Annotated in this window: 220 protein-coding genes, 3 tRNA genes and 2 pseudogenes (2 of these 225 running past the window's edge); 109 read left to right on the top strand and 116 right to left on the bottom strand. The window is 69.1% G+C overall.

The window, feature by feature from the left end:
• The 4 genes from AX769_RS01595 to AX769_RS01580 all read right to left on the bottom strand — a co-directional run.
• Positions 1 to 164: the start of a DUF4129 domain-containing protein gene (locus AX769_RS01595; RefSeq protein ID WP_066275182.1), read on the bottom strand. Its footprint begins 562 nt before the window's first position; only the first 164 of its 726 coding nucleotides appear in the window; its start codon is at positions 162 to 164; the stop codon falls past the left edge of the window.
• 68 nt (positions 165 to 232) lie between these two features.
• Positions 233 to 1027 (bottom strand): hypothetical protein, encoded by a 795-nt coding sequence (locus AX769_RS01590; RefSeq protein ID WP_066275180.1) that lies wholly within the window; start codon positions 1025 to 1027, stop codon positions 233 to 235.
• Between the two features lie 281 nt (positions 1028 to 1308).
• Positions 1309 to 3408: an SDR family oxidoreductase gene (locus AX769_RS01585; RefSeq protein WP_369824054.1), complete on the bottom strand. Its 2100-nt coding sequence runs from the start codon at positions 3406 to 3408 to the stop codon at positions 1309 to 1311.
• Positions 3405 to 4226: a hypothetical protein gene (locus AX769_RS01580; protein ID WP_066275178.1), complete on the bottom strand. Its 822-nt coding sequence runs from the start codon at positions 4224 to 4226 to the stop codon at positions 3405 to 3407. The genes AX769_RS01585 and AX769_RS01580 overlap by 4 nt, the downstream gene beginning before the upstream one ends.
• A 77-nt stretch (positions 4227 to 4303) precedes the next feature.
• On the opposite strand from AX769_RS01580, the gene AX769_RS01575 reads away from it, so the two are divergent.
• The 4 genes from AX769_RS01575 to AX769_RS01560 all read left to right on the top strand — a co-directional run bounded on the left by AX769_RS01575 (position 4304) and on the right by AX769_RS01560 (position 8134).
• On the top strand, positions 4304 to 5101 hold the full coding sequence (locus tag AX769_RS01575; protein ID WP_066275172.1) for an SDR family oxidoreductase: 798 nt from the start codon (positions 4304 to 4306) through the stop codon (positions 5099 to 5101).
• Between the two features lie 2 nt (positions 5102 to 5103).
• The gene (locus tag AX769_RS01570) at positions 5104 to 5997 is read left to right on the top strand and encodes a 1-acyl-sn-glycerol-3-phosphate acyltransferase (RefSeq protein ID WP_239451897.1); all 894 of its coding nucleotides are present in this window, start codon (positions 5104 to 5106) and stop codon (positions 5995 to 5997) included.
• Positions 5994 to 7703 carry an FAD-binding oxidoreductase gene (locus AX769_RS01565; RefSeq protein WP_369824053.1) on the top strand — a complete coding sequence of 570 codons (1710 nt, stop codon included), beginning with the start codon at positions 5994 to 5996 and terminating at the stop codon, positions 7701 to 7703. Before AX769_RS01570 ends, AX769_RS01565 begins: the two co-directional genes overlap by 4 nt.
• A 113-nt stretch (positions 7704 to 7816) precedes the next feature.
• Entirely contained in the window at positions 7817 to 8134 is a 318-nt protein-coding gene (locus tag AX769_RS01560; RefSeq protein WP_066275169.1) for a hypothetical protein, read from the top strand.
• Positions 8135 to 8179: 45 nt separating this feature from the next.
• On the opposite strand, the gene pgm is transcribed toward AX769_RS01560, so the two are convergent.
• The gene (gene pgm, locus AX769_RS01555; RefSeq protein ID WP_066283020.1) at positions 8180 to 9799 is read right to left on the bottom strand and encodes a phosphoglucomutase (alpha-D-glucose-1,6-bisphosphate-dependent); all 1620 of its coding nucleotides are present in this window, start codon (positions 9797 to 9799) and stop codon (positions 8180 to 8182) included.
• A 71-nt stretch (positions 9800 to 9870) separates the two neighbouring features.
• Between pgm and pheA the strand changes: the two genes are divergently transcribed.
• The gene (gene pheA, locus AX769_RS01550) at positions 9871 to 10848 is read left to right on the top strand and encodes a prephenate dehydratase (RefSeq protein ID WP_066275165.1); all 978 of its coding nucleotides are present in this window, start codon (positions 9871 to 9873) and stop codon (positions 10846 to 10848) included.
• A gap of 31 nt (positions 10849 to 10879) precedes the next feature.
• On the opposite strand, the gene AX769_RS01545 is transcribed toward pheA, so the two are convergent.
• Positions 10880 to 11971: a diacylglycerol kinase family protein gene (locus tag AX769_RS01545; RefSeq protein ID WP_082763413.1), complete on the bottom strand. Its 1092-nt coding sequence runs from the start codon at positions 11969 to 11971 to the stop codon at positions 10880 to 10882.
• A gap of 93 nt (positions 11972 to 12064) precedes the next feature.
• Between AX769_RS01545 and serS the strand changes: the two genes are divergently transcribed.
• The 3 genes from serS (at position 12065) to AX769_RS01530 (ending at position 14552) form a co-directional block, all read left to right on the top strand.
• Complete coding sequence (serS, locus tag AX769_RS01540) at positions 12065 to 13330, top strand: serine--tRNA ligase (RefSeq protein ID WP_066275163.1); 1266 nt, start codon at positions 12065 to 12067, stop codon at positions 13328 to 13330.
• Positions 13331 to 13344: 14 nt separating this feature from the next.
• Complete coding sequence (locus AX769_RS01535) at positions 13345 to 14172, top strand: HAD family hydrolase (protein ID WP_239451896.1); 828 nt, start codon at positions 13345 to 13347, stop codon at positions 14170 to 14172.
• A gap of 295 nt (positions 14173 to 14467) precedes the next feature.
• Positions 14468 to 14552: transfer RNA gene (locus tag AX769_RS01530), tRNA-Ser, on the top strand.
• A 314-nt stretch (positions 14553 to 14866) separates the two neighbouring features.
• Here the strand turns inward: AX769_RS01530 and AX769_RS01525 are convergent.
• Positions 14867 to 15229 carry an iron chaperone gene (locus AX769_RS01525; protein WP_204249300.1) on the bottom strand — a complete coding sequence of 121 codons (363 nt, stop codon included), beginning with the start codon at positions 15227 to 15229 and terminating at the stop codon, positions 14867 to 14869.
• Between the two features lie 195 nt (positions 15230 to 15424).
• A complete protein-coding gene (locus AX769_RS01520) occupies positions 15425 to 16261 on the bottom strand; it encodes an SDR family NAD(P)-dependent oxidoreductase (RefSeq protein WP_157887387.1) in 837 nt (278 codons plus the stop codon).
• A 100-nt stretch (positions 16262 to 16361) separates the two neighbouring features.
• Between AX769_RS01520 and AX769_RS01515 the strand changes: the two genes are divergently transcribed.
• Complete coding sequence (locus AX769_RS01515) at positions 16362 to 16940, top strand: TetR/AcrR family transcriptional regulator (RefSeq protein WP_066275156.1); 579 nt, start codon at positions 16362 to 16364, stop codon at positions 16938 to 16940.
• A gap of 204 nt (positions 16941 to 17144) precedes the next feature.
• Here the strand turns inward: AX769_RS01515 and AX769_RS01510 are convergent, their stop codons facing one another.
• Positions 17145 to 17588: a TMEM175 family protein gene (locus tag AX769_RS01510; protein WP_066275153.1), complete on the bottom strand. Its 444-nt coding sequence runs from the start codon at positions 17586 to 17588 to the stop codon at positions 17145 to 17147.
• Positions 17589 to 17801: 213 nt separating this feature from the next.
• Between AX769_RS01510 and AX769_RS22795 the strand changes: the two genes are divergently transcribed.
• A protein-coding gene (locus AX769_RS22795) for an IS5 family transposase (protein ID WP_157887386.1) occupies positions 17802 to 18699 on the top strand; the annotation gives its coding sequence in 2 pieces (ribosomal slippage) (positions 17802 to 18149 and positions 18151 to 18699; 897 coding nt in all).
• 137 nt (positions 18700 to 18836) lie between these two features.
• Here AX769_RS22795 and AX769_RS01495 read toward each other — a convergent pair.
• From AX769_RS01495 to AX769_RS01480, 5 genes are all read right to left on the bottom strand, one after another.
• Positions 18837 to 19469: a TetR/AcrR family transcriptional regulator gene (locus AX769_RS01495; RefSeq protein ID WP_066275144.1), complete on the bottom strand. Its 633-nt coding sequence runs from the start codon at positions 19467 to 19469 to the stop codon at positions 18837 to 18839.
• A 4-nt stretch (positions 19470 to 19473) separates the two neighbouring features.
• Positions 19474 to 19887, bottom strand: a complete 414-nt coding sequence (locus AX769_RS01490; protein ID WP_157887385.1) for a hypothetical protein — start codon at positions 19885 to 19887, stop codon at positions 19474 to 19476.
• Positions 19888 to 20145: 258 nt separating this feature from the next.
• Positions 20146 to 20499: a VOC family protein gene (locus AX769_RS01485; protein ID WP_204249299.1), complete on the bottom strand. Its 354-nt coding sequence runs from the start codon at positions 20497 to 20499 to the stop codon at positions 20146 to 20148.
• A gap of 124 nt (positions 20500 to 20623) precedes the next feature.
• The gene (locus AX769_RS23570) at positions 20624 to 20791 is read right to left on the bottom strand and encodes a hypothetical protein (RefSeq protein ID WP_157887384.1); all 168 of its coding nucleotides are present in this window, start codon (positions 20789 to 20791) and stop codon (positions 20624 to 20626) included.
• Positions 20792 to 20846: 55 nt separating this feature from the next.
• Positions 20847 to 22025: an acyltransferase gene (locus AX769_RS01480; protein ID WP_066275138.1), complete on the bottom strand. Its 1179-nt coding sequence runs from the start codon at positions 22023 to 22025 to the stop codon at positions 20847 to 20849.
• A gap of 118 nt (positions 22026 to 22143) precedes the next feature.
• On the opposite strand from AX769_RS01480, the gene AX769_RS01475 reads away from it, so the two are divergent.
• On the top strand, positions 22144 to 22857 hold the full coding sequence (locus tag AX769_RS01475) for an SDR family NAD(P)-dependent oxidoreductase (RefSeq protein WP_066275137.1): 714 nt from the start codon (positions 22144 to 22146) through the stop codon (positions 22855 to 22857).
• 57 nt (positions 22858 to 22914) lie between these two features.
• On the opposite strand, the gene AX769_RS01470 is transcribed toward AX769_RS01475, so the two are convergent.
• Together AX769_RS01470 and AX769_RS01465 are read right to left on the bottom strand one after the other, a co-directional pair.
• Positions 22915 to 23769 (bottom strand): mycofactocin-coupled SDR family oxidoreductase, encoded by an 855-nt coding sequence (locus AX769_RS01470; protein ID WP_066275133.1) that lies wholly within the window; start codon positions 23767 to 23769, stop codon positions 22915 to 22917.
• Positions 23770 to 23882: 113 nt separating this feature from the next.
• Positions 23883 to 24434, bottom strand: a complete 552-nt coding sequence (locus AX769_RS01465; protein ID WP_066275130.1) for a TetR/AcrR family transcriptional regulator — start codon at positions 24432 to 24434, stop codon at positions 23883 to 23885.
• A gap of 53 nt (positions 24435 to 24487) precedes the next feature.
• Between AX769_RS01465 and AX769_RS01460 the strand changes: the two genes are divergently transcribed.
• Positions 24488 to 25201, top strand: coding sequence for an MBL fold metallo-hydrolase (locus AX769_RS01460; RefSeq protein ID WP_066275126.1), 714 nt, complete (start codon positions 24488 to 24490; stop codon positions 25199 to 25201).
• A 23-nt stretch (positions 25202 to 25224) separates the two neighbouring features.
• Here the strand turns inward: AX769_RS01460 and AX769_RS01455 are convergent, their stop codons facing one another.
• The 3 genes from AX769_RS01455 to AX769_RS01445 all read right to left on the bottom strand — a co-directional run bounded on the left by AX769_RS01455 (position 25225) and on the right by AX769_RS01445 (position 26988).
• Positions 25225 to 26094, bottom strand: a complete 870-nt coding sequence (locus AX769_RS01455; protein ID WP_369824111.1) for a cation diffusion facilitator family transporter — start codon at positions 26092 to 26094, stop codon at positions 25225 to 25227.
• Between the two features lie 155 nt (positions 26095 to 26249).
• Positions 26250 to 26612 (bottom strand): metalloregulator ArsR/SmtB family transcription factor, encoded by a 363-nt coding sequence (locus AX769_RS01450; RefSeq protein WP_066275122.1) that lies wholly within the window; start codon positions 26610 to 26612, stop codon positions 26250 to 26252.
• Between the two features lie 7 nt (positions 26613 to 26619).
• A complete protein-coding gene (locus AX769_RS01445; RefSeq protein ID WP_066283009.1) occupies positions 26620 to 26988 on the bottom strand; it encodes a metalloregulator ArsR/SmtB family transcription factor in 369 nt (122 codons plus the stop codon).
• A gap of 87 nt (positions 26989 to 27075) precedes the next feature.
• Between AX769_RS01445 and AX769_RS01440 the strand changes: the two genes are divergently transcribed.
• Both AX769_RS01440 and AX769_RS01435 read left to right on the top strand, forming a co-directional pair.
• Positions 27076 to 27486, top strand: coding sequence for an arsenate reductase ArsC (locus tag AX769_RS01440; protein WP_066275120.1), 411 nt, complete (start codon positions 27076 to 27078; stop codon positions 27484 to 27486).
• 233 nt (positions 27487 to 27719) lie between these two features.
• On the top strand, positions 27720 to 29072 hold the full coding sequence (locus AX769_RS01435; RefSeq protein WP_157887383.1) for a serine/threonine-protein kinase: 1353 nt from the start codon (positions 27720 to 27722) through the stop codon (positions 29070 to 29072).
• A gap of 58 nt (positions 29073 to 29130) precedes the next feature.
• On the opposite strand, the gene AX769_RS01430 is transcribed toward AX769_RS01435, so the two are convergent.
• From AX769_RS01430 to AX769_RS01405, 6 genes are all read right to left on the bottom strand, one after another.
• Positions 29131 to 29844 carry an aspartate/glutamate racemase family protein gene (locus AX769_RS01430; protein WP_369824052.1) on the bottom strand — a complete coding sequence of 238 codons (714 nt, stop codon included), beginning with the start codon at positions 29842 to 29844 and terminating at the stop codon, positions 29131 to 29133.
• On the bottom strand, positions 29841 to 30848 hold the full coding sequence (locus AX769_RS01425) for an ornithine cyclodeaminase family protein (RefSeq protein ID WP_066275115.1): 1008 nt from the start codon (positions 30846 to 30848) through the stop codon (positions 29841 to 29843). The genes AX769_RS01430 and AX769_RS01425 overlap by 4 nt, the downstream gene beginning before the upstream one ends.
• A complete protein-coding gene (locus AX769_RS01420; RefSeq protein ID WP_066275113.1) occupies positions 30848 to 31747 on the bottom strand; it encodes an ABC transporter substrate-binding protein in 900 nt (299 codons plus the stop codon). Before AX769_RS01420 ends, AX769_RS01425 begins: the two co-directional genes overlap by 1 nt.
• Before the next feature lie 96 nt (positions 31748 to 31843).
• Positions 31844 to 33265 (bottom strand): MFS transporter, encoded by a 1422-nt coding sequence (locus AX769_RS01415; protein ID WP_157887382.1) that lies wholly within the window; start codon positions 33263 to 33265, stop codon positions 31844 to 31846.
• A gap of 141 nt (positions 33266 to 33406) precedes the next feature.
• Complete coding sequence (locus AX769_RS01410) at positions 33407 to 34021, bottom strand: GntR family transcriptional regulator (protein WP_066275109.1); 615 nt, start codon at positions 34019 to 34021, stop codon at positions 33407 to 33409.
• Between the two features lie 38 nt (positions 34022 to 34059).
• A complete protein-coding gene (locus tag AX769_RS01405) occupies positions 34060 to 34635 on the bottom strand; it encodes an NADPH-dependent FMN reductase (protein WP_066275106.1) in 576 nt (191 codons plus the stop codon).
• Between the two features lie 159 nt (positions 34636 to 34794).
• On the opposite strand from AX769_RS01405, the gene AX769_RS01400 reads away from it, so the two are divergent.
• Positions 34795 to 35196 carry a helix-turn-helix domain-containing protein gene (locus AX769_RS01400; RefSeq protein ID WP_239451895.1) on the top strand — a complete coding sequence of 134 codons (402 nt, stop codon included), beginning with the start codon at positions 34795 to 34797 and terminating at the stop codon, positions 35194 to 35196.
• 50 nt (positions 35197 to 35246) lie between these two features.
• Here the strand turns inward: AX769_RS01400 and AX769_RS01395 are convergent, their stop codons facing one another.
• The gene (locus AX769_RS01395) at positions 35247 to 35780 is read right to left on the bottom strand and encodes a TetR-like C-terminal domain-containing protein (protein ID WP_066275103.1); all 534 of its coding nucleotides are present in this window, start codon (positions 35778 to 35780) and stop codon (positions 35247 to 35249) included.
• A gap of 107 nt (positions 35781 to 35887) precedes the next feature.
• Between AX769_RS01395 and AX769_RS01390 the strand changes: the two genes are divergently transcribed.
• The gene (locus AX769_RS01390) at positions 35888 to 36250 is read left to right on the top strand and encodes a DUF4267 domain-containing protein (RefSeq protein WP_066275101.1); all 363 of its coding nucleotides are present in this window, start codon (positions 35888 to 35890) and stop codon (positions 36248 to 36250) included.
• Positions 36251 to 36319: 69 nt separating this feature from the next.
• On the opposite strand, the gene mftF is transcribed toward AX769_RS01390, so the two are convergent.
• The 11 genes from mftF to mftA form a co-directional block, all read right to left on the bottom strand.
• The gene (gene mftF / locus AX769_RS01385; protein WP_082763409.1) at positions 36320 to 37777 is read right to left on the bottom strand and encodes a mycofactocin biosynthesis glycosyltransferase MftF; all 1458 of its coding nucleotides are present in this window, start codon (positions 37775 to 37777) and stop codon (positions 36320 to 36322) included.
• A complete protein-coding gene (mftE, locus tag AX769_RS01380; protein WP_066275095.1) occupies positions 37761 to 38474 on the bottom strand; it encodes a mycofactocin biosynthesis peptidyl-dipeptidase MftE in 714 nt (237 codons plus the stop codon). The genes mftF and mftE overlap by 17 nt, the downstream gene beginning before the upstream one ends.
• 10 nt (positions 38475 to 38484) lie before the next feature.
• Complete coding sequence (mftD, locus tag AX769_RS01375; protein WP_082763408.1) at positions 38485 to 39753, bottom strand: pre-mycofactocin synthase MftD; 1269 nt, start codon at positions 39751 to 39753, stop codon at positions 38485 to 38487.
• Between the two features lie 92 nt (positions 39754 to 39845).
• Complete coding sequence (locus AX769_RS01370) at positions 39846 to 40721, bottom strand: VWA domain-containing protein (RefSeq protein ID WP_204249298.1); 876 nt, start codon at positions 40719 to 40721, stop codon at positions 39846 to 39848.
• A 105-nt stretch (positions 40722 to 40826) separates the two neighbouring features.
• A complete protein-coding gene (locus AX769_RS01365; protein WP_066275090.1) occupies positions 40827 to 41795 on the bottom strand; it encodes a MoxR family ATPase in 969 nt (322 codons plus the stop codon).
• Positions 41792 to 42619, bottom strand: a complete 828-nt coding sequence (locus tag AX769_RS01360; RefSeq protein ID WP_066275084.1) for a mycofactocin-coupled SDR family oxidoreductase — start codon at positions 42617 to 42619, stop codon at positions 41792 to 41794. Before AX769_RS01360 ends, AX769_RS01365 begins: the two co-directional genes overlap by 4 nt.
• Before the next feature lie 60 nt (positions 42620 to 42679).
• Positions 42680 to 43516: a mycofactocin-coupled SDR family oxidoreductase gene (locus AX769_RS01355; protein ID WP_066275080.1), complete on the bottom strand. Its 837-nt coding sequence runs from the start codon at positions 43514 to 43516 to the stop codon at positions 42680 to 42682.
• A 78-nt stretch (positions 43517 to 43594) separates the two neighbouring features.
• The gene (locus tag AX769_RS01350) at positions 43595 to 44407 is read right to left on the bottom strand and encodes a mycofactocin-coupled SDR family oxidoreductase (RefSeq protein WP_066275073.1); all 813 of its coding nucleotides are present in this window, start codon (positions 44405 to 44407) and stop codon (positions 43595 to 43597) included.
• 92 nt (positions 44408 to 44499) lie between these two features.
• Positions 44500 to 45837 (bottom strand): mycofactocin radical SAM maturase, encoded by a 1338-nt coding sequence (gene mftC, locus AX769_RS01345; RefSeq protein WP_082763407.1) that lies wholly within the window; start codon positions 45835 to 45837, stop codon positions 44500 to 44502.
• Entirely contained in the window at positions 45834 to 46100 is a 267-nt protein-coding gene (mftB, locus tag AX769_RS01340; RefSeq protein WP_066275072.1) for a mycofactocin biosynthesis chaperone MftB, read from the bottom strand. Before mftB ends, mftC begins: the two co-directional genes overlap by 4 nt.
• Before the next feature lie 16 nt (positions 46101 to 46116).
• On the bottom strand, positions 46117 to 46224 hold the full coding sequence (gene mftA / locus AX769_RS01335) for a mycofactocin precursor MftA (RefSeq protein WP_066275070.1): 108 nt from the start codon (positions 46222 to 46224) through the stop codon (positions 46117 to 46119).
• 98 nt (positions 46225 to 46322) lie between these two features.
• Between mftA and mftR the strand changes: the two genes are divergently transcribed.
• The 6 genes from mftR (at position 46323) to AX769_RS01310 (ending at position 50845) form a co-directional block, all read left to right on the top strand.
• Entirely contained in the window at positions 46323 to 46973 is a 651-nt protein-coding gene (gene mftR / locus AX769_RS01330; RefSeq protein WP_239451894.1) for a mycofactocin system transcriptional regulator, read from the top strand.
• A complete protein-coding gene (locus tag AX769_RS01325) occupies positions 46970 to 48499 on the top strand; it encodes a GMC family oxidoreductase (protein WP_204249297.1) in 1530 nt (509 codons plus the stop codon). The genes mftR and AX769_RS01325 overlap by 4 nt, the downstream gene beginning before the upstream one ends.
• 2 nt (positions 48500 to 48501) lie before the next feature.
• A complete protein-coding gene (locus AX769_RS24585) occupies positions 48502 to 48606 on the top strand; it encodes a hypothetical protein (protein WP_239451893.1) in 105 nt (34 codons plus the stop codon).
• An 81-nt stretch (positions 48607 to 48687) separates the two neighbouring features.
• Positions 48688 to 49377, top strand: a complete 690-nt coding sequence (locus AX769_RS01320) for a histidine phosphatase family protein (protein WP_066275067.1) — start codon at positions 48688 to 48690, stop codon at positions 49375 to 49377.
• A 44-nt stretch (positions 49378 to 49421) separates the two neighbouring features.
• Positions 49422 to 50009 (top strand): DUF3090 domain-containing protein, encoded by a 588-nt coding sequence (locus AX769_RS01315; protein WP_066275065.1) that lies wholly within the window; start codon positions 49422 to 49424, stop codon positions 50007 to 50009.
• 2 nt (positions 50010 to 50011) lie between these two features.
• Positions 50012 to 50845, top strand: a complete 834-nt coding sequence (locus AX769_RS01310) for an SCO1664 family protein (RefSeq protein ID WP_082763986.1) — start codon at positions 50012 to 50014, stop codon at positions 50843 to 50845.
• Between the two features lie 71 nt (positions 50846 to 50916).
• On the opposite strand, the gene AX769_RS01305 is transcribed toward AX769_RS01310, so the two are convergent.
• The 4 genes from AX769_RS01305 to pnuC form a co-directional block, all read right to left on the bottom strand.
• Positions 50917 to 52977: a VWA domain-containing protein gene (locus tag AX769_RS01305; protein ID WP_066275063.1), complete on the bottom strand. Its 2061-nt coding sequence runs from the start codon at positions 52975 to 52977 to the stop codon at positions 50917 to 50919.
• Between the two features lie 44 nt (positions 52978 to 53021).
• Positions 53022 to 54410, bottom strand: coding sequence for an ATP-binding protein (locus AX769_RS01300; protein ID WP_066282995.1), 1389 nt, complete (start codon positions 54408 to 54410; stop codon positions 53022 to 53024).
• A gap of 109 nt (positions 54411 to 54519) precedes the next feature.
• Positions 54520 to 56886 carry an excinuclease ABC subunit UvrA gene (locus tag AX769_RS01295; protein ID WP_066275062.1) on the bottom strand — a complete coding sequence of 789 codons (2367 nt, stop codon included), beginning with the start codon at positions 56884 to 56886 and terminating at the stop codon, positions 54520 to 54522.
• Between the two features lie 48 nt (positions 56887 to 56934).
• Complete coding sequence (pnuC, locus tag AX769_RS01290) at positions 56935 to 57618, bottom strand: nicotinamide riboside transporter PnuC (protein ID WP_066275060.1); 684 nt, start codon at positions 57616 to 57618, stop codon at positions 56935 to 56937.
• 352 nt (positions 57619 to 57970) lie between these two features.
• On the opposite strand from pnuC, the gene AX769_RS01285 reads away from it, so the two are divergent.
• Positions 57971 to 59248, top strand: a complete 1278-nt coding sequence (locus AX769_RS01285) for an LCP family protein (RefSeq protein ID WP_066275057.1) — start codon at positions 57971 to 57973, stop codon at positions 59246 to 59248.
• 475 nt (positions 59249 to 59723) lie between these two features.
• Positions 59724 to 59813 (top strand) — tRNA-Ser (locus AX769_RS01280).
• Between the two features lie 104 nt (positions 59814 to 59917).
• Here the strand turns inward: AX769_RS01280 and AX769_RS01275 are convergent.
• From AX769_RS01275 to AX769_RS01265, 3 genes are read right to left on the bottom strand one after another with little or no spacing between them, the layout of a single operon-like run.
• Positions 59918 to 60598 carry an alpha/beta hydrolase gene (locus AX769_RS01275; protein ID WP_066275054.1) on the bottom strand — a complete coding sequence of 227 codons (681 nt, stop codon included), beginning with the start codon at positions 60596 to 60598 and terminating at the stop codon, positions 59918 to 59920.
• A complete protein-coding gene (locus AX769_RS01270; protein WP_066275051.1) occupies positions 60544 to 60867 on the bottom strand; it encodes an alpha/beta fold hydrolase in 324 nt (107 codons plus the stop codon). Before AX769_RS01270 ends, AX769_RS01275 begins: the two co-directional genes overlap by 55 nt.
• Positions 60858 to 61505, bottom strand: coding sequence for an alpha/beta fold hydrolase (locus tag AX769_RS01265; RefSeq protein WP_066275049.1), 648 nt, complete (start codon positions 61503 to 61505; stop codon positions 60858 to 60860). Before AX769_RS01265 ends, AX769_RS01270 begins: the two co-directional genes overlap by 10 nt.
• A gap of 234 nt (positions 61506 to 61739) precedes the next feature.
• Between AX769_RS01265 and AX769_RS23565 the strand changes: the two genes are divergently transcribed.
• Together AX769_RS23565 and AX769_RS01255 are read left to right on the top strand one after the other, a co-directional pair.
• Positions 61740 to 62120, top strand: coding sequence for a PLD nuclease N-terminal domain-containing protein (locus AX769_RS23565; protein WP_066275047.1), 381 nt, complete (start codon positions 61740 to 61742; stop codon positions 62118 to 62120).
• A 225-nt stretch (positions 62121 to 62345) separates the two neighbouring features.
• Entirely contained in the window at positions 62346 to 63479 is a 1134-nt protein-coding gene (locus AX769_RS01255; protein WP_066275044.1) for a cation:proton antiporter, read from the top strand.
• Here the strand turns inward: AX769_RS01255 and lgt are convergent.
• Positions 63468 to 64412, bottom strand: coding sequence for a prolipoprotein diacylglyceryl transferase (lgt, locus tag AX769_RS01250; protein ID WP_082763404.1), 945 nt, complete (start codon positions 64410 to 64412; stop codon positions 63468 to 63470). The genes AX769_RS01255 and lgt overlap by 12 nt on opposite strands.
• 21 nt (positions 64413 to 64433) lie before the next feature.
• Positions 64434 to 64985 carry an HdeD family acid-resistance protein gene (locus AX769_RS01245; RefSeq protein ID WP_066275038.1) on the bottom strand — a complete coding sequence of 184 codons (552 nt, stop codon included), beginning with the start codon at positions 64983 to 64985 and terminating at the stop codon, positions 64434 to 64436.
• A 161-nt stretch (positions 64986 to 65146) separates the two neighbouring features.
• Between AX769_RS01245 and AX769_RS01240 the strand changes: the two genes are divergently transcribed.
• Both AX769_RS01240 and AX769_RS01235 read left to right on the top strand, forming a co-directional pair.
• Positions 65147 to 68626, top strand: a complete 3480-nt coding sequence (locus tag AX769_RS01240; protein WP_082763403.1) for an esterase-like activity of phytase family protein — start codon at positions 65147 to 65149, stop codon at positions 68624 to 68626.
• A gap of 43 nt (positions 68627 to 68669) precedes the next feature.
• Positions 68670 to 69563, top strand: coding sequence for an NmrA family NAD(P)-binding protein (locus AX769_RS01235; protein ID WP_066275035.1), 894 nt, complete (start codon positions 68670 to 68672; stop codon positions 69561 to 69563).
• 97 nt (positions 69564 to 69660) lie between these two features.
• Here AX769_RS01235 and AX769_RS01230 read toward each other — a convergent pair whose 3' ends face one another.
• Complete coding sequence (locus tag AX769_RS01230; RefSeq protein WP_082763402.1) at positions 69661 to 70545, bottom strand: alpha/beta hydrolase-fold protein; 885 nt, start codon at positions 70543 to 70545, stop codon at positions 69661 to 69663.
• Between the two features lie 161 nt (positions 70546 to 70706).
• On the opposite strand from AX769_RS01230, the gene AX769_RS01225 reads away from it, so the two are divergent.
• Together AX769_RS01225 and AX769_RS01220 are read left to right on the top strand one after the other, a co-directional pair.
• Positions 70707 to 72842 carry an alkaline phosphatase family protein gene (locus AX769_RS01225; protein ID WP_157887381.1) on the top strand — a complete coding sequence of 712 codons (2136 nt, stop codon included), beginning with the start codon at positions 70707 to 70709 and terminating at the stop codon, positions 72840 to 72842.
• The gene (locus tag AX769_RS01220) at positions 72839 to 73477 is read left to right on the top strand and encodes a hypothetical protein (RefSeq protein WP_066275030.1); all 639 of its coding nucleotides are present in this window, start codon (positions 72839 to 72841) and stop codon (positions 73475 to 73477) included. The genes AX769_RS01225 and AX769_RS01220 overlap by 4 nt, the downstream gene beginning before the upstream one ends.
• A gap of 26 nt (positions 73478 to 73503) precedes the next feature.
• Here AX769_RS01220 and AX769_RS01215 read toward each other — a convergent pair whose 3' ends face one another.
• On the bottom strand, positions 73504 to 74409 hold the full coding sequence (locus AX769_RS01215; protein ID WP_066275029.1) for a heme A synthase: 906 nt from the start codon (positions 74407 to 74409) through the stop codon (positions 73504 to 73506).
• Positions 74406 to 75077 carry a tryptophan dimethylallyltransferase family protein gene (locus tag AX769_RS01210; RefSeq protein WP_157887380.1) on the bottom strand — a complete coding sequence of 224 codons (672 nt, stop codon included), beginning with the start codon at positions 75075 to 75077 and terminating at the stop codon, positions 74406 to 74408. The genes AX769_RS01215 and AX769_RS01210 overlap by 4 nt, the downstream gene beginning before the upstream one ends.
• Before the next feature lie 1172 nt (positions 75078 to 76249).
• On the opposite strand from AX769_RS01210, the gene AX769_RS01205 reads away from it, so the two are divergent.
• From AX769_RS01205 to AX769_RS01175, 8 genes are all read left to right on the top strand, one after another.
• Positions 76250 to 76543, top strand: a complete 294-nt coding sequence (locus AX769_RS01205) for a putative quinol monooxygenase (RefSeq protein WP_066275026.1) — start codon at positions 76250 to 76252, stop codon at positions 76541 to 76543.
• A gap of 125 nt (positions 76544 to 76668) precedes the next feature.
• Positions 76669 to 83097 (top strand): DUF5979 domain-containing protein, encoded by a 6429-nt coding sequence (locus AX769_RS01200; RefSeq protein ID WP_066275023.1) that lies wholly within the window; start codon positions 76669 to 76671, stop codon positions 83095 to 83097.
• A 219-nt stretch (positions 83098 to 83316) separates the two neighbouring features.
• On the top strand, positions 83317 to 83841 hold the full coding sequence (locus AX769_RS25620; RefSeq protein WP_204249295.1) for an amino acid permease: 525 nt from the start codon (positions 83317 to 83319) through the stop codon (positions 83839 to 83841).
• A complete protein-coding gene (locus AX769_RS01195; RefSeq protein WP_204249294.1) occupies positions 83778 to 84965 on the top strand; it encodes an APC family permease in 1188 nt (395 codons plus the stop codon). Before AX769_RS25620 ends, AX769_RS01195 begins: the two co-directional genes overlap by 64 nt.
• Before the next feature lie 155 nt (positions 84966 to 85120).
• Complete coding sequence (locus tag AX769_RS01190; RefSeq protein WP_082763401.1) at positions 85121 to 85771, top strand: TetR-like C-terminal domain-containing protein; 651 nt, start codon at positions 85121 to 85123, stop codon at positions 85769 to 85771.
• A 92-nt stretch (positions 85772 to 85863) separates the two neighbouring features.
• A complete protein-coding gene (locus tag AX769_RS01185) occupies positions 85864 to 87531 on the top strand; it encodes an ABC-F family ATP-binding cassette domain-containing protein (protein WP_066275019.1) in 1668 nt (555 codons plus the stop codon).
• A 184-nt stretch (positions 87532 to 87715) separates the two neighbouring features.
• A complete protein-coding gene (cls, locus tag AX769_RS01180) occupies positions 87716 to 89179 on the top strand; it encodes a cardiolipin synthase (protein WP_066275015.1) in 1464 nt (487 codons plus the stop codon).
• Between the two features lie 75 nt (positions 89180 to 89254).
• Positions 89255 to 89911: a hypothetical protein gene (locus tag AX769_RS01175; protein ID WP_066275014.1), complete on the top strand. Its 657-nt coding sequence runs from the start codon at positions 89255 to 89257 to the stop codon at positions 89909 to 89911.
• 7 nt (positions 89912 to 89918) lie between these two features.
• On the opposite strand, the gene AX769_RS01170 is transcribed toward AX769_RS01175, so the two are convergent.
• The 3 genes from AX769_RS01170 to AX769_RS01160 form a co-directional block, all read right to left on the bottom strand.
• A complete protein-coding gene (locus AX769_RS01170) occupies positions 89919 to 90953 on the bottom strand; it encodes a zinc-binding dehydrogenase (protein ID WP_066275011.1) in 1035 nt (344 codons plus the stop codon).
• Positions 90954 to 91069: 116 nt separating this feature from the next.
• Positions 91070 to 91639 (bottom strand): TetR/AcrR family transcriptional regulator, encoded by a 570-nt coding sequence (locus tag AX769_RS01165; RefSeq protein ID WP_066275009.1) that lies wholly within the window; start codon positions 91637 to 91639, stop codon positions 91070 to 91072.
• 72 nt (positions 91640 to 91711) lie between these two features.
• Positions 91712 to 92353 carry a TetR/AcrR family transcriptional regulator gene (locus AX769_RS01160; RefSeq protein WP_066275008.1) on the bottom strand — a complete coding sequence of 214 codons (642 nt, stop codon included), beginning with the start codon at positions 92351 to 92353 and terminating at the stop codon, positions 91712 to 91714.
• Positions 92354 to 92409: 56 nt separating this feature from the next.
• Between AX769_RS01160 and AX769_RS01155 the strand changes: the two genes are divergently transcribed.
• Positions 92410 to 93855 (top strand): MDR family MFS transporter, encoded by a 1446-nt coding sequence (locus AX769_RS01155; RefSeq protein WP_066275006.1) that lies wholly within the window; start codon positions 92410 to 92412, stop codon positions 93853 to 93855.
• A gap of 8 nt (positions 93856 to 93863) precedes the next feature.
• On the opposite strand, the gene AX769_RS01150 is transcribed toward AX769_RS01155, so the two are convergent.
• Positions 93864 to 94688, bottom strand: coding sequence for a nitrilase-related carbon-nitrogen hydrolase (locus tag AX769_RS01150; RefSeq protein ID WP_066275003.1), 825 nt, complete (start codon positions 94686 to 94688; stop codon positions 93864 to 93866).
• Positions 94688 to 95257 (bottom strand): dihydrofolate reductase family protein, encoded by a 570-nt coding sequence (locus AX769_RS01145; protein WP_066275001.1) that lies wholly within the window; start codon positions 95255 to 95257, stop codon positions 94688 to 94690. The genes AX769_RS01150 and AX769_RS01145 overlap by 1 nt, the downstream gene beginning before the upstream one ends.
• A 109-nt stretch (positions 95258 to 95366) precedes the next feature.
• Here AX769_RS01145 and AX769_RS01140 point away from each other — a divergent pair, with 109 nt between their 5' ends.
• The 3 genes from AX769_RS01140 to AX769_RS01125 all read left to right on the top strand — a co-directional run bounded on the left by AX769_RS01140 (position 95367) and on the right by AX769_RS01125 (position 97508).
• The gene (locus AX769_RS01140) at positions 95367 to 95720 is read left to right on the top strand and encodes an ATP-binding cassette domain-containing protein (protein ID WP_082763400.1); all 354 of its coding nucleotides are present in this window, start codon (positions 95367 to 95369) and stop codon (positions 95718 to 95720) included.
• Positions 95711 to 96037 carry an AAA family ATPase gene (locus tag AX769_RS01135; RefSeq protein WP_369824110.1) on the top strand — a complete coding sequence of 109 codons (327 nt, stop codon included), beginning with the start codon at positions 95711 to 95713 and terminating at the stop codon, positions 96035 to 96037. The genes AX769_RS01140 and AX769_RS01135 overlap by 10 nt, the downstream gene beginning before the upstream one ends.
• 175 nt (positions 96038 to 96212) lie before the next feature.
• The gene (locus AX769_RS01125; RefSeq protein WP_157887379.1) at positions 96213 to 97508 is read left to right on the top strand and encodes a hypothetical protein; all 1296 of its coding nucleotides are present in this window, start codon (positions 96213 to 96215) and stop codon (positions 97506 to 97508) included.
• 130 nt (positions 97509 to 97638) lie between these two features.
• Here AX769_RS01125 and AX769_RS01120 read toward each other — a convergent pair whose 3' ends face one another.
• The gene (locus AX769_RS01120; protein ID WP_082763399.1) at positions 97639 to 98739 is read right to left on the bottom strand and encodes a glycosyltransferase; all 1101 of its coding nucleotides are present in this window, start codon (positions 98737 to 98739) and stop codon (positions 97639 to 97641) included.
• 350 nt (positions 98740 to 99089) lie between these two features.
• Here AX769_RS01120 and glgX point away from each other — a divergent pair, with 350 nt between their 5' ends.
• Both glgX and AX769_RS01110 read left to right on the top strand, forming a co-directional pair.
• Entirely contained in the window at positions 99090 to 101120 is a 2031-nt protein-coding gene (gene glgX, locus AX769_RS01115) for a glycogen debranching protein GlgX (RefSeq protein ID WP_066274989.1), read from the top strand.
• 98 nt (positions 101121 to 101218) lie between these two features.
• Complete coding sequence (locus AX769_RS01110; RefSeq protein ID WP_066274988.1) at positions 101219 to 101728, top strand: GNAT family N-acetyltransferase; 510 nt, start codon at positions 101219 to 101221, stop codon at positions 101726 to 101728.
• Here AX769_RS01110 and AX769_RS01105 read toward each other — a convergent pair.
• The 12 genes from AX769_RS01105 to AX769_RS22780 all read right to left on the bottom strand — a co-directional run bounded on the left by AX769_RS01105 (position 101725) and on the right by AX769_RS22780 (position 111623).
• Positions 101725 to 102576, bottom strand: a complete 852-nt coding sequence (locus AX769_RS01105) for a DUF429 domain-containing protein (RefSeq protein WP_066282990.1) — start codon at positions 102574 to 102576, stop codon at positions 101725 to 101727. The two genes, AX769_RS01110 and AX769_RS01105, sit on opposite strands and share 4 nt — an antisense overlap.
• Before the next feature lie 25 nt (positions 102577 to 102601).
• A complete protein-coding gene (locus AX769_RS01100; protein WP_066274987.1) occupies positions 102602 to 103222 on the bottom strand; it encodes a T6SS immunity protein Tdi1 domain-containing protein in 621 nt (206 codons plus the stop codon).
• A gap of 30 nt (positions 103223 to 103252) precedes the next feature.
• Entirely contained in the window at positions 103253 to 103870 is a 618-nt protein-coding gene (locus tag AX769_RS01095) for a hypothetical protein (RefSeq protein ID WP_157887378.1), read from the bottom strand.
• Between the two features lie 32 nt (positions 103871 to 103902).
• Positions 103903 to 104109, bottom strand: a complete 207-nt coding sequence (locus AX769_RS23560) for a hypothetical protein (protein WP_157887377.1) — start codon at positions 104107 to 104109, stop codon at positions 103903 to 103905.
• Positions 104106 to 104846, bottom strand: a complete 741-nt coding sequence (locus AX769_RS01090; protein WP_157887376.1) for a hypothetical protein — start codon at positions 104844 to 104846, stop codon at positions 104106 to 104108. Before AX769_RS01090 ends, AX769_RS23560 begins: the two co-directional genes overlap by 4 nt.
• Positions 104843 to 105520: a hypothetical protein gene (locus AX769_RS01085; protein ID WP_157887375.1), complete on the bottom strand. Its 678-nt coding sequence runs from the start codon at positions 105518 to 105520 to the stop codon at positions 104843 to 104845. Before AX769_RS01085 ends, AX769_RS01090 begins: the two co-directional genes overlap by 4 nt.
• 10 nt (positions 105521 to 105530) lie before the next feature.
• Complete coding sequence (locus AX769_RS01080; protein ID WP_066274973.1) at positions 105531 to 107138, bottom strand: hypothetical protein; 1608 nt, start codon at positions 107136 to 107138, stop codon at positions 105531 to 105533.
• 7 nt (positions 107139 to 107145) lie between these two features.
• On the bottom strand, positions 107146 to 107439 hold the full coding sequence (locus AX769_RS23555; RefSeq protein ID WP_066274971.1) for a WXG100 family type VII secretion target: 294 nt from the start codon (positions 107437 to 107439) through the stop codon (positions 107146 to 107148).
• Positions 107439 to 107720, bottom strand: a complete 282-nt coding sequence (locus tag AX769_RS23550) for a hypothetical protein (protein WP_066274968.1) — start codon at positions 107718 to 107720, stop codon at positions 107439 to 107441. Before AX769_RS23550 ends, AX769_RS23555 begins: the two co-directional genes overlap by 1 nt.
• Before the next feature lie 182 nt (positions 107721 to 107902).
• Entirely contained in the window at positions 107903 to 108580 is a 678-nt protein-coding gene (locus AX769_RS01065; protein ID WP_066274965.1) for a response regulator, read from the bottom strand.
• Complete coding sequence (locus tag AX769_RS01060) at positions 108577 to 111207, bottom strand: ATP-binding protein (protein ID WP_066274963.1); 2631 nt, start codon at positions 111205 to 111207, stop codon at positions 108577 to 108579. Before AX769_RS01060 ends, AX769_RS01065 begins: the two co-directional genes overlap by 4 nt.
• Positions 111208 to 111263: 56 nt before the next feature.
• A complete protein-coding gene (locus AX769_RS22780; RefSeq protein ID WP_239452071.1) occupies positions 111264 to 111623 on the bottom strand; it encodes a potassium-transporting ATPase subunit C in 360 nt (119 codons plus the stop codon).
• Here AX769_RS22780 and AX769_RS01050 point away from each other — a divergent pair.
• Positions 111581 to 112738, top strand: a complete 1158-nt coding sequence (locus AX769_RS01050) for a VIT1/CCC1 family protein (RefSeq protein ID WP_066274958.1) — start codon at positions 111581 to 111583, stop codon at positions 112736 to 112738. The genes AX769_RS22780 and AX769_RS01050 overlap by 43 nt on opposite strands.
• Before the next feature lie 170 nt (positions 112739 to 112908).
• Here the strand turns inward: AX769_RS01050 and AX769_RS01045 are convergent, their stop codons facing one another.
• Positions 112909 to 113760, bottom strand: coding sequence for a phosphatase PAP2 family protein (locus tag AX769_RS01045; RefSeq protein ID WP_082763397.1), 852 nt, complete (start codon positions 113758 to 113760; stop codon positions 112909 to 112911).
• Positions 113761 to 114059: 299 nt separating this feature from the next.
• Here AX769_RS01045 and AX769_RS01040 point away from each other — a divergent pair.
• Positions 114060 to 114132: transfer RNA gene (locus AX769_RS01040), tRNA-Arg, on the top strand.
• Between the two features lie 408 nt (positions 114133 to 114540).
• Here the strand turns inward: AX769_RS01040 and AX769_RS24955 are convergent.
• Positions 114541 to 114678, bottom strand: a complete 138-nt coding sequence (locus AX769_RS24955; RefSeq protein WP_157887374.1) for a hypothetical protein — start codon at positions 114676 to 114678, stop codon at positions 114541 to 114543.
• A gap of 55 nt (positions 114679 to 114733) precedes the next feature.
• Positions 114734 to 115204, bottom strand: a complete 471-nt coding sequence (locus tag AX769_RS24950) for a hypothetical protein (RefSeq protein WP_066274954.1) — start codon at positions 115202 to 115204, stop codon at positions 114734 to 114736.
• Between the two features lie 152 nt (positions 115205 to 115356).
• Here AX769_RS24950 and AX769_RS01030 point away from each other — a divergent pair, with 152 nt between their 5' ends.
• Positions 115357 to 116295, top strand: a complete 939-nt coding sequence (locus tag AX769_RS01030; RefSeq protein ID WP_066274951.1) for an AraC family transcriptional regulator — start codon at positions 115357 to 115359, stop codon at positions 116293 to 116295.
• Between the two features lie 331 nt (positions 116296 to 116626).
• On the opposite strand, the gene AX769_RS01025 is transcribed toward AX769_RS01030, so the two are convergent.
• Entirely contained in the window at positions 116627 to 117484 is an 858-nt protein-coding gene (locus AX769_RS01025) for a helix-turn-helix transcriptional regulator (RefSeq protein WP_204249293.1), read from the bottom strand.
• Positions 117485 to 117585: 101 nt separating this feature from the next.
• On the opposite strand from AX769_RS01025, the gene AX769_RS01020 reads away from it, so the two are divergent.
• Together AX769_RS01020 and AX769_RS01015 are read left to right on the top strand one after the other, a co-directional pair.
• Positions 117586 to 118326: an SDR family oxidoreductase gene (locus AX769_RS01020; protein WP_066282985.1), complete on the top strand. Its 741-nt coding sequence runs from the start codon at positions 117586 to 117588 to the stop codon at positions 118324 to 118326.
• Complete coding sequence (locus AX769_RS01015) at positions 118320 to 118988, top strand: MBL fold metallo-hydrolase (RefSeq protein ID WP_066274949.1); 669 nt, start codon at positions 118320 to 118322, stop codon at positions 118986 to 118988. Before AX769_RS01020 ends, AX769_RS01015 begins: the two co-directional genes overlap by 7 nt.
• Before the next feature lie 468 nt (positions 118989 to 119456).
• On the opposite strand, the gene AX769_RS01005 is transcribed toward AX769_RS01015, so the two are convergent.
• Entirely contained in the window at positions 119457 to 119879 is a 423-nt protein-coding gene (locus AX769_RS01005) for a hypothetical protein (RefSeq protein ID WP_066274945.1), read from the bottom strand.
• On the opposite strand from AX769_RS01005, the gene AX769_RS01000 reads away from it, so the two are divergent.
• From AX769_RS01000 to AX769_RS24945, 3 genes are all read left to right on the top strand, one after another.
• Positions 119869 to 120315, top strand: a complete 447-nt coding sequence (locus tag AX769_RS01000) for a hypothetical protein (protein WP_066274943.1) — start codon at positions 119869 to 119871, stop codon at positions 120313 to 120315. The genes AX769_RS01005 and AX769_RS01000 overlap by 11 nt on opposite strands.
• 144 nt (positions 120316 to 120459) lie before the next feature.
• Positions 120460 to 121689, top strand: coding sequence for a hypothetical protein (locus AX769_RS00995; RefSeq protein ID WP_066274940.1), 1230 nt, complete (start codon positions 120460 to 120462; stop codon positions 121687 to 121689).
• A 192-nt stretch (positions 121690 to 121881) separates the two neighbouring features.
• Positions 121882 to 122328 carry an LPXTG cell wall anchor domain-containing protein gene (locus AX769_RS24945; protein WP_066274938.1) on the top strand — a complete coding sequence of 149 codons (447 nt, stop codon included), beginning with the start codon at positions 121882 to 121884 and terminating at the stop codon, positions 122326 to 122328.
• Between the two features lie 169 nt (positions 122329 to 122497).
• Here the strand turns inward: AX769_RS24945 and AX769_RS00985 are convergent, their stop codons facing one another.
• On the bottom strand, positions 122498 to 123289 hold the full coding sequence (locus tag AX769_RS00985; protein ID WP_066274936.1) for an SDR family NAD(P)-dependent oxidoreductase: 792 nt from the start codon (positions 123287 to 123289) through the stop codon (positions 122498 to 122500).
• Between the two features lie 129 nt (positions 123290 to 123418).
• Between AX769_RS00985 and AX769_RS00980 the strand changes: the two genes are divergently transcribed.
• Positions 123419 to 123913 (top strand): MarR family winged helix-turn-helix transcriptional regulator, encoded by a 495-nt coding sequence (locus tag AX769_RS00980; protein WP_066274934.1) that lies wholly within the window; start codon positions 123419 to 123421, stop codon positions 123911 to 123913.
• A gap of 226 nt (positions 123914 to 124139) precedes the next feature.
• Here the strand turns inward: AX769_RS00980 and AX769_RS00975 are convergent, their stop codons facing one another.
• Positions 124140 to 125252 (bottom strand): helix-turn-helix domain-containing protein, encoded by a 1113-nt coding sequence (locus tag AX769_RS00975; RefSeq protein ID WP_066274931.1) that lies wholly within the window; start codon positions 125250 to 125252, stop codon positions 124140 to 124142.
• Between the two features lie 126 nt (positions 125253 to 125378).
• Here AX769_RS00975 and AX769_RS00970 point away from each other — a divergent pair, with 126 nt between their 5' ends.
• Entirely contained in the window at positions 125379 to 126344 is a 966-nt protein-coding gene (locus tag AX769_RS00970) for an alpha/beta hydrolase (protein ID WP_082763391.1), read from the top strand.
• Positions 126345 to 126442: 98 nt separating this feature from the next.
• Here AX769_RS00970 and AX769_RS23530 read toward each other — a convergent pair whose 3' ends face one another.
• Positions 126443 to 127225 carry an IS630 family transposase gene (locus tag AX769_RS23530; protein WP_204249216.1) on the bottom strand — a complete coding sequence of 261 codons (783 nt, stop codon included), beginning with the start codon at positions 127223 to 127225 and terminating at the stop codon, positions 126443 to 126445.
• Complete coding sequence (locus AX769_RS24570; RefSeq protein ID WP_066274926.1) at positions 127114 to 127584, bottom strand: helix-turn-helix domain-containing protein; 471 nt, start codon at positions 127582 to 127584, stop codon at positions 127114 to 127116. The genes AX769_RS23530 and AX769_RS24570 overlap by 112 nt, the downstream gene beginning before the upstream one ends.
• Positions 127585 to 127769: 185 nt before the next feature.
• Here AX769_RS24570 and AX769_RS00955 point away from each other — a divergent pair, with 185 nt between their 5' ends.
• Genes AX769_RS00955 through AX769_RS00930 form a run of 6 tightly spaced genes read left to right on the top strand, consistent with a single transcriptional unit; the run spans position 127770 to position 131514 of the window.
• Complete coding sequence (locus AX769_RS00955; RefSeq protein WP_157887373.1) at positions 127770 to 128768, top strand: sugar ABC transporter substrate-binding protein; 999 nt, start codon at positions 127770 to 127772, stop codon at positions 128766 to 128768.
• Complete coding sequence (locus tag AX769_RS25615) at positions 128768 to 129241, top strand: ATP-binding cassette domain-containing protein (RefSeq protein ID WP_066274916.1); 474 nt, start codon at positions 128768 to 128770, stop codon at positions 129239 to 129241. The genes AX769_RS00955 and AX769_RS25615 overlap by 1 nt, the downstream gene beginning before the upstream one ends.
• Complete coding sequence (locus tag AX769_RS25610; protein ID WP_066274913.1) at positions 129214 to 129537, top strand: ATP-binding cassette domain-containing protein; 324 nt, start codon at positions 129214 to 129216, stop codon at positions 129535 to 129537. The genes AX769_RS25615 and AX769_RS25610 overlap by 28 nt, the downstream gene beginning before the upstream one ends.
• On the top strand, positions 129534 to 129878 hold the full coding sequence (locus AX769_RS24935; RefSeq protein WP_066274910.1) for a hypothetical protein: 345 nt from the start codon (positions 129534 to 129536) through the stop codon (positions 129876 to 129878). The genes AX769_RS25610 and AX769_RS24935 overlap by 4 nt, the downstream gene beginning before the upstream one ends.
• Positions 129797 to 130555, top strand: coding sequence for an ABC transporter permease (locus AX769_RS00935; protein WP_239452070.1), 759 nt, complete (start codon positions 129797 to 129799; stop codon positions 130553 to 130555). Before AX769_RS24935 ends, AX769_RS00935 begins: the two co-directional genes overlap by 82 nt.
• Entirely contained in the window at positions 130552 to 131514 is a 963-nt protein-coding gene (locus AX769_RS00930; protein WP_157887372.1) for an alpha/beta hydrolase, read from the top strand. The genes AX769_RS00935 and AX769_RS00930 overlap by 4 nt, the downstream gene beginning before the upstream one ends.
• 15 nt (positions 131515 to 131529) lie before the next feature.
• Here the strand turns inward: AX769_RS00930 and AX769_RS00925 are convergent, their stop codons facing one another.
• Positions 131530 to 132435: an AraC family transcriptional regulator gene (locus AX769_RS00925; protein WP_066274903.1), complete on the bottom strand. Its 906-nt coding sequence runs from the start codon at positions 132433 to 132435 to the stop codon at positions 131530 to 131532.
• Between the two features lie 153 nt (positions 132436 to 132588).
• On the opposite strand from AX769_RS00925, the gene AX769_RS00920 reads away from it, so the two are divergent.
• The 5 genes from AX769_RS00920 (at position 132589) to AX769_RS00905 (ending at position 143642) form a co-directional block, all read left to right on the top strand.
• Positions 132589 to 133347: an SDR family NAD(P)-dependent oxidoreductase gene (locus tag AX769_RS00920; RefSeq protein ID WP_066274899.1), complete on the top strand. Its 759-nt coding sequence runs from the start codon at positions 132589 to 132591 to the stop codon at positions 133345 to 133347.
• The gene (locus AX769_RS23525; RefSeq protein WP_157887371.1) at positions 133344 to 133496 is read left to right on the top strand and encodes a hypothetical protein; all 153 of its coding nucleotides are present in this window, start codon (positions 133344 to 133346) and stop codon (positions 133494 to 133496) included. Before AX769_RS00920 ends, AX769_RS23525 begins: the two co-directional genes overlap by 4 nt.
• A gap of 308 nt (positions 133497 to 133804) precedes the next feature.
• Positions 133805 to 135100, top strand: a complete 1296-nt coding sequence (locus tag AX769_RS00915) for an MFS transporter (RefSeq protein WP_066274897.1) — start codon at positions 133805 to 133807, stop codon at positions 135098 to 135100.
• 161 nt (positions 135101 to 135261) lie between these two features.
• A complete protein-coding gene (locus AX769_RS23520; RefSeq protein WP_066274896.1) occupies positions 135262 to 138354 on the top strand; it encodes a DUF11 domain-containing protein in 3093 nt (1030 codons plus the stop codon).
• The gene (locus tag AX769_RS00905; protein ID WP_066274894.1) at positions 138351 to 143642 is read left to right on the top strand and encodes an isopeptide-forming domain-containing fimbrial protein; all 5292 of its coding nucleotides are present in this window, start codon (positions 138351 to 138353) and stop codon (positions 143640 to 143642) included. Before AX769_RS23520 ends, AX769_RS00905 begins: the two co-directional genes overlap by 4 nt.
• Before the next feature lie 92 nt (positions 143643 to 143734).
• Here AX769_RS00905 and AX769_RS00900 read toward each other — a convergent pair whose 3' ends face one another.
• On the bottom strand, positions 143735 to 144013 hold the full coding sequence (locus AX769_RS00900) for a GlsB/YeaQ/YmgE family stress response membrane protein (protein ID WP_066282981.1): 279 nt from the start codon (positions 144011 to 144013) through the stop codon (positions 143735 to 143737).
• Between the two features lie 131 nt (positions 144014 to 144144).
• Between AX769_RS00900 and AX769_RS00895 the strand changes: the two genes are divergently transcribed.
• The 3 genes from AX769_RS00895 (at position 144145) to AX769_RS00885 (ending at position 146060) form a co-directional block, all read left to right on the top strand.
• Positions 144145 to 144813 (top strand): response regulator transcription factor, encoded by a 669-nt coding sequence (locus AX769_RS00895; RefSeq protein WP_066274891.1) that lies wholly within the window; start codon positions 144145 to 144147, stop codon positions 144811 to 144813.
• Positions 144814 to 144906: 93 nt separating this feature from the next.
• On the top strand, positions 144907 to 145173 hold the full coding sequence (locus tag AX769_RS00890; RefSeq protein ID WP_066274889.1) for a hypothetical protein: 267 nt from the start codon (positions 144907 to 144909) through the stop codon (positions 145171 to 145173).
• Positions 145174 to 145175: 2 nt separating this feature from the next.
• On the top strand, positions 145176 to 146060 hold the full coding sequence (locus AX769_RS00885) for an NAD(P)-dependent oxidoreductase (protein ID WP_066274886.1): 885 nt from the start codon (positions 145176 to 145178) through the stop codon (positions 146058 to 146060).
• Between the two features lie 39 nt (positions 146061 to 146099).
• Here the strand turns inward: AX769_RS00885 and AX769_RS00880 are convergent, their stop codons facing one another.
• Genes AX769_RS00880 through AX769_RS00870 form a run of 3 tightly spaced genes read right to left on the bottom strand, consistent with a single transcriptional unit; the run spans position 146100 to position 148701 of the window.
• Positions 146100 to 146330: a DUF6199 family natural product biosynthesis protein gene (locus AX769_RS00880; RefSeq protein WP_157887370.1), complete on the bottom strand. Its 231-nt coding sequence runs from the start codon at positions 146328 to 146330 to the stop codon at positions 146100 to 146102.
• Between the two features lie 53 nt (positions 146331 to 146383).
• Positions 146384 to 147652 (bottom strand): acyl-CoA dehydrogenase family protein, encoded by a 1269-nt coding sequence (locus AX769_RS00875; protein ID WP_066274881.1) that lies wholly within the window; start codon positions 147650 to 147652, stop codon positions 146384 to 146386.
• 5 nt (positions 147653 to 147657) lie between these two features.
• Positions 147658 to 148701: a zinc-binding alcohol dehydrogenase family protein gene (locus AX769_RS00870; RefSeq protein WP_157887369.1), complete on the bottom strand. Its 1044-nt coding sequence runs from the start codon at positions 148699 to 148701 to the stop codon at positions 147658 to 147660.
• Positions 148702 to 148824: 123 nt separating this feature from the next.
• On the opposite strand from AX769_RS00870, the gene AX769_RS00865 reads away from it, so the two are divergent.
• On the top strand, positions 148825 to 150009 hold the full coding sequence (locus AX769_RS00865; RefSeq protein WP_204249291.1) for a DUF3500 domain-containing protein: 1185 nt from the start codon (positions 148825 to 148827) through the stop codon (positions 150007 to 150009).
• 52 nt (positions 150010 to 150061) lie between these two features.
• Entirely contained in the window at positions 150062 to 150760 is a 699-nt protein-coding gene (locus AX769_RS00860) for a FadR/GntR family transcriptional regulator (RefSeq protein ID WP_066274877.1), read from the top strand.
• On the opposite strand, the gene AX769_RS00855 is transcribed toward AX769_RS00860, so the two are convergent.
• Genes AX769_RS00855 through AX769_RS00835 form a run of 5 tightly spaced genes read right to left on the bottom strand, consistent with a single transcriptional unit; the run spans position 150750 to position 155067 of the window.
• Complete coding sequence (locus tag AX769_RS00855; RefSeq protein WP_066274875.1) at positions 150750 to 151616, bottom strand: NmrA family NAD(P)-binding protein; 867 nt, start codon at positions 151614 to 151616, stop codon at positions 150750 to 150752. The genes AX769_RS00860 and AX769_RS00855 overlap by 11 nt on opposite strands.
• 19 nt (positions 151617 to 151635) lie before the next feature.
• Positions 151636 to 152550: a fumarylacetoacetate hydrolase family protein gene (locus AX769_RS00850; protein WP_082763386.1), complete on the bottom strand. Its 915-nt coding sequence runs from the start codon at positions 152548 to 152550 to the stop codon at positions 151636 to 151638.
• Positions 152551 to 152559: 9 nt separating this feature from the next.
• Positions 152560 to 152901 carry a cupin domain-containing protein gene (locus tag AX769_RS00845; protein ID WP_082763385.1) on the bottom strand — a complete coding sequence of 114 codons (342 nt, stop codon included), beginning with the start codon at positions 152899 to 152901 and terminating at the stop codon, positions 152560 to 152562.
• Positions 152898 to 154553, bottom strand: coding sequence for a bifunctional 3-(3-hydroxy-phenyl)propionate/3-hydroxycinnamic acid hydroxylase (locus tag AX769_RS00840; RefSeq protein ID WP_066274872.1), 1656 nt, complete (start codon positions 154551 to 154553; stop codon positions 152898 to 152900). Before AX769_RS00840 ends, AX769_RS00845 begins: the two co-directional genes overlap by 4 nt.
• The gene (locus AX769_RS00835; RefSeq protein ID WP_066274867.1) at positions 154546 to 155067 is read right to left on the bottom strand and encodes a nuclear transport factor 2 family protein; all 522 of its coding nucleotides are present in this window, start codon (positions 155065 to 155067) and stop codon (positions 154546 to 154548) included. Before AX769_RS00835 ends, AX769_RS00840 begins: the two co-directional genes overlap by 8 nt.
• Before the next feature lie 216 nt (positions 155068 to 155283).
• On the opposite strand from AX769_RS00835, the gene AX769_RS00830 reads away from it, so the two are divergent.
• From AX769_RS00830 to AX769_RS24565, 5 genes are all read left to right on the top strand, one after another.
• Complete coding sequence (locus AX769_RS00830; protein ID WP_066274864.1) at positions 155284 to 156453, top strand: flavin reductase family protein; 1170 nt, start codon at positions 155284 to 155286, stop codon at positions 156451 to 156453.
• Positions 156450 to 157655 carry a CaiB/BaiF CoA-transferase family protein gene (locus AX769_RS00825; RefSeq protein ID WP_066274861.1) on the top strand — a complete coding sequence of 402 codons (1206 nt, stop codon included), beginning with the start codon at positions 156450 to 156452 and terminating at the stop codon, positions 157653 to 157655. Before AX769_RS00830 ends, AX769_RS00825 begins: the two co-directional genes overlap by 4 nt.
• Before the next feature lie 5 nt (positions 157656 to 157660).
• Entirely contained in the window at positions 157661 to 158461 is an 801-nt protein-coding gene (locus AX769_RS00820) for an enoyl-CoA hydratase/isomerase family protein (protein ID WP_066274858.1), read from the top strand.
• Positions 158462 to 158569: 108 nt separating this feature from the next.
• The gene (locus AX769_RS00815) at positions 158570 to 160141 is read left to right on the top strand and encodes a CocE/NonD family hydrolase (RefSeq protein ID WP_204249290.1); all 1572 of its coding nucleotides are present in this window, start codon (positions 158570 to 158572) and stop codon (positions 160139 to 160141) included.
• 481 nt (positions 160142 to 160622) lie between these two features.
• The gene (locus AX769_RS24565; RefSeq protein WP_066274855.1) at positions 160623 to 160997 is read left to right on the top strand and encodes a hypothetical protein; all 375 of its coding nucleotides are present in this window, start codon (positions 160623 to 160625) and stop codon (positions 160995 to 160997) included.
• Positions 160998 to 161003: 6 nt separating this feature from the next.
• Here AX769_RS24565 and AX769_RS24560 read toward each other — a convergent pair whose 3' ends face one another.
• The 3 genes and pseudogenes from AX769_RS24560 to AX769_RS25890 form a co-directional block, all read right to left on the bottom strand.
• Positions 161004 to 161168, bottom strand: coding sequence for a hypothetical protein (locus AX769_RS24560; protein WP_204249282.1), 165 nt, complete (start codon positions 161166 to 161168; stop codon positions 161004 to 161006).
• 52 nt (positions 161169 to 161220) lie between these two features.
• Positions 161221 to 161454 (bottom strand): hypothetical protein, encoded by a 234-nt coding sequence (locus AX769_RS24930; RefSeq protein ID WP_239451892.1) that lies wholly within the window; start codon positions 161452 to 161454, stop codon positions 161221 to 161223.
• 18 nt (positions 161455 to 161472) lie between these two features.
• Positions 161473 to 161634, bottom strand: a pseudogene (locus AX769_RS25890) (hypothetical protein); the annotation flags it as partial.
• Between the two features lie 98 nt (positions 161635 to 161732).
• Between AX769_RS25890 and AX769_RS00800 the strand changes: the two are divergent.
• From AX769_RS00800 to AX769_RS00790, 3 genes are read left to right on the top strand one after another with little or no spacing between them, the layout of a single operon-like run.
• Positions 161733 to 162284 carry a nuclear transport factor 2 family protein gene (locus AX769_RS00800; protein WP_066282971.1) on the top strand — a complete coding sequence of 184 codons (552 nt, stop codon included), beginning with the start codon at positions 161733 to 161735 and terminating at the stop codon, positions 162282 to 162284.
• Positions 162281 to 163498 (top strand): acyl-CoA dehydrogenase family protein, encoded by a 1218-nt coding sequence (locus tag AX769_RS00795; protein ID WP_162269003.1) that lies wholly within the window; start codon positions 162281 to 162283, stop codon positions 163496 to 163498. The genes AX769_RS00800 and AX769_RS00795 overlap by 4 nt, the downstream gene beginning before the upstream one ends.
• Position 163499: 1 nt before the next feature.
• Positions 163500 to 165785, top strand: coding sequence for a CocE/NonD family hydrolase (locus tag AX769_RS00790; protein ID WP_066274849.1), 2286 nt, complete (start codon positions 163500 to 163502; stop codon positions 165783 to 165785).
• A 25-nt stretch (positions 165786 to 165810) separates the two neighbouring features.
• On the opposite strand, the gene AX769_RS00785 is transcribed toward AX769_RS00790, so the two are convergent.
• Genes AX769_RS00785 through AX769_RS00775 form a run of 3 tightly spaced genes read right to left on the bottom strand, consistent with a single transcriptional unit; the run spans position 165811 to position 170311 of the window.
• Positions 165811 to 166713 (bottom strand): SDR family NAD(P)-dependent oxidoreductase, encoded by a 903-nt coding sequence (locus tag AX769_RS00785; RefSeq protein ID WP_066274846.1) that lies wholly within the window; start codon positions 166711 to 166713, stop codon positions 165811 to 165813.
• The gene (locus AX769_RS00780; protein WP_066274845.1) at positions 166710 to 167564 is read right to left on the bottom strand and encodes an ABC transporter permease; all 855 of its coding nucleotides are present in this window, start codon (positions 167562 to 167564) and stop codon (positions 166710 to 166712) included. The genes AX769_RS00785 and AX769_RS00780 overlap by 4 nt, the downstream gene beginning before the upstream one ends.
• Positions 167561 to 170311: an alpha/beta fold hydrolase gene (locus AX769_RS00775; RefSeq protein WP_082763384.1), complete on the bottom strand. Its 2751-nt coding sequence runs from the start codon at positions 170309 to 170311 to the stop codon at positions 167561 to 167563. Before AX769_RS00775 ends, AX769_RS00780 begins: the two co-directional genes overlap by 4 nt.
• Positions 170312 to 170401: 90 nt before the next feature.
• Here AX769_RS00775 and AX769_RS00770 point away from each other — a divergent pair, with 90 nt between their 5' ends.
• The 7 genes and pseudogenes from AX769_RS00770 to AX769_RS00740 all read left to right on the top strand — a co-directional run bounded on the left by AX769_RS00770 (position 170402) and on the right by AX769_RS00740 (position 179781).
• Positions 170402 to 171025: a TetR/AcrR family transcriptional regulator gene (locus tag AX769_RS00770; protein WP_204249280.1), complete on the top strand. Its 624-nt coding sequence runs from the start codon at positions 170402 to 170404 to the stop codon at positions 171023 to 171025.
• A gap of 272 nt (positions 171026 to 171297) precedes the next feature.
• The gene (locus AX769_RS00765; protein ID WP_066274840.1) at positions 171298 to 174726 is read left to right on the top strand and encodes a pyruvate carboxylase; all 3429 of its coding nucleotides are present in this window, start codon (positions 171298 to 171300) and stop codon (positions 174724 to 174726) included.
• Positions 174723 to 175370, top strand: a complete 648-nt coding sequence (locus AX769_RS00760; protein ID WP_066274835.1) for a biotin transporter BioY — start codon at positions 174723 to 174725, stop codon at positions 175368 to 175370. Before AX769_RS00765 ends, AX769_RS00760 begins: the two co-directional genes overlap by 4 nt.
• 128 nt (positions 175371 to 175498) lie before the next feature.
• Positions 175499 to 176194, top strand: coding sequence for a GntR family transcriptional regulator (locus AX769_RS00755; protein ID WP_066274833.1), 696 nt, complete (start codon positions 175499 to 175501; stop codon positions 176192 to 176194).
• Positions 176191 to 177712, top strand: a pseudogene (locus AX769_RS00750) (MmgE/PrpD family protein). The gene AX769_RS00755 and the pseudogene AX769_RS00750 overlap by 4 nt, the downstream one beginning before the upstream one ends.
• Positions 177712 to 178605 (top strand): methylisocitrate lyase, encoded by an 894-nt coding sequence (gene prpB, locus AX769_RS00745; RefSeq protein WP_066274831.1) that lies wholly within the window; start codon positions 177712 to 177714, stop codon positions 178603 to 178605. Before AX769_RS00750 ends, prpB begins: the two are co-directional and overlap by 1 nt.
• A 30-nt stretch (positions 178606 to 178635) precedes the next feature.
• Complete coding sequence (locus tag AX769_RS00740; protein ID WP_066274825.1) at positions 178636 to 179781, top strand: bifunctional 2-methylcitrate synthase/citrate synthase; 1146 nt, start codon at positions 178636 to 178638, stop codon at positions 179779 to 179781.
• Positions 179782 to 179797: 16 nt separating this feature from the next.
• On the opposite strand, the gene AX769_RS00735 is transcribed toward AX769_RS00740, so the two are convergent.
• Entirely contained in the window at positions 179798 to 180289 is a 492-nt protein-coding gene (locus AX769_RS00735; protein ID WP_066274823.1) for a MarR family winged helix-turn-helix transcriptional regulator, read from the bottom strand.
• Between the two features lie 127 nt (positions 180290 to 180416).
• On the opposite strand from AX769_RS00735, the gene AX769_RS00730 reads away from it, so the two are divergent.
• From AX769_RS00730 to AX769_RS00720, 3 genes are all read left to right on the top strand, one after another.
• Entirely contained in the window at positions 180417 to 182501 is a 2085-nt protein-coding gene (locus AX769_RS00730) for an MMPL family transporter (RefSeq protein WP_239451891.1), read from the top strand.
• Between the two features lie 139 nt (positions 182502 to 182640).
• The gene (locus AX769_RS00725) at positions 182641 to 184191 is read left to right on the top strand and encodes an MFS transporter (RefSeq protein ID WP_239451890.1); all 1551 of its coding nucleotides are present in this window, start codon (positions 182641 to 182643) and stop codon (positions 184189 to 184191) included.
• The gene (locus AX769_RS00720) at positions 184191 to 184823 is read left to right on the top strand and encodes a TetR/AcrR family transcriptional regulator (protein ID WP_066274819.1); all 633 of its coding nucleotides are present in this window, start codon (positions 184191 to 184193) and stop codon (positions 184821 to 184823) included. Before AX769_RS00725 ends, AX769_RS00720 begins: the two co-directional genes overlap by 1 nt.
• A 36-nt stretch (positions 184824 to 184859) precedes the next feature.
• Here the strand turns inward: AX769_RS00720 and AX769_RS00715 are convergent, their stop codons facing one another.
• From AX769_RS00715 to AX769_RS00680, 8 genes are all read right to left on the bottom strand, one after another.
• A complete protein-coding gene (locus AX769_RS00715; protein ID WP_066274818.1) occupies positions 184860 to 185750 on the bottom strand; it encodes an intradiol ring-cleavage dioxygenase in 891 nt (296 codons plus the stop codon).
• A gap of 32 nt (positions 185751 to 185782) precedes the next feature.
• Entirely contained in the window at positions 185783 to 186853 is a 1071-nt protein-coding gene (locus AX769_RS00710) for a maleylacetate reductase (RefSeq protein WP_066274815.1), read from the bottom strand.
• Positions 186854 to 186858: 5 nt separating this feature from the next.
• Complete coding sequence (locus AX769_RS00705) at positions 186859 to 188655, bottom strand: FAD-dependent monooxygenase (RefSeq protein ID WP_066274812.1); 1797 nt, start codon at positions 188653 to 188655, stop codon at positions 186859 to 186861.
• 114 nt (positions 188656 to 188769) lie between these two features.
• Positions 188770 to 189735: a helix-turn-helix domain-containing protein gene (locus AX769_RS00700; RefSeq protein WP_066274809.1), complete on the bottom strand. Its 966-nt coding sequence runs from the start codon at positions 189733 to 189735 to the stop codon at positions 188770 to 188772.
• Positions 189736 to 189804: 69 nt separating this feature from the next.
• Positions 189805 to 190572, bottom strand: coding sequence for an IclR family transcriptional regulator C-terminal domain-containing protein (locus AX769_RS00695; protein WP_066274806.1), 768 nt, complete (start codon positions 190570 to 190572; stop codon positions 189805 to 189807).
• A gap of 10 nt (positions 190573 to 190582) precedes the next feature.
• Positions 190583 to 191752, bottom strand: a complete 1170-nt coding sequence (locus AX769_RS00690) for a thiolase family protein (RefSeq protein ID WP_066274803.1) — start codon at positions 191750 to 191752, stop codon at positions 190583 to 190585.
• Entirely contained in the window at positions 191749 to 192423 is a 675-nt protein-coding gene (locus AX769_RS00685; RefSeq protein ID WP_066274800.1) for a 3-oxoacid CoA-transferase subunit B, read from the bottom strand. Before AX769_RS00685 ends, AX769_RS00690 begins: the two co-directional genes overlap by 4 nt.
• On the bottom strand, positions 192420 to 193142 hold the full coding sequence (locus AX769_RS00680; protein ID WP_066274798.1) for a 3-oxoacid CoA-transferase subunit A: 723 nt from the start codon (positions 193140 to 193142) through the stop codon (positions 192420 to 192422). The genes AX769_RS00685 and AX769_RS00680 overlap by 4 nt, the downstream gene beginning before the upstream one ends.
• A gap of 265 nt (positions 193143 to 193407) precedes the next feature.
• Between AX769_RS00680 and AX769_RS00675 the strand changes: the two genes are divergently transcribed.
• Genes AX769_RS00675 through AX769_RS00670 form a run of 3 tightly spaced genes read left to right on the top strand, consistent with a single transcriptional unit; the run spans position 193408 to position 194509 of the window.
• Positions 193408 to 193770 carry a cupin domain-containing protein gene (locus AX769_RS00675; RefSeq protein WP_082763383.1) on the top strand — a complete coding sequence of 121 codons (363 nt, stop codon included), beginning with the start codon at positions 193408 to 193410 and terminating at the stop codon, positions 193768 to 193770.
• Between the two features lie 59 nt (positions 193771 to 193829).
• Entirely contained in the window at positions 193830 to 194057 is a 228-nt protein-coding gene (locus tag AX769_RS25885) for a type II toxin-antitoxin system HicA family toxin (RefSeq protein ID WP_369824051.1), read from the top strand.
• A complete protein-coding gene (locus tag AX769_RS00670) occupies positions 194054 to 194509 on the top strand; it encodes a hypothetical protein (protein WP_066274795.1) in 456 nt (151 codons plus the stop codon). The genes AX769_RS25885 and AX769_RS00670 overlap by 4 nt, the downstream gene beginning before the upstream one ends.
• 302 nt (positions 194510 to 194811) lie before the next feature.
• Here AX769_RS00670 and AX769_RS24925 read toward each other — a convergent pair whose 3' ends face one another.
• On the bottom strand, positions 194812 to 195042 hold the full coding sequence (locus AX769_RS24925; protein WP_239452086.1) for a hypothetical protein: 231 nt from the start codon (positions 195040 to 195042) through the stop codon (positions 194812 to 194814).
• Here AX769_RS24925 and AX769_RS22745 point away from each other — a divergent pair.
• The 6 genes from AX769_RS22745 (at position 194950) to AX769_RS00640 (ending at position 199996) form a co-directional block, all read left to right on the top strand.
• Positions 194950 to 195477 (top strand): LacI family DNA-binding transcriptional regulator, encoded by a 528-nt coding sequence (locus AX769_RS22745; RefSeq protein ID WP_239452069.1) that lies wholly within the window; start codon positions 194950 to 194952, stop codon positions 195475 to 195477. The two genes, AX769_RS24925 and AX769_RS22745, sit on opposite strands and share 93 nt — an antisense overlap.
• Before the next feature lie 176 nt (positions 195478 to 195653).
• The gene (locus AX769_RS00655) at positions 195654 to 197111 is read left to right on the top strand and encodes a cytochrome P450 (RefSeq protein ID WP_157887366.1); all 1458 of its coding nucleotides are present in this window, start codon (positions 195654 to 195656) and stop codon (positions 197109 to 197111) included.
• Between the two features lie 63 nt (positions 197112 to 197174).
• Entirely contained in the window at positions 197175 to 198149 is a 975-nt protein-coding gene (locus tag AX769_RS00650; RefSeq protein WP_066274782.1) for an aldo/keto reductase, read from the top strand.
• Entirely contained in the window at positions 198146 to 198601 is a 456-nt protein-coding gene (locus tag AX769_RS25605) for a creatininase family protein (RefSeq protein WP_204249278.1), read from the top strand. Before AX769_RS00650 ends, AX769_RS25605 begins: the two co-directional genes overlap by 4 nt.
• On the top strand, positions 198583 to 198897 hold the full coding sequence (locus AX769_RS25600) for a creatininase family protein (protein WP_204249276.1): 315 nt from the start codon (positions 198583 to 198585) through the stop codon (positions 198895 to 198897). Before AX769_RS25605 ends, AX769_RS25600 begins: the two co-directional genes overlap by 19 nt.
• Positions 198878 to 199996 (top strand): FUSC family protein, encoded by a 1119-nt coding sequence (locus AX769_RS00640; protein WP_239451889.1) that lies wholly within the window; start codon positions 198878 to 198880, stop codon positions 199994 to 199996. Before AX769_RS25600 ends, AX769_RS00640 begins: the two co-directional genes overlap by 20 nt.
• A 77-nt stretch (positions 199997 to 200073) precedes the next feature.
• Here AX769_RS00640 and AX769_RS00635 read toward each other — a convergent pair whose 3' ends face one another.
• Positions 200074 to 200517, bottom strand: a complete 444-nt coding sequence (locus AX769_RS00635) for a flavodoxin domain-containing protein (RefSeq protein WP_239451888.1) — start codon at positions 200515 to 200517, stop codon at positions 200074 to 200076.
• A 21-nt stretch (positions 200518 to 200538) separates the two neighbouring features.
• Positions 200539 to 201759 carry an FAD-dependent oxidoreductase gene (locus AX769_RS00630; protein ID WP_066274779.1) on the bottom strand — a complete coding sequence of 407 codons (1221 nt, stop codon included), beginning with the start codon at positions 201757 to 201759 and terminating at the stop codon, positions 200539 to 200541.
• A gap of 191 nt (positions 201760 to 201950) precedes the next feature.
• Here AX769_RS00630 and AX769_RS00625 point away from each other — a divergent pair, with 191 nt between their 5' ends.
• Positions 201951 to 202772 (top strand): GntR family transcriptional regulator, encoded by an 822-nt coding sequence (locus AX769_RS00625; protein ID WP_066274777.1) that lies wholly within the window; start codon positions 201951 to 201953, stop codon positions 202770 to 202772.
• A gap of 117 nt (positions 202773 to 202889) precedes the next feature.
• Positions 202890 to 204359, top strand: coding sequence for a sugar porter family MFS transporter (locus tag AX769_RS00620; RefSeq protein WP_066274775.1), 1470 nt, complete (start codon positions 202890 to 202892; stop codon positions 204357 to 204359).
• Between the two features lie 113 nt (positions 204360 to 204472).
• Here AX769_RS00620 and AX769_RS23515 read toward each other — a convergent pair whose 3' ends face one another.
• Complete coding sequence (locus tag AX769_RS23515; RefSeq protein ID WP_204249274.1) at positions 204473 to 205693, bottom strand: carbohydrate-binding protein; 1221 nt, start codon at positions 205691 to 205693, stop codon at positions 204473 to 204475.
• Between the two features lie 238 nt (positions 205694 to 205931).
• Here AX769_RS23515 and AX769_RS00610 point away from each other — a divergent pair, with 238 nt between their 5' ends.
• The gene (locus tag AX769_RS00610) at positions 205932 to 207230 is read left to right on the top strand and encodes an ROK family protein (RefSeq protein WP_066274773.1); all 1299 of its coding nucleotides are present in this window, start codon (positions 205932 to 205934) and stop codon (positions 207228 to 207230) included.
• Positions 207231 to 207405: 175 nt separating this feature from the next.
• Positions 207406 to 208224 carry a mycofactocin-coupled SDR family oxidoreductase gene (locus AX769_RS00605; RefSeq protein WP_066274769.1) on the top strand — a complete coding sequence of 273 codons (819 nt, stop codon included), beginning with the start codon at positions 207406 to 207408 and terminating at the stop codon, positions 208222 to 208224.
• A 246-nt stretch (positions 208225 to 208470) separates the two neighbouring features.
• Here the strand turns inward: AX769_RS00605 and AX769_RS00600 are convergent, their stop codons facing one another.
• Entirely contained in the window at positions 208471 to 209079 is a 609-nt protein-coding gene (locus tag AX769_RS00600; protein ID WP_082763381.1) for a TetR family transcriptional regulator, read from the bottom strand.
• 110 nt (positions 209080 to 209189) lie between these two features.
• Here AX769_RS00600 and AX769_RS00595 point away from each other — a divergent pair, with 110 nt between their 5' ends.
• A complete protein-coding gene (locus tag AX769_RS00595; RefSeq protein ID WP_066274767.1) occupies positions 209190 to 210131 on the top strand; it encodes a zinc-binding dehydrogenase in 942 nt (313 codons plus the stop codon).
• Between the two features lie 69 nt (positions 210132 to 210200).
• Here AX769_RS00595 and AX769_RS00590 read toward each other — a convergent pair whose 3' ends face one another.
• From AX769_RS00590 to AX769_RS00575, 4 genes are all read right to left on the bottom strand, one after another.
• Positions 210201 to 210815, bottom strand: coding sequence for a HutD family protein (locus AX769_RS00590; protein ID WP_066274765.1), 615 nt, complete (start codon positions 210813 to 210815; stop codon positions 210201 to 210203).
• Positions 210816 to 210848: 33 nt separating this feature from the next.
• Positions 210849 to 211592, bottom strand: a complete 744-nt coding sequence (locus AX769_RS00585; RefSeq protein WP_066274763.1) for a sugar phosphate isomerase/epimerase — start codon at positions 211590 to 211592, stop codon at positions 210849 to 210851.
• Entirely contained in the window at positions 211589 to 212911 is a 1323-nt protein-coding gene (locus AX769_RS00580) for an ABC transporter substrate-binding protein (RefSeq protein ID WP_066274759.1), read from the bottom strand. Before AX769_RS00580 ends, AX769_RS00585 begins: the two co-directional genes overlap by 4 nt.
• A gap of 119 nt (positions 212912 to 213030) precedes the next feature.
• Positions 213031 to 214125, bottom strand: coding sequence for a LacI family DNA-binding transcriptional regulator (locus tag AX769_RS00575; protein WP_066274757.1), 1095 nt, complete (start codon positions 214123 to 214125; stop codon positions 213031 to 213033).
• Positions 214126 to 214282: 157 nt separating this feature from the next.
• Between AX769_RS00575 and AX769_RS00570 the strand changes: the two genes are divergently transcribed.
• Positions 214283 to 214954, top strand: a complete 672-nt coding sequence (locus AX769_RS00570; RefSeq protein ID WP_066274755.1) for a hypothetical protein — start codon at positions 214283 to 214285, stop codon at positions 214952 to 214954.
• Between the two features lie 184 nt (positions 214955 to 215138).
• Entirely contained in the window at positions 215139 to 215711 is a 573-nt protein-coding gene (locus AX769_RS00565) for a TetR/AcrR family transcriptional regulator (RefSeq protein WP_066274752.1), read from the top strand.
• A 136-nt stretch (positions 215712 to 215847) separates the two neighbouring features.
• Here the strand turns inward: AX769_RS00565 and AX769_RS00560 are convergent, their stop codons facing one another.
• Complete coding sequence (locus AX769_RS00560; protein WP_066282955.1) at positions 215848 to 216153, bottom strand: putative quinol monooxygenase; 306 nt, start codon at positions 216151 to 216153, stop codon at positions 215848 to 215850.
• 151 nt (positions 216154 to 216304) lie between these two features.
• The gene (locus AX769_RS00555; RefSeq protein WP_066274749.1) at positions 216305 to 217219 is read right to left on the bottom strand and encodes an oxidoreductase; all 915 of its coding nucleotides are present in this window, start codon (positions 217217 to 217219) and stop codon (positions 216305 to 216307) included.
• Positions 217220 to 217329: 110 nt separating this feature from the next.
• Here AX769_RS00555 and AX769_RS00550 point away from each other — a divergent pair, with 110 nt between their 5' ends.
• Positions 217330 to 217890 carry a TetR family transcriptional regulator gene (locus AX769_RS00550; RefSeq protein WP_066274747.1) on the top strand — a complete coding sequence of 187 codons (561 nt, stop codon included), beginning with the start codon at positions 217330 to 217332 and terminating at the stop codon, positions 217888 to 217890.
• A gap of 15 nt (positions 217891 to 217905) precedes the next feature.
• Here AX769_RS00550 and AX769_RS00545 read toward each other — a convergent pair whose 3' ends face one another.
• Entirely contained in the window at positions 217906 to 218265 is a 360-nt protein-coding gene (locus AX769_RS00545; protein ID WP_066274746.1) for a YciI family protein, read from the bottom strand.
• Positions 218262 to 218678 (bottom strand): nuclear transport factor 2 family protein, encoded by a 417-nt coding sequence (locus tag AX769_RS00540; protein WP_066274745.1) that lies wholly within the window; start codon positions 218676 to 218678, stop codon positions 218262 to 218264. Before AX769_RS00540 ends, AX769_RS00545 begins: the two co-directional genes overlap by 4 nt.
• 226 nt (positions 218679 to 218904) lie before the next feature.
• Here AX769_RS00540 and AX769_RS00535 point away from each other — a divergent pair, with 226 nt between their 5' ends.
• The 4 genes from AX769_RS00535 to AX769_RS00520 all read left to right on the top strand — a co-directional run bounded on the left by AX769_RS00535 (position 218905) and on the right by AX769_RS00520 (position 223546).
• Positions 218905 to 219642 (top strand): sulfite exporter TauE/SafE family protein, encoded by a 738-nt coding sequence (locus tag AX769_RS00535; protein ID WP_066274743.1) that lies wholly within the window; start codon positions 218905 to 218907, stop codon positions 219640 to 219642.
• 30 nt (positions 219643 to 219672) lie between these two features.
• On the top strand, positions 219673 to 221181 hold the full coding sequence (locus AX769_RS00530; protein WP_066274738.1) for a carboxylesterase/lipase family protein: 1509 nt from the start codon (positions 219673 to 219675) through the stop codon (positions 221179 to 221181).
• A gap of 163 nt (positions 221182 to 221344) precedes the next feature.
• Positions 221345 to 222604 (top strand): hypothetical protein, encoded by a 1260-nt coding sequence (locus AX769_RS00525; protein ID WP_066274735.1) that lies wholly within the window; start codon positions 221345 to 221347, stop codon positions 222602 to 222604.
• Positions 222605 to 222667: 63 nt separating this feature from the next.
• On the top strand, positions 222668 to 223546 hold the full coding sequence (locus AX769_RS00520) for a helix-turn-helix transcriptional regulator (RefSeq protein WP_066274734.1): 879 nt from the start codon (positions 222668 to 222670) through the stop codon (positions 223544 to 223546).
• Here the strand turns inward: AX769_RS00520 and AX769_RS00515 are convergent.
• On the bottom strand, positions 223514 to 224188 hold the full coding sequence (locus AX769_RS00515; protein ID WP_082763380.1) for a nucleoside/nucleotide kinase family protein: 675 nt from the start codon (positions 224186 to 224188) through the stop codon (positions 223514 to 223516). The genes AX769_RS00520 and AX769_RS00515 overlap by 33 nt on opposite strands.
• On the bottom strand, positions 224185 to 224288 hold the final stretch of the coding sequence (locus AX769_RS00510; RefSeq protein ID WP_239451887.1) for a family 1 encapsulin nanocompartment shell protein. It continues 709 nt past the right edge of the window; 104 of the gene's 813 nt are visible here — the last part of the coding sequence; its start codon lies beyond the right edge, outside the window — the gene reads right to left on this strand; the stop codon is at positions 224185 to 224187. Before AX769_RS00510 ends, AX769_RS00515 begins: the two co-directional genes overlap by 4 nt.

The raw sequence follows: 224288 nt of genomic DNA, 5'->3' as shown, positions 1-224288 counted from the left end.
GTCTGCGCGACGGGCGGGCGGCTCGCGATGCCGTTCGGCAGCCAGCGGGGCCCGCCGAAGTGCAGCGGCCCGGCGAGGGCCGCACCGACGGCCACCAGGATGCCGAGAGCGCCGGTCACGAGGAGCGCGACGGGTGCGCGTCGCCGACTCTCGCGCTGAACCATGCTCAAAACGCTACCCGACCGCGCTGAGCGCGGCTGCCGGGCTGAACGGTCGGGGCAACGTGCCTCGACTACGCGGCGACGCCGAGCCCGTCGAGAGCCTTCTCGAAGATCGTGAGGCCCTTCATGCCGGGCAGGCTCGCGATGTTCATGTCCAGCTTTTTCATCTCGCGGCGACCTTCGATGCCCGACATGATCTGGCCGAACACGAACTGCACGTCTTCGCGCTCCATGATGCTCGAGCCGACCGGGGCCCAGAACTTCGACAGCAGCAGGCGCGTGAGCTTCTGGGCGCGCTTGCTCTTGTTCAGGCGATCGCGCGCCTGCGAGACGTAGAAGGCGACGTGACGGGTCTCCTGCTTGGCGATGCGCCGCAGCAGCTCGCCGAGCACGGGGTCGGTCTCGAGGTCGGCCATGCGCTTGTACGCCGTGACGGCGGACCACTCGTTGGCGGCGCCCCACGACATGTGCACGGCGACGAAGTCGCTGCCGACGATCTTGCCGAGCATCGACTGCTTGATCGGGTCGAGGCGGTCGCGCCAGCCCAGTTTGAGGCGCGAGGCGCGGAGGGCGTCGTAGTCGACGGTGATGCCGTGGACGGCGAGCACGGCACCGAGGGCTTCGCCGTGCCAGAACTCCTCGCGGTTCCACATCGTCATGAATGTCGAGATGTCGCCCTCTTTGTGGGACGGTGTCGTCAGGAGGTCGCGGGTGTAGCAGACGGTGTGGTATTCGACGTCGGCCATATAGCGAAGCGTGCGAAGCGTCTCGGGTGAGAGGGGGTGCTCGCGGAAGTGGTCGAGATCGAGGTCGTCCCAGCCCAGGCGCTCGGAGCCGGCTGCGTACTTGTCGATGTCGAATGCCATTACATGTCGGGAGGGGAATATTTACTCCCCGCCCACTCCCTTCGTGGTGGTTGCGTCAGCGACGCTTGTTGTCGAGTTTACGTACTTTGCCGTCTTCTCGAAAGGGCCGCGCTTCCAGTCCCTGATCTTCCACCTTCTTCGGAGCGCCTCACGCGAGAGATTGGCGTCAGGGTTCACGGCACTGGGGTTTCCCAGCAATTCAAGCCAGACGAGGTCGGAATGGCTATCACCGTACCCATAGGAAGCTGAGAGGTCGTAGCCTTCCGTCTCGGCATACCGCTTCAACCAGGCCGCTCGGGCCTCGTCGACCAGCGGGGTGCGGCGAGGTAGCCGGTGAAGATGCCGTCACGGGCATGCATAGTGCTGGCAACCACTTCGTCGAAGAGCGCCGCGAGCGGCGAGACCAGTGTTCCGATCGATCCGGTGACGAGGATCGTGCGATGGCCGGCCGCGCGGTGGGCCGCCAGTCGCTCGAGCGCCTCGGGCATCGTGTGGCGCAGCATCGTCTGGCCGAAGCCCTTCGAGACGACCTCCTCGAGCCTCGCCACGGGCATGCCCTCGTAGCGCCGGAGGAACGCGCGGATGAACTCGCCCCGGTCGCGCTGTTCAGCGCGCAAGTAGCCCGGCAGCGAAGCGAGCAGGCTGGCGACCTCGCCGGGCCACGCCGCCTTGCCGAAGCCCGAGCCGCGCACCCACAGGTACTGCTCGACGATGTTGGAGTCGACGACCGTTCCTTCGAGGTCGAAGACGGCGATGACATCGGAGCGCTCAGGCAGGGCGCCCTCGGGGCGCTCCGACGATGCCGATCGGACAGAGAACGCTCTCGTCATCGTCGTGATCGCCGGGAAGTGCACATCCCTGAAGTAGTGCTCCCAGTGGATGTCGGCCATGTCGAAACCGATGTCGCTCGAAACTTCTCCGGGCTGGGTAGCGACGAGGCGCTGCTGCAGAGCCTTCGTCTTCCGGTCGTCGAAGATGATCTCAGACTGGATGTAGTGCCGATACAGATCGGTCAGGCTCTGGAGCGACTCGAGGTCAGCACGCTTCTCGTCGACCGAGGCCAGGACACGCCTCGTACGATCGGTCGACGGGAGGCGGATGAAAAGCCTCTCCTGCGCGTCGTTGAGACGGGTCCGGAGTCGGACGGCGCGCTCGACGCGTCGGCCGCCAGGGAAGCGCCACTCGGCCGCCTCGATCGAGCCGCTGTCAGCCGTCGGCACCGGGTGCTCGGTGAAGAACGCGTTGAGGTTCGAGAACATCCGGTGGATCGGGAGGGGGTTGCTGGCCCCGGACGACACGTGGAAGTACTGCGGCGACGCCGGCGGCGCCGGGTTGGCGGCGACGAGCAGGATCACGTTGACCACGAAGTCGACCGGCACCACGTCGAGCACGCTGTCGGGGACCCCCGGGAACTCGGGCAGCATCCCTCGGCCATAAGCCATGATCAGCGGGTCGGCGACCTTGAAGCCGTCGATCCAGCCCGGGTAGGGGTGCCGTAGGGCGCTTTCGACGATGGCGGGGCGCACGAACGACAGCCGGTGCCCGGACGCCGCCCAGAGCTGCTCGGCGGCGCGCTCGGCGAACGCCTTGGTGAGCGTGTAGACATCCGTCCAGCCCAGGCTCTCGGCCCGCATACGACCGTGGTCGACGAGTTTCGCCTTGACCCAGGTGATGCGCGCCTCCTCGGCGTGGGTCGAGACCGCGAGCGGCCCCTCCTTGCCGTGCTTGGCGCGGGCCTCGGCGACGAAGCGCCGCAGCACCTCCGGCTGGCGGGAGGAGAGCTCGACGCGCGAGCGAGCGGCGCGGGCCGCCTCGAACTCGGCGCGCCAGTCGACGTCGTGCGTCAGCGACGCCTCGGGGAAGATGCCCTTGCGGAGGCCCCCGACATAGGCGGTCGACACGTGCACGACGTGCGGGTCGGTGCCGGTGGCGAGCAGCGCCTCGTACAGGCCGACGGCCCCGCCGACGTTGGTGTCGAAGGCCTGGTCGATGGGCGGGTCGAAGGAGACGCTCGAGGCGCTGTGGATCACCACGTCGAGATCCTGCGGCAGGTCGGGCACCGCGTCGAGGCCGCCTTCGAGCACCCGCAGGCGACCGGTGAGGGCCTTCTCGACCCCGTCGTCGCCGACGCGTTCGCGCCACGACTTGAAGACCGGCTTGCGGAGGAGGTGGCGCAGGCGGTCGATGCCCGACGTGCTGCCCTTGGTGCGGATCAGCAGCGTGACGGTGGTGTCGGGGTGGTCGGCCAGCAGGCGCTCGAGAATGGCCTGCCCGACGAAGCCGGTGCCGCCGGTGAGCAGCACGTGCGACGAGCCGAGCGAGACGGCGAGACCGTCGAAGGCGAGCGGGGCCGACGTGGCCGAGGGCGTCGCGCCGCTCACGGCAGCAGCTTCGTGGCGGTGGCCTCGCCGATGCGATTGCCCATGCCGGGCAGCTCGGCGACGCGGTGACCGATGTCATCGGCGCGTTCGCGACCGTCGGAGCCGCCGTAGACGTACTTCTCGAACATGGCGCGGTCGCCCGCCGCACGCTCGACGGCCCCGATCGGCCAGACCGCCGTCAGCAGGGCCGCCCGGGTCTGCCGCACGGCGCGAGCGGAGTCGCGCAGCCGCCAGTCGGTCTCGTCGGCGAAGAACGCCTCGTGGCGCTGCTTGATGGTCTGGATGCGAGTGAGGGTCGCGCGCAGCGCCTCGGAGGTCGTGGTCGCCTTCACGTGGTCATATGCCTGGCGGAGTATCCATTCGTCGATGAGGCCCGTCGTCATGTGCACGCAGACGATCGGGGCGCCCAGACCGACGGCCGCGATGGCTCGACGGATGGGCCCTGAGCGCTGCACGACCTCGTCGGCCGAGCGCCGCGGCGCGCCCTCCGGGATGGTCTTCGTGCGCGCCAGGCCGTTGGCCTCGAGCACGCCGTCGAGGGCGTCGGCCATCCAGAACTTCTCGAAGGCCCAGGTCACCAGGAAGGCGGTGACGCGGGCGTCTTTGTGCGTCGCCGTCACGAGCAGGTTGCGGAGGTGCTCCATCGTGGCAGCCTCGAGGCGGGTGAGATAGCGCAGGATGTCGAGGGTCGCCTGGTCGAGAGGCTCGGTCTCGTAGGCGGTCAGGTCGAGCTCCGAGCGGAAGCTGCCCTGCGCGGTCCGCGTGAACTCGCGGATGTCGAAGGGTTCCACGCGCGCTTTCGGGCTGCTGGTCGTCATGATGGGGGAACCTCCGAGGCGGGCTTGCACAGTGATCGATGCACGAAGATGCCCGTAGGCACCGTATCGTAAGCGGCATGGCTGTAGCGCTCGTGACCGGGGGCACGTCCGGCATCGGTGCCGAATTCGCCCGCCAGCTCGCACATCAAGGGTACGACCTCGTTCTCGTCGCTCGAGACGAGGCGAGACTGGCGTCGATGGCGCTCGAGCTCGGCCGTCTCGGGCGCTCCGTCGAGACCTTTCCGGCCGACCTCTCGAGCCGCGATGACGTCGATCGTGTGGCCGCTCGACTCGAAGACTCGTCGCGCCCGATCGACCTTCTCGTGAACAATGCCGGTTTCGGCATGCACGTGCCGCTGACCACGCCCGACGTCGCGGCTCACGACCGCGGCTTCGAGGTGATGTGCCGCACGGTGCTCGTTCTGTCGGGCGCCGCCGCACGCGGCATGCGCGACCGTGGCCACGGCAGGATCGTCAACGTCTCGTCGATCGCAGGCATGCTCGCCATGGGCGCCTACTCGGCCATCAAGGCCTGGGTCACGTCCTACTCCGAGGGGCTCGCCGTCGAGTTGCGCGGCACCGGGGTGGGCGTCACCGCACTGCTGCCCGGCTGGGTGCGCACCGAGTTCCATCAGCGGGCCGCCATCGGCACGTCGAAGATCCCAAACGCCCTGTGGCTCGACACCGAACAACTGGTCACCGCGTGTCTGCGCGACGTCGACAGGGGCAAAGTGATCTCCATACCCACCGTTCGGTACAAGGTGCTCGTCGGGTTGCTCCGCCACGCACCCAAGGGCGCCGTGCGCTCCGTGTCAGCCGCGATCTCGTCGAGCCGATCCGCCTCGTCCGCCGACCACGAGCCGGTCGGGTCGTGATCGTGGACGACGAGCGCAAGGGCGCGCCCGGCGAAGCCGACACCGACGCGCCGGGCGAAGCCGACACCGCGCAGGACAGGGCGGCGCAGGATTCCGCGTCTGCGCCGCATCCTCGTCTCTCCAAAGTCGCCGGTCGTGTCAGCGGCACCGCCGTCGACATCAACGACCGCTTCAACTCCGGCCTGCACGCCTCGTTCCGGTTCGTCGCCCAGCGCTGGGTGATGAAGCCGACCGTCTGGTCGATCACCAACGTCACGGTGCTCGGCCGCAAGAACCTGAAGGGGCTCGAGGGCGGGTTCGTGCTGGTCGCCAACCACTCCAGCCACCTGGACGCCCCGCTCATCGTCGGCGCGCTGCCCCGCAAGCTCGCGCGCTACACGGCCACCGGTGCCGCGGCCGACTACTTCTTCGACGTGTGGTGGCGGCGCGGTCTCACCTCCCTCTTCTTCAACGCGTTCCCGATCCAGCGTCGCGGCAGCGAGGGCAAGAAACGTCGTCGCCTCCGCCTGACGCGCCGCGAAGACCCGTCGGTCAGCGCCGCATCGCTCTTGCAGCGCGGATTCCCCGTGCTCGTCTTCCCCGAGGGCACGCGCTCGAAGGACGGCCAGATGGCCAAGTTCAAGCCGGGAGCCGCTCGCCTCGCCGCCGCCTGCGACGTGCCGGTCGTGCCGCTCGCCCTCATCGGCGCCAACCTCGCGCAGCCCCGCGGCACGAGTTGGCCGAGGCCGGGCCGCATGCCGGTCGGCGTCGTGTTCGGCGCGCCCATGCGGCCCGAGCCCGACGAGAAGCCGGTCGCCTTCTCTGAACGTCTTCGCGACGAGATCCTGCGACTGAAAGTTCAGTATTCGGCCGATATCCTTGGGTCGTCCGCATCGCCCGAAGGAGCCCGCCCGTGACCGATCTCAAGCCGAAGACCGTTTCGGGCACCGTCGACGGCCCCGACGTCAAGCACATGAAGTGGTGGGGCTGGGGCGTCGACGGCGTCGCCTTCCACCACGAGGACAAACCGGCTTTCGCGCCCTTCGTCAAGAAGGTCGTCGGCGTCGACCTCCGCACCGCTGCTGTCACCGCGGCACCCTCGTTCGACGACCTCGAGATCCCGGCCTCCAGGACCACCGCTGACGTCACGTCCGCCCTCTCGCTGATCGTCGGCGAGGGCAACGTCGTCACCGGCGACATGGAGCGCGTCGTCCACACCTACGGCAAGTCGATCCGCGACCTGATCCGCATCCGCCAGGGCGTCTTCCCCCGTGTGCCCGACGTGGTGCTCTACCCCGCCACCGAGTCTGAGGTCGCCAAGGTCGTCGCGGCGGCTATCGCCCACGACCTCGTGCTGATCCCGTTCGGCGGCGGCAGCAACATCGCCGGCAGCCTCGAGCCGCAGCCCGAAGAGCAGCGCATCGTCGTCTCGCTCGACATGGGTCGCCTCGACCGCGTGCTCGACATCGACGAAGACGCAGGTCTCGCACGGATCCAGGCCGGCGCCCAGGGCCCCGACATCGAAGAGCAGCTGAACGCCAAGGGCTGGACACTGGGGCACTTCCCCGACAGCTTCACGCACTCGACCCTCGGCGGCTGGGTTGCCACCCGCTCGTCGGGCATGCAGTCCGACAAGTTCGGCGACATCGCCGACATCACCCGGGGCCTCCGCATGGTGCGCCCCGAGGGCGTCGTGGTGCTGCGCGCCGTGCCGTCGACGTCGACGGGGCCGAGCATCCGCGAGATGATCCTGGGCTCCGAGGGCCGCCTCGGCGTGATCACCGAGGTCACCGCGCAGGTGCACCGCATCCCCGAGAAGCGCGAGATCCAGGCGTACTTCTTCCCGACCTGGGCGGCGGGGCTGCGTGCGATGCAGGCGATCTCGGAGAGCGACGCCACCCCGTCGATCACCCGCGTCTCGAACGAGGTCGAGACCGAGATGTCGCTGGCCACGTCGAAGGCCAGCAAGGGCATCTCGGCGCTGCTCAACCAGGGCGTGCAGCGCTTCATGAAGCTCAAGGGCTGGGACCTCTCGAAGATCTGCCTCTCGTTCATCGGCTACGAGGGCTCCGACGAGCACGTCGACCGAAACGAGAAGCTCGTGTCGAAGATCGTCAAGAAGCACGGCGGCTTCGGCGTCGGCAAGGGCCCCGGCGTGCTCTACGACCAGAAGAAGTTCGACACCCCCTACCTGCGCGACTTCTTCCTCGACCACGGCGGTGCAGCCGACGTCTCGGAGACCGCCGCCCCGTGGTCGAAGCTGCTGACGCTCTCGACCGAGGTCACTGCCGCCGCGAAGCGCGCGTTCGAGAAGATCGGCGTGCAGGGCGTGATCATGGGTCACCTCTCTCACTCGTACCACACCGGCGCCTGCCTCTACTTCACGTTCGCGTTCGAGCACGGCGAAGACGCGCTCGGCCAGTACGACGTGGTCAAGCGGGCCATTCAAGACGCGTTCATCGCCGAGGGCGGCACGCTGTCGCACCACCACGGCGTCGGCGTCGAGCATTCGCCGTGGCTGGAGGCCGACGTGTCGGCTCCCGGCGCGGCCTTGATGCAGGGGCTGCTCGACTCGGCCGATCCCGAGCGCCACTTCAACCCGGGCAAGATCACCGGTCGCTGACCGCCCGCTTTTCGCCAGACCCTCGCGGGCGGCGTCCGCGCAATGCCTAGGCATTGCGCGAGTGCCGCCCGCGAGGGTTTAGCGGTGTCGGAAGCGTGCGGCAGACTGAGGGGATGCGAACCGCGAGCCCGTCCAACTCCGACCGAGCGGAGTTCTCGCCCGTCGAGCTCGAGCTCGCGGCGATACTGCGGCAGTGGAACCCGCTCGGGGTGCCCGACGCCGCGCCCGAGGGGGAGTACGACGACCTCGTGCGCCCGATCCTGGTCGAGCTCGAGCACGGTCTTCGGCCGCGGGCGCTGGCCGTCGAGATCGCCGGGGCACTCACCCGCGACTACGGGCTCGCGATGAAGGAGCAGCTCGCGCGCGATGTTGCCACTCGCATCGACGAGTGGTGGACCGCCTTCGGCTCCGACGACCGGCACACGCTCTAGTCCGCGGACTAGAGCGTGTGCCGGTCGCCGGAGCCCAGGCGAGAGCTAGGCGCCGAGCGCGGCGTCGACGATCTGCTTCGCCTCGGCCTGCACCCGCCCCAGGTGTTCGGGGCCCTCGAACGATTCGGCATAGATCTTGTAGACGTCTTCGGTGCCCGACGGCCGCGCCGCGAACCACGCCTTGTCGGTCGTGACCTTCACCCCGCCGACGGCCGCACCGTTGCCGGGCGCCTCGCTGAGCTTCGCCGTGATCGGGTCGCCGGCAAGCTCGGTCGCCGTGATGTCCGAGCCGGAGAGCTTGCCGAGGCGAGCCTTCTGCTCTTTCGAGGCGGCGGCATCGACGCGCTGGTAGACCGGGTCGCCGAAGCGGGCTGTGAGCTCGGTGTAGAGCTGCGACGGGGTCTTGCCGGTGACGGCCAGGATCTCGCTGGCCAGGAGGGCGAGGATGATGCCGTCTTTGTCGGTCGTCCACACGCTGCCGTCGCGACGCAGGAAGGACGCCCCGGCGCTCTCCTCGCCGCCGAACGCGACCGAACCGTCGACGAGCCCGGGCACGAACCACTTGAAGCCGACCGGCACCTCCCAGAGGCGTCGCCCCAGGGACTCCGCGACCTTGTCGATGATCGACGACGACACGAGGGTCTTGCCGATGGCGGCGTCGGGCCGCCAGTCGGGGCGGTGCGTGTAGAGATAGTCGATGGCGACCGCGAGGTAGTGGTTGGGGTTGATCAGGCCGCCGTCGGGTGTGACGATGCCGTGGCGGTCGGCGTCGGCGTCGTTGCCCGTGGTGATGTCGAACTCGTCTTTGCGCTCGACGACGCTCGCCATGACCGAGGGGCTCGACGGGTCCATCCGGATCTTCTCGTCCCAGTCGAGCGTCATGAAGCGCCAGGTCGGGTCGACGGCGGGGTTCATGACAGTCAGGTCGAGGCCGTAGGCATCGCGGATCGCGGCCCAGTATTCGACGCTCGCGCCGCCCAGCGGGTCGGCGCCGATGCGGATGCCGGCCTCGCGGATCGCGTCGAAGTCGATCACGTTGGCGAGATCGGTGACGTAGCCGCGGAGGAAGTCGTGGCGGCCAGGGCTCACCATGCTCTTCTTCACCAGGGCGTTGCCGCCGGCGATGATCTCGTTGGCGCGGTCTGCTATCCACGAGGTCGCGTCGCTGTCAGCGGGGCCGCCGTGCGGCGGGTTGTACTTGAAGCCGCCGTCGCGCGGAGGGTTGTGCGACGGGGTGACGACGATGCCGTCGGCCTGGTCGTCGTGCGAGGGGTCGTTGTTGTAGACGAGGATCGCGTGGCTCACCACCGGCGTCGGCACGTAGCCGCCTTCGGCGTCGGCCAGCACGCTGACGCCGTTGCCGGCCAGCACCTCCATGGCGGTGCGCTCGGCGGGGCCGGACAAGATGTGGGTGTCGCGGCCGATGAAGAGCGGCCCGGTGATGCCCTGGCCGGCGCGGTACTCGCAGATGGCCTGCGTGATCGCCGCGATGTGCGCCTCGTTGAAGGCCGAGTCGAGCGACGAGCCGCGGTGGCCGGAGGTGCCGAAGACCACCTTCTGCGCGGGGTTCGTCACGTCGGGGATCAGGTCGTAGTAGGCGGCCGAGACGGCTTCGGGGTCGATGAGGTCGGAAGCTTCGGCGTAGGTGCCTGCGCGGTCTGTCATGTCTGCCATCCTGGCACCTGCCGCAGACTCGTGCCGCAGACTCGTGCCCCGCAGGCAATAGGCTCGTGCCCATGCCAGAGCACGCCTCCGACCCCCAGACGACCTACTCCTACCTGGGCCCGGCCGGCACATTCACCGAGGCAGCTCTCAAGCAGGTGCCCGAGGCCCAGGGCAAGACCTGGCGCAGCGTCAACAACGTGGGTGAAGCTCTCGCCGACGTCGTGGCCGAGCGCAGCGTCGCCGCGATGATCGCGATCGAGAACTCGATCGACGGCGGGGTCTCGGCGACGCAGGACGCCCTCGCCAACGTGCCCGGCCTGCGGATCCTGGGGGAGTACCTGGTCAAGGTCGACTTCGTGCTCGTGGCACGCCCGGGCACGAGCCTCGCCGACGTGCGGGTGGTCAACGCTCACCCCGTCGCGTACGCCCAGACGCGCCACTGGCTCGAGCGCGCCCTGCCCGAGCACGCGCACCTGCCCGCGACCTCCAATGTCGCTGCTGCTGCCGCCCTGCTGCCGGCGGCCGACGCCGACGCCGTGGTGGGCACGCTCGCCGACGCCGCCGTCGCCCCGCCCGGCATCACCGACATCCACCCGCTCGAGGTGCTCGCGACGAGCATCGGCGACAACCCCAACGCCGTCACGCGGTTCGTGCTCGTGGGCCGCACGGCGGCGGTGCCTCCGGCGACAGGATCCGACAAGACCAGCATCATCGCCGAGCTGCCCGACGACCGCGCCGGCGGTCTGCTCGACATGCTCGAGCAGTTCGCGACCCGCGGCATCAACATGAGCCTGCTGCAGTCGCGGCCCATCGGTGACGCCCTCGGCCGGTACCGCTTCGTCATCGACCTCGACGGGCACATCCTCGACGAGCGCGTGGCCGACGCCCTGCTCGGGCTCAAGCGGTTCAGCCCGAACGTGATCTTCCTCGGCTCGTACCCGCGCGCCGACCGAGAGCAGGTCACCGTCACGCCGCGCTACGACAATGCGGCGTTCGTCGAGGCGCGCGACTGGCTGCGGGCCATCGTCGTCGGCGAGCCCGGCCAGTAGGCGGGGTGCCTCCGGAGGGCCGCGTCGTCGGCTACTCCGGCACCCGCACCGTCAGCGCCAGCGGGTCGATGAACGCGCGGATCGCCGTGGCGAGGCCGTGCGAGTCGCCGTCGAGCTCGAAATCCTGCGGCGACTCGAGGCGCACGACGATCTCTTTGCCCTTCATGTAGCGCACTGTCTTGAGGTCGGGGGCGAGCTTCATCAGCTGGCGCCCGGCCCGGCTGCGACGCAGGATGCCGTTCTCCCAGACGACCTTGACCCAGATTCCGACCCAGTCGATCTTGCGCTCGGGGCGCAGGGCGACGATGTCGAAGAGGCCGTCGTCGATGGCGGCATCGGGCAGCAGCATGAGGTTGCCGGGCAGCAGCCCGCAGTTGCCCAGGATGATCGTGTGCGTCTTCATCGTCTTGCGGTCGCCGCCGTCGAGGCGGTAGCGGATGTTCAGCGCGTTGTTGTCGCGCAGGCTCTTGATGATCGCGTCGACGTAGGCGAGCCAGCCGACGCGGGCCTTCAGCTTGTCGTTGGTGTTGGCGAGCATCTGCGCATCGAGGCCGAGACCCGCCATCACCACGAACACGCTGCGGTCGCGCGAGCCATCGGGGTTCTCGATGTCGACGACGCCGAGGTCGATCCTGCGGTCGACGCCGTGGAAGGCCGTGGCGATCGACTGGTCGAGATGGTCGAGGTTCAGCTTGAGGTTGCGGGCGAGCAGGTTGCCGGTGCCGGAAGGCAGGAGGCCCAGGGCGACGTCGGTGCCGCGCAGAGCCTCGGCGACGTTGCGGACCGTGCCGTCGCCTCCTGCCGCGATGACCATGTCGGCGCCCGCCTCGACAGCCATGCGGGTGATGCCGCCACCAGGATCCTCGATGCTCGTCTCGTAATAGCGGGTCTCGTCCCAGCCGGCCTGCTTCTGGTGCTTCTTGACCGACTTGCGGATGTCTTTGAGCTGCACCTTGACGGGGTTGTAGACCACTGCGGCTGTCTTGCGCGCGCGCGGGGCTTCGGGCTCGGCCGCCGGCCGATCGTGGGACGCCGGCCGATCGTGGGACGCCGGCCGATCGTCGGGCGTCGGCCGATCGTCGGGCGTCGCGGGGGCTGCGGCGGAGGAGGTCGGCGTGCTCATAGGCCCACCGTAAACGACCCGGGCGGCGCTCGTGTACCGGGCACGTAAAACGTGGCGCCAGCGTGCGGCATCCGGATTCCTTAGACTGGCGGAGTGATCGATCCCCAGCTGCTCCGCGACGACCCCGACCTCCTCAAGAAGAGTCAGCGGGCCCGGGGCGACTCCGAAGAGGCCGTCGACGTGGCGCTCGCCGCCGACGTCGCCCGCCGCGCCGCCATCTCGATCTTCGAAGACCTCCGAGCCGAGCAGAACGCGTTCGGCAAGACGGTCGCGAAGGCGCCGAAAGACGACAAGGCCGCCCTGGTCGCCCAGGCGCAGCAGCTCGCAGCCCAGGTGAAAGAGGCGCAGGCCGCCTCCACCGCGGCCGACCTCACTTTCGACGAGGCGATCCGTGCCATCGGCAACCTGGTCATCGAGGGTGTGCCCGCCGGTGGCGAAGAAGACTTCGTCACGCTGCGCACCCACGGCGAGCCCAAGACGTTCGACTTCGAGCCGCTCGACCACGCCGACCTCGGCGAGAAGCTCCGTGCGATCGACATCAAGCGCGGCACGAAGGTGTCGGGCTCGCGCTTCTACTTCCTCCGCGGCGTCGGCGCCCGCCTCGAGCTCGGCCTCATGAACATGGCCCTCGACAAGGCCATCCGTGAAGACTTCACCCCGCTCATCACGCCGACCCTGGTGCGCCCCGAGATCATGGGCGGCACCGGCTACCTCGGCGCGCACGCCGACGAGGTCTACTACCTGCCGGCCGACGATCTGTACCTCACTGGCACGAGCGAGGTCGCACTCGCCGGCTACCACGCCGACGAGATCCTCGACGTGACCGACGGGCCGATCCGCTACGCCGGGTGGTCGACGTGCTATCGGCGCGAGGCGGGGGCCGCGGGCAAAGACAACCGTGGCATCCTGCGGGTGCACCAGTTCAACAAGCTCGAGATGTTCAGCTATGTTCACCCGGATGTCGCCGAGCAGGAGCACGATCGCCTGGTGTCGTTCCAAGAGCAGATGCTGCAGGCCTGCGAGCTCAGCTACCGCGTGATCGACGTGGCGGCCGGCGACCTCGGCTCGAGTGCCGCGCGCAAGTTCGACATCGAGGCCTGGGTGCCCACGCAGGGCACGTACCGCGAGCTCACGTCGACCTCCAACTGCACGACCTTCCAGGCCCGCCGCCTCGACATCCGCTACCGCACCGATTCGGGCAAGACTGCGCCCGTCGCGACGCTGAACGGCACTCTGGCGACAACCCGCTGGATCGTCGCCATCCTCGAGACCCACCAGCAGGCCGACGGCTCGGTCGTCGTGCCCGAGGCGCTGCGTCCGTTCATGGGAGGGCTCGAGATCCTCGAGCCGGTCGCATGACCCACGGCGCTCCCGTGACCTCGGCACCCGACGTCGCCCGCCACGAGAGCCCGTGGCTGGTGGCGCTCGACATCGACGGCACGATCATGACCGAGGGCGGCAACATCAGCGACGCCGTGCATCGCGAGATCGGGCGCCTCCGCGACGAGGGCCACCAGATCATGATCGCGACGGGCCGCTCCGTCGACATGACGCTGCCCGTGATCGAGCGGCTGAATCTGCGCTCCGACTACGTGGTGTGCTCGAACGGCGCGATCACGCTCGGCCGCGACGACACCACCGACACCGGTTACGCGCCCGTCTACATCGAAGAGTTCGACCCCCGCGAGGTGCTGACGACGATCAGCGGCAGCCTCGAAGGCGCCGGCTACGCCGTCGAGGACGCCCACGGCAACATGTTCTACAAGGGCACCTTCCCTCAGGCGGCGATCACCGACACCAGCCACGAGGTCTCGTTCGACGAGCTGCTCTCGGTCTCGGCCACCCGCGTCGTCGTGCTCTCGCCGAGCCACTCCCTCGAAGAGTTCCTCCAGATCGTCGAGGGTATGGGCCTGCACAAGGTCTCGTACAACGTCGGCTGGACGGCGTGGCTCGACATCGCCCCGTTCGGCGTGACGAAAGCGACGGCGATGGAGCGCGTGCGAGGCTGGCTCGACGTGCCGGCCGCCCGGGTCATGGCCGTCGGCGACGGTCGCAACGACATCGACATGCTCACCTGGGCGTCGCGTGGCGGCCGCGGTGTCGCCATGGGGCAGGCCCCGGCCGACGTGATCGAGGTGGCGTCCGAGATCACCGGGGCCGACGTCGACGACGGTCTCGCGGCCGTGCTTGCGACGCTCTAGCTTCGGGAGGGACTTCAGCGTCGCCTCCCTCCCCGGCCGCTGACCCGGGGCCCTTCTTCCTCCCCGCGCGAAGTTCTCAGCCTATTTCTCCTCCGCTGGTGCGCGCACATCCTCCCCAACCTCAGCGCGACCCGCCGGCTCTTCCTCCCGCCGCGGTGCTGGGGCCAGAACTTCCTCCCGGCCGTGCTCGTTCCTTTCGAAAGGGTCGAGGCGAGCGCAGGATGCCACGCCCTGCGCCCGCGAAGAGGCGTCCGATAGACTCGGCGCGGCTGGCATCCTGCGCGATCGCCTGCCGGGAGGGCTGTCCGAGCGGCCGATGGAGCTTGTCTTGAAAACAAGTGGGCAGAAATGTCTCGTGGGTTCGAATCCCACGCCCTCCGCCGAAGGGTGGTTACGGCCTTGACCACCCTAGCCATCCGGCAATGAAACGGAAAGTGACTTGTACTTGGCGGATTTTCGTGGCCCTTCATTTCCGCTCCGCTGGAAAAAAGTGCAAGCGTGGCGCTAGTGGCGAGGATTGCGTTCCCTAAAGTGGCGGGCATCCGGGCGTGTGGTCGAGAATCACACGGCTTTGCCAAGGGCTTCGCGAAATAGGGGCGACGTGGCCGAGACTTTTCCAAAGAACTGTCGGTCAGGATTTCTCGTCGCGCATCGCACGAATCAACTCACAGGACCGACTGGTCGCAATCGCGACTTATGGACGCCAGAGAGTTGTCACTGTGGCCTTCTCGGATATTTGCGTTTCAATGATCCGGGTCAAGAGCGAGTAGTCGATGGGGTCGGTCCAACCAATCCGGAAGAGTCTCTGAGTGGTCGTGTAACCCGACGCCTCTATATCGCCGCGCATGCGGTCGATCAATGCGGGTTCCGGCGCGACCGCGATGTTCTTCGGGAACGCCGAAAATCCGATGATGAAAGTTCCGTGGTGCAGGAACATCGGCTGGTTCCACTTGACGACGAGTTCCATCTCTGGCCACGTCCGGGCGACCCAGTTGAGAATCTCCTCCAATTTCGCCCGATGCTCCCGTGGACTCAGTGAGTCGAGGAATTCATCCACTGTCGCCAACCTCGCCATGGCGATGAGGCTAACGTTCCTCGTGGGCTTGACGGAAGGGGGACGCTTCCAGACGAGCACATTAGGCACCGTTCCGGTGCACGGTGAGAAGCGACGTTGGCCCAACATTGCTGCTGCAGGCCCAGAACGGGAGACCGTCGGCTGAAAGGGTCTCGCATGGGCCTCGGGGGTCGCTCATCAAGAGCCGTCGATGTCGGCCTGCTGGACTGTCGCGGATCGGGCGACCTGCTCCCACGCCTCCCACTGCTGGAGACGCTCGCGGACGGCGGTGGTGACGTTGTCGAACGCCTGGTCGGTCAGCAGGATGCGAGTCGGCGGCTCCTCGGAGCAGACGGCGATCATCGCGGCGTCGACGACGACCCGAGCCGGTGGCATCAGTGCAGGATCGAGGTCGAATCGAGTCGCCATGACGTCGGCGTAGGCGGGATTCTCGGGCGATCGGGTCAACGAGCGGGTGAACCATTCGGTCAGGGCTGCGCCGGGCTCGATCAGGATGGTGTGAACGCCTGTTCCTGCGAGTTCGTGTTCGAGGGCTTCGGTCAGGCCTTCCAACGCCCACTTGGACGCGTGGTACAGCCCGAGCCCGGCGTGAGCCATCTGCCCGCCCTGGGTGGACATCTGCACGATCAGCCCCGACCCCTGTGGGCGCATGACGCGCACGGCGGCCTGCGTCACCCAGAGGGCGCCGAAGAAGTTCGTCTCCATCGACGCGCGGGCTTCGTCCTCGGTCACGTCCTCGATGACACCGTCATGCCCCGTCCCCGCATTGTCGACGACGAAATCGAGGCTGCCGAAGCGGTCCTTTGCCCCGCGGACGCTCTTCAGTACGGCCTCCCGATCCCTCACGTCCAGGGTCTCGATGTGCATGCGCTCCCCATAGCCAGCATGAAGATCGTCCACACCCGTCATGTCGCGTGATGTCGCCACCACGTTGTCACCTCGCTCTAGAGCTGCCTCCACCCATGCGCGGCCCATTCCGCGCCCTGCCCCGGTGACGAACCATGTCTTGGCCATATCGCTCTCCTTCGTCGTTTTCAACACCATACGCCAGGGGTGACACAGGGTGTCAGGAAGATAGGGTGGGTGCATGACGGCGCCCGATCTCCACTCTAGGATGCGCACTGCGATCCAGTCTGAGCTGGCGGATGCGGCCCAAGAACTCTTCCTCGAGCAGGGCTACGACGCCGTCACCGTGGGGCAGATCGCGACGAAGGTCGGGATGTCGCGGCGGAGCTTCTTCCGCTACTTCGGGTCGAAGGACGACCTCATCATCGGCAAATACGGGCTCTGGGTCGACGACATGGTCGACAGCCTGCGCTCACGCCCCGTCGGCGAGGCGCCCTGGGCCAGCCTTCGAGCGACCTTCGACACGATCCTGGACTACTACGCCGACTCCGATCGACGAGACCGCGTGGCAGCTCTCCAGAACATCATCGATGCGTCGCCCGGCCTTCACGCGCAGTCGCTGGCCGTACTCGAGAACCTGCAGGGTCGCCTCCGAGAGCTGCTGCTCGAGCGCGCGGCCGAGACGACGGCGGCGAATCTAGACGAGTCCCGCGCCCGGGCGATAGTGGGTGCAGCCTGGGCGTGCCTCCAGGCAGCCCTGCCCCAGGCGTACTCACCAGACCCCGACGCCTTCCGGCAGCGACTCGATCAGCTCATGGACGAGTTCGGCCCGCGGCTCGACCGCTGACCTCGCTCGACCCAGGTCAGGCCCCGGCCGCCACGTCCCGCCCCCGCACCAGCCTCTTGGCGGGCCCCAGGAGGAGAAGGATCAGCAGCGCCCACAGGCCCGCAGCGGTGTCGACACACGCCACGGCGATGCACACGAGGAGAAAGGCGACTCCCAGCCACTCCGCGGCCTCACCCCGCGGGCTGCGTCGAGAACGCGACGGGATCAGGCCCCGCCTTGCCGCGATGATCTCCTGAACCCGCCCATCGCGATGGACGTGGTCAGGGTGCCGAGGTACAGCACGACGCCGACTCGGTCGGCGGCATCCGTCGTCACGTTCACGACGGTCGCCACGGGAAGGAACACGATGCAGGCCAGCCAGACGGCGTTCGCCCAGAGGAGCGACGCGGTGTAGGCCGTGACCTTCTGATAGAAGCGGTGGTGCCACATCCAGAAGATCGTGATGGCGAAGAAGCTCGACGCAGCGGCGATGAGGCCATAGGTGTTGCGATAGAGGAAGGTGCCGACCGACTCGCCACCGAGGTCTCTGGCCGCATCGACCAGCGGGAGCACGACCAGGGTGATGGCGATGGCGACTACCGCGTCACTGAAGAACGCGATCCGCTCCACGCCCATGGACGGCTCGGCTTCGGTCTTGTCGCTCGTCACTCCTGCACAGTATCCGTCAGTCATCTTCTTCGACCTCGACGAGCCAGAGCTTTTTCGACGTCGAGACGCCTCACACCGCTGTGAAAGCCCGCATCGTCGAGTTCCCACTCGCCCAAGATCGCTCAGGGGTGCATATCAGTGCACGTCAGTGAGGTTTCCGACTAGGGCGTGTTGATCAAGTGTTTTGGGTGTGTGTCGGGTCACGATTGATGGATGCATGAGCGTGATGTGATTTCGGACGACGCGTGGGCAGTGATCGAGCCGTTGTTGCCAGTCGTCCAGGGAAGGTCGCGTCCGTGGTTGCCGCACCGGATGGTCGTGGAGGGCATCGTGTGGCGGTTCCGGACGGGGTCGCCTTGGAGGGATCTCCCGGAGCGGTTCGGGCCGTGGAACACGGTGTTCAAACGGTTCGACCGGTGGGCGAAGGATGGTACCTGGCAGGAGATTCTGACGGCGGTGCAAGCGCGCAGCGACCAGCTCGGAAAGCTCGACTGGGTGGTATCGATCGATTCGACGATCACGCGGGTGCATCAGCACGGTGCGACCCTCGCCCGCACCACAGGGGGCACGATCGAATTACACGATTCTGGGCCCGGAGCCCTCTGATCACGCGATCGGAAAGTCCAGGGGCGGTCTGACCTGCAAGATTCATCTGGTCGCGGATGGTCGAGGGCGACCGTTGAGCATGATCCTGACGCCGGGGAACGTCAATGACACCACGATGCTGGCCGACACGATCGACCGGATCCGGGTGCCGACCGGAGGTCTTGGCCGGCCCAGAACACGGCCCGAGCGGGTCCTGGCGGACAAGGGCTACCCGTCACGGGCGAACCGCATCTATCTCGCCGGCCGTGGCATCAAAGCGACGATCCCGATCAAGGCTGACCAAGAACGCAACCGCCGAAAACGAGGTTCCGCGGGTGGTCGCCCGCCCGCGTTCGATGCGGAGATTTATAAACGCCGCAACGTCGTCGAGCGCAGCTTCAACCGGCTGAAGAACTGGCGCGGCATCGCGATGCGATCCGACAAAACCGCCCGCAACTACCAAGCAGGCGTCACCCTCGCCGCGACCCTTATCTGGATCAACACCGACTTACTCAACACGGCCTAGGGGACATCCACGTCAACGGCGAGCCATTCTCCAGGGCGCCGTGCGCGGCCTGCCAGGCTGCCCAGCAGTAATTTTTCTATGACGCCAACTCGGCTGAATCCTGACCGGGAAGGCATCCCTGATGGATGCAGCTCGGGTCACGAGTGGATTTCGACTCCCGAGAGGAAGAGGTCTGCGAGTTGTGCTGCATGGGTGGCAGGGTCTGCTTCCGGGTGGGCTTGGAGGTAGCCGATCAGGGAATCGATCAGGCCCTGGTATCCCAGTGCCATGATGCGAAGATCCGCGGCGCGAATCGTTCCCTCGGATTGGCCGCGCGCGAGGAGCAGCTCGTGCTCGGCGTACGTGGTTTCGTAGTCGAGCATGCTCAATCGCTGTTTGCCGTCAGAGCTCCGGAGGTTATGAACGATCTGGTCGATCGTGTCGAGATCGGTTCCGTGAGTGCGGGTGAACAGGGCGGTGCCGGCGAAGACGGCACGAATCACGTCGGGTGCCGGTGCGGACACGTCCAGGTCTGTGACAAGTGCTTCGCGAAGTCGCTTGGCCAGGTGGGCGACGGTGTGCTCCATCACGTCGTCGCGGTCGTCGAAGTAATGCCAGATCAACCCTTTGGCAACACCAGCTGTCGAGGCAATCAAAGTCAGAGTGGCGTTCGCGTAGCCGTGGGCTGCGATGGTCTCGCTGGCGCCTCGGATGATCTGCTCGCGTCGCTCGTCCGCGCTGAGACGCTCCCGGCGTCGCTTCGGGACGTCGTCTGTCGAGTCGTCAGGCATGACGTCAATTCTTGTGCATCACCGCCCACCGCACGACGTCGAGAACGACTCCCACCATGAGGAGGGCGACGATCACCATCTCGATCCGCATCCAGAAGGGAACGAATCCCGGGATCACTGCCTCGATCACGTTGACGAGGAGCAGGGTGGCTGCGATGACTCCGACCGCCCGGATGCCGCCGCGTCCGCCACTCTGCGCGCGTCGGAGACGAAGCGGCAACACCACCGCGAACACGGCGACGATGATCGCGTGTCCCCAGGCGTTCGCCGTAGCCCGGTCCGGCGCGGTGATGGAGAGAACCACCAGTGCGACAACGGTGCCCGCGGTGGCGACGAGGTACGCCCCCACGAGCCGTGAAGCCGTCGGGAGAGCGACAGCTCTCTGCCGGCTGGAGATACCGAAGAAACTATTGACCATACAGTCATTATGAATGCATTTTGACTAAGCGGTCAATACTCCGGCCTCAGCCGTCGGCGAATCGTGGCGCCATTCGGACGGGGCCTGCACCGTTCATGGAAACTAGTGCGCGGACGGATACGTCCGACGTGTATGAGCCGATCACCGTTCTGGCGCAGCAAGCTCGTGCAGCTATTACAGCCAGTACCTAGCGGGTTGCGACCTGCCGAGTTTCGCGGACGTCGACAAGCGGGAACCGCTTGTGGGTGGTGGTCCGCCTCAGTCGTGGTCCTGGGCGATGTTCAGTACGGCGCCACCTGGGGGACGGACGAAGAAACGTCGCACGCCCCATTCCTCGGTCACCAGTGGATGCACGATCTCGTATCCGGCAGCTTGCATCGTGGCGTAAGTCGCGTCGACATCCGTGACCTTGACGGTCGCAGCCGGATTTTCGTGCGCCGTTGCATCATGGGTGAACACCTGCAGGGCGGTGCCCGTGGAGTCGTCGAGAAAACGCGTGATCCATTCCAGGCCGAGAGGTTCTTCGACCATGCCCAGCGAGTCGACGTAGAACCGGCGGGCGGCATCGAGGTCATCGACTCGCAGATTTGGAATGACCCGTGTGACCGTCATTGTTCCTCCTCGGCCCATACGATACGCCGACCGCAGCATCCCCTAAGTGGCAGCAACCGCACCGTTGCCATGAAGGACTGCCTACCGGGGGGAGTCTCCGAAGTGCTCAACTAGCCGCCGAAGATCAGCCGAGGTAGTCGCCGGCCTCCAGGCTCGTCTGATCGAGCTCGGCCGCGTCGGGACGACGAGACACAGGGGCCGTACCTCCGAGCCGAACGGGCCTCGGCCGCGTCGCGAACACGACCAGCAGGAGCAGCGACCAGAGCGCCGCGGACCTCGCGAAGATCATCATGAGTCAGGAGTACTCGGTCGCTGCCACCGGGGTACGGGGTTGACATGCCCCGCCGTCAGTGAGCCACAGGCGTCAGCTTTCGCTTCACCACCTGCGACAACCGGTGCGCCGGCTTCTCGACGATGCGATAGAACAGCCAGCCGAACGCGAGCGACACGGGGGTCGCGATGAAGACGGCGGCGCCCTCGGCCGACCGCGGCAGCAGCTGCGCGACTGCGATCACGATGGGCTCGTGGGTGAGGTAGAGGCTGAACGAGATCATGCCGAGCCACTGCACCGCGCGCAGCGTCAGCAGGTGTTTGGCGACGGCCGAGCCGAGCGCGATGAAGACGAAGAGAGCGGCGCCGATCAGCACGGGGAACTGCGTGGCGCCCAGCAGGTGTGCGGGCAGGCGGGGGCCGATCGTCCAGCGGGCGGTGAGCAGCAGCACTGCCACGACGGTGAGCACCGACCACGTGACCCGGTGGCGGGCCGACCCGTTGATCCTGCCGATGGCATCCTGCAGCCGGGGCAGCGCCGTGGCGAAGAGCGCGCCGATGGCGAAGGCCGGGAGGTACTCGAGGCTCGGGTGATTCGAGACGGCGCCGACCGCGGCCAGCGCGGCCACGACGAAGACGAGTTGCAGCCACCAGCGCTTCAGCCGAACGGCGAGGACGACGTAGAGCGGCAGCAGCAACGAAAACAGCACCTCCCACTGCAGCGACCAGAGCGGGTCGTCGAGCGAGTTGACTCCGTCGACCAGCAGCCCGTCGCGGGCGAGCTTCAGCGCGGTCGGGTCTTCGGGGTGGGCGCGCAGGTAGGGGCTCGGGTCGTGGGTGAGGCCGTGCCGCGAGAAGACGGTGATGACGATCGCGGCCCAGACGAGCGCACCGAAGACCGGCAGATACAGGCGCAGGATGCGAGACCCGTAGTAGGCGCGCCACGAGAACTTCGCTCGGCGCAGAACCGGCAGCGTGAGCACGAAGCCGCTCAGCACGAAGAAGATCATCACGGCCTCGGTGCCGGCCAGCACGACGCGCAGGGGCGAGTAGTCGAACCACCCCCACCCGCCCGCCTTCGGGATCAGCCACTCGGGGTTGGCGAAGTGCGGCACGACGAGCACGCCGTGGTAGACGAGCACGACGAAGGCGGCGACGCCGCGGAGGCCGTCGAGGTGACGGAAGCGTTCGGGCGCGGCCGCAGTGGGCGCGCTGGCGGCGGTTTCGGGGCCCGCGCCGGGCTGAGTGAGTGTCATCGTGCGATACCGTACGGGTCCCCCGAAAGGAGGACAACCCTCCCGTTCGGGGCGAAGGCGCCAGGTGGCGACGACGGCGACGCCGTGCGGCCCACGCGGGCGGGGCTAGCGTGGTGGCATGAGCGAAACAGCCGAGAGCAACCGTCCGCACGCCGTCGTGATCGGGGCCGGGCCCGGCATCGGGGCCTCCGTCGCACGGCGACTGGCGAGCGAGGGGTTCGACCTGACGCTGGTGTCGCGCGACACCGCACGACTCGGCGAGCTGGCGGTGAGCCTGCGCGCGAGCGGCGGCGGCGATGGCGGCAGCGACGGGCCGACCGTCGACGTGCAGGCCGGCGACGCGAGCGACCCGGCCGCTCTGCGGGAGGCGCTCGAGGCGGTCCGCGACCGGGCGACGCCCCCGTCGATCCTGGTCTACAACGCGGCGATGCTCGAGCCGACTTCTCTGCTCACGGTGAGCGAGGCGAAGCTCGCCGAGGGCTACGCGGTCGACGTGATCGGTGCGATCGTGGCAGCGCAGGTGTTCTTGCCCGCGATGCAGGAGGCAGCGCAGGGCACCGTCATCTTCACGAGCGGCGGCGCCGGCATCCACCCGAGCCCGGGGATAGCGACCGTCTCGATGGGCAAGGCGGCCCTGCGGTCGGCCGCGACGATGCTTGCCGCGGAGGTGTCGGAGGGCGGGGTGCATGTCGTCAGCGTGGCGGTGAGCGGGGCTGTCGAACCGGGCACGCTCTTCGATCCTGATCTCATCGCCGACCTGTACTGGCGTCTCCACACCCAGCCGCAGGCCGAGTGGACGAGCGAGGAGCCGTTCGACGGAGTCGCCGCCTAGCAGGCGCGAAGCAGCCGGCCGGGGCGTCGGCCAGGCCGCGCCCCGGGTCGGTGCCGCTCAGTCTTTCGGATCCATGTTGATGCCGGCCATCGCGAGGTGCCCCGAGTCGACGGGCAGCGAGATGCCGGTGACGTTGGAGGCCAGGTCGGAGTTGAGGAACAGCGCGGCGTTGGCGATGACTTCGGGGTTCAAGAACCCCGAGCCCTTGAGGATGCCGTACGTCTTGCCGGCTTTCAGCAGGTCGTCGTACGTGCCGCCCTGGTGGCCCGACATCATGTCGTAGCCCTGCTGGTTGTTGGTCATGCCGGTGAGGATCGTGCCCGGGTTCACCGTGTTGGCCCGGATGCCCTGCGGGCCGAGCTCGACCGCGATCGCCTTCATGAACCCGACAACGGCGAACTTCGCCGCCGTGTAGTGCGAGAAGAACGGCCCGCCCTCGAGACCGTTGACCGACGAGGTCATCACGATCGAACCCTTCTGACGTTCGATCATGTGCGGCACGACCGCCTTGACCGACTGCCAGACGCCGGTGATGTTGATGTCGATCATCTCCTGCCAGGTCTCGCGCGTCATCTCCTGCACGGGGCCGAGCGTCCAGATGCCGGCGTTGGCGATGAGCGCGTCGATCTGGCCGAACTGGGCGATGCCCTCGGCGACGGCCGCGTCGAGCTGATCCTGCTCGCGCACGTCGGCCTCGATGGCGAGCACCCGGCGGTCGAGCGCCTCGACCTTGCTGACGGTCTCGGCGATGTCGTCGGGCGTGGTGTGCGGGTAGGGGACGCTGGCGAAGGGTTTCGTGGTGTCGACGAAGACGATGTCGGCACCCTCCCTCGCCGAGACGATGGCGTGAGCGCGGCCCTGGCCGCGGCCCCCGCCGGTGATGAAGACGACTTTTCCGTCGAGTAGACCCATTTCGTTCGCTCCTTCGCGAGTGACGTGCGCGCTCGGTGGGAGCGTGCTCCGGGTGCCCGGGATCGACGGCATTGATGGCTGCGATCATCCTTGAGGCACCCGGTGCCATAAAGTTACTCCTCCCGGTCGGTCGTCGACAGGACGTCGAGCAGGTTCGTCACCCCGAAGAGCCAGGCGTCGTCGACGCTGCCACCGAGGGTGAAGCCCCCGCTCAGCTCCATGCTGACGAATCCGACGACCCAGGCGGTCAGTGTCCGGGCTGCTTCCAGCGCGTGATCGGGCCCCGCCAGACGGGCGGCGAGGTCGAGGATGGCGCGGCTCGCGGCCTCCCCGTATTCCGGGCGGGCGACGGGAACGCCCGCGCCCGGGGTCATGACCAGTTGGAACGCCGCGGGGCGCTCGCCTCCGAAAGTGCGGACTGCCGCGGCGAGCTCCACCGGGTCGGCGGTGGCGTCCAGGCGGCGGGCGAGGTCGGTCAGTGTCGCCTCCGCCACGAGCCGGATCAGGTCGTCCCTGCCGCCGACCCTCTTGTAGAGCGAGGGGGGCCGGACGCCGACGCGCTGGGCGACCGCGTTCATCGTCAGCCCGGCCAGCCCGTCGAGCTCAAGGAGGTCGCGCGCTGCGAGCACGATGGCTTCGACCGAGGTCTTCTCTGGCGTAGGCATGCATCGAGTATAGCTATTGACCATAGCCATGATGGCTACGTACGATAGCCATCATGAAGCTCACCTCATCGCTCCACCGCATCGGCAACGACATCGTCGCCGCCTACCTCGTGGTCACACCCGCCGGGGTGACCGTCATCGACGCCGGTCTGGCCGGTCACTGGCATGACCTGAACGTCGAACTCACGTCCATCGGCCTGACGATCGCCGACGTGAAGGGCATCATCCTGACGCACGGCGACTCCGACCACGTGGGCTTCGCCGAGCGCCTTCGGCGCGAACACGGCGTGCCGGTCTACATCGGCGCGGCCGATGCGGCCCGCGCGAAGGGTGGACCCAAGCCGGCGAACGCGAAGCAGCCCATGAAGCTCGGGCCGTTGCTCGCATTCGGCGCCTACACCGTGCGGAAGGGCGGGTTGCGGACGACGTGGCTGACCGACGTCGTCGAGGTGCGCGGCGGCGAGACGCTCGATCTGCCGGGCGAGCCTCAGATCATCGCGCTTCCCGGGCACTCCGAGGGCAGCATCGCTCTGTACGTGCCCATGGCCGATGCCGTGTTCGTCGGCGACGGACTCACCACGCGCCACGTCATGACCGGCACGACGGGCCCGCAGCCGGCGCCGTTCACCGACGACCCCGATCAGGCCATCGTGTCGCTGCAGTCCATCCTGGCCACCGACGCCACCTGGGTGCTCCCCGGTCACGGCGCACCCTGGAAGGGCGGGGTGCGGGCTGCGGTGGACGCCGTCGCGCGACGCGGCGACTGACAGCTGCGGGTGGCGGGTCCCCCTTAGCCCCCGCTTGCCGCATGCTCCTTTGGAGTGACCAGGAAGGTGTCCAGGTTGCCGATTGCCGAGTGAACGTGCTCGGCGGCGTGATCAGCGATGTGAGTCGCCGCGTGCAGGTGGGGAGTCGCGACCTCGATCGTCGCTGAACCCGTGAGGCGGTGGCCGATCCAACGAAGCCGGAGTTCTCGGACCGCGTGGACTTCATCGGCATGCTCGAGGGCGCGCTCGGCTCGCTCGTAGAGGTCGGGGTCGATGGCGTCCATGAGTCGGGATCCGATCGATTTCACCGTGCCCCAGAGCAGCAGCAGGATCGAGACCGCGATCAGGAGTCCGATGATGGGATCGGCGAGCGGGAACCCGAGGAGGACGCCGACGGCCCCGAGGATGACCGAGAGCGAGGTGAAGCCGTCAAGGCGAGCGTGGACGCCGTCGGCGACGAGGGCCGCCGAACCGATCTTCCTGCCCACGCGGATGCGGTAGAGGGCCACCAACTCGTTGCCGGCGAAGCCGATCAGGCCCGCCGCGACCAACAGCCACGGGTTCTCAACCGGGCGGGGGTGGATGAATCTGTCGACGGCCTCCCAGCCGGCGACGACAGCGGAGAGCGCAACGACGAAGACGATGAACATGCCGGCCAGGTCTTCTGCTCGACCGAAGCCGTACGTGTACCGGCGGGTTGCCAAGCGCCGACCCAGGACGAACGCGATCCAGAGCGGCACGGCGGTCAGGGCGTCCGCGAAGTTGTGAATCGTGTCGGCCAGAAGGGCGACGGAACCGGTGAGCCCTACCAGAACAGCCTGCAGGACGGTGGTGCCGAGCAGGACGAACATGCTGATCTTCAGGGCTCGTACGCCGGCGGAAGATGCCTCCATGGCGTCGTCGATCGAGTCGGCCGAGTCATGCGTGTGTGGGACGAAGAGGTCGTAGAGGAACCCCTTCACGCCGCCGTGCGGGTGGTCGTGATCGTGCGGATGGCCGTGATCGTGATCGTGATCGTGCGGGTGGTCGTGGTCGTGCGAGTGCCCGCTCACCGGTTGACCTCATCGGCCTGGTGGTGCTGCGCGTATCCGACGACGTGCTCGGCCTGCTTGATCGCATCGATGACGAGCTCGGATGCGTGTTCGTCCGTCAGCCGATAGAACACGGTCGTGCCTTCGCGGCGCGTCTGGACCATCCGCGCCAGTCGGAGTTTCGCAAGATGCTGTGACACCGCGGGCGCGCTCTTGTCGACGACATCGGCCAGGTGGTTCACCGACATCTCCTCGGCGTTCTTCAACGCGAGGATGATCCGCACCCGGGTGGCATCCGCAAGCATCGCGAACACCTCGACGGCGAGCTCGACATATTCGGAGTCGGAATCGAGCCCGCTTAGTTGCGTATTCAAGTGCATACGCAGATTATGCCTCGCTTTCCCCTCGGGCGCTGGCGAGCAGCCCGGCCAGTGAGTCGAGCGCGCCCGGCACTAGCGCGTAATAAGCCCAGGTGCCGCGCTGATCGCGTGTCAGAAGCCCCGCGTCGACCAGGATCTTCAAGTGGTGCGAGATCGTGCCCTGCGAGAGGCCGAGTGGTTCTGTCAGATCGCAGACGCACGCCTCCGCGTCCTGGTGCGAGGCGACCATCGACACCAGGCGCAACCGTGTCGGCTCAGCCACTGCCTTCAGGACGCGGGCAAGACTCGCGGCGTCCTCGGCGCCGATGGGCTGCTTGGTCAACGGAGAGCAGCATGCCCCGAGGACGGTCAGGGGGAGAAGTTCCGCGGTCGACATGCACACACCATACCGAATGCATTGACAGCCATCAATGTAATGGGTGAGACTCGGTCCATCGACAACCGTCAATGTAGGGAGCCGTCCATGACCGACATGCCGATCATCCTGTTCGTCTGCGTTCACAACGCAGGGCGGTCGCAGATGGCCGCCGGTTTCACCAGAGCCTTGTCGGGGGGCGCCGTCGAGGTCCGCTCCGGCGGCTCGGAACCCGGGACCTCTGTCAACCCGGTCGCCGTCGAGGCGATGCGCGAAGTCGCCATCGACATCTCCGAGGAAGTGCCGCAGCTGATGACGACCGAGCAGGTGCGCGACTCAGACGTCGTCGTCACCATGGGCTGCGGCGACGCCTGCCCCGTCTTTCCCGGGAAGCGCTACGAGGACTGGGAGCTCGAGGATCCTGCCGGCCGCCCCCTCGACGAGGTGCGACTCGTTCGCGACGAGATCAAGACGCGTGTCGAGAAACTCGTCGCAGGGCTCCTGCCCGAAGCCGTCTGAGACCACATTTTCTGCCGACAAACCGAGGAGGTGAACCCCATGGACGAGTGCTGCGAGGGCTGCTGCTAAGCGCCACCAACCACTACCAGACCCCCTCCGCTGAACGGCGAAGGGGGTCTTCCTCCGAGAAGCCACCCTCGGCTCATATTCGAAAGCTCACATGGTCGAAGCGGACGCGCCGAGCGAGCTCCCGGGTGAGAGCTTCAGCGTCGCCACCGGAGTAAGACTTCCCTGTGCCCGATTCGTCTCCGCCCACTCCTCTGCTCGCCGACCGGTACCGGTTGGGTGAGCCGCTCGGGCGGGGCGGCATGTCGACGGTCTACCGGGCCGAGGACACCGTTCTGAATCGATCGGTCGCCGTCAAGATCCTGTCGTTCCTCGACGCGGATGCGGTCGGCGCCGATCGGGCTCGTTCCGAGATCCGGATGCTGGCGTCTCTGAGCCACCGGGGTCTGGTGACCCTCTTCGACGCCGACACGACCCTCGTCGACGGGCAAGAGAAGACGTTCCTCGTCATGGAGCTGGTCGACGGGCCGTCGCTGGGCGAGCGTCTCCGTGAAGGAGCGATTGCCGAGGCGGACGTCGTCGTCCTGGCGACCGAGCTCGCCGAAGCGCTGGTCGTGATCCATGATGCCGGCATCGTGCACCGCGACATCAAACCCGGGAACGTGCTCTTGGGCCCGTCCGTCGTCGCGTTGCGCCCCTTCGACGCGAAGCTGGCAGACTTCGGCATCGCCATCCTGACCGATCGGGCCAGCACGCTGACCGCCACGGGAATGATGGTCGGTACGGCCGCGTACCTGAGCCCGGAGCAGCCTCGAGAACGACCCGCGACGACGGCCTCCGACATCTACTCTCTCGGGCTCGTCCTCCTCGAAGCACTGACCGGGAGACACCCCTTCCCGGGGTCCATGACCGAGACGCTCGCTGCGCGCATGAACAGGAGCCCCGAGATCCCGACCGGGTTCGGATACCGGTGGAGGTCGCTTCTCACCGCCATGACCGCGCTCGCACCCGAGGACCGGCCGACGGCGCGGGAAGTCCTTCAGCGTCTCGCGGCACCGGAAGAGCTTCCCGCGACACTCGGCAACCCTGGCTTCGCGGGCGAATCGGAGGGGCTCGCGCCCACCAAGGTCATGACGGCCGAGGCCATGCCCTCGGACGCCTCCACGACGCCGACGGCCCTGCTGCCATCCGACCAGGGTGCGGGCGAACCGAGACTCGGCCTCTCCAGACGCGTGCGCATTGCGGGCGGTGTGGCGGCGCTCATCATCGTCCTCGCCGTTTCGGCGACGGTGCTCGTGGCGTCGAACCATTCCCCTGCGACCGCGAAGGTCTCCACGTCTCCCACGGCGCCCTCCTCGCCGGCGACCGGACCGGCTTCGACATCCTCTGCCCCTGCAGTCTCGTCGTCACCGAATCCGGTCCAACCGGTGCCGTCGACGGTGCAGACTGCGGCTCCGACGGTGCAGACCGGCATCCCGACGACGTCCACTCCCGCCGTGGGCATTCCCGCCGGCAGCGGTAAGAGCCCGACTCAGGGCAACGGGAATGGGCAGGGCAAAGGTCACGGCAAGAACAAGTGACCGTTCCGTGGCGATCGACAGGGGGACGTCGCGACCGGCCCTCCACTCTCCGCCGCGCTCAGGCGCTCCAGCTCCGCTGCTTCGCGAGAGGTGTGGCGAACGAGTCGATCTTGCTGGTCGAGAGGCCCTGGCGGATGAGCGTCTCGACGAGGGCGGCGGCGGCGGCAACTCCATCCACCACGGGCACCGGCAGGCGGTCCCGCACGTGCTCTTCGAGGCCGGCCATGCCGGCGCAGCCGAGGCAGATCACTTCGGCGCCGCGGGCGATGGCGCGCTGCCCCGCGGCGACGAATGCCTCTGCGGTGGCGAAAGGGTCCTCGTCGAGCTCGAGCACACCGAGACCGGTGTCTTCGATCGCAGCGCACCGGTCGATGAGACCCGCGGTGGTGAGGCTGTCCTCGATCTGCCCGACGGCTCGGCGCACGGTGGTGACGACGCCGTAGCGGCGGCCGAGCGGCATGGCGAGGTGGGCGGCGGCCTCGGTGATGTCGACCACGGGGATCGAGAGCAGCTCGCGGGCACCCTCGCGCCCGTGTTCGCCGAACCCGGCCATCACCACGCCGTCGACGTCGACTGGCAGCGTCTCGAGCGTCTGCAAGACGGCGGCCGCGCTGATGAAGCTGTCGTACCAGCCTTCGGCCGACGCGACGCCCCACGCCGGCGTGATCCCGACGATCTCGACGTCGGGGCCGACGGCGAGCCTCGCTCGGGCCGCCGCGGTCTCGGTCATGGACTCGGTCGTGTTGCAGTTCACGACAGCGATCCGGATCACGAGATCACCGCTTTCGACGCCGGCGAGAGCTGCGCGACGGTGCCGATGCCGAGCTCACGGGCGAGGTCGATCACGCGAGCCGCGACCGCGAGATCCTGCGCCCCGAGACCGACGGAGTCGAAGACGGTGATCTCGTCGTCGCTCGAGCGGCCCGGTGCTGTGCCGGCGATGACCTCGCCGAGCTCGGGCAGCGGCGTCTCTCGCCTGAGCGACCCCTCGGCGAGGGCGACCAGAAGATCGCCCGACTTCGCGAGCGCCGTCGCGCGGCTGTCGACGAAGACGGTGCCGCGGGCCATGGCTCGGCCGTCGAGCTCGCGGTGGCTCGCGCGGGGGCGCGCACCGACCGCGTTGACGTGCTGGCCCTCGTGCAGCCAGGCTCCGTGGACGATCGGATCGATCGAGGGTGTCAGCGTGCAGAGCACGTCCGACTCGTCGACGACCTCCTGCGGGCTCGACGCGATGACGCACCGGGCGGGCAGGTCACGCCCGACCTCCTGCAAGAAGCGGTCGATCGTGCCGGACGAACGCGACCAGACGACGATCCGGTCGAACGGCCGCACCGCGGCGAACCGGCGGGCGTGCTCGATGGCGAGATTGCCCAGGCCGATCAGGCCGAGAGTGCTGCTGTCGGGGCGGGCGAGGTGCCGGGTGGCCACCACCGAGGTCGCGGCCGTCCGCGCCCGGGTGATGGCCATGCCGTCGAGCACGGCCACGCACTGTCCGGTGACCGCCGACGAGACCAGGATCGTGGAGCGCTGCGTCGGCAGGCCGCGATCGCCGTTCTCGGGGATGTCGCCCATGAGCTTCACGGCAACCAGGCCGAGCCGGTCCGAGCGCACCGCCATGGGCAGGAACACGGCGTCGTCCAAGCCGGTGAGCGCGACCGGTGCCGGCTGCGTCATGGCGCCCGAGCCGAGATCCCGGTGGATGGACTCCACGGCCTCGACGACGTCGACGGCCCCGATGACAGCGCCGATCTCCGACGCGCCGAGGACGAGGGCCATCAGGCGGTGACCGTGCTGCTGGCGCCCAGAAGCTCTTCGAGCGACGGCAGATGCGTGACGAGGCCGCCCTCGGAGAGGATCCGCATCCACCGGTCGGAGGCGTCGCGGTCGATGACGGCGGAGTCCCAGACGCCGCCCTCGGCCATCTCGTCGGCGGCCTTGCGGAGGAGCGCCTGGTCTTTGCCGGGCCAGCGGGCGGCGAGGACCGCCTCGATCTCGGCATCCGCGTCGTGCGAGGTGATCTTCACCATCGCTGCGGCGATGCCGTCCATGAAGCGGTCGACGCGGTCGCCGAGCTCGTCGACGCGCTCGGTGAGCGTGTAGTAGACGCTGTTGGGCATGATTCCGCCGGCGTCGAGGTGACGGAAGACGATCGCGCCGCCGCCCGCCGCGACGAGCTCTTCGGCCGAGACGAGGTCGAGGATGATCGCGTCGCCGAGACCGCCCTGGTAGAGCTCGATGAGCATCGCGGTCGACAGGTCGCGCACGAAGCGGGTCGCCGAGACGTCGAGCCCGGCTTCGCGGATGAGGCCCGCGGTGAACTCGTACGGGGCGCTTCCGCCGGCGCCGGGTGCGAGCACGACCTTGCCGGCCAGCCAGTCGAGGCCGACGGGCGAGGTCTCGGTGCGGGCGACGATCGTCATGGGGAACTTGTGGTTGAGCTGGCCCACGACGGAGAGCTTGCGCGGCATGCCGGCGTACATTCCGGGCACCCAGAGGCCGCCGAGGGCGAGGTCGGCCTCGCGCGACTCGATGTCGTCGAGCACGCCGGTCCACGGGTCGCGAGCCACGGCGGTGACGGCGAGCCCGCGCTCGGCGAAGAGGCCGCCCTGGTCGGCGACGTACTCGGGCAGGTAGTTGAGGCCGTTCGCGGTCGCAGAGATCTTCAGGGTGTCCATGTGTTCCTCCAGAGGGTTCGAGGTCGGAGGGCGGGCCGGAGGTTCCGGCCCGCCTGGGGTGGGTTCAGGCCCGGCTGGTCGCCAGGGTGTTCTCGTTCACGTCTTCGAGCGAGCGGCCCCGGGTCTCGGGGCGAAGCGCGACGCGACGACCAGGATCAGATACATGACCGCGGCGAGGCTGAAGACTCCGGCGAAGGCGAAGTGGCCGTAGAGAGCGATCGCGAGGAAGGGCATGACCGCGCCGGCGATGTTGCCGATGCCGTTGACGATCGAGGCTCCCGAGGCGCGGATCGCGGTCGGGTAGACCTCGGCCGTCCAGGCGGCGAGGGTCGTGTTCGTCACCATCGTGAAGAACTGGAACAGGGCGCCGAGCACCAGGATCAGCGCGGTGTCGTTGCCGAACCCGGCGAACGCCAGCGCGGTCAGGCAGCCCAGGATCCCGGCGGTCGTGACGGCCGCCTTCCGGCCCACGCGGTTCGCGATCAGAGCCGCGGCGGTGCAGCCGAGCAGCGACCCGATGTTCATGATCATCGTGTAGAGGAGGCTCTGCGAGACCGAGTAGCCGCGCTCGACGAGCAGGGTCGGCATGAGGAAGTTCAGGGTGACCTGCGACCCGAAGGCCATCCACGACGCGATGCCGATCGAGATGGTGCGACGCAGCACGAGGCGCTGGAAGACGGCGGCGGGTGACGAGTGCAGGGCGACCGGGGGCAGGTCGGCCTGGGTCAGCGTGACGGGCGACTTCGCGTCGGCCGACGGCTTCAGGCTGTTCGAGGCCAGGATCGCGAGAGAGCGGTTGGCGTCGTCGACGCGGCCGTTCGAGAGCAGCCAGCGCGGGGTCTCGGGCAGGCGCCGACGGAAGAGGACGACGAACAGGGCAGGGATCGCGAGCAGGGCGAACGACCAGCGCCAGACCGTGTCGTTGCCGCCGAGCGGGGCCGCGAGCGGGCCGAGGAGCAGCAGGAAGAAGCCGTACGAGATGAAGTTGCCCACGCCGCCGGCGCCGACGTTGATCGTCGCGATCAGGCCGCCGCGGAAGCGGGTCGCGACCATCTCGGAGAGCATCGCGATGCCGATCATGAACTCGCCGCCGACGCCGATGCCGACGATGAGGCGGCTGACGAGCAGCATGTCGTAGTTGAACGCCACCGCGCTGAGCAGGCCGCCCAGCGTGTAGACGAGCAGGTTGAGGCTGAGCGAGAAGCGGCGGCCGTAGCGGTCGGCGAGCCAGCCGGCGACGAAGCGGCCGATGAGGCCGCCGACGACGGTCGCCGTGTTGATCGTGGTCAGCTGGACGTCGCCGATGCTCAGCGACGTCTTGATGTTGGTGGCCATCGCGCCGACCGAGTTCTGCTCGAGGGTGTCGAAGAACTCGCCGGCGAGGATGAGCATCAGCACCGCGAACTGGGCACGGGTGAAGCCGATCGAGTCGAGAGCGGAGGCGACGCCGTTGCGGGGGGAGGCGTCGGTGGGAATCGAAGAGCGGGTCGGAGCGGTGGAGCGGGTCACAGCAGTCATTTGCAACTCCAGGCACGGAAAGAGGTGTGGAGGAGCGATCGCTGACATCAGAATCAGTATCGCATCCGGGGACACTCTTTTGTATACGAAAAGGTGTTTCCGGCTGGTTTCGAGCAGGAAACGCTTTGTTTCGTATACGTTCTAGCTGTCGAGGGCGCGGAACATCGCCTCGTCGCGCCGGAGGTGTTCATCCATCAGCAGGCCCGCCTGCACGGTCGAACCGCGCAGGATCGCGTTAGCGACCGCCGCGTGGTCGCCGCCGCTCGAGGCGACCTCTTCTTGCGTCACGCGCTCGAACGCCCACGCGGTCTGGTGGATGAGGCGCTCGATCATGGGCTCGAGGTGGTCGTTGCCGGATGCGGTGGCGACCAGTCGGTGAAAGGAGAAACGGGGTGTCTGCGCCTCGACCTCCTGGTCGGAGCGCTGCTCGTTGACGACCGCACGCAAGAGGTCGGCGCTGTCTCCGCCCTGGCGTCCTGCCGCCAACTCGGCCGCCAGCACCTCGAGCCCACGCCGGATCTGCATGAGCTCGATGACCGCTTCCGACGACGAGTCGGCGACCGTGACGCCCTTGAACTTCTCGGCGACGACGAAGCCCTCGGTCTCGAGCTGCCGCAGCGCTTCGCGGACGGGCACCCGCGAGACCCCGAAGCGCTCGGCGATGGCGTCTTCTTTGAGGCGGGTGCCGCGGGCGAGCGTCCCTGCGATGATCTCGGCTCGGAGGGCCTTCAAGACGGACGCGGGTTTGGACTCCACGTGTCGATCTTAATGGCGCTCTCCGGCCGAGTCGCCGATCAGGCCTGGACGGGCTGGGCCACGCGCAGCGGCGCCAGCGCACCCGACCAGGCGACGACCTGGTCAAGTGCGGCGTCGAGCTGGGAGAGCTGGTAGGGCGCCGGTGTGAACTCGGTGAAGTTCGTGAAGTCGGTCAAGAGCGACAGGGCGACCTGCCCGCGAACCGTCGCCATCATGAGCTCGGATGCCACGAGGCGCAGGTGCTCGACGGCGCGAGCCCCGCCGGCGCCGCCGTAGCTGATGAACGCCGCGGCCTTGTTGTTCCACTCCGTGTAGACGTAGTCGAGCGCGTTCTTGAGCACGCCGGTGGTCGAGTGGTTGTACTCGGGCGTGACGAAGACGTAGCCGTCGAACTCGGCGACCTTGCTAGTCCAGGCCACGGCCTGATCGGAGTCGAAGGTACTGCGCGCAGGCGAGCCCTCCTCGTCGTAGTGCGGCAGCGGGAAGTCGCGCAGGTCGACGAGCTCGAACTCGGCGTCGGTGCGCTCGGCGGCCCGGGCGTAGGCCCAGTCGGCCACGGCCTTGCCGTTGCGGCCGGGACGGGTGCTGCCGATGATGATCGCGATCTTGGTCATGGTGCTCCTTCTGAGCGGTTCGGGCGACGCATCCCGACCGGGAATACGGATCGCCGTTTTCGGTTACCGTCAGTGCGTAACGCGCAGACGCTGCGAATAGTCCCGATTTCCGTTACGCACTAATTAGTGCCTGGGGCACCCGGAAGGACGTGATGCGGAGTGGCGCAGGATGCGACGATCCAGGGTCGGCCGCTGCTGCAGTGGCAGGCCGAGCACGTCTGCTCGGCCGACCAGAAGTCGCTCACCCGCGAGATACTGACGCGCCTCGGCGACAAGTGGACGATGCTCGTCGTCTCGACGCTGGCTGCCGGCCCGCAGCGCTTCGGGTCCCTCCTCGCTCAGATCAACGGCCTGTCGCACCGGATGCTGACGGTGACGCTGCGCGCCCTCGAGCGCGACGGCCTCGTCAGCCGCACCGCCTACGCCGAGGTGCCGCCGCGGGTGGAGTACGAGCTCACCCCGCTGGGTGGGACGCTCATCGAGATCGTCGGCACGGTCATCGACTGGGTCGACGGTCACCAGGGCGAGGTGCGCGAGAACCGGGCTGCCTTCGACGCCTGACGGCACGGGCACGAGTGCGGTCAGAGACGCGTCGATCGGGCTCCGGCCGGCTATCGGGTCAACATCCGATGAGCGTCCAGGAGACGGGCTTCGGCTTGCGCCCGGGGAAGGCGGCCGCCGATCTGGAGAGTCGCGAGGCCGTGAAGGGCAGCCCAGGCGACCTCGGCCGTGACACCGTCGTTGCCTGGGAAGGCCGCCTCGATCGCGGTGAAAGCGCGGAGCAGCGGCTCAGGGCCGCCGCCGCCTCCGAACGCCAGCCCCGACGGCATCGAGAACATCGCCTCGTAGACCTGCGGCTGCCCGAACGCGAAGTCGAGGTAGGCGCGCATTCGGGCGAGCGGCTCGGCTTCGACGGCCTCGAGGGCGGCTGCGATCGCCGAGAACCCGGCGACGGCGACCGCGTCGACGACGGCCTGGCGACCTGCCGCGAACGCCGAGTACAGCACCGGCTGGGTGACGCCGATCTCGGTGGCGAGCCGGCGCATGGTCACAGCAGGCCACCCCTCCGCCTCGGCGATGCCGCGTGCCGCCCGAGTGATCTGGTCGCGTCGGAGGTCGAGGTCCGGGGCGGGGCGTGGGCTCATGAAAAACATTCTAGCAGGGTTACGTAACGACGGTAGGCGGATCGTCCACTCTGTGCTAGCTTCGTTAGCGAACGTTGCTAGATAACGAATCCGAAAGGTTCCACCTCATGACCATCGCCGCTCTCCTCGTCGCCGTCGCCGGCTGCCTCTTCATCCTCTTCATCGGTGCCCGCTTCCTCCTGGCGCCGAAAGTCGCCCTGGCGGGCTTCGGTGTCACCGAAGACCGCATCCGCGCCCTCACGAGCATCAAAGGCGTCCGCGACATCACCTCCGGTATCGTGCCGCTCGTCGTCCTGCTCGTCGGTGGCCCGCACGTCTTCGGCTGGGCCCTCGTCACCGCCGCCATCACCCCCATCGGCGACGCCATCATCGTCGTCACCAACGGCGGAAGCCTCCGCCAGGCCGTGAGCATCCACGTCGTCACCGCCGTGATCCTCATCGCCGCCGGCCTCATCCTCGCGCTCGTCTGAGCAGTCGACCACCCCGACCACCCGCTCGGCCCGTCGCACCGCCGAAAACGCACCCTGCGTCGTGAGAGGTCAGTGCTCGCCGCGGCGCGAGACGTGCGGCAGCACCCCGCGAAGCGACCGGCCCTTCAGAGCCGACCACCAGACGCCTGCCCCGTAGGCAAGGTCGTCGAGGCGCCGCGCCAGGCCGAAGCGCACCGGGTCGAGGTCGGGCGTCAGCCGCACCCACTCGATGCCCGCATCGACCACGGCCGACACGATCAGCGCTCGCCGGATGCGCGGCGAGAAGATCGACGCGACGACGGCGAGAGGCCACCAGTGCCGCACGAGCAGTGCCGTCGTCTGCGCGAGCGACGACCCGACGCCCGAGACCGTCAGCCGGGCGGCCTGCTGCACGGGGTGCTCGCTGCGCGCGAGCTTGCGCGACACCCGCCATGCGGTCACCCCGGCGATGCCGACCGCGACGGGCACCGACCACCGCCGCTGGGCGAGCAGGGCGGCGATGACGCCGATGTTCCAGGGCGCCAGGATCGCGGGGGCGATGTCGGCCCCGTGCCGCCGGCCGAGCGGAGTCGCCGAGCTGCCGTAGAGGGCCTTCCGGCTGAGCCACGCCACGGCCCGCTGGCGGTGCTCGTGCCACACCCCCGCCGAGGGTTCGTACCGGATGCGCCAGCCGCGGTTCGCGAGCCGCCACACGAAGTCGACGTCTTCGCCCTCCCGCATTTCGACGCTGAACCCGTCGCCCAGAGCCGCCGCCCGACCGATCAGAAAGGTCGCCGGCACCCAGGCGACGGGCGACCGCTGTCGCACGAGGGCCGGGTACGGGCCGAGGTCGAGAGACGAGCGGGCCTGCTCGTAGCGGCCGATCCAGTTCAGCCCGGCGTCGTCACGAAGCCCCTGCACCCGCGGCGCCACCAGGGCGACACGGGGGTCGGCGAAGTGGCCGAGCATCGCCTTGATCGTGTCGGGCTGCAGCACCACGTCGGTGTCGACGAAGGCGACGAACGGTGTCGTCGCGTGCCGTAGCCCGTCGTTGCGGCCGGCCGCCGGGCCGCCGTTCGTGTCGCGCGGCAAGAACGTCGCCCCGTGCCGTGCCGCGACGGCCATGATCTCGGCACGGTCGGGCGAGACGTCGTCGACCACGATCACGGGCGACCCCGCAGGAAGGCTCGACAGCAGCCGGTCCAGCTCGCGCGGCCGACTGTAGACGGGGGTCACGAACGTGACATCGGAGGCTGGCGGGCCGGTGAGCGTCGAGACGATCGGGTCGGCCATCCCGGCGTCGAGGAGCCGGTCGACCAGGGTTCGCGTCCCGGCATCCTGCACGGTCAGGGTGCCGTCGTCGAGCAGGCGGGCAGCCTTGGGCCTGAGGTAGAGCACGCGGGTGGGAGCCCCGCCGATGAGCGTCTGCCCGCCGTCGGCGACGCGCACGCCGTGGCCGAGGCGCACGGTGAAGCCGATCGGCAGCGTCGCGTCCAGGCCGGTGGGCGGCACTGGGAGGCCCACCCCCACGTCAGCGAGACGTCGCATCGCTCGCGGCCGACGCGCTGATCCTGCCGACCACGCCGTCGACCATTGTCGCAAGGAAGGCGCGGCCCTCCGCGGCCGACGCCCCCGTCGGGTCGCCCAGGATGCCGTTGGGTGAGACCGCGCGCACGCCGCCTCGCATCAGGCGCGGAAGCAGCTCGCGCATCGGCGTCGAATCGCCCGGTACCGCGAGGTCGAGTCGCACGTCGTTCGGCCGCAGGTGCAGCATCAGCGACGTCTCGGTCCGGCCCGCGTGCGCATCACCGCCCGGCAGGACGCAGGGCGCCCAGTCGACCGAGTGGCCCTCGGTCTGCATCTCGTCGACGACTCGGCGCACGGTGACCACGTTGCCGCCGTGCCCGTTCACGAACACGATGCGCCCCGCCCAGAGGTCGAGCGATCGCACGGTCTCGACCAGCAGCGAGTGCAGCGCTTCGTGCCCGATCGACACCGTGCCGGGGAAGTCGGCGTGCTCGCCGCTCGCCCCGAAGGGGATCGTGGGCGCGACGACGACCTGCCCCGGGAGGGCGGCCGCCACGCCGGTCGCGACCGCACGGGCCACGACGCTGTCGGTGTCGAACGGCAGGTGCGGCCCGTGCTGCTCGGTCGACCCGGTGGGGATCAGGACGACCGGATCGACGGGGATCTCGGGCCAGGAGGCCTTCGCGAGCTCGGTCCAGCCGGGGGAGGAGGCTGTCATAGCGGCGACGCTACCCGATCGGGTCTTTCGTGCGCGGGGTCGTCTTCGTCGTCGACGGGCGGCCGCCGGCCGTGGCTCCGCTCGTCGCTGCGGCGTTGACTGCCGAGCCGCCGAGCGTGCGCGTGAAACCGTCGGGGATCACGAGGTCGTCGCGAGACAGCTCGTGCACCGAGGCATGCCCGGTGCCGAGCACGGCCGAGTCGAGGCCGCCCTTCAGGATGTCGAGGACGTTCTCGACGCCGGCCTGGCCGTTGGCGGCGAGGCCCCAGAGGTACGCGCGGCCGATGAGCACGGCCCGAGCGCCGAGCGCCAGCGCCTTCGCGACGTCGCCGCCGCGGCGGATGCCGCCGTCGAGGTAGACCTCGATCTGGCCGTCGATCGCCTCGACGACCGAGGGCAGCATGCGGATCGTGGCCGGCGTGGTGTCGAGGTTGTTGCCGCCGTGATTCGACACCGAGATGGCGTCGACCCCGGCGTCGATCGCGCGGCGGGCGTCGTCGACGCGGCTGACCCCCTTGAGCACGAGCGGGCCACCCCACTCCTTCTTGAGCCAGGCGACGTCCTCCCAGGTGGGCGGCGGCGTCTGCATCCACTCGTAGTACGCGCCGAAGAACGTCGGGGCGTCACCGCCGAGGGGCTTGAGGTTGGGGGTGGTCAGGTCGGGCAGTTTGCGGTCTTTCGCGAACCGCAGCAGCCACGCCGGGTGCGGCAGCACGTTCGGCGCGAACTTGATCATCGTCTTGAGGTCGAGCTTGTCGGGGATCTGTGGGCTGCCCCAGTCACGGCCGTTCGAGAACGACCAGTCGAGCGTCGAGATGAGCGCTTTGGCACCGGCGGCGCGAGCGCGGTCCATGCGCTGGATCATCTGCTCGCGGGTGCCCGTCCAGTACATCTGGAAGAACGTGTTCGGGTTGGCGGCGGCGACGTCTTCGATGGGCTTCGACGCGAACGACGACAGGCCCATGATCGTGCCGCGCGACTTGGCCGCACGGGCGACGGCGACCTCGCCGTCGGGGTGCACCGCCTGCACGCCGGTCGGCGAGATGATGACGGGGAAGTCGATCGGGATGCCGAGCACGGTGGTCGACAGGTCGCGCTCGGCTTTGTGGCCGACGACGTGGGGCGCGAAGCCCAACTCGGAGAAGGCCCCGATGTTGTCGTCGATCGTCAGACCTCGCTCGGACCCGGCCACGAGGGCTCCGTAGACCGAACTGGGAAGCTGCTTCTTGGCTCGGCGCTGAGCTTCTGCCACCGTCTCGAACCATGGGTTTCTGGCCATCGGGCCCTCACTCTCGTTCGTGCACCGCGGCTGCACCGCCGTGTGCTGATCCCATTATGGCACCGAGTGCCACTGGAGGGGAAGGGGGAGTGTCATGCTCGGAAGAGCGCACTCAGCGCCGGGGCGACGTCGTGGAACGTGCGGATCGGCCGAAAGACGCCGCGCCCGATGCGCGCCAGCTCCCGCCCCAGCTCGAGGTCCTTCTCGCCGCTCGTGTCGAGCAGCACGTCGAGCCGCGGCAGGTGCGCTGCGATCGGCCGAGGGTCGGGCCCGGCGTTGTGCACGCAGTCCGAGAGCAGGATCACCCGCGCGTCGCGCTGCGGCACTCCCGCCAGCTGGTTGACCGCGATCGACAGCGGGAACCCGACGTTCGTCAGGCCTCGCGCCGGGATCCTCAGCATCTGGTCGAGCAGGGCCATCGGCTCGATTCGGCTGCCCAGCTCGAGCAGCACGGCGGCATCCGACCAGAAGGCGATCACCCCGAGGGCGTCCTGCTCGAGCTCGGCCGCGAGGGCGCCGACGGTCGCCGCCGCCGTGCGGATCCGCTCGCCCTTCATCGACCCCGAGACGTCGACGGCCAGCACGACCGACCGCTTGGTGCGGACACGCTCGCGCACGATGATGTCTTCGTCTTCGGGCATCGGCTTCTCGGCGAGCACCTCGATGGTCGCGTCGAGGTCGATCTCGTCGCTGCCGTCGGCGAACGGGAGGCTCATCACGTCGCCGCCTCCGCGCCTCGCCGTCGAGTCGGCCTTCGGTTTCGGCACCGACAACCGCGCGGCGATCGCCCGGGCGCGCTCGCGCACCTCCGGCTCGATCGAAGCCGCCTCGTCATCGAGGGGCACGAGGTCGGCAGGATCATCGGTGAAGCCGGCCCCCGACCCCTCCGGGCGCTTCTTCGCCGTGCCCGCTCTGCCGGGCTGCGGGCGCAGCGCCAGACCGCCGGGGCCGGCGACGGCGTCGAACACCGTCGGATCCTGGTCGAGCTGTTTGGGCTTCCGGGCCAGGGGCCGGGCGTTCGGAGACGGGGTCGACGTCTTCCGCTGGATGGGGGAGTCGGCCTCGACGGCTCTTCAGCCGGGCTCGGCCCGGGCCGGCTCGAGCACGAAGTGGTCCTCCCAGATCTCTCGGATCACCCGCTCTGCCGTCGTCTCGGCGGCCTCGTCGAGGTGGATGCGGCCCGACAGCGAGACGACCATGGCGTCGAAGAACGTCTCGGGGTAGCGCTCGTCGAGGGGGTCGGTGAGGTCTCGCAGGGCCGACAGCTCGTCGGTGATGAGAGCGCAGTCGATGGCCCCGCGGACACTCGAGCCCTGCCGCACGTCGGGGTGGGTGCGCGTGGCGCGGGTGACGGCCACGGCATCGACGACGATGCGGTCACCCAAAGCCCCCTCGAGATGCGAGCGCAGGCGGACGATGCCCTCTTCGGCCTCGGCATCCTGGTAACCGACCACGATGCGGTTGAGGCGGTCGCTGACGCTCGTCGACAGTCTCGTGGTGCCGACGTTGTCGAACGGGTTCATCGACGCGATCACGCGGAAGGTCGGCTCGGCCCTGATGAGACCGACGCGGGGCACCTCGATCTGCCGGTCGGCCATCGCCGTGAGAAGCGTGTTGAGGGTGTCTTCGGGGGCGCGGTTGAACTCCTCGATGTACAAGAAGCCGCCGTTCTCCATGGCGAGGGCCAGCGGGCCGGGCACGAACGTGTCGGCGCTGTAATCCTCTTTCAGCACACGCGCCGGGTTGTGGTGGCCGACGAGTTTCGCCGCGGTCAGGTCGGCGTTGCCCTCGACGAAGAAGAGCGGGATGCCCCACTCCTCGGTGATCGCCTTGAGCATCGTCGTCTTGCTGGTGCCGGGAGGGCCCTCCAGGATCAGGTCGCGACCGGCCCCTACCGCGGCGAGAGCCAGCTCGAGCTCGCGCTCGCGACCGACGAGGTGCGCCGCGATCCGGCCGCGCGTCGCGCCTCCGCGCCGGTCCGAGGTCGACTGCCCGCCAGCGCCGTGCGCCGGTCGCGCGTCGGCCTGTTGCCCGCTGGTCACAGCTGGCCACCCGCGTCGACCACGTGGGTCGTACCCGTCACGTAGCGCCCGGAGTCGCCGACGAGGTAGAGCACCGCGTTGGAGATGTCGATCGGCTCGACCCCGGCGATCGGCAACTTGTTCAGCGTCAGCGCTGCCACCTCGAAGTCCTCGCGCGTCGGGTTCTCGAGGTCGGGCCGGAAGAGCTTGTAGGTCGGCTCGTTGAGGATCATGTCGGTGTTGACCGTCGTCGGGTGGATCGTGTTGACGCGGATGCTCTGCGGCGCGAGCTCGACGGCCAGCACGCGCATGAAGCCGACGAGCCCGGCTTTCGCCGCTGAGTAGTGCGCCGTGTTGGCGTTGGCGATGAGCGCCGCGAGCGAACTCGTGATGACGACGGCGCCGCCGCGCCCGCCGTCGATGATGTGCGGCACCGCCGCCTTGATGGTGTGCCATTGGCCGGTGAGGTTGACGTCGATCATCGTCTGCCAGGTCTCCTCGTCCATCTCGAGGGTCGGCGCGGGTGTCGAGATGCCGGCCTGCGAGACGACGATGTCGAGGCGGCCGAGCTCGGTGACGCCCTGGTCGACGGCGTTCCTGAGCCCTGCGTAGTCGCGGATGTCGACCTCGGACGCGACGATCCGCCGGTCGAGCGCTTCGACCTGGCGCACGGTCTCCTGCAGGTCTTCGGACGTCGCGCCCGGGTACGGTACGGTCTCCACCTGCTTGCAGACGTCGACGGCGATGATGTCCGCACCCTCTCTGGCCAGCGTGATCGCGTGGCTCCGCCCTTGCCCGCGGGCGGCGCCCGTGATGAAGGCGACCTTGCCGTCGAGTTGTCCCATGTCGTTCGTTCCTCTCAGGTACAGCGGGCCGCGCCGGTCGGCGCGACCCGCCGCGGTTGACTATTTGAGCTGCTCGCCGGCGTCGACGGGCAGGGTGATTCCGGTCACGTAGCGCGACTCGTCGGATGCGAGCCAGAGCACCGCGTTCGAGATGTCGACCGGCTCGACCCACGGGATGGGCAGCACGTTCATCGTCTGGAAACGGCCGCCCAGCGTCTCCTTGGTCCGTTCGGCCTCCGGCAGATCCGGGGCGAACAGGGCGTACGTCGCCGAGTTCTGGATCATGTCGGTGTTGACGCTGGTCGGGTGCACGCTGTTGACCCGGATGAACTCGGGCCCGAGCTCGAGAGCGAGCGTGCGCATCAGGCCGACGACGCCGTGCTTGGCGGCGGCGTAGTGGCCGATGTTGTTCATGCCCTCGAGCCCCGCGGTCGAGCTGGTGAGGATGATCGACCCGCCCTTGCCGCCCGCACGGATGTGCGGGATGGCCGCCTTGACGGCGTGCCAGACGCCGATCAGGTTGACGTCGATCATGTCGCGGAACTCGGTCTCGGACAGCTCTTCGAGCGTGCCGAAGCTGAAGATCCCGGCGTTGGCGGCGACGATGTCGAGGCGACCGAGCTGCGCCACCCCGTCGTCGACGGCGACCTTGACCTGGTCGAAGTCGCGGACGTCGGCCTTGGTCGCCACGATGCGGCGATCCAGTGCCTCGATCTGCTTGACGGTCTCCTCGAGATCCTGCGGCGTCGACATCGCGTACGGCACCGAGTCGATCTGGCCCGTGATGTCGATGGCGATGATGTCGGCGCCCTCTTGGGCCAGCCGCAGCGCATGGCTGCGACCCTGTCCTCTCGCCGCGCCCGTGACGAACGCGACCTTTCCATCCAAACGCCCCATTGCGTTCTCCTTTCTCTCATCGCTCCGGGTGGGAGCGAGGTGCAACGCAGAAGGCCCGGCTGGTGGCCGGGCCTTCTGTCAGAACTGGGTGTTGCCCGCGTCGACGGTCATCGTGAGGCTGGTGACGTAGCGCGCCTCGTCGGAGGCGAGGAACAGCACGGCGTTCGAGATGTCGACCGGTTGGGTGATCTCGATCGGCAGGAGGTTCTGCAGCATCCCGCCGAGCTTCGGGTGGGCCTCGAGGAGCGGGCCGAAGTTCTCCGACCCGTCGCCGGAGCCCATCGGAGTGTCGACCCCCGTCGGGTGGACCGAGTTGACGCGGATGTTGTACTCCGCCAGCTCGGTGGCGTAGGCGCGCATGAGACCGACCACGCCGTGCTTGGCCATGACGTAGGCCGAGAGGAACGGGAGGCCTTTGAGCCCGGCGGCCGAGCTCGTCAGCACCATGGATCCGCCGCCGGCCTCGATGAGGTGCGGGGCGGTCAGCTGCGCCGTGTTCCAGACGCCCTTGAGGTTCGTGCCGATCGTCTGCTCGAAGATCTCGTCGGTGGTGTCCTTCCAGCCGGCGATGACGCAGATGCCGGCGTTGGCGACCACGATGTCGAGGTGACCGAGCTCGGCCGCTCCGTCGTCGATCGCCTTCTTGAGGGCCGCGCGGTCGCGGACGTCGACCTTCGTGGCGATGATCCTGCGGTCCAGTGCCTCGACCTGGCGGACGGTCTCGGCGAGATCCTCCTCGGTCGCCGACGGGTACGTCACGTTCGGAATGTGGTCGACCAGGTCGACCGCGATGATGTCCGCACCCTCCTGCGCCAATCGGATCGCGTGGCTGCGACCCTGGCCCCGGGCTGCCCCGGTGATGAATGCGACCTTGCCTTCTACACGCCCCATCGCGTGCACCTTCTCTCTTTTTCTGATGGTGTTTCTCGGCACGCCGAGGAGAGCGCCCGGAGGCGCCCTCGCAGGCGATGCCGGGGGTGGTGTTACGGCGCGCTGAACCCGGCCAGCGGGTCTTCCGCGCACTCACTGATCGGCTTCTTCGTGATCGAGATCGGCGTGAAGTCGGCCAGGGGGTTCTCGGCGCAGGCGCTGACGGGTGGCGCAGACAGGTCGGCCTTCAGCCCGAGCTTGATGTAGACCTTGCCCGACTTCGATTGCTTCGTGGTGCGGTGAGAGTGGTCGATGCCCGACTTGGGCAGGGCGTTCTTCTCGTCTTTGATCTTGAGCAGCGCGTCTTCGCCGAAGCCCTGCACGCACTCCGGGTCGGGCCCGTCGAGAGGCAGGCCCGTGAAGAACTTCGCCGCCATGCAGCCGCCCTTGCAGGTGCTGAAGAACTGGCACGAGGCGCAGGCGCCGCCGGACTGCGGCTGGCGCAGGCGGAGGAACAGCTCGGAGTGCTTCCAGATCTCTTCGAACCCGCCCTCGCTCCGGATGTTTCCGGCCTTGAAGTCGTCGTGGATCATGAACGGGCAGGCGTACACGTCGCCGACCGGGTCGATCAGGCAGACGACGCGACCGGCGCCGCACATGTTGAGGCCGGGGAGCGCCTCGCCGTACGCCGACAGGTGGAAGAACGAGTCGCCGGTCAGCACGTTGTCGCCGTGGGCCACGAGCCAGTCGTAGAGCTCGCGCTGCTGGTCTTTGGTGGGGTGCAGTTCGTCCCAGACGTCGGCGCCGCGGCCCGAGGGGCGGAGCCGCGTGAGACGCAGTTGGGCGCCGTAGGTGTCGGCAATCTCTTTGAACTGGTCGAGCTGCCCGATGTTCTGCGAGGTGCAGACCACCGAGAGCTTGAAGTTCTTGAAGCCGGCGTCGGAGAGGTTCTTCATCGCCGTGATGGCGGTGTCGTACGAGCCGGGGCCGCGCACGTAGTCGTTGACCTCTGCGGTGGCGCCGTCCATCGAGATCTGGATGTCGAGATAGTCGTTCGTCGCGATGCGGGCGGCGACCTCGGGGGTGATCTTCACGCCGTTGGTCGAGAACTTCACGCCGACGTCGTGTGAGGTGGCGTAGTCGATCAGCTCCCAGAAGTCCGGGCGCACCGTCGGCTCGCCGCCACCGATGTTGACGTAGAAGACCTGCATCTTCTGGAACTCGTCGATGACGGCCTTGGCCTCCTCCGTGGTCAGTTCGCGAGGATCGCGTCGCCCTGAGCTGGAGAGGCAGTGCACGCACGACAGGTTGCACGCGTAGGTGAGCTCCCAAGTGAGGCAGATCGGGGCGTCGAGGCCGAACTCGAAGAGGTCGACGAGGCGCTTCGGCTCGGGCGGTGGTGCGGTGACGCTCGGCGCTGCGAACGACGTGGAGGGGAGAACCGTTGTCATGGCGTCCTTTCGACGACCATCGACGAGCGCTCCAGGGTGCCGAGGGCAGTGGAGTATCTCGCCAGATCGGAGTCGGCGATCCCGGCGGCCGTGCACGCGGCACGAGCGGACGGGGCGTCGCCGAGCGATTGAACGACCGCGAGCAGAGTGCGGTCTTTCAAGAAGGAGAGCTTTCGGGTGCCGAAGTGGTAGAGCAGGGCGCCGAACGGCTCGGGGCGGACGGAGACCTGCGGGTGGATGTCCCAGGCTCGGTCGAGATCCATGGTGATGCTCGGCGGCTCAGTAGACGCCGCACATGCCGTCGATCGAGATCTCCTCGACCAGGCTGTCTTCTTCGATGAGTGGGGCGGCGGTATCGGTTTCGACCTGCGATGAGATGTTGTCCATGTCATGCTCCTTTACGACAATCATTGGCGTTCCGTGGAGTCTTTCCGCGATGGGATTTACACTAATGGCACCCAGTGCCGATGGGAAGAGCGAAAAAGTTGGAAGTTGATGAAGGTTCGTCGGACGGCGCCCCCCGGATCGGGAGGCAGCCCGCCACGTCCAACGCGCAGCTCAGCCACATCGGCCTCCAGCTCTTCATCGAGCACGGCTTCGACGAGACGACGGTCGACGACATCGCCGCCGCCGCCGGGATCGGGCGTCGCACGTTCTTCCGCTACTTCGCCTCGAAGAACGACCTGCCCTGGGGCGACTTCGAGGGCATGATCGCCTCGATGCGCGGTTATCTCGCGGCGCTGCCCGACGACGTCGACATTCGCGAGGCTCTTCGCACAGCCGTCATCGAGTTCAACCGCTTTCCCGCCGACGAGGTCTCGTACCACCGCGAGCGCATGCGCCTGCTGCTGAACGTCCCCTCCCTGGTCGCCCACTCGACGCTCCGCTACGCCGACTGGCGCCAGGTGATCGCCGACTACGTCGCAGAGCGCTCCGGGCTCGACCCCGAAGACCTGGTGCCGCAGACGACGGCGTGGGCCATGCTCGCAGCCTCCCTCGCGGCGTACGAGCAGTGGCTCCGCCACGACGACGCCGACCTGATCGAACTGCTCGGCGTCTCGCTGCGGCTCATCTCGACCGGCTTCGACCTCACGGAGCTCAGCGACGACCACGCCCCGGGAGGCGCATCGGAGTGAGATACGACGTGATCGTGGTCGGCGCCGGGGCCGCCGGTTCACCCCTGGCCGCGAGGCTCTCCGAGGACCCCGATCGCTCCGTGCTCCTCCTCGAGGCCGGCCCGGTGCCGACGACGACCGCAGCCTTCCCCCGCGAGCTGCTCGACGCGGGCACCGTCCAGGGCGCCATGCCGGGCCACCCCGACAACTGGTCGTTTCTCGGGCACCTCACGCCCGACCTGCCCTACGTCGTGGCGAGGGGCAGGATCCTGGGCGGGTCGTCCGCGATCAACGGCGCCTACTTCATCCGCGCGAGGCGTCACGACTTCGAGCGGTGGTCGGCAGGCGGAAACGACGCGTGGGCCTTCGAGAACGTGCTGCCGTTTTACAAGAAGCTCGAGAACGACCTCCAGTACGGCCACGACGCGGAGCACGGCTCGTCGGGCCCGGTCACCATCTCGCGGCCGGGGCAGGACCACCCGGCGACGGTCGCGTTCGCCGCAGCCACGGCAGAGCTCGGCTTCGTCGAAGAGCCCGACAAGAACGCCCAGGGTGCGCCCGGCCACGGCCCCGTCCCGATGAACGCCGTCGACGGCGTCCGCCTCAACATGGGCATCAGCTACGTCAACCCGGTGCGCGACCGCCCGAACCTCACGGTGCAGGGCGACACCCTCGTGCGGCGGGTGGTCTTCGACGGCACGCGCGCGACCGGGGTCGAGGTGTCTCACGGCGGCGTCGTGTCAGTGATCGAAGGCGACGAGATCGTGCTCTCGGCGGGCGGGGTGAAGTCGCCCCACATCCTGTTGGTCTCGGGCATCGGGCCGAGGGCCGAGCTCGAGGCCCACGGCGTTCCCGTGGTCGTCGACCTGCCCGGTGTCGGCAAAGGCTTCAGCGACCACCCCGAGATCAACGTCGGCTGGCAGCCGAAGCGCGACCTCGTCGACACATCGAGCCGCCAGTCGATGGCCGACTGCCTCAACTGGACCTCCGTCGGGGGCGAAACGGCCGGCGACCTCGAGATCCTGCCCATGATCAAGCCGACCGGGTACCTGCTGACGGGCTCGTCGCAGAGCACCGGGTCGGGCATCGCCGCGGCCCTGCGGCACCCGCGCGCGTCGATCCACGCGATGCGCGGCGTCTCGCTCAGGCGCTTCTTCCAGCAGATCGTGCACCGCGACGACCTCACCTTCATCGTCGCCGTGCAGCAGGAGACCTCGCGCGGCCAGATCACGCTCGACTCGAGAGACCCGGAGGTGCAGCCGCGCATCGACTACCACTACCTCGACACGGCTCACGACCGCGAACGCATGCGCGAGGCGGTTCGCACCACCGTCGCGATCCTGCGGTCGAAGGCCTACGAGCATCTTTATCGGCGCTTGACAGAGCTGACCGACGAGATCCTCGACGACGACGCGGCGCTCGACGTCTGGATGCTCGGCCACCTGGGCACCGCCATCCACCTCTGCGGCAGCGCCTCGTTCGGCCCGGCCGGCGACCCGGGGCCGTCGTCGACCAGTACGGGCGCGTGCTCGGGGCGACTGGGCTGAGAGTGGCCGACACGTCGATCCTGCCGACCACGCCGTCGCGCGGGCCGGCGGCGACAGCGGTGCTGATCGGCGAGCTGGTCGCCGCGTTCATCGCGCGCGGCGACTGAATCGTGACGCCTGTGGGGCGGCGCAGTCGGGGCGCAGGATCCTGACCGGTCACCTGAGCCGGGCTGGCTAGGCTTCGTCGCATGGCCACAGTCATCCTCGTGCGACACGGTCGCACCACCGCCAACGCCTCCGGCATCCTCGCGGGGCGTACCGCCGGCGTGAAGCTCGACGAGGTCGGCCGAGGTCAGGCCGACCGCACCGGCGAACGGCTCTCGGTCGTACCGCTCGTCGCGGTGGTGTCGAGCCCGCTGGAGCGCTGCCGTCAGACCTCGAAGTTCATCTTGGAGCACCAGGAGGGATCGCCTGCGACCCCGATCGAGCGCGCGATCACCGAGTGCGACTACGGCGATTGGCAGGGGCAGCCACTGAAAGACCTGGCGAAAGAGAAGCTCTGGGGCGTCGTCCAGTCGCAGCCCTCCGCCGCCGTCTTCCCCGGTGGCGAGTCGATGCAGGCGATGCAGGCGCGGTCGGTCTCGGCCATCCGGCGCCTTGATGCGCAGTTCGAGGCAGAGCACGGGCCGACCGCGGTCTGGGCCGCCGTCAGCCACGGCGACATCATCAAGTCGATCCTCGCCGACGCGCTCGGCATGCACCTCGACCTGTTCCAGCGGATCAGCGTGGGCCCGGCGTCGGTGTCGATCATCCGCTATGGAGCCACGCGGCCCGACGTCGTCTCGACGAACAGTGTCGCGGGCGACCTCTCATGGTTGCGCGCGGCACCGGCCCCGGCCGCCGACGCGGCGGTCGGCGGGGGTGCGGGCAACCCCTGAACCTCTCTGAGCCTCGCCCCATCAGACCGACCTAGGATTGCGTCATGCCAACCATCGTCCACGGATTCGACTGGCCCGACCGTCTGGTCGTCGGCACGGTCGGGCAGCCCGGGTCGCGTTCGTTCTACCTGCAGGCCCGCGACGGCCGCCGCGTCGTCAGCGTCGCCCTCGAGAAAGAGCAGTCGGCCCTTCTCGCCGAGAAGATCGAGGAGATCCTCGACGAGCTGATGACCGCCGAGGGCAACCCCGTCAGCGTCCCCTCGGTCACGCCCCTCGAGCTCGTCGACAACGACCCGCTCGAGCAGCCGGTCGAGCCGCAGTTCCGCACCGGCGCGATGACGCTGGGGTGGGACCCGTCGACGGCACAGGTGGTCATCGAGGCGTACCCCTACGACGACAGCGATGGCGGTGACGACCCGTTCGACTCCGACGACCCGTTCGCTTCCGACGCGGCCGAGACCGAGACGCCCGAGCCCGCCGAGATGCTGCAGGTGCGCATCCCGGTCGGCACCGCTCGGGCCTTCGCCGCGCGCACTCTCGAGATCGTCGGCGCGGGCCGCCCGATCTGCCCGCTCTGCGGCCGTCCGATCGACGGCGAAGGGCACATCTGCGGCCTGCCCGACGGCGAGTGACGATGGCGGCGGACGACCTGCCCGACGAGGTGCCGGCCGATCCCGCGCTGTCTGCGTCTGCTGATCCTGCACCCTCGATCGAGCTGCTCGCCGGCCCCCTCGAGATCGTCGACCGCATCACCATCGCCTCCAACGCGACCTTCGTGGGCCGCATCGGCGAGACCGAGGTCGTCTACAAGCCGATCATGGGCGAGCAGCCGCTCTGGGACTTCCCCGACGGCGACCTCGGCCACCGCGAGGCCGCCGCCTACCTCGTCTCGGAGGCCTTCGGCTGGGACATCGTGCCCCGCACCTGGCTGCGTGACGGCCCGCTCGGCGTCGGCATGGTGCAGCTCTGGCAAGACGTCGACCCGGCACAGGATGCCGTCGACATCAAGCCTGTAGCCGCGGTGCCCGGCGAGGGCTGGCGACTGGTCTTCGAGGGCTACGACGACCGCGATCGCCCGGTCGCACTCGTCCACGAAGACTCGGCCGAGCTGCGCCGCATGGCCGTGTTCGACGTGGTCGTCAACAACGCCGACCGCAAGGGCGGCCACATCCTCGAGATGCCGGGCGGCCACCGCCACGGCATCGACCACGGCCTCACCTTCCACGAAGACCACAAGCTGCGCACCGTGCTCTGGGGCTGGGCAGGCGAGCCGCTGCTGCCTGACGAGCTCGCCCGCATCGAGGCGGTGCGGCAGGATCTCGACGCCGCGCTCGGCGAGACCCTCACGGCCTACATCACCGTGACCGAGCTCGTCGCCCTGGCGGACCGCTGCGAGCACCTGCTGCAGAGCGCTGCATTCCCTCACCCCCGCGGCCGTACCCCCGCCACCCCCTACCCTCTCTTCTGACCCCGCTGAGTGGCACATTCCCGCGGGAATCCGGGCGAAATCCCGCGGGAATGTGCCACTCAGCGGCGTGACTAGAGCCAGCCTCGGCCGAAGAGGCCACCGCCGGGGCCGAAGTCGCCGCCGGGGCCGAAGGCGCCGGGCGTGCCGCCAGCACTCCGGCTGCCGAGGTACGAGCCGACCACGGCGGCACCGAGGTCGTCGGCCTCGGGCGCGACGACGTTGCCGTCGACCCGCCGCGCCATCGAGTCGATGAAGCGCGCAAGGCCCGGGTCGTCTCCCAGCCGGAAGAACGTGGTGTGCGCCCCGAGGCGCATCGAGTTGTCGAGCTCACGCACCGCGTAGGCGACCGTGATCGGCGCCGGCGGGTAGCTGAAGTAGACCTCGCCGTCGGGCTCGAGGTGCGAGGTCGGCTCGCCGTCGGTCACGATGAGCAGCACGGGCTGCGCGTTCGGGTGCTTCCTGAAGTGGCGGTTGGCGAGCAGCAGCGCATGGTGCAGGTTCGTGCCCTTGTCCCACATCGCCTCGAGGCCCACCAGCTCCTCGATGTCCATCACCGAGGCAGCGCGGCCGAAGGCGATCATCTGCAGGTCGTCGCCGCGGAACCGGCTGGTGATGAGCGTGTGGAGAGCGAGAGCTGTGCGCTTCATCGGCACCCAGCGGTCCTCCATCGCCATCGAGAACGAGGTGTCGACGAGCAGCGCCACGCACGCCTGGGTGCGAGCTTCCGTCTCCTGCACCTCGACGTCGCCGATCTCGATGCGCACCCCTGATCCTGTGCCACGCCCCTCACCGGCCGTGCGGAGCACGGCGTTCGTGATCGTGCGGGTGACGTCCCACGGCTCGGTGTCGCCGAACGCCCACTCGCGGGTGGCACCAGAGAGGTCGCCGGCCGCCCCGGCGCCCCGGGTGTCGCGGTTGCCCTGGCGGCCCGACAGCGTCTGGGCGACATCGCGGAGGAGCGCCTTGCCGAGCTGCCGCATGGCTTTCGGCGTCAGCTTGAGCTGGCCGTCGCTCGATCGCTTCACGGCGCCGGAGTCGCGGAGGGCCTTGGCGAGCTGCTGCAGGGTGCGGGCGTCGACGGCGGCCTCGTTGCCGAGCTGCTTCGTGAGCTTGTCGAGGTCGAGGTCGTCGAGCTGCGACGCCGGGCTCGACTGCGCGAGCTGATCGGCGAGCTCGTCGAGGTCGGCGATGTCTTGGAAGACGCCGGTGCCGTCGCCGAGACCGAGGCCCTGCTGGCCGTCCATCTGCTCGGACGAGCCCCAGTCTTCGCCCGGGCGGAGGGAGCGCAGGGCGTCGTCGAGCTGCGAGAGGGAGTCCATCAATTCGGGGCTGCCGAACGCCTGCATGGCAAGGGCGTCGAGCTCGTCCCTCTGCTCTTGCGTCATCGAGTTGCGCATGCGCTGGGCCGCGGCGGCGCGGGCGGCGAGGGAGTCGAGCAGCTCGTCGATGTTCTGCGGATTCTCGGGGAACTGGTCTCCGTGCTTCTGCATGAAGTCGTCGAACATCTCTTGGGTGTCGGTCCCGGCCTGGTGCTCGGCGAGCAGCCCGTTGAGGTCCTGAAGCATCTCGTTGACCGCCGCACGATCGGCGTCGGTCGCGTTCTCGAGCGCGTTCTTCATCCCCGCGAAGCGCTGGTCGAGCATCTCGCGCCCGAGCAGGTCTTTGATCTTCTCGAAGTCGGCCTTCGCCTCGGCGCTCTTCCACTGGTAGTCGTTGAGCTCGCTGACCGCTGCGGCCGGCGATGGCGGCAGGCTGTCGAGCTGCATCTCGGAGAGGGCCCGGTCGCCGTCGTCCATGAGGGCATCACGCGCGAGCTCGCCTCGCTCGGCGAGCACGGCCTTGTCGAGCAGTTCTTTGATCTCTTTCAGGGTGCCGTCGAGGTTGTGCTTCTGAGCGAGCTCGCGCCGGCGCTCGGCCACCCGGCGGGCGAGGTCGTCGAGCCCGGCCTGGTCGCGGCTGCCGCGGCGCAGGAACTCGCGCATCGCGTGCTCGGGAGAGTAGCCCGCCATGACCTCCTGGCCGATGGTGTCGAGCGCCTCCGTAAGGTCGACGGGGGGTGCCAGGGGGTCGGGGCCGCCGGCGTACTTCGCGTAGCGCGAGTCGCGGCCGATGCGACGGTTGGTTCTAGCCATGGTGCTGCTCCTTCACGGCTGGTGCTCGATGCGAGGGCGACGAGCTAGATGCCATACGCGGCTTCGCCCCCGCCGCTCTCCTTGCTGACTCGGCGCGCGAGATAGAGGCCCTCGAGGGCCAACTCGATCGCGCCCGCGCGCTCGCCGTCGTTGGTCGCGCCGAGGCGTGACGCCACCTCGTCGTACAGCTCGGACTCGCCGAGGGACGGCAGACCCGCGAGGAAGTCGCGGGCAGCGACCTGCTCGCCGGTGGTCACCATCACGCCGCCCTCGAGGGCGTCGACGAGCACGCCGAAGTCGATGCCGCGGAAGTGCGCGCGCACGGTCTCGGCCGTCGACGTCCGCAGCAGGTGGTCCAGGATCTCGTCCTCCCGCCCCTCTTCGCCCGACTCGAACTCGATCTTGCCGCCGAGCACGTCGACCGCCGTCTCGAGGTCGATGGGGCGCGCGACGGCGTGGTCCTCGCCCTGCCGGGTGGCCCGGTGGATGGCCGCGGCCGCGATGGTCTCGGCCCCCGCGATCGAGAAGCGGGCGCTCACCCCGGAGCGCTGATCGACGGCACTCGACTCGCGGAGAGCCCGCGTGAAGCGCGCCAGGATCTCGACGAGGTAGTCGGGCACCTCGGCCACGAGCTCGGCCTCCTGGCGGATCACTGCCACCTCGTCGTCGAGCTCGGTCGGGTAGTGGGTGCGGATCTCGGCGCCGAACCTGTCTTTCAGGGGCGTGATGATCCGGCCGCGGTTGGTGTAGTCCTCCGGGTTGGCGCTGGCGACGACGAGCACGTCGAGCGGCAGCCGCAGCACGTAGCCGCGGATCTGGATGTCGCGCTCTTCCATCACGTTGAGCATTGCGACCTGGATGCGCTCGGCGAGGTCGGGCAGCTCGTTGATGGCGACGATGCCGCGGTGGCTGCGGGGGATGAGCCCGAAGTGGATGGTCTCGGGGTCGCCCAGGCTGCGACCCTCGGCGACCTTCATCGGGTCGACGTCGCCGATGAGGTCGGCGACCGAGGTGTCGGGGGTGGCGAGCTTCTCGACGTAGCGCTCCTGGCGGCTCTTCCACTCGATGGGCAGGGTGTCGCCCAGCTCGGCCGCGCGGCGGATGCTGGCGTGCGTGATCGGCTCGTAGGGGTGCTCGCCCAGCTCCGACCCGGCGATCACCGGCGACCACTCGTCGAGGAGGCCCGACAGGGTGCGCAGCAGGCGGGTCTTGCCCTGGCCGCGCTCGCCGAGCAGTACGACGTCGTGCCCGGCGATCAGCGCGCGCTCGAGCTGGGGGATGACGGTGTTCTCGAAGCCGTGCAGACCCGGCCACGGGTCGCGCCCTTCGCGCAGGGCCGCGAGCAGATTGTCGCGGATCTCCTGACGAACGCTCTTGAAATCGTGCCCCGATGCCCGGAGCTCGCCGACGGTGGAAATGGTGGGTGCGGTCACGAGCGCCACGCTACGCCGCGGAGTGTGTCCGCGGGGTTACGGTGTGCCGTGCGCTCGCCGTGTGCCGGCGGTCTGCCCGTCTCGCCCGAGAGGCGGCCACCGGCGCGAGTCAGGTGCCGACGTACGCCGCGAGGTGCTGCGCCGTCAGGGTCGACGCGGCCGCGACGAGATCCTGTGGCCGCCCCTCGAAGACGATGCGGCCGCCGTCGTGGCCGGCGCCCGGCCCGAGGTCGATGATCCAGTCGGCGTGCGCCATCACGGCCTGGTGGTGCTCGATCACGATCACCGAGCGCCCCGAGTCGACCAGGCGGTCGAGCAGCCCGAGCAGCTGTTCGACGTCGGCGAGGTGCAGGCCCGCGGTGGGCTCGTCGAGCACGTAGACGCCGCCCTTCTCGGCCATGCGCGCCGCGAGCTTCAGCCGCTGGCGCTCACCGCCCGACAGCGTGGTCAGCGGTTGCCCGATCGTGAGGTAGCCGAGCCCGACGTCCGACAGGCGGGTCAGGATCGCGTGGGCGGCAGGAACGCGGGGCTCTCCCGTCTCGAAGAACGCCAGCGCTTCGGCGACCGGCAGCGCCAGCACCTGGCTGATGTCCTTTCCGCCCAGCTGGTACTCGAGCACGCTCGCGTCGAAGCGCTTGCCGTCGCACTCGTCGCACGTGCTCGACACCCCGGCCATCATCGCCAGGTCGGTGTAGATCACGCCGGCTCCGTTGCACGCGGGGCAGGCTCCCTCGGAGTTGCTGCTGAAGAGCGCCGGTTTCACGCCGTTCGCCTTGGCGAACGCCTTGCGGATCGGCTCGAGGAGGCCCGAGTAGGTGGCCGGGTTGCTGCGCCGCGACCCGCGGATCGGGCTCTGGTCGATCGTGACCACCTCGCCCGCGGAGGTCTCGGAGCCGGGCTTCAGAGCGCCGTGGATGAGAGAGCTCTTGCCGGAGCCGGCGACCCCGGTGACGACGGTGAGGACTCCGAGGGGCACATCGACGTCGAGACCGTGCAGGTTGTGGGTGGTGGCGCCGCGGATCGGGAGGGACGCACCCGACGACCGCACCGACTCCTTGAGCGTCCGGCGGTCGTCGAGGTGCCGCCCGGTGATCGTGCCGCTGGCCCGGAGCCCGTCGACGGTGCCCTCGAAGCAGACCGTGCCGCCGCCGGCACCGGCGCCCGGGCCGAGGTCGACGACGTGGTCGGCGATGGCGATCGTCTCGGGCTTGTGCTCGACGACCAGCACCGTGTTGCCTTTGTCTCGCAGGCGCAGCAGCAGCTCGTTCATGCGCTGGATGTCGTGCGGGTGGAGGCCCGTCGTCGGCTCGTCGAAGACGTAGGTGATGTCGGTGAGCGACGACCCCAAGTGCCGGATCATCTTGACGCGCTGCGCCTCACCGCCCGACAGGGTTCCGGTGGCGCGGTCGAGCGAGAGGTAGCCGAGGCCGATCTCGACGAACGAGTCGAGGGTGCGGGCGAGGCTCTCGATCAGAGGTGCAACGCCGGCGTCGTCGACGGTGCGCACCCAGCCGGCGAGGTCGCTGATCTGCATCGCGCAGGCGTCGGCGATGCTGAGACCCGCGATCAGCGACGAGCGTGCCGCGGCGCTCAGTCGCGACCCGCCGCAGTCGGGGCAGGTGGTGAACGTGACGGCGCGATCGACGAAGGCGCGCACGTGCGGCTGCATCGAGTCGCGATCCTTCGACAGCATCGACTTCTGGATCTTCGGCACCAGGCCCTCGTAGGTCAGGTTGATGCCGTTGATCTTGACCTTCGTCGGGTCTTTGTAGAGGAACGCCTCGCGCTCGTCGGCCGTGAAGTCGCGGATCGGCTTGTCGCCGTCGAAGAAGCCCGACTCGCCGTACAGCCGCGTCATCCAGCCGTCGCCCGTGTAGCCGGGCACCGTGATCGCGCCGCCGCGGATGCCCTTCGTGTCGTCGAACAGCTGGGCGAGGTCGATGTCGGAGACGGAGCCGCGGCCCTCGCAGCGCTCGCACATGCCGCCGACCCGGGTGAACCCGCGCGACTCCGTCTTGCCCTTGCTCGTGAACGAGCCGCCGCCGGAGGCCGACGCGACGTTGAACGAGAAGGCGTTCGGCGAGCCGACGTGCGGCGTGCCGAGACGACTGAACAGGATCCGGAGCATCGCGTTGACGTCGGTGACCGTGCCCACCGTCGACCTCGGGTCGGACCCCATCCGCTGCTGGTCGACGATGATGACCGTCGTCAGACCCTCGAGCACGTCGACGTCGGGGCGAGCGAGCGTCGGCATGAAGCCCTGCACGAACGCGCTGTAGGTCTCGTTGATGAGGCGCTGCGACTCGGCGGCGATCGTCGCGAAGACGAGCGAGCTCTTGCCCGAGCCGGAAACGCCCGTGAAGACGGTGAGCTTGCGCTTCGGGATCTCGACGCTGACGTCGCGGAGGTTGTTCTCGCGGGCGCCGCGGACGCGGATCACTTCGTGGCTGTCGGTGGTGGCTCGGGAGGTCGTCATAGCGCGTCCGTCTCTCGTCGGCGGGTCGCGACCATTATGGCGGAGCGGCTAGGGGACGGAGACGGGCGCAGGATCCGGGATCACCGGCAGCGCCTGCATCCTGCGGGTCCGCGCCCAGACGAAGAATCCGGTGAGCGTGAACACGCCGTAGAAGACGTACATGATCGCGGAGGCCCAGTAGCCCGCGCTCAGAAGCAGCGGCACGCCCACGATGTCGACCGCGACCCAGATGAGCCAGAACTCGACCCAGCCCTTCGCCATGCCGTAGGTCGCGAGCAGCGAGCCCATGAAGATCCACGCATCGCTCCACACCGGGGCGTACGAGCCGAGCGCCGTGAAGAGGGGAGTCAGGATCGCCGTGCCGCCCACCAGGGCGACCGCCAGCAGGATGCGGGTGCGGGCGCCGGCCCACTTCGGCTCGACGGCGCCGAGGCCCGCGCTCGAGCGGTGCTTCCAGGCCCACCAGCCGTAGACCGACACGATGATGAACATGATCTGCCGCCCGGCCTGGCCCAGCAGGTTGACCGGGTTCGGGGTGTCGAACACGGCGCCGAGGAAGACGGTGAAGAGCAGCGCGTTGCCGACGATGCCGATCGGCCAGGCCCAGACCTTGCGGCGCATGCCGCCGAGGGCCGAGACGAGGCCGAAGAGGTTGCCGATCACTTCGCGCCAGAGCACCGTCTGGTCGCCGATCTGAAAAGTGGAGTCGAAAAGCCATCGGATGGCGTCCATCGGGGTCCTTTGAAGGAGGCTTCTTCCATCCAGACTGTCGCGCACGTTGTCGTGGCGCCGCGTGATGCGGACTGTCGGCACCGGAATCGAACGACCCGAAGATCGTGCTGGCCGGTTCGGCCCCGTGATGGCACGGGGTTCGCGGGCTGTCACCGCCGGTACGGAATCTCACCGTCCCTGAAGCACTTGCTGCAACCACTGTGCCAGCCGGGCCATTCCCGCGTCCAGGGGTGCGCGTCCGGGGCGCGCGTCCAGGGGTGCGCGTCAGGGGCGCGCATCCAGGCCCGTGCGTCCAGCGCGTTCGGAAGTGCCTCCCGTAGTGTCGATGGCCTTGCCCGACGAAAGGACGCCCGTGAACGACGCCCCCGAGCCGACTCGACGCTCTCTCCGCAGCCGCACCACAGGCGTGGCCCGCCACGGCCGACTGCCGAGGCAGCACCCGTGCGGAGCCCTCGCGAGGGGGGTCGCCCTCGTCGCGGCGGTCGGCGTCGTCAGCACTGTCTCAGTCGGCGCCATCGCCCTGCACCGGGTGCAGAGCGACCTCGGCCCCGGCGTCGCGCTCCAGGGCGAGAAGACCGAACCGGTCGCGAAGGGCCAGGGCATCAGCGCCTACAAGGGCGGCTTCAACATCCTGATCGTCGGCACCGACAACGACCCGAAGCAGGGCAACACCTACGGGGTGCGGGATGCGACGCTCAACGACGTCAACATCCTGCTGCACGTCTCCGCCGACCACACCAACGCGACCGCCGTCAGCATCCCCCGCGACCTGGTGGTTCCGATCCCGTCGTGCCCGACGGCCGACGGCAGCGGCTCGACCTCCGCGAGGAGTGCGCAGCCGATCAACTCGGCCTCCGGCGACGGTGGCCTCAACTGCGTCGTGCAGACCGTCAAGCAGCTCACCGGCGTCGACGTCCCCTTCGCCGGCCAGATCTCGTTCAACGGAGTCATCGAGATGTCGAACGCCATCGGCGGGGTGCCGGTGTGCGTCGACAAGCCGGTCCACGACCGTTACACCGGGCTCGACCTTCCCGCCGGCACCACGACGCTGTCAGGATCCGACGCCCTCGCGTTCCTCCGCTCGCGGCACGGCGTGGGGGATGGCAGCGACCTCGGCCGAATCTCGAGCCAACAGGTCTACCTCTCGTCGATGCTCCGCACCATCAAGAGCGGCGGCACCCTCGGCAGCCCGACGAAGCTCTACGGGCTCGCCCACGCGGCCGCGAGCAACATGACTTTGTCGAACAGCCTGAACAACACCGGCACCCTCATCCAGATGGGTTCGGCACTCAAGAGCCTGAACCTCCAGAACGTGAATTTCGTGCAGTACCCCGGCACGACCGGGGGCACGGGCGTCTACAGCGAGAAGGTGCAGCCCGACCTGGTGACCGCGTCGAAGCTCTTCGGCGCGATCAAGGCCGACCAGCCGTTCACCGTGCCGGCCGGCAGCACCGGCGTCGGGTCGGAGTCGGGTGCGGCGGCCGGGGCCAGCGGCAGCAGCTCGGGCGGGGCCGCGACCGGCGGGGCGTCGCATCCTGCAGCCTCGTCGTCGGCGCCGGCCACCGAGATCTCCGGCCTCACCGGCCAGAGCGCCGCCGAGCAGACCTGCTCGGTCGCCTACAAGTTCTAGGCCGTCGAGACCCCCGATTTCGGCCGACCTCCCCGCGCCGCGGCGCTGGGCCCTCGGCCGAAACGCGAGGTGTCGCCCGACGAAAATGAAGCCGCCCCGCAAGTAACCAACTGGCGGGGCGGCCCAATCACTCAACCGGCCGGGGGAAGCCGGGAGTGGAAACCCTGCGAGGCCGGGATCAGGGGTGTTCGGCCTCGCAGGGCGCTGCGTGCCTGGCATCAATGCCAGGGGAGGACCGCCGCCCCAGCGCGACCGGCAGATTCGGGCTGCCGACCGTCGGGATCGCTGGGGGGAGCGGGCCGATGAGATGACTCTACGGGTCCCCATAAAGGAGGACAAGGGGACATCTGCACCCAGATCGGGGGGCAAAGATGTGGGCCTTAATGCGGACACCGACCGCAGGAGGCCACGCGGCTGGGTTGCACATCCACCACCCGCTATAGTGGAGGCCGTGTGCTCGCCTCGGCGGGCCCCAGGAGCTGTCGCATAGTTCGGCCTAGTGCACCACCCTGCTAAGGTGGAGTGCCCTTTTTGGGCACCGTGGGTTCAAATCCCACCGGCTCCGCTCTCGGATGGTCGGCGGCTTCGCCGCCTCCCGAACATGAGCCTCAGTGCTTGTCTGGCCCGCTGCCGCGGGCGTCGCGCCTTCGGCGCTGCGGAGGGCGACTTCTAGTGGCAGCGCTGGCCGGCGGCGGGGACGGTGCCGTGCTGGAGGTAGGCGTCGACGGCGGCGTCGATGCAGGTGTTGCCCTTGTCGTAGATGGTGTGGCCCTCGCCGACGTAAGTGAGCAGGTGGCCGGAGTCGAGCTGCTTCGCGAGCGACTTCGCGCCCGAGTACGGCGTCGCCGGGTCGCCCGTGTTGCCGATCACGACGATGGGCGCCGCGCCTGGCGCCGTCACCGGCTTCGGGAAGGCGATCGGCTGCACCGGCCATTCGTCGCAGACGAGGTCGCTGTACGCCTGGTAGACGCCGAGCACCGGCGCCTTCTTCTTCAGCTCGATCGCCTGCTTGCGCAGGTCGCCCATGTCGGGGTCGCCGCCGTCTTCGAGGCACGTGATCGCGTTGAAGGCCTCCGCCGTGTTGTCGTAGTACTTGCCCTTCGGCGACCGGTCGTTGTACTCGTCGGCGAGAGCGAACGCCGCTTTGGGGTCACCGGCCTGCACGCCGCGGAAGGCCGAGGCGAGATCGGGCCACTCGGAGGTGTCGTAGAGGGCCGAGCTGATCGCCGTCGCCAACGTGGCGGAGCCGAGCATCCTGCCGTCGCTGTTCTTTTCGGGGGTGGACTGCACGCGGTTCAGCAGGGCGGTGACCTCGGCCATGCCCTGGTCGGCGCTGCCGGTGAGGGGCACGGCGCCGAGCCGGTCGCCTTGGTCGCCCCGGCCACGCACGCGGTCACGAACGCCTTGAGGTCGCCCTCGAAGCCGACCGCCTGGTCGACGAGGCCGTCGCCCGAGCCTCCGGGTGCCGCTGCCGCCCACGGGTCGTCGGCGCCGTCGAAGACGAAGTGGCCGACGCGCTTCGGGAACAGCCCGGCATACGTCGTGCCGAGGTACGAGCCGTACGAGTACCCGATGTAGTTCAGCGTCGTCTCGTGGAGGTCGGCTCGGATCAGATCCATGTCGCGGCCGCGCTGGTCGTGTCGACGTTGGCGAGCAGCGCGCCGGTCTTCGCCTGGCAGGCGTCGCCGAACTGGGTCTGCAGCTTCTCGTCGGCGGCGATCCACTCCTTCGTGCCGATCGCGCCGGGCAGGATGCCATAGAGATAGTCGTCTTGCCGGCTCGCGTCGTAGCACTTCACCGCGCTCGAATACCCGACGCCGGGTGGGTCGAACCCGATGACGTCGTACTTCGACGCGATGGTCCCGTCGACGGCGTTCTCGACACCGCTCGAGACGAAGTCGACGCCCGAGCCGCCCGGCCCGCCGGGGTTCACCAGGATCGTGCCGGCCGGACTGCCCTTCGGGCGGTGCTCCATCAGGGCGAGGTGCGCCGTGCCGGAGCCGGTGTCGTGCCAGTCGACGGGCACGTCGATCTGGCCGCAGTAGTAGCTGTGGCCGCAGTCGTTCCACTGGATGCTCTGCGTGAAGCGCGCCTCGAGGGCGTTCGCCGGGTCGGCGGTGAGGGTGCGGACGACGAAGACGGCGACGACGACGGCGATGGCCGCGACGATCGCGAGGCCGACGATCAGCCAGCGCCTGCGGTGCGGGTGATGCTGCCACGACGGAGTGCCGTAGTCGAACGGATGGGGCTGCGTCACTGGTCTCCTCGGGTCGCGCTCGACCACCGTACCCGCTCGCCGACGCCTGTCGCAGACCCCGTCCGGGTGCCGCGGCGGCCGGGCTGCCGAACCTCAGGACTGCACGTCGATCCTCGCCTCGGCGAGGTGCCGACCGCCGACGAGAGCTGCGGGCAGCGCGCGGCGAAAGCCAGGGGCGCTTGTGCTCCCAGACGGGGGATGGCGCGCTCTCAGGCGATCAATAGAATTTCGCTCATGTATCTGCTGCTCGAGGCCATCCCGGTCATCCTGATCATCGTGGCGCTGGTCGATCTGATTCCGCGCCAGGATCACGAGATCCAGCACATGCCGAAGGTCGTCTGGGCGCTGCTCATCATCTTCATCCCCGTGGTGGGATGCGTGCTCTGGTTCGTGATCGGGCGGGAGTACCGGGCGCCGAGGCAGGTGCGCAGCACTCGCGACCCGGTGGGCTACGGCGCCGGCGGCGGGGCGGACACGCTGGTTCACCCGGCGTCGAACCGCGTGAAGACCACCGAGGAGGAGCTGGCCGACCTCGATCGCGAGATCGAGTTCTACGAGAAGCAGGCCAAGCTCAAGCGGCTGCAGGCCGAGGTCGACGGCGTCGAGGCCGAGTAGCCGCCTGAGCAAGCCCGAGGGGATGCAGCGTGGTGGGAGAGTAACCCGAATACGCCCCACCACGCCGCCGGTCGGTCGCACGGACCCGACATCCGTGCCCGACACCACGAATCTAGCTCGTTCGCGCGCGCGCGTCTGTCCGCTGAAGCGCGGACTTCTGCGTGCAAACCGTCGGGGTCGGGCTTAGCCTGAACGCACTCCCGGCGTCTCGAAGGGTGGTACCGCGTGACGTTCGCCGCCCTCGGGCTCATCGTGCTGGTCGGCCTCTTCGGCCCGCTGCTGGCGGCTCGCGGGGCGTGGCGCATCCCCGTCGTCGTCGGTGAGCTGTTCGGCGGCATGCTGATCGGGCGCACCGGGTTCGGGCTCGTCGACAGCGGTGACGCCACGTTCGCGCTGCTCGCCGGCATCGGCTTCGGCCTGACCATGTTCGTCGCGGGGTCTCACGTGCCGCTGCGGGACGGCCTCCGCGGTGTGCTCCTCCGCGGCATCGCCGGCGCGGCTCTCGTCGGGGCGGCGGCCACCGTGCTCGCCGTGCTGGTGGCCGCTGTCTTCGGCACGGGCCATGCGGCGCTCTACGTCGTGCTGGCGGCGTCGTCGTCGGCCGCCCTGATCCTGCCGATCGCAGCGTCATGGCCGGCGGGCTCGGTGCCGAAGCTCGCACAGCTCACGGTGCAGGTCGCGATCGCCGACACGGTGTCGATCGTGGCCCTCCCGCTCGTGATCGATCCCGCCCGCGCGGCCGTCGCGGCGCTCGGCGCGCTCATCATCGCGGCGCTCAGCGTGCTCCTCTACTTCGTGCTGCGTCGGGCGGATCGCTCCGGCCTGCGGCACCGGCTGCACCGGTTCTCAGAGAAGCGGCAGTTCGCGCTCGAGCTGCGCATCAACATCCTCCTGCTGCTCGCGCTCGCGGCGCTCGCCGAGTTCACCCACGTGTCGATCATGCTGGCGGGGTTCGCGCTCGGTCTGGTGGTCGGGGCCATCGGCGAACCGCGTCGGCTCGCGCGGCAGCTGTTCGGAATCACCGAGGGGTTCTTCGGCCCCCTCTTCTTCGTCTGGCTCGGGGCGTCGCTCGACGTGCGGGGTCTGGGGCAGCACCCCGCGATGATCCTGCTCGGCGTGGCTCTCGCGGCCAGCGCGCTCATCGCGCACCTGGTGTCGCGGCTCGCGGGCCTGCCGTGGGCACTCGGCGCCGTGGCTGCGGGTCAGCTCGGGGTGCCGGTCGCAGCCGTCACCCTCGGGCTGCAGCAGCACGTGCTGCAGCCGGGAGAGGATGCGGCGATCGTGCTGGGCGCGCTTCTCACCATCGCCGTCGTCGCGATTGCGTCCGGCGTGGTGCAACGCGGCGCGTCACGGAGTTGAGGGTGGGGTCTCTTTCTCGACGGCGCCGCCGCGGGTGAGCGTCTCGTTGCCGACCGACACGACCTCGCCGCCCTCTTCGACCTTCACGCCGTCGAGCCCGGGCAGCTCGCTGAGGGGTGGCAGATTCGGGTGGCCGAGGCGGCCGGAGACGATGATCAGGATCAGCCCGAAGATCGCGGCGGCGATGGCGACGTCCTCGTTGATCTTGAGCCCGAAGAGATAGAATTCGGTCGGATCGAGCCGCAGGTATTCGAGGAAGGCGCGCATGGCGCCGTACCAGAGGAAGTAGAAGCCCGCTGTCTGGCCGCGCTTGAGGTTCAGCCGGCGGCCGACGGTGAGGATCAGGATCGCGCCGAGCGTGTTCCACAGCAGCTCGTAGAGGAACAGCGGCTGGAAGAGGGTGCCCGCCGGGACACCGACCGGGTAGGCGGCGTTGTCGGGCGCGATCTGGAGGCCCCACGGCAGTTTGGTCGGGCCGCCGTAGAGCTCCTGGTTGAAGTAGTTGCCGAGGCGGCCGAACGCCTGCGCGAGCAGGAGGCCGGGGATCACGGCGTCGGCGAACGCCCCGAAGCTGATCTTCGCCCGCCGGCAGCCGATGTAGGCGCCGAGGGTGCCGAACAGGATGGAGCCGAAGATCGCCAGGCCGCCCTCCCAGATCGCGAAGACGTTCCAGAGGTTCGCGCCCGCGTAGAAGTAGTCGTGCGGGTGCGTGAACACGTGATAGAAACGCCCGCCGACGATGCCGATCGGCACGGCGAAGATCGCCACGTCGATGATCCCGCCGGATTCGAAACCGCGGCGCACGAGGCGGCCGTTGGTCACCCAGCAGGCGATGCCGATGCCGACGACGATGCACAGCGCATAGAAGTGGATGCGCAGGGGGCCGACGTCGAAATAGCTGACCGGTGGGCTGGGGATGCCGCCATGGAACATGAGGCGAAGCCTAGGCCCTCGCTACATGGCCGCCCTGCGAGGCAGCAGGAGAAGCATCGTGACCCCGATGACGATCAGGATGATCGAGCCGACCGTGAGGAAGGCCGACAGCGCGACCAGGGGCAGCAGGATCATGATGATCCCGGCGATCAGGGCGACCACCCCCGCGACGATGGTCAGCGACCGCGGGCCGCCGACGTAGCCGATGGCCCCGCCGATCACGCTGCTCGCCCCCTCGAAAACCCAGGCGATGCCGATCAGAAGGCCCAGGATCGACAGCGATCGGAACGGGTCGACGAGGCAGAGGATTCCGGCGATCAGAACGAGCGCCCCCAGGATCCCGGCGAACCACCGCATGCCCCGCGTCAGGTCGCTCGCCGTGTACGAGTGCACGATGCGCCGGATGCCGACGGCCACGAGCGCGATGCCGAAGACGATCGCGACCAGCACGAGCGTCGCGCCGGGGAAGATCAGCCCGATCAGCCCGAGCACGATGGCGATGACGGCGACGCCGATCACCCAGCCCCGGTGGAAGAGCAGGGTCGCCCGGCTGAGCGGGGTGGGAACGGACATGGGGCCTCCGGTGATCGTGGGGCTGTGCTGGCAGCGCCCTGGTACGAGATTAGGGCTCCGCGCTCGTCCACGTCGCGTCGCCCACGATTCACACGCTCTTCACGTCGATGTCGTCGGGTGGGGGTTTGATGGCACTGTTCCGATCTCAGGGGAGAAATCGAATGCGTCGATCACACGCAGCACGTCTGTCCATCGCGTCCGCCGTCGGCCTCGCCGCGCTCGCCGGGGGGCTTCTCGTGCCGGCAATGGCGACCGCGGCTCCCTCGGCCGATCTCGTCGTGAACGAGGTCTACGGCGGCGGCGGCAACAGCGGCAGCACCTACACGAACGACTTCGTCGAGATCGCCAACCGCGGCACGGCCGCCGTCGATCTCGCCGGCTACTCGGTGCAGTACCACTCGAAGTCGGCCACCGGCACCTGGCAGGCCACGCCGCTCACGGGCTCGATCGCCCCGGGCGGCTTCTACCTCGTCGCCGAGGCCAAGGGCGCCAGCGGCACGACTCCGCTGCCGACACCTGATGCGACCGGCACGATCGCGATGAGCGCCACCGACGGCACGGTCGCCCTCGTCGACGGCACGACGGCCCTGACCTGCGCGACCAGCGCCGACTGCGAGACCGCCAGCGTCGACCTGGTCGGCTTCGGCGCCGCGGCCCTCGCCGAGACCGGCCCCGCGACCGGCGCCAGCAACACGAACTCGGTGCAGCGTGTCACCACCGCCGACACCGACGACAACGCCACCGACTTCTCGAGCGGCACGCCGACGCCGGCTGCGGCCAACACCGGCACCGTCACCACGCCGCCGACGGGCCCGGCACCGACACCCGGCACCGTGCGCATCCACGACATCCAGGGCACCACCTGGGTGTCGCCGCTGAACGGCCAGAAGGTCGAGAACGTGCCCGGCATCGTCACGGGCCTCCGCACCGCGGGCGCGAGCAAGGGCTACTGGATCCAGGACCCCGACGCCGACCAGAACCCCGCCACCAGCGAGGCCGTCTTCGTCTACAGCTCGACGACGCCGACGGTGAAGGTCGGCGACTCGGTGCTGGTCACCGCCACGGTCAAGGACTACTACGCGCTCGCGTCGGGCGACACCACCGCCACCACGTCGAACCTCTCGGTGACCGAGCTCGAGGATGCGACGGCGTTCGTCGTCTCCTCCGGCAACACGCTGCCCGCCCCGATCGTGCTCGGCCCGACCACCGTCCCCGCCACCTATGCGCCCGACCTCTCGGGCGGCAACATCGAATCGACGCCCATCACGCCGACCCGCTCGGCTCTCGACTACTACGAGTCGATCGAGGGCATGCGCGTCGAGGTCGACAACGCCCGCGTCGTCGGGCCGAGCGACGCCTACGGCGAGCAGTACGTCACCACCAAGCCCGACCAGCTCGCCGACTACCGCGGTGGCACCCTGCTGACCGCCGAGAACGCGACGCCGTCCGGCCGCCTTGAGGTCGTGCCCACTGACGGCACCGACCCCGACGTCAGCGTCGGCGACGTCTTCGCCGGTGCCACCGTCGGCCCCGTCGACTACTCGCAGTACGGCGGCTACACGCTCGCCGCGACGGCGCTCGGGGCCGTGAAGAGCGGGGGTCTGCAGCCGAGCGTGGCCACGAAGGGCACAGGCGATCAGCTGTCGGTCGCGACCTACAACGTCGAAAACCTGGCCCCGTCTGATCCTGCGTCGAAATTCGCGGCGCTCGGCAAGGGCGTCGTCACGAACCTCGCCTCGCCCGACATCATCGCGGTCGAAGAGGTGCAGGACGACGACGGTGCCACCGACGACGGCACGGTCACGGCCGGCCAGACCATCTCGAAGCTCGAAGCCGCCATCACGGCAGCCGGGGGCCCGACCTACTCGTCGCGCGAGATCGACCCGGTGAACGACCAGGACGGCGGCCAGCCCGGCGGCAACATCCGAGTGGTCTTCCTCTTCAACGCGAAGCGCGTCACGTTCGACGACCGCGGCTCGGCGGGGGTCGACCGGTCGACCACGGCCACCGCGGTGACGAAGTCGCACGGCTCGCCCGACCTCACGCTCTCGCCCGGTCGCATCGACCCGACGAACACGGCGTGGGCGTCGAGCCGCAAGCCTCTGGTAGGGGAGTTCACGTTTCGTGGCAAGAAGGTCTTCGTGATCGGCAACCACTTCGACGCGAAGCTCGGCGACCAGAGCCAGGACGGCCGGTTCCAATACCCGGCGCAGTCGTCGGCCGCTCAGCGCCAGGCGCAGGCGACGCTCGTGCACGACTTCACCGCGCAGATCCTGAAGGCCGACAAGAACGCCGCCGTGGTCGTCGCCGGCGACCTGAACGACTACCAGTTCAGCCCGGCCCTGGCCACCCTCACGGGCAAGCCTCTTCATGGTGAGGCGACCACCCCGCCGATCCTGACCGACCTGATCACCACGCTGCCCGCCGACCAGCAGTACACCTACGACTACGACGGCGTCAGCGAGGTGCTCGACCACATCCTCGTGACGAAGGGCGTCGGCACCCCCGTCTACCAGGTGCTGCACATCAACTCGGAGTTCGCGAACCAGACGAGCGACCACGACCCCCAGGAGGTGCAGATCTTCGGGCACACCAAGCCCGCTTCGACGGCCGTGCCGCCGTCGGCGACGGCGCTCGGCTACAGCGACGCGCTCGACAAGCTGGTCTACAAGGGCACCCAGGTCGGTGGCCTCTCGTCGCTCGCCTACGACAAGCGAGCAGGCTCGTGGGTCTCGGCCGTCGACAACCACGCCGACGACCCCTCGCGTATCTGGTTCATCGGGCGCAACGTCGCATCACCGTCGGTGAGCCGCCAGCCGCTCGTGCTGAAGAACCAGCACGGCGTGCCGTACACCGGTCTCACCGCTGACAACGAAGGCCTCGCCGTGCTGCCCGACGGCGACTACTTGGTGAGCAGCGAGACCGAGCCGTCGATCCGCGTGTTCGGCCGTGACGGCGTCGAGAAGGCGCAGCTGGCCGTTCCCGGTCGCTTCGCGGTCACCGGCACCGAACTGTCGGGCGCTGGGCTCTCGGGCCCGGCGGAGCCGGGTGAGGCGACCTCGAACGCGACGCTCGAGGGGCTGTCGATCTCGCCTTCGGGGCGCACGATCGTCGCGGCGATGGAGGGGGCGCTCTCGGGCGACGTCTCGGCCTCCGGTGAGGCGACGAGCCACCGCCTCCTCGTCTACACCGAGGGGCGTTCCGGATCGTGGACGCTCGCCAAGCAGGTCGGCTACCGCACCGACCCCGGGCAGCGCATCCCCGAGGTCGCACTGGTCTCCGACGACCGGCTGATCGTCGAAGAGGCCTCCTATGCCGCCGACTCGGGCAACGCCGTCGACCTGTATACGGTCAGCGGGCTGTCGCGGGCCGCGAACGTCGCGTCGATCGCGAATCTGTCGACCGCGCCCGCCTCGTCGATCCTCTCGAAGACGCTCGTGGCAGACCTGGCCGCCGGGCCGACCCTCGGCGCGACGGCGCTCGAGTCGCAGACGAACCCGCTGCTCGACAACTACGAGGGCATGGCGATCACCGGGGCCGGGCCGCACGGCACCGTCGGCGTGAGCCTGATCTCCGACGACAACTTCGGTGCCCTGCAGCGCACACGCGTGCTGAATCTGGCAGTGAAGCTGCCGCGGTAGCCGCCCGGCCAAGGGTCCAGGCGGCTCGGGTAGCGTCCTGAGCATGACTCAGACCGTTCTACTCGCCGGCGCGACCGGCAATCTCGGCTCGCGCATCGCGACGCTCCTCTCTCGCGACGAGGATGTCGCGCTCCGCCTGCTCGTGCGACCCAGCGTCTTCACCGACCAGACGAAGACCGAGCAACTCGGTGGGCTCACCGACGGCGGTGCCGCTATCGCGGAAGCGAGCCTGCAGGATCCTGAGGCCCTGGCTGCGGCCACCGCCGGCGTCGACGTCGTGATCTCGTGCCTCCAGGGCGGTCGCGACGTCATCGTCGACGGCCAGGTCGCCCTCGCGCAGGCCGCAGAGGCCGCAGGAGTGCGACGCTTCATCCCCTCCGACTTCGCGCTCGATCTCTGGCACGCCCCGGAGGCCGCCCCGATGTTCGCCCTGCGGCGCGAGGCCGACACCGCGATCGAGGCGCTCGACCTCGAGGTGCTGCACGTGCTGAACGGCGCGTTCATGGACATGATGATCGACCCGAACACCGCGGGCGTCGTCGATCTCGGCCACGGCACCGGCAGCTACTACGGCTCGGGCGACGACGAGTTCGACGTGACGCTCGTCGACGACGTCGCGCGGTTCACGGCGGCGCTCGCCGTGGATCTCGACGCACGGCCGGGGGTGCACGCCATCTCGGGGTCGCGCACCTCGTTCGGCGCGATCATCGCCGAGGTTGAGGAGATCACCGGGCGCACGCTCGAGCGCCTCCACCGCGGCGACGCGGCCGACCTGCGTGCGGCCATCACGGCCGCGGCGAGCCCGTGGGCCGTGATGGGCCAGTGGTACAACCTGTCGATGATCGAGACGCCGCCGTTCGAGACGGTCGAGAACGACCGCTACGCCGCCGCCCAGCCGACATCGCTCGCCGACTACCTGCGCTCCGCCCTCGCCTGACCCGACCTCGACCCGACCCCGACCCCGCCCTTACCTTTTCGGCGTGATCTGACCCCCGGGGCGGTGAGGTCCTGCCGAAAAGGTAAGTGCCGACGGGCTAGAGGTGCGCCGCGAGGAAGGCGAGCTGCGCCGGGGCCATCCGCCGCCAGTAGGCCGAGTCGTGGGCGCCCGGCTCGAAGCCGCCGGCCGGCCGCGCGGTGAAGCCGGCGACGTAGTCGCGGTCGTTCGGGAAGAACCCGTCGCCGGTGCCGCAGTCGACCCGCACCGCGATGCCGTCGAGGAGGTGCTGCCGCCCGTAGAGCGTGTGCGTGGCGAAGTCGGCGGGGCTGTCGAATGCTGACGCGGTGGCCCGGTCGGCGGTGTGCCAGATGGCAACGCTCTCGGAGGCGACCGCCGCGACGCGACCAGCCCCCATCTGCCCGGCTAGCAGCAGCGCGCCGTAGGCCCCCATCGACCAGCCGTGCAGCCCGATCCGCCGGGTGTCGAGCCCCTTCGAGGCGAGCAGCGGCACGAACTCGTCCGTCACCATCGCCCCGGCGTCCTCACCGCTCGTCCGGCGATGCCAGTAGGTGTTGCCGCCGTCGATGGAGGCGATGGCGAACGGCGCCGCGCCGCTCCTCACTGCCGCCGCCAAAAAGCGGTCGAGCCGGAAGCGCGAGTCGAACGCCGACGCGTGCGACCCTCCGAAGCCGTGCAGCGTGACCACGACCGGCAGCCGGTCGCCGACGGTGTGCCCCGGCGGGTACGCGATCGACCAGCCCACCGTCTTCTCGAGGCGCTTCTGCGACACGAAGGTGCCGCTCACGAGAGGGCCGGTCGCGGTGTGCGGCACGACGCCCGCGGCGCCGTCCAGCCCGAGCCTGCGGTAGAGGGTCGAGCGGCCGGGCAGGGCGCCCTCGTCGACGGCGAAGCCGGTGGCGCCGATCAGGGCGACGGCCCCACCGCCGAAGAGGAGGGTGCGCCGGGTGAGACGGGAGGTCATGTGGTGACGGTACCGATCAGGATCCTGCCGCCGCGTCGTCCGACAGGTCGAGGCAAGGTGTCCGCAGGGGGGAGAAGTGCGGGCCGTGCAGATTCACCTCGTGTTCACTTCTCGGCCCCCATTCGGGTAGGGCGGATTGATAAACCACTCTTATGCGAATCATGGGTACGAAGAAGGCACGGCGGCGCGGCATCGCGCTCGCCGCAGCGACGGGGATCCTCGCCGCAGCCGCGATCGGGGCGGGGACGGCCGCGCAGGCGACCGCGTCTCCTGACCACGGCGGCTCTCAGCAGGGCACGACGATCACGACCACCGGGCTCAAAGCCGGTCAGATCAAGCACGTGTGGCTGATCATCCTCGAGAACAAGTCGTACGACGCCACCTTCACCGGGCTCAACCAGAACAGCTACCTCTGGAAGACGCTGCCGAGCCAGGGCGTGCTGCTCAAGAACTACTTCGGCACCGGCCACTCGTCGATGGACAACTACATGTCGATGGTCTCGGGGCAGGCGCCCCAGGAGGACACCCAAGAGGACTGCTCGGTCGCCAACACCAACTTCGGCAGCAACAAGAGCATCGTCACCCACGGTGTGAACCAGGGCCAGGTCGCCTCGCTCGCCAACGCCTCGCAGCCGAGCAAGGCGAACGCGGCCAACGGCCTCAACGGCTGCACCTACCCGACCGACAGCCCCACCCTCTTCAACCAGCTCGACGCGGCCGGCAAGACCTGGAAGGGCTACGCGCAGGATCTCGGCGACCAGACCGGCCGCGAAGACGGCGTCTGCGGTGCCCCCGGGAGCGCAGCGAACAACCCGACCACCAACCCGACGTACCTCAGCGCGACCGCAGCCCACCCGCTGCCGACCGGCGTGACCAGCTTCACCGGCGCGCAGACCAACGACCAGTACGTCGCGAAGCACTTCCCCTTCCCGTGGTTCGCCAGTATCACCGGTGCGGTCGACGCCAACGGCACGGCCACACCGGCGCTGACGAAGCCCGCCCAGGGCGGCACCGACTGCGACGCCAACCACATCGCCAACCTCGACTCGTCGAAGAACGGCCTCTACAAAGACCTGCAGCACGAGTCGACCACCCCGGCGTTCAGCTGGATCACGCCGAACAACTGCTCGGACGCCCACGACGCGGTCTGCAAGGGCAACAACCTCTCGGGCTCCTTCACCAAGTCGGGCCAGCCCGTCTACCAGAACGGCACCCCTGCGCCCGAGTCGACCACCCCGGTCAACTACACCGGCGGCCTCTACGCCTCCGACCTGTTCCTCAAGTACTACATCCCGATGATCGAGAAGTCGGCCGCGTTCAAAGACGGTGGCCTGATCGACGTCACGTTCGACGAGGCCAACCCGCCCTTCACCTACGGCGGCGGCTTCAACAACGCCAACGCCTACGGCCCGACCCAGGCCGACCAGCCCGACGCCGCCACGGGCCTCGTCAGCGACGCCGCCGGCGAGAACCTCTACGGCAAGAACGTCGCCATCGAGCCGACCGGCCCGAACTCGACGCTCGGCACCGACTCGAAGGGCGACCAGCTCTACCCGGGCCCCGGCAACAACTCGTTCATCGACCGGCCGCCGGCCTGCACGTCGACCTCGCCGAACGTGCCCGCCAACTGCGTGCCGGGCATCGTCGAGGGCGGCTCGGGCACCACGCCCGGCGCTCGCAACGACACCGCCCTGGCCTCGACCGCGACGAGCTTCGTGCTCGACGACTCGATCCTGGCCGACGACACCGGCCGCATGGTGACCGACACCGCCGACACCACCGGCCCCGGCGGCACGAGCCCCATCCCGGCGAACACCTTCGTCGGAACCGTCAGCGACACCGGCCCGAACCCAGCGGCGACGAACGCCAGCCCGGTCGTCAACGGCTCGTTCCAGCTCGTCGACGCCTCGGGCAACCCGGTCACCCCGACCGGCAGCGTCTCGAAGATCACGTTGAGCGCCGAGGGAGCCCCCGGCTACCTCACCGCCGGCCAGACGGCCGACCCGCTGTACGACGCCACCGACGCCACCCCCGGCGGCGGCGACACCGGCAGCGTGCTGATCAGCCCGCTGATCAAGCCCGGCACGGTCTCGACGACGTACTACAACCACTACAGCTGGCTGCGCACCATGGAGGACATCTTCCAGGTCGACAAGGGCCGCGACGTCAAGCCGCTTCCCGGCTCGACGGTTTCGGGTGGTGTCGACGGCCTCGGCCACCTCGGCTTCGCGTCTCAGAAGGGCCTCGCGCCCTTCGGCCCCGACGTCTTCAACAACACGGGGAACAAGCACTGGTGACGTTCTTCACACGCACGACCGCAGGATCCCAGGGCCGGCTCGCTTCTCGAGCCGGCCTCTGGGCCGTCGTCGGTGCCCTCGCGCTGACAGTTCCGCTGGCGCTCAGCGGGTGCACCCAGGCTCAGCCGCACGCAGAGAGCACCTACGGCGGCATGCCCTCCTACCTGCCGAAGTCGTCGCTCGACACGGACGCGATGCTCACCGGCAGTGTGAAGAAGCCGGCGCTCACCTCGGAAGGCGACAGCGTCAAGGTCAAGCTGCCGGGCGGGGGCTCGGTCGTGATGAGCGTGACCGGCCCCGTGGTGCCCGGCGAGGGGCTGCCCTACCAGGCGGACTACACGACCTGCACGTGGACTCTGACTCTGTCGCACGCGACGCGCGCGGTGCCGATCCGGCTGTCGGAGTTCACGACGTTCGACCAGGCCGGATTCGTCTACCACCTGGCGGCGGTGCCGCACACGCCGGCGTTGCCGACGTCGGTCGGCCCCGGGCAGAAGGCGACGTTCGAGCTGCGCACGAGCATGAAGGTCGGCGAGGGCCTGCTGCGCTGGGCACCCGCCGACTCGGCGAGCCCCGCGGCGGCCAAGGCCGCGAAGATCGTGGCCGCCTGGGACTTCGAGGTCGAGAACGACTAGCCGCCGCGCTGGCTGCTGCCCGATTTTCAGCCGACGGCGCGGGTCGCGAGTGCCACGCGAACCGCGCCCACCCATACAAGTGACGCACCCATCAGGTGAACGGCGACGAGAGCTTCGGGAAGGCCGATCAAGGACTGCACGATGCCGACGAGGCCCTGAGCGAGGAACACGGCGAAGTAGGCCCGCAGTGTGAGAACGACTGTCGCAGACCTCACCCGCGTTGCGGCTCGCCACAGGGCGATTCCCATCGCAAACGCCAGGGCAGCAACACCTGCGTGAACGAGCGCCGCTGCAATCCACGGGAAGGGCATTCGGGCGACATGCGAATTGTCGCCGGCGTGCGGCCCTGCTCCGGTGACGGCCGTCCCGAGGATGACGAGTGCTCCCGTGGCGAGGAGGAGAGCCGAACCGAGGCGCCTCACGTGCAGCGAAACAGGGACGCGTTCTTTATTCGGCAATCGCCTGGCTCTGTCCCAGGAAACGGTCGCGGCGGTGAGTAGGAGCATGGCCGCCAGAAAATGCGCGGCGACCATGTAAGGGCTCAGTCGGGCCAGCACGGTGACCCCGCCGACAACGGCGTTCAGCACGACGATCCAAAACTGAGCCCAGGCCCATCGAGTCACAGTCGGAGCAGGCTCGGCCTGGAACCGTGCCGCCAGGATCACGGCAGCAACGGCGACACAGAGCAGGCCGGTCAGAAGGCGATTGGCGAATTCGACGGCGGCGTGCCAGCCCATCGCCGATGTGGGCCCCAACGACCCATCGGTGCACTCCGGCCAGTCGGGACAGCCGAGCCCCGACCCTGTGACCCGAACGATGCCGCCCCCGACCACGATCAGAATCGCAACGACGAGTGAGCTGAGCGACGCGATCCGGAGGGTGCGGCGTCCGACCGTCAATCGTGATGCCAGCCATCCCAGCGGCGTGGTCACGGGCCCGGCCTCGGCGCGGTTCTCACGATCCTGTCAAGCTGCGAGGCCGCCACGTAAAGCGTCATTGAGCCCCTCGCCGAACCGAACTTGAGCGCCAGCCAATGAAACGGATTGGTGTCCGCGTCTGTTCCTCCTCGACTCACGGCAAGACGACAGACATTGATTAGAGCCGCGGGCGCTCCAATCGCAGCAAGGCTCCGGACGGCCCCTGATGCGCTCGGCTGGTACCTGTTGAAGGGTAAGTAGAGCGTCAGATCACTAGGGGCACTCTGGTTGCGACTCGTGAAGCTCCAGCACATCAGCGGACGCGTTCCAGGCGCGTCCAAGACCACATCCCACTTGCTAGTAGTTCCCTGAAGCAGACGGGTGGCGTCTCCAGCCGCGTATCCGGGCAGGGATTCGCACTGCCTCTCCAAATCCGCGATGCTCCTATCTGTAAAGATCGTGTAGATCTTGACGCGAGCCTCGGTCTCCGCCGTCGCATCTAAGGACAGGATCGGAGCTCGAAGATTGCGAACGTGATCGTCTATCCAGTCCGAACTGGCTGCATAGCCGAGTTGGCCAGCGAAGGACTTGACCAGCTCGAGATTTCCAGCCAGCCCGTCGCTGAATCCGTCGAAGTAGGCCTTGACCTTGACTGCGCCCCGTGCATCCACGGCGGCGCCCAAACAGAGCCCGAACTGAAACCCGTCTTTTCTTGGTGCGAACAGGCCCGCAACCTTCTTGGCCCCTTGCGACGGGAGTCAATGGAGAACTCACCCATGACCACCAGCCGCCTGGGGCCGTCCTCGGCGTGCACGAGATCTTCAGCTGCGGCACTGCTCAGCAACCAGGGGCTGCCCGACTCGAAACGAATGACATCAGCGGCCCGATGCCGCTCCGGAAGGAACGCGTCCCCATTCGCCGCTTCAGCAGCAATCGCAATAAACCATGAAGAAGTCATAAATGCCCTGTCGCTAGAGGAAACCGATCAGATGATCGCTTCGCCTTCGCCGTCATTGCTTGCCCAGCCGTACCAGGTGGTCAGCTCGTTGAACTTGCCGATTTGCATGATGGTCGGTGTCTCGTATTCAGCCATGAATGTCACCTCCTTCCCTCCGATGGACGCACCAGAATTTGCTCCCGTAGATCTATGAGTAAGCGGACCCCGTTCAGACCGAAACCGCGGTCCGCGGCAGGGCCAGGTGCCTCATTGCGGGCTCACCCCGAGCGTAGAATCAAACGAGAGAAAAGACAAATGCCGCGTGTAATATGTCTAACCGAAAGTGAATGATTGTGCCCGTCACCGGTTGGATTTTCTGCAGGGGCGGCTGTGTCTCCGGATGAATGGGCGGAGAGGCGATTTCAACGGCTGGGGCAGCGTCACTGTCGCCGTCTCGTTGATGACCACTTCGTCGAACACCGTTTCGACGGACCGCGCATCGGGGCCTAGTAAGAATGCGGATCAGCCCAGCGGGCCGGTCGCCCGCGCGCGATGATGATCAAAGTCGGCGTCCGCGCGGCCAGGCATGGTCTGGATCGAAACCCTATTCGCGTCCTTGAAGACGGCGGCCTAGCTCTGAATTGCGTGAGTTGCCTGTCTGCGCACAGTCGGAAGGTTGCCGGTTTCAACTTCCACCCCCGGGAAGAACATCACCAAAGCGGTCGTCGGGCTGGATATCCGTGTGTCCGTGAGGGCTCGATCGACATCGGGAAGAACCGACAAGGCGACCCGTAACAGCAAGAACTCCTCCGAAATTCGTCGGCCGGCAAGACGGTCTGAGGGTCACGTCAGTCGCTGACAGTCAGAATTCTGCGACGGCCAAAGGGCGGTGCCGGCCACGGGTAATTGAATGGAGACATGGGATACGTCGTGAACGCCACCTGGATAAGCAAGCCCGGCAGTGAAGAGGCCGTCGAGGCGGCCCTCGGGCAGATCGTGAAGGCGGCCGAGGCCGAGGCGGGCAATCGCGTCTACCAGGCGTACCGGGATCGCGCGGCGCCCCTTGTCTTCCATATCTTCGAGGTCTACGACGACGAGGCCGCCTTCGACGCGCACGTGAAGGGCGACGCCTTCCGGCACTTCGGCCAGGAGGTCGTCGCCGACCTGCTGGAGTCGCGCGGGCGCGAGACCTTCGAGACCGTCGACTTCTAGCGGCGCGTCGCGACAAATCACTCGTGACACTCCTGTCGCACGAAAACTCTTTCCTGATTCGCAGAATGTGCCTACATTGGGTTACACCGGGGGCCCGTTTCGATTGCTGAGTTGGGGTCTGCCAAATGAGCTTTCTGTCTCCGAGAAAACGAGACAACCGTCGCCGCGGTCTGCTGGCCGTGCTGGCCGGGGCAGTCGTGGCCGTGGTCGTGAGCGGGACGGCTCTCGCGGTGCCGGCGTTCGCAGCCGACCAGGGGGCCCTCACGGTCAACAAGACGGTCGACCAACAGAACAGCGCGGCCCTTGCCCCCGGTGACGAGTTCACTTACCAGATCGCCGTCGGCTGCGACGACAACGACTGCGCGAACTCGGTCATGATCGACACGTTGCCGGCCCAGTTCGCCGGCTTCACGATCCTGTCGACGTCGGTCTCGCCGACCAACCGCCCGAGCACACCGACCTACGCCGGCTGCACCACCACCGTCACCGCCGGCTGCACGCTCAGCGTCGCCTTCAAGGAGGCGCTCGACGGCGGCGGGGTGGGCATCTCGGCCGGCGACACCTACACGACCTCCATCACCCTCAAGGTGCCCGACAACCTGCCGGCCACCTGGGCCTCGAACGGCGTCGCCGTCACCAACACGGCCAGTGCCACCTCGACCACGGCGAGCAGCGCCCGGGACTCCGCGAACGTCACCGTGAACATCCCGGTGAGTGTGTCTGCCGGGCTCGGCAAGACCTGGGCGCCGGCGTCGCAGCAGTTCGCCCCCGGCACGGCATCGACCATCACGCTGAGCCCGCGCAACACGTCGAACGTGCCCGCCGATTCGCTGGCGGTGCAGGATCCGACGTCCGCCACCGCGGGCCAGACCGCTCTCGGTGCCGACAACCCGTTCGCGCTGGTCGACTTCACCGGCTTCGGCCCGGTCACCCTGCCCGACGGCGCGACCACCGTCCAGGTCGACGCCTACGTGCTCCAGGGCGGCACCTACCAGTGGGTGCCGGGTCAGCCGAACGCGCCGAACGCCATCGCTCTGCCGACCGGAGTCGACGCATCGGCCGTCGCGGGCCTCCGCTTCACGTTCGCCGGGGCGACCGGCGCCGCGATCACCCCGGCCGGCGCGGCCGCAAGCGTGCCGATCACCGTCGCCCAGCGAGCAACCAACCGGCAGACGACCGCCAGCCAGGTGTCGGGTGCGACCGTCACGAACCAGGCGACGGGCACCGTGACCGTGGCCGGCCATGATCCTGCGACCGTCACGGCCAGCGCGCCTTACGCCATCACCGCCCTCAAGACCGGTGTGAAGGCGTCGAAGTCGATCGCCCCCGCGCAGATCCCCGCCGGCACCACCGCCACGGCGACGATCGGCGCCACCAACACGTCGAACGGGCCGCTCACCAGCTTGAGCGTGGCCGACACCAGCTACTTCACCGCCCAGATAGCGTTCGGCGGCTTCAGCGCCCCGATCGCGTACCCGACCGGTGCGACCGGCGCCTCGGTGACCTGGCACTTCAGCGACGGCAGCACCTCCACAGTCGCCTTCGCCAGCAACACGACCCCGAGCACCCCCACGCCGCCCGCCGGCACCTACATCTCGGGCTTCTCGCTCGACTACACCGGCTCGATCGCGGTCAATGCGACGGCGACCGCCAAATACCTGATCGCGCCGAGCGTGGACCTGGTCACCCAGGCCCAGGGCTCGGTCAACACGACCAACACCGTGAACGTCACCGGCCAGAGCCCGGCCGGCCCAGCCACCGCGACGGCGACGGCGCCGCTCGCGGTCTTCTACCCGACGATCTCGCTCGGCATCGCCAAGAGCATCTCGCCGCAGTCGGCGGTGGCGCCCGGCGGCACGGTCGTCGCGCAGCTGCCCACGACGACGGCGTCAGGCTCGTCGTTCGTCCGCCCGACGACCATCGTCGTGACCGACCAGGCCCGCGGCGGGGCGAACGACTTCTGGAACGCCTTCGACCCCACCGCGATCGCACCGACCCAGGTGCCGCAGGGGTCGACGCTGCTCATCGAGTACACCACCGACGGCACGACCTGGCAGACCCTCGCCACGTCCGACGCCACGACCGCGACGCAGGTCTACCGCGGTGACATCCCTGCGGGCCTCGTCGGCTCTATCACCGGCCTCCGCTACACCTTCTCGAACCCCGCGGGCTTTGCGCAGGGTCTCAGCGTGAGCCCGAACACCGTCTACCAGGCGCGCTCCGATCTGCGCGACGGCACCGGGCCCACGTCGATCGCGAACGACCCGGCCACCAGCTACCAGAACGAAGGCGTGGCGCAGGGGGCCGGTCAGGTCGCCGGTGGGCAGCCGATCACGAGCCGCACCGTGCGGGCCGACGCGAACGCGGCGATCCAGTCGTTCACCGGCGCCGGCAGCCTGCTCGCGTCCAAGAACTGGACGAACACCTCGTTCACGCAGGATGTCACGACCCTCGACTCGCAGTCGGGCGAGCAGGCCGGTACGAAGCTCGGCTGGGGCGTCAGCAGCACCGGCTACTCGTCGCTGACCGTGACCGACTCGGCCGCGAACGAGGGCGACCCGTCGCAGACCGTCTTCCAGGCCTTCGACCTGATGAAGATCGCCCCGGTGACCTTCAGTGCCGACCCGCTGCTGAAGTGGGATCGGGTGTCGACGATCCAGCTCTACGAGGACGGTGCGTGGACGACCGTCGCCGCCCCGTCGGGATCCTGGATGTCGGGCACCGGCTTCACGGGATACACGCTGAGCGGCGCACAGTCGGCCGCCACGACCGGCGTGCGCATCACGGTCACGCCGAACGACGCCGCGCGCGCGTCGAGCACCGACCCGCTGACCCCTCCGGTGGGCTCGGGCATCGCGACCTCGGGTGCGAACAGCCCGCGCTACTTCGGCCTCGTCTGGCAGCTGCGCAACACCGTGCGCGACCAGATCGGCACGAGCCCGTGGGTCACGGCGACCCAGGGCTACAACGACCCCGACCCATCGACGATCATCAACACCGACGGCGTCGCAGGCGTGGAGAACGGCACGGCCGTCGGCCCGCGCCTCGCCAGCGACAACATCGGCTTGATCGACCGGCCGCCGCTCGTCGGCGTCACGAAGACCAGCCAGAAGTCGACGATCGTCGTGCCTCAGCCGGGCGACGTGCCGGCATCCGGCTACCCGACCAACGACTTCACGGTGACAGCACAGAACCAGTCGGCGAGCAACGCGTCGTACCTGCGCGTGACCGACCCGATGACCTGCGACCCGCAGTCGACGGCATCCTGTCTCACGCCCGCCTCGGGCTGGAACGACAACCCCTACGACGGAGCCGCCTACAACGCCTCGACGAACCCGTTCGAGCGCTTCACGATCACCGGCCTCGACTTCTCGGGCCTCACCCCCGCCCGGATCGACCCGGCGGCCTCGACCGTGACGCTCTGGCACCGGGCCGACGACGGCACCCTGACGACGACGCAGCTCAGCGTCACCGACGCCGACGCGCTGCAGGCCTCGGCGCTGACCGACGTCGTCGGTGTGAGCGTGCTCTACCAGGGCACCGACCCGGGCACGACGGGTGGCACCATCACCCAGTCGCCCGCGACGCTGGTGCTGCACACCCAGGTGCGCGCCACGCTCCGCAGCGACTCGAGCACCTTCGTCACGCCGTTCTCGGTCGACAACCACACCTTCGCCCAGTCGTACGACCCGGTGCTGTACCCGTCGGGCGCGCAGAGCACGCCGAGCGACTCCGACGACGCCCCGGTCGCACTGACCCAGGGTCGGCTCGACGTGACCGCGTCGAAGTCGTTCTCGCCGACGTCGATCCTGCAGGCCAAGGCCGCGGGAACCCCCGTCGCCGTCACGCTCGGCGCGAGCCAGGGGCCGCTGGCCTCCGTGCCGACGAGCCAGGTCACGATCACCGACACCGACACCGCCTTCTGGGGCTCCTTCCGGCTGACCTCGCTGGCACCCTCCGACGTGACGCTGCCGGCAGGATCCGACGAGGTGCGGGTCGACGTGCAGGTCAATGGCTCGACGACGTGGCAGCAGGGCACCTTCGGCCCGACGGCGGTGCTGCCCTCGGTGACCCTGTCGACCGTCACCGGCATCCGATTCGTCTTCGACCGCGCCGATCATGGCCTGCTCTCGAACAGTGCCGTGCCCGCGCCGTGGTCGGCCCAGGCCGTGCTGCACGTCAGCGTGCTCACCGACCTGCGCGGCACGACGAACGCCGTGCCGTACCCCAGCACGGTCGACGACACGATCCAGACGGCGTCGCACCGCTACACCGACTCCGACCTCTACCCCGACGTCACGAACGACGCCAGCGCGAGTATCCTGCTCGACCCGGGCATCTTCGCGCTCGACGTGGCGAAAGACCCGCAGGGCGACGTGCACACGGTTTCGGCGGGCGACTCGATCCCATGGACCCTGACGTTCACGAACTCGGGCACGGGGCTCTTGACGATCCGCGACCTGGTCGACACCCTGCCGACCTCACTGCAATGGGACGGCGTCACGCCGACGTACACCGACTCGGCCGGCGGCACCCTGTCGCCGACCTCGGTCACGACGGCCTTCGACTCGGGCAGCAACGCCCTGACGTTCAGCTGGCCGACGGGCGCCCAGACTCTGCAGCCCGGTGAGACGTTCACGGTGACCCTCGGGCTGATCCTGCAGCCGGGTCTGTTGAGCGGGCAGCGCGCCACCAACCAGATGGTCGTGCAGACCGACCAGACCCTCGCCGCCTGCACGAACACCTCGGGCAACGGCCAGGGCACGGTCGCCGGCGTCGCCGACACCGACTGCGGCACGACCAACTACGTGTCACCGCAGCCCGGCCCGGCGCTGTTCGCCCAGAAGGGCGTGAAGGGCGACGTCGTCGACCCGATCGTCTCGGGCGCCACCAACCCGGCGAACCCCGGGACGGTCTGCACGACCGACGCCCAGGGCTTCTACCGCTCGCCGTGCGCAGCGAACACCGTGGTCGGCGGCACCGACGAATGGAAGCTCGCGACCGCCAACAGCGGCACCGTCGCCTACAAGTCGCTGACCCTCGTCGACCCGCTGCCCGTCACGGGCGACCGCCTGCTGTCGACCGGCGCCTCGCGGGGATCGACCTACCGGCCGACCTTCGATCTGGCGAACGGCGTCGACGTGACGGGCCAGCCCGCTGGCACGACGATCACGAAGCAGGTGACGACCTCGGCGAACGTCTGCGTCGGCACCGGCACGACGTCGACCTGGACGAGCGACCCGACCTGCTCCAGCTCGACCTGGGTCGACCTCGACAGCTACACGGGCGACGCCTCGGCGATCACCGGCATCCGCGTGATCCTCGACTTCACCACCTCGACGCCCGCGCAGCTGGCGCCGGGCGACACCGTCACGGCGCTCTTCCGCACCGTCGACAGCCCGGTGACGGCGCAGGATGCCAGCCTCGCGCCGGTGACCGCGCCGGTCACGTCCGACATCGCCTGGAACCAGTTCGGCGCGGTGGCGGCCTCGACGAGCGGCGTCGCAGTCGTGCCTCGCGCCCCGGCGAAGGTCGGCGTCACGCTGGCCGGCGGCCCCCTCCAGATCACCAAGAACGTGACCGGCCCGGCCGCCGCCGAGGCGCCGACGTCCTTCCAGGCGAACGTCGTCTGCACGGTCGCCGGGGCGCCCGTCGACCTGGGAGCGAACTCGGCCGTCACGCTCGACGAAGCGGACTCGTACACGGCGACGGTCGAGGAAATCCCGCTGGGTGCCGCCTGCGTCACGACCGAGAACGGTCCGGTCGGCTCGTACGGGGAGGCGAGTCGCGACATCTCGCCGAGCACCGCGCAGGTGATCCACTCGGGCACGGCCGGTGATGTGCCGGCGGGCCAGGTGGTCACGATCACCAACACGTACGAGTTCGGTCAGCTGAGCCTCGAGAAGACCGCCGAGACCCGTGCCGTACAGGTCGGGCACGACGTCACCTACGACATCACGGTGGCCAACACCGGTGGTTTGACGGCGACCGCCTTCTCGGTGTCGGACGAGCTGCCCGCGGGCGCCACCTTCGTGTCGGCCGACAAGGGCGGCACGCTGGCCGACAGCGTGGTCACCTGGCCGATCGACACCCTTCCGCCCGGTGACAAGACCGTCGTCACGATCACGGTGACGTACGCCGCGGCGGGCGGCCCCGTCAACCACGCGACCATCGATCCGCCGTCGGGTGTCACGCCGTTCGCCAGGACGGAGGTGATCGACCCCTGCTCGAGCGGCGCGACCTCGGCGTGCTCGGCCGTCGACGTGACGCTGCTGCCGCCGGGATCGACGCCGCCCGGCTCCACGCCGCCCGGCTCCACCCCGCCCGGCTCCACGCCGCCCGGCTCGGGCAACCCGCCCACGGGAGGCAATGGCAGCGGCAACGGGATCGGTATCGGCCCGAACGGCGGGCCGAGCGGAACCGGGTCGGGGTCTGCGCTTTCCGGCGTGCTCGCCTTCACGGGGTCGAACCCGGGCTGGCTCGTCGGAGTCGCCGCGGCCCTGGTCGTGGCGGGTCTCGGAATCCTGATCTTCCGGCGTCGGCGGCGTTATTAGCACGATTTCCTGGACGTCTCAGGCGACGAAGATGGTGATCAGCCGCGTAAAAGATGCGAGACCACCTTGTGAAGATCTTGTTTCGGGGTTGGTACGCCCCCTTCGGGGTAGTAGTTTCACGGGCAACGCGAATCTTGCGCCGCGTGCACGTTGCCCGTGAACGTACCAATGACACGAGGAAAGTCATCACTTATGTCAACGCTTAAAACGCCGACGAGCGTGCTCCCCAATACCGGGCTCAAGCGCCAGATCGGATTCATCGGCCTCATGTGGGCCTCCGCCGGGTCGATCATCGGCTCCGGCTGGCTCTTCGGAGCCGAGAAGGGTCTCAACCTCGCGGGGCCGGCTGCAATCATCTCGTGGGTCATTGGCGCTGTCGCCATCCTCATCCTGGCTCTCGTCCACGCCGAGCTCGGCGGCATGTACCCGATCTCCGGCGGAACAGCGCGGTTCCCCCACCTGGCGTTCGGCGGAGTGGCTGGGGCGTCGTTCGGCTGGTTCTCGTGGCTGCAAGCAGTCACGGTCTCACCGATCGAGGTGAGCGCAATGATCAACTACGGCTCCGACTACGTGCCGTTTGCCAAGGACTGGCTGAATCCGAAGACACAGGTGCTCACTCCGCCCGGCATCATCGCATCGGTCATCATCATGCTCGTGTTCGTGGGATCAACTTCCTCAGCGTGCGGGCCCTGGCCAACACGAACTCGGCTGCGACCTGGTGGAAGATCGGCATCCCGGTCCTGACGATCTTCATTCTCGCGATCTTCAACTTCCACGGCTCGAACTTCACCGCGGCGAACGGCTTCGCGCCGACCGGTCTCAAGGGAATCATCTCGGCGATCCCGAACGCGGGCATCGTGTTCGCCCTCCTGGGCTTCGAGCAGGCCGACCAGTTGGCCGGAGAGTCGGTGAACCCGAAGCGCGACATCCCTCGCGCCGTCATCGGCTCGGTGCTCATCGGGCTCGTCATCTACCTCGCCCTTCAGATCGTGTTCATCGCGGCCATTCCCAAGCACGACATCATGCACACCTGGTCCGCCACTGCCACGCAGTTCGCTACGGGGCCCTTCGCGCTGATCGCCACGTCGATCGGGCTCGGCTGGCTCGCCGTCGTCCTGTACGTCGACGCCGTGATCAGCCCGGCCGGAACCGGTCTGATCTACTTCACCGCCACCTCTCGCGTGTCCTACGGTCTGTCGAAGAACGGCTACTTCCCTCGCATCTTCGAAGCCACCACCAAGAACGGCGCCCCCTGGTTCGGGCTCATCATCGCGTGGGTCTTCGGCTGCATCTGCTTCTTGCCATTCCCCTCGTGGCAGCAGCTCGTCGGTCTCATCACCAGTGCGTCGGTTCTGATGTACGCCGGTGCTCCGCTGGCTCTCGGTGCGTTCCGGAAGCGCCTCCCGAACCTCGAGCGCCCCTACAGGATGCCCGCCGCGGTCATCCTGTCGCCGCTGGCTTTCATCGTCGCCGACGAGATCATCCTCTGGTCGGGATGGACGGTCGTGTGGAAGCTCGGTCTCGCAATCGTCCTGGGCTACATCATCATCGTGTTGAACCGCGTGTTCCGGCTCAACTCGACCCCGGTGCACTTCAACTGGAAAGCCGCCTACTGGCTCTTCCCGTACCTCATCGGAATGGGCGTGATCGTCTATCTCAGCGACTTCAACGAGACCGCGTCCGGTGCGCCTCACGGCCCGCAGCTGATCCCCTTCGGCTGGGACATCCTCGTCACAGCGATCTGGAGCCTCATCATCTACTACTGGGCCGTCAACACGTCGCAGACGACCGAGCAGATCGAGGCGGCAGCCGAAGAGACCCAGGCCATCGCCGAGGACGTGGAAACCGCCATCCCCTCTGTCGGCTGAGAAGGGCACCTTCGATTGGAGCCCCCTCCGCAGCGTGATTTCACCACACGTTCCGGCGGGGGCTTCCGTCTGCTTCTGCTTCACGTCGTCTCCATGTCGGGGCCGGGCACGCCCTCTCGCCCGAGCCGCCGAACCCTGCGGTCTAGGCTGATTACGTGGAAACCACGGGAGCGCGCAGAGTCGGTCGGCCGCGTGACCCCCTCGTGGAAGGGCGCCTCCTGCGCGTCACCCAAGAGCTGATCGCCGAGATCGGCATCGACGCCCTCACGATGAACCGGGTCGCCGAACGGGCCGGGGCCTCGAAGGCCACCATCTTCCGGCGATGGGACGACAAGCGGTCGCTCGTGCGAGACGCCGTCGCCGCGTTCGACGTCGACAACGCCATCCCGAACACCGGCGCTCTCCGCACCGACCTCGAAGAGCTCGTGCGAATGTGGGTCAGCCCGATGGGCTACCCGCCGTCGGAGTTCCGGCATGTGATCGCCGCGATCTCCCGCGATCCCGACATCTGGCGTGCGTTCGACGCCGCCACCCACGCCGAGCGCACGCGGTCGCTGACCGTCGTCGTGCGCCGCGCCGTCACTCGCGGCGAGGCCCCGGCGCTGCGCTACGACGCCGCTTTCGTCACGCGCGCCGTCCACTCGCTCGCGACGGAGCACGCAGCCGAGCGCGAACTGCCCCTCGACGAGGCCTTCGTCGCCCGGGTCATCGACAGCGTGATCGAGCCGATCCTCGGCGTCGGCCGCGACCCTGAGGCCGACGCGCGCGACGTGGCCGCGGGCATCCCGTTGCACGTCCGGCGCTAGCTCGGGCAGGATCGGCTCTCGGACGTCTCGGATGAGGTCGTCGCGTCGGGCGGTCGGACGGCCCGGCAACCTCAGGATGCGACGATGGTCGTATGACTGGGACGCTGGTAGCCAAGGGGATCGCGGGTGGCCACGCCGCGCGGACGCTCTTCGAGGGGCTCGACCTCACCGTGGCCCCGGGCGACGTCGTCGGGGTGGTCGGGGTGAACGGAGCCGGTAAGTCGACCCTGCTGCGCATCCTGGCCGGCATCGACGCGCCTCTGGCCGGCACCGTGTCGCTCTCGCCGCCCGACGCGTTCATCGGCTGGCTGCCGCAGGAGCACGAGCGTGTGGCAGGCGAGACCGTCACGGGGTACATCGGGCGGCGCACCGGCTGCACGACCGCAGGGCTCGAGATGGACGCGGCGGCCGCGGCCCTCGGCGATCCTTCGGCCCCGTCCGACGCGGCCGACGTCTACTCCGCCGCTCTCGAGCGCTGGCTCGCCTCCGGCGCGGCCGACCTCGACGACAGGCTCCCGCAGGTGCTGGCCGATCTCGGTCTCGTGGTGGGCGCAGGCGACGCGACCGGCGTCGGGCCCGACGCGCTCATGACGTCGCTGTCAGGAGGCCAGGCCGCTCGCGTCGGCCTCGCGGCCCTCCTCCTCTCGCGCTTCGACGTCGTCCTGCTCGACGAGCCCACCAACGACCTCGACCTCGACGGGCTCGACCGCCTCGAGCAGTTCGTGAACGGCCTCCGCGGAGGTGTCGTGCTGGTGAGCCACGACCGCGAGTTCCTTGCCCGCTCGGCCACCCGCATCCTCGAGCTGGATCTGGCCCAGTCGTCGCACCGCGTCTTCGGCGGCGGCTACGACTCGTACCTCGACGAGCGCGAGATCGCCCGGCAGCATGCGCGCGACGCCTACGAGCAGTTCGCATCGACGAAGGCCGATCTCGTCGGGCGTGCCCGCACGCAGCGGGAGTGGTCGAGCCAGGGCGTGCGGAATGCCCTTCGGAAGAGCCCTGACAACGACAAGATCCGGCGGAAGGCCTCGGCCGAGTCGAGCGAGAAGCAGGCGCAGAAGGTGCGGCAGATGGAGTCGCGCATCGCCCGGCTCGACGAGGTCGACGAGCCGCGCAAAGAGTGGCAGCTCGAATTCACGATCGGCTCGGCGCCGCGCTCGTCGGCCGTCGTCGCGACCCTGTCGGACGCCACGTTCACGCAGGGTGCGTTCACGCTCGGGCCCGTGTCGCTGCAGGTCTCGGGTGGCGACCGCATCGGCATCACGGGGCCGAACGGCGCCGGCAAGTCGACGCTGCTCAGAGCCCTGCTGGGGCGGCAGGATCCCGAGACCGGCACCTCGTCGCTCGGGGCGAGCGTCGCCGTCGGCGAGATCGATCAGGCCCGAGGCGCCTTCACCGGCCGCGTCGCCCTGGCCGCCGCCTTCGAGGCGCTGGTGCCCGCTCTCACCCCTGCCGAGGTGCGCACCCTGCTCGCGAAGTTCGGGCTGAAGGCCGACCACGTCTCGCGCCCCGTCGACGAGCTCTCGCCGGGCGAGCGCACCCGAGCGGCCCTCGCGCTGCTGCAGGCCCGCGGCGTCAACGTGCTGGTGCTCGACGAGCCGACGAACCACCTCGACCTCGCGGCCATCGAGCAGCTCGAGCAGGCGCTCGACGCCTACGACGGCACCCTGCTGCTCGTGACACACGACCGCCGCATGCTCGATGCGGTGCGGGTCGACCGGCGCTGGGAGGTCGCGGCCGGGCGCGTGCGCGAGCTCTAGCCGCTCCCGCTGCCGTTCGCCCGATGCACGGGCCCGGCCCGCCGACAGGACGTTCGAACCACGGGATCGCAGTCGCGCCAAAGGATCCAGCGGTGCGGACGGGATCGCGTGGTTCGACTGGCCGCAGCGCGGCGGGAGGCGCAACCAGGCACCACGTGTCGCCCGCTCCCGATAGCCTCAGAGAATGAACTGGAAGCGCATAGGCGCCACCTTCGCCGCCATCGTCACGGTCGTCAACGTGTTCATCCGCATCGGGGCTGTGATCACCGTGCCCCGCAAGCGCCGGCCGACCACCGCGCTCGCGTGGCTGCTGGCCATCTTCGCGGCGCCGATCCCGGGCACGATGGCGCTGAACCTCTTCGGCTCGACGCTGCTGCCGAAGGGGCGGCGCGAGAAGCAGAGCCAGATCAACGGGTTCATCCTCGACACCACCTCGGGCCTCGACCTCGTCACCAAAGAGGACAGCTGGCCGCGCTGGTTCGGCTCGGTCGTCGACCTCAACCGCAAGCTGGGAGCCATGCCCCTGGTGGGCGGCAACGACGCCCAGCTCTACGACGACTTCGCCGACACGATGCGCGCGATGACGGCCGCTCTCAAGAAGGCGCAGCGTTACATCCACGTCGAGTTCTACCTCTTCGCCTACGACAAGGCCACGATCGAGTTCTGCCAGGCCCTCGACGACGCCCACAAGCGCGGGGTCACCGTGCGGGTGCTGTACGACGACTGGACGACCATGCGCAACCCGGCGGGCAAGAAGACGGTTGCGTGGTTGAAGAAGACGGGCATCCCGTACCGGGCGATGCTGCCGGTCAACGCGCGCACGATCCTGCGTCGCCGCCCCGACCTCCGCAACCACCGCAAGGTCGTCGTGATCGACGGCACCGTCGGCTTCATGGGGTCGCAGAACCTCGTCGACCCCGACTACAACAAGAACGGCAACAAGCGTCGTCACCTTCGGTGGAAAGACCTCATGCTGCGCCTCGAGGGCCCGGTCGTGGCCGGTGTCAACGCGATCTTCATCACCGACTGGTACGCCGAAACCGACGAGCTGCTGCAGCGCGAGGCCGACCCCATTCACGACGTGCAGGATCCCGACACCCTCGACTGCCAGATCGTGCCGTCGGGCCCCGGGTTCGAGGGCGAGAACAACTTGCGGCTCTTCAACGCGCTGGTCTACGGCGCGCAAGAGAAGCTGATCATCGTCAGCCCCTACTTCGTGCCCGACGACTCGATGCTCTATGCGATCACCACGGCCGCACAGCGCGGTGTCGAGGTACAGCTGTTCGCGTGCGAGATCGGCGACCAGTTCATGGTGTACCACGCGCAGCGGTCGTACTACGAGACCCTGCTGCGGGCGGGTGTCCGCATCTTCCTGTACGAGAAGCCGATCGTTCTGCACGCGAAGCACTTCACCGTCGACTCGGACGTCGCCGTCGTCGGCTCGTCGAACATGGACATGCGTTCGTTCAGCCTCGACTTCGAGGTCTCGGTCATGATCCGCGGTCGTCGCTTCGTCGACCGCCTGCGGGCCATCGAAGACGACTACCGCTCGAAGTCCCGCGAGCTCAGTCTTGCCGAGTGGCTCGACCGCCCGCTGCTCGCGCGCATCCTCGACAACGTCTGCCGGTTGACCGCAGCGGTGCAGTAGACCGTCGCCCGGACGTCACAGGCCGGGCACTTCTGCCTGGGGCGGAGGAAGCCTGGCGGGCCCTAGTGGCTGGGCATGACCAGGGGGCACGACACCGATGCCTACGCACGCTATCGGCCGGGCGGCGAGCCGGGCGAGCAGCGCCGTGACGCCGCCGTCGAGACCGGCGCGCAGGATCCTGGGCCCTCGGTCACAGCCTCGCGGCACCGCCTGCGCGTGGCCGGCCTGGTCGCCGCAGCCGCGGGAGTCGCGGCAGTCGTCGCCGCCGCCGCATTCATCGTGGCGGGGCCGTACCTCCGCGCGCCCGACGCGGCGGGGTCGACGGGCGGCGGCACGTTGGCGTCTCTGATCGGCAGCTCGACGCCGTCTCCCATCGCGGGGCCGATCACGCCGACGGCCTTTCCGTACGACGACCTCGCGATCCTGCGCCGCCAGCGGCTGTCGACCGACGTGCTGCCCGCCGGCACGTTCCGGGCCGCCGGCGCGACCGACACCCCGATCGTCGCCGACGTCGCCGTGTGCCTGCTGCTCGACGAGCCGGCATCGGGTGGCCTGACTTCCGGCTGCGGCGGGGCGTCTGCCGCCGGGGGAGTGAGCATCGAGGCGGGCGACAGCGGCTCGGGCGGCACGTTCGCCCTCGTGAACGACGGCGGCGGGCGCTCGTGCGTCAGGGCTCCCGCCGGGTCGCAGCGTCTGGCGCCCAACGTGTGGGTCTCGCCCCCGTCGAAGTAGCGGGGGGCTACGGCAGCAGGATCACCTTGCCGGACGTCGTTCGCGACTCGGCGAGGGTGAGGGCCTCCACCACGTCGGCCAGCGGCAGCTCGGCGGCGATGTCGGGCACCAGGTCGCCGCGACGGACGAGGTCGACGAGGGCCGTCAGATCCTGCGCCAGGCGGCGGCGGAAGACCGCGGGCCGCGCCTTCGAGAGGCTCCAGATGTTGTAGAACGTGGCACGGCGGCCGTTCGGCAGGGCGCTCCGCAGCACGTTCCACGCCAGGGCTCGGACGAAGGCCGCGCCCATGCTGCCGTCGCCCGTCGTCGTCGACATGATGGCGTAGCAGACGAGGCTGCCGCGGGGGGCGAGCATCCGCCACGACGTGTGCATCACGGCACCGCCGACGTTGTCGAACACGGCGTCGACGCCGCCCGGGGCGAGCCGGCGCACGGCTGCGCCCAGGTCGGGGTCGTTGTAGTCGAGCGGTTCGACGTCGTTGTCGCGCAGCTGCGCGTGGTGGCGAGGTGAGGCCGTGCCGATGACGCGCACGCCGTCGCGCCGAGCGAGCTGGGCCAGGATGCCGCCGACGCTGCTGTTCGCCCCGTGCACCACGATCGTGGAGCCGGCGCCGAGGGGGCGCTTCGCCGCGCGGTGCAGCATCTGCCAGGCGGTGACTCCGCTGACGATGAGGGTCTCGATCTCGGCCGGGCGCACGTCTTCGGCGACCACGATGGCGTCCTGCGCCGCGATGTCGACGTGGGTGGCCCAGGCGCCGTGCTGGGTGAGAGCTGCGACGCGACGGCCGGTGAAGGCGCGGTCGACGCCGTCGCCCACGGCCTCGACGCGGCCGACGAGGTCGTAGCCCGGCACGAACGGGAACTTCGGCTGTCCGTAGTAGCGACCTCGGCGCATCGCCTTCTCGGCCGACGAGACGCCGGTGGCCTCGACGCGCACGACGATGCGGCCCGCCGTGGGTGCGTCGAGCGAGCCGGGCTGCAGGATCAGGCCGTCGGGGGCGACGAGCCCGGGGAGGACGACTTCGAGGGTGGTGGTGCTCATGGTGATCTCCTTCGGTTGAGAGTGACTGGTCACTCACTATGCAGGCCGCGGAAAGGGGCGGCCTGCTTGTTCGGTGCGGTGCGGTGCGGGTCGGTGCGGTGCGGTGCGGTGCGGTGCTAGCGGGGCGACGGGTGGCTGATGCCGGCCGAGACGACCTCGGCCCAGTGGCCCTCGCTGCCGTCGATGCCGGCGGTGACGATGAGGTGGCAGAGCTGCCCGTAGGCGAGGAAGCGCTGCACGGCCGCATCCGAGGCGCCCGAGCGGGTCGAGGCGAACTCGGTGACCCGCTCGAGGCCGGCCCGCAGGGCGGCGGCGATCTCGGGCACCGTGGTGGCCGACTGGGCGTGCACCTGCAGCATGATCAGCGAGCGGTCGGCGATCAGCTCGGCGTAGGCGGCGCCCATGGCGTCGAGGATGCCGGTCGGCGACTGGTCGACGGTCTCGGCGTGCGCCCCCGCCTCGAGGGCGTCGACGATGCGGTCGAAGCACCGGTCGAGGGCCGCCACGAACAGCGACTCCTTGCTCGGGAAGAGCTTGAAGACGTAGGCGGTAGAGATGCGCGCGTGCTCGGCCACCGCGGCGACGGGCGTGCCGAGGTAGCCGGTGCGCGCGAAGACCTCGACGGCGGAGTCGATCGCGGTGTCGCGCCGGGCCTCTGCGGTCGAGAGTGTCTTCGTGGTGGACATGTGAGTGACTGTACACTCACTCTCTCCATCGGTGCAACAAGCTCTCGCGCGACAGCTGTGCAGGTGGCCGCCTCAGATCGCATACGCCCGCATGAAGGCCTCGACGCCGTCGCGCAGGATCTCCTCACGGCGGCTGCCGGGGACGGCGATCGCGAGCGGCGTCTCGCTCTGAGACAGCCCGAACGTCAGTGCGGTGAACTGATCGGCGGCAGTGCGGGGCTTCGGCACGTGCAGCAGCCCGGCCTGCTCGAAGTGGGCGAACCGCTCGGCCAGCAGGTCTTCGGGCTCGCGTGCCGTCCAGCGTGCTGCGAGTCCGGGCAGGTGCGCGGCCTCCGACCGGACGAGCCCGACCAGCGCCGCATAGTCGGCCGAGCCGAGCGTGGTGTCCGCGACCCGGGCCACGAAGGCGTGCAGCGCCGCCTCCAGGTCGGCGCGGGTGCGGACGTCATCCGAGAGCTCGTCGTCGACGGCCGCCTTGACCGATGTCAGGAGCCCTTCGACCGACTGCTCCACCACGGCGAGCAGCAGGGCGCTCTTGTCGCCGAAGTAGTCGTAGATGGTGCGCTTGGAGACCCCGCCGGAGGCTGCGGCGATCGAGTCGACGCTGGTGCGTTCGAAGCCGTCGGCGAGGAAGAGGTCGCGGGCGGCCGTCAGGATCGCCGAGCGCTTGGCCGCTGATCCTGCCCTCAGGGGTCGATCGGCAGCGGTGGTCACGCGCTGATCCTATCGGCTCTCGACTTAACTACACTGCACGGTGTAGTTTACAAATTATGACTCAGACCTCAGAAACGGCATCGGCGGTCGACACGTCGTCGGCCCTCGTGAGTGATCGCCGACTCACTATCACCAGCGTCGTGCTGCTGCTCGGCGCGATCACGAGCATCCTCGACACCACGATCGTCAACGTCGCCCTCGACCACCTGCACGTCGTCTTCCACGCCTCGGTCGCATCGACGCAGTGGATCTCGAGCGGGTATCTCCTGGCGCTCGCCGGCGTCATCCCGATCACGGGCTGGGCGAGCGAGCACTTCGGGGCACGACGCGTCTGGACCGCCGCGGTCGCCGTCTTCCTTCTCGGCTCGGTGCTCTGCGGGCTGTCGTGGAACCTGCCGAGCCTCATCGGGTTCCGCGTGCTCCAGGGCGTCGGCGGCGGCATGGTGCTTCCCGTCACGATCACGATCCTGACGCGGGCAGCCGGCCCGGCGCGGCTCAGCAAGGCGATCGCCGCCATCGGCATTCCCGCCCAGCTCGGGCCGATCCTCGGCCCGGTGATCGGTGGCGCACTCGTCTCGTCGGTGAGCTGGCGCTGGCTCTTCTTCGTCAACGTGCCGCTCTGCGTGGCCGCCCTCGTGCTCGCCCCGCGCCTGCTGCCGACCGCCGACGGGCTCTCGCGTGCCGAGCGGGCGGCACACCCCTTCGACCTCGTCGGGTTCGTGCTGCTCACCCCCGGGCTCGTCGGCCTCGCCTACGGCATCAGCCGGGCCGGGGGCGACGGCGGCTTCACCGCGTTCGACACCTGGGGGCCGATGGCTGCCGGGGTCGGCCTGGTGCTCGGTTTCGTCGTCTACTCGCTGCGGGTGAGACGGCGGGCCCCGCTCGTCGACGTGCGCCCCTTCCGGCGGCGCAGCTTCGGGCTCGCGGGTGTGATCACGTTCGTCGGCGGTTTTTCGACCTACTCGGCGATGTTCCTGCTGCCGCTCTTCTATCAGCAGATCCGGGGCGACTCGACGTTCGCCACCGGCCTGCTGCTCATCCCCCAGGGGCTCGGCACGGTCACCTACTTCGTGCTGAACGGGCGGCTGAAGGGCCGCATCGAGCCGAAGTGGATCGTCGTGACCGGTGGCATCCTGACCATGCTCGGCCTCGTGCCCTTCACGATGGCCAGCGCGTCGGGGCACGACGTGCTGCAGCTCGTCGGGCAGTACGTGCTCGGCCTCGGCTCGGGTGCGGTGCTGATGACGATCATGACGCTGGCGTTCGCCGATCTGACGCACGCGGAGATCCCGCGGGCCGGCACGGCCTTCAGCATCGTGCAGCGAGTCGGGGCGCCGTTCGGCGTCACCGTGATCGCGGTCCTGCTCGAGGGGGCGGTGTCTCGCGCCGGGTCGAGCCCGGCGGCCGCCGCTGCGGCGTTCGGGCAGACGTTCTGGTGGGTGCTGGCGTTCGGGCTGGTGCCGCTAGTGCTCGGCTTCCTCCTGCCGCGGACGCGCCGCTAGGGCCGCCGTTAGGGGCCGGCGACGCCGCCGTAGAGATCGGGCCGACGGTCGGCGAAGGCGTCGGCGAGGCCGCCGAGCCCCTTCGAGCGCGAGGCGGCGGCGTCGACCTCGGCGTAGGCGAACCCCTCGCCCGCCCCGACCTCGGCCAGCACCCACCCGTCGGCCGAGATGATGCTCGAGCCCTCGTTCCACGCCACGCCCCGCTCGACACCCGAGCGATCGGCGCAGGCGATCGCCATCCGATTGACGCGGGCCGCGGTCATGGCTGTCTGTACCTCGGCGACACGCTCGCCGGAAGGGCGCGGGGCGAAGGGCCAGTTCGTCGGCACGGCCAGGATCTCGGCGCCGGCGAGGGCGACCAGGCGGGTCCACTCCGGGAACTCGACGTCGAAGCAGACCATGGTCGAGAGCGCGCCGTGGGCCGTCTGCACCACCGGGGGCGCCGTTGATCCTGGAGTGAAGTACAGCTTCTCTTGATCCCACAGGTGCACCTTGCGGTACACGGCCCGCACTCCGGTGCCGTCGACGATGGCCGCGCTGTTGTAGACGTCGCCGTCGGCGCCCTGCTCGGCGAAGCCGCCCACGACGACCGCGTCGGGCCGGGTGGCGGCAAGGCGAGACCACTGCTGCAGGATCTCGTCGTCGGGGCGGATCGCCGCGGCTCTCGCTTCGGCCTTCGACTCGAACACGTAGCCGGAGGTGACCAGCTCGGGCAGCACCACGATGTCGGCCCCGTTGCCGAGGGCCTCCTCGAGGGCGGCGACGGCGCGCGGCTGGTTGCTCGCCTGGTCGGTGACGGAGGGGGCGAGCTGGGCGGTCGCGACCGTGGCCATCAGGCTGCCGGGCCGGCGGCCTGGGTGGGCGTCGCTGCGGGCATATAGGTCGACACGACCGTGCCCGTCTCGGTGGTCACCGACGACCTCAGCGTCAGCGCGCGTTCGCCCCGTCGCGCCCAGAGCTTCTTGCCCGCGCCGACGACGACGGGGAAGACCATGAAGCGGTACTCGTCGATGAGCCCCGCCTCGCTCAGCGTGTTGAAGAGCTCGCCCGAGCCGTTGATCAGGAGGGTGCCCGTGCTCTCGTCGGCCTTGAGGGCCGTCACGGCGGTGACGACGTCGCCCTCGAGCGTCGTCGCATTCCACTCGAGCGTGTCGAGGGTCGCGGTGGCCACATGCTTCGGCATCGTGTTCATCTTCACGCCGAACTCGCCCGTCTCGGCCTCCATCTGCGGCCACGCCTGCGAGAACCCCTCGTACGTGACGCGGCCGAGCAGCAGGGCGTCGGCCTCCTCGAGGTTGTCCGCCTGGAACTTCGCCAGCTCGGGCCCGAAGTACGGCCCGACCACGGGCTCTTCGAAGACCCCGTCGAGGGTGACGTATTCGACCGCGACGACTTTGCTCATGCCGAGATCCTAGGGCGCGAGACCTCACGATCGACAGCCTCGGAGGCGCGAAGGCCGTCGTTCCTGAGGTCTCGCCACCCGCGGAACACTTCGCTTAGAATGGATTGTCATGTCACATCCGGTTTCGCTGACTTCGGTGCTCTCTGTCGAACGAGTGTCGAAGACAGTCGGCACCGTCGAGATCCTGCGTCCGACGTCGTTCGAGGTGCGGGGCGGCAGCGCGACGGCACTGGTCGGGCCGAACGGGTCGGGCAAGACGACGCTGCTGCGGATGGTGCTGGGCCGAGACGACCCGACGACCGGGACTGTCTGGCTGAGCGACGAGGCACGGGCATCCGAGCCGGGAATCGCCTCGTTGACCGATGCCGCACCGCTCTACCGAGACCTCACCGTCCGTGGCATCTTCAACTCGTCCAGGCGAGCTGGGGTGGCGAGGCGAGAGCCGGCGATTTCCTGCCGGTAGTCGAGCGGTTTCGGGCAGAGCGAATCCTTCAGCAGTTTCCGGCCGAACTCTCGTCGGGCGAACGCCAACTCGTCGGGCTGGTGTGCACGCTTTATCGCCCGGCCGCCCTGATCGTTCTCGACGAGCCAGAGCAGCGCCTCGACGAGGCGCGTCGGGTGGCGCTGGCGGAGGCGCTTCGAGAACGGGCCGCCGCGGGTGCGGGCATCCTCATCGCGACCCATGACGCGGGCCTTCGCCTGGCCGTTGCCGATGCGGTCGTGGATTTGAGGTCGGGCCATCTCGAGTCGGGCGAGCCCACCGCGGGCGACCTTCCGTGACGCTCGCGTTCTTCCGGTCGAGTCGATCCGGTCAGGACGACCTCCGGCGCCGATACGACGCCGCGCGCTCCGTGATCTCGCGTGCCGACGGATCCTCTCGGCTCGGTCTCGACTGGAGATCGTCTACCTGGCACTGGCACTCGGTGGGGTCGCGGTCTACCCGGCTCTTCGCGTCGTGACGATGCTGCTCGGGCAGTTCATCGAGCCGGTGCCGACCGAAGCCGTTGCGTGGCTCGGGATGGCGGTCGCCGGCATCCTGCTCGCCGGGGCCCCGTTCGCGCCGCGCTGGCTCGGGCCGGTGGGGTGCGATCTGCGAACCCTGCACTTCTTCGTGCGAGGACCGTTCGGCACTCGAATGGTGCTCGCCTCGAGTGCTCGTCGTCGAACCGTGGCCGCCGGCGGCATCGGAGTCGTCCTGGCGGTCTGTCTCTCTTTGGCAACCGGTGCACCCCCCGTCGCGACGGCTTGCTCAGGCGCGGCGGGGCTGGCCGCCGGAGTTCTCGTGGCCTTGGCCATCCTGGCTTCCCGGTCTGCTGCGCAACGAACCGTCCGTCTCGCCTCGGCGGGCATCGGGGCATGTGCCCTCGGCGGCGGGATTGCGGGGAGCGTGTTCGAGTGGGCCACCCAGGCGCTGATTCCCGTCGCGTTCGTCGCGCTCGCCGCCGGAGTGGTCGGCATCCTGTTCGTCGGCCGGCTCGTCGAGGGCGTCTCGGCCGCAACGCTCGAGGTCGACGCAGAGCGGCGGGCCACCTCCGCTGCTGGAGTCGTCGTCGGCGATATCAAGGCCGTCTTTCCGCCTCCGTCGCCGAGTCGTTTTCGGCGGCGCGGACGGCCCCTCGACTTCTCGACCGGGCTGGCCCGCCGCATCGTCCGACGGGATCTGCGCGGGATCGAGCGCCTGCCGGCCCCTGCGATCCTGTCGTGCGTCGTCGTTGCGCTGGCATCCGCTCTCATGGTTGTCGAACGGCAGCCGGCAGAGATCTTCTTCTGCGGTCTTGTCGCCCAGGTGGCGGTCGGGCCGCTGATGGCGGGGCTGCGCAACCACGTGGAGCACATCGGGCTCGATGCGCTCGACAGGGGCGGGTTCGCGCAGAAGTGGCTCGCGCACCTCATGGTCCCCGCAGCGCTTGCCCTCCTGGCAGCCTGCCTAGGCGGAGGCGTTGCAGCCGGGGTGCTGGGCGCTCCGGCAGCGACGGCGTTCATCGGCGCAGGCATCACCCTCGTGGCACTGGCCGCCCGTGCCTGGACGGCGAACAGCGGGGCCGCCCCGCTCTGGGTCTCCACCCCTGTGCCGACACCGGCCGGTGACGTCTCGAGCGCCGTGTTCATCGGGTGGGTGTGCCGCAGTGCGCTGCCGGTGGCGATCGTCAGCCTGGCCATGCCACCGGTCGGGCTTCCCGTCGCCCTGCTGGCGGGCCTCCTCGTCGCGGTGCTCCTGGCGATGCTCTCGCTACGGCGGCTCTGCGCATGATCCCGGCGTCCGATCGGCGGGCACACGCCCGGCCCGCTCCCGAATGCGACAAGGGCACCCCGAAAAACGCGTGCACTTGTCGCATTCGGGCGCGAACCTGCGCGGCAGGCGAGCTCGCAGTCGAAGAGCGTCAGCCTGCCACCCGAGCCCCGCGATACACCGCCACGAGACCGTCGGCCGAGTGCGGCCAGCTCAGCCCCGTGGCACGGACGCGCGCGGTGGTCGAGAGCGACGACGACAGGGCCGGCGACTCCAGGATCCTGCTGAGCGCGTCTGCCCACACGCCGGGTTCGCGCGACGCCAGCACGATGCCAGTGACGCCGTCGACGACGGCCTCGCGCAGGCCTCCCGCAGCGGCGGCCACGACAGGGGTGCCCGACGCGGCGGCCTCGAGCGCCACGAGCCCGTAGGTCTCGGAGTGCGACGGGATCAGCACGAGAGCCGCCTCGCGCAGCAGCTTGGCGAGATCGACCCGCGACTGCGGGCCCACGAAGCGGACGCAGGATGCCACGCCCTTCGCCTCGGCCAACGCCCGGAGCTCGGCCGGATAGTGCAGGTAGTCGACCGATTCTTCACCCGCGACCACGAGCTCGGGGCGCAGCTCGGGCGGGACCAGGGCGATCGCGGCGATCGCCAGATCGAAGCCCTTGAGTGGGTCGAGCCGGCCCGCGACGACGACGTACGACGTCTCCGCACGGGTGCCGGGGTGGAAGAGCACGGAGTCGACGCCGGGGGACACGACGCTGACGTCGTCGACGCGGGCGCCGAGTCGCTTCACGACGGTGTCGGCCTCCGCGGCGCTGATGGCGATGACGCCGTCGGACTCCTTGGCCAGCCGGGCCTCGCCGGCGAGGCGGCCGGGAGACTCGGGGCGCTCGCCCTCTGAGAGGGGCGATGCCGGGTCGGCGGCGATGCTGTGGAAGCTCTGCAGGTGCGGGATGCCGCGCCGGCGCGCGAACGGCAGCGCCGCGACCCCCGAGAACCAGTGGTGCGAGTGCACGATGTCGAACGGCCCGAACGCGTCGAGAGCGAGGCCGAACTCGTCCATGTACTTCTCGTGCTCGCCCTTGGCGAGCGGCTCGGGCGGGCCCGCGTCGAGGAAGTGCAGCGTGACGTTCTCGCCGAGTTCGGTGGCGTCGGGCTGCGACAGCGACGAGCGGCGCGTGAACACGTCGACGGTGTGCCCGAGCACCCCGAGGGCGACCGCCTGGTTGCGCACGACGACGTTCATGCCGCCGGCGTCGCCGATCCCCGGGTCCGATGCGGGCGAGGTGTGGAGACAGATCAGCGCGATGCGCAGGGGGCCGGAGGCAGTGGGGGCACCCCCCGAGCGTATCGGCAGCGAGGTGGGGAGGAGCGGTCAGAGCGCGGGGGAGCCGCCCTCGTCGAGCAGCTGGCGCAGCTCGGCGAGGTTGATCGGAACGGTGTCGACGAGCGACGGGTCGTCGTGCTGTGCAGAACTCTCGTTGTCCATGACGTCAGAGTGCCACGGGTCGGTATCAAGGGGCTCGGAATGAGGGCGTGTCGGGGGACAAAAAGCGGTTCGGGCGTCTTCAGCCGCGACCCCGTACAACTGGAGGCATGACAACCTCCTACCCCTACCCGCTCGGCGTGACTCTCGTGGACGGCGGCGTGAGCGTCGCGGTCTACTCCGAGACGGCCGAGGCGGTGCACTTCTGCGCCTTCGACGAGGAGGGGGAGGAGAAGCGCACGTGGCTGACCGATCGCACCGGCTACGTCTTCCACGGCTTCGTGGCCGACATCGGTGTCGGCACACGGTACGGGCTGCGCGTGGACGGGCCGTGGGATCCTGCGCGGGGTCTGCGTCACGACGTCGACAAGCTGCTGCTCGACCCGCACGCGCGCGCGGTCGAAGGCGGCTTCGAGTGGGGGCAGCCGCTGTTCTCGCACGACTTCGGCGACGAGCTGACCCGCAACGACGAGAACTCCGCCACGTCGATGCCGAAGTGCGTCGTCACCGACGCGTCGTTCGACTGGTCGGGCGACACGAGGCCGCACGTGCCGCTGCACGACACCGTCGTCTACGAGGTGCACGTCAAGGGGTTCACGAAGCTGCACCCCGACGTGCCCGAGGAGATCCGCGGGACGTACGCGGGGCTCTCGCATCCTGCCGCCCTCAAGCACCTGACCGATCTGGGCGTGACCAGCGTCGAGCTGCTGCCGACGCAGCAGTTCGTGCAGGACGACACCCTGAAAGACAAGGGGCTGTCGAACTACTGGGGTTACAACACGATCGGCTTCTTCGCGCCGCACAACGAGTACTCGTCGTCGGGGCAGGGCGGCCAGCAGGTCGAGGAGTTCAAGTCGATGGTCAAGGCGCTGCACGCCGCCGGCCTCGAAGTGATCATGGACGTCGTCTACAACCACACCGCCGAGGGCAACCACGAGGGCCCGACGCTGTCGTTCAAGGGCATCGACAACGCCTCCTACTACCGGCTCGTCGACGGTGACCAGGGCCACTACTTCGACACGACCGGCACCGGCAACAGCCTCAACGTCGGGCACCCCGCGGCCCTTCGACTGATCATGGACTCGCTGCGCTACTGGGTCACCGACATGCACGTCGACGGCTTCCGGTTCGACCTCGCGACCACGCTGACGCGACAGGACGGCGACGCCGAGAAGCACTCCGCCTTCCTCGACCTCTGCCACCAGGACCCGGTGCTGAACTCGGTCAAGCTCATCGCGGAGCCGTGGGACACCGCGGGGTACCAGGTCGGCGGCTTCCCCGCCGACTGGTCGGAGTGGAACGGGAAGTTCCGCGACGACACCCGCCAATACTGGGGCGAGGGCGACGTGCTCGGCACCTTCTCGCAGCGCGTCATGGGCAGCCCCGACGTCTATCAGGGTGACCGCCGCTCGCCGCTGGCGTCGGTCAACTTCGTGACGGCGCACGACGGCTTCACGCTGCGCGACCTCGTCTCGTACACGTCGAAGCACAACGAGGCCAACGGCGAGGACGGCCGGGACGGGTCGGACGACAACAACTCGTTCAACGGCGGCGTCGAAGGGCCGACCGACGACGCGGGCGTCACCGAGTGGCGCGCCCGACAGCAGCGCAACCTGATGGCGACGGTGCTGCTGTCGGCCGGCGTGCCGATGATCCTGGGCGGCGACGAGATCGGGCGCACCCAGGGCGGAAACAACAACGCCTACTGCCAGGACAACGAGACCTCGTGGTTCGACTGGTCTGCGGTCGACCACGATCTGCTCGCGTTCACGACGTCGCTGCTCGAGCTGCGCCGCGAGAACCAGGCGCTGCGACCGACCTGGTTCCGCACCGCCCCCGAGGCCTCGAAGCTGCGCTGGGTCGAGGTGCTGCGCGCCGACGCGAACCCGTTCGAGGAGGCCGACTGGCAGGATCCCGAAAACCGCGCCGTCATGTTCGTCGTCGGTCGCGAGGGGGCCGACACGTTCGCCCTGCTGATGAATGCGGCGGGCAACGGCGTCGAGTTCACGCTGCCGCTGGCCCCCGACCTCGAGTGGGAGCTCGCGCTGTCGAGCGACCCCGAGCAGGCCGTGGCGACCCCGGTGTCGACCCTCATCGTGCGCGACGCGTCGTTCACCCTCGTGCGTTCGCGGGTGGCCTGAACTCGGCCCGAACCCGCCCGCTGAGAGTGCGCAACTCGCCGCTCACTTTCGTCGTGGGTCGCGGTTTCCGCACTCTCGGCGGCCCGTAGGGTGGAGGCATGCGCCGCAGCACCGTGACCATCCGCTCGCTCGTCGAAGAGGACTGGCGCGACCTCCGCGCCATCCGCCTCGAGATGCTCGCCGACACGCCGATCGCCTTCGGCGAGACGTTCGACACCGCCTCACGACGGGCCGAGCCGGAGTGGCGCATGCGCGCTCGCCGCGGTCACGAGCCCAACCAGGCCTCGTTCGTCGCCATCGACGACGCGACGATGCGGTGGGCGGGCGTCATGGCCGGCTACATCCCGCCGGGCGCCGGCCCCCTGCTCGTCGGCGTCTACGTCACCCCCGATTTTCGAGGGCAGGATGCCGGGGTGGCCGATGCCCTGCTCGCAGCCGTCGAAGAGTGGGCGCGCGGGTTCGGCCCCACACTGGAGCTCGACGTGCACGAAGACAATCCCCGAGCCATCCGCTTCTACGAGCGACAAGGTTTTCGCGACACCGGCCGACGCCTCACCTACGACCTCGAGCCCGGCGGCCTCGAGTGGCGGATGGAGAAGCGGCTCTAGCCGGCGGGGCCGGGCCGCGGCAGGCGCTGCGACGGGCGCGCGGGCGCGACGATCACGGCCGGGCGACCGGTGGCATCCTGCGCGTCGATCGGTGAATCGAGGCCGAGCAGCTGCACGCGGGCCTCGCCGTGGCGGTGCAGGATCGCCGCCGTCCACGCGCACAGGGCCGCGTCGATCAGGTCTTCGCGGTGCTTGTGCGCCGGGCCCGCCAGCGGGGTCGGCGACGTGAGCAGCTCGGCCGTCACGGGGTGCGAGGCGAGCCGCAGCGGCGGGTCGGCGGTGTCGAGCCGCGCAAGGCGGGCGATCAGGTCGTCGGTGGCGATGGCCCGAGCGGCTCGAGCCTCGACCGGGGGTACTCCTCGGGGCAGGCGCTTGTAGCGGGGGCGCTCGTCGTCGTAGCCGAGCTCGTTCATGCCGACGAGCGTCGTGTAGGGGTAGCACTCGACCAGCGAGACCCGAGGCCGTTGGGCTGCAGGATCGTGACGCCCTGAGACGACGACGGCACCCGCCTCTTCGAGGCGGTCGCGCAGCGTCACCCCGCCGAGCCATTTCAGCGCCTGGTTCGTCGCGTTCGCCGACACCTTCCAGCGGCCGTAGGCCCGGCCGACCTGCTTCTCGCCCTCGCGCATGCCGGTGGCGTTGGGCACGACCAGCGGCGCGTCGACGGCCACGATCGCGCGGCTCTCGCCGACGGCCGTCAGGATCCAGTCGGCGACGGCCTCGATGCCGCGAGCCCAGCCGGCGCCCTGCACGGTGCCGTGCTCATCGATGACGCAGAGCCCGGTCTCGTTGGCCGGCTTCGCCGCCGTGCCCTCGCCCCAGGCGAGGTCGACGCCGACGAATCGCACGGCACCTGTGTCGGGCACCGCGCCGTCAGCTCTCGGGGTCGACGCCGACGCTCCGGATGGGCGTGCCCTCGGGCAGGCCGCGGGTCTTTGCGAAGACCTGGCCGAGCACCGTCCAGTGCACGCTGACGTCGGTGCGTTCGAGATTGGCGGTGTCGTCCGTTCCGCCGAGGAAGAGCGGGTGGATGTAGCTCAGGCACTCGTCGAACGCGAGCTGCTCTGCATCCTGCCCGGCCGTGCCGTTGGCCGCGCGCCACTCGGCGTAAGCCCCCGCACCCAACGTTGCGGCCGCCCCGTCGCCGTTGAGGAATCCGATGAAGTCGCTCAGGCCGGCGACCGGCTCGAGCACGCCCGTTCCGACGTCGGCCACCACGATCAGCGGGTCGGCCTGCGGAGTGCTCGGCGGCACCGCGCCGTACTGCCGCCCCCGCCAGTCGATCGCGAAGAACGCAGTGCCCAGCGCGACGTCGTCGCCGAACGCCGCTCGCACGAGCTCGCCGCCCTCGGCCCCGGTGTCGGCGTTGTGGAAGCGCAGCAGCCCCTCGTCGAACGACCGCCCGCAGTAGTTCGCATCGGCGAAGACACCGCCGAGGGGCGCAGGATGCCACGGGGTCAGGTCGCCGAAGACGTCGGCGTCGGGCGTCAGCATCGTGGTCTCCTCATCCGTCCACCCTACGGGTCAGCTCATGCCGGGAAGGCCGAGAAGGCCGGCTTCGAGGCGGGCGCGCTCGTGCTCGAGGCGGTCCATCGGCCAGACGGGAGAGCCGCCGTAGGCCCAGATCATTGCCAGTAAGGAGAGATCGTTGAGGAAGGGAGTGATTCGATTCGGCGGTGGCAGGATGAACGAGCCGGGAGACGGGTCGAGGCCCAATGAGCGGCGCAGTTTCGGATCATCGAGGGGGCGCTTGAACGGCAGGCCCTCCTTTTCCATGAAGAGAGGCCGATAATCGTCATCGAAAGCGTGCTCGCCAAGTTTCGCAACCGAATCCAGGTCGCCTTCGCGAGCGGCGGCCCAGCGGACATCGTGCACGATCATTCGGAGGACTTCGAACTGGCCCCAGTTCATCCAGGGCACGGAGGCTACATGCTGCGCGGCCGGGAACGCTCGATCCCAGTGTCCATAGAGCCTCAGAAGCAGGAGGTCGCCCTTGAGGCCGACCATCGAGCTCGACTGGGTGAAGTCGACGGCGGGGGCATTGCGCCTCAACCTGGCATCGACGATGGCGGGCAGTAGAAGTCCGTCGGGTGCATCCAGTGATTTTAATGCCGGCCTCTGATTGTGATTCGCGGCGGCCAAGATAGCTGAAAAAGGCCGATTCGAGGGGTCGTTCAATTGTGCCGGTCCGTCCTGGACTTCGGCTTCGCGAACGAGACCGACTTGGCGCTCCGCTTGACGATCGAAAGCGCGACTTTAGGGAGATTCAGGCCGGTGGGGTCGATCGCCGAATCGATGGCGGATGCGTGATCGCGGTCTGCCGCGGCGAGAATGCTCGCCATATCTCGGCTGACTGATCGGGTGAAAGCTTCGTCGTTCACGGGCTCATGCCCGGCAGGGCGAGGAGGCCGGCTTCGAGGCGGGCACGCTCGTGCTCGAGGCGGTCCATGGGCCAGACGGGAGAGCCGCCGCAGGCCCAGATCAGAGCTAGTTGGAAAAGGTCTTGGAAGAAGAACTGGGGTCGCTCACCGGGAGTCGCCTTCAGACCGTCGTAGGCGGGGTCGAGGCCGAGTGGGCCACGCAACCTCGGGTCGTCGAGGGGACGTGCGAAGCCTGCAGTGTCCCCGTCGCGAACGTCGGGCACCCAGTCGGCCGGTTCGTAGACGTTCTTGGCAAGGGCCTCCGAGATCGACGCCGCACCTGAACGCATTGCGTACCACCGGGCCTCGTGGACGATTCCGCGCTGCGTGTCGAAGTAGCCCCAACCGAGGAACGGCACTGATGCGATTCGCTGCACGACGGGAAGAACGACGTCCCAGTGCCCGAGGACTCGGAGGGTCAGCAGCGCATTGTGCAGGTCGGTCATGGACTTCGGCTTCGCGAACGAGACCGACTTGGCGCTCCGCTTGACGATCGACAGCGCGACTTTAGGCAGATCCAGGCCGGTGGGGTCGATCGCCGACTCGATAGCGGATGCATGTTCGTGGTCTGCCTCGGCGAAAATGGTCGCCACGTCTCGGCTGGCTGATTCGGTGAAGGCCTCCTCGCTCACGGGCTCATGCCGTTCACGGGAGTTCAAGCCGGCATCGTCTCCTGCGTTGCCGCTCACAGTGCTCACGTGGTCTTGCTCATGCCCGGCAGGGCGAGGAGGCCGGCTTCGAGGCGGGCACGCTCGTGCTCGAGGCGGTCCATCGGCCAGACGGGCGAGCCGCCGTAGGCCCAGATCGTCGAAAGCAAGGAAAGATCTCGGAGGAACGGGTCCATTCGGGCGGCCGGCGGCAGCACATACGCACCCGCTCTCTTCTCGAGCCCCAGAGCCAGCCTCCAATGGGGATCGTCGAGCGGATGCGCAAAGAGCACGGAGTCTTCGTCGAGGAATTGTGGCTCATAATCGTCGTCCTCGACGAATCGCCTCAAACGCGTGGTGAGGTCGTTGTCCCCAGTCCGGTCCGCATGCCAGAGCGCATCGTGGACGGCCATTCTCAGAGGTTCGAATGGAGGAGCCGGGAGGAGGGGCATGCCCATGATGCGGTCGATAGCCCTAACGACCCGGGGCCACGAGCCATAAATGCGCATCAGGAGGAGATCGTGCTCGAGACTGACCAAACTCTCGGTCTTCGAAAACTTCAATCCTTTGCGCGTTCGGTTCAGTTCAGTCACGACAGGTTTTGGAAGCCTCAAACTCGTCGTATCGAGGATCTTCGCGATCTCAGCACCATGCTGCGCGTCCGCTTGCGCCAGGGCATCGTGAACGTCGCGGTCCGAAAAAGGCCGATTCGAGGGGTCGTTCATCGGAACCACTTTATTTGGGTCCGTTCGGATCGCCCGACGGGACGATCATCCCTTGTGGTGGATCGATGATGATCACGCGAGTGTATTTCGTGCCGACGCCGCCGTCGCGACGGATCTGTGAGGCGATCTGAGCTCCGATGCTCTGATTGACGCTCGGGTCAAGTAGTTGGAGGTTGCCAGGGTCGACGGCATTTCCTCCGAGCTGCAACTCGTGGATGTGATCCACGTCTCTATTCGGGTGTTTCGTCCCCGCGGGAAGGCCGTGGCTCCGGTTGTAGATCGCCCGCTGGTTAACGTTTCGAGCGGCAAGAGATACAGGCGTCGCGATCAACTGGCCCATGGCGGCAAAGGCGTCCAACTGTGCGGCCTTCTTGCTAGCCTCGGCGTTCTGATTCGTATCCCAGTCGTTCTTGTAGTAGAGCACGAGCGTCCTGTCGCGCTTCGTCGGCTGTTTCTGACCGATCGATTTTCCTTCTGCCTCCTCGGCTTCCCCGCTGGGCAACGTATAGGGGATGCGGATGGGGTCGTTGCGGGCGGGTGGTTTATCCGGAACGAGCATCTGCGGCACCGTCGGCGGCGCAATGGGCGCAAGCAACCCGGCAGCCCCGGTCCCGGCCCCGAGCCACGGCAGGACGCCGACCTGCGTCAGCACCGGGTCCTCGATCACCATCGTCTCGAAGATCGACTCGATCTCGGCGATCAAGGCCTCGCTGGCCTCGAGCACAGCGGTCTCGACGGCTGCCGTCTCGGTCGCGACGAGCGCCTCGAGGGCGGCGCCCTCGGCGAGGACGGCGCCGCTGGCCGTGGCGATCTCGCCGGCATCGGCGCCGGCCGCCGCCAGGTCGGACAGCCCGAACGTCACCGGGGTGAAGGCGAGGCCGGCGCCACTCGTCGCCGCCACCGCCGCCGCCAGCGTGGCCAGGATCGCGCCGACCGCAGCCCAGGCCCCGACATCGGTCGCGATCATCTTGATCAGGAACGACTGCATGGAATCGCAGAACTCGGCGAGCTTGGTCAGCTGCGAGCTCAGTTGCCTGACGGTGTCGCGGAGCCCGGGCAGCTCGGACGACTTCATCGCGTCGAGAGGGGCGGCGGCGTCGGTGACGTACTGCGACCGAACAGACCGCAGGCCATCGCCGAGTGACGACCAGGCCGCGGCGGCCTGGCCCATCCGGATCACGTCGGCGGTCGGCCAGACCGACTCGACGACGGCCGCGACGAGCTCCCAGCCGTGCGGCTTCGCCTTGCCGTCGCCGCCGATCGCCGATGGCGGGGGCGAGAACGAGTCGCCGAGCGAGCTGGTGCCCTTCGGCGAGGCTGCGGCGCTCCCCGACGACGCGGCCTCGGCGGCGTCGTGGTTCTCGCCCGTCAACTGGACGGCCGCGGCGACCCGTGCCATCGCCCCCGACATGGAGGTGAGGGCGCGGAACATCGCACGCGCGCCCTTGTCATAGTCGGAACCCCACTTGCGCCCGTGGATGTCCGAACCGGACATCGAGGCGGTGCCCGCCAGGGATCCTGAGGCGTCGTGAACGTGCGAGCGCAGGGCTCGCACCGCGTCGTCGAGCGTGTTCGCGACGTCGGTATAGGCGCCCGGGGTGACTTTGACGGTGGTCATCGGCGCATCACCGGCCCCACAGGCGAGCGTTGGCGGCCTGAACGGCCGAGTAGTTGGCGTGGCTCGCCGCGGCGTTCGCGGTCATGACGGCGAGGCCCGCCTGGATCTTCGCGGCGCCATCCTGCCAGGTCTGCTGCAGGGCGTCGAACTGCGCCGAGGCTGATCCTGTCCACTCGAAGTCGGTGAGCGACGCTGCGGCCTGCCGGATCTCGGCGCGCAGCGACTCGCAGTAGTCGACGAGGTTCTGCACGTCGTGACGGACCGTGTCGAGCTGATCGAGGTCGACCTCGTAGGCGGGCATCAGGATGCCCCCGTGCCGGCGCCCGGATCGGCGTCTCGTGTAGAGTCGGCGGCCACGGTCTCGTCGGTGGTGGCGTAGAGCGCGGCTGCCTCGGGCAGAAGCCGGGCCATGCCGGCCAGCGCCTCCTGCACCTCGCCGACACCGTCGATGACCTCTGCCCAGCCCCGGCCAGCCGTCGGCCGCGCGGCCCGACCAGCCCGAGCCGACGAGGCCGGCGACGGCGGCGTTCGCGGCGGTGACGCGCGAGTCGAACTCGGCGAGAGCCGACGCGAAGTGCGCACCCGTCGCCTCGAGCCCCTCGGGCGTGACGCGGAACGTGGACATCGGCGGAACCCCCCTCGTACCCCTCGACCGTACCCCGACCCTCGCGCCAGCCCAAGACGGCACTTCTGCCCACATCGCCGCGACTGCCCAATCGGCGGCGGCGGCTGGCGGGCGGCGGCGGGCGGCGGCGGCCGCCGGCTCAGGCGCCGGGGACGAACCGATAGCCCATGCCCTGCGCGGTGACGAGGTAGCGCGGCTCGGCGGGGACGGGCTCGAGCTTCTTGCGCAGCTGCGCCATGTAGAGGCGGAGGTAGCCGGTGTCGCGCGAGTGGTTCGGCCCCCACACCTGCTGCAGCATCGCCTCGCGGGTGATGAGCTTGCCGGGGTTCTGCACCAGCAGCTCGAGCAGGCGCCACTCGGTGGGGGTCAAGCGGATCAGGCCGCTCGGCCCCGAGACGCTGCGCGCCGAGAAGTCGACGACGACGTCGCCGAACGACGTGGCGGGCTCGTCGGGGGAGGCCACGACGCGGCGCGTCAGGGCGCGGATGCGGGCGAGCAACTCGTCCAGCGAGAAGGGCTTCGTGACGTAGTCGTCGGCGCCCGCGTCGAGGGCGTCGACCTTGTCGGCAGCGCCGGTGCGACCGGAGACCACCAGGATCGGCACCTGCGACCAGCCCCGCAGGCCCTCGATCACTTCGATGCCGTTGAGGTGCGGCATGCCGAGGTCGAGCATCACCACGTCGGGGTGGTGGGCGATGGCCTGGCTCAGCGCCTGCGCGCCGTCGGCCGCGGTGATCACCTCGTAGCCCTGCGCGCCGAGGGTCACCCGCAGGGCGCGGATGATCTGCGGGTCGTCGTCGGCGATGAGGATCTTCATCGGTCGTCGCCCTCCCCTATCTTTTCGGTAGGTTCAGCCTGACCGGAAGGGTCGGCTGAGCCGACAAGGTAAGGCTCGCGGGCAGCCGCGGCGGATGCGGGCGCGACCGTCGCCGGCAGCGACACCACCATCGTGAGGCCGCCGCCGGGGGTGTCGTCGGCCTCGAGCGTGCCGGCCATGCCCTCGGTGAAGCCCTTCGAAAGCGCGAGGCCGAGCCCGAGGCCCGTCGTGTTGTCGGTGTCGCCGAGCCGCTGGAAGGGCTGGAAGACCTGTTCGCGCCGGTCGGCCGAGATGCCGGGGCCGTGGTCGGCGATGCGGATCTCGACGCGGTCGCCGAACGCGCTCGCCGAGACGAGCACGCGCGAGCTGCCCTCGGGTGTCGCCCGGTCGGGCTCGTGCCGCAGCGCGTTGTCGAGCAGGTTGACGACGACGCGCTGCAGCAGCACGGCGTCGGCGGTGACGGCTGGGACGTCGTCGAGGGCGAGCTCGACATGGTCGGGCCCGATGCCGAGCTCGTCGAGGGAGCCCAGGATCACGTCGTCGACGTCGACCCGGTCGAGCGAGACCGCCAGCACCCCGGCTTGCACCCGGCTCACATCGAGCAGGTCGGTGACGAGCGAGGCGAGCGAATCGAGGCTCTCCTGTGCGGTGCTCAGCAGCTCGTCCCGGTCGGCGGCCGACCACTCGACGCCGGGCGAGCGGAGGCCCGAGACGGCGGCGGTCGCGCTGGCGAGTGGGCGGCGGAGGTCGTGCCCGACAGCTGCGAGCAGGGCTGTGCGCATCTGGTCGGCGGCCGCAAGCGGGGCGACCTCTTCGGCGGTGCGGGCGAGGGCGCTGTGCTCGAGGGCCGCGGCGACCTGAGCGGCGACGACCCCGACGAGCCGGCGGTCGGCGACCCCGACGTCGGGCCCGCGCAGCTCGAGCGTGCCCTGATCGCCGGCCGCAACCCGGGTGAGGATCTCGGCGGGCGCGCCACTGGCCTCGCCCGCCGACGCGACCATCGCGCCCTCGCCCGCCGACGCGACCACTTCGCCCTCGGCCGACACCACGCGAACGCTCGTCAGCCCGAACGCCTCGCGCGTGCGCGACAGCAGTGCCTGCAAAGCGTCCTGCCCGCGCAGCACGCTGCCGGCGATCGTCGCAAGCAGCTCGGACTCGGCGACGGCCCGCGCGGCGGACCGCGACCGGCGTGCCGCCTGGTCGACCACGTAGCTCACCAGCAGCGCGTTGACGACGTAGAGCGCGAGTGCCAGCAGGTGCAGCGGCGCAGCGATCGTGATGCTGTGCAGCGGTTGCACGAAGAAGAAGTCGAGCGTGAACCCCGAGAGCACGGCGGCGAACAGCGCCGGCCAGATGCCGCCGACGAGCGCCACGACGACCACCAGCAGCTGCAGCGCCAGCACGTCGCTCGTCAGCGCGTCGTCCGACCGGAACGACGTCAGCAGCAACGTGACCAGCGGCCCGCCGATCAGCGCGAGCACGAGCCCGGCTACTCGGCGCCCCCGTGACAGCGACCCGCCGAGTCGCGGCAGCGTGAAGGCGCCGCCAGCGCTCGAGTGGGTGACGATGTGCACGTCGATGACGCCCGACTCGCGGATGACGGTCGCCCCGATGCCGGGGCCCGTGAGCGCCGCGGCGATCCTGCCCCGACGGCTCACGCCGATCACCAGCTGCGTCGCGTTCATCGAGCGGGCGAACTCGACCAGGGTGCGCGGGATGTCGTCGCCCAGCACCTGGTGATAGCTGCCTCCGAGCTTCTCGGCGAGGGCGCGCTGCGCGGCGAGGGCACCAGGATGCGAGTCGGCCAACCCGTCTTGCCGGCTCACGTGCACCGCGATCAGCTCGCCCCCGGCCGAGCGGGCGGCGATGCGGGCGCCCCGGCGGATGAGCGTCTCGCCCTCGGGGCCGCCGGTCAGCGCGACGACGACGCGCTCGCGCGCCTCCCACTTGCTGTCGATGCCGTGCTCGGCCCGGTAGGCCTTGAGCGCGGAGTCGACTTCGTCGGCGAGCCAGAGCAGAGCGAGCTCGCGGAGGGCCGTGAGGTTGCCGAGCCGGAAGTAGTTGGAGAGCGCCGCGTCGACGCGGGCCGCGGGGTAGACGTTGCCCTCGGCGAGCCGGTCGCGGAGGGCCTGCGGTGCGAGGTCGATCACCTCGATCTGGTCGGCCGCGCGCAGCACGGCGTCGGGCACGGTCTCGCGCTGCGGCGCCCCGGTGATCTGCTCGACGACGTCGCTCAGCGACTCGATGTGCTGCACGTTGACGGTCGAGATGACATCGATCCCGGCCTCGAGCAGTGACTCGACGTCGTGCCAGCGCTTCTCGTGCTCGCTGCCGGGGGCGTTCGTGTGGGCGAGCTCGTCGACGAGGGCGACGTCGGGGTGGCGGGCGATCACCCCGGCGAGGTCCATCTCGTCGAGGTCGACGCCGCGGTGGGTCGAGGTGACGCGGGGGAGCACCTCGAGCCCGGTGAGGAGGGAGGCGGTCGCCGCGCGGCCGTGGGTCTCGACGACCGCCACCACGACGTCTCGCCCTTCCGACGAGATCCTGGCGCCCTCTTCGAGCATCGCGTAGGTCTTGCCCACGCCGGGGGCGGCGCCGAGCAGGACGCGCAATCGGCCCTTCTTCACGGCACCCTCCCTTCTGACGAAATCGACGAGTGACAGCGACCCGACCCGAGCCGCACTCAGCCCTTCAGTTGTGCCAGAACCACGTTCAGGTCGAGCACGTTCACTGTCTGCTCACCAAGGTAACCGGCCTCGCGGCCCTGGACGTGGGCCTCCACCAATCTGTGGACAACTGCCGCGGAGAACCCCCGAGTGGGAGCGACTCGACTGACTTGCTCGAGCGCGCCCGCGCGCCCGCGGGGCCGAGGTCGAGGCCGGAGCCGGACGAGGTCAGCGCGTCGCCAGGCAGCGTATCTAGCACGCCCCCGTGATAGCACCCCCGAATCGGGATCGTCGGCCTCCGCTACCCTTGAATACACACCGACCTGGAGCTCGAATGACGGCACCTCTTCCGGCGCAGGGCGCCATCCGAAAACCATCACCGGCCGACCTCCGCCGCTGGCGGCGCTACCTCGCCGACGAGCGGGCCGAAGGGGCCGTGTACCGCGACCTCGCGCGCCGGCGCTCGGGTGAAGAGCAGTCCATTCTGCTGGCGCTGGCCGAGGCCGAGGGGCGCCATGAGCAGCACTGGCGCGACCTGCTGGGCGACCGCGTGGGGCGACCCGCCGGCACCGACCTGCGCACCCGCATCCTGGGTGTTCTCGCCCGTCGCTTCGGCTCGATCTTCGTGCTCGCTCTCGTGCAGAGCGCCGAGGGCCGCTCGCCCTACGAGACCGACGCCGATGCGACCGAGGCCATGGCCGCCGACGAGCGCATCCACGGCGAGGTCGTGCGCGGTCTCGCCGAGCGCGGGCGGTCTCGGCTGTCGGGAGGGTTCCGCGCGGCCGTGTTCGGCGCGAACGACGGTCTCGTCTCGAACCTCGCCCTCATCCTGGGTGTGAGCGCCACGGGCGTCTCGCACACGGTCGTGCTAGTCACGGGTCTCTCGGGGCTGCTCGCCGGCGCCCTCTCGATGGGCGCCGGCGAATACGTGTCGGTCACGTCGCAGCGCGAACTGCTGGCCGCCTCGGCGCCCGACCCCGAGGCGCAGCAGGTGCTGCCCCACCTCGACGTCGACGCCAACGAGCTCGCCCTCGTCTACCGGGCTCGCGGCATGGACGAGGCCTCGGCCGACGAGCACGCTCGCGAGGTGCTGGCCGCTCTGCAGGTGCGCACGGGGTCGATTCCGGCGCAGGATCCGGCGGCTCTGCTGGCCGCGCCCGTCACCTCGCCTCCCGACGCCGAGTCTGCGGCGGCGAGCGTGGTCGACGAGCACGAGGCGATCGGCTCGGGCTTCACCGCGGCGTTCTCGAGCTTCCTGTGCTTCGCATCGGGCGCGATCATCCCGCTCATCCCGATTCTGTTCGGGGCGACGGGCCTCGTCGCGATCGTCGTCGCAGCCGTGCTCGTGGGGCTCGCCCTCGTCGGCACCGGCGCCATCGCCGGCCTGCTCTCGGGCACCTCGCCCCTGCGCGGGGCCCTGCGGCAGCTCGCGATCGGCTATGGCGCGGCCGCCGTCACGTACGCGCTGGGCCTGCTCTTCGAGAGCCGCTAGCGCCGCCGCTGGCTGTGTGCCTGCCACCCGCCTTGCCCGCCGCGCGTCGCGAGGCGCCAGCGCGCCGGGACGGCCCGCTTCGCGAGATCGCACTTCGGCCCGGCGCGCTTCGCCTCAGGCGGCCGGACAGCGATCTCGCGCCGCCGCCCTTCCGCGCGGCGCCGCCCACCTCAGATGCTGCGGTCGAGCTTCCAGGCGAGCCAGGCCGTGGCGAGCACGACGCCGGCCGAGAGCAGCCGGGCGCCGGTCAGCACACCGGGGCTCGTGGTGGTCATCGAGCTGATGTCGCTGCCGATGCCGATGGCGAAGACCGCGCCGGCGGCCGCGAGAGTCGCGACCATCGCGAGGCCCAGGAGGCCGGACGTGAAGCCGTGCGCGCGCCGACCGACGGTGTCGCGCGGGTCGTTCGACCACACGGCAGCACCGCCGCGCACGATTGCGAGCCACAGCATCGTCACCGCGCAGGCGCCGCAGATGTCGCTGACGCGGTGCCAGCCGTAGGCCACCGTCTGCTCGGCGACCGCGGCGGCGAACGCCGTGCCGACGATCATGATGAACGGCCGCAGGTGCCGGCCGAACGCCGTCGCGAGCCCGAGCACCCCGGCGAGGGCGATGGTCGCGTGGCCCGAGGGGAAGCTGTTGCTCAGCGTGAGCGACGTGAGCTCGGGTCGCGGGGCGATCGCTTTGATCATCTGGGCGGTCGCGATCGCGCCCACGATGAGCACGCTGGCCTGGACCGCGGCGCCGGGGCGCCGGCGAAGGAGGGCGATGACCACGACGATGCCGACGACCAGCAGCACCGCAGGGATCGAGATCGCGTCGAGCGCGCGGCCGGAGCGCAGCAGAGTGCTGCCGTCGACGGAGCGAAGGATGCTGTCCTCGATCTCTTGACCGGGCTTCGTCAACACGGCGATCGAGTAGACGCCGCCGAGAGCCACGACCGAGACCGCGCTGGTCAGAACCCACCGTGTCGGCACCTGTCGACGGACAGCCGTCGAGGTGGAGACTGTGGTCGCGTTCACTGTGCAATCCAATCGCACAACGCCTGACGATTGGCTCCGTCCCGCCCGCCAATGGCCGGTGAGAGATGCGTGCACTGCGGTCTCAGGATGGCGTCGGCGAGGTGGCCGCCTCGTGGCGCCTCACCCACCTCGGCCGCTTCGTCGCCGGCTACCGCGCCCGCTTCGGCGAGCTGGCCGCCGAGACGCTGCGTCGCCAGGGCGCCCGACGCCCCGCCCGACGCCGCCTCGGCCGCCCCGATTCGCGGCTCGGCCCCCGCTCGTGTAATGTTTCCTCTGGCCAATCGGCCAAGGCAACCTGCGCGCTCGTAGCTCAACGGATAGAGCATCTGACTACGGATCAGAAGGTTGGGGGTTCGAGTCCCTTCGGGCGCACACTGGGTCGTTGCAACGACACGAAGTCGTCACAACGACACGAACTGAGATGGGCCCCGCTTCGGCGGGGTCCATTCGTCGTTTGGGGCCGGACAGGCCGTCGCCGGAGTAACTCCCGTGACGATCACCGGAACCGGATTCACTTCCGGGTCCGTGGTCTCCGTCGACGGCGGACCCGCCGACCACGGTCGCCGACTGGGATCGCATCCTCACCACGAACGCCCGCTTGTGAACCGGTCGAGGACCCAATCGCCCAGGATGAGGCGCAGGGGCGGGGTGACGGAGTCGACCACTTTCAGGACGGCTTGAACCGTAGCGGCGGGGTCGCCGGTGGTGTCGGGGCTACGAGGAGACGACTCTCGACGCGATCGCCGAGGCGGCGGGTATCTCGCGCCGCACGTTCTTCTACTACTTGGCCTCGAAGGACGACATCCTGCTCACCTGGAACGACGCCGGAGCCGTGCCCGAGGCTCTCAAGGTCGCGATCCTGGAGGAGGCGTCGAAGTCGGCACCTTTCGAGGCGGCGAGCCGATGCCTGATCGACATGGCGTCGCAGTTCGAGTCTCCCGAGTCCCGAGCGATCGACGCCCATCTACTGCTTCTAGCGCTGCGCGTCGTAGTGGGTGGGAATCGGCTCGGTCTCTTCGCGGATATCGGTGAGCTCGGCCACGGCAGCAGTACCAAAAACGCCAGAGCCGAAAAAGTCATAGTTCGTGAACCGCTCAAAGGTCGGAAGCCGCTCCGCCCAATCCCAATCGGCGCCTGTGTAGGAGAGGAACGCCAAGACCGGGTCGACGCCGCTCAGGCTCACCACCGTGAAAGGGCCGCCACCGCGGAACGAGCATGTCGTGGTGACTTTCATCCGAGCTTCAACGAGTGACTCATCGATGGTTCGAATGTAGATGTCAGTCGAAGACGCCCCTTCCGTGAATCCAGGGGCCGGATACCAGTCGGACTCACGGTGAACGTGATCCAGGAGGATCGCTGTCTGCGGTCGATTCGGGAGCGGGTAATCGTCACAGACGAACCAACGCCCCTCGAAGAAGGCGTGATGACGAGACGGGCGGATCATGCGTCGACGTTACAACGCAGCAGAGGCGCGCAGAGCGTTCCCCTCCGCACGACAAGGGTCCCCGCGAGTGCATGAGAAGGTCGTCGGTAACACGTGTCATCGTCCTCCCGGCCGTGGTGGTGACAGCTTTCGATGCGGACGTAAACTACGGGATGATCACGCCCGTGTTCTCGACCATGGAGGCCAATCGGCCGGACGAAGCCGCCGAGGCCATTCGGCGTGGGTTCGGCTACCAGGTAGCGCTCTCGGCAGGTGATCTGTCCTACCGCCAGCGCGTCATCGTGGGCGATACCGTCGCGGCGTCCGACCTCCACCTGGGCGCGACGCTGAGCCTCGACCTCGATCCGACAGACGAGTTCATGTTCGTCGAGCTGCACTCCGGCACGTATGCCTACAACCCCTGGGGCAGGGATGAGGTCATCGGCTCGGGCGGGTCGTTCGTCATGCCACCGGAGCAGTCGATGCATTTCAGGATCGACCACGCCGACGTGTCGACCGTGTCCTTCTCTGCCCAGACTCTGCGGGAGACGGCTCAGGCCGTCTTCGACGTCGATGAAACCGTGCTGACGGAGGGAGCGGTCGGCCCACGAGACCGGGGAAGGGCGTGGCTCTGGCAGCAGACGGTCAAGGCATACCGACGCGACGTTCTCGAAGCTCCCGACGTCTACGGCCACGATCTTCTCCGGGCCGAGGCGACGCGGTACCTGGTCATGAGCGCGATCTCCGCTTTCGGTCTGGTCGACGAGCCCGATCGTCATGCTTCGGGAAGCGCCGCGATCAAGCGCGCCATCGCCTACATCGACGAACACCGGAGGTCGCCGCTCACGGTCCAGGACATCGCATCAGCGGCACGTCTGTCGCAGCGGGGCCTGCTGCTCGCATTTCGTCGAGAGCGAGGCCTGGCGCCTATGCAGTATGTGCGGGCCGCGCGGCTCGCGGGCGCGCGGTCCGATCTGCTCACCGCCGATCCGACCCGGGGCGACACTGTCGCCGACATCGCCGCCTGTTGGGGGTTCACGAATCCTGGCCGCTTCGCGAACCACTACCGAATCGCCTACGGCGAATCGCCGCGCGACACCCTCGCTCACTGAGCCGGGCGACGTGCCCGCGATTCGCCGGTCGTGACCGCTGGAAGACAGAGGGCGGGGGCCGGTGACGCCCCCGCCCTCTCTTCTCAGGGTCCTGATTCGGCCCCTGAGGCACCCTGATTCTGCCAGCCGCCGCAATCCGAAGGAAGCAAATGACGCCGTTCTGCCCCGGTCCGGGGCGCGAGACTGCCTGCTCTCATCCGAGTAACGCTGGCCCTAGTGCTGTTACTGTCCAGATGCTACCGTTCGTGTCAGGACGACGTGGTCCACGGTTCGGCGGGTTGAGGCGGTACCTGATCCACCGCTTCACCCCGCCCACTGATCGGCCTGGGGGTCAGGTGGTGTAGCGAACTGCCTGGGGCGCGGCGGTGGGGTCGCCCTCAGCGAACTGCCGGAGTGCCTCGCGGACGGGTGATCCTGGTTCAGCGCAGTAAGTGACGAGCTGCTGACCGGTGTCCGCGATGCTGAGCATCTGGCAGTCGAAGGAGAAATCCCCCCGGTCGGGAATCGTCAATTTCTTCTGCACGACGGGCGTCGAAGCGGACTTCTGGTCCCACAGCTCTCCGAAGAGCGGTGACGCGTTCTTCAACTCGTCAACGAGCAGGTTGATCTCGGCGAAACGTGGGTAGCGCAGGAACGAGGATCGGAGATCGGCGGCGACGATCTGGGCGAACGCGCGCGACGAGGGGCTCGACCAGTGGGGGTGGTCTGCCGGGGCTCGAAACATCCACCGGGCGAGGTTCCGGTCTGCCGGAGGCATGGCGGTGAGCTCGCCGATGAAGTATTCGGCAAGGTCGTTCCACGCCAGTACGTTCCAGCTGGCATCGACGACATAGGCCGGCACCTCCGGCATGTTCTCGAGGAGGAACCTGACCGACGAGGAGACCGTGCTCGAGGGCCCCGTGGTGGAGGGCGCGGTGTCTCCGGCCAAGGTGAACAGATACTCGCGCTCGTCTCGCGTCAGCAGAAGAGCGCGTGCCAGCGCCGACAGCACCTGCGCCGAGGGGGTCGCGCCGCGACCCTGTTCGAGCTTGATGTAGTAGTCGATCGAGATGCCGGCGAGCTGAGCGACCTCCTGGCGCCGAAGCCCCGGAGTGCGTCGGTGTGAGGTCGACGGCAGCCCCACCTCACCGGGTGTGAGCCGGTCTCGCTGCTGCCTGAGGAACGCGCTGAAATCCGTCTTGTCGTCCACGAACACCATTCTCGCGCCCCAGTGCACGCCGTGGGTGGTACTGCCGAGGCCAGTGTCGAACGGCCCTTCCTCACTTCGTGCACCCGGGCGAGGGTAAGGGCATGACAACAATCGCTTTGGTCACCGGTGCCAACAAAGGCATCGGCCTCGAAACCGTCCGCCAGCTCGCATCGCAGGGAGCGCGCGTCTTCCTGGGGTCTCGTGATCTCGCCCGGGGCGAGTCCGCCGCTGCCGCCCTCCGCGCCGATGGTCTGGACGTCACCGCCGTCGCTCTCGACGTCGCCGACGACCGTTCGATCGCCGACGCCGCCGCAACGATCCAGGCCGCAACCGACCACCTCGACATCCTGGTCAACAACGCCGGCATCTACGCGGCAGGAAGTGCCAGTGCCACCTCGCGTGCCACCCTCCGCGAGGTGTTCGAGACGAATGTCTTCGGGGTCGTGGCCGTGACGAACGCGTTCCTGCCCCTGCTGAAGGAGTCCACCGCGGGTCGTATCGTGAACGTGTCGAGCGAGGTCGCGTCGCTGGGCGTGATCACCGATCCGGCCAGCTACATGTCGGGCATGCAGGATCTCGCCTACCAGGCCTCGAAAGGAGCCGTCAACTGGGTCACGATCATGTTCGCCAAGGAGCTGGCCGACACGTCGATCAAGGTCAACGCCGCGATCCCGGGCTACGTCAGCACCGACCTGAACGGCCACACCGGCTACACCACCGCAGCCCAGGGTGCCGAGGCCTCCGTTGCCCTTGCGACGCTTCCCGACGACGGGCCCACGGGCACCTTCTGGGGCAACCTCACCTCGACCGACGGCGACGAGAAGGCGAACGGGCCGTGGTGACCGACGACCGGCAGCTTGAACTGATCCTCCCGGGCCTACATGCCACTCGCCCGGTGCCGCTGCCCTTCATGGAGGGAGTCGACCTTCGTTCGTTCGTCCTCGAAACGAACGGAGGGCCGACGGTCATCTACAACACAACGGCCATCGACGCAGCCAATGAAGAGATCTCAGCGCTCGGTGCACCCCAGCGGCTTCTGATCAATCACTGGCACGAGGGGATGTCCGGCACCCCGACCATGAGCCTTGCGACGTTTGTCCACAGCCGCGACCGAGCCGCCCTGGAATCCTCCATGCGCGTCGACGGCGCCTTCGACACGCAGCAGCTCATCGGAGACGACCTCGAAGTCATCCCCAGCCTGGCGCACACCCCCGGCACAACCTTCTACCTCTGGGACACCGGCGAGCACAGGGTCCTGTTCGTCGGCGACAGCATCTGGGTGGAGGACGGCGTCTGGAAAGGCGTCCTCCTCGGCGAGAGCGACCGCTCCAGGTTTCTGGAAACCCTTGAGCACATGCGCGACATCGACTTCGACGTGCTCGCACCCTGGCCCGCCCAGCGCGGACGACCCGTGATCGACGTGGTCACCCCCTCGCAGAAGCGTCACCAGATCGACGGCCTCGTCACGCGGATCACGGCCGGAGCCAGCGGGCCCAGCACCTGAACGACTCGACGAGGGGCAGACACCTCCGTGGCGGTGAGCGGATCGAGGCGAGGGCCCTCACAGCAAACCCAAAGCACCGATAAGCGCGCGCGGTGGACAGGCTCCTCATCGCGGCGTAGGTTCAAGCCACCGACGGAACCAACCATCCCGTCACTGGAGCCCAACCAACTCCACCCGCAAGACTCGATCGACCGATGAAGGTGATCGCCGTGGATCAGACGGCTGCACGCAGTGAGGGCACGTCCCTCCGTCTGGCGCGCCTTCTGCTGATCGCCGGCCTCGTCGGAATCGCTTGGGCCCTTCTCGGATTCTTTTTCTCGTCGCAGTCCGCCTCGGCCGCCGACGCCCCGCATTCGCCGCCCGCGGCCACCGCGCAGGCGACGAGCTCCGCCCCGGCCGCGCACTCCACCGACCTCGTCGGCTCGCTCACGAAGGTCGTCACATCGGTCACGACCCCGCTGACGAAGGTCACCTCCTCGGTCGCTTCGACCGCAGATCCACCGTCACGCAGGTCACCGACACCGTTACGACGGCCACCGCGCCGGTTCCGGTCGCCACCAGGTGGTGCAGGCCGTCGCTCCCGTCGTGCCGAAGACGCTCTCGTCGGTCGCCGCCGCCAAGCCTGTCGCGGCCATCGTGAAGCCGGTCGCCACGACCGTCGACACCGTCGTGAACAGCGTGCCCGTCGTTGCTGCCGTCACCGGAAATCGCCGTCAGCACTGTGACCGCGCCGATCGTCTCGACGGTCGACACAACCGTCGGCTCCCTCGCCGCGGGAGCTTCCTCGACGACACCGACCGGGCCGATCGTCGTGCCGCCGGTGTCGGGGACGCCGATTCCCGGGTTGCCGGTGTCTGGGTTGCCGGTGTCTGGGCTGCCGGTGTCTGGCATCCTGCCCCCCGCTGTCGGCTCCGGGCCGGTCGGCACCTCCGCGCCGACCGGCACGGCCACCGACCTCATCAGCGAGGCAGCTGCCGGTACGTCGGCCACGTCGTCAGTGGGCGCCTCGTTCGGGGCCGACCGTGTCCAGAACGTGCCGCTCGAGACGCTCACCGGAACGACCGGCGCCCCGGCTGGCTCAGCACCCGTCACCCCCGGCCAGCCGGCACCCGCCCCCACCGCGCCCACCCCGGCCGCGCCCCTGGGCGGCAGCGGCTCGGCCACTGGCGGCGGCAACGGCGGCAACGGCGGCAGCGGTTCGGCCTTCACGACTCTCGCGTCCGACACGTTCGCTCGCCCGGCCCTTCTTCAGGTCTCCACCGGCGCCGGCACGCGTGTCATCGTGCCCACCGCGCCGACGTTCGACTCCGACACAACCCCCGACTGACGGTCGCACGCCGCCCGCTCCGAGCCGTTCCACCAGCTCGTCGCAGCAGGCCTCGTGCCTTCGCCGCCCTCCCCGGCGGCTCGACCATCAGCGCGATTTCCGCGCAACTCGCACCACTCGCAATTCGCGAAAACAGGAGTTGTCATGAACAAATACGTCTTCCGCGGGCTCATCGGAGCCTGCTTTGTCGGAGGCCTCTGGGCCGTCGGCGCGACGGCGGCCAACGCCGCTACGACCACAGGATCCGACGCGATCGCCTCGGGCACGCAGGTCACCGGCCAGATCGCCGCCCCCGTCACGGTGGCTGGCAACGCGATCAGCGCCATCGGGCACTCGGTCTCGACCCACCCCGCCGCCGCCCCCACAGCGACGACACCGACAGCGACGACACCGGCCCCCGCGGCCGTCTCGCCCGCCGCCGCACCCACCACGACAGGAACCCACGGCCTCCTCTCGGGCACGCAGGGAATCGTCTCGGTGCACGTGCCGGTCACGATCGGAGGCAATGCGATCTCCGTCGCCGGCAACTCGTCGTCGGCGTCCGCCGCACCGGCTGCTGCTGCCGCGGCTCCTGCTGCATCCGCCCCGGCTTCCTCGACTCCGGCGACCACGACCGGCACCCACTCGGTGGCCGGCGGCACGCAGGCCATCGTCGGAGCCGCGGCTCCTGTGACGGTCAGCGGCAACGCCATCTCGGTCGTCGGTGACAGCCACTCGACCGGATCCAGCACCCCGCAGGATCCTGCGACCCCCACCGCGGGCACGACAACCTCGTCGCCCACCACGACCGGTGCGCACGGCATCGCCTCGGGCTCCCAGGTGGCTCCCGACGTGACGCTGCCCATCACCGTGTCGGGCAACGGCATCTCGGTGCTCGGCGACTCGACGTCGACCGGGTCGTCAGCGACCGCGCCCGCCACGGGCTCGTCGACGGGTTCGTCAGCCACGACGACCGGCGCTGACGGGACCGCATCCGGAACGCAGGCCCTGATCGGCCTCGACGTGCCGATCACGGTCACCGGCAACGGCATCTCGGTGCTCGGCGACTCCAGCAGCACGGGCAGCACCACCGCCCCCGCTGCGGGCACCACGACCGGCTCCGCCACGGGCACCGCGCCCGCCGCGGGCACCGGCAGCAGCACCACCGGCAACGACGGCATCGCCTCCGGCACCCAGGTCGCCCCCGACGTCACGGCTCCCGTGACCGTCACCGGCGACGCCATCTCGGTGCTCGGCGACTCCACCTCCACCGGCAGCACCACCGGCACCCCCGCCGGCACGACCGGCACCACCACCGGAACCGGCAGCTCCACCACCGGCAACGACGGCATCGCCTCCGGCACCAGGTCGCCCCCGACGTCACGGCTCCCGTGACCGTCACCGGCGACGCCATCTCGGTGCTCGGCGACTCCACCTCCACCGCAGCACCACCGGCACCCCCGCCGGCACGACCGGCACCACCACCGGAACCGGCAGCTCCACCACCGGCAACGGCGGCATCCTCGGCGGCACTCAGATCGTGCCCGTCATCGCCCTGCCCGTCACGATCGCGGCAACGCCGTCTCGGTGATCGGCACCAGCACCACCGGCACCACCGGCGGCACCACCGGCGACCCGACCGGCCCCACCGGCCCCACGGGCCCGACCGGCCCCACGGGACCGACCGGCCCCACAGGACCGACCGGACCGACAGACCCGACCGGGCCCACGAACCCGACCGGACCGACCGGCATCACTGACCCGACCGATCCCACCGGACCGACCGGCGTCGTGACCGGCACCGACGGCGGCAGCGCCATCGTCACCACGGCGGCCCTCACCACCGCGGCCGTCACGACCCAGGGCGCTGCGGCCACCACCGCCGGCCTCGGCTCGACGACCACCCTGGCCGCCGACGGCACCCTCGCCTACACCGGCAGTGAAAGCCCCATCGCACCGCTCGTCGCCGGGTTCCTGCTGCTGCTGGGAGGGCTGGCGCTCGCACTCCGCGCCCGCGTCCGCAGCCGCCGCTAAAGCACACGACGCCGACCGGCCCTCGCGGTTCCCTCCGCTGGGGCCGTTCGGCGTGCCGCCGATTCCTCGGTCCATCGCGGGGCACCGTCGGTCTTGTGAGACGAAGAAGCTCGTCGAGGTCGATTACCGGGCAAACGCTGCGAAGCAGCAGACGTCCGATCGACGCCGCCTACAGCATCGAGGTCAGGACACCGCCGTCGGCGCGGACGGCCGCGCCGTTCGTTGCCGCCGCGAGCGGGCTTGCGAGATAGGCGACCAGGTGCGCGATCTCGGCGGGCGCGATGAATCGCTGAAGGAGCGTTGTGGCGTTCTGCCCGATGACGGCGGTCTTCATCGACTCGGGCGGGATGGACTGCGCGGCGGCAAGAGAGCCGAGTGCTTCGGCGACTCCCTCCGAGAAGGTCGGCCCGCCCACGATGCTGTTGACGGTGACAGCCGTGCCGCGGGTGCGCTTGGCGAGGCCATTGCCGAGAGCGAGCATGGCCGCCTTGGTCACTCCGTAGTGCACCATGTCTGCCGGCACGTTCACGCCGGATTCGCTGCTGACGAAGATGATCCTGCCCCAGCCGCGCTCGAGCATCGGGCCCAGGAGGTGCCGCGACAACCGCACCCCGCTCATCACGTTCACGTCGAAATAGTGAGCCCAGAGGTCGTCGTCGATGCTCTCGAAGGCTGCTAGACCGAACTCGCCGACATTGTTGACCAGGATGTCCGTCTCGTCGAGTCGATCCAGGAGCCGTGCGACATCGTCGGGCCGGCCGAAGTCGGCGACGATGCCCCGGGGGTTCGAGTTCGGGCTCTGACGACGAATACGATCGACGGCTGCATCCACTCGCGATGGGTGGCGTCCGTTGAGAACGACCTGAACGCCTTCGGCGGCCAATGCGGATGCGATGGCGAAGCCGATTCCCTGGCTCGAGCCGCTGATGAATGCGGTCTTGCCACCAAGCTGCAGTTGCATGATATCTCCTGACCCGATCGGGGTGTCGCCCCGTTATTACTTGCTCAAGCAAGTCAAACACGACACTATCACTTGCTTGCGCAAGTCAAAGCGTGAGAGCGGGCCTGCTCGACCGCGTACTCTGGCTGCATGTCGGCTTCCCGCGAATCATCCGGACTCGAGGGCGATCGTCTTGGGATCTGGGGGTCCGTCGCCACTCTCCTGGAACGCCTGCCGTCCGCTTTGGACGCGCAGCTCCAGCGAGACAGCGGGCTGACCCACTTCGAGCACGGTGTGCTCTACGCCCTCGACGACGCAGCAGACCGCACTCTGCGGATGAGCGTCCTGGCCGGGTATGCGAGTTCCACCCTGTCCCGCCTGTCGCGGGCCGTGGGCAGGCTCGAAGCTCAGGGCTGGGTGCAGCGCCGACCCGACCCGACGGACGGACGCTTCACGCTGGCGAACCTGACCGGCGCCGGCCACGACAAGGTCGTCCAGTCGACTCCTGCGCATCACGCCCTTGTCGAAAAAATCGTCTTCGATTCGCTCACCTCAGCCCAGGCGCGCCAGCTCGGCGCGATCAGCCGACGCATCTCGGGAGCCATCGACGAGGCACCGCCCTGGCGCTCACGATCGAGCGACTAGGGGGCGCTCGACTCGGCCTTCCGCCCCGACGAGGGCCTCTGCCGGCGGTGCGGTGGACGACAGTCGATTCGGCTTCGGGCATGCCGTCCATTCTTCTGCGGCCCTCGCGGCGGTCACGTCATCATCGGCATCGCCAGGCGACAAAGAGCCTTGCCTCCCGCTGCTCCCTCCGCTGCCGCCCTGGCACCGGCTGGAGGGCATCGCTGCAGGCGAGCCGGAAGCCTCGTCAGGCTCGAGGTCCGTCGAAGAGCTGCCAGAGCAACAGCGCGCTGCTCGCCCGCTGCCGACCCGTGCCCGTCTTGAGATCGAAGCCGAGCTCCCGCTCGATGCGGGTCAGGCGGTTTTGAACGCTGCTGTGGTGGAACCGGGCATCGCGAGCGGCGGAGCGGAGCGACTCGGCGTGCAGGAAGAAGTCGAGGATCATGATCGATTCGTCGCCACCCGTTTGCGAGTGCATCTTCGTCAGCTTCTGGAAGTCCGGGTGCCGTCTCACCGTCTCCGGATCGAGCGACACGAATAGTCGGAGAGAGCCGACGCTCTCGGACGGCAGCATCGAGGGCCACGCGGCTCCGAGCCCTGCGAACCGGAGGCCGTCACGTGCCTCGCGCCACGACTGTGGCGCATCCGCGGCCTCGACTACTGGGCCGCTGCACGCCCGCCGCTGGAGTTCAACGCCCGACCAGTCGACCGGCTCACGGGTGGCGACGATCAGGATCCCGACGTCGCGGGACATCCGCGCGACGAAGACCTTGCGTCGCCAGGAGACCCGAAGAGGCTCACTGACCCGCTCGAGGTCGTCCGGGACCTCGGGGTCGACCTGCATGGCGACGAGCTGAACCTGGCTGGAGTGCTCGAGCCCCAGCAGGCGGGCCGCCCGGGAGCGGTCCGTCTCGCTGGCTCGCTCGTTCACGAAGAGCTGAGCGAGGGCAGGATCCGCGAAGCCGGCTGCGTAGTCGAGGTCGCGAGGCGAGGTGCGCCGCTCGACGACGCTGGCGACCGTGATGGCCATGCGCTCCAGGATGAAGTCGTCGAGGTCTCCGGGGCCGCCGGGACGTTCGAGCCACGCCCGCCCTGCTGTCTCGGAGCGGTCGTTGAGGGTGACCTCGACGGCGGTCGACGTCGCGTCAGGCAGAGAGGTCGCGACGGCGACGCCGTCCGGGGTGAACCGGTGCCCGCCGAGGTCGTCGGGCAGTTCGAGGCCGGCGGTGCAGTCGGCCAGGAGCGCCGTGGATCTCACCACGGCTTCGAGGTCGGGGTGGTGGAGAGCGAGCTGGTCGAAGTACGACACGATACGGAGCGCCCGTTCACCGGCTGCATCGACGTTGAGCAGCTTCAGCATTAAGCCTTGCACTCTGCACACGCTACCTCTGCGCCGACTCGTGCGGGTAGCCATTTGGCGCGGTACAGGGCGTGAATTCGCCATTTGGCGGTTTCCGAGTGTCTGTTGCTCACCGATGATGGCCACATGACTACACCGGTGTCGTCGAGCGGTCAGCCGACGGCCAATCAGAGGCGCCTTGATCCCGAGCTCGCCGCCATCAACGTGCTCATACCACGATTCGACCTCGGCAGGCTGGCCGAGTCACGGCAGTTCGAGGCGGAGCTCGCAGCTCAGGGGCGAATCCTGATGCCGGGCGTCACACATGTCGACGCGGCGGTGCCGGGGCGCGACGGCAACGCGATCCCGATCCGGATCTACCGCCCCGACGAGCCATTGGCTCGACTGCCCGTCCTCGTCTACTTCCATGGCGGCGGGTTCATGCTCGGCGGCCTGCACACCGAAGAGGAGCGCTGCGAGCTCTACGCGCTGCGCGTCAAGTGTGTGGTCGTGGCCGTCGACTATCGGCTTGCTCCGGAACATCCCTTCCCGGCCGCCTTCACCGACTGCCTCGACGTGGTGATGTGGGTGGCGGCCAGCGCTTTCTCGCTCGGAGCAGACCGTTCCAGGATCGCCGTCGGGGGCAACAGCGCGGGCGGCGCACTCGCGGCGTCGGTAGCCCTCGAGTGCCGAGAAGAGGCTCTCCCCGACCTGGTGCACCAGCTCCTGATCAACCCCGTCCTCGACTGCAGAGCATCGACGGGCTCGGCGATGACCTTCACCGACACCCCCGTCTGGACGAGGTCCGACAACCTCCTGATGTGGCAGAGCTACCTGGCCGAGACCTCTGGGGAGGTCGATTACCGCGCATCGCCGAGCCTCGTCGACGACGTGCGCGACGTGGCACCGACGTCTCTCTGGATCGCCGAACACGACCCCCTCCGCGACGAGGCGTACGAGTACGCCGCGCGACTGCTCGCCGCCGATGTGCCGCTCGCGGTGAACCAGTACGCCGGCACGTTCCACGGCTTCGACTCGTACCGGATGACCCGGATCGGCAGGCGGGCGATGGACGACCAGGTCTGGGCTCTTCAATCCGCCTTCGTCCGCTGAATGCGGCATCGAGACCGCCAATTGGCGAGTCAGCTCGGCGCATCCCCGCCAGGCGGCTGAGATCGGCCCCGCGAGTGCCACCTAGTAGAGCGTCGTGTCTAATGTTGTGGGTATAGTCGTCGAAGTTTGGTGCGGGCGTCGGTTGTGGTGAATTGCCAGTCGACTTGTCGCTGGTCGGCGTTGGTGGCGTTTTGCCAGGCGGCGAGTTCGGTGTTGAGCAGGTCGAGGTCGTCGATGCGCCGGGTGAGGCATTGCCGTGTCAGCGCGGAGAGCTCGATCTCGGCGATATTGAGCCAGGAGCCGTGTTTGGGCGTGTAGTGGATCTCCAGGCGGCGGGCGAGCGCGCGGGCCTTGCCGGGTTCGAATGCCTCGTAGAGCGACCCGAGGGTATGGGTGTTGAGGTTGTCCATGACCAGTACGACCCGTTCGGCGTGCGGATAGTCGACGCTCAGGAGCTGGTCGATCTCAGCGGCCCAGTCCACTCGGGTCCGCCTCGGCCTCGCGTCGACACGGCGGCGCCCGGCGAGTGGTTCAACCCAGACGAAGATCGAGCAGGTGCCGTGACGGACATACTCCGAGTCCTCTCGCAGGTCGCGGCCCGGCGCGGCGGGGATCGGGTCGCGGGCGTGGGCGAGCAGCTGGTAGGGCTTCTCATCCATACACACCACCGGTACCGCCGGATCGAACGGGCGATGGTAGACCTCTAGCACGTCCTCCATCCGGGCCACGAACTCGCCGTTGGCGTGCGGGGGGATCGTCCAGCACTTCTTCAGATGAGGACGAAGCCCCCTTTTTTGAGGGTCCGGCCGATCGTGGAATGATCCAGCGGCGGCAGGCCCTCGGTGAGCAGCACGTGTTTCTCCAGCAGCCGCAGCGACCACCGGTCGAAACCTGCCGGGGGCTTCGTGCACGCCAGCGCGATCACCCGCGCCTCAACATCCCCAGTCACCTTCGCGGGCACCGGCGGGCTTGCGCGTTTGCGGCGGCCGATCACCTCCTCGATACGGCCGGCGGACTCCGTGAACCGCTTCGCGACCAGATACACCGTGCCCTCACTGACCCCTGCCCGCTCGGCCACCACCCGACGATCCGGCACCGGGCCGGGTGCCTCGTCCAAAGCCAGCAGAATCCGTGCCCGGGCGATCATCCGTGCCGGATGCGTTCCCCGCGACACCACCCTCGTCAGCTTCACACGATCAGCGGCCATCAACACGACGACATGACCCTTCGGTCTCGGCATGGCAACGACTCCTCCCGATCAAGTATTAATCGGAAACAGCCAACCCCTTCAATACCCAAACAGTTAGAAGCGACACGCTACTAGATTCATCGCATCACCTCGGGCTCCGGCCCTGAGCTTCACCCACAGCATCCCCACGACAAGGAAGTCGCTCCGGCTTCCTCTACTCACCAATGGAGGTCGAGTTGTCCACACGCACCATTCGCGCCGCAGCCCTCGCCACAACAGCGGTGCTGGCTCTGGCTCTCGCCGGCTGCACCAGCACCGGCGCCGCCTCGACCGCAAGCACGTCAGGCTCTGGCTCCGGCACCAAGATCAAGTCCGTCACGTTCGTGAATCCGCTTCCGGATTACCCCGCCTGGAAGGTCATCGGCCAGTGCATGGCCAAGGAGGCGAAGAAGAAGGGCATGACCTTCACCCAGAGCGGTCAGACCGGCTCATCGATCGACACGACCTACATGGTCAACCGGGTCCAGCAGGCCATCGCGATCAAGACGAATGCCATCGTGACCTTCCCGGTCAGCGCAGCGCAGTTCGATCCTCTCTTCCTGCAGGCCAAGAACAAGGGCATCTACACGGCCAGCGTCGAGGGCGGCCAGACCAAGAACAACGACATCAACGTCGGCACCTCGTTCTCGCAGTTCGGGCAGCTCGCAGCGGAGACCGTCGCGAAGAAGAGCAAGACCGAGAATGTGGGCTTCGTCACCGAGGGCGCGACCGGCCCCGATGCCCAGTTCATCACCGCGTTCACCAAGTGGGTGGCCGCGAACCCGTCGTCGGGCATCAAGATCCTCGATACCCGCTATGACGCCGGAGACCCGACGCAGGACCCGAACCTCATCAACGCGATGCTCACGGCGCACCCGACGATGAACATGATCGTCACCAACGAGGGCGCGGCGACATCACCGATCATCTCGGTGCTCAAGCAGAACAACCTCAAGGGCAAGGTCTTCCTGACCACCAACAGCAAGTACAGCGGCTCGGTGCCCGGCATGAAGGACGGCTACGTCTACTCGTTCCTCCTCCAGGACATGTGCGGGATCGGCACGACGGCCATCGACGGGCTGTCACAGTTCTCCTCTGGAGCGCTGAAGGGCAAGAGCACCGATATCGCCACCAAGATCCTGTTCGCCACGAAGGGCGACTACGCCAAGCTCATCGCGAGCGGAAAGTTCCAGTGATGACCGATTCGCACAGCACCGGCACGACCGAGCCCATCCTCACCGTCCACGGTGCGAGCAAGAACTTCGGCTCCGTCGTCGCCCTCCGCCACGCCGATCTCGAGCTCTACCCGGGCGAGGTGCTCGGCATCGTCGGCGACAACGGCGCCGGCAAGTCGACCATGCTGAAGCTGCTTTCTGGCATCTACGAGCCGTCGTCCGGTGAGATCAGGATCAAGGGCGAGCCCGTCACACTCGCGTCTCCCGCGATCGCACGCCGGGCGGGCATTTCGACGGTGCAGCAGGATCTCGCCCTCGTCGAGGTCCTGGACATCTCGACCAACCTCTTCCTCGGTGACTTCCCGCGGAAGGGCCTCCTGGTCGACAAGAAGAGGATGGACCGCGAGGCGACGGAACTGCTGAAGCGGCTCAACGTGCGCGTGAAATCGGTGCTGACCCCGTCGGCATGCTCTCGGGAGGCCAGCGGCAGGTGATCGCCATCTCGCGTGCCGTCCGGCTCGAGTCCGCCGAGATCATCCTGCTCGACGAGCCCACCGCCGCCCTCGGCGTGCAGGAGACCGCTCACGTCGGCGAGATCATCACGAACCTCCGCAACGAGGGCAAGGCCGTCGTGCTCATCTGCCACGACATGGAGTTCGTCTTCCAGTTCGCCGACCGCGTCCAGGTCATGCGCCTCGGCAACACGTCGAAGGCCCACCGCGTCGCGGAGACCAGCCGCGACGAGATCATCAGCCTCATCACCGGCGCACGACAGGAGGTCGACGCATGACCACGCAACTCGAGAAACCGACCATCACCACCGACGGAGCCCAGCTCGTCACGACCTCCTTCCGGTTCGGTGAGATCGCCAAACGCCAGGAGGTGACCCTCGTCGGCGTCATCATCGCCTTCGCGATCGTCATCGGCGTGCTCAACCCCGTCTTCTTCTCCAGCGGCAACATCATCAACCTGCTCTCGTCGACCGTCGTCTACTTTGTCCTCGCCTGCGGCTCACGCTCGTCGTCGTCGCCAGCGGGTTCGACTTCTCGATCGGTTCGACCTTCACCCTCGGGGCGATCTGCGCCACCTGGCTCATGTCGATCGGCGTCTTCTGGCCGCTCGCAGTGCTGATCGGTGTCGCGCTCGGCTGCGTCGTGGGGCTGTTGAACGCGTTCATCATCCAGCGCCTCACAGTGCCCCCGATCATCACGACTCTGGGCACCTTCTACTTCGTCGCAGGAGCAGTCGTGCTCTTCACCGGCGGCCAGGACATCCAGCCGCTTCCCGCCGGCTTCGACGCCTTCGGCCAGGGCAGTGTCCTGCACGTGCCGAACCTGATCATCTACGGCGTGATCATCGGCGTGATCTACCACTTCGTCCTCCAGCGCAGCCGCTTCGGGTTCAACGTCAAGGCCGTCGGCGGCGGGCTGAACGCGGCCAACGCCAACGGCATCTCGGCGAAGCGCACCAACCTGTGGATCTACCTCGGTGCCGGCGGGATCGCGGCCGTCGCGGGGATCCTGTTCGCCAGTCAGACGGGCAGCGGCCAGCTCGGCGCCGGCGGCGCTTCGGTCACGCTCACCGCGACCAGCGCAGTTCTCATCGGCGGCACCAGCCTGTTCGGCGGCGTCGGAAGCATCGGCGGGACGGCTCTGGGAGCCCTCCTGTTCGCGACCATCAACAATGGCCTCGCCATCGCCAACGTGCCGGCCCTCTACTCGAGCATGATCATCGGCGCGATCCTCGTCATCGCCGTGGCTCTCGACGCCTACCGCCGCCGCCGTTCGCTGCTGAAATTCCGATCGTGACCGACGAAGTCGTCGTGGAGGCCGTGTGTGTCAGGCCAGACGCAGACGTCGCGGAGCTGATCGCTGAGCTCGCCGCCGCCGACTCGTCGTCGTCGTCGTCGTTGCCGGGGCCGACACCGGCGGAAAGGCGGAACGCCTTTCGGCGAAATGCTCCGATCTTCCGCGGCCCGGTCGACCGCGCGAGGCTCGACCTCGTCGACACCGTGGACATCGTTCTCGACGGCCCCGACGGGCGAGGCATCAAGGCGCGCACCTACTACTCGCCGGAGCATGCGGTGCTGTCTCGCGCCGACGTCATCGTCTACTTCCACGGCGGAGGCTGGGTCGCGGGAGACCTGGAATCGTACGACGACGACATGCGCTACCTCGCGATGACCGTCGGCGGCGAGGTCGTCTCCGTCGAGTACCGCCTGGCGCCAGAGAACCCCTTCCCGGCAGCCCTCGAGGACTGCGTCGCGGCCGCTCGAGCGGTGGCGTCGAGGGCCGGCATCCGCAGTCTGTCTCTCGCCGGGGACAGCGCCGGCGGGAACCTGGCCCTCTCGACGGCTCTGTCGCTCGCCGGTTCGGCCGTCCACCTCGACGCCCTGCTCTTGCTGTACCCGGTTGTCGATCGGGACGCACAGGCCAACGACTCCTACCGGGCGAATGGTCGCGGCTTTCTGCTCGAGGCGACCGACATGGCCTACTTCTGGAGCGTCTACGAGAGCGCGTCGGCGCAGCGGCTCTTGGACCAGAGCCTCGAGGGGCTGCCGCCGACCGTCCTGACAACCGCTGGGTTCGACCCTCTGCGCGACGAGGGCCGGGCCCTGGCCGAGGCCCTGATCCGAGCCGACGTGCCGCTGATCTATCTTCCGAACCCGATGCTCACGCACGGATTCCAGCAGATGGTCCCCCGGGTCCCTGCGGCCCATCGCGCGGTGGACCGCGCCTACCAGGCTCTGGTCCATTCGCTCACCTAGCAGCTGCGACGGGCGTCAGGCGATGACCGTTATGGCGGCGGACGCGCGCAACCGGCTCGCGTCTCGGCCGGGGGGTGTGCCGAACTGTCGGCGGTATTCGCGGTTGAATTGGGAGGCGCTCTCGTAGCCGACGGCGTACGCGGCACCCGCGACGTCCTTCGGTTGCGCCAGGAGCAGGATCCTGGCCTCCTGCAGTCGGATCTGCTTTTGGAACTGGATGGGGCTGAGCGCGGTGACCGCCTGGAAACCGCGGTGGAACGCGGAGGTGCTCATCTGGGCGAGCTGGGCGAGGAACTCGATCCGGATGCTCTCCATGTAGTGCTCGCGAATCCACTCGACGGCTCGCCCGATGCGGCTGAGGCCGGAGTCGGCAAGGCCCAGCTGGCGGACGGTGCCGCCCTGGTCGCCGGTCATGAGCAACCACACGATCTCGCGCTCGATCAAGGGTGCGACGACGGGGATGTCGCGGGGACGATCGAGCAGACGCAGCATGCGGGCCACGGCATCGATGAGATCGGGGGAGGCGGCGCTGACGGCGAGCCCGGACGGGACGGGGACGCCCCGTCTGGCCCGGATCATGTCGGCGGCGGCGGGGTTCAGGAGCAGGTCGGCGACGAGCTGCGGGCGGAGCGCGATGCCGAACCCGAGGGCGGGTACGGCGTGGCTGGCGCCGGTGAACTGGCCGCTGACGGGCAGGTCGACCGATGACACGAGGTACTCGCCGGCCCGGTATTCGTAGAGGCGGCTTCCGAGCCCGAGGGTCTTCTGCCCCTGCGCGATCAGAGCGAACACGGTGCCCGTCATCGTCACGTCTTCGGGAGACGGGTCTTCGCTGCGCGAGACGCGCACGCCGTCCATGACCTCGGTGCTGCCGTCGCGCGCGTGACGGCTGATGAGGATGCGCAGGTCGTCGAGCGGCATGGCTTGAGTCAACCATTCCAGGCCCTCGAGGCAAAGCGACTTCGCGACGAAAAAGCAGGATCAGGCAAGAAGCAGAGACGAATCGACTCGGTCGATCGTCGTGCTCGCGCTTGCATGGAAGAACACCGAACAGCCGACTGAAGGAGAAGAAGAATGAGCATCGCAATCGTCACAGGAGCCAGTTCCGGGATCGGCCAGAGCGCCGCCATCCAGTTAGCAGCCCGTGGCTCCGGCGTGATCCTGACCTACAACGGCAACGCCGACGGAGCGGACGACACTGTCGCCGCGATCGAGGACGCCGGCGGCACCGCTGTCGCTCTCCGGCTCGACACCGGCCGCAGCGAGACGTTCGCCGAATTCACGACCGAGGTGAAGGACGTCCTGGCCGAGAAATGGGGCTCCCTGACGTTCAACACGCTGGTCAACAACGCCGGGTTCGGGGAGTCGTCGCCGTTCGAGAGCACCAGTGAAGACATGTTCGACCGGCTCTACCGGGTGAACGTGAAAGGCCCCTACTTCCTCACCCAGCACCTGCTGCCGCTCCTCGACGACGGCGGCTCGATCATCACGACCGCGAGCAACAGCTCGATGCCCAGCGGCATCGAGCCCGGCTACTCCGCCTACGGCTCCCTGAAGGGAGCGATCCCAGTCTTCACGTCCTATCTCGCAAAGGAACTCAGCGTCCGCGGCATCCGCGTCAACGCGATCGCGCCCGGCGCAACCCGTACCCGCCTCGGCGGAGACGCCTTCGCGAAATACCCGCAGGCCGTGCAGATGATGGCCGACCGCACCCTCCTCGGGCGGATCGGCGAGCCCGACGACATCGGCAAGGTCATCACCTTCCTCGCCTCCGACGACGGCGCCTGGATCACCGCGCAGACCATCGAGGTCGCCGGCGGGTACGGGCTGTGACCGACACCCTCGGCACTGCTGTGCTGACGGGCGCGACCAGCGGGATCGGCGAGCAGGTCGCCCACCTGCTCGCCTCCCGCGTCTGCAGAACATCCACGACGCTGCCGCCGCGGTCCCCACGGGCAGCCACCGCGAAGGCGACCAGGTGACGAGACCGAGTGACGAGGCGCAGGATCCTGCGAACCAGATGCGGGTCGCGCACCTCGTCGCGAGCCAGATGGGTTGAATGGAAGCCTTCACTGGAAGGAGACGAGAACCTGGCTCGTGACGGGAACGACGCGAGGGTTCGGCCGTGGGTCGTCCTCGAGGCCGCCTCCTGATGCCATACGCCTCGCAGGCGGCGCCCTGCGGGTCGGTCGGAAGGCGAAGCCGTCCGGGCTTTCGTCGCACGGGTACGAGCCCGTTCGCCTGAGGCGATTTCCGGTATGTTTATGCGGACAACAAATCGAGGAAGCCGATGCCCGCACCCGAGCCGACCTCCGGCGCCCTAGAAGCCGTCGCCCCCCGACGCTTCGCCGCCCTGCGCAACCGCGACTCCCGGCCGTACCTCTTCACGTCCGGCCTGTCGATGATGGCCGACAACACCGAGCACGTCATCACGTACTGGGTGCTGTGGCAGACCTTCCACTCGCCCGAGCTCGTCGGGTTCCAGATCATCAGCCACTGGCTGCCGTTCCTGCTCCTGTCGGTCTGGTCGGGCACCCTCGCTGAGAAGTACGACTGCCGGAAGCTGATCCAGGCCGCTCAGATCCTCTTCATGCTGGTCTCGGCAGGCTGGGGCACGCTGTTCATCACTCACAGTCTCACCGTGTGGGAGGCGTGCATCCTGCTCGTGCTGCACGGCACGGCGGGCTCGCTCTGGGGCCCGGCCGAGCAGCTCATGCTGCACGACTTCGTCGACCGCTCCGACCTGCCGAGCGCGGTGCGCATGAACGCGACCTTCCAGAGCCTCGGCATCCTGTTCGGCCCGGTGGTCGGCTCGGCCCTCCTGCTCTGGCTCGGCCCGATCGGCGGCATCTACGTCAACGTCCTGCTTTACCTGCCGATGACGATCCTGATGATCCGGACCCCGTTCACCGGCCATACCCGCGATCAGAACGTCGTCACGAACGTGGTCCAGGTCGGGTTCCGTGACACCCTGCGGGTGCTGCGCCGAATCCGTTCGAACCACCTCATCGTCGCGATGATCATCATCTCGGGGCTCATGGGCATCACGATCGGCAACGCCCTGCCGTCGTCGATGCCGGTGTTCGCGGCCCGCCTCGGCGCAGGATCGTCGGGCGATCTGACCTACGGAACCCTGCTGTTCGCGATGGGGCTGGGTGGTGTCGTCGGCGGATTCCTGCTCGAGGCGACCGGCGTCGTCCGCCCGACCCTCCACGCGGCCGTGCTGTCGACAGTCGTGTTCGGCGGCGCCATCGTCGCCTTCGCCCTGACCGGCAGCTACCCTCTCGCGATCGCCCCGCTCGTCGTGGCTGGCGTCGGCGAGATCGCCTCGCTGTCGATCTCGCAGAGCATCGTCCAACTCGAGGCACCGCCTGGCGAACGGGGCCGCACGCTCGGTGTCTACGGCATGTTCGCCTCCGGGCTGCGGACCGGGGGTGGCATCACGCTCGGTGTCGCGGGGGCGACCCTCGGTGTCATCCCGGCCATCGGCATCCTCGCTGCGATTCTCGCCGTGGGCGCCCTCGTGGCCTGGTCGTACGCGGCCCGGCTCGGTTCCGGCCGACGCGAACTCTCCGGGTCCCCCTAACGGAGGACGTGTTCTGTCGCCTGATTTCCGGTATGAATAGCGGCAGCAATGTCTTCGCGAGAAGATCCCACCCCTTTGCTGTCGTGACACCTTCACGACTTCCGACCTAGGCATCGTCGACGCGTTCTGGCGCGAACGGTTCCTGAGCCGAAGGCAGTCCCGTGCGTTTTTCCGTCGCCTCCCTCCTGAGCCGTGACCCTTCGTCGAAGCTGACCGCGTGGCTCACGCGACCACTCGCCGCTGTGCTGGCCGTTCTGCTGATCGCCGTCGGTCTCGCCACAGTGCCCTCCGAGGTGGCTCAGGCTGCGAGCACGATGACCCTCACCGCCGTCTCTTCGGGCAGCGTCCTCGCGGGTCAGCCCGCGACAGTGACTCTCACCGCCACGAACCCCACGGCGACCGACGAGTACAACGTCTCGTTCACCTACGTCCTCCCGGCAGGTGTGACCTACGTAGCCGGATCCGCCGGAGCCGCGGCCGGCGACCCGACCATCGTGACGATCACCGACGCCGCGGGGCCGCCGGCGGTCACCCACCAGGTGCTGGTGTGGCAGAACCTCTCCGACCTGAGCGCGAGCTCGTCGGCGTCCGTCGGTTTCCAGGTGCAGAGCACGGCTCCGGTCGGAAGCACCTTCGCGGGGACGGCGAACGCCTACGCGCAGTCCGACCCTCGAACGGTTCCGTCGTTCGATGCGGACGGGAACGCCGTCGCCGGCACCTACACCGACTCGGCCTCCGCCACCGCGTCGTCCACGACGATCTCGGCCCTGAAGGTGACGAAGACGGAACCGAGCCCCGAGCACGAGCTGATGCGCGGCGTCCATGACCAGCCGACGGTCTATACGCTCAAGGTCGAGGACACCTCCGACGCGGCGACGTCCGGAGTGACCCTCGTCGACTACCTGCCGGCGGGCCTCGAGTTCCTCGGCTGCGGTGCGGTCGACAACTCCACGCCCGGAGCGGTCGAGTACGGCGGTGCCCCTCGTCTCGATCAGACGTACCAGACAGCTCTGCCCGCGAGTGCGTGTCCGCAGCCGGTGAGCGTCGCGACCGTCAGCAACCCCGCCGGGCAGCCGGCCGGCGTCTACACGCAGGTGACGTGGAGTCTCGGCTCGATCACGTCGACCACGCCGCAGACCATCCAGTACGTGGCCGCCGTCCCGCTGCGGGAGAACACGACGACGTGGAGCGGAGCCGTGCCGTCGGCCACTTCTCTCGTACAGACGGCGAACCTCGACAACAACAGCGGGGCGCTCACCCGCCAGGTCGGAAACGCGACGGCGTACACGAACACGGCCGTCGCCACGGGCACCTACACGGGCGAAGTCGCCTCGGGTGCCTCCACGACGGTGTCGGCGACGGATTCGGTCACGATCAAGGCGTCCGACCTCTCGATCGTCAAATCCAGTGACTCCACCTCCTTCGTCTCGGGGCAGCTCAGCCACTACTCGCTGCTGGTGCGTTCGAGCGAGTACGTCTCGGACAGCGGCATGACGATCACGGACGTGCTCGACGACGGCCTGTGCCCGGCCGTTCCGGCCACGACGCCCCGGTCGGGTGACCCCGTCCCCGCGGACTGCGATCCGACCCAGACGCCGGGCGTCGCCGGGACGATCACGAACGCCACAGCGACGAACGTCGCTTATGACGCCTCGACGGGGAAGTTCACTCTGACGCTCGTCCCGACCACGGCCACCCTCGCCCCGGACACGTCCGTCACGATCGGCTACAACGTGCTGATGCGCTCCGCCTATTCGACGACCGGCCTGCCGACGGCCGCGGGCGACACGTTCACCAACAACGTCGGCATCGCCGGCACCTCCACCGCCGTTCCCGCCACCGGTCAGACACCGACGACGGAGCCGGTCACCGACACGTCGAGCTTCACGAAGACGACCAGCGGGCCCGTCATCTCGAAGAAGATCCTGCCTCGCACCGCCGTGTCGGGCGTCTCGGACTGCGCCGCCGACTCGAACGCGGGAAGCTATGTCTCGACCGAGACCACCTCCGGCCCCGCGTTCCGACTGGGCGACCGGGTCTGCTTCCAGCTCACCGTGCAGTTCTCGGCCGACACCCTGACCCGCAATGCGCGGATCACCGACTTCCTCCCGTCCGACGCCATCTACGAGAACTCCGTCCTGGGCGACGCCGGCACCGGCAACACCCTCCCCGCCGGCCAGTACTCGGCGCCCACCACGCGCACCTCCCGGGCCGCCTGGACCCTCGGTTCGACGCGCAAGGGCCTGACGGGCCTCTACGTCGATCAGGGCGTCACCGCGGTCATCTACGTCAGCGCACTCGTCACCTCCCCGGCCTCGACGGCGACGACCCCGGACATTCAGGGCAACCTGATGAAGTACAGCGAGACCAACACGGCCGGCCAGGCCCTCTCGCTGCGCGACAAGGCGAACTTCCAGGTCGTCCCAGCCCCGCAGGTGGCTCTGGCCAAGACGATCGTCTCAGACAGCACCGACCCCGTCGCCGGTCCCGTCACGAATGCGACCGCCCGGGAGGGCTCCGTGCTCGGCTACCGGCTCGACGTCTCCAACCTCGGCACGGCGGCCCAGGGCAACGACGTGCAGACCGACGACGTGACCGTGTGGGATGCGCTGCCGGCCGGCGTGACCTGCGCCGCCGTGACCACGATCTCGAACCTCGGATCCTGTTCGGACACGGCCCCGCTCGGAATCGTCCCCTCCCAGTCGTCGGCGAGCGTGATCGTCTGGACGATCCCGACCATCGCGGCCTCCTCGGATTCGGCCGTCACCTACTCGCTGACCGTCCCCGCGGGGGTGAGCGTGACGACGTCGCTCACCAACGTGGCATCGGTCGTCTCGTTCGACTCTCCCACGACCGACACCTCGGCCGGCAGCCCGTCCGAGGCGGCGTTCTCCCCGGCGAACTCGCTGTCGGCGACGAACAGCGCGAGCGCCAACGCGCAGGCGGCGAACGGCTCCGCCACGGTCACGGTGCCCGCCACCGTCGTCACCAAGACCGGGCTGGTCGGCACGTCCACCACCTACGAGACGGCCGTCGACAAGGCCGTCCAGGGCGAGTCCGTGAGCTACCGGTACGGCGTGACAGTGCCCCACGGCACGACCGTCTACTCGGGACTCCTCACGGATCCCGGTGTCTCCGGCATCGTCGGGTCGTCGCCGACGTACGTGGTCACGCTGCCGGACGGCACGACGCAGGCCCCGGCACCTTCACCTTCGACGGCGGCACCTTCACCCTCGGCGCCTCCGGCTCGTTGACGTTCCCCGCGACCTATGACAGCGGGACGACCGACCAGACCTTCGCCGTGCAGGTCACCGGTCTCGAGGTCGATCCGGCCACGAGCCTCGGCAACAAGACCAACACGGCCACATTCACCAGCAACGTCTCGAGCGCTTCCGGCGCCGCCGCCGTCCCGCCGCAGACGGCGAGCAAGACCATCGCCGTCGTCGCGCCCGTTCCGACCCTGACCAAGACCGCCAGTCCGTCGACGAACGTGGCCGCGGGCCAGAGCATCACCTTCGCTCTCACCGCCGGCAACACCGCAGGATCACCGTCGGGCTACGACAGCGTCATCGTCGACTGCCTCCCCGCGGGCCTGACTTACCAGTCGTTCACCTCGACCACCAGCGGCGTCACTCTCACCTCCAACTCTCCCGGGGATCAGAGCACTCCGGTCATCGGCACCAGCGAGCTGTGCCTGACCGGGACGACGCGCCTCGTGTTCAGCGTCGGCACGCTCGCGCCCGGCGCGAGCACGCTCGTCGACGTCGTCGCCACGGTCAACTCGACGGCCGTCTCCAGCGACACCTACACGAACACGGCCAAGGTGGTCACCTCGACGCTGTCCGACGGCGTGCGCGACAGCACGGTCGAGGGCGTCGAGGCTGCTGCCGCGCAGGCGACCGTCACCGTCGTCGCTCCGACCGTGACCAAGACCGTGTCGGCGGCCAAGGTTCCAGCCGGCGGATCCGTCTCTTACACGATCTCGTCCGGCGTGCCCGCGAACGTGACCCTCTACGACCCCACCATCACCGATCAGCTTCCCGCCGGGATGACCCTCTCGGGAACAGCCACCTGCACCCTGGCCGGGTCACCGATCACCTGCACTCCGCTGACGACGACGACCGCCGGGAACCGTACGACGATCGGCTGGACGTTCCCGCAGATCACCTCCGGCACCGCGACTCGGCCGCTGACCGTCACCTTCGCGGTGCAGCTGTCCACGACCGTGTCGACGGCCCGCGGCACGGCCCTGGCCAACACGGCGATCCTGAAGTGGAATGCTTCTGAGAAAGGTGCTCCCACCTCCGTGACGGCGACCTTCGACCGGTCCGTCACGTCGACGGCGGCGACGACAACCGTCACGACGCCCGCCATCACGGTGGCGAAGACGGTCACGCCTCCCGGCGGTACCGCTTCCGGTGCCGCGACGCCGAAGCCGGGCGACGTCTTCACCTATGCCGTGACGGCGACGAACCCGGCGAACGCCAACGCGAGCGCCGCCTACGACACCGTCGTCACCGACGTCGTGCCGAACGGCGTGATCGTCGATCCGACCTCGCTCGCTTCCAACGGCTCCCTCTCGGGCCAGACCGCGACCGGGGGCGGGACCATCACCTGGTCGGGAGTCACCATCGCGGCGTCGAGCTCGAAGACCTACACGTACTCGGCGACCTTCGCCGACTCCACGACGCTGCACACGGCCGCACTGACGAACACCGCCAACGTCGCCTCGTACAACTCCGTCGAGGGCGCCGGCGTCGCCTACGGGGCGGGAACGGCGGCGACCGCCAAGGTCACGCCGAGCGTGCCGAACGTGACGCTCAGGAAGAGCGCTGCCGCCGGCACCCTCGCCTACGTCGGTCAGCCCTTCCCCTGGCGCGTCGTCTTCACCAATACCGGCGCCGCGGCGACCACGCTGGCACCGACCGACACCCTCCCGGCGAACTGGACCTACGTGCCCGGTTCCGCCACCTACTCGGTGGCGGGAGGCTCGGCACAGGCCATCGCCGACCCGACGGTCACCACGGCCGGCGGGGTGCAGACCCTCGCCTTCGGCAACCTCGGCGCCCTGCCCGGCGCCGGGACGACGAGCGAGCTCGACTACCAGGCCGTGCCGGCCTCCGCGGCCACGCAGACGCCGGGCACCGGTGCGTCCAACCCGCACGTGAACTCGATCTCGGCCGTCTCCACCGACCCGACCGGCGCGACGCACGACGCCGACGGCTCCTACACCGGGCCCGCGGCAACCGCCTCCGCAGAGATCGACTCCGCAGATGTGGCCATCGTGAAGACCGCCGATCAGCCCCTCGTCGCGGGCACCACTGTCTCGGCGTGGAAGCTCACCGTCTCCAACAAGGGAGGCGACACGGCCGTCGGCCCGTTCACCGTCACCGACAGCCCGACCACCCTGCCGGCCGATGTGACGATCACCGGGGCGTCGGGCACCGGCTGGAGCTGCACGACGCCGAACAGCAGCGGCTCGTTCACCTGCACCCGCACCGACTCCACCGACACCCTGGCTGACGGGGCCTCCTTCCCGGCGATCAGCGTCACCGCGGCGACCGACAGCGATGCACCCGTCGAGTCCGTGACGAACTCGGCCTCCGTCATCGCCAAGACGTTCGACCCCGACACGACCGACAACACCTCCGCGGCGACGGTGCCGACCGTCCAGCAGGCCGACCTCGCGGTGACGAAGTCCGTGGGCTCCGTGCATGCCGGGAGCACCGCGACCTGGCAGATCGGGGTGTCGAACCTCGGCCCCTCGACCTCGCGAGCCGGGATCACGGTCACCGATCCGATCCCGTCCGGCGTCTCCGAGGTCGCGGCCTCCGGCCCCGACTGGGCCTGCACCGTCGCAAGCAGCACCGTGACCTGCACGCTCACCGGAGACCTCGCCGCCGGAACGCCCGCACCCCCGATCCTGCTCACCGGGACTGTGGCGTCGTCGTTCACCGGCACGGTGTCGAACACGGCGACCGTGACCGGAGTCACCGCCGACCCGAACCCCCTGAACAACAGCGCCACCGCGTCGGCCACGGTCGACACGGCCACAACGCTCTCAGTCGCGAAGACGCTCCTCTCGTCGACGGTCGAGCCCGGATCGGACGTCGGCTTCCAGGTCGCGGTGACGAACACGGGCACGGCCGACGCCCGTCACGTGTCGATCACCGATCCGCTGCCGGACGGTCTGACCTACGTGTCGTCCTCGAGCACGACGGGCACGTGGTCCTGCTCCGAGACGTCGACGACCCCGTCGACAGCGACGTGCGACCTGCAGGGCACGCTGTCGGCGGGCGCAGGATCCGACGTGGCGACGGTCGTCATCGTGGCTCACGTCCCCGCCGATGTCACCACGTCCATCACGAACGTCGCGACGGCCCACTCCGACAACGCCCCGGACTCGAGCGGGAACTACACGAACGGCTCGACGCCGCGCACCGTCTTCTCCCTCAGTAAGACGCACCCGGCCGGTGACATCCGGGCCGGGCAGGACGTTGCCTACACGCTGACGGCCACCAACGACGGGCCCTCCGACGCCCCGGCGGGCACGACCGTGACGGACACGCTGCCTGCCGGTCTGACCTACTCGTCGGCCACGGGCGACGGCTGGGACTGCTCCGCTGCCGGGCAGGTCGTCACCTGCGCCACGCAGGCGACGGCCGACGTCGGGGTCGGATTCCCGGCGATCGCCGTCATCGCATCGACCGACCCGACGCTGAGTCCCGGCACCTACACGAACACGGCCAGCGTGACCGGCCCGGGCGCACCGTCGACCGTCGACGCGAGTGACCCCACCGTCATCACGACCGCCGCGACACTGCACGTCGACAAGGCGATCACCTCGGGCTCGACGATCACCGCGGGCACTCTCGCGACGTACGACGTGACCGTGACGAACGACGGCCCGTCGGCGGCACGCAGCGTCACTCTGGCCGACGTCACCCCGGTCGGAATGACCGTGGTGTCGATCTCGGGCGACGGCTGGACCTGCGACGACAGCGCAGGATCCTGCTCGGACGCCATCGTGCCGCCCGGGGCGACCACTCTTCACGTCACCGCGCGCGTCGGCTCATCCGTGCTCGACGGAACCGTCCTGACGAACCAGGCGGATCTCGCCTGGACCGACACGCAGGGCAGCTACACCGCCTCGAGCACCGCGGACGTGACCGTCGCCGCTGCCGCCGCTCTCGCCCTCACGAAGACGGCAGTCGACTCGTCGGGCAATCCGATCGAGACGGCCGACGGGGGCGACCTGCAGCGCTACGCCCTGGTGGCGACCAACACGGGTCCGTCCGACGCCGTCGGTCCGCTCAGAGTCGTCGACACCCTCCCCGCGGGGCTCAGCTACGTATCGTCCGATCCCGACTGGACCTGCGCGGTCGATCCCATCAACTCGCAGATCGTCGACTGCGCTCTCGCCGACGGGTCCGGGCTCGTCGCCGGAGGGACCGCTCCGCTGCTGACGCTGACCACGAGGATCGCGCCGGACGTCATGGACGCCACGATCACCAACGAGGCCGCTCTGACGTCGGGCACGGCCCAGGTCGGGCCCGAGGCCGTCGCGACGTCGACGATCACCGTGGGCGCCCTCGACGACCTCTCGATCACGAAGACGCACACCGGGTCGCCGCACGTCGGCGATGCGCTGCCCTTCCGGATCGGCGTGGTGAACCACGGGCCGTCGGATGCCACGGGCGTCGCCGTCCAGGACGTCCTCCCGGTCGGGCTCGACTACGTGTCGACCGACGGAAGCGACAGCGCCTGGACGTGCACGGTGGCGGCGGCGACGGGGACCGGCACGCCGGTGACCTGCGTGCTCTCCGGCACGCTCGACGCCGACGCCACGGCGCCCGCCCTCTCGATCATCACGACTGTCACGGCGAAGGCCTACCCCGGTGTGACGAACACGGCGACGGTGACATCGACGACCGCCGACTCCGACCCGTCGAACAACTCGGCCTCCGACCCGATCACCGTGCCCGCTCTGTCGTCCCTGTCGATCACGAAGACGCACCGCGGCACGGCCGCGCGCGGACACGAGCTCGTCTACGTCCTGACGGTCACGAACACCGGCCCGACCGCGGATCCCGGTCGGATCACCGTCACCGACCCGCTCCCAGCCGGCCTGAGCTTCGTCTCGGCGAGCCCGAGCGACGACTCGTGTCGAGCCGCAGGTGCGAAGGTGACCTGCGTCCTGACCGGCGACCTCGCCGTCGGCCAGTCGCGCACGATCCTGCTGACGACTCTCGTCGCCGACAACGCTCCCGGCTCGATCGTGAACACTGCCAGTGTCTCCAGCCCCACCGAGCAGGTGCAGCCTCCGGCCGGGTCGGGCGGCCCGCACACCACAGCCTCCAACTCCGCGACGGTCGCGAAGGCGGCCGTCAGCGCCGCGGGGGCAGGATCCGGGAGCCTCGCGTTCACAGGATCGCAGGGCGTCGGTCTTACGGTCACGGGTGCTCTGGCGGCGATCGTCGCGGGCTTCATCCTGATGCTGCGTCGTCGACGTCGCCTCGACGGGAACGGGAGGCGACACTAGGTCGCATTCGTCGGAGGGCCCCCAATCGCCGCAGGCGCGACGGAACCCCCGGGCGTCTGAGACGCACTCGGGGGTTCTCGGTCGGTCGGGGTCTAGCGGGTGACGCGGCGGCGTCCGCCGACGTTGATGTAGATGACGAGGACGATGATGGCGCCGATGATCGAGCCGATGATGCCGGCGGGCTGGAAGAAGCCGTCCATGGCGTCGTGGTGGAAGAGCACGAAGCCGAGGAAGCCGCCGACGAACGAGCCGATGATTCCCAGCAGGATGGTCATCGGGATCGAGAGGTGCTGGCGGCCGGGCACGACGGCGCGGGCGATGAAGCCGGCGATGAGGCCGACGACGAGCAGGCTGATGATGAGGCCGAGGATGGACATGGGAGGGTTCCCCTTTCGTTGCGGTTGCACCACCGGTCGGAGGTGAGCCGCCGTTCAGGCGACGGGTCGACTCAACCACCCCCCGGGGTGTGCCATCACACCCCTGGGGGTGGAATGCTGAAGTCATGACCACGACGCAGACTCGACCGCTGACAGTGACACTCGTCGACGACTACGACGTGGTCCTCACGGGCCTCGCGCACATGTTCGACCGATATCGCGACCGCGTGCTCGTATCGGAGATCGACGCGAACGCGACTCTCGACGACTCGATCGACCTGGTGCTCTACGACTCCTTCGCGCAACCCGAGTCGGACCACCACGAGATCGCCGAGCTCGTGAAGAACCCGCGGGCCCGTCACGTGGTCGTCTACACCTGGAACTTCCAGCCCGAGCTCGTCGCGGCGGCCCTCGCCGAGGGGGTGCACGGCTACCTGTCGAAGACGCTGCCCGCGAAGCAGCTCGTCGAAGCGCTGGAGGCCGTGGCCCGAGGCGAGATCGTCGTCAGCTCGCCGACACGACGTGCTCCGAGCGCACCAGGCTTGGACTGGCCGGGCCGAGTCGACGGGATCACCGACCGGGAGTCGGAGATCCTGGCCCTGATCACCCAGGGCAAGAGCAACGCGGATGTCGCGCGCCTGACCTATCTCAGCCCGAACACGGTGAAGTCGTACATCCGCTCGGTCTACCGCAAGATCGGTGCCACGAGCCGCACGCAGGCGGTGCTGTGGGGTGTGGCGAACGGGTTCGCGCCCGACCACCACCGCATCGATCACTGGCTCGGCGGCCCCTGATCGGCTGGTTCCAAGCCAGGGGCGCGGACGTTCCTGATTGACGCCGGGGCGGTGCGCCTACTGTTCGACGGGCATTCGCCGACAGGAGGCCCCATGGACACCGCCGCATCACGCGCCGATCACGGCAACGACGACGACCCGACCGCCGACAGCCCTCGCTCCGAGGCTGCCACCGAGGATCTCCAGGATTCGCCGATCGCCGAGTCGGCCGCTGTCGACGCCGACACAGACCTCGACGACATCAAGGCCCTTCCCGGCACGGGAGGCCCGGACGACGGGGGAGACATCGAAGTCGACCCCTCCGAGCTCAACCTGTCGGGCGACTCGATCCCCGGTCACCCCAAGCCCGGCGAGGAGTAGCCGTGCGCGTCGTCATCACGGGGTCCCGCGGCAAAGTGGGCCGCGCGACCGTTCAAGCGTTCGTCGACGCGGGCCACGACGTGCTGGGGATCGACCTCGTGCGGCCGGTCTTCGACGCCGGGGTCGTCGTGCCCGGCCGGTACATGATGGCCGACCTCACCGACGCCGGCTCGGCCTACGCGGTCGTCGCGGGGGCCGACGTCGTCGTCCACGTGGCCGCGATCCCGCAGCCGACCGGCAACCCGCCGCACGTCGTCTTCCAGACCAACCTCATGTCGACGTTCAACCTGATCGAGGCGGCAGTCCGCTTCGGCGTGAAGCGGTTCGTGAACGTGTCGAGCGAGAGCATCGTCGGCAACTTCTTCCCCGAGCGGCCGTTCCTTCCCGACTACGCACCCGTCGACGAGCAGCATCCGCTGCATCCCCAGGATCCCTACGCCCTGTCGAAGTCGTTCGGCGAGCAGCTCATGGACGCGGCCGTCGAGCGCTCGGACATCCGCGCGATCTCGATCCGGCCGAGCACCGTCCACAACGAGGACAACTACGAGTCGAACCTCGGCAAGCAGGTGCGCGACCCGTCGAACCTCAGCGCCAACCTCTGGAGCTACATCGACGTCTACGACCTCGCCGACGCTCTCGTGCTCGCCGCCGAATCGGATCTGCCGGGGCACGAGGTGTTCTACATCGCGTCGCCGGACAACGCCGGAGGGCATGACTTCGCGGAGATCCTGCACCGCTTCTATGGCGACCGGATCGAGTTGCGTCCCCTTGACCGGGTCGACGCGTCAGGCATCTCGACGAAGAAGGCGCGCGAGCTGCTCGGCTGGAGCCCCACGCGGTCGTGGCGGGACTACCTCGACGAGAACGGCGAGGCTCTCCCGAGCTGATCGTCGGCGATCCTGCCGAATGGACATCGGGCCACCTGCCTAGCTCGTGACCGAGACGATGCCGAAGACGAGGAGCCCGATTCCGACAGCGATGGCGATACAGCCGGTCACGCGTGCCATGACGAGTGCTGCATTGCTCGGCTCGAAGGCTTCCTTGTTCTTGTACTGCCACCTGTTCATCCGGAAGGCCATCCGGGGATTGACGACGTTCATGGCCCCGATGGCGGCGAACACGACGCCGAACGGAATCAGAAACCAGTTGCTGTGCATGTCGCGGACCATTATCCGCGCACGGGGGCCTGTGCCTCGATCCGGATCGGCAATCACCCGCTCATCACCCGGGTCGGCGCGAACCGGTCCAGGGTGGTGATGCCGGCGAACTGGTGCGGCTGGAATCCGGCCATCAGCCGCCCGTAGTTCTCGGAGAGTGCTTCGAGGTTCAAGGCGCCGTGCAGCGTGATGATGCGAGCGTCTCGCCACGAGCGCTGGATCGGCTCGAAGTCCATGATCGCGGTCGATCCCGAGTTGCGTTGCAGCAGCTCGATCGCCTCGGCGCACCACCGGGCGGCGTACGCGGTCTCGAGCAGGACGCGGGCGCTGAAGAGCTGCATGTACTCGCCGTCGACGGGTGCCCCGGCTGCCGCCAGCTCGCCCAGCCGATCGGTCTCCTCCGCATTGGCTCGCGTCATCAGCAGCGCCGACTGGATCTTCGAGTGGACCTCGGCGAGCATCAGGTGCGTGAGGGGGGCCTCGAGCTGGTTCTTGTAGGTGGTGCCTCGGATCGGGCGGCCGGCCGAGCGTTCGAGGAAGCGGTCGAGCGCGCCCTGGGCGATGCCGATCGACATGCCCGCCATGGTGCTGAACGACCAGCCGAGAGAAGAGGTCTTCCACAGGGAGCCCGCCAGGCCGCTCTCGATCGAGCCTGACGCGATCTCACGGAAGTCGACGCCGCGATACGCGGGCACGAAGAGCTCGTCGCCCTCGATCGTGACCGAGACGCTGCCCGTCGCCCGCATGCCGGCGACCTTCCAGTCGTCGAGGAAGCGGAGGTCGGAACGCGGCACCTGCAGGCCGACCAGGAAGGGCCCGTCGCCCTCGTCGGCGATGCAGCCGAGGTTGGTGAACGGCGACCACAGGGCACCGCTGCCGAACGTCCAGGGGCCGCCGGAGACGATCCAGCCGCCGGGCACTCGTTTCGCCCGCCCGCGCGACGACGGGAAGTGGCTCGAGCCGGCGACCCGGGGCCCCACCCACTCCGGCCCGTAGACCTCCTCGAGAACCCGGGGGCCCATGCCGGCGGGGATCCAGTCGGTCGATGCCCCCGACCAGACACTCCAGCCGGCAGAGCCGTCCCACTTCGACACCTCGGACACGACGTCCAGCTGCTGTCGCACCGTGAGCTCATAGCCGCCGTATTCGGCGGGGCTCGCGACGTCGAAGGCGCCGGTGGCATGGATCGCGGCGATGGTGTCGTCGGAGTGGCGACCTGCGCGCTCGGCGTCGACTGCTCGCTCGCGCAGCGTGGGCCCCAGCTCGCGCACCTTCTCGATGATCGTGGCCGTCTTCTCGGCTGTGTCGCTGGTGGTGGTCATGGGGCTTACTTCCTCGACGGTTTCTGGTGGGGGACGACGACGTATTTGGTGTGCGGGGAGTTCGACTGCGCTCGCCACGCGGCCGGCAACTCCTCGAGCAGGATCGTGGCGACCGACACGTCGAGATCTCCGTGGCGGAGCGCCTCCCAGAGCCAGGTCAAGGCCGGCCTCTTGTCGCGGAGAGGCGTGTGGAGCCCCGCGAACCCCGACAGGGTGATGCGCTTGCCGCGGAGGAGACCGGCGGCGAGAGTGATGGTCGCCGAGGTCGGGTTGCCGATGTTGACGAGGCGGGCTCGCGGCGCGCAGACCTGGAGAGCGGCCTCGAGCGGCACGCCGTACAGGCCGTCGAGCACGACGTCGACCGAGGGGGCGACCTCGCCGATGCGACGTGCGAGCGACTCGGCGCTCTCACCGTGGCGGAGCTCGACCACGGCATCGGCGCCGAGCCTGAGGAGATCCTGCAGCGCCTCGGCGTCCCGGGCGATACCGATCACGCGCCCGGCGCCGTGCAGGTGTGCGATCTGCAGGGCCAGCCGCCCGACGGAGCCGGTCGCGCCGAGCACCAGCACCGTCTCGCCGGCCTCCAGCCGAGCGACATCGATCAGCGGCAGGTAGGCGGCGACGCCCGAATTGCCGACGGCCGCGGACAGGATCGGGTCGGCTTCGCCAGGCAGCACCAGGAGGTCGTCGTCCGGTACGACGACTTCGGCGGCCAATGCACCGGGAAGCTCCGGAGAGGCGTGGCACTCCGCGTAGACGACCGCACCGACTTCGAACCGCTCGGACTCGAGGACGACGCCCACGCACTCGGATCCCGGCACGTAGGGCGACTCGTGGCGAGCCGAGTGGAAGCCGCCGGAAGCGATGAGCAGGTCGAGTGGATTGAGCGGCGCGGCGATCACACTCAGCCGGGTGAAGCCGGGGCGGCGGGGCGCCAGCACCACGGCCCCGAGGTGCGGTTCTGCCCCGGGGGCGTCCACCAGCGCCGCCCGAACAGGAGGAGCGCCTGTCGAGGCTTCTGCGGCGAACACGGCATCCGTCGACTGCACTCGAGCTTCCTTGCTTAATATCGCTACGGTTTGGATGTTTTCCGATTATGCGGACGGTGCCCCGCGAGTGTCAAGCATGTCGTCGGCCTTGTCAGTAAAGTACCGAACCTTTATGATGTTTCCGTGATCAACGACGATTCTCCGGCACTCATCCGCACCCGCCTCGACGTGCCGACGCAGGAGCCGGCACACGAGCACGCCGAGACGATTCAGAAGCTCCTCGTCGGCGTGATCGGGCTCATCGACACCCTCTCTGCCGAGCAGAAGTCCGCGGCCCTCTTCGGCTTCGACGACGATCGACGGCTCGACTGGGACATCATCCCGAAGCCCGACCGCATCGGGGTGTCGCTGCACAACCTCGATCGCCACCAGAAGGTGGTCGTGCTCGAACTGGTCCGGATGTCCGTCTCCTACGAGGTCTACACGAAGATTCTCGCGATCATGCAGCTCGAGCACGTCCTCCGCGCGCGAGAGGCCGACTTCCTGGGGATCGCAGCACCCCTGTGGCGGACGTCCGACACCTACTTCTTCAGCGTCTTCGGGCGGCCGGGCTTCGAAGACACCTGGTCGTTCCGATTCCTCGGCCACCACGTCTGCGTGAACATCACCATCGTCAACCAGCGATGGATCTCGGCGACCCCGAGCGCCCTCGGGCAGCAGCCGACCCTGGATGCCGGCGTGCTCAACCCCCTGGCCGCCGACGAAGGTCTCGGCTTCGAGCTGCTCGGCTCCCTCGACGACGAGCAGCGCTCGGCGGCCGTCATCCACGACGTCGCCCCCGCCGACTTCGTCACCCGTCAGGTGCCTCGCATCGGCGCTCTGGAGTATCCCGACCACTACGACCTGGGGATGCCGCAATACCAGATCACGACGGCCGATCGGAGGGCACTGGCCTTCGTGCGCGACGCCCCATCCGGCATCTCCGCCGAGCGTCTGGACGACCGCCAGCGCGCCATCCTCGACGCCCTGCTCGACACCTTCCTCGGGCGTCTCCCCGACGCCTTCGAGTACCGCGCGCGGCTCGACGCCGACGGCCCCGCGCACGTCCACTTCGCGTGGGCGGGCGGGCAGGATCGCGGAACCCCGCACTACTTCCGCATCCACACGCGCTCCCTCCTCGTCGAACTGGTGAACGCGGTCGACAGCGGCAACCACCTGCATTCGGTCATCCGCGATTTCGACCACGACTTCGGCGACGACTCGCTACGTCGTTACGCCGCGCACGTCGACCAGGTCGGGTCGCACCTCTCGACCAGGACGACGTCCAGCGAGGGCACCGACCTCCAGGCGAACGACTGGTCGTGGTGAACGACCTCGAGGGAAGGCGCAGAACGGTTGCGATGATTGTTAGGGTGACGTCATGACTTCCTTCGCGGGCCAGACGCGCGCGAACGTTCTTGCGAGCGAGCTCGAGCAGCAGATCCTCGATCGCGAGTTCAAGCCGGGCGAGCTCATCGGCACGATCGACTCGCTTCGCGAACGTTCCGGTTTCGCCCGGTCGACGGTGGCGGAGGCCGTTCGGCTGCTGGCCGACCGCGGGCTCGCCGAGATCCGTCCGGGCCGGGGCGGCGGTCTCTTCGCCACCGCCGCGGGGCCCATGGTGCGGATCAGGCACACCCTCCTCGCCGTGACGGACGCCCCCGCGTCGGTCGCCGAGGCGGTCGCCGTCCGCGATGCCCTCGAGGTCCTCATCGACGTCGACGCGGCCGAGAACCGCACGGCCGGCGACATCACCGACATGAAGCGGCTTCTCGCGAAGCTCACCGCGGCGGCCGTCAAGGGCACGACTCAATTTCTGCTCGCCAACTGGGATCTCCACGAGCGGATCGCCTTGATCTCGCCGAATCAGACCGCGTCCGCCCTGTATCTCTCCATGACACGATTCGTCCGCGAGCACGCCGTCGCGGCCACGCATGACGAGGCTCCCGAAACGGCGTCCGAGTGGCTCGACCTCCGAGTCGAGACCCATCGCGAGCTCGTCGACGCGATCGTCGCCGGTGATCCCGCTTGCGTGAAGCAGGCCGTCGACAAGCACGCAGGCCTGCTCGTCACCGACTAGACGAGTTGCGGTACGCCTCGTCGTGCCGCCGAACCCACTCCTCGAACGAGGTGGGAGCCCGGCCGAGCAGCCACGTCAGCACGTTGGGGTTGCCGACGAAGTCGTGCGAGCTGTAGCGGGCGCTGATCGCGTCCATCGCGCGTCGCTGGTACTCGCCGGCGTCGCCCATTCGCGTGGCGAACGTCTCGGCGTCGATCTCGACCACGTCGATGGGGTGCCCGACGACGGCCGCGATGATTCCGCCGATATCGTGAGCCGAGTATCGGCCGGCCGACGCCAGCTCGTAGGTCGCGAACGCGTGCCTGTCGGTGTCGCCGAGCACCAGCGCCGCCACGTCGGTGACGTCGTTCGGGTCGACGAGCGACTGCAGCCGGTCGAGCGACCAGGACAGCTCGAAGACACCGCGCTCGAAGGCCGGCGTGAGGCGGTGCGCGAGCATGTAGTTCGTCGGCTGCAGGATAGTGAAGGTGAGGCCCGACGACAGCAGGTGCTCTTCGATGTCGCGCTTGACCTCGTGCTGCACGAGGTCGGTCGTGATGGCGTGCAGCACCGAGCTCATGACGAAGTGTCGGACGCCGGCCGCCCGCGCGGCGTCGATCAGGGCGAAGCCCGTCTCCCGCTCGGTCGGCGACAGCGCCGGCCCCACGTGATAGATCTTCTCGACGTCGCGGACCGAGCGGGCCAGGATCTCGGGATCCGCGAGGTCTCCGACGACGACGTCGGTCACGCCTGCCGCGCGGAGGGCGACCGCGGACGCCTCCGAGCGCACGTTCGCGCGGACCTCGTGCCCGGCGGCGAGCAGCTTGGGCAGAAGGGTCCTGCCCTGATTTCCGTTGGCGGCAGTGACCAGGATCACGACGTCGACACCTCGGTCGTCACGACAGCGCCGCCCGCCGGTCCGCGTTGTCGACGATGTGGTTCGTCACGGTGCCGAGTCGTTCGATCTCGACCTCGACGACGTCCCCGGGGTGCAGCAGCCACGGGGGAGTGCGAGCATAGCCGACACCGGATGGGGTGCCGGTCGCCAGCAGATCTCCGGGATTCACGGTGAACGTCTGCGAGATGTAGGCGAGAGTCTCACCGACCCCGTAGATCATCTGCGTCGTGTTGCCGCTCTGCACGACTTCGCCGTTGACCCGCGTCTCGAGGTGAAGACCGTCCCGGATGTCGCCGACCTCGAAGGCCGGGACCATCGGCCCGACCGGCCCGGAGCGGTCGCCGTTCTTGCCGATGATCCACTGCGACGTCTGCTTCTGCGCCCGGCGGGAGGTGACGTCGTTGAAAGTCGAGTAGCCGACCACGGCCGCGCGTGCCTCGTCGGGCGAGGCGTCGACGAGAGGCGAGCCGACCCAGGCCATCACCTCGCCTTCCCAGTCGAGGCCGTCCTCGCCGGCCGGGACGGGAATCCCGGTGCCGCCGGTCGTGAGCGAAGCCGACCAGCGGGCGAACAGAGTGGGGAAGTCGGGCAGCTTCTCGTCTTTGAACGAGCCCTCGCTGACGTGTTCGGCGTAGTTGAGGCCCACGCAGATGACCCGGGCACCCTTCCGGACGGGCGGGACGAGCTTGGAATCGGCCACCGAGACGACGGGGCCCGTGGGCGGTGCTGCGAGATGGTCGGCAGGCGCGGCCCAGAACGACTCGACGTCGGTGAGGACGGTGACGTTCCGGCCATCGGCGCTCAGCGCGCCCACGAGCACGGTGTCGCCGTCTCCTGTGAGGCCGACGATCCGCAGACCTGCCGGGGCGGTCGAGGTGGTGGCTGAGGGAAGGGAGACTGCTTCGGTGTCCATCGGGTGCGCCTAACTCGTGGCTCGGATGACGAGCATGCTCGCCGGCAGGGTGGTGGTGTTCGTGACCGTGCGGAGGGTGCCGACGGTGAAGTGGACGGAGTCGAGGGCGGTCAGCACTTCGTCCGTGCCCTCGCTGCTCATCGTCAGCTCTCCGGAGAGGACGACGTAGACGGTCTCGGCCTCCTGAGGCGCCAACTGGGCCTCGGCCCCTGGCAGGTAGTGCGACAGCGCGACCGTGAAGTCGGATGTGGGCGTCAGCGCGCCGCCCTGAAGGCGAACCGGGCCGACACCTTCGTGGCCGACGGGGCTGAACGGCTCCGCCTGGCTGATTCTCGTCACTCGCATCGTCATGGCGTCGCGCCTTCCTCGATGAGTTGTCTGGGTCTGCTTCGCTCGGCGCCGAGGGCGTTGCGCAAGCCCTCGAGCAGCCGCGCGACATCGCGCGGCTCACCGGTTCCGACCACGTAGAAGTCGGGCCGTGCCAGCACGACGCTGCAGTCACGTGCGTCGAACCACGCGCGGTACGCCCCCTCGACGTCCCGGAGAGCGCCGGCCGCCGAGACCGTGACGGAGGTGCCCCCGATGCTCGCGAACCAGGCCGCGGTTTCCCGCGGCACGCCCACCAGCGGATCGACGTCGATGCCGGTCAGCTGCCACCCTCCTCCGACCACGTCGTCGTAGAGGCCGATGGTGCCGTCGACCGCGACCTGCCCTTGAACGGAGAGGTGGCCGGAACTCGGGTCGTTCGGGTCGACGAAGGGCGACCGGCCGAGGCGCGGGTGCGGCGGTTCGACGACTGCCGCGTCAGGATCGTGCAGGTCGGACACGAGGCGAGCATCGCGGTCGGCCGCCTTCTGCGGATCCTGCTCGCACACCATCTGCCCGATGGCGACGGCCTCGTCGATGATCTCGGTCACGTGGGCGCCGCGCTCGGCGCCATAGCTGTCGAGGACGGCAGCGTCGGCGAGGCCCGACTCGATCATCGACAGCCGCCACGCCAGAGCGCTCGCGTCGCGAAGCCCGGAGCAGAGCCCCTGGCCGAGGAACGGCGGCATCAGGTGGGCCGAATCGCCGGCGAGCAGCACGCGGCGGCGACGCCACTCGGTCGCCCACCGGGCGCGGAACGTATAGACGGCATGGCGCTCGAGACGCGCGGTCTCGGGGGTGACGCCCCACGGCTCCATCAGGCACCAGGCGGTCTCGGGCTGCGCCATCACGTCGGCCGAGACATCGGTCGGGCGCATGAACTCGAAGCGCCGTCGACCGGGCCCGCTGTTGACCGCGGTGGCGGGCTGGGCAGGGTCGCAGTACTGCGTCACGAACGCGCCCCAGGGGCGGTCGTCCAGGGGTCGGTAGTCGACCACGAGCCAGTCCGCCTCGAAGCCGGAATCGGCGGTCGCGATTCCCACCAGATCGCGGATGACGCTGTTGGCTCCGTCCGCGCCCACCAACCACCGGCCGCGCAGGGCCGTGGTCTGCGTGCGGTCGTCGGTGCTCGCGACGGTCAGGGTCACCGTCTCGTCGTCCTGCTCGAGCCCGACGGCGGACCAGCCGCGACGCAGCTCGACCGTCGGCAGGGCGAGAGCCATCGATTCGAGCGCCTCTTCGAGGTCGGGCTGGTAGAACCCGTTCGTGTTGGCCCAGCCGGATTCGGAGGGGCGGTTCCAGTTGATCGCCCGCAGCAGCTCGCCGTCGCCGTTGCGGATCTGATAGCCGCCGCGCTCGCCGCGAGACGGCTCGAACAGGTCGGCGTGCGAGCCCATGACCCCGGCGGACTGCAGGATGCGCAGCGCTTCGTGGTCGATCGTGCAGGCACGTGGCAAGGGGTAGCGCGCCGGCCACCGCTCGACGACCGTGACGCGTTTGCCCGTTCGGCCCAGGAGGATGGCGGTCACGAGCCCGACCGGCCCCGCCCCGACGATCAGGAAGTCCGCGACCTCCGGATCGTCGGCCGCGCTCGGCCTGTTCTCTGCGGAGCGCTGGGTGCGAGTGCTGTTACTCACCGTCGAACGCGTGAAGGAACCCGAGTTCTCCCGACTCGGCGAACTCGTGCAAGACCTTCACGTTCATGTCGGGGTTGTGCTCGTTGTGCGGCTCGGGCACGAGCGGGTTGCCGCTCCAGCCCTGCAGGCGGCACACCCGCTTCTTGATTCGCCAGCCGTCGGCGGTGCGCACGACGTCGTCGTCGTACCAGCCGGTGCCGGTCCAGGTCGGGCCGCCCTCGGCGGCGTTGCGGACGAGCAACCAGTTGCCATAGCTGAAGGCGCGAGCGGTGTCTCCGTCGACGTCGACGAGGTGGCCCATGATCGTGTGCTGGTGGCTGTCGAGGCGGTCGTGGAACTCGGCGAACGACTCCTTGAAGACGTCCAGGCCGTTCCATCCGGCGCCCGCAGGCCCGAAGACCGCCACGACGTCGTCCGTGAAGACGCGATCGAAGAGGTCGAACCGATGAGCGTCCAACGCGAACGCGTAGAGGTTCATGATCTCGATGATCTCGGCTTTGTCTTGTGCGCTCACGCGGGGTCCTCGTCTTTGAGTGTGGTGGGGCCGGTCTCTAAAAACATGCCAACCTTTAGGCTGGTTGCGATTCTGCTCCGGGGCTTCCGACGTGTCAACAGGAATGCGTCGAAAGGTCTAATCCATTCTAACCGTTGACATGTTTGACGACCCTTGATTGGATGTGCAGGTCGGGCGCCAGCAACGTCGCTCCCTGCTCGGCCTGATGGAGGCGTCATGCCGAACGAGATAGACAGAGCGAAGATCCGAGAGACGCTCGGGCACTACCCCACCGGGGTGGCCGTCGTCACCGCGGTCACGGCCGATGGAAGCCCGGTGGGCATGGTGGTGGGGACGTTCTCGTCCGTGTCCGTGGAGCCGCCGCTGATCGCGTTCTACCCGATGGAAGGGTCGCGCAGTTTCGCACAGATCCGGACGGCGACTGCGTTCTGCGTCAATGTCCTCGCGTCTGATCAGGAGCAGTTCTGCCGGCGCTTCGCCTTAGCGGGCGACAGCAGGTTCGACGGCGTCGCCTGGCGGCGCGGCCGCCTGGGGTCGCCGATCCTGGACGACGCCGTCGCCTGGGTCGAGTGCACCTTCGACGACATCCGCCCGGCCGGCGACCACTTCATCGTCCTGGGCCGAGTCGACGACCTGGCAGTGCAGCGGTCGACGCTTCCCCTTCTGCAGTTCCAGGGCGGCTACGGGCGCTTCTCTCCCGGATCGTTCATCGCCGCACCCGACCCCGAGCTGATCCAGGCGGCTCAGCTGGCCGAGGCGATGCGCTCGCGGGTCGAAGAGATCAGCGACGATTTCGGCGTCAACTGCAGCGTGCTCGCACGGATCGGCTGGGACGCGGTCCAGGTGCTGGCGGCGAACCGCTCACCCGATGACGAGTCCTTCCCGCTGGGGCACCGGCAGCCTCTCATCCCGCCCTTCGGTGCCGTGTTCTTGTCGCAGGCACCCGAGACCGACGTCGAGCAGTGGCTCCGCAGGGCGTCAGACCACAGCGGCGAGCGTCGCGACCTGAACCGCGGGCAGCTCGAACGGGTGCGGGAGTGCGGCTATTCGCTTCTCGCGGCAGGCCCGGAGATTCTCCGCCGCCACCAGGACGTCCTGACGGACTTCGAGCTGTCGGACGGGCTGCCTCAGCAGGAGCGGGTGGTGCGGATGGTGACCGCCGAGCTCGCGAACTTCTTCTTCACCGACCTCGAGCCGGGAGACCACTACGACCTGGCGAACGTCGTCGTGCTGCTGTCGACGCGTGACGGCGTGCCGCCGATGGCCCTGCGCATGACCGGCCTACCCGCCGGCGCCTCGGCGCAGCAGGTCGAGCGCTGGATCGATGCCCTCCGCGGTGTAGCCCGATCCGTCGACGAGCCGACCGCGACGAGGAGCCGATCATGACGAAGCCTCTCGAAGGGATCCGGGTCGTCGACCTCAGCCGCGCGCTGGCCGGCCCGTACTGCACCGCCCTGCTCGCCGACATGGGGGCCGAGATCATCAAGGTCGAGAGCCTCAACGGCGGAGACACGGCCCGGCAGTGGCCGCCGTTCGACGACGGCAACAGCCTCTACTTCGAGGCGGTCAACCGCAACAAGCGGTCGGTCTGCATCGACTTCTACTCGGCCGAGGGCCACGAGATCCTGGATCGCCTGATCGAGGGCGCAGACGTGCTCGTCGAGAACTTCACGCTCGGAACCCTGGAGAAGCTTGGGCTGACAGTCGAGCACCTCGCCGAGCTGAACCCCCGGCTCGTCATCGGATCCGTGAACGGATTCGGTCTCACCGGCCCCCTGAAGAATGCCGCGGGCCTCGATCAGGTCGTGCAGGGCATGGCGGGCCTGATGTCGGTGACCGGCTCGGAGGCCGGCGACGCCTACCGGGTGGGCGTGCCCATCGTCGACATCACGTCGGGGATGATCTGCGCCTTCGGGATCGCCGCCGCTCTGGCAGGACGAGCGGCCGGTCAGCCGGTGGGTCGCGTGACGACGTCTCTGCTCGAGACGGCTCTGAACCTCTCGGTGTTTCAGGGGCAGCGTGCGCTGAGCCTCGGTGAGGACGCGAAGCCGCAGGGCAACAACCACCCGACGATCGCGCCGTACGGAACCTTCGCGACGGCGACCGCGCCTCTCAACATCGCGGTCGGCAACGACAGGCAGTGGCGCGATTTCTGTATTCTGCTCGGTGTCCCCGAGGCCGTCGACGACCCCCGTTACCTCACCGGGGCCCTTCGCTCGGCGAACCGCGACAGCCTGAAGGGCCTCGTCGAGGCGGTGCTCGCCACGAAGCCCGCCGCGGAGTGGACGTCGATCATCAGCGCCGCGAGCATCCCCTGCGGGCCGATCTTCACCTACACGCAGGCCTTCGGCTCGGAGCAGGTCAGGGCCCTCGGGCTCGTCCAGCAGACCACGCGGCGGGACGGCACCGCGCTGCCTCTCGTGCGGGGCCCGCTCAGCCTCGACGGTGCCGCCAGCGAGATCACGTCGAGGCCGCCCCTGCTCGGCGAGCACACCCTCGAGGTCCTCCGCGAGCTCGGCTATTCGCCCGCCGCCATCGAGGCACTCGATGCGGCCGGTCGAGTGAACACCCGCCGCGAGCTGGTCTGAGAGCGATGAGCACCGTGACTTCGGAAGGCAGGATCAGCGTCGCGATCGACGGCGGGGTGGCTGCCGTCGAGCTCGACAATCCGACCAGGCGCAATGCCCTGACCCGGGGGATGTGCCTCGAGTTGCAGGATCTCATGCCGCGACTCGACCAGGACGCGGCGGTCGACGTCGTCACCCTTCGCGGTGCCGGCACGACGTTCTCCGCGGGCGCGACCATCGACGACCTGGCATCCGTCCTCCTCGACCCTCAGCCCGACGGAAGCCGGGTCGACCGGCTGAGCCGAGCCGACGAGGCCATCGCGTCGCTGACGAAGCCTGCGATCGCGCTGGTCGACGGCGCGTGCATGGGCGGGGCGTGGCAGCTCGCGTCGGCGTGCGACTTCGTCGTCGCGAGTGCGCGCTCGACCTTCGCCCTCACCCCCGCCAAGATCGGCGTCATCTACCCGCGCCCGGGCATCGAACGCCTCGTGCGGCAGGTCGGCCAGGCGAACGCCAAATCCCTGTTGTTCACCGGGCGCGCGCTGAGCGCCCGCCAGGCGGAGGACATCGGCCTGACCGCCTTCACCGTCGCTGACGACGACTTCGACGCCGCCTGCGCGTCGCTCGTCGCGACTCTGCTCGAGAGGTCCCGCTTCTCGCTCCACCACCTCAAGCGACTCGTCGATGCGACAGCCGCCACCGATCCATTCGTCGACCAGGTGTGGGAGGAGGCCTGGGCGGCTCTGCCGGAGAGCCCCGACATGGGCATCGGCATCACCGCCTTCCTCGAACGACGGCAGCCTGAATTCGTGTGGCGGCGTCCGTGAGCAACTCCCGCACTTTTCTCAACAACTGTTGAGATTCTGGTCGGTCAGTCGTACGCTCGCGACTGGTTCGACACCTGCAATGACCCTGCACCGACGAAGGAGCTCGATATGACCGACGACCAGAGGATGTACGTCCCTTCCACTCTGCTGCCCGCGCCGCGGACCGGCATCCTGACGCCGTTCGAGCCCGGGTCGCGGACCCTTCCGGCCGGGTTCCAGGTCGCACCGATGTTCAAGCCGCTGCCCGTCGACATCGTCTTCGACAGAGACGTCGCGGTGACGCTTCGCGACGGCACCACGATCCACCTCGACGTGTTCCGGCCGGTCGGAACCGAGGAGGTCCCGGTCATCATCGCCTGGAGCCCGTACGGCAAGGGCCAGGGCACCTCGGCGAGCGTCATGGGCATCTTCGGGCTCGTCGGCCTCGACAACAGCGTCGTCTCCGGGCTCGAGAAGTTCGAAGCGCTCGACCCGGCGTACTGGTGCGCGCGCGGCTATGCGATCGCCAACGTCGACGTCCGCGGCGTCGTCGACTCCGACGGCGACAGCGTCCTCTGGGATCGACAGGAGGGGCGGGACTGCTACGACGTGATCGAGTGGATCGCCGAGCAGGAGTGGTGCTCGGGCAAGGTCGGCATGAGCGGCACGTCCTACCTCGCCGTGTCGCAGTGGTTCACGGCGGCAGAGCAGCCGCCGCATCTCGCGGCCATCAACCCGTGGGAGGGGGTGAGCGACGTCTACCGCGACCTCGTCCTGCGGGGCGGGATGCCCGACTCCGGCTTCGCGGCTCAGTTGCAGGACGGCAGCTTCTTCGGCAAGGGCCGGAAGGAGGACATCATCGGCGAGGTCGAGCGGTATCCCCTCATCACCGAGCTCTGGGAGAACAAGATCCCCGAGTTCGACAAGATCACCGTGCCGGCCTACATCGTGGCCAGCTATTCGAACACCCTCCACACGGCAGGAACCTTCCGGGCCTGGCGCAGGATCGCGTCCGAGCAGAAGTGGCTGCGAATCCACAACTCCCAGGAGTGGCCGGACTTCTACGACGAGGCCAACGTCGACGATCTGCGTCGCTTCTTCGACCACTATCTGCTGGGGCAGGACAACGACTGGGAGCAGACACCCCGGGTGCGCTACTCGCTGCTCGACCTGGAGGGCGGCGACGAGACCGGCATCGCGTCGGACACCTTCCCGCCCGACGGTGTCACCCCGACGAAGTACTACCTCGACGGCCGCCGCCGGACCCTGACGACGACCGCCCCGACCGACGAGGTCACGGCCGCCTACACGGTGGAGTCGAACCCGAACGCGGTGTCGTTCCTGGCGAGCTTCGACGAGGAGACCGTCCTGGTCGGATACCCCAAGGCCCACCTCTGGGTCGAGGCCACAGGGTCGGACGACATGGACCTCTTCGTCCTCGTGCAGAAGCTCGACGCCTACGGCACCCCTCTGCAGGCCTTCACCGTGCCCAACCACAGCGCCATGGCCCACGATCTCACCGATCACGGCGCCACCGTCCTCAAATACAAGGGGTCGGACGGTCGGCTCCGCGTCTCGCTCCGCCACCTCGACGACGCGCTCGCGACGGACGACGTGCCCGCGCACAGCTTCGACCGCGTCGAGAAGCTCGCCGAGGGCGAGATCGTCGAGATCGAGATCGACCTCCTTCCTCTGGGCTGAGGTTCTACGCCGGTGAGCAGCTTCGGTTCGTCGTCAGCTCGCGCAACCTGCTCGGCCCGCTCATGCCCGCGATCCGCGAGTACGTGGGCGCCAACGCCGGCCAGCACGTCATCCACACCGGAGGCGAGCACGCCTCCTACCTCCAAATCCCCGTTCAGAAGTAAGGCGGCACGGTTATGACCACGACATCGACGACCGGTCCCTCGGTGCGCCTCGGCGACGAGGACACCGACTCGACCATCGACGGCTACGAGCTCTTCGGCGCACGCCGAGCACTCGCTCTCCTGAAAGACAAGCTCGGGCGCGAGCGGATCCTCGAGTTGCTCAGTGACGAGATCGCCGAAGGCGAGGCGTTCCTCCGCGACCACCTGACGCGGTCGAACGGCGAGGAGACGACGGGGCGACCACTCTCCGGGCCCGCGGCATCACCGCCGCCCAGTTCGGGCGGTGGCTCGGCGCCGCCTTCGCCCGCGAGGACGTCATGCTCGCCGGCAACCCCGAGCACTACTCGATCCACGCCGAGCCCGGCCAGAACGTCAACATCGTCGAGACCCTCGATCGTTACGTCTGCTCGTTCTTCATGCGGCCCTGGGACGACAGCGTGATCGTCGACCAGGAGCTACCCGCCGCCACCCCTCAGAAGCCGGCTGGTCGGCGATCCCACATGCTCCTGCCCGACGGCACCGTCGTCGGCTCGATCGCGAACGCCTTCGACGAAGAGGAGGACGGCTTCACGGCGCGGCTCTCGGTCACCCTGCCGGTGACGTGTGCGCCCGAGGTGATCGACCAGCACCTCGAGCACTTCGCGGTCGAGTTCCGCACCTGGATCCTGCGGGCCGCGCGCGAGCTCTCCTGATCCGATCTACGGGTCCGTCCGGGGTCGGGAGAGGACGGCCTGGATCCCGGGAGCGATGATGGCCACGAGGGAATCGTGATCCTGCTCGACGAGTGCGTCGATGCCCACCAGCTGGCGCCCGACGACGACGCCGACGAGCATCGAGGCGGCGATCTCGATCCTGTTGGTCATGTCGGATCGTCCCGGAGGCCAGGCTCCAGATCGACGATCACTCGCCGTTGGATCAGCTCCCGGAGTTGCCCGTCGCCTGCTCGCTGCCGATGGCCGCACGCAGGAGAGCCTGAAGCGGTTCGGACTCCACCGGGTTTCCGTCCCACACCTCGAGGAACGCGCGAGTGACTCGGTTGCCGAGCGACTCCTCCGGGCCGTCGAAGGCCTCGGAGATGCGTGACATGGTGTTCGGCCCGGACGCCATCACTGCGGCGAAGAGGTCGTCCTTCGAGCCGAAGTACTGCATGACGAGGGAGGCATCGACGCCCGCGTCGGACGCGATGCCTCGAATCGTCGATCGAGGAAAACCGTCTCGGGCGAAGCGCGCGCGCGCTGAGTCGAGGATGGCCTGGCGCGTTGCCTGGGGCCCGGGACGCCCCCGGGGGCGAATTCGGTGGGTGAGGTGGCCTCGTCGCTCGGCATGCACGAAGTCTACGGAAATCAGCCTCAACGCTTGTTGAGGAAGTGGCCGAATTGACGTACGCTGAGCCCGATATTCCACTGCACGCGATGAAGGGTGACGGAATGAAGACACTGGAAGAGCTGAGCGCTCGCGCCGAGATCCACGATGTTCTGCTGCGGTACTGCCGAGGCCTCGACCGCGTCGACATGGGGCTGGTGCGCAGCGCCTTCTGGCCGGACGCGTGGGTGCAATTCCCGGAGAGCCTCCACCAGGGGTCGGTCGACGGCTTCGTCGACTTCCTGTCGGGCGAGATGCCGCGCTTCGTCCGCACGATGCATCTGCTCGGCAACAGCCTCGTCGAATTCGACGGGCCTGACACCGCTCACGTCGAGACCTATCTCAACGCTGACCACCAGGGCACCGAGTTCCACCAGTGGGCGAACGAGAACGTCAAGCTCTGGGCGCGCTATCTCGATCGGTTCGAGCAGCGCGACGGCGTCTGGCTGATCGCCCGCCGGTCGCTCGCGACGGGATGGATGTACCGCTACCCGAAAGAGGGGTGGTTCGACGACCACCCCGACGCGTCCGCCAGTGGGAGGGACGGCCACGATCCTGCGCTGGAGGCCGTCGCCGGATTCGACGGAAAGCCCGCGTCACGAAAGGAATGGCCGTGATCACACGCACCGCCGCGCCGACGGCAGAAGAGATCGTCGCCCGGATCGTCGAGCTGCAGCCCTGGCTCCGCGATCAGCAAGCCGTTGCCGAGCAAGAGCGGCGCATTCCGCAGGAGACCATCGAGCGGTTGGACGCGGCCGGCGTCTTCAGCCTGTCGAAGCCGAAGCGCTATGGCGGCGCCGACTTCACGACCCGCGAAATGCTCGACATCTACCGGGCCCTCGGTTCAGGATGCGGCGCCACCGCCTGGGTCGTCTGGGCGACGGCCGGCGGGAACATGTGGAGCAACGCCTTCGCCGATGACGTCGTCGCGCCGGTCTACGAGTCGCCGTGGGTCGGCAACCGCACCTTCGCCGTCGGAGGCACGAGCCGGCACATGTCCGGCACTGCGACCAAGGTCGACGGCGGCTGGATGGTGAAAGGCGCCTGGCCGTTCGCCACGGGAAGCGTCCACGCGTCGCACGGCTACCTCGCTGTCTTCTACGACGACTCCGACGACTCGAAGGTCGGCATGGTGCTCATCCCGAAAGTCCAGCTGATCAGCCGCCACGACTGGGAAGCCATGGGCCTTGCGGCGACCGGCAGTCAGACCGTGGCCACCGACGGCGAGTTGTTCGTGCCCGACGAGCGATTCGGCTTCCCGTCTCAACTGGCTGCGCGCACCGCCGAGCTCGTGGCGCAGGGTCTCGGCCCTCGGCGGGGCGGTCTTCCACGGTCGATCGTGTCGAGTACGGGCGTCGCCCTCGGCATGGCCGACCAGGCGATGGACGTCTTCCTCTCGTCGATCGGGCGCCGCAGCATCCCGTATTCGCCCTACACGCGACAGGTCGATGCCCCGGTCGCCCATCACATCATCGGGCGAGCGGCGATGCAGATCCGCGCGGCGGGACGCCTCGCGGATGCGGCGGTCGCCGATTTCGACCGTCTCGATCAGGAAGGCGTGGACCCGACCCCGGACGAGATCGTGCACTTCCACACGGATGCCGCCTATGTCTGGAACGAGTGCGCCATGGCGATCGAGACGTTGCTTCGCGCTTCGGGAGCGTCGGCGATCAGCAAGCGAATGCCTCTCCAGCTGATCGCTCGCAACTGCCGTGCGGGGAGCCTTCACGCCGCCAACAACGTGGACACCTGGATGGAGAATCTCGGCCGCTCGATGCTCGGCGTCGAGGCGGCACCGTCGTCCATGAGCGTTCTCGAGAGGCGCTCCTGACATGGCCCTCACGGGAATTCTGGCCGGCCCGATCTCGGGCCTGAAGTACAGGACGCCGACGCACTCCGGCCTCACCGGCGACAACGGCGAGTTCGAGTACGAGGAGGGCGAGCGGATGACGTTCCTCCTCGGCGGGAACGCGCTCGGATACGTGACCGCCGGGCCACGGATCCATCTCGCCCAGCTCGTCCCTCGCGTGGACGGCGATCTCGACAAGCTGAAGGACTCCGGCCTCACGAACATCGCCCGGTTGATCTTCACCCTCGGCCGAGAAGAGATTCGCGACAACGGGACGGCCATCCCGCCGGAAGTCCACGACATCATCGGCACCCGCCGGATCAACTTCCGCCACGATGCCGACTACGCAGCCACCGGCACTCTGGACAAGGTCACCCAGTTCACCGAAGATCCGGTCGTCATCGGTCTCCTGGACGACCTGGGCGCCTCCGGAGTCTTCGGAACCCAGAAGCCGCGCACCCTGTGCACTCCGGCGAACGCGCGGAACGAGCTGCGACGGAACGCCCTCGGGATCCTGCGATTCCGGGATGTCCGGATCCCGTTGCAGAACGGCTCGTACGTTCTGGCCGACGTGTTCCGCCCCGCGGCGCCCGGCGACTACCCGGCGATCGTCAACTGCGGCCCCTACGGCAAAGCGTTCAACCACCACTCCATCGCCACCTCCGACGACCTGGAGCACCACGAGGTCGAAGAAGAAGAGTATTTCTTCGGCAATGCCGGCGACCTGCAGTTCGAGAATCACGAGACGGTCAGCACGGCGGTGTGGGTGCCCGACGGCTACGCGGTCGTGCGGGTGGACATGCCCGGAGCGGGCGCCAGCCCTGGGAAGCTCGCGCCGTGGGGAATCGTCGGCGCCGAAGCCTTCCGCGATGCCATCGAATGGGCCGGCACTCAGCCGTGGTCGAACGGCAACGTCGGAACCTGGGGGATGTCGTACTTGGCGATCAGCCAGCACGCGGCGGCGAGCCTCCACCCCGAGCATCTGAAGGCCATGATCGCCATCGGCACCGACGTCGACCTCTACGAAGACGTCGCGTACAACGGCGGCGTGCTCAACGAGCAGTTCTGGCCGATCTGGAGGGCGTCGGGCCTCACCCCGCCCATCGTCGGGGAGCCGGATCTCGTCGACTTCGTGCAGATCATGAAGGACAGCCCGTTTCGCGACTCGAACCCCGACGCGATCTTCGGCCCGCGGTCCGAGGTGTTCATGAGTCCCGACCTGAGCGACGTGACCGTCCCCCTCTGGGCCGTCGCGGCCACGACCCACCTGTCCAACATCCACCAGCTCGGCTCGAACTCGGCGTACCTGAACACGCCGACCCCGCACAAGAAGCTCGACTTCTGGGAGGACTGGTTCCAGCGCGCCTACGCGGCCGAAACCGTTGCGCAGCACAAGGCGTTCTTCGACCACTGGCTCAAGGGCGTCGACAACGGCATCATGGACGGCCCGCCCATCCGGCTCGAGATCCGCACCGGCGACGGCACCTCGTACCTGCAGGAGGAGGACGAGTGGCCCATCGCGCGCACCGAGTATCCGAAGTGGTACTTCGACGCCGAGCCGAGCGAGTGGGTCGGCGACGGCCACCGGTCGGAGTTCCTGCGCCTGTCGACGACAGCCCCCGTGAACGACGCGGAGTCGAGCTATTCGGCGCAGGTTCAGCTCGCCCCGCGGGCTCCCATCGGAAGCCCCCGCGTCGATCCGGAGTCTGCCGAGTCGGACCCGCACGTCACCGGCGTCTCCTTCGTCAGCGAGCCGCTGGCCGAAGACGCAGTCATCGCGGGATTCGGCACCGTGCGACTCTGGGTCTCGTCGACGAGTGACGACATCGACCTCTTCGTATCGGTGCGCGTGATCGGAGCGGACGACCAGGAGGTCGACTTCACCGGATTCACCACGTTCGGGTTCCCCTTCCGGATCGCACCGCTGACCAAAGGCTGGCTCAAGGTCTCCCACCGTGCCCTCGACGCCGAGAAGTCGACCCCGTACCAGCCCAAGCACACGCACCTGAAGGCCGACTACTCCCCCCTTCGACAGGGCGAAATCGTGCCGGTCGACGTGGCGCTCGTGCCGAATGTCGGCAAGATCTTCGCCGGCCAGCGCATTCGAATCGACGTCCAGCCGCACGACGGCGTCGCGCACGGGCTGACACACGAGTACGACCCGGGCCATCATGACAACGCGACCAACCGGATCCACACCGGCCCAGAGCATTCCAGCTATGTTCAGCTGCCGGTCGTGCCACCGCGGCCCGGCATCGATCGGATGTGACGCCATAGGTGCTGGAGTCGCATGATCAGCCGGCGGCGGTCTCGCCGACGAGGCGAGCGCTCACCTGCCAGAGCTCGCGTGCGTTCTCGACGTCGTACGACAGAGCCGACGACCGCGAGGGCATCCTGTCGGTCCGGTCGAAGTACTGGCCGCCGATGCGTGCTCCTGAGGCGCCGGACGCGAGCCGTGCCAGGGCTGTGCTCGACGTCTCGAGGTCGCCGACCCGCGAGGCGAAGATCTTCTTCATGACGGCGCCGACCGGGGCCGGGATGGTGGCGAAGCCGGTGTCCGTCATCAACCCGGGGTTGAAGGCGGCCGCGGAGACAGTGGAGTGCTCGGCCTCGAGTCGGCGGGTCAGTGCGTAGGTGAAGTAGAGGTTGCAGAGCTTCGAGTACGAGTAGCGCAGTCGACGCTTTGCCGGTCGTTGCACGATGGCGACGGCGTCGGCGCCGGGCCACGTCAGCGCGGGGCCGGGCGGCTGGTGCATGTCGCTCGAGACGGAGATGATCCGCCCCGTCGGTGACATGCGGGGCAGGAGGAGGAGCGTCAGGAGGAAGTGGCCCAGGTGGTTCGTCTCGAACACGGGATCGAAGCCGTCTGCCGTGGGCCCGCTCGCGCGGGAGATCCCGGCGTTGCAGACCAGCGAGTCGATGGGCACGCCCGCGCTCGTCGCGAACTCGGCGGCGAAGGCCCGCACCGACGCCAGGGACGACAGATCGAGCGGCAGGGCCTTCACGCGGACGTTACCGGTCGACTCGCGGATGGACAGTTCGGCCTCGGCGCCCTTCTGCGGGTTGCGGCAGGCGAGGATGACGGTCGCCTCGCGCGTCTGGGCCGCGAGCCGTCGGGCCGTCTCGAAGCCGAGGCCGGAGTTGGCACCCGTGACGATCGCGACTCCCGCGAAGTCGGTGTCGCCCGCGCTGGTCATCCTGCGATGTCCTTCCGGCTGAACCACCAGGCCGCAGCGAACCCGAGGACGACGGCCCACACCAGGCCGGAGAGGACGGAGTCGGCCACCGGGGCGAGGTTCGTCGGGGCCGTCAGGAATTGCTGGAACGCGCTGGCGTAGTGGGTGGGCAGGATCAGGCGGACGCTGCCGAGGGTGGAGATGGAGTCGAGGATGCGGGACAGGATCGAGACGAGCACAACACCTCCCGCCGCCGCGAGGGGGCTGTTCGCGACGACGGTGAGCAGGGTGCCGAGGCCGGCCGCCCAGAGCAGCCCGACCGCCCCGGCGGCGGTGGCCAGCGCGATGCGACCGATGGAGTCTCCCAGGCCGAGACGCGGACCGCCCGGGATCTGGATGCCGGCGGGGCCGTACGAGAGGATGCCGACGACGAGCGCCACCAGGGTGAGGGCGACGAGCCCGGCGACGAGGAGCGTGGCCGCGACGGCGACTTTCACGCCGAGCAGCCGGAGACGAGGGACGGGGATCGTCAGGAGGTACTTCAGGGTCGAGCGGGACGACTCTCCGGCGATCATGTCGCCGAAGAGGAGCGCCGCGATCAACGTCAGCAGGAACCCTGCGGTCAGCTCGATGACGAAGGCTGCGAACGTGCCTCCGCTCACCTGGGCCAGGTCGACGAGGCTCGTCGCCCGGCTGTTGCTCGAGGGCGGCCCGCCGACGAGCAGGGCGGCACGGACGATGAGGGGGAGGACGACCAGGATGATCAGCACGATCCGGACTCGCCACTGGCTGAGCTGGCGGGCCAGCTCGACCCGGAACGGCATGGTCGTACGCCGCCGAGCGGTGGTCGAGGCCTGAAGAGAAGTGGTCATGGTGTCTCGTTCGTTCGAGAGGGCTGCTGGCTCGCGCCGATGAGAGAGAGGAAGGCTTCTTCCAGGTGGCGCCCTCGTTGCACGCTCGTGACTCCCACGCCGGCATCGACGAGTGTTGCGACGACGACCGTGACCGGGTGGTCGCCCGGTGTCACGCGGATGGTGCCGGCGTCGCGCCCCGCCGTGGACTCGGCCCCGAGCCGGCGGAGCGCCGCGAGGGCGTCGTCGACGTTCGTCACGCCGACGAGGAGCTCGCTCGAGTCGCCGGCGATCTCGCCGACCGGCCCGGCGGCCACGACCCGCCCGTGCGACATGACGACCACGTGCGAGCAGGTCATCTCGACCTCGCCGAGCAGGTGCGACGAGACGATCACGGTGCGGCCGCCTTCGGCGTAGCGCCGCAGGACTCCCCGGAGGGCCGTGATCTGTGGCGGATCGAGGCCGTTCGTGGGTTCGTCGAGGACGAGCAGGTCGGGCATTCCGAGCATGGCCTGGGCGATCGCGAGGCGTTGGCGCATGCCCTGGCTGTACCCGCGGACGGCCTTCGTGATCGCGGCCCCGAGGTCGGCGACCGCGAGGACGTCGTCGAAGCGTGCTTCGTCGGTCGGCCGGCCCGTCGCCGCCCAGTACAGTTCGAGGTTTCGCCGACCGGAGAGATGCGGCAAGAAACCGGGGCCCTCGATGAAGCAGCCGAGACGGGCGAGCACGGGCGCGCCGGGGCTGATCGTGGACCCGAACGACGACGCGGCCCCGGCGTCGGGGCGAATGAGCCCGGCGACCATTCGGAGGGTCGTCGTCTTGCCGGCGCCGTTCTCTCCGAGCAGGCCCATCACCTGGCCGCGTTCGACGGTGAAGGAGACGTCGTCGACCGCGAGGAAGCCGGACCGGAACCGTTTCGTCAGCCCGCGGATCTCCAACGGCGCGGCCTCCTCGGCTGCCGTCGGAGTCGGCCCCTCGGCGGTGGCCGGCGAGGCGCCCCGGCCGCCCCGGCCACCCCGGTCGCTCCTCCGCCCTCGGACGAGAGCGAACGCAAGCAGCGCGAGAGCCGCCAGCAGGGTGATGCCGATACCGATCAGGACGCCGAGAGAGGGCCGACCGGCACTCCGGTCGGTGGTCGCCGCCGTGACGGTCGGCAGAGCGAGGGGCCCGTCGACGGACACCCGGTAGGCGGCCGGAGTCGGCGAGCCCGCGAACTGCGAGTCCGTCGTGCGCACCGTCAGCGTCAGCCGATCGCCCGGTGTGAAACTCCACGCCGTGGCGGGCAGTGTCACGGTGACGTCGGCGCCGTCGGCGGGAATCAGCACGCGGATCGGCGCGACTCCGCCGGGGAGCACCCGGACCGCGTCGCCGGTGGTCGCGGACAACTGTGCGTAGAGAAGTGCGGGTGTCTGCGTCTTCGTGCCGGCCGCAGGCGTCACCCGGAGGTGGACGGTTGCGGCTCCAGCCAGGATGACAGGCGTCTTCATCGGCGCGGAGACGAACTGCGCCTGCTCAGCTGCGGGGTTCGCGGCCCCGAGGAGCCCGGTGGCGGCTCGCCCGGTGGCGCTTCCCGAGTCGAGCCCGGGCAGCCCGGTGACGGAGGCGGGTTGGCCGCCGGGAGGGTTGACGACGGCGGTGGTGCGCCCCGTCAGCGCGATGGAGCGACTCGACCCTGACCCGTGGAGCCCCGGGTACCGGTCGGCCGTGATGGTCTGCCCGAAGGCGGTGGCGGTCGCCGGCACGGAGTAGCTGAAGGTCTGAGCGACGGATCCCTGGGACTTCAGGTGATCGGCCAGCCACGACAGGATGATCGAGTCGGTCCCGGCGATGCCGCCGCCGTCGTGCCCGCCGTTGAACCATCGGACCTGGACGGGAGCGCCGGCTTTCTTCAGCTGGCGTTCGTTCGCATCGGCCTGGTCGAGGCCGAAGAGGTTGTCGTGCAGGCCCTGGAGGAGGAGCGTCGGCGCGTGCGAACCCGACAGCACCGTCGAGGGGGAGGAGTGCTTCAGGAGGGCGAGATCGGTGGCGGTCGGTTGGCCGCCCGCGATGAGGTTCTCGTAGAGCGCGCAGAACTGAGCGGTGAAGCGCCCGCACGCCTTGTCGGGTGTGATGCCGGCGCCGAAGAGCCGGGACGCCCACCCGGTCTTGAAGTCTCGCTGACTGTCGGCACTCGATCCTGCGACCGTGCCGGCGGACGCCGGAACGAGTGCGTTCGCGAGGTTGTTCCAGGTGATCGCGGCGACCACTGTGTCGACGCGGGGGTCGGTGGCCCCGACCATCAGGGCGAGTGCGCCCCCGTACGAGCCGCCGACCACGCCGACGACCGGGTCGCCCTTCGTCTTCTCGACGGTCGAGTCGTGAGCGAGGACGGTGATCAGGGCCCGTGCGTCGGGGACCTCTCCGCTGAGGGAGTCGAGCCCGATCGAGCCTCCGGAGCGGCCGAAGCCACGCGCGGTGTAGGCGAGGACGACGTAGCCTGCCGCCTGCAGCTTCTTCGCCTCGGGCGCGAGATCGGCCTTCGTCTGGCCGAACCCGTGAGCGAGCAGCACCGCGGGAGCCGGAGTGACGGCGGGCGTGTACAGATCGACGTCGAGGTCGATGCGAGCGGCGCTTCCCGGTGACTCGGCGACGGGCACGAAGAACGAGCGCACCTGGGCGGCGGCGGTCACCGGCGCGGCCGCTGCGGACCCTGCTGCAGTGCCGAATGCCAAGAGCGTCGCGACCGCCAGGAGCACGGGCACGAGGAGTCGTACTCGGGATCGTCCCATTTCTGCCACGTCGAGATCTCCTGTGCGAGGATGAGACAACTGGAGGGACCTCCAGTCCGGCGAATGTAGCACGACTGGAGGCTCCTCCACTTGATCTCATCAGATTCCCAGCAGACGGCGGAGTCGACCCTCTCGGGGTACCGCGGCGATCGCCCCCTGCGCATCGACGCCCAGCGTCGCCGCGACGAGATCCTGGCTGCGGCGACGGCGGAGTTCGCCGAGCACGGCGACGGGGTTCCCCTCGATGCCATCGCGCGGCAGGCGGGTGTCGGGATCGGCACTCTCTACCGCAACTTCCCCGGCCGGGAGGTGCTTCTCGAGGCCGTCTACGCCGCCGAGCTCGCCCACGTGACCGCCAACGCGGAGGGCCTCCTCGTCGAGTGGGAGCCAGAAGCGGCGCTTCGGGAGTGGATGGCGCAGTACGCCATGTTCATCACAGGGAAGCGGGCGATGCTGCCGGCCCTGAGCGCCACGTCGTCGCCCGGCCGCCGGACGACCACTCGCGAGCTCGTCACCGGAGCCATCGAGACGATCCTCGAGCGGGGTGTCGCCGCGGGAGTCTTCCGGGCCGACGTCTGTGCGGCGGACATCACGGCCCTCCTGCAGGGCGCCTTCTTCGCGACGACCGGTGACGACGGGCCGGAACGCGTCGCTCGGTTGCTCGATCTCATCGTCGACGTCCTTCTCGCGCGTGCCCACGAAAGCGGCCGCTGACGGCGAGTCGGAAAGTCGAACGGCACGTCATCCGGGCGCGCTCGACAACATGAACCGCCCGTCCTCGATGAAGAGCGGTTCCCGGTCGGTGCCGTCGAGGCTGCGAGCGAAGAAGACGGGCATGGCGGTGAGGGTACTTCGCGCGGCACCTTCCGATCATGGTTTGACGGCTGCGAAAAGACGTGGATTTTTGACACGCCCACGTGCGCTCAGGCGGGCCCTCCGTGACCCAGTCTCGACTGCAGGCAGTCGAACTGAACGAAGGAGTTCACGTGTTCTCGAAGATCCTCGTCGCCAACCGCGGCGAAATCGCCATCCGCGCCTTCCGTGCCGCTTACGAGCTGGGTGCGAAGACGGTCGCCGTCTACCCCTGGGAAGACCGCAACTCGTTGCACCGCATGAAGGCCGACGAGGCCTACCTCATCGGCGAGCGAGGCCATCCGGTGCGCGCCTACCTCGACGTCGACGAGATCGTCCGGGTCGCCGTCGAGGCGGGCGCCGACGCGATCTACCCCGGCTACGGCTTCCTGTCCGAGAACCCGCAGCTGGCCGCGGCTGCGTCCGCGGCCGGGATCGTCTTCATCGGCCCCGACTCGTCGGTGCTCGAGATGGCCGGCAACAAGGTGACGGCGAAAGAGCACGCTCGGGCCGCCGGCGTCCCCGTGCTGGCGTCCTCCGCCCCGTCTCGCGACGTCGACGAGCTCGTCGCCTCGGCCGACGAGGTGGGCTTCCCGATCTTCGCGAAGGCCGTGGCGGGCGGCGGCGGGCGCGGTATGCGCCGCGTCGAGAAGCGCGACGACCTGCGCGCGGCCCTCGAGGAGGCGATGCGCGAGGCCGAGAGCGCGTTCGGCGACCCGACCATGTTCCTCGAACAGGCAGTCCTCCGCCCTCGGCACGTCGAGGTGCAGATCCTCGCCGACTCCGAGGGGTCGACGATGCACCTGTTCGAGCGCGACTGTTCGGTGCAGCGACGCCACCAGAAGGTCGTCGAGATCGCCCCCGCGCCCCACCTCGACGAGAGCATCCGCACGGCCCTCCACCGGGACGCGATCGCGTTCGCGAAGTCGATCGGCTACGTGAACGCCGGCACCGTCGAGTTCCTGGTCGACACCGTCGGGCCGCGGGCCGGCCAGCACGTCTTCATCGAGATGAACCCGCGCATCCAGGTCGAGCACACCGTCACCGAAGAGGTCACCGACGTCGATCTCGTCCAGGCGCAGATGCGCATCGCCTCGGGCGAGAGCCTCGCCGACATCGGCCTGGCGCAAGAGACCCTCGTCCTCCGCGGCTTCGCCCTCCAGTGCAGGATCACGACGGAAGACCCGAGCACCGGCTTCCGGCCCGACACGGGCAAGATCAGCACCTACCGCTCGCCGGGCGGCGCGGGCATCCGCATCGACGGCGGCACGGTCGCCGCGGGGGCTCAGATCAGCCCGCACTTCGACTCGATGCTCGCCAAGCTCACCTGCCGTGCCCGCACCTTCGAGGCGGCCGTGGCGCGCGCTCGCCGAGCGCTGGCCGAGTTCCGCATCCGCGGCGTCTCGACGAACATCCCCTTCCTCCAGGGCGTGATCGACGACCCCGATTTCGTTCGCGGCGACATCTCGACGTCGTTCATCGAAGAGCGCCCGCACCTGCTCGACGGCCACCGATCGAAAGACCGGGGCACCAAGATCCTGCGCTGGATCGCGGAGACGACGGTCAACCAGCCGAACGGCGCCTCGCCGATCAGCATCGACCCGGTGACCAAGCTGCCCGGGCTCGCGAGCCCTCTGACGCTGCCGCGCGGCTCTCGCGACCGGCTGCTCGACCTCGGGCCCGCGGGGTTCGCCGCCGACCTGCGGCAGCGCCCCGAGCTGGCCGTGACCGACACGACCTTCCGCGACGCGCACCAGTCGCTGCTCGCCACCCGGGTGCGCACCGTCGACCTCGTCGCCGCGGCTCCATACGTCGCGGCGACCATGCCCGAGCTGCTCTCGGTGGAAGCCTGGGGTGGCGCGACCTACGACGTCGCCCTGCGCTTCCTCGGCGAAGACCCCTGGCAGCGCCTCGCCCTGCTGCGAGAGGCCATGCCGGGCGTCGCGATCCAGATGCTGCTGCGCGGGCGCAACACCGTCGGCTACACGCCCTACCCGACCCGCGTCACCGACGCGTTCGTCGAGGAGGCGGCGGCGACCGGGGTCGACGTCTTCCGCATCTTCGACGCCCTGAACGACGTGTCGCAGATGCGGCCCGCAATCGACGCCGTGCTCGAGACGGGCACGACTGTCGCCGAGGTGGCGCTCTGCTACACGGGCAACCTGCTGAGCCCTGCCGAAGATCTCTACACGCTCGACTACTACCTGCGCCTCGCCGACGACATCGTCGCCACAGGAGCCCACGTGCTCGCGATCAAGGACATGGCCGGCCTCCTGCGCCCGGCCGCCGCGACCGCCCTCGTGACGGCTCTGCGCGAGCGGTTCGACCTGCCCGTGCACCTGCACACGCACGACACCGCGGGAGGCCAGCTGGCCACGATCCTGGCCGCGAGCCGTGCCGGGGTGGACGCCGTCGACGTCGCGAGCGCCCCTCTCGCCGGCACGACGAGCCAGGTCTCGGCGTCCGCCCTCGTCGCCGCCCTCGAAGACACCGACCGCGACACCGGGCTGTCGTTCGAGGCGGTCGCAGCCCTCGAGCCGTATTGGGAGGCCGTGCGGCACCTCTACAGGCCGTTCGAGTCGGGGCTGCCCGCGCCGACCGGCCGGGTCTACGACCACGAGATTCCGGGCGGTCAGCTCTCGAACCTGCGGCAGCAGGCGATCGCCCTCGGTCTCGAGAACGACTTCGAGCTCATCGAGGACATGTACGCGGCGGCCGACCGCATCCTGGGTCGCATCCCCAAGGTCACGCCCTCGTCGAAGGTGGTGGGCGATCTCGCCCTGCACCTGACCGCGGTCGGCGCCGACCCGGCCGACTTCGAGGCGAACCCGGGCTCGTACGACATCCCCGACTCCGTGGTGCGCTTCATGGCCGGCGAGCTGGGCGACCTGCCGGGCGGCTGGCCCGAGCCCTTCCGCACCAAGGTGCTGGCCGGGCGCCGAGTCGACCTGTCGGTCGAGAAGCTGAGCCCCGCCGACGACGCGGCGCTCGCCGAACCCGGCCCTGCGCGACGCGACACCCTCAACCGCCTCCTCTTCCCCGGCCCGGCGGCGCAGTATCACGACCGGCTCGCCGACTACGGCGACCTCTCGGTGCTGAGCACCCGCGACTACCTCTACGGCCTGCGCGGGGGCGAGGAGTCGCAGGTGCACGTCGCCCCCGGCGTCGACATCCTGATCGGCCTCGAGGCCATCGGCGACCCCGACGAGAAGGGCATGCGCCAGGTCATGGCGACCATGAACGGCCAGCTTCGCCCGGTGGTCGTTCGCGACCTGTCGATCGGCGTCGACGTCGTCCCCGTCGAGAAGGCGAACCCCGCGTCGCCCGGCCACGTCGGGGCGCCCTTCTCAGGCGTCGTGACCCTCAGGATCGCCGCCGGCGACGAGGTCGAGCAAGGCCAGACCGTCGCCACGATCGAGGCGATGAAGATGGAGGCCTCGATCACCTCCCCGGTCGCCGGCACCGTCTCGCGGGCCCTCGTCGACGGATCCGTCGCCGTCGAAGCCGGCGACCTCCTCGTCGACATCCTCGTCCTCCACCCCACGAAAGGTCTCCCCGCATGAGTGCCATCACTCCTGCTTTCGCCCGCGCCACCCTCGCCGACCGCCTCACCGGTCGCATCGGTCGCAGCACGCTCGCCCGAGACGCAGCTCTCGTCGTCTCCGGCGCCGCCCTCATGTCGGGGCTCGCGCAGGTGTCGATCCCGATGTTCCCCGTCCCCATCACCGGGCAGACGCTCGGCGTGCTCCTTGTCGGGCTGACCCTCGGCATGCGTCGGGGCGGGCTGGCGCTCGTCGTCTACGGCCTCGTCGCGCTCGCCGGGGCTCCCGTGCTCGCCGGCCACCAGGGCGGTCTCTCGTCGCTCGCGTCGCCGAGCTTCGGCTTCGTGATCGGCTTCGTGCCCGCGGCGGCCCTCGCCGGCCTCCTCGCCGAGAGGCGCTGGGACCGCTCGGTGGTCACGGCGCTCGCTGCCGGGGCCATCGTGACGATCGTGCCGTTCCTGATCGGGGTGCCGTGGCTCGCGGTCAGCCTCGACCGCCTCGGGCCGGCCGTCTGGCACGGCGAGATGGGGGCGCACAGCGTGCTGCAGGCGGCCATCGCGGGCGGCGTCACGCCGTTCCTCCTCGGGGGCCTCGTGAAGGCCGTGATCGCAGCCCTGGTGCTGCCCTCCGTGTGGGGTGTCGTGCGCCGCATCGACGAGCGCTGACGGCCGGGTTCGTCGACAGGGCTCGCCCAGAGCCGCCGAAGGGGCTAGTGTATGCACAGAGCCCCGGATAGCGTGCAATAGCCGCATCTGCCGGGTTTGTGTATACATCCAACGGCGGAGGTGCAGCAGTGCGAGCCAGCGAGCGGGCCTACGACGTGCTGCGCGGCGAGATCCTCGACTGGGCTCTCGAACCCGGGGCTCCCCTCGCCGAAGTCGATCTCTCGCTTCGCCTCGGCATCTCGCGCACGCCGGTCCGCGAGGCTCTCGCGCGGCTCACGACCGACGGCCTGGTGCAGCCCGTCGGCGGCCGCGGCCTCGTCGTCAGCCCGGTCTCGGCCTCCGACGTCGTCGACATCTTCGAGTTGCGCCACGCGCTCGAGCGTCAGGCGGCTCAGCTCGCCGCCCGGCGCCGCGATCTCGACGTCTTCGTCGCCCTGGGCGACGAGCTTCGCGAGGCGCCCGCTCTCCTGGCTCTCGGCGGCGAGGCGACGCCCGAGTACTACGCGACGGTCGCCCGCTTCGACAGGGCCATCGACGCGTCGGTGCACAACGCCTACCTCGTCACGGCGCTCGAGGGCGCCCGCACGCACGCGGCCCGCATCCGTCGCCTGTCGCACGACGACCCGCAGCGCCTCTTCGACGCCGCTCACGAGCACCTGCTCATCGTCGACGCGATCATCGACGGCGACGCCCAGCTCGCGGCCGACGCCACGAGCGTCCACCTCAACCGGAGCCTCCGCTGGATCCAGCAGTCTCTCCGCGACGGCCACGGCCGGGTCGCATCGGCGGCCGGCCTCCCATCTACGACGAACGGTGTGCAATGAAGCTCCACGAAGTCCACGTCCATCCCTCCGACGACAACCTGCCGCGGCAAGAGCAGCTCGCCTGGAGGATCGCCGAGGTGGCAGCCGACCCGGTCGAGGTCGCCCCCGAGGTCACCGAGATGGTCGTCAACCGCATCATCGACAACGCCGCCGTGGCCGCTGCGTCCCTGACGCGAGACACCGCCACCGCCGCGAGGGGGCAGGCGCAGGATCACGGGTTCCAACGCCGGGTGGGCTCGTCCCGCAACGGCTCGACCGTCGTCGGCATCGAGGGGCGGTACGCCCCGAGTGGGCCGCCTGGGCCAACGGGGTCGCCGTGCGAGAGCTCGACTTCCACGACACGTTCCTCGCCGCCGAGTACTCGCACCCCGGCGACAACATCCCGCCGATCCTCGCCGTCGCACAGCACGTCGGCAGCACGGGGGACGCACTCGTCCGCGGCATCGCGACCGGCTACGAGATCCAGATCGACCTCGCGAAGGCGATCAGCTTGCACGAGCACAAGATCGACCACGTCGCGCACCTCGGGCCGAGCGCGGCCGCCGGCATCGGCGCTCTCCTCGGGCTGTCGACGCCGACGATCTTCCAGGCGATCGGCCAGGCCCTCCACACCACCACTGCCACGCGGCAGTCGCGGAAGGGCGAGATCTCGAGCTGGAAGGCCTACGCGCCGGCCCTCGCCGGCAAGGTCGCCATCGAGGCGATCGACCGGGCGATGCGGGGCAGACCAGCCCGACGCCGATCTACGAGGGCGAGGACGGCGTCATCGCGTGGCTGCTGGACGGCCCCGAAGCCGGCTACGAGGTGCCGCTGCCGGAGGAGGGCGAAGCGAAGCGGGCCATTCTCGACAGCTACACGAAGGAGCACTCGGCCGAATACCAGGCCCAGGCGTGGATCGACCTGGCCCGCCGTCTCGGGGCGTCGCATCCTGAGCTCCGAGACCCCGCGAACGTGACGAGTGTCGTCATCCACACCTCGCATCACACCCACGTCGTGATCGGCTCCGGGGCGAACGACCCGCAGAAGTACGATCCGACCGCCAGCCGCGAGACGCTCGACCACTCGATCCCCTACATCTTCACCGTGGCGCTGCAGGACGGCGCGTGGGATCACGTCGCCTCGTACAGCCCCGAGCGCGCGGGCCGGCCCGACACGGTCGCGCTGTGGCAGAAGACCACGACGATCGAAGACCCCGAGTGGACGCGCCGGTACCACTCCCTCGATCCTGCCGAGAAGGCGTTCGGGGGCCGGGTCGAGTTCGAGCTGGCCGACGGCACGCATCTCGTCGACGAGATCGCGGTCGCCGACGCCCACCCGCTGGGTGCCCGACCGTTCGCCCGCGAGCAGTACACGGCCAAGTTCCGCGCCCTGGCCGCCCCGGTGCTCGACGAGGCCGAGATCGAGCGGTTCTTGGCGCTCGCGCAGCGCCTGCCCGACCTGCGCGCCGACGAGCTCGGCGGCCTGACCATCACGGCGCCGACCGGGTCGCTGCCCGTCTCACCCGAAGGGCTCTTCTGATGCTGTACTCGACCGTCTCACCCGCCGACAAGCGCGCAGGATTCCGGAGCGCTCTCGCCTCCGGCCGACTGCTGCAGCTGCCCGGCGCCTTCAACCCGCTGTCGGCTGCGCTCATCCAAGACAAGGGCTTCGACGGCGTCTACATCTCGGGCGCGGTCATCGCCGCCGACCTGGGGCTGCCCGACATCGGGCTGACCACGCTCACCGAGGTGGCCGGCCGGGCGCAGCAGATCTCGCGCATGACGGATCTCCCGTCGCTGGTCGACGCCGACACCGGCTTCGGCGAGCCCATGAACGTGGCCCGCACGGTGCAGACCCTCGAAGACGCCGGCGTCGCGGGCCTCCACATCGAAGACCAGGTCAACCCCAAGCGGTGCGGTCACCTCGACGGCAAGGCCGTCGTCGACACCGACACCGCCCTCAAGCGCATCCGGGCAGCCGCCGATGCGAGGCGCGACCCGAATCTGCTCATCATGGCGCGCACCGACATCCGCGCCATCGACGGGCTGCAGGCCGCGATCGACCGAGCGAAGCAGCTTGTCGACGCGGGCGCCGACGCCGTCTTCCCCGAGGCGATGGCGACGCTCGACGAGTTCGCCGCGATCCGGGCCGCCGTCGACGTGCCGGTGCTGGCGAACATGACCGAGTTCGGCAAGAGCGAGCTCTTCACGGTGACGCAGCTCCGCGACGTCGGCATCAACCTCGTCATCTACCCGGTGAGCCTGCTGCGCATCGCGATGGGCGCCGCCGAGCGCGGCCTCGAGACGCTGACGGCCGAAGGCTCGCTGAAGTCGGAGGTCGCAGGCATGCAGACCCGGGCCCGCCTGTACGAGCTTCTCGACTACGAGGCGTACAACACCTTCGACACCTCGCTGTTCAACTTCACCCTCTGACCCCGTTCCACCGCACGAAGGAGTGCCACCATGCCTGACACCACTGCCTCTTCTGAAAATCCGATCCACAAGGGCCTCGCCGGCGTCGTCGTCGACTACACCGCCGTCTCGAAGGTCAACCCCGAGACGAACTCGCTGCTCTACCGGGGCTACCCCGTGCAGGAGCTCGCGGCCAACTGCTCGTTCGAGGAGGTCGCGTACCTCCTCTGGAACGGCGACCTGCCCGATGCGGCCGCTCTGTCGGCCTTCGAGAAGCAGGAGCGCTCGCAGCGTGCCCTCGATGCGAACGTGAAGCGCGCCATCGACGACCTGCCGCTCACCGCGCACCCGATGGACGTGCTGCGCACCGCGATCAGCATCATCGGCGCGGGCGACCCGACCGCTGCCGACGCGTCGCCCGAGTCGAACCACGCCAAAGCGATCCACCTGCTGGCCGCGACACCCGCGATCGTCGCCTACGACCAGCGTCGCCGCCGCGGCCAAGAGCTCGTCGAGCCGCGCGACGACCTCGGTTACTCGGCCAACTTCTTGAACATGACCTTCGGCGAGGTGCCGTCGGATGTGGTCGTGAAGGCGTTCGACGTGTCGATGATCCTGTACGCCGAGCACTCGTTCAACGCGTCGACGTTCACGGCCCGCGTCGTGACGTCGACCCTCAGCGACCTCTATTCGGCCGTCGTCGCCGGCGTCGGCGCCCTCAAGGGCCCGCTGCACGGCGGCGCCAACGAGGCCGTCATGCACATCTTCGACGAGATCGGCTCGGCCGACAAGGCCGACGCGTGGCTCGAGCAGGCTCTCTCCGAGAAGCGCAAGATCATGGGCTTCGGTCACCGCGTCTACAAGAACGGCGACTCCCGCGTGCCCACGATGAAGGCCGCTCTCGACACCCTCGTCGACGAGTTCCAGGCGCAGGATCTCCTCGCCCTCTACGACGCGCTCGACGCGGCCATGCAGGCCCGCAAGCCGATCAAGCCCAACCTCGACTACCCGTCGGGCCCTGCCTACCGGCTGATCGGCTTCGACACCGAGATGTTCACGCCGCTGTTCGTGGCGAGCCGGATCACGGGGTGGACGGCGCACATCGTCGAGCAGCTGGCGTCGAACTCGCTGATCCGCCCCCTCAGCGAATACAACGGGGTCGACGAGCGGCACGTGGTGGTCGAAAGCGGGCGCTGATCTCGCCCGCGGCGCCTCAGGTCGACGCGTGCCCGGCCGTCCGGGCCTGCTCGGCCATCGCCGAGCCCATCTCGGCGAGGAAGCGCGTGACCATCGTGAGTTCGGCCTCGGTGTAGCCCGCCATGACACGGTCGGTCAGGCGACCGAGCGGGGCGAAGAAGCCGCGCGCGGTCTCCTGCGCGTGCGCGCTGTAGTGCACGCGGATGATTCTGCGGTCGAGCTCGTCGCGACGTCGCTCGACGTGGCCCGCGCGGGTGAGCCGGTCGATCACTCCCGTCGCGGCGCCCGACGTGAGACCCAGGGCGTCGGCGACGCCACCCGGGGTGGTCGGCGTGCCGGCGGCCTGTTGGTGCATGACGAACAGGAGGGCGTCGAGGTCGGAGTGGGCGAGGCCCTGCTCTTGTGAGAAGGCCTGAGCCACGTGCCGCGACTCGGTCGTGAGCACCTGGAGGTGCGTGACGATGTCGGCGCGCAGCTGGCGCCGTTCTCCTTCGGGGGCGACGGTCATGACTTCTCCTCGTTGCAGAATCTACCCGAGTCGGGTAGAACTCTTAGTAACTAAGACATCAGTTCACTAAGGAATAACCATTCGCACCCTGTCGGCTGCCTTCCGTTCTCGCCGCACGTCCTGGCTCGTGCTCGGCCTCACCGTGCTGGCCGTCGCGCTGCTGTTCGCGTTGCTTCCGTCCGGCAAGAGCTCGTCGTATCCGCAATCGGGGCTTCCCTCCACCGCCGAGTCGGCCGAGGTGGCGGCCCTCGTGGCGAAGTTCCCATCGGCCGACACCACGGTCGGAATCGTCGTCTTCGATCGCGGCGACAAAGAGCTGACGTCGGCCGATCGCACGGCGATCGCCGCCCGCGCGACCGCTCTGGCTGCGAAGTCGACGGCGCCGCAGGCGGTCCGGCCAGAGTTCAGCACCGACGGCACCGCCGCGATCCTGGCCGTGCCGCTGTCGAGTGCGTCGGTCTCGGCCGATGTGTCGAAAGCGGCCACGACCCTGCGCACCACCGCCTCAGCCGATCTCCCCACAGGGCTCACGGCCCAGCTGACCGGGCCGGTCGGGTTCCAGGACGACATCGCGAACTCGTTCGCCGGCGCGGACTTCCGGCTGCTGCTCGTGACGGTCATCGTCGTCGCGGCTCTCTTGATCATCACGTATCGCAGCCCTGTGCTCTGGATCGTGCCGCTCGCCGTGGTCGGTGCGGCCGACGGGCTGGCGAGCAAGGTCGTGCAGGCACTCGCCGTGCCCGTCGGGCTGAACATCGACGCGTCGATCTCGGGGATCCTGTCGGTGCTCGTCTTCGGCGCCGGCACGAACTACGCCCTCCTCCTCGTCGCCCGCTACCGCGAAGAGCTCACGCGCAACGACGACCGGTTCACAGCCATGCGCACCGCGTTCACGAGCGCGGGGCCGGCGATCGCGGCCAGCGGCGGCACTGTCGCGCTCAGCCTCATCACCCTGCTGCTCGCAACGCTGTCGAACAACCGCGCCCTCGGGTTCGCCTGCGCGGTCGGCGTGGTCATCGCCATCCTGTTCGCCCTCATCGCGCTCCCTGCCGCCCTCGCGGTGTGCGGTCGCGGCCTGTTCTGGCCGTTCGTGCCCCGCCCCGCCGCGTCGCACACGTCCGAAGCCGCTGCATCCGCAGGCGACGCGGGCGCAGGATCCGACAGCCTGACCGAGGCGGAAGCGCGCGGCTTCTGGGCCCGGTTGGCCCGTCGTGTGGCCCAGCGCCCGGTGATCGTGTCGGTCGCTGCCGTCGTGGGGTTGGCGATCCTGAGCCTCGGGCTGTCGGGATACTCGGTCGGGCTGTCGCAGACGGCTCAGCTTCTCGGAACCCCGGCGAGCGTCAGCGCCCAGAAGGTCATCGACCGGTCGTTCTCGGCGGGGCTGACGAGCCAGACCACCGTGCTGGCACCGACTTCTGTGGCGGCGCAGGCGACGAGTCTGGCGAAGTCGACCTCCGGAGTCGCTTCGGCGTCGGCGGGTGAGACGCACGACGGTCTCACCGACATCGCGGTCTCGCTCCGGGCCGAGCCGCAGAGCGATGCGGCGTTCGCCAGCATCGACCGCCTCCGCCAGGCGTACGCGAGCGCCGGTGGCACCCTGTCGAAGTCGCTCGTCGGCGGAACCGACGCGACAGCGCTCGACACGCAGAACGCTTCGCAGCACGATCAAGACCTGGTGATCCCGATCATCCTCGCCATCGTCTTCGCGGTGCTCGCGCTGCTGCTGCGGTCGCTGGTGGCGCCGATCCTGCTCATCGCCAGCGTGCTCGCCACGTTCTTCGCGAGCCTCGGCGTCTCGACCTTTGCGTTCACCCACCTGCTCGGGTTTCCCGCGCTCGACTCGAGCGTGACTCTCTACGCGTTCCTGTTCCTGGTCGCCCTCGGCGTCGACTACAACATCTTCTTGACGACGCGTGCCCGCGAAGAGAGCAGGGCACACGGCACCCGCGAAGGGATGGTGCGAGCGCTCGCCTCGACCGGCGCCGTGATCACGAGTGCCGGGATCCTGCTCGCGTCGGTGTTCGCCGTGCTCGGAGTTCTGCCCGTCGTCGCCCTGACGCAGGTGGGCATCATCGTGTGCATCGGTGTGCTGCTCGACACCCTGGTGGTGCGGACGGTGCTGGTGCCGGCACTGGTCTTCCTCACCGGTGATGCGTTCTGGTGGCCGTCGCGCCCGCACCGTGTCGACGGACGAGTCCAGCACGGAAGGTGAAGCGGAGGTTAAACCTCCGTATTCACAGCAGACGTCGAGGCTCGGCGGCCCCGCATGCTCTAGCGTTCATTGAAACGGAGGTTCGACCTCCGTTACATCCCGGCGACACACGCCGGCCACGACGTCAAGGGGCACACGCATGACCACGAACCAAGTCGATCCACAGCCGGCGGGCGTTCTGCCGCCGACCTCACCCATCACGCCCGACATGTCCCACCTGGGGCCGGCCGAGGCTCGCCAGCACCGCCTGCGCTGGGTCGTCCTCGCCGTACTGGCCCTCGCCCAGCTGACCATCGTGCTCGACTCGACCGTGGTCAACATCGCGCTGCCGTCGGCTCAGGCCGCCCTCCACTTCACCGACGACAACCGGCAGTGGATCATCACGGCCTACTCGCTGTCGTTCGGCAGCCTCCTGCTGCTGGGCGGCCGCCTCGCCGACCTCGTCGGCCGCAAGACCATGCTCATCATCGGGCTCGCGGGCTTCGCGGCGGCGTCGGCCGTCGGCGGCGCCGCCACCAGCTTCGGCATGCTGGTCGCCGCCCGCGCCGTCCAGGGCGGCTTTGCAGCCATGCTCGCACCGGCTCTCCTGGCCCTCCTCACCACCACGTTCAGCAATGGCAACGAGCGCGCCCGCGCCTTCGGCATCTTCGGCGCGATCGCCGGTGGCGGCTCGGCCGTCGGTCTCCTGCTCGGCGGCGTCCTCACCGAGTACTTCTCGTGGCGCTGGACGATGTACGTCAATATCCTCACGGTGGTCCCCGCTCTGATCGGCGCCATCATCCTGCTGGCCCCGAACCGCTCAGAGCACCGCCCCCGCATCGACATCCCGGGCACGATCACCGTCACCGCGGGTCTCTTCGCGCTGGTGTACGGCCTGTCGAACGCCAACACCGACGGCTGGGGCTCGGCCACGACCATCGGCTACCTGATCGCCGCCGGCGTCCTGCTCGTCGCTTTCGTGGTCATCCAGGTGCGCTCGAAGCACCCCCTTCTGCCGCTGCGGATCGTCCTCGACCGCGTGCGCGGCGGCGGGTTCGTCGCCATGCTCATCTCGGGCGCTGCGATGTTCGCCGTGTTCCTGTTCATGACCTACTTCTTGCAGCAGAACCTGCACTACACGCCGCTCAAGACGGGGCTTGCGTTCCTGCCACTGACCGCCGCTCTCGTCGCTGCGGCGGCAGTCGCCGGCCCTCAGCTCACGCGCCGGGTCAGCCCGAAGATCATCATCCCGCTCGGGGCCCTGCTCGGCGCCGTCGCGATGTTCCTCTTCACGAACGTCGGGGTGAACAGCACCTACGTCGCCAACGTCCTGCCCGGCCTCCTGGTGATGGGCGTCGGTCTCGGCCTCATCTTCTCGTCGGCACAGAACATCTCGACCCTCGGCATCCGCGCCGACGACGCCGGTGTGGCGTCGGCGACGGTGAACACCGTGCAGCAGGTCGGCGGCTCGATCGGCACGGCGCTGCTCAACACGTTCGCCTCGAGCGCCGCGACGGCCTTCCTCGTCGGCAAGGCTCTGACCCCCCAGAACCAGGCGCTCGCCGCCGTGCACAGCTACTCGGTCGCGTTCTCGTGGGCGACGGGCATCTTCCTGCTCGGCGCCGTCGCCTCGGCCATCGTGCTGCCGCGCGGAATCCCGAAGGGCCTGTCCGACGTCGACCCCGAGGGCGCGCCAGCGATAATGCACTGATGAGATCCACACCGCTTCGCAAAGACGCCGCCCGCAACCGCGCCCTCCTTCTGGACGCGGCTCGGGCGGTGTTCGCCGAGCGCGGGCTCGAGGCCAGCCTCGACGACGTCGCTCGTCGAGCCGGTGTCGGTGTCGGCACCGCCTACCGGCACTTCGCCAACAAGCAGGATCTCGCCGCCGCCCTCTTCGCCGACAGCATCGACGGGGTCATCGCCGAGGCCGAGGCGGCGTTGGCCATCGACGACCCGTGGGAGGCGCTCGTCTTCTTCTTCGAGACCTCGGCCGAGCGGCAGGCCCGTGACCGGGGCCTCCACGAGGTGCTGATGGGCTACGAGATCACGCCCGACAAGCAGAACATCCTCGACCGGCTCGCACCGACGGTGACGGCCCTCTTCGACCGGGCGCGCGCCGCCGGCATCCTGCGCCCCGACGTCGAGCCGACCGACTCCGCCGCCGTCTTCTCCATGCTGGGGATGGCGTTCGAGATGTGCTCGCCCGCGCATCCCGACCTCTGGCGGCGCTACCTGACGATCATGCTCGACGGCTTGCGGGCCACCGATCGAGGCGCTCTGCCCACTCGAGCCATGACCTTCGACGAGGTCGAGACGGGCATGGCGGCGGCCAAGCACTGACGCTGCACGCCCTGCAGAATCGTTGCCCCGGGATCGTCAGGCCTCGGGGGCGAGCACGATGTCGAACGTCGTGCGCGACCAGGTGCGCGAGCCGAGATCGCGACCGTCGGGGGTCGGCGATCCTGCGGCCTGCTCGGCGAAGTCGAGGACGAGTGACTCCTTCACCCCGAACACCGAGTCGCTGGTGAGCAGCGGATCGCCCGCGACGAAGATGTGCGTCACGAGGGTGCGCTTGGCGGGCGACGAGACCATGAAGTGGAGGTGCGACGCGCGCATCGGCGAGCGGTGCACGGCGTCGAGCAGCTTGCCCACCGGCCCGTCGTTCGGGATGGGGTAGGGCGTCGGGGTGAGCCCCCAGAAGCAGTACTCGCCCTCGTCGTCGGCGACGAGGTGGGCTCGGCCCGCGACCCGGTCGTCGCTGTACTGCACGTCGTAGAAGCCGTCCTCGTCGGCCTCCCAGACCTCGATCCGGGCGCCCGGAAGGGGGTTGCCCTCGGTGTCGCGCACGCTGCCCTCGACCCAGCACGGCTGGCCCGGCGCCGAGCCGGCGATGTCGCCGCCGTTGGCGATGAGCGGGGCGTCGTCGACGAAGAACGGCCCGAAGACGGTGGCCTCGGTGGCGTCGCCGTGCGCCTCGTTGTTGACGGCGACGGTCTGCATCGAGATGCCGAGGACGTCCGAGAGCAGGATGAACTCCTGCCGGCGGTCGTCGGTGATGTGGCCGGCGTCGGTGAGGAAGGCGATCGCCGTGTTCCACTCGGCCTCGGTGAGGCGCACCTCACGGACAAACGCGTGCAGGTGCCGTGTCAGCGACTGCATGACCTCCTTGAGCCGAGCATCGGGTGTGTTGTCGAACGAGGCGACGACGGTCTCGATCAGCGCCTCCTCGCGCTGGGTCTGCCGGTCGGAAACGGGGGTCGTGGTCATGGCGGTGTCCTTTCGGAGACGGACGGGGCGGGTCAGAGGGTCTCGGGCGGTGTGCCGGCCCAGGCGGCTTCGAGCAGGCGCTCGAGGTCGCCGCGCGTGACCGGGCGGGGGTTTGAGGGCGGCACCGCAGGCAGGATCAGCTCGGCCGCGCGCGGGACGTCGGCTTCGGCAAGGCCGTAGTCGCGCAGCGCGACCGGGGCGTCGATGTCGAGGCGCAGGGCGCCGAGCCCGTCGAGCCCGGTGTCGGCCCCGAAGGCGTCGGCCAGGCGCCTCTCGGCGTCGGGCGCCGAGGGGGTGTTGAACGCGGTGACGTAGGGGAGGACGGTGGCGTGGGTCTCGGCGTGCGGAAGCCCGAAGGCCCCGCCCAGCACATGGCAGACCTTGTGGTGCAGGCCGGAGCCCGCCGAGGCGAACGCGACGGCCGCCAGGTAGGTGCCGAGGAGGGCATTCTGCCGCCCCTCGGTCGACAGCGGGTCGGCGTGGATCGAGCGGAGCCCGGAGGCCAGCGCCCGGATGCCCTCGGTCGCGAGGCCGGCGTTGATCGGGTCGGCGCGAGGCGCCCAGAGCGAGTCGACGCAGTGGGCGATCGCGTTGAGGCCTGAGGCGACCGACAGCGGCACGGGCAGACTCACGGTGAGGGCCGCGTCGTAGACGATGGCGACCGGCAGGACGCGAGGGTCGGACCCGGTGGTTTTGCCCGCTTCGTCGGTGAGCCCCCAGACGTCGGTCGCCTCCGAGCCCGCATACGTGGTGGGCACGGCGACGATCGGGATTCCGCTGGTCAGAGCGACCGCCTTGGCGAGGCCGGTGGTCGAGCCGCCGCCCACGGCCACGATCAGGTCGATGTCGGCTTCGGCAGCCGCTCGTCGGGCCTCCTCCGCCTTCGCGACGGGGACGTGCTGGACGACGTCCGTCCATGACAGGGCGACCGGCAGGTCGCGCGCGATCCCGGCTGGTGCTGCTCGGGACTTCGTGGTGATCAGCATCACGCGCCGGGCGCCGAGGCCCTCGACCTCTGCCGCCACGTGTCGGGCGGCGAGCCCCGAGCCGAAGTGCACGCGCGCGGCGAGCGTCGTGTGAGTGAAGACGAGCGAGTCGGTCATGGGCCTCACCGGCTCAGGATCGAGGTCAGGGCGCCGGTCAGAGCGGCCGCCGGGTCGTCGACGGCCGATTTCGAGCGCCAGGCGACGATCTTGTCGGGGCGGACGAGCAGCACGCCGTCTTCGTCGACTCCGCGCAGTTTCTCCCAGTCGAAGTAGAGGTCGGTGAACTGCCGCCCGGGGCCGATCACGACGGCCCCGAGATCGACGCCGAGGCGCGATGCGACGCCGGCTGCCGCGTCGGCCCAGGCCTGGCCGGTGATGCCCGTGAACAGCGTGAACCGCGCGCTCGGGGCGAGGTCGAGCGTCGAGAGCTTGTGCGTCGTGTCGCCGACCCAGGCGTGCGGAAGGGGCGACCCGGGCACCGTCGAGGGCTCGTAGTAGAGCTCGGGGTCACGGGTGGGCGGCGGTTTCGTCGACCCGTCCGACACGACGGCGGTCGACGTGTAGAACTGGCCCATCTCGACGCCGTGCGCGTTGAACTCGTAGTTCTTGAGGTCCATGGCGGCGCTGATGGCCTTGCGCTTCGCGAGCCCGCGCGGGGTGTTCGCCTTCCGCTCCTCGATCTGCTCGAGCATGTCCTGCTCGGTCTTCGCGTCGGTGATGCCGAGCGCGGTGAAGAGCTCGCCGAACTCGCGACCCGACCTGTTGGCGCGCAGCACGATCTGCTTCGCGACGGGGGCGCGCTCGGCCGTGTAGGTCTCGAGCAGTGCGGGGCCGGCCTGGCCGCGGAGGACGGCCGCGAGCTTCCAGGAGAGGTTGTAGGCATCCTGCACCGACGTGTTCGAGCCGAGGCCGTTCGACGGCGGGTGGCGGTGGATGGCGTCTCCTGCGGCGAAGACACGACCCTCGTGCAGGCGCGTCGCGTACATCTCGTTGTTACCCCAGATCGACGTGCCCGTGATGGTGACGTCGAGGTCGGGCAGGCCGAGCACGTTCTGCACGATCTGCGTCGCCGCGGCCTCGTCGACCACCGGCTCGGGGCCGTCGATGTCATAGCCCCAGACGATGAGCCACTCCTTCCACGGCCGCACCATCCGCACGAGCCCGGCGCCGATGCCACCGACGTTCGAACCCGGCTGGACGACCCAGTAGAGGACGCTCGGGCGGTGCCCGACGAGCTCTTCGATGTCGGCGGTGAAGGTGATGTTCATCGATCCTGCGATGTCCATGCGGCCCTCCATCGGAAGGTCGATGTCGGCGGCGACCTTCGAGCGCGCCCCGTCGGCGGCGATCAGGTACTTCGCCCGGATCTCGTAGGGGCGGCCGGTGACCCGGTCGAGCACCTGCACGGTGACGCCGTCGGCGTCCTGCTCGTGCGAGAGGTACTCGCTCGAGAAGCGCGTGTGCGTGCCGCGGGCTGTCGCGTTGCGAACCAGGATCGGCTCGAGGTAGTTCTGCGGCACGTCGCAGTTGAGCGTGGGCGAGGCAGCGACGTAGTCGGCGTGCCGGGCGGGGCTCGTGCCCCAGGTGAGGATGCGCCCGAGCTCTTCGCCGGCGATGGAGGTGCAGAAGACCGTGTCGCCGATCATCTCGTGGGGCGTCGAGTCCTGCTTGACCTGCTCTTCGATGCCCATGTCGCGGAAGAACTCCATCGACCGCTGGTTCGTGATGTGCGCGCGAGGCGTGTTCGCCGTCCAGCGGTACTTGGTGATCATGACCGCGGGGATGCCGAGAGTCGCGAGTGCGAGTGCGGCCGAGGCCCCGGCGGGGCCCGAGCCGACGATGACGACGTCGGTCTCGACGTCACCGGACACCGTGTCGGGCAGGGAGGTGTCGGCTATGCCGTCGTGGAAGCTCGCCATCGAGGGGCCCTTCGTCGCAGAGGCCACCGCGGTGTGACCCGACCCCAGTATGAGCACAGGCCCCGGTGATCGGGTGGCCTCGTCCGAGACGGGCAAGGCCCGCGGCGGAGATCGTCACACGGGGCGCGTCGTGGCCTCGTCGCGGACGGACTCCGGGGTCCGGTCGAAGTGGTCGCGGAAGACCCGCGAGAAGTGGGCGTGCGAGGCGAACCCGCACCACCTGGCGACGTCGCCGATCGCTCGGGGGCCGGGCCGCTCGCCGGCGAGGATGCTGTGCGCCAGCCCGAGACGCCGCAGCAGGATCGCTCGCGCCGGGCTCGTCGCCACGACGGCGAACGCGCGAGTGAGCTGGCGGTCGCTGACGCCGCAGGCTCCTGCCGTCGTCGCCACCGAGAGCTGGGGGTCTCGCAGATTCAGGTCGATGAACCGGGAGGCCGTGCGCCGGATCTCCGCGAGACGGTCGACGCGGTCGGGCCGCAGGATCTGCCGGAGAAGGTCGAGTGCGCGCCGCTCCGCCTCCTCGGCGCCGAGTGCGGCGCAGGGGCGGTCACCCGGCCCGCGAGACAGCAGGGTCGTGCGGAGAAGCCGATCGAGCTGCGCCGCCGGCGCCTGCCCACCGACGGAGAACCGCGAGGCGACGGGCTTCTTCAGGGGCATGCCGCCAGCGAGGTCGTCGAAGACCGCGCGCGGAATCCTGACCGCGAACTCCTCCAGCCCCTGGGCGAAGCCCCGCACGAACGGCTCGCTCACATCGCAGATGAGCACGCTGCCGGGGTGCTGCACCAGCACCCCGTCCGCCGAGTAGAAGAACGACTCGCCGCGCTGGGTGAAGTAGAGCGCGACGCCGTCAGCGGGGCTTCGGCTGATCCGCTGCCGGGAGCGCTCGACGATGTGCGGGCTCGCCGTCACATGAGCGAACTGCAGCGCACCGGCGTCGAGATTCGTCTCGGTGGCGTCGAGAGCGCCGCCGGTCAGAAGGTGGCATTCGAGGCCGACCAGGGCTCGGGCGTTGTAGTCCTCCCAGAGGGCCACTCGCGTGGATTCGCGCACGGAACTCGTCGAGAAGCTCTCGAGATGCATCGTCGAACCTCTCTCGCGTCGTCGCGTCGGCCGTGAGCCATTTTACGGCTCCGTCAGGCCTGCGGGGTGTCATCCCAGCCAGCCGGCCGACCCGATCGCCATGGCCGTGTCCAGCAGGCGAGGCAGGATGTCACGGGTCATGCTCTCGACAGGCGTCCCGACCCCGCACGACACGTTCACGGCGGCGCTCACTCGCCCGTCGCGACCCCGCAGCGGCACGGCGATCGATCGCAGCCCCGACTCGAGCTCGCCGTCGACGAGCGCCCAGCCCTGGTCGCGCGCGATCATGACCGCCTCACGGATTAGAGCGGCCGACGTCAAGGTCTTCGACGTGTACGCCGTCGTCGGCAGTCGCTCGAGATGCTCGTCGAGAGCGGCGTCGCTCAGCCCGGCGAGCAGGACACGGCCCATCGACGTCGCGTGGGCGGGGAAGCGGGTGCCGATGCTGATGCCGACCGACATGATCCTGCGGGTCGGCACCCGCACCACGTAGACGATGTCGTCGCCGTCGAGCACCGACGCGGAGCTCGATTCGCCGACCTCGTGCGAAAGCGTCTCGAGCAGCGGCTGGGCGATCTCGGGCAGGCTGAGGCCCGACAGATAGCTGAAGCCCAGCTCGAGCACGCGCGCCGTCAGCCGGAAGCCTCGACCGTCGGTCGTCACGTAGCCGACCTCGATCAAGGTGTGCAGGAAGCGCCGCGCCGTCGCTCGGGCGAGCCCGGTGCGCGCGGCGATCTCGCTCAGGGTCATCTCAGGGTGCTCGCCGTCGAACGCGGTGATCACCGAGAGGCCGCGCGCGAACGACTGGACGGGGGAGACGTTCGACTCGGGCGACACGTCGACGAGGCTATCGTTCGAGCACGACCGCCAGGCCCTGCCCCACGCCGATGCAGATGGCAGCCACTCCGATGCCGCCACCGCGTGCTTCGAGGGCGTGGGCGAGGTGTCCGATGATCCGGCCGCCGGAGGCTCCCAGCGGGTGGCCGAGGGCGATGGCGCCGCCGTCGACGTTGACCTTGTCGGGATCGAGGTCGGGCCAGAGGCCGAGGCAGGCGAGGCTCTGCGACGCGAAGGCCTCGTTGAGCTCGACGATGTCGACGTCGGCCCACGTTCTGCCCGCCCGGGCCAGAGCGCGGTTGGCGGCCTCGACGGGGGCGATGCCGAAGACGTCGGGGTCGATGCCCGACGCGCCTCGTCCCGTGATCCTGGCCAGCGGTTCGCCCGGCAGGGCGCCCTCGCCGCCGATCAAGAGCATCGACGCGCCGTCGTTGAGGGGCGAGGAGTTGCCGGCCGTGACGCTGCCCGCCGGGCGGAACGCCGGCTTCAGAGCGCCCAGGGCCTCGAGCGAGGTGTCGGCGCGGATGCCCTCGTCACGGGTCGGCGTCGTACCGGGCACCGTCACGATCTCGGCGTCGTAGCGGCCGGCCTCCCACGCCTCGGACGCCTGCCGGTGGCTGCGCAGCGCGAACTCGTCTTGGGCGTCGCGCGAGATGCCGTAGCGATCCGCCAGGATCTCGGCCGTCTCGCCCAGGGCGACGGTCCACTGCGTCGGCATGGCCGGGTTGACCATCCGCCACCCGAGCGTCGTCGAGTGCATCGTCGCCGGCGCGGCGGAGTACGGCTTGTCGGGCTTGAGCGTGACCCAGGGCGCGCGGCTCATCGACTCGACGCCTCCGGCGACGACGATCGACGCGTCGCCCGTCTCGATCGCGCGGCTGGCCTGGATGACGCTCTCGACGCTCGACCCGCACAGGCGGTTGACCGTCGAGCCGGGCACGCTCGTCGGCAGCCCGGCGAGCAGCACGGCCATGCGCGCGACGTTGCGGTTGTCTTCGCCCGCCTGGTTGGCGTCGCCGACGATCACGTCGTCGATCCGGGCCGGGTCGAGGTCGCTGTGACGGGCGAGCAGGGCGCTGAGGGTCGATGCCGCGAGGTCGTCGGGGCGGACCCCTGCGAGACCCTTGCCGAAGCGACCGAACGGGGTGCGGACGGCGTCGTAGACGAAGCTGGCGGTCATCGGAGGTCGCCTTTCTGAGGTGATTCGCTTGAATGATCGAAAAGCGGCAGGCCGGTGAGGGCGCGCAGCTCGTCGACCGTGGAGCCGCCGAAGGTCTGCCGAACGGCGAGGCCGTCGGGCGTCACGTCGAACACGGCGTGGTCGGTGTAGACGCGGTCGACGCACGCCACGCCGGTCAGCGGGAAGGTGCAGGAGGCGACGACCTTGGGCGAGCCGTCACGCGCGAGCAGGTCGGTCATGACGAAGACCTGCTTGGCGCCGATCGCCAGGTCCATGGCCCCGCCGACCGCGGGGATCGCGCCCGGCGAGCCGGTGCTCCAGTTGGCCAGGTCACCGGTGGCCGAGACCTGGAAGGCACCGAGCACGCAGATGTCGAGGTGGCCGCCGCGCATCATTCCGAACGAGTCGGCCTGATGGAAGTAGGCGGCCCCGGGCACCTCGGTGACGGGGATCTTGCCCGCGTTGATGAGGTCGGGGTCGATGTGGTCGGCGTCGGGCTCGGGGCCCATGCCGAGCAGGCCGTTCTCGGTGTGCAGGATCACCTCGAGGTCGGGGTCGAGGAAGTTCGCGACGAGCGTCGGCGCACCGATTCCGAGGTTGACCACGGCGCCCTCCGGGATGTCCCGGGCGATGACGGCGGCGAGATCCTGCCGCGAGATGGTGCCGGTCACGCGAGCGCCTCCTGCCCGGCGCCCTCGACGAGCACGCCGTCGTGGAGCCACGGCCGCTCGCCGATCTCGACCACGCGCTGCACGAAGATGCCCGGGGTGATCACCTGCTCGGGGTCGAGACCGCCGATCGGCACGACCGTGTCGACCTGGGCTATCGTGACGTCGGCCGCCGAGGCCATCATCGGCCCGAAGTTGCGGGCCGTCTTGCGGTAGACGAGGTTGCCCCAGCGGTCGGCGAACCGGGCGCCGACGAAGGCGAAGTCGGCGTGGAGGGCGTGCTCGAGCACGACGTCGCGGCCGTCGATGGTGCGGGTCTCCTTGCCCTCGGCGAGTGCTGTGCCGAAGCCGGTGGGCGTGAAGAAGGCGGGGATGCCGGCGCCCGCCGCACGGATCCGCTCGGCGAGGTTGCCTTGCGGCACCAGCTCGAGCTCGATGTCGCCCGAGCGGTAGAGGCCGTCGAAGACCCACGAGTCGACCTGCCGGGGGAAGGAGCAGACCACCTTGCGCACCCGCCTCGCGGCAAGGAGGGCAGCCAGGCCGGTGTCCCCGTTGCCGGCGTTGTTGCTGACGATCGTGAGGTCGGTCGCGCCCTGTTCGAGCAGCGCTTCGATGAGGGCGACCGGGTGCCCGGCGAGGCCGAAACCACTGAGCATGACGGTGGCGCCATCGTGCACGTCCGCGACTGCCTCGGCCGTGCTGGGCGAGATCTTCGATATCACTGCGTCTCCGTTGACTGCGTTCGATGAGTGTGGGCGTTCGTCTGACGAACTACCGTTCGCACAGCGAACGATACGCGCGCGTGCCTGGCTGCGCAAGGGGCCGAGCCGCCGGGCCGCGCGGAGCGGTGGCGGGCGATGCTCGCCGAGGCGTTCTACCGGCGCAACGGCTTCGCGCGCGACGGCACGACGAAGCCGCACCCGATCGGCCCGGCCGTGATCCAGGCAGTGCGTCTCGTCCGCTGACCCGCACCTTAGGCTTCGGGGCATGACCGACCTCTTACCACCCTCCGCCGCGATCGACTCCGACTCTGTCGACATTCCTCTCGAAGCCCTGCCGGCCGACCAGGTCATCGCGGGCGACGTCCACACCGGGCTGATCGAGCTCGGGAGTGCCAGCGGCGTCGAGTTCGGCCTGTGGGAGCACTCCGCCGGGGTGTCGACCGACGTCGAATCCGACGAGGTGTTCGTCGTCGTCTCCGGTCGCGGCCGCGTCGAGATCGCAGGATCCGAGGGGTCCGCACCCGTCACCCTCGAGCTGAAGCCCGGCACCGTGGCCCGTCTCGCGGCCGGCGCCCACACCACCTGGACCATCGACGAGCCCCTGCGCAAGGTGTGGTTCGCGGCCTGACCCCTCATCGTCGCGAGTGTTCAGCCACTAGACACTTGAAGTGTATAGCTCCTAAACTTATGCTGGTGAAGGCTCGAGAGGTCAACAGCAGAATCGAACGCGGCGGTGGTCGCGTGCTTCGCCAACGTGGGTCTCATCGCTTCTACGAGGTCGTCGATGAGAGCGGCACGCAAGCCGTTGCGGCGCGGACAACCCTGCCTCAACACAGCGGAGGCCTCCCGATCGGGACGCTCCGATCGATAGAACGAGATCTCGAAGTGGTTCTCGGGAAGGGGTGGCTCCGATGAGCACCAAGCAGTTCTCGGTCGAGGTGACCCGAGAGGGCGACGCATGGCTGGCGGATGTGACGAACCTTCCAGGGGCCCACACGTACGCCCGCAGCTATTCGGCGCTCCACCGGAATGTCGACGAAGTCATCCGCCTCGTCGCGAATCTCGATGACGAGCAGGTCTTCGGCGTGACTTACCGGTTCGGCGATTTCGATCCGCAGTTCGCTCGCTTGGCAGAAATCGGCGAACGGCGAGCCGCTCTCGAAGAGGCCAACCGCGAGCTGGTGCTCGAAACCATTCAGGCCGTCGTATTCCTCAGGGATCGTTATTCAGTGCGCGATCTCGCAAAGGCAGTCGGTCTCACCCCAGGGCGCATCTCTCAGATCCTCACGGCGAACTCGTCTCCGCCAGCGGTGCCGACCGCGAAAATCGTCGAGGAGTTCGCGCCGGCTCACGATGGTGCCGCCTGAGCTCAGCGGAGCACGGTGGCCGCAGGGCTCGGCCCGGCGCCGGCTCGTCGGACGGCAGCCAGCCGCGCCGGAAGACGAGCAGCAGCCCCGCCGCGACGGGCGCGAGGCTGACCAGGGCGAGGTCGACCGGCACGATGTGCGCCACTGCGATGCCGCCACCGAGGGCTCCGAGCGAGATGCCGATGTTGAAGGCCGAGTTCACGACCGCAGGAGCCTCAAGACCGTCTCGCGCGTCTTTAGAGGCGACGCCCACGTCAGCCCGAGGTCAGGAAGCGCGGGCAGGCGGCCCTGGCGGCCGCCGACTACGTTCCGAACGAGCTCGCGCAGGTGTTCCGCTCGCGCCGGGCTCGGCCGATCAGTCGTACCTCCGGGGGCCCCTGGGTGCTCTGCCCATCGTCAGCGTCGATCAGCCGGCGGTCGGCGCGGAGGTCGCGGCATTCCTGCACGACGACGACCGCGGTGCCGCCCTCGCGACGAGTCACCTCATCGGCCACGGTCATCGCCGGGTCGGGTTCATCGGGCGGGCGCCGCACCTCGCCAGCATGATCGCCCGTCTCGCGGGCTATCGTCGCGCCCTCGTCGAGGCCGGCATCGAGCCCGATCCGGCGCTGGTCGTCGCCGACATCGACGCGCCCGACGACGTCGTGGCGGGCCTCGACCTCCTCCGGTCACGCGGCGTCGACTCCGTCTTCTTCGCTGATCCGCGCACCTCCATCGCCGGCATCCCCGCGATTCAATCCGAGCCTCTGCCAGTCGTGGGTTTCGGCGACTTCCCCCTGGCGAACCTCCTTCAGCCCTCGTTCACCGTCATCGACCAGGATCCGACTCGGATGGGTTCGCTCGCAGTCGCCGAGATCCTGTCGCGCCTCGCCCGCGGCCAGAACGGCAGACGACCCCCGGAGACCACGCGGCTGCCGGTGCGCCTGATCGAGCGCGACTCGTGCCGATTCCAGTCGGCTGCGCCGTGAGCAGTATCACCGTCAATACAAATCGCGCGTCGTTAGTCTCCAATTCGATACATATAACTTGCCGTTTTCACTGAATATCGCGCGTGGCTTGACGTAAGGTTTCGCATCACGATGGAATAGCCTGACGGTCGCCGATCTCGAACGCGACTGCTCTTTCGATGGGGAAGGCGACGGCCATGACACTCACTGCTGACGACGACAACCGTGTGGGCACGGCGTGCCCCTATCACGCGGTGGTGAATGCGGTGGGCGGCGCGGCACCAGCTTCGGCGGTGGCGCCGGACACCTTGACGATCGACGAGACCGGAACAGGCCCCGCCGCTGACGACACCACCGACGACGACACCGTCGACCCCGACGAAGCGCCCCCGGCCGACCTCACGATCTACTACGACCCGCTCTCGTACGCCGTCTATGACCACCCGTACGACACCTACAAGCGACTCCGCGATGCGGCGCCGGTCTACTACAACCGCGACCGCGAGATCTACGTCGTCTCGCGCTACGACGACGTCCGCGCGGGGCTGGCGAACGACGAGCAGCTGCTCAACGGACTCGGCAATGACATCGACGGCAGCCACAACTCCTACGGCGAGGGTCTGCTGGTCGCGCAGGACCCGCCGCGCCACACGGCCCTTCGCGCAGCCGTGCGCCGCACCTTCTCGCTCCGCGAGATCCTGGCCAAGGAGGACGGCGTGCGCGAGTTCGCCCGAACCCTGCTCGCGGATCTGCACGAGGCCGGCTCGGGCGACTTCACGAGCGGCTTCGCCCTGCCGATGTCGCTCGGCATGGGCATCTCGCTCATCGGCTCGCCTCGCGAGGACAACGCCGCGCTGGTCGAGCACATGTGGCGCGCAATGGAGCGCACGGTCGGCAAATACGGGGTTCCGGCCGATTCAGAGGCTGCCAACGGCGAGACCGAAGAGCTGATCGCCGAACGGTTCGCCGCGCGGCGGGCCGAGATCGAGAGCGGCGCCGACTCGTCCAGCTCGGATGCGTACACGCAGATCCTGCTGGCATCCCAGAAGGGCAAGGTCTACGACTCCGAGCAGGACGGCCTCGCGCACCTGGTGCTGTCGGCGGCGAGCGACGCCCCCGCGGCGCTGCTGTCGAACATCGTCTACGTGCTCGACAAGTTCCCGAAGCTGCAGGGCTACCTGCGCGAGCACCCCGACAAGATCCCCGCGTTCATCGAAGAGACGCTGCGCTACGAGACGCCCGGGCAGAACCTCTCGCGACAGACCAACGCCGAGATCGTCATCGGCGGTGTCACGATCCCCGCCGATTCCCGCGTGGTGTTCTTACAGGGCTCGGCGAACCGCGACGAACGCGTATACCCGAACCCCGACGTGTTCGACATCGGTCGCGAGTTCACGCCGAAGAACCGCATCATGTCGTTCGGCGAGGGCATCCACGCCTGCATGGGCGCGCCATTCGCCCGCCTGGCGGCCAAGGTCACAGTCGAGGAGCTGCTGAAGGGCCCCGACATCCGCATCGTCGGGCAGCCCGAGCGCTGGGTCAAGCAGATGGTTCGCGGCTTCTCGAAGCTGCCCGTCGAGTTCGCCGAGCCCGGCCGCGGTGTGGTGCACCAGCACTTCACGCTGGCCAAGATGCACAACCCGCACAGCGCCTGACGCGGGCGCCGCCGCCGCCGCGACCCGTACCGCCACGACCCGCACGAACAGAACAGGAACCACATGCACTACCGCAGCTTCGGCCGCACCGGATGGCACGTCAGCGAGATCTCCTTCGGGGCCTGGCAGCTCGGCGGCCAATGGGGCACCGTCGACGACGAGGAGTCGATCGCCACGCTCCTCGAGTCGTACGAGGCCGGCATCAACTTCGTCGACACCGCGCAGATGTACGGTCTGGGCCACAGCGAGGAGGTCGTCGGCGAATCCCTCCGCCGCTGGAAGGGCGACAAGGTCTACGTCGCCACCAAGATCCAGCCGACCGTCTGGCCGAGCGCCGACGAAGACGACCCGCAGACCTACGGCCGCTACCCCGAGTGGCACCTCCGCCAGGGCGTCGACGCGGCCCTCCAGCGTCTCGGCGTGGAGCGGCTCGACCTGCTCCAGCTGCACGGCTGGTTCACGTCGGGGGTGAACGAGCTCGACTGGCTCGAGACCCTGAACGCCTTGCGCGTCGAGGGCAAGGTCGACAAGATCGGCGTCTCGATTCGCGACTACCGCCCCGACGAGGGCGTCGACATCGCCGAGCTCGGCCTGATCGACTCGATCCAGGTCATCTACAACCTGTTCGAGCAGCGCCCCCGCGACGAGCTCTTCCCCGCCGGCGCCCGCTCGAAGACGGCGTTCATCGACCGGGTCGCGTTCGACTCGGGCTCCCTGGGCGGCCTCTGGACTCCCGAGACCTACGACCAGTGGGAGGACGGCTCGCAGCAGAAGGAGATGTTCCGCGGCGAGCGCTTCACCGAGACTCTCGACCGCGTCGAGGCGCTCAAGAAGCTCGTCGCGCCCTACTACTCGTCGCTGGCCGAGGCCGCGATGAAGTACGTCCTCTCGAGCCCCGAGGTCTCGACGGTCATCGCGGGCATGAGCAACAGCCGCAACGTCCAGCGCAACGCGTCGTACTCCGATGGTGAACCGTTCCCGGCTGAGCTCCTCGCCCAGCTGGCCGAGCACAACTGGCCGCGGAACTACTACAAGTGAGCGGCACCGAGGTCCGCGCCGAGCTGCTCTCGCCGGCCGAGATCGACGCCGCGCTCGGCGGCGGCTCGGTCGTCTACATCCCGCTCGGCAGCCTCGAGTTCCATCAGGCGCACCTGCCCATCGGCCTCGACTCGCTGAACGCCCACGGCGTCTGCGCCGCGGCCGCGATGATCACCGGGGGAGTCGTGCTGCCCACCGTCTACCAGGGCACCGGCGGTGGCCACGGTGACTACCCGTGGAGCATCATGATGCCCACCGGCGATGCGCTCGAGGCGAACCTCACCGCCACGCTCCAGCGCCTCGACGACTTCGGTGTGCTCGTCGCTGTCGTCTTCTCCGGCACTTCGCCGACGAACAGCTCGACCTGGTCGACCGCGTCGGCGCGGCCTGGACCGCTGGCGACCCCGCTGAGCGAGACGGCCGCAGGATGCGAGTGGTCGCCACGAGCGTGAACAGGTGCCCCACAGCGCCCCTGGCCCCCGATCACGCCGGCACGTTCGAGACGACCCTTCTGCACGGCCTCGCCCCGGGGCTGGTGCACCTCGAGCGCCTCCTGTCGCTCGACGACGCGCCTGCGATCGACGACGGGCTCGACCCGCAGGGCGCCCAGCGTCACGACCGTGCCAACCCGCTGTGGGGCATCTTCGGGCCCGACCCGCGTCGCGCCGATCTCTCGAAGGGGCTCGAGCTCGTCGAAGCCATCGCGGGCTGGCTGGCACACTCGGTGCGTGAGCAACTCGCCGGCTGAGAACGCCGGGAGGTGCAGCACCGCCACACTGGGCACCGCCCTGCGCGAGCAGGCTGGCCGGCTCGTCACCCTCGGGCCCGCGCAGGACGACCACGGGGCGGCTCTTCGCGTCGGCATCAGCGTGGCCGTCCCGTCGCTCGTGCTGCTGGCCCTGGGGCACCCCGAGCTGCTGATCTACGCCGTCTTCGGGGTGTTCACCGGTATGTACGGTCGTGCCGAGACGCATCCGCGTCGGCTCGTGCACCAGGCCCTTGCGGCAGTCATGCTGGTCGGCGGCGTCGCCATCGGCGTGGGGCTGTCGGTCGCCCTGGTGGCCCATCGGGCCGACCTCTGGGCTCTCGTGGCTGTCGAGGCGGTCTTCGCCGGGGTCATGTCGCTGCACTCCAGCCGCGCGCAGCTGCGGCCGGCGGGGCCGTTCTTCGGGCTGTTCGCGCTGGGGGCCTGCGCGTCGGTGCCGCTCTCGGTGTCGCCGGGTGTCGCGATCCTGCTGGCTGTCGCGTCATCCGTCTTCGCGATGCTCGTGGGTGCGGTGGGATGGAAGCGCGGTCGGGTGACCGCGCTGCCGGCGGAGCGGCGCGGAGAAGGGCAGCGGTCGGAGGCCTGGGCGCGGGCCGAGGCTCGCCGCTTCTTCGGTCTGCGTGTCGACGCCGTCTCGTACGTCGTCGCGGTGGCCGCGGCCGGCTGCCTCAGCGTCGCCACCGGCATCGGGCACCCGCACTGGGCGATGGCCGCCGCCGCCGTGCCCCTCGCGGCCGTCGGCGTCTCGCACCGGATCACGCGCGGTGTGCACCGCATCGTCGGCACGCTTGCCGGGCTCGTCGTGACCGGGCTGATCCTCGCGCCCTGGGGCCCCGTCGATCCTGTCGTGCTCGGGTTGATCGTGGTCGTGCTGCAGTTTCCGACGGAGTACTTCATGAGCCGGCACTACGGCCTGGCGCTTGTCGCCTTCACGCCGCTGATCCTGATCATGACGCAACTGGCGCACCCCGCCGACCCGCTCGTGCTGCTGCGCGACCGCGCCGTCGAGACGACCGGCGGCGCCATCGTCGGCATCCTGGTGGCCGTCGCGTCGTCACTCGTGTGGCGTCGCCGCCGATAGCCTCACCTTTTCGGCTCGCCCTGACCCATCGAAAGGTCAGCTTGGGCCGAAAAGGTGAGGCCGAGAGCAGGATCGGGTCAGGCGGGCTCGAAGACACCCTCGAGCCAGGCGAGCGCGTCGTCGGTCGGCAGCGAGCCGTCGCTGGCGTCGTGGCGGCCGTAGACGCCCTCGCGCGTGGCGCCGAGGGCCCGCAGTTTCTCGTCGATGATCTCGCTGCCGTGGCTGTACGTCTCGTAGCTCGAGTCGCCCATGCCGAAGATCGAGTAGCGGATGCCGCTGAGGTCGGGCTGCTCGGCGTCGAGAGCGGCGCCGAAGGGCCGCGCACTGCTCGGCAGCTCGCCGTCGCCGTGGGTCGAGCAGACGACGAGGTAGAACGTGTCGGTGTCGAAGTCGGCGACGTCGAAGTCGCTCATGTCGATCGACTCGACGTCGTGATCGCTGCTGAGGGCGTCGACGAAGTCGTCGGCGACCATCTCGGCGTTGCCGGATTCGGTGCCGTAGAGGATGACTGTCTTTGTCACGATGCTCCTGTGAAGTCGGGGTCAGATGAGGGTGGGGACGGAGGCGGACGGATCGAGCAGAGCGGCCTCGACGGCGCTCCAGCCCGGCTTGCCGAGGGGGAGGCGCTCGTCGTCGACCTCGCCGACGATGGTGTCGGCGACCATCTTCGAGTCGGCGCGGTTGGCCGGGATGGTGCCCTGGGGCCCGCGGCGCAGCCAGCCGACGACGAAGAGCCCGTCGTCGAGCAGACCGCGCTCGATGTCGGCGCCCGGGCCTTCGTGCTCGGCGCGGCGCACGGCAGCGGTCGACGCCTCGGTGAAGCCGATCGCCGTGCAGACCGAGTCGGTCTCGAGCGAGAGTGTGCGGCCCTGGCCGTCGGCGCTGGTGAAGACGATGCCGCCCACCGAGCCCTCCCCGGTGACGTGGTCGGGCGTCCAGCCGAAGCGGAAGCGCACGGTGCGGCCGGCGTCGGCGGGCGACCCGGCCACGAGCTCATCGACGGCCGAGCGACGCGCAGGATCGCCGATGCCCTCCGAGACAGGGAGGTCGAGGCCCTCCGCCTCGAACCGCACGTCGGGCGACTTGGCCAGCTCGCGCACCATCGCCACGTCGAACTTCGCGACCTCGACCGCGGATCGCCCGACGACCTCGATCGACGTGACGGGGCCGGCGCCGAGCACGTCGGCGACTTCCGGCGCGACGCCGAGGGCGAGGAGGTCGGCTCGCGGGGTCAGCAGCAGGCGCACGAGGTCGATGGCCACGTTGCCGTGCCCAACGATCGTGACGCGCGAGCCGAGGGCGACGGCGTCCGCAGTCTCGTCGGGGTGGCCGTTGATCAGCCGGGTCAGCGTGCCGGCGCCGTAGACCCCGGTGAGAGCAGTGGTGGCCAGCGCCGAGGGGGCCGCGCCGGCGCCTTCGCCGAGGGGGCGGTCTGCGGACAGCCCGGTGGCGAGCACGACGATGTCGAACGCCTCGCGCAGCGCTTCGAGCGTGATGTCGCGCCCCACTTCCACCGAGCCCGCGAACTGCACGCCGTCACGCTCGAAGAGCCGGTCGAACTGCTTGGTGACGGCCTTCGTGCCGAGGTGGTCGGGGGCCACCCCGTAGCGGACCAGACCGTAAGGCGTCGACAGCCGGTCGAAGACGACGATCTCGGCCCCGTGCCACTTCTTGCGAAGGAACTGGGCCGTGTAGCAGCCCGACGGGCCGCTCCCGACGATCGCGATCGTCGGCGATCCTGGTGAAGGATCGACTGGTGACATGAGCGCTGCTCCCTTGCAGGGTCCGGAGGGGGGAATAGCGCGACGATAGCACGCGTGCCTCGAAATCTATACAAATAGTCTCCAATTCATGCATCGGTACTACAGTGCGTACAAATTGCAATACGTATCGATATCAGTACCAATTCGGTGCTCGGATTCCGCGTGGGGCAGGCGATGGACAGAATGGGGGCATGGCCGCATTCATCGTCGAGCACGACTCTCCCCTCACCGTCTGGGGGCAGATCCACCGTGACCTCCGGCACCGCATCGATGCGGGGGAGTTCGCGCCCGGCACGCGGATCGCCACCGAGGTCGAACTCATGGCTCACTACGACGTGAGTCGCGTCACGATCCGCCGCGCCGTCAGCGCTCTCATCGACGACGGCTACCTGCGCTCGAGGCGGGGCTCGGGCACCTACGTCACCGATCGGACCATCCCGCTCGTCTGCGATCTCGACCTCGCACGTCCCTGGCGCGAGCAACTGCTCGCCGACGGGCACTCGGCCCGCACTCGTCTGCTCGAGTCGGCCGAAGACGTGCCGCTGCCGGACGACATGGCTCGCACCTTCGACGGCCGTGTGCCCGCGGACCCCCTCACCTTCGCCCTCAGCCTCCACAGCGTCGACGGCGTCTCCATCGGAGTCACCGAATCGTGGCGCACGGACGAGTGGATTTCGCGCTCGTCGACCACCGCTGCCCCGAGTGTGTCCGGCGGCATCGGCACCGACGCGGTCGTGGCCGACTGCTTCGCCGAGGTCGGCTTCGCGACGAGCAAGCAGGCCGAGTTGCTCGACTCGTATCTCGACATCCCTCTGATCGTCGTCCACGCTCGCACCCGGATGGCGACGACGGGCGAGCTGGCCGAGTTCGCCCGCACGTCGTGGCTCGGCAGTCGGGTGCGCCTGGCGTACACGCGCAAGCTGACGATCGCTGAGCTCGACATCCCCCAGTTCGTGCGGGCGGCACAGACCACTCGCGAGGTGTCTGCTTTTCCAGACCAATCAACCCGCTAACGGGCCAATTAGTATTAATGAGAGGACAAATCTCGGCGATTTGCTTGGATTTTCAGTCCGGCAGTTTGATTTCTGATCCTGTTGTCCTAACATTTGGAACGAACGAAGGAGTTCTTCATGACAACGATCAACACGCCGACCGGCACCTCGGGTTCTGGGCCTCAGGTACCGCTCCCGCCGCTGACCACGGGTCCCCACAGCCGCCGGCTGGGCCAGGTCGCCATCATCGCCACCTTCGGTGGTCTGCTCTTCGGGTACGACACCGCCGTCATCAACGGCGCGCTCAACCCGATGGTCGTCGACCTCCACCTGACGAAGCTGACCGAGGGCGGTGTCACGTCAGGGCTCCTCTTCGGTGCGGCAGTCGGCGCCATTCTCGGTGGTCGGCTCTCCGACGGCTGGGGCCGCCGCAAGTCGATCATCCTGATGTCGATCCTCTTCTTCGTCGGCGCGCTGACCTGCGTCGTCGCGCCGTCGTTCGGCGTGATGCTCGTCGGGCGCATCGTCCTGGGGCTCGCCATCGGCGCAGCGTCGACCATCGTTCCGGTCTTCTTGGCAGAGCTTGCGCCGTTCGAGATCCGCGGCTCTCTCGCGGGCCGCAACGAGATGATGATCGTCATCGGCCAGCTCGCCGCCTTCATCATCAACGCCGCCATCTCCACCCTGTTCGGCGAAGGCCACGGGGTCTGGCGCATCATGCTGGCGGTCGAGGCCCTTCCGGCCCTCGCCCTCTTCTTCGGCATGCTGCGCATGCCCGAGTCGCCCCGCTGGCTCGCGAGCAAGGGCCGCGACGAGGAGGCCCTCGCGGTGCTCTCGACTCTCCGTACCAAGGAGCGCGCCACGGCCGAACTCGCTGAGATCGACCAGGTGACGGCCGAGGAGTCCCAGCGCAAGGGCATGCCCATCATGGAGATCCTCCGCAACAAGTGGCTCGTCCGCATCATCCTGATCGGCATCGGCCTCGGCGTCGCGCAGCAGCTCACCGGCATCAACGCGATCCAGTACTACGGCCAGACGGTGCTCATCCAGGCGGGCTTCTCGGCAAGCGCGGCCATCATCGTCAACATCGGCCCGGGCATCGTCGGCGTCATCGGCGCCATCATCGCCCTGCGCATGATGGACCACTTCAGCCGCCGTCGCACCTTCATCATCGGCTTCGCGTCGACCACGGTCATCCACATCCTGATCGGCATCCTGTCGAACGCCCTCCCCGTGGGCAACCCGGCTCGCCCGTGGGTGCTGCTGATCCTGATCGTCCTGTTCGTCGGATCGGTGCAGACCTTCTTGAACGTGGCCGTCTGGGTGACGCTGAGCGAGATCTTCCCGCTGAAGATGCGCGGCTTCGGAATCGGCGTCTCGGTGTTCTTCCTCTGGATCGCCAACGCCTTCCTCGGCCTGTACTTCCCGACGATCATCAGCGCCTTCGGCATCACGGGCACGTTCTTCGGTTTCGCCGTCGTCAATGCGCTGGCCCTGCTCTTCGTCTGGCGGGCCGTGCCCGAGACCCGCGGTCGCTCTCTCGAGAAGCTCGAGGAAGACGTGACCACCGGCAACATCTACATCAAGGCCGTCAAGGCCGCCAAGTAGCAAGCACTCCTTCTCGACGGGCCCGTCACGCACCTCGGTGCGTGGCGGGCCCGTCGGCGTTCCCCGGGGCTGGGCTGGTCGCGATTTCGGCGCCACACCTCCGGGGCTCGCGCCTAGCCGAGATCCTTGAGGAACTCGTTGGTGTAGCCGAGGGCCGCGGTGCTGGTCGAGCTGCACGTCGACGAGGCGGTCGTCTGCGCGCACGGGGTGTCGCGGTCGAGCGACCAGTAGTGCACGCCGGCGAGGCCGTTCGCCTTGGCCCAGGCCGACACGGTGTCGACGTCGGTCAGGCTGGTGACCTCGCTGGAGACGTCGTTCACGCCGATCATCGGGGTGAGCTCGATCTTCGTGGCCGGGATGCCGAACGTGTGCTCGAGGTTCTCGGCCGCCTGGATCGACGACTGGCCCATGTCGCACGAGCCGCCCGAGACGACGCAGTTGGCGCTGGTGGCACCGCCGAAGTCCATCGTCATGAGGTTGATGGTGTAGTTCGACAGGCTCGACGCCTTGATCGCGTTCACCACCGAGGTGCCGAGACTGTTGAGCCCGCCGTACGACCCGTCGGAGGCTGCGAGGGTCGCGAGCGTGAACGAGAACCGGAGGTTCGGGTAGGTGCTCTGCGCGCCGGCCGCGGCGTTGACGAGGTTCGAGATGTCGGACGCCGACTGGCCGCCTTCGATGTCGAAGTCGACGCCGATCATGTGAGACGACGAATAGCGGGCGATGAAGCTGTCGAGCGCCGAGGTCGACGCGCACGAGAACGTGCCCGCGGCGCCGCCGGTCGAGACGATGTAGTTCACGCCCGCAGAGTTCAGCGCGGGGATGTTGGCCGAGGCGAACGCGGATCCTGCGACCCCGCCCCAGTTCTCACTGCCGCACGTGCCGGTGGCGAAGGCGAGGGTGATCGCCTTGAGACCCGGCTCTTTCGTGGCGACGAGGCTGCCGGGCCCGACGACCGGGATCGTGCTGCCGGTGACGGCGGTCTGCATCACGTCGGTGTTCCAGTTGAGGTTGGCAGTGACGTCTTTGTAGGGGCTGAAGACGAGTCCGCTGGCTGAGCCGGTGCCCGTGCCGGTGCCGGTGCCTGTCCCCGTGCCGGTCCCGGTCCCGGTCCCGGTGCCGCTGCCGCTGCCCGAACAGCTGCCCGTCGACGTCCACGGTTGGCCGCTGCCGCTGGCGCCCGAGTTCGTGGCGGGGTCGTTGCCTTGCGTCCACCAGTTGGCGGTGTAGTTCGCGCCGTTCTCGCTGACAGTGCTGCCACCCGTATGGGCGGTCGACGCGCTCCACGCGGTCGCGCAAGCGGTGGCGGCGTTCGCCGTCGCCGCCGGCACCACGGCCAGCAGCGACCCCCGATCACTGTTCCGATGACGGCGGCGTAGACACCCAGCCGTCTTCCCCTCGTGCTTTGACCCCTGCTCACAGACACTGTCGATCCTCTCTTCGTTGAATCTTTCGACAATTGTCATCTTCGATCTGTTTCCAGCGGATTTCAAGGCGAATAACAAACGACTTACACCTAAATAAACAACACTTTGTACGATTATCGACAGGGCATCGGCATAGGATCCCCCCATGACCACCCCTCGATACGGCGATCAGGCGTTCAGCCCCGGATCGCCCGGCGATGTCCTCCGTCTCATTCGATCCGGGGCTGCGACGTCGCGGGCTGAGCTCGTGCGAGTGACGGGTCTCGCGCCGTCGACGGTGTCGCTTCGGGTCGAGGGGCTCTTCGAGCTCGGGCTGCTCCGCGAGATCGGGGCGGCAGGATCAACGGGCGGTCGCCGAGCGCGCCGCCTCGAGATCGACCCCTCGGCCGGCGTCGTCGCTGCCATCGACCTCGGCGCGCACCACGTGCGCATCGCCGTCCGCGACCTGGCCGGGCGAGCGGTGGCCGACGACGACGCGAGCGGAGAGATCCTGGTGTCCGCTGATCCGGCCGAGACGGTCGACGCGATCTGGGCGGTTCTCGAGCGGCTTCGCGAGAGTCGTGGTGACGGGCGAGCTCGGCCCGAGCTGCGCGGCATCGCCGTGAGCGTGCCTGCTCCGGTGGAGTACCCGAGCGGCAGGATCCGCACGCCCTCCTTCCAGCCTGCGTGGGACGGCGCCGATCTGCCCTCGCTGTTCGCTCACCACACCGACGCCCCCGTCCTGATCGAGAACGACGGCAACCTGATCGCGCTCGCCGAGCGGCCGACCGGTGCGAGGTCTGGTTCCGGCGCAGGCGCTGGCGCTGGCGCTGGCGCTGGGTCGGGCTCGGGCTCGGGCTCGGGCTTCGGCTCCGCGGCGGGCGACGCCGGGTCTGTGCCGGCCGAGCTCGTCGCGATCAAGATCGGCACACGCATCGGCGCGGGCGTCATCAGCGGAGGCCGGCTGCACCGAGGCGCGAGCGGCGCCGCCGGCGAGTTCAGCCACTCGACCGTCGACGGGACACCCGCGGTCGGCTGCACGTGCGGCATTCCGGCCTGCCTCGAGTCGGTGGCGAGCGGTCGAGCCATCGCGGCACGCCTGCAGGCGCTCGGCCACGACGTCGAAACTCCGGCCCAGATCGTCGAACTGGCGGCGCACGGCGATCCTGATGTCGTGGCCGTGCTCCGCGAGAGCGGCGTGCACATCGGTCGGAGTCTCGCGGGGATCGTCAACTTCATCAACCCGCGCACGGTCGTCGTCGCCGGCGCTCTGGCCGGGGCGCCGCATCTCGTGGCGGCTATCCGCGGTGAGCTCTACAGCCGGTGCCTGCCGCTCGTCGCGGAGAGCCTCGAGGTGCGGGTCAGCACCTCGCCGACCGAGAGCAGTGTGCGCGGGGCCGTCGACCTCGTGCTCGACGAGGTCTTCGCGCCGCCGCGCATCGACGCGCGTTTTCGGCAGGGCTGAGCGGCCGGCGAGGGTTCGACCGCGCGGGTCGGCGGCAAAGGCTCGGCCGTGACCCTTGCCACTCACAGCGCGCGGGGTTAGCCTGAACTCGATTCGGCACTGAGTGCCACAAAACGAGCAACGACCGCTCATCCCCATCGATGGCGGGCGCGCTCACATCGAGAGGATCGAACCAATGGGAAACCTCGAGGGCAAAGTCGCCTTCATCACCGGCGCCGCTCGCGGCCAGGGTCGAAGCCACGCGCTCCGCCTCGCCAAAGAGGGCGCCGACATCATCGCCGTCGACATCGCGGCGCAGATCGACACCGTCCCCTATCCGATGTCGACACCCGAAGACCTGCACGAGACCGTCTCGCAGATCGAGGCGCTCGATCGGCGCATCGTCGCGATCCAGGCCGACACCCGTGACTATCAAGCGCTCGTCGACGCGGCCGCGAAGGGTGTCGCCGAGTTGGGCCCGATCGACATCATCCTGGCCAACGCGGGCATCGCGCCGCAGGGCGGAACCGGCGACGACGCGCAGACCTTCCGCGACGTCGTCGAGACCAACCTCTTCGGCGTCTACAACACGGTCAAGGCCGCGGTGCCGTCGATGATCGAGAAGGGCCAGGGCGGTGCGATCGTTCTGACCAGCTCGACGCAGGGCCTGAGCGGCGCAGGAGGCGACGGCACGGGTGCCACGAGCGGCTACACCGCTGCGAAGCACGGCGTCGTCGGCCTCATGCGCACCTTCGCCAACTGGCTGGCCCCGCAGATGATCCGGGTCAACACCGTCCACCCCACGGGCGTGAACACGCCGATGGTCATGAACGACGCGATGCAGAAGTATCTCGCCGACAACCCCGGCATGAGTGACGCGCTGAAGAACCTGCTGCCGGTCGAGATCGTGCAGCCGATCGACATCTCGAACGCGATCGCCTGGCTCGTGAGCGACGAGGCGCGGTACGTCACCGGTGTCACGCTGCCGGTCGACGCGGGGTTCACCGCCCGCTGATCCCCGAAGGTCCTGCCCCCCTTATCTTTTCGGCAGACCCTCACCGTTCAGACGGTCAGATCGAGCCGAAAGGGTAAGGGGAGCGGAACGGGCCCAACCCTTACCTTTTCGGCACGTCCTCACCCACGAGACGGGCCGGATACGCCGAAAAGGTAAGGCGTGACGGGCTCGTGGGCAGACATGCGCGCGTTCTCGCCCAGCGAGTCGGCGAGCTTCTGGCCGGCCTCCTCGTTGAGGCCGAGCTGGCTACGGGTTCTCGTCGAGGAAGTGCTGCAGCGCGTCTCCCACCGGCGTGAGATGAGAGCGCAGGATCACGGGGTCGGGCGCCTCGGTGCCATCGATCCACCGCCGCAGCACGGCCACGTAGGCCGCCTGGACTGCTCCCCCGATCGCCGCGGTCGCCACGGACCCTGCGGGCAGGCCGCGTCGCCGCTCGACGTAGCCCGCGACCTCGGCGGCCCAGATCCGCCAGTGCTCGGCCGTTTCGCCCGAGAGGGCGGGATCCTGGTCCAAGACCCGGAAGCGGGCGAGCCAGGTGTCGGGTGCCGCCTCGCGCGACAGTCGGGTCGACTCGGCGACCGCGTCGATCACCGCTGTCATCACGGGCACGTCTCGGGCGGACTCGAGCGAGGCGCGGAGTCTCTCGATGGCGCGATCGAATTCTCCCCAGACGATTCCGCCCTTCGACCCGAAGTAGCGGAAGAACGTGGTTCGCCCGACCGAGCCGGCGGCCATGATGGCCTGAACGGTGGTGGCCTCGTAGCCGTCGCGGAGCAGCAGATCGAAAGCGACCTCCTCCAGGGCCTCGCGTGACGAGACCGGCGGGCGACCGCGGCGGGGGGCAGAGTCTGTCATCCACCGAGGCTAGAGCACATTCCGGTGCGGTTCAGGTTTTAGGTACCAAGTTCCATTAAGATGCACTCGGTCGACGAAGTGGTCGCCGACCTCACGAAAGGAACATCACCATGAAGGCCTGGCAGTTCACCGAAGTCGACGCCCCGCTCTCCCTCCACGAGGTGGAGGCACCCACCCCGGCGGCCGACGAGATCGTCGTCCATGTCAAGGCCGCAGGCCTCTGCCACAGCGACGTCAGCTTCATCGACGGCACACTGACCCCGCTCCTACCCTTCCGCCCGATCACGCTCGGCCACGAGATCGCCGGCGTGGTCTCGGCCGTCGGCGCCGACGTCACCGAGTTCAGCGTCGGGCAGCGCGTCGGCATCCCCGCCACGATCGAGGACGGCCCCGGCACCGAGAAGAACGGCGGCTTCGCCGACGAGGTCGCGGTGCTCGCGAAGCTCGTCGTGCCGCTGCCCGAGCACGTCCCGTTCGATCAGGCCGCTGCGGCCACCGACGCCGGGCTCACGTCGTACCACGCCGTCAAGGTGCAGGGTCGCGTCGGCCAAGGCACCAAGGTCGGCATCATCGGCCTCGGCGGGCTCGGCTCGCTGGGCGCGCAGGCCGCCCTCGCCCTCGGCGCCACGCTCTACGTCGCCGAGAAGAACGAGAAGGTGCACGACTACGCGCGCTCGCTCGGTGCCAAGGCGGTCTCGACCGACATCGAAGACTTCACGGACGAGGCTCTCGACGTCATCGTCGACTTCGCCGGCTTCGGCACCACCACGGACGGCGCCATCAAGACGCTGCGCCGAGGCGGTCGCATCGTGCAGGTCGGTCTCGCTCGCGCCAGGGCCGAGCTCGACCTCCAGACCCTCACCCTCAACGAGATCGAGCTGGTCGGCTCACAGGCCGGCACGAAGCAGGACCTCGTCGAGGTGCTCGAACTCATCGAGCAGGGCAAGCTGACGTCGCGCATCACCGAGATCTCGTTCGACGAGATCGGCGACGGCATCGGCAAGCTGCAGCGTGGCGAGGTCATCGGTCGGCTGGTCGCCGTCTTCGGTTGATCTCGCTCGCGCAGCGGGCTGCTCGCGAGGAACCCTTCTCCGTCAGGGGGCGCGGTGTCGTCAGTGCGGTCAGACGGTGTTGGCGGGCCAGAGGGTGACCTGGGCGTAGGTCGCGGCACCGAGGAGTGTCATGGGCTCGCCGGGGTCGCCGAGCAGGGTGCCGAGCGGGCCGAGCTGAAGCGTTGGCGCCGTCTCGCCCTCCTGGGCGACGACGCCCGCGCCCTCGAGGAGGATGAGTGCGACCCGCGTCCCAGGGGTGCTGCCGACGGTGAGCCCGTTCCGGATTCTCGTCAGATGGAGGCTGCCGTGGAAGGCGCCGCGACGCGTCATGAGGTTGACGTCCCGACCGGGCGTGTCGACGCCTACCGGCCGCACGTCGTCCTCACCTGAGAACTGGAGCGTCTCCTGCGGCTGGAGGTCGTGCTGCTTCCCTTCCACCATGAGCGTCAGCGGATCGGGGCCGAGCGCCATCAAGACGCGGTCGACTCCGGGCAGGGCCGAGAACGGGGTGGCGGCCTCGATCGTGGCGACGCTGATGCGCCAGTCCCAGTCGGCACCACCCCGGTCGGCCCCACCCGAGTCGAGCCGGCCCGAGCCGATGCCGCGTGCGATCTCCGTCGTCGAACCGAGCCCGTTGGCCCACGGTGCCGGGGTCAGGTCCGCGAAGCGGATGAGAGTGGCCATGCACCCATTCGATCAGACCGTCCGCCCGAGCGCTCAGCGGTCGTGGTCGTCGAGCCAGGCGAAGGACGCCGAGATGCCCTCCAGGGGGTCGCCGACGTAGCCGTCGAACTCGATCACCCGCAGGGCCGTGGGCGCCGCGGCCAGGATCGCGGGCACGTCGAGCGCGCCCTGCCCGGCCGGCAGCTGGAGGTCGTCGTCGAGGCTCAGCGGGCCGTCCTTGATGTGCAGGAGGGTGACGCGGTCGCCGAGCGAGCGGAGGAGCGCGGGTGTGTCCGCGCCACCGACGGTGGACCAGAACGTGTCGATCTCGAGCACCACCTCGGGCGCGAGCGCATCGGTGAAGACCTCGAAGGCGACCGCCCCGTCGACCGTGGGCTCGAACTCCCACTGGTGGTTGTGATAGCCGACCGTCAGCCCGAAGTCGGCGGCCTGGGCTGCGAGCTCGCCGAGCCGGGTGGCGCTCGCGACCACGTCGGACCGTGTCGTCCAGCGCTCGGCCGGGATGGCCGGGTCGACCACCGTCGTCACGCCGAGCTTCTGCGCGGCCGCGAACACGGCGGCAGGATCGGGCGCCGACACGAGACCGGCATGAGCCGACGGCGCGACGAGCCCTGCCTCCCCGAGCGCCGCCGCGTACTCGTCGGCCCGGTCGACGAAGCCATACGGCTCGACGTTCGTGAAGCCGATCGCGGCGAGAGCGCGCAGGGTTCCGCCCAGATCGTGCGCGAGGGCGTCTCTGACCGAGTAGAGCTGGACCGAACGCGGGGCCGACGTCACTTGACCGCCTTCTCGAGGGCGGACTGCAGCGTCTCGAGGATCTGTTTCGAGGCCGTCTTGCCCTGGATGATCTGCTGCACGAAGGTGGCGCTCGCGCTGCCGCCGTCGACGGCATTGAGGGCCGCGAATGCCGACGGCGCCTTCGCGCCGATCGTCTTGCCGAGGGGCTGCCACTCGTTGATCGACTTGACCAGGTTGGGGTTGTTCTGGATGACGGGGAGGTCGGTGATGCTCTTCTTGACCGGGAGGTCGGTCTCGACCCCGCTCGTCCAGAACTCGTGGATCTGGTCGAGGTACCAGGCGACGAAGGCCTCCGACGACTTCTGCGACGGGGTCGTCGTGAACATCATGAGCGGGTTGATGTAGTAGACGGTGCCCTTGTCGCCGTGCGGGCCGGTCAGGGGGCTCGCGACCTTCACGTCATCCTGCGACGCCTTGGGGAAGGTCTTGTCGAGGCCGGTCTGGTTGAAGCCCATGCCGACCGAGCCGTTCGTCCAGCTGGTCGCGAGGTTGGTGGAGGTGTACGCGGCGGCACCGGCGTAGATGATGCCCTTCTGCACGCACTCGTTCAAGAAGTCGAGGGTCTCGATGTTGCGGTCGGTGACCGCGTCGGGCGTCTCGTCTTCGGCGAAGAGACCACCGCCATTGTTGATCAGAAGGGCCGCGACGGTGTGCTGGGCGTCGGTCGTGGTGCTCGACCCGGCCATGCCGAGGCCCGTCACGCCGATCTTGTGCAGCTTCGTGCCGGCGGCGATGAAGCTGTCCCAGTCGGTGGGCACGTCGGCGTTGGCCTTCTCGAGCAGCGACTCGCGATACCAGAGCACCCGGAGGTCGAGCGACCACGGCACCGCCGCGTAGCCCTTCTTCGTCTTCATCGCGGGCAAGAGGCCCGGGAGGAAGTCGTTCGTGCCGTTCTTCGTCAGCAGGTCGATGAGGTCGTCGGCGGGGGCGACCGACCCCTGCTCGAGGAAGGCGAACGGCAGGAAGGCCGCACCCGTGCTGACGGCGGGCGTCGTCTTGGAGGCCGCCGCCGAGGTGAACGTCTGGTACCAGTTGGCCCACGGCACGGACTGGTAGGTGACGCCGCGATTGGACCCTGTCGGCTTGTAGCCACCGGCGATGGACTTCGCCTTGGCGGTGTAGGCCGTGCCGGTGCCCCAGACCATGTCCCAGAACTTCAGGTCGGCGCCCGCGGCCTTGGAGCCACCTGAGCCGGACGGCGAGCAGGCCGCGAGGGCGGCGGCCGCGGCGGTGGCGATGCCACCGCCGATGAGGGCCCGCCTGGTCACCGGGCGGCGGAAGAACGATGAGTCGCTCATGTCAAACTCCTTCGTTTGAGATGCAATCGGATGCGTGCGGCCCGACTCGCGTCGGGCGCGGAACCAAACCGGTTTACCTCGGGTGAAAGTAGCACCCGTTCGGCCACCGGGTCAATGGCTCAGGCGGGTGCGGGGCCGGTGCTGGGCCGGATCCGCAGGCGGAGGGGGGACACGACGACGTCGGGTGTCTCGGCGCCGTCGACGACTCCGACGAGTCGAGTGGCGAGCTGCTCGCCGAAGGCGACGGTCTCGTGGTGCAGGGCCGTGATCGGCGGAACACCCACATCGCAGAGATCGGAGTCGATGAACGACGCGACCGAAACCTCCTCCGGCACCCGGAGTCCGAGGGCATGGCACATCGAGAGGCCCGACAGAGCCATCAGGTCGTTGTCGAAGACGAGGAACGTCGGGGGCTCGGCCCGGCGCAGAAGGCGCTCGGCCGTCGCGGCGCCTTCGGCCGCGCTGTAGTCGGTCCACTCGGTCGACACCAGGGCACCGGGGTGCTGTTCTGCCCAGTGGAGCGTCGCCACCTCGCGGAGGAGCACCGAGCTTCGCACAGGATCGCCGGAGATCCAGGCGATCCGTCGGTGGCCGAGCTCGTGCGCGTGGTTCAGGATCACATCGACGCCGCGCTGCTCGTCCAGCCAGACGGACGGGACGCTCGCCGTCTCGGGATCCTGCCGCCCTGCTTTCGACCTGTCGCCGTCCTGCTCCGACCGATAGCTGCGGAACGCCGCGACCGGCAGCCCCAGGTCGTCGAGGAGGGCGAAACGCCGCTCGTCGGCGTCGATGTCGGTGACGACGACGCCGTCGACCCGTCGGGACGACGCCCAGCGGCGGTAGAGCGCCTCCTCCTCGGTGCGATCGGCGACGAGCTTGACCACCAGGGCCACGTCGGTGTCGGCGAGCCCGAGCTCGATGCCGATGAAGAGCTGCGTCACGTAGGGGTCGATCGTGGCGGACTTCGCGCTGCGCACGATGGCCCAGCCGATCGCGCCGGCCCGAGCGCCCGACAGAGCTCTGGCCACGCTGTTCGGCGACCAGCCGAGGTCGACGGCCGCCGCCTTCACGCGTTGGCGGGTCTCCTCCGACACGCCGAGGCGCCCGTTGAGGGCGTGTGACGCGGCGCCCTTGCTGACTCCGGCCGCGCGAGCGACATCCACGATCGTGATCCGAGGCTTCGGCCCTCCGGCTCGCTCGCTCGCTCTCGACATGCGCTCATCCTAGGGAACGGGTCGATCAGGTCACGGAATGGTCACGGTCGAGAACTCGTCCCACCCTTTTTGGCAGGGGCAGCGAACACAGGTCATCGGGCAAGCGCCCAACGAACACTCAACCGGTGTTCACCATTCATCCAATAAAGGACCTCCCATGCGCAAGATCTCCAAAGCTGGAATCAGCTTCGCTGCTGCCGCCGTTCTCGTCGCCGGTGTCGCCGGTGTCGGTGTCACTCAGGCCAACGCGGCGTCGACGCACCTCGCCGCCGCGAAGAGCATCCCCGCCCCCGCCGCTGCCGTTCCCGCCGTTCTCGGTGGTACCACGGGTGTCGCGCTGGACAGCAACTTCCTCGCCGCGCTCAAGAGCTTGAAGCTGACCCCGTCGGTGTACGGCACGGCCAAGCTCACCGGTAGCGACATCACCTTCCCGATCACGGGCGGCTCGGTCGTCTACTGGTCGCCGAAGAGCAACTACCGCCCGTACGTGCAGGGCATCCTGGAGCACGACGGTTCGGGCCTCACTCTGACGTCGGGTGCGACGTCGGTCACGCTCGCCGACTTCACCATCAACCCCGGCAACTCGCTGCTCTACGGCGATGTCTCGGTCAACGGCAAGGTCGCGGCCGTCCAGGCTCCGCTGTTCAACCTTCACGGTGGCACGCTCAAGCCGCTGCAGCTGCAGGGCAAGGACGCGATCCTGACCGGCACCACCGTCCACGTGTCGTCGACGGCTGCTTCGCTGCTCGACTCGACGTTCAAGACCACCGCGGTCAAGGCGGACCTCCTCGTCGGTGTCGCCACCATCACCGCTCAGATCTCCAAGTAATTCCGACACTCCACCCCTGAACGTCCGGTTCGCTTGCGCTCCGGACGGCGTCCGGGGATTGGATGCCCCGGACAACCCGATAGGGCCCGTCGCACGCCTCGCGTGCGGCGGGCTTTCGTCGTCTCGGGCTCGGACATGCCTTGTGTGTTCTGTCAGCGACTGACGGCACTGGTACTCTCGCTCCATGCCCCGGGACGGACGGATCGTCAGGGCGCGGCTGCAAGAGGCGGCGCTCGATCTCTTCGTCGAGCGTGGCTACGACGAGACGTCCGCCGCCAGCATTGCGGAGCGCGCCGGTGTCACCGAGCGCACCTTCTTCCGGCACTTCGCCGACAAACGCGAGGTGTTCTTCGACGGCGACGCGGAGCTGAGCGACGGGCTGAACTGGGCGCTCGAGGCCGTCCCCTCCGAGGTGGTTCCGTTGGAGGCGCTGAGGGCGGCCTTCCACGAGTCGGTGCCACTCTTCGAGGGCAATCGGCCGGTGACCGAACGGCGCGCGCCCGTGATCCTGGCGACGCCTGCGCTTCGCGAGCGGCAGATGTCCAAGGTGGAGGGCCTCGTCGAGACCCTCACGGCGGCTTTCGAACGTCGCGGTGTCGCGGCTCGGCCGGCGGCCTTCGCGGCCCGGATCGGCATGGACCTGCTCGGCATCGCGACCGCGCGCTGGTTCGAGGACGCAACGCGGGGGCTGCACGCCGAGATCGACGAGGCTTTTCGCGAGCTGGCGAGGGTCGCCGACTCGGCACGGGTGTTGTAGCGCCTCGACTTCGGCGTGGCCCCTCGAATGCGGCGCACGCCCTCGGATGCGGCGCACGCCCTCGGATGCGGCGGAGACCCGCGCGAGCAGACGCGGCGGTGGCCCTGGGCAGGGTGTGGTGTCCGCCGGCGAGGGTCTAGCCGCCCGCCGCGGTGCCGCCGATGGAGTAGCGGCGCTCGATGCCCGCCGTCACCCGGCCCCACTCGCTGGCCCCGACACGATCCTGGTGCGCCCTGAAGACGGACTCGCCGGTGAAGCGTTCGTCCACTTGCCACACCAGCGGATCGGCCGTCGGCGTGACCTCGAACGAGACGCAGCCCGGCTCGGCTCGCGTCAGCGCGGCGTGAGCGGGCAGATATCGCGCGACGACCGCGGCCTGCTCGGCACTCGCGCACACGAGCAGCCCGCTGAGGCGCACTTCGCTGGACAACGGATCGGGCATGCCCGACACCATAGAGGCATGGCGACTTCGCGCGCCGCCTCGGGCCCCGCGCTCCCGAATGCGACAACCGCACGCCGATGTCGCGTCGCACTTGTCGCTTTCGGGTGGGAAGGCCGCGGCGCGCGGTGAGCTCAGGCACGCGAGCTCGGCGTCACGCCACCTCGAAGCGGACGCCCGTCCGCGCCTCCGAGTAGGCCCAGAGCGCGGCGGCAGCCGCGCGGTCGTCGGCGGCGGGCGGTAGCCGGACGAAGCCGGGGGCGCCGCGCAGTTCGGCACGACCCGTCGGCGCGACGAAGGCGCCGGGCGCGACGCCGGGCTGGGTGGCGGCGAAGAGAGAGGGCAGAGCCGCCTGTTCGGTGCTCTGCCCGACGAGGCGCTCGAGCAGGAGGCCGGCGATCGCCTGCATGGCGCGCGAGCCGTGACGCTGCAGGCCGGTCATGCTCGTGCCGGGGTGCACGGCGACCGGTGTCAGCCGAGGGTCGGCGCCCCGACGGGCGAGCTCTTCGACGAACAGGACGTTCGCGAGCTTCGACTTCGCGTACGCGCCCATGGGGGAGTAGCTCTGCTCGCTCTCGGGGTCGTCGAGGTCGATTCCGCGGCGGCGCGCGACCTGGGCGCTGACCTGAACGATACGCGCCGACGGGGCGGCGAGGAGGGCGGGCAGCAGGAGGCCGGTCAGCGCGAAGTGGCCGAGGTGGTTGGTGCCGAAGGTCAGCTCGAAGCCGTCGGTCGTCAGGCGCCGCTCGGGGACGGCCATCACGCCGGCGTTGTTGACGAGCAGATCGAGGGAGCCGTGCTCGGCCAGGATCGCCGAGGCGGCCGAGTGGACGGAGGCGAGGTCTGCCAGGTCGAGGGCGACGGTCGAGGTCGAGGCCGATGGTACTTCGCTCTGCAGTGCCCGGCGGGCCTCCTCCACCTTCGCGAGGTTGCGGCCGCCGAGGATGACGTGCGCGCCGGCGCGGGCGAGGGCCTTCGCGGTCTCGAAGCCGATGCCGCTGTTGGCGCCGGTGACGACGGCTGTCTTTCCTGCCTGGGTGGGCAGGTGGTGTGCGTCGAAGGTGTTCATGGGAGGTTCCTATCTCGGCCGTCGCTACGACTAACCGGTTAGTTGACGAGGCGACCATATCGACGATCCTGCGATGCGTCAACTGACTGGTTAGTCGCTAGAGTGAACTCATGGCAGGAGATGCGGATGCGACGCGGGCGCGGCTGCTCGCGGCTGCCCGCAAGGAGTTCGCTGCGTACGGCATCGCAGGGGCGAGGGTCGACCGCATAGCGCTCGAGTCGGGCAGCAACAAGGCGCAGATCTACCACTACTTCGGCAGCAAGGACGGGCTGTTCGACGCGGTGTTCACCAGCATCGTCGGTCAGGTAGTGGAAGGAGTGCCGCTCGACCCGGCCGACCTGCCCGGATATGCGGCGAGTCTCGCGCGGGGCAACGACGCGTTTCCTGACGTCGGGCGCCTGGCCACCTGGCACCGGCTGGAGCGTGCCGGCAGCCCGCTCGTGCAGGCGGCCGTCGAGAGCAACCGCGACAAGATCGACCAGCTCGCGGCGGCGCAGGCCGCGGGTCTGCTCACCGACCGCTACCCGGCCGGAACCCTGCTGGCGCTGATCCTGCAGATCGTGGCCGTGTGGGCCGAGATGCCCGACGAGCTCGCCGCCGTCGCCGACGTGCCCGGCGCCGACGCGCGGGCCGCCCTCGTCGCGGACGCTGTGCGGGCGCTCCTCGCCTGAGCCCGAGCGGGGCGGCTAGCTGAAGCGTGCCCGTTCGGGGAAGGGCCGCACCTCCTGCGGCCAGCCGCAAGCGACGGCGACTCGGCCGGCCCAGTGGCGGGCGGCCGCCTCGTCGGGCACGTCGATGACGACGAAGCCGCCGAGGTGCTCGGGGGTGTCGGCGAAGTGGCCGTCGGTGAAGACGGGTTCGCCGCTCGAGGCGTCGACGCTGAAGACCGGCGTCTCGGCGACGAGGCCACCGTTCGTGTAGACGAAGACGCCGGCCTCCGCCATCTCGGCCATGAGCGCCCGAGTGACCTTCGACTTGGCGATCAGCTCGTCCATGGTGTGATCGGGCACCCACTCGTCGTTGAAGGCGATGAGGTATTCGGTCATGGCTGTCCTCCTTCGGGCAGGTGACTCACAATCGGCTCCGCCAGTCGCGCTCGCGACATCGGGGCAGGGAACGGCTCGCCGAAATACTGCGTCTCGTGCGAGACGCAGCCGTCGACGAACTCCATGATCGACACAGTGGTGGTCGGCACGTCGTCGTAGGTGATCACGCACTCACTGACCCAGAGGGCGCCGTCGCCGACGATTCGGCGCACGGCGAAGTGGCGCTCGGCCGGGTGCCCGCCACGCTGGGCCGCGATCGTCTCGCGCCCCCGAAAGCGTTCGCCCGACTGCGGGTAGTCCAGGATCGCGTCGTCGGCGTAGAGGGCGTGCTCGGCTTCGTTTTCGCCCTGCTCGGACGCCAGCCAGTGCTGCTCGACGAGAGCCCGCAGCCGCATCGCCTCGTCCGCCGTCATGCAGACAAGCTAGTTGCTCGGCGACTCCGGCGGTAGGCCCCGTATGGACCTGACGGAGGCCCGGAGTAGTCTGACCATCGATAGCGCCTAGGGTTCCGGTGCCGCGTGCGGCACGCCTGGTCCGAGCGGCGCCACCGGGCCCGATCGAGACGGCCCGGTCATCTCAACGGACAAAAGCCTGGAGGATCCGCGGCCGACGCGAACGCAGTCGGCCAGACGGATCCCCATGCTCGTTTCTGCCAGCCTCACTCTCGTCCTGCTCTTCGTCCTCGCCCTCGCCGCCGGGGTGCTGGGCGGCATCGTCGGCACCGGTTCGTCGCTGATCCTGTTGCCCCTGCTCGTCCTTCTCTACGGCCCGCGCGTCGCCGTGCCCGTCATGGGCATCGCCGCGGTCATGGCCAACATCGGGCGCGTGATCGCCTGGTGGCGCGAGATCCAGTGGCGGCCGGTGATCGCCTACTCACTGCCCGGCATCCCCGCGGCCGCTCTGGGCGCCCACACGCTGCTCAGCATTCCGCCGACCGTCGTCGACGTCTGCCTCGCCGTCTTCTTCGTCGTGATGATCCCGTTGCGCCGTCTGGCTCGGCGCCGCGAGCTGCACCTGAGACTGCGGCACATGGTGATCGCGGGCGCCGTCGTCGGATTCCTGACCGGGCTGGTGCTGTCGACCGGGCCGCTGAGCGTGCCGATCTTCACCGGGTACGGCCTGTCGGGCGGGGCCTTCCTCGGGTCGGAGGCGGCGAGCTCGCTGATGCTCTACGGCGGCAAGCTCACGGTGTTCGGTACCGCCGGCGCCCTCTCGCCCGTGATCGTCGCCCGGGGTCTCATCATCGGGGCCGCGCTGCTCATCGGGGCCCTCGCTGCGCGCCGCATCGTGTCGCGCATCGCCGCGCGCACCTACGAGGTGCTCATCGACGCGGTGCTCGTGGTCGGTGCTGCCGGGATGATCCTCAGCCTGGTATGACGTGCCCGAGCGCGCTGATAGCGTCGGCTCGTGGACACCAGCGCCGAAACCCACCCGCACTCCGACCAGCAGCCCGTCGCCTCGACCTCGTCGGGCCCGGTGCGGGGCCGGCGGCAGGATCACGGCGTCACCGCCTTCCTGGGCGTCCCGTTCGCCGCCCCGCCGATCGGCGCCCTGCGTTTCCAGCCTCCCGCGCCGCCGGCGGCCTGGTCGGGCGTCCGCGACGCGACCGGGTTCGGGCCGACAGCCCCACAGGCGCCCAACCCGGCGGAGGGCCTCCCGCTCCTCCCGAACCGTGTCGCGCCGGGCGACGACTTCCTGAACCTGAACGTCTGGACTCCCGATCTCGAGGGTGACGCTCCGGTCATGGTGTTCATCCACGGCGGTTCGTTCACCTCAGGATCCGGGTCGGTCTCGGTCTACGACGGCTCCCGTTTCGCTCGCGACGGGGTCGTGCTCGTGACGATCAACTACCGCCTCGGTGCCGACGGCTTCTTCTGGACGGGCGACGGCGTGCCGAATCTCGGCCTGCTCGACCAGGTCGCGGCTCTCGAGTGGGTGCGCGACAACATCCGGGCGTTCGGCGGCGATCCTGCCCGCGTCACGCTCTTCGGCGAGTCGGCGGGTGGCATGAGTGTCTGCGCACTCATGGCGATGCCGCGGGCGACGGGGCTCTTTCACCGGGCGATCGCCGAATCGGGGGCCGGGGTGAGCGTGATCAGCCCCGAGTCGGCCCGCAAGGTCGCGACGCGTCTCGCCGAGATCCTCGGCGTCGCCCCGACCCGCGACGGCATCGCCTCGGTGCCGGTCGAGGCGCTCGTGACCGCGTCGACCCAGGTCGCCGGCGAGGCGGCGAAGAAGCCGCGCCGAAAGCTCTGGGGTGACGTCGCGAAGAACCTCATGATCTTCGAGCCCGTCGTCGACGGCGACATCCTGCCCGGCCGCCCCGAAGACCTCATCGCGGCGGGCGCGGCCCACAACGTCGAGCTGCTGATCGGCACCAACGCGGACGAGGCGCGGCTGTTCTTCGTGCCGTCGGGGGCGGCCGACACCATGCCGGGGCTTGCGGCGAACCTCTTCGCGTGGACGTTCGGTGCTCGGCGCCCGGGCACGGTGGGGCGGTATCGCCGCAACCGGCCGGGCGCGCGGAAGGGCGACGTGACGGCCGCGATCCTGACCGACGGGTACTACCGGATGCCGGCGCTGCGGCTCGCCGCCGCGCATCCGCACGCGCACGTGTACGAGTTCGCCTGGCAGTCACCCGCGTTCGGCGGTCGCCTCGGCGCCTGCCACGCGATCGAGCTGCCGTTCGTCTTCGACACCCTCGACGACCCTGCCGTGGCCGAGCTCACCGGAGGGTCGGCGCCCGCCGACCTCGCTACGAGCGTGCACGACGCCTGGGTGCGGTTCGCCACGACGGGCGACCCGGGCTGGGCGCCCTACACGGCGGAGTCGCGCACGAGTATGCGCTTCGACGTCGAGAACCGCGTGACGGTCGACGACCGGGCCGATGAGCGAGCGCTCTGGCCGAAGCGCTGACGCGCCGACGCTGACGCGCTGACGCTGACGCTGACGCGCTGACGCGGCGGCACCGACCCGAACGGCCCCGTTCGGGGGCTGCCTGCCGGTGCCACCGCCCCGTTACTGTGAACGGGCTATGACCATTCGTGGTTCCTGGGGGGCCACCACGACAGGAGATCCTGTGACCTTCGCACCAGTTCGACCGCCGCTCCGCTTCGCCGCCCCTGCCGGGTGGCCCGAGCCGTCGCCCGCCTGGGTGGCGCGCAACCAGGGCTGGCAGCCGCCCGTGGGCTGGCTGCCCCCGGTCGTCGCCGGCTGGCCTGCCATCGCCCCCGCACCGCAGGGCTGGCAGTTCTGGGCGCCCGAGCCGGGCGCGTGGCAGGCATTCTCCGAGCCGTACCGCCGGTCGGCCAAACGGCAGATCCTGATCGGGGCGCTGATGTTCGGCATCGGCTCGATCGTCACGATCCTCGGCTATCTCGGCGACCTGGGCCAGACCTTCCTCATCCTCTGGGGTGCCATCATCTTCGGCTTCATCCGGCTCGTCAGCGGGTTGGCGAACCTCCGCAAGGCCGACCGGGATGCGAATCGGGCTCTGTCCGCCCGATCCCTCCAGGTGCGTCGTGACCAGGATGCCGCGGCCTACCCGCGGTACCTCGCCGAGACCGCGGCCGAGCGCGCCGCCACCGGCCGCCCCGCGATGTCGCTCGAGGAGTTCTCGTCGGCGCTGGACGCCGAGCCGTGGGGTGCGGCCACGGCCACCCCGCCGGCCTTCGGCGACGCCGGAGCGCTTGCGCCGTACGGGTCGCCTGCCGGCGGTGTTCCTCCGTACTCCGCGCCGAGCACCGGTGCTCCTGCCTACGGCGCTCCGGGCGTCGGCCCGTCCGCCTACGGCGCCCCCGGTGCGGGCGCGCCCGCCTACGCGATGTCGTCGGCGTGGGCCCCTCCGCTCGTCGGGCGGGCGCGACTCGTGCGTCGCCGCTTCTGGATCCCGATCGCGATCATCGTCGCCCTGCTGCTGGCCTTCGCCGTGCCCGGCATCATCCAGAACGCGTCGCACGACGCTGCCAGCACGACGGGCTCGGCACCGGTCGGCGGCTCGAACGTCAACGCGGGCTCGCCCGACAGCCCGAACACCAACACCGGCTCGAACACTGACGCGGGCAACTACGCGTTCGCCGACAAAGACTGGACCCTCGTGCAGTCGGGCGCCTGCACCGCCGCCGACGGCTGCTGGCAGCTCGAGCTGACCGCGCCGAGCACCTGCCCGGCGGCCACGTTCACGTGGGGCTTCTCGGATTCGAAGACGGGCGACGACAAGGCGACCCGCACGACGACCGTCGCGTTGACGGCCGGGCAGAAGTCGCACGTCACGATCCCGATCGACGACCAGCTGAACAGCCTCGACTACATCTTCTTGGACAGCGTGAACTGCGGCTGATCCGAGAACGGGGGTTCTCGCCGTACCTCCCTGCTCGCGGGCGAGGCGTCGTACCGTTGTCTCATGGACAACAAGACCGAGGTGCGCGACTTCCTCGCCACGAGGCGTGCCCGGATCACGCCCCAGCAGGCCGGCCTGCCCGACTTCGGCGGTCATCGCCGCGTCGCAGGCCTCCGCCGCGAAGAGGTTGCGATGCTCGCCGGTGTCAGTGTCGACTACTACGTCCGTCTCGAGCGCGGCAACCTCGCGGGCGTCTCCGAGAGCGTGCTCGAGGCGGTCTGCCGGGCCCTTCAGCTCGACGACATCGAGCGGATGCACCTCTTCGACCTCGCTCGGGTCGCCAACGCCAGCTCGACGACGCGCCGCAAGCCGTCGAGCCAGCAGATCCGCCCGACCGTGCAGCGCCTCCTCGATGCGATCGACGGCCCCGCCTGGGTGCGCAACGCCCGCACCGACTTCCTCGCGTCCAACCAGCAGGGCCGCGCGCTCTACTCGATGATCTTCTTCGACCCGGCCCGCCGCCCCAACTCGGCGCGCTTCGCCTTCCTCGACCCGAGGGCTCGCGGGTTCTACCTCGACTGGGAGCAGATCGCCGACGGCGTCGTGGCCTCGCTTCGGGCCGAGGCCGGCCGCAACCCGTTCGACAAGGGCCTGACCGATCTCATCGGCGAGCTGTCGACGCGCAGCGAGGAGTTTCGCGTGCGCTGGGCCCAGCACGACGTCTACCGCCACCGTGCGGGCTCCAAGCGGTTCCACCACCCGGTCGTCGGCGATCTCACGCTGTCGTTCGAGGCGATGGAGCTCACGATGGACCCGGGCCTCACTTTCCTGGCCTACTCGGCCGAGCCCGCCTCGTCGTCGGCCACGGCGCTGCAGCTGCTCGCCAGCTGGGCCGCGACGGAGTTCGTCTCAGGCGACGAGGTCCCAGCGGCCATCGGCTGAGGGGCTCAGCACGACCGTGGCGCGCGGCCGAGTGGCGGCGACGGCCACCGCATTGGGTTCGTCGACCTGGGCGACCCACGCCGTGGCATCCTGCGGCGTCTTGCCGAACCGCACGTGCCGCTGCCTCAGTCGCTCTCGGCGCAGCTCGTCGTCGACGGTGCAGAACCACGACTCGGTCAGGATCGCGCTCACCTCGCCCCACCGCGGCCCGTCGGCGAGCAGGTAGTTGCCCTCGGTGACCACGAGCTGAGCCGTCGACGGGATCGGGATGCTGCCCGCGACGGGCTGCTCGAGGGTGCGGTCGAAGGCCGGGGCGTACACGACGGCATCCTGTCTCGCGACGACACGGCGCAGGATCGCGACGTAGCCGGCCGCATCGAAGGTCGCTTCGGCGCCCTTCCGCGCCCGCAACCCGAGCCGGTCGAGCTCGACGTCGGCGAGGTGGAAGCCGTCCATCGGCAGCCAGGCGGCCTCGACGCCCTGCGCAGTGGTCGCCGAGACCACTGCCTCGGCGAGTGTCGACTTGCCGGCGCCGGGGCTGCCCACGATGCCGAGCAGCACGCGGTCGCCGCCGTCGAGGAGCGCCGACAGCCGCGCTGCCGCGTTCGGCCCGAGGGCCGTGTGCTGCGGAACCGCCTTCACGCGGCGACGGAGAGCGCGATCGCCGCCTCAGGGGTCACGACACGGAAGCTGAACGACTCTTCGAGGTAGAGGTTCACCGAGGTGTCGTCGGCCGAGGCGA

Source organism: Frondihabitans sp. PAMC 28766 (assembly GCF_001577365.1).
Lineage (GTDB): Bacteria > Actinomycetota > Actinomycetes > Actinomycetales > Microbacteriaceae > Frondihabitans.
Note: the sequence above shows the minus strand (reverse complement) of the source record. Positions and strands in the feature narration are given on the sequence as shown.

What these genes read in the sequence shown, in the direction of transcription:
- AX769_RS01415 (WP_157887382.1), bottom strand. Translation starts at nt 33,265, where the DNA reads ATGACTGCTGTGACCCGCTCCACCGCTCCGACCCGCTCTTCGATTCCC.
- AX769_RS00550 (WP_066274747.1), top strand. Translation starts at nt 217,330, where the DNA reads ATGGCAGGAGATGCGGATGCGACGCGGGCGCGGCTGCTCGCGGCTGCC.
- AX769_RS00925 (WP_066274903.1), bottom strand. Translation starts at nt 132,435, where the DNA reads ATGCCGCTCGACGACCTGCGCATCCTCATCAGCCGTCACGCGCGCGAC.
- AX769_RS00920 (WP_066274899.1), top strand. Translation starts at nt 132,589, where the DNA reads ATGAGCATCGCAATCGTCACAGGAGCCAGTTCCGGGATCGGCCAGAGC.
- AX769_RS01200 (WP_066275023.1), top strand. Translation starts at nt 76,669, where the DNA reads ATGAGCTTTCTGTCTCCGAGAAAACGAGACAACCGTCGCCGCGGTCTG.
- AX769_RS01005 (WP_066274945.1), bottom strand. Translation starts at nt 119,879, where the DNA reads ATGCCAGACACCGGCAGCCCAGACACCGGCAACCCAGACACCGGCAAC.
- AX769_RS01470 (WP_066275133.1), bottom strand. Translation starts at nt 23,769, where the DNA reads ATGGGTCTACTCGACGGAAAAGTCGTCTTCATCACCGGCGGGGGCCGC.
- AX769_RS00890 (WP_066274889.1), top strand. Translation starts at nt 144,907, where the DNA reads ATGGACACCGCCGCATCACGCGCCGATCACGGCAACGACGACGACCCG.
- AX769_RS01315 (WP_066275065.1), top strand. Translation starts at nt 49,422, where the DNA reads ATGCCAACCATCGTCCACGGATTCGACTGGCCCGACCGTCTGGTCGTC.
- AX769_RS01390 (WP_066275101.1), top strand. Translation starts at nt 35,888, where the DNA reads ATGACCATCGCCGCTCTCCTCGTCGCCGTCGCCGGCTGCCTCTTCATC.
- AX769_RS01465 (WP_066275130.1), bottom strand. Translation starts at nt 24,434, where the DNA reads ATGCCTACGCCAGAGAAGACCTCGGTCGAAGCCATCGTGCTCGCAGCG.
- AX769_RS00560 (WP_066282955.1), bottom strand. Translation starts at nt 216,153, where the DNA reads ATGCCCGATCCGTTGTCCAGCGAAGTGCGCCTCAGCGGGCTGCTCGTG.
- AX769_RS01495 (WP_066275144.1), bottom strand. Translation starts at nt 19,469, where the DNA reads ATGCCTGACGACTCGACAGACGACGTCCCGAAGCGACGCCGGGAGCGT.
- AX769_RS00650 (WP_066274782.1), top strand. Translation starts at nt 197,175, where the DNA reads ATGCACTACCGCAGCTTCGGCCGCACCGGATGGCACGTCAGCGAGATC.
- pgm (WP_066283020.1), bottom strand. Translation starts at nt 9,799, where the DNA reads ATGACAGACCGCGCAGGCACCTACGCCGAAGCTTCCGACCTCATCGAC.
- AX769_RS01170 (WP_066275011.1), bottom strand. Translation starts at nt 90,953, where the DNA reads ATGAGCACCACCACCCTCGAAGTCGTCCTCCCCGGGCTCGTCGCCCCC.
- AX769_RS23565 (WP_066275047.1), top strand. Translation starts at nt 61,740, where the DNA reads ATGTATCTGCTGCTCGAGGCCATCCCGGTCATCCTGATCATCGTGGCG.
- AX769_RS01185 (WP_066275019.1), top strand. Translation starts at nt 85,864, where the DNA reads ATGACTGGGACGCTGGTAGCCAAGGGGATCGCGGGTGGCCACGCCGCG.
- mftC (WP_082763407.1), bottom strand. Translation starts at nt 45,837, where the DNA reads ATGACAACGGTTCTCCCCTCCACGTCGTTCGCAGCGCCGAGCGTCACC.
- AX769_RS00775 (WP_082763384.1), bottom strand. Translation starts at nt 170,311, where the DNA reads ATGGGACGATCCCGAGTACGACTCCTCGTGCCCGTGCTCCTGGCGGTC.
- AX769_RS00895 (WP_066274891.1), top strand. Translation starts at nt 144,145, where the DNA reads ATGACCACGACGCAGACTCGACCGCTGACAGTGACACTCGTCGACGAC.
- AX769_RS00800 (WP_066282971.1), top strand. Translation starts at nt 161,733, where the DNA reads ATGAAGACACTGGAAGAGCTGAGCGCTCGCGCCGAGATCCACGATGTT.
- AX769_RS01320 (WP_066275067.1), top strand. Translation starts at nt 48,688, where the DNA reads ATGGCCACAGTCATCCTCGTGCGACACGGTCGCACCACCGCCAACGCC.
- AX769_RS01425 (WP_066275115.1), bottom strand. Translation starts at nt 30,848, where the DNA reads ATGGCCCTCGTCCTCGGCGCGTCGGAGATCGGCGCTGTCATCGGGGCC.
- AX769_RS01350 (WP_066275073.1), bottom strand. Translation starts at nt 44,407, where the DNA reads ATGGGGCGTGTAGAAGGCAAGGTCGCATTCATCACCGGGGCAGCCCGG.
- AX769_RS01155 (WP_066275006.1), top strand. Translation starts at nt 92,410, where the DNA reads ATGACTCAGACCTCAGAAACGGCATCGGCGGTCGACACGTCGTCGGCC.
- AX769_RS01150 (WP_066275003.1), bottom strand. Translation starts at nt 94,688, where the DNA reads ATGGCCACGGTCGCGACCGCCCAGCTCGCCCCCTCCGTCACCGACCAG.
- AX769_RS00590 (WP_066274765.1), bottom strand. Translation starts at nt 210,815, where the DNA reads ATGGCCACTCTCATCCGCTTCGCGGACCTGACCCCGGCACCGTGGGCC.
- AX769_RS01310 (WP_082763986.1), top strand. Translation starts at nt 50,012, where the DNA reads ATGGCGGCGGACGACCTGCCCGACGAGGTGCCGGCCGATCCCGCGCTG.
- AX769_RS01205 (WP_066275026.1), top strand. Translation starts at nt 76,250, where the DNA reads ATGGGATACGTCGTGAACGCCACCTGGATAAGCAAGCCCGGCAGTGAA.
- AX769_RS00845 (WP_082763385.1), bottom strand. Translation starts at nt 152,901, where the DNA reads ATGACGATGCGAGTGACGAGAATCAGCCAGGCGGAGCCGTTCAGCCCC.
- lgt (WP_082763404.1), bottom strand. Translation starts at nt 64,412, where the DNA reads ATGTTCCATGGCGGCATCCCCAGCCCACCGGTCAGCTATTTCGACGTC.
- AX769_RS01475 (WP_066275137.1), top strand. Translation starts at nt 22,144, where the DNA reads ATGAGCGAAACAGCCGAGAGCAACCGTCCGCACGCCGTCGTGATCGGG.
- AX769_RS00725 (WP_239451890.1), top strand. Translation starts at nt 182,641, where the DNA reads ATGACCACGAACCAAGTCGATCCACAGCCGGCGGGCGTTCTGCCGCCG.
- AX769_RS00595 (WP_066274767.1), top strand. Translation starts at nt 209,190, where the DNA reads ATGAAGGCCTGGCAGTTCACCGAAGTCGACGCCCCGCTCTCCCTCCAC.
- AX769_RS00535 (WP_066274743.1), top strand. Translation starts at nt 218,905, where the DNA reads ATGCTCGTTTCTGCCAGCCTCACTCTCGTCCTGCTCTTCGTCCTCGCC.
- AX769_RS00625 (WP_066274777.1), top strand. Translation starts at nt 201,951, where the DNA reads ATGGCCGCATTCATCGTCGAGCACGACTCTCCCCTCACCGTCTGGGGG.
- AX769_RS00720 (WP_066274819.1), top strand. Translation starts at nt 184,191, where the DNA reads ATGAGATCCACACCGCTTCGCAAAGACGCCGCCCGCAACCGCGCCCTC.
- AX769_RS01445 (WP_066283009.1), bottom strand. Translation starts at nt 26,988, where the DNA reads ATGTCGACCGCGGAACTTCTCCCCCTGACCGTCCTCGGGGCATGCTGC.
- AX769_RS01305 (WP_066275063.1), bottom strand. Translation starts at nt 52,977, where the DNA reads ATGGCTAGAACCAACCGTCGCATCGGCCGCGACTCGCGCTACGCGAAG.
- AX769_RS01575 (WP_066275172.1), top strand. Translation starts at nt 4,304, where the DNA reads ATGGCTGTAGCGCTCGTGACCGGGGGCACGTCCGGCATCGGTGCCGAA.
- AX769_RS00555 (WP_066274749.1), bottom strand. Translation starts at nt 217,219, where the DNA reads ATGAACACCTTCGACGCACACCACCTGCCCACCCAGGCAGGAAAGACA.
- AX769_RS00520 (WP_066274734.1), top strand. Translation starts at nt 222,668, where the DNA reads ATGGACAACAAGACCGAGGTGCGCGACTTCCTCGCCACGAGGCGTGCC.
- AX769_RS24570 (WP_066274926.1), bottom strand. Translation starts at nt 127,584, where the DNA reads ATGCCGAGACCGAAGGGTCATGTCGTCGTGTTGATGGCCGCTGATCGT.
- AX769_RS01515 (WP_066275156.1), top strand. Translation starts at nt 16,362, where the DNA reads ATGCGCACTGCGATCCAGTCTGAGCTGGCGGATGCGGCCCAAGAACTC.
- AX769_RS00540 (WP_066274745.1), bottom strand. Translation starts at nt 218,678, where the DNA reads ATGACGGCGGACGAGGCGATGCGGCTGCGGGCTCTCGTCGAGCAGCAC.
- AX769_RS01480 (WP_066275138.1), bottom strand. Translation starts at nt 22,025, where the DNA reads ATGACACTCACTCAGCCCGGCGCGGGCCCCGAAACCGCCGCCAGCGCG.
- AX769_RS24930 (WP_239451892.1), bottom strand. Translation starts at nt 161,454, where the DNA reads ATGCAGTACTTCGGCTCGAAGGACGACCTCTTCGCCGCAGTGATGGCG.
- AX769_RS01085 (WP_157887375.1), bottom strand. Translation starts at nt 105,520, where the DNA reads ATGAACGACCCCTCGAATCGGCCTTTTTCGGACCGCGACGTTCACGAT.
- AX769_RS00780 (WP_066274845.1), bottom strand. Translation starts at nt 167,564, where the DNA reads ATGACCACTTCTCTTCAGGCCTCGACCACCGCTCGGCGGCGTACGACC.
- AX769_RS00995 (WP_066274940.1), top strand. Translation starts at nt 120,460, where the DNA reads ATGAACAAATACGTCTTCCGCGGGCTCATCGGAGCCTGCTTTGTCGGA.
- AX769_RS25885 (WP_369824051.1), top strand. Translation starts at nt 193,830, where the DNA reads ATGCTGGTGAAGGCTCGAGAGGTCAACAGCAGAATCGAACGCGGCGGT.
- AX769_RS00610 (WP_066274773.1), top strand. Translation starts at nt 205,932, where the DNA reads ATGACCACCCCTCGATACGGCGATCAGGCGTTCAGCCCCGGATCGCCC.
- AX769_RS00710 (WP_066274815.1), bottom strand. Translation starts at nt 186,853, where the DNA reads ATGACCGACTCGCTCGTCTTCACTCACACGACGCTCGCCGCGCGCGTG.
- AX769_RS01030 (WP_066274951.1), top strand. Translation starts at nt 115,357, where the DNA reads ATGATCACGCCCGTGTTCTCGACCATGGAGGCCAATCGGCCGGACGAA.
- pnuC (WP_066275060.1), bottom strand. Translation starts at nt 57,618, where the DNA reads ATGGACGCCATCCGATGGCTTTTCGACTCCACTTTTCAGATCGGCGAC.
- AX769_RS00820 (WP_066274858.1), top strand. Translation starts at nt 157,661, where the DNA reads ATGAGCACCGTGACTTCGGAAGGCAGGATCAGCGTCGCGATCGACGGC.
- AX769_RS01295 (WP_066275062.1), bottom strand. Translation starts at nt 56,886, where the DNA reads ATGACGACCTCCCGAGCCACCACCGACAGCCACGAAGTGATCCGCGTC.
- prpB (WP_066274831.1), top strand. Translation starts at nt 177,712, where the DNA reads ATGCTGTACTCGACCGTCTCACCCGCCGACAAGCGCGCAGGATTCCGG.
- AX769_RS00985 (WP_066274936.1), bottom strand. Translation starts at nt 123,289, where the DNA reads ATGCAACTGCAGCTTGGTGGCAAGACCGCATTCATCAGCGGCTCGAGC.
- AX769_RS00705 (WP_066274812.1), bottom strand. Translation starts at nt 188,655, where the DNA reads ATGGCGAGCTTCCACGACGGCATAGCCGACACCTCCCTGCCCGACACG.
- AX769_RS01460 (WP_066275126.1), top strand. Translation starts at nt 24,488, where the DNA reads ATGAAGCTCACCTCATCGCTCCACCGCATCGGCAACGACATCGTCGCC.
- AX769_RS01590 (WP_066275180.1), bottom strand. Translation starts at nt 1,027, where the DNA reads ATGGCATTCGACATCGACAAGTACGCAGCCGGCTCCGAGCGCCTGGGC.
- mftF (WP_082763409.1), bottom strand. Translation starts at nt 37,777, where the DNA reads ATGCGACGTCTCGCTGACGTGGGGGTGGGCCTCCCAGTGCCGCCCACC.
- AX769_RS00970 (WP_082763391.1), top strand. Translation starts at nt 125,379, where the DNA reads ATGACTACACCGGTGTCGTCGAGCGGTCAGCCGACGGCCAATCAGAGG.
- AX769_RS01050 (WP_066274958.1), top strand. Translation starts at nt 111,581, where the DNA reads ATGACGGCACCTCTTCCGGCGCAGGGCGCCATCCGAAAACCATCACCG.
- AX769_RS01440 (WP_066275120.1), top strand. Translation starts at nt 27,076, where the DNA reads ATGACCGACATGCCGATCATCCTGTTCGTCTGCGTTCACAACGCAGGG.
- AX769_RS00850 (WP_082763386.1), bottom strand. Translation starts at nt 152,550, where the DNA reads ATGGACACCGAAGCAGTCTCCCTTCCCTCAGCCACCACCTCGACCGCC.
- AX769_RS00670 (WP_066274795.1), top strand. Translation starts at nt 194,054, where the DNA reads ATGAGCACCAAGCAGTTCTCGGTCGAGGTGACCCGAGAGGGCGACGCA.
- AX769_RS00715 (WP_066274818.1), bottom strand. Translation starts at nt 185,750, where the DNA reads ATGACCACGACCCCCGTTTCCGACCGGCAGACCCAGCGCGAGGAGGCG.
- AX769_RS01100 (WP_066274987.1), bottom strand. Translation starts at nt 103,222, where the DNA reads ATGCTGACGCCCGACGCCGACGTCTTCGGCGACCTGACCCCGTGGCAT.
- AX769_RS24950 (WP_066274954.1), bottom strand. Translation starts at nt 115,204, where the DNA reads ATGATCCGCCCGTCTCGTCATCACGCCTTCTTCGAGGGGCGTTGGTTC.
- AX769_RS00790 (WP_066274849.1), top strand. Translation starts at nt 163,500, where the DNA reads ATGGCCCTCACGGGAATTCTGGCCGGCCCGATCTCGGGCCTGAAGTAC.
- AX769_RS00880 (WP_157887370.1), bottom strand. Translation starts at nt 146,330, where the DNA reads ATGCACAGCAACTGGTTTCTGATTCCGTTCGGCGTCGTGTTCGCCGCC.
- AX769_RS01405 (WP_066275106.1), bottom strand. Translation starts at nt 34,635, where the DNA reads ATGACCAAGATCGCGATCATCATCGGCAGCACCCGTCCCGGCCGCAAC.
- mftD (WP_082763408.1), bottom strand. Translation starts at nt 39,753, where the DNA reads ATGGCCAGAAACCCATGGTTCGAGACGGTGGCAGAAGCTCAGCGCCGA.
- AX769_RS01455 (WP_369824111.1), bottom strand. Translation starts at nt 26,094, where the DNA reads ATGGAGGCATCTTCCGCCGGCGTACGAGCCCTGAAGATCAGCATGTTC.
- AX769_RS01065 (WP_066274965.1), bottom strand. Translation starts at nt 108,580, where the DNA reads ATGAAGATCCTCATCGCCGACGACGACCCGCAGATCATCCGCGCCCTG.
- AX769_RS25610 (WP_066274913.1), top strand. Translation starts at nt 129,214, where the DNA reads ATGCTCTCGGGAGGCCAGCGGCAGGTGATCGCCATCTCGCGTGCCGTC.
- AX769_RS00580 (WP_066274759.1), bottom strand. Translation starts at nt 212,911, where the DNA reads ATGAGCGACTCATCGTTCTTCCGCCGCCCGGTGACCAGGCGGGCCCTC.
- AX769_RS01360 (WP_066275084.1), bottom strand. Translation starts at nt 42,619, where the DNA reads ATGGGACAACTCGACGGCAAGGTCGCCTTCATCACGGGCGCCGCCCGC.
- AX769_RS00740 (WP_066274825.1), top strand. Translation starts at nt 178,636, where the DNA reads ATGCCTGACACCACTGCCTCTTCTGAAAATCCGATCCACAAGGGCCTC.
- AX769_RS00875 (WP_066274881.1), bottom strand. Translation starts at nt 147,652, where the DNA reads ATGACCACCACCAGCGACACAGCCGAGAAGACGGCCACGATCATCGAG.
- AX769_RS22780 (WP_239452071.1), bottom strand. Translation starts at nt 111,623, where the DNA reads ATGGTTTTCGGATGGCGCCCTGCGCCGGAAGAGGTGCCGTCATTCGAG.
- AX769_RS01080 (WP_066274973.1), bottom strand. Translation starts at nt 107,138, where the DNA reads ATGACCACCGTCAAAGTCACCCCGGGCGCCTATACCGACGTCGCGAAC.
- AX769_RS01110 (WP_066274988.1), top strand. Translation starts at nt 101,219, where the DNA reads ATGCGCCGCAGCACCGTGACCATCCGCTCGCTCGTCGAAGAGGACTGG.
- AX769_RS01120 (WP_082763399.1), bottom strand. Translation starts at nt 98,739, where the DNA reads ATGAACGTCGTCGTGCGCAACCAGGCGGTCGCCCTCGGGGTGCTCGGG.
- AX769_RS00655 (WP_157887366.1), top strand. Translation starts at nt 195,654, where the DNA reads ATGACACTCACTGCTGACGACGACAACCGTGTGGGCACGGCGTGCCCC.
- AX769_RS00830 (WP_066274864.1), top strand. Translation starts at nt 155,284, where the DNA reads ATGCCGAACGAGATAGACAGAGCGAAGATCCGAGAGACGCTCGGGCAC.
- AX769_RS24565 (WP_066274855.1), top strand. Translation starts at nt 160,623, where the DNA reads ATGCTCGCCGGCAACCCCGAGCACTACTCGATCCACGCCGAGCCCGGC.
- AX769_RS00605 (WP_066274769.1), top strand. Translation starts at nt 207,406, where the DNA reads ATGGGAAACCTCGAGGGCAAAGTCGCCTTCATCACCGGCGCCGCTCGC.
- AX769_RS00570 (WP_066274755.1), top strand. Translation starts at nt 214,283, where the DNA reads ATGCGCAAGATCTCCAAAGCTGGAATCAGCTTCGCTGCTGCCGCCGTT.
- AX769_RS00575 (WP_066274757.1), bottom strand. Translation starts at nt 214,125, where the DNA reads ATGTCGAGAGCGAGCGAGCGAGCCGGAGGGCCGAAGCCTCGGATCACG.
- pheA (WP_066275165.1), top strand. Translation starts at nt 9,871, where the DNA reads ATGCCAGAGCACGCCTCCGACCCCCAGACGACCTACTCCTACCTGGGC.
- AX769_RS00975 (WP_066274931.1), bottom strand. Translation starts at nt 125,252, where the DNA reads ATGCTGAAGCTGCTCAACGTCGATGCAGCCGGTGAACGGGCGCTCCGT.
- AX769_RS01230 (WP_082763402.1), bottom strand. Translation starts at nt 70,545, where the DNA reads ATGACCTCCCGTCTCACCCGGCGCACCCTCCTCTTCGGCGGTGGGGCC.
- glgX (WP_066274989.1), top strand. Translation starts at nt 99,090, where the DNA reads ATGACAACCTCCTACCCCTACCCGCTCGGCGTGACTCTCGTGGACGGC.
- AX769_RS01225 (WP_157887381.1), top strand. Translation starts at nt 70,707, where the DNA reads ATGGGTACGAAGAAGGCACGGCGGCGCGGCATCGCGCTCGCCGCAGCG.
- mftB (WP_066275072.1), bottom strand. Translation starts at nt 46,100, where the DNA reads ATGGATCTCGACCGAGCCTGGGACATCCACCCGCAGGTCTCCGTCCGC.
- AX769_RS01240 (WP_082763403.1), top strand. Translation starts at nt 65,147, where the DNA reads ATGCGTCGATCACACGCAGCACGTCTGTCCATCGCGTCCGCCGTCGGC.
- AX769_RS00700 (WP_066274809.1), bottom strand. Translation starts at nt 189,735, where the DNA reads ATGCATCTCGAGAGCTTCTCGACGAGTTCCGTGCGCGAATCCACGCGA.
- AX769_RS01165 (WP_066275009.1), bottom strand. Translation starts at nt 91,639, where the DNA reads ATGTCCACCACGAAGACACTCTCGACCGCAGAGGCCCGGCGCGACACC.
- AX769_RS00815 (WP_204249290.1), top strand. Translation starts at nt 158,570, where the DNA reads ATGACCGACGACCAGAGGATGTACGTCCCTTCCACTCTGCTGCCCGCG.
- AX769_RS00760 (WP_066274835.1), top strand. Translation starts at nt 174,723, where the DNA reads ATGAGTGCCATCACTCCTGCTTTCGCCCGCGCCACCCTCGCCGACCGC.
- AX769_RS00860 (WP_066274877.1), top strand. Translation starts at nt 150,062, where the DNA reads ATGACTTCCTTCGCGGGCCAGACGCGCGCGAACGTTCTTGCGAGCGAG.
- AX769_RS01485 (WP_204249299.1), bottom strand. Translation starts at nt 20,499, where the DNA reads ATGACGGTCACACGGGTCATTCCAAATCTGCGAGTCGATGACCTCGAT.
- AX769_RS00690 (WP_066274803.1), bottom strand. Translation starts at nt 191,752, where the DNA reads ATGACCGCCAGCTTCGTCTACGACGCCGTCCGCACCCCGTTCGGTCGC.
- AX769_RS01245 (WP_066275038.1), bottom strand. Translation starts at nt 64,985, where the DNA reads ATGTCCGTTCCCACCCCGCTCAGCCGGGCGACCCTGCTCTTCCACCGG.
- mftE (WP_066275095.1), bottom strand. Translation starts at nt 38,474, where the DNA reads ATGACAGCCTCCTCCCCCGGCTGGACCGAGCTCGCGAAGGCCTCCTGG.
- AX769_RS01580 (WP_066275178.1), bottom strand. Translation starts at nt 4,226, where the DNA reads ATGACGACCAGCAGCCCGAAAGCGCGCGTGGAACCCTTCGACATCCGC.
- AX769_RS01520 (WP_157887387.1), bottom strand. Translation starts at nt 16,261, where the DNA reads ATGGCCAAGACATGGTTCGTCACCGGGGCAGGGCGCGGAATGGGCCGC.
- AX769_RS24560 (WP_204249282.1), bottom strand. Translation starts at nt 161,168, where the DNA reads ATGACCAACAGGATCGAGATCGCCGCCTCGATGCTCGTCGGCGTCGTC.
- AX769_RS01020 (WP_066282985.1), top strand. Translation starts at nt 117,586, where the DNA reads ATGACAACAATCGCTTTGGTCACCGGTGCCAACAAAGGCATCGGCCTC.
- AX769_RS01145 (WP_066275001.1), bottom strand. Translation starts at nt 95,257, where the DNA reads ATGAGCAAAGTCGTCGCGGTCGAATACGTCACCCTCGACGGGGTCTTC.
- AX769_RS23570 (WP_157887384.1), bottom strand. Translation starts at nt 20,791, where the DNA reads ATGATGATCTTCGCGAGGTCCGCGGCGCTCTGGTCGCTGCTCCTGCTG.
- AX769_RS00915 (WP_066274897.1), top strand. Translation starts at nt 133,805, where the DNA reads ATGCCCGCACCCGAGCCGACCTCCGGCGCCCTAGAAGCCGTCGCCCCC.
- AX769_RS23555 (WP_066274971.1), bottom strand. Translation starts at nt 107,439, where the DNA reads ATGCCCGCCTACGAGGTCGACCTCGATCAGCTCGACACGGTCCGTCAC.
- AX769_RS00980 (WP_066274934.1), top strand. Translation starts at nt 123,419, where the DNA reads ATGTCGGCTTCCCGCGAATCATCCGGACTCGAGGGCGATCGTCTTGGG.
- AX769_RS01395 (WP_066275103.1), bottom strand. Translation starts at nt 35,780, where the DNA reads ATGAGCCCACGCCCCGCCCCGGACCTCGACCTCCGACGCGACCAGATC.
- AX769_RS01140 (WP_082763400.1), top strand. Translation starts at nt 95,367, where the DNA reads ATGTCACATCCGGTTTCGCTGACTTCGGTGCTCTCTGTCGAACGAGTG.
- AX769_RS01560 (WP_066275169.1), top strand. Translation starts at nt 7,817, where the DNA reads ATGCGAACCGCGAGCCCGTCCAACTCCGACCGAGCGGAGTTCTCGCCC.
- AX769_RS01545 (WP_082763413.1), bottom strand. Translation starts at nt 11,971, where the DNA reads ATGAGCACGCCGACCTCCTCCGCCGCAGCCCCCGCGACGCCCGACGAT.
- AX769_RS01270 (WP_066275051.1), bottom strand. Translation starts at nt 60,867, where the DNA reads ATGGATCTGATCCGAGCCGACCTCCACGAGACGACGCTGAACTACATC.
- AX769_RS24955 (WP_157887374.1), bottom strand. Translation starts at nt 114,678, where the DNA reads ATGTCGATCAGGCATCGGCTCGCCGCCTCGAAAGGTGCCGACTTCGAC.
- mftA (WP_066275070.1), bottom strand. Translation starts at nt 46,224, where the DNA reads ATGGACAACATCTCATCGCAGGTCGAAACCGATACCGCCGCCCCACTC.
- AX769_RS00600 (WP_082763381.1), bottom strand. Translation starts at nt 209,079, where the DNA reads ATGACAGACTCTGCCCCCCGCCGCGGTCGCCCGCCGGTCTCGTCACGC.
- AX769_RS01175 (WP_066275014.1), top strand. Translation starts at nt 89,255, where the DNA reads ATGACCAGGGGGCACGACACCGATGCCTACGCACGCTATCGGCCGGGC.
- AX769_RS01355 (WP_066275080.1), bottom strand. Translation starts at nt 43,516, where the DNA reads ATGGGGCGTTTGGATGGAAAGGTCGCGTTCGTCACGGGCGCGGCGAGA.
- AX769_RS01450 (WP_066275122.1), bottom strand. Translation starts at nt 26,612, where the DNA reads ATGCACTTGAATACGCAACTAAGCGGGCTCGATTCCGACTCCGAATAT.
- AX769_RS00620 (WP_066274775.1), top strand. Translation starts at nt 202,890, where the DNA reads ATGACAACGATCAACACGCCGACCGGCACCTCGGGTTCTGGGCCTCAG.
- cls (WP_066275015.1), top strand. Translation starts at nt 87,716, where the DNA reads ATGAACTGGAAGCGCATAGGCGCCACCTTCGCCGCCATCGTCACGGTC.
- AX769_RS00675 (WP_082763383.1), top strand. Translation starts at nt 193,408, where the DNA reads ATGACCGACCTCTTACCACCCTCCGCCGCGATCGACTCCGACTCTGTC.
- AX769_RS00825 (WP_066274861.1), top strand. Translation starts at nt 156,450, where the DNA reads ATGACGAAGCCTCTCGAAGGGATCCGGGTCGTCGACCTCAGCCGCGCG.
- AX769_RS25615 (WP_066274916.1), top strand. Translation starts at nt 128,768, where the DNA reads ATGACCGATTCGCACAGCACCGGCACGACCGAGCCCATCCTCACCGTC.
- AX769_RS01420 (WP_066275113.1), bottom strand. Translation starts at nt 31,747, where the DNA reads ATGGACACCCTGAAGATCTCTGCGACCGCGAACGGCCTCAACTACCTG.
- AX769_RS24935 (WP_066274910.1), top strand. Translation starts at nt 129,534, where the DNA reads ATGACCACGCAACTCGAGAAACCGACCATCACCACCGACGGAGCCCAG.
- AX769_RS01235 (WP_066275035.1), top strand. Translation starts at nt 68,670, where the DNA reads ATGACTCAGACCGTTCTACTCGCCGGCGCGACCGGCAATCTCGGCTCG.
- AX769_RS00545 (WP_066274746.1), bottom strand. Translation starts at nt 218,265, where the DNA reads ATGACCGAATACCTCATCGCCTTCAACGACGAGTGGGTGCCCGATCAC.
- AX769_RS00785 (WP_066274846.1), bottom strand. Translation starts at nt 166,713, where the DNA reads ATGACCAGCGCGGGCGACACCGACTTCGCGGGAGTCGCGATCGTCACG.
- AX769_RS00630 (WP_066274779.1), bottom strand. Translation starts at nt 201,759, where the DNA reads ATGTCACCAGTCGATCCTTCACCAGGATCGCCGACGATCGCGATCGTC.
- AX769_RS00565 (WP_066274752.1), top strand. Translation starts at nt 215,139, where the DNA reads ATGCCCCGGGACGGACGGATCGTCAGGGCGCGGCTGCAAGAGGCGGCG.
- AX769_RS01490 (WP_157887385.1), bottom strand. Translation starts at nt 19,887, where the DNA reads ATGGTCAATAGTTTCTTCGGTATCTCCAGCCGGCAGAGAGCTGTCGCT.
- AX769_RS00735 (WP_066274823.1), bottom strand. Translation starts at nt 180,289, where the DNA reads ATGACCGTCGCCCCCGAAGGAGAACGGCGCCAGCTGCGCGCCGACATC.